At 45.6% G+C, this 230686-nt stretch carries 201 protein-coding genes and 4 tRNA genes (2 of these 205 only partly in view); 129 read left to right on the top strand and 76 right to left on the bottom strand.

The window, feature by feature from the left end; translation table 11 throughout:
• On the top strand, positions 1 to 881 hold the 3' portion of the coding sequence (locus B5Z18_RS29690) for a hypothetical protein (protein WP_079473209.1). It extends 106 nt beyond the left edge of the window; only the last 881 of its 987 coding nucleotides appear in the window; its start codon lies beyond the left edge, outside the window; the stop codon is at positions 879 to 881.
• A gap of 412 nt (positions 882 to 1293) precedes the next feature.
• Here B5Z18_RS29690 and B5Z18_RS29695 read toward each other — a convergent pair whose 3' ends face one another.
• The 6 genes from B5Z18_RS29695 to B5Z18_RS29720 form a co-directional block, all read right to left on the bottom strand.
• Complete coding sequence (locus B5Z18_RS29695; RefSeq protein WP_235016082.1) at positions 1294 to 2172, bottom strand: NAD-dependent epimerase/dehydratase family protein; 879 nt, start codon at positions 2170 to 2172, stop codon at positions 1294 to 1296.
• A 15-nt stretch (positions 2173 to 2187) separates the two neighbouring features.
• Positions 2188 to 3048: a helix-turn-helix domain-containing protein gene (locus B5Z18_RS29700; protein WP_079473211.1), complete on the bottom strand. Its 861-nt coding sequence runs from the start codon at positions 3046 to 3048 to the stop codon at positions 2188 to 2190.
• 109 nt (positions 3049 to 3157) lie between these two features.
• Positions 3158 to 4066, bottom strand: coding sequence for a helix-turn-helix domain-containing protein (locus tag B5Z18_RS29705; protein WP_079473212.1), 909 nt, complete (start codon positions 4064 to 4066; stop codon positions 3158 to 3160).
• 13 nt (positions 4067 to 4079) lie between these two features.
• The gene (locus B5Z18_RS29710; RefSeq protein ID WP_079473213.1) at positions 4080 to 4433 is read right to left on the bottom strand and encodes a hypothetical protein; all 354 of its coding nucleotides are present in this window, start codon (positions 4431 to 4433) and stop codon (positions 4080 to 4082) included.
• Positions 4434 to 4538: 105 nt separating this feature from the next.
• Positions 4539 to 4973, bottom strand: a complete 435-nt coding sequence (locus B5Z18_RS29715) for a DUF2147 domain-containing protein (RefSeq protein ID WP_079473214.1) — start codon at positions 4971 to 4973, stop codon at positions 4539 to 4541.
• 11 nt (positions 4974 to 4984) lie between these two features.
• Positions 4985 to 5767: an SDR family oxidoreductase gene (locus B5Z18_RS29720; RefSeq protein ID WP_079473215.1), complete on the bottom strand. Its 783-nt coding sequence runs from the start codon at positions 5765 to 5767 to the stop codon at positions 4985 to 4987.
• 567 nt (positions 5768 to 6334) lie between these two features.
• Between B5Z18_RS29720 and B5Z18_RS29725 the strand changes: the two genes are divergently transcribed.
• Positions 6335 to 7156 carry a sugar phosphate isomerase/epimerase family protein gene (locus B5Z18_RS29725; protein ID WP_079473216.1) on the top strand — a complete coding sequence of 274 codons (822 nt, stop codon included), beginning with the start codon at positions 6335 to 6337 and terminating at the stop codon, positions 7154 to 7156.
• Between the two features lie 151 nt (positions 7157 to 7307).
• Positions 7308 to 8192, top strand: a complete 885-nt coding sequence (locus B5Z18_RS29730; RefSeq protein WP_079473217.1) for an AraC family transcriptional regulator — start codon at positions 7308 to 7310, stop codon at positions 8190 to 8192.
• 32 nt (positions 8193 to 8224) lie between these two features.
• On the opposite strand, the gene B5Z18_RS29735 is transcribed toward B5Z18_RS29730, so the two are convergent.
• Complete coding sequence (locus B5Z18_RS29735) at positions 8225 to 9118, bottom strand: AraC family transcriptional regulator (RefSeq protein WP_079473218.1); 894 nt, start codon at positions 9116 to 9118, stop codon at positions 8225 to 8227.
• 378 nt (positions 9119 to 9496) lie between these two features.
• Between B5Z18_RS29735 and B5Z18_RS29740 the strand changes: the two genes are divergently transcribed.
• From B5Z18_RS29740 to B5Z18_RS29755, 4 genes are all read left to right on the top strand, one after another.
• Positions 9497 to 12634 carry a SusC/RagA family TonB-linked outer membrane protein gene (locus B5Z18_RS29740; protein WP_143313744.1) on the top strand — a complete coding sequence of 1046 codons (3138 nt, stop codon included), beginning with the start codon at positions 9497 to 9499 and terminating at the stop codon, positions 12632 to 12634.
• Between the two features lie 12 nt (positions 12635 to 12646).
• Positions 12647 to 14425, top strand: a complete 1779-nt coding sequence (locus B5Z18_RS29745; RefSeq protein WP_079473219.1) for a RagB/SusD family nutrient uptake outer membrane protein — start codon at positions 12647 to 12649, stop codon at positions 14423 to 14425.
• A gap of 69 nt (positions 14426 to 14494) precedes the next feature.
• Positions 14495 to 17590 carry a glycosyl hydrolase gene (locus B5Z18_RS29750; RefSeq protein WP_079473220.1) on the top strand — a complete coding sequence of 1032 codons (3096 nt, stop codon included), beginning with the start codon at positions 14495 to 14497 and terminating at the stop codon, positions 17588 to 17590.
• Between the two features lie 66 nt (positions 17591 to 17656).
• A complete protein-coding gene (locus B5Z18_RS29755) occupies positions 17657 to 18481 on the top strand; it encodes a phytanoyl-CoA dioxygenase family protein (RefSeq protein WP_079473221.1) in 825 nt (274 codons plus the stop codon).
• Positions 18482 to 18596: 115 nt separating this feature from the next.
• Here B5Z18_RS29755 and B5Z18_RS29760 read toward each other — a convergent pair whose 3' ends face one another.
• From B5Z18_RS29760 to B5Z18_RS29770, 3 genes are all read right to left on the bottom strand, one after another.
• On the bottom strand, positions 18597 to 21086 hold the full coding sequence (locus tag B5Z18_RS29760; protein ID WP_159454481.1) for an alpha-L-rhamnosidase-related protein: 2490 nt from the start codon (positions 21084 to 21086) through the stop codon (positions 18597 to 18599).
• Between the two features lie 229 nt (positions 21087 to 21315).
• The gene (locus tag B5Z18_RS29765) at positions 21316 to 22677 is read right to left on the bottom strand and encodes a DUF3863 domain-containing protein (RefSeq protein WP_079473223.1); all 1362 of its coding nucleotides are present in this window, start codon (positions 22675 to 22677) and stop codon (positions 21316 to 21318) included.
• 195 nt (positions 22678 to 22872) lie between these two features.
• Positions 22873 to 23235 (bottom strand): hypothetical protein, encoded by a 363-nt coding sequence (locus tag B5Z18_RS29770; RefSeq protein WP_079473224.1) that lies wholly within the window; start codon positions 23233 to 23235, stop codon positions 22873 to 22875.
• A 221-nt stretch (positions 23236 to 23456) separates the two neighbouring features.
• On the opposite strand from B5Z18_RS29770, the gene B5Z18_RS29775 reads away from it, so the two are divergent.
• From B5Z18_RS29775 to B5Z18_RS32645, 3 genes are all read left to right on the top strand, one after another.
• Positions 23457 to 24140 carry a hypothetical protein gene (locus tag B5Z18_RS29775; RefSeq protein WP_079473225.1) on the top strand — a complete coding sequence of 228 codons (684 nt, stop codon included), beginning with the start codon at positions 23457 to 23459 and terminating at the stop codon, positions 24138 to 24140.
• 307 nt (positions 24141 to 24447) lie between these two features.
• Positions 24448 to 25008: a sterol desaturase family protein gene (locus B5Z18_RS29780; RefSeq protein ID WP_200817391.1), complete on the top strand. Its 561-nt coding sequence runs from the start codon at positions 24448 to 24450 to the stop codon at positions 25006 to 25008.
• 157 nt (positions 25009 to 25165) lie between these two features.
• Positions 25166 to 25303 (top strand): hypothetical protein, encoded by a 138-nt coding sequence (locus tag B5Z18_RS32645; protein WP_159454482.1) that lies wholly within the window; start codon positions 25166 to 25168, stop codon positions 25301 to 25303.
• A 55-nt stretch (positions 25304 to 25358) separates the two neighbouring features.
• Here B5Z18_RS32645 and B5Z18_RS29785 read toward each other — a convergent pair whose 3' ends face one another.
• Positions 25359 to 27914, bottom strand: a complete 2556-nt coding sequence (locus B5Z18_RS29785; protein WP_159454483.1) for a Kelch repeat-containing protein — start codon at positions 27912 to 27914, stop codon at positions 25359 to 25361.
• A 737-nt stretch (positions 27915 to 28651) separates the two neighbouring features.
• Here B5Z18_RS29785 and B5Z18_RS29790 point away from each other — a divergent pair.
• The 4 genes from B5Z18_RS29790 (at position 28652) to B5Z18_RS29805 (ending at position 35809) form a co-directional block, all read left to right on the top strand.
• A complete protein-coding gene (locus tag B5Z18_RS29790) occupies positions 28652 to 31792 on the top strand; it encodes a SusC/RagA family TonB-linked outer membrane protein (protein ID WP_079473228.1) in 3141 nt (1046 codons plus the stop codon).
• A gap of 11 nt (positions 31793 to 31803) precedes the next feature.
• Positions 31804 to 33687: a RagB/SusD family nutrient uptake outer membrane protein gene (locus tag B5Z18_RS29795; RefSeq protein ID WP_079473229.1), complete on the top strand. Its 1884-nt coding sequence runs from the start codon at positions 31804 to 31806 to the stop codon at positions 33685 to 33687.
• 23 nt (positions 33688 to 33710) lie between these two features.
• Positions 33711 to 34400: a DUF3823 domain-containing protein gene (locus B5Z18_RS29800; RefSeq protein ID WP_079473505.1), complete on the top strand. Its 690-nt coding sequence runs from the start codon at positions 33711 to 33713 to the stop codon at positions 34398 to 34400.
• 71 nt (positions 34401 to 34471) lie between these two features.
• Positions 34472 to 35809 carry a glycoside hydrolase family 99 protein gene (locus B5Z18_RS29805; protein ID WP_079473230.1) on the top strand — a complete coding sequence of 446 codons (1338 nt, stop codon included), beginning with the start codon at positions 34472 to 34474 and terminating at the stop codon, positions 35807 to 35809.
• Between the two features lie 390 nt (positions 35810 to 36199).
• Here B5Z18_RS29805 and B5Z18_RS29810 read toward each other — a convergent pair whose 3' ends face one another.
• Positions 36200 to 36703 carry a hypothetical protein gene (locus tag B5Z18_RS29810; protein WP_079473231.1) on the bottom strand — a complete coding sequence of 168 codons (504 nt, stop codon included), beginning with the start codon at positions 36701 to 36703 and terminating at the stop codon, positions 36200 to 36202.
• A gap of 592 nt (positions 36704 to 37295) precedes the next feature.
• On the opposite strand from B5Z18_RS29810, the gene B5Z18_RS29825 reads away from it, so the two are divergent.
• The 20 genes from B5Z18_RS29825 (at position 37296) to B5Z18_RS29925 (ending at position 52700) form a co-directional block, all read left to right on the top strand.
• The gene (locus tag B5Z18_RS29825; protein WP_079473234.1) at positions 37296 to 37712 is read left to right on the top strand and encodes a hypothetical protein; all 417 of its coding nucleotides are present in this window, start codon (positions 37296 to 37298) and stop codon (positions 37710 to 37712) included.
• A 116-nt stretch (positions 37713 to 37828) separates the two neighbouring features.
• The gene (locus tag B5Z18_RS29830; RefSeq protein ID WP_079473235.1) at positions 37829 to 38074 is read left to right on the top strand and encodes a hypothetical protein; all 246 of its coding nucleotides are present in this window, start codon (positions 37829 to 37831) and stop codon (positions 38072 to 38074) included.
• Between the two features lie 165 nt (positions 38075 to 38239).
• Positions 38240 to 38539, top strand: a complete 300-nt coding sequence (locus tag B5Z18_RS29835; protein WP_079473236.1) for a hypothetical protein — start codon at positions 38240 to 38242, stop codon at positions 38537 to 38539.
• On the top strand, positions 38536 to 38724 hold the full coding sequence (locus tag B5Z18_RS32880; protein WP_079473237.1) for a hypothetical protein: 189 nt from the start codon (positions 38536 to 38538) through the stop codon (positions 38722 to 38724). The genes B5Z18_RS29835 and B5Z18_RS32880 overlap by 4 nt, the downstream gene beginning before the upstream one ends.
• Before the next feature lie 17 nt (positions 38725 to 38741).
• Positions 38742 to 39284 carry a DNA methyltransferase family protein gene (locus tag B5Z18_RS29845; protein WP_143313746.1) on the top strand — a complete coding sequence of 181 codons (543 nt, stop codon included), beginning with the start codon at positions 38742 to 38744 and terminating at the stop codon, positions 39282 to 39284.
• A 68-nt stretch (positions 39285 to 39352) separates the two neighbouring features.
• On the top strand, positions 39353 to 39679 hold the full coding sequence (locus B5Z18_RS29850) for a P-loop NTPase family protein (protein WP_079473239.1): 327 nt from the start codon (positions 39353 to 39355) through the stop codon (positions 39677 to 39679).
• Between the two features lie 4 nt (positions 39680 to 39683).
• Positions 39684 to 42065 carry a primase-helicase family protein gene (locus B5Z18_RS29855; protein ID WP_079473240.1) on the top strand — a complete coding sequence of 794 codons (2382 nt, stop codon included), beginning with the start codon at positions 39684 to 39686 and terminating at the stop codon, positions 42063 to 42065.
• Between the two features lie 504 nt (positions 42066 to 42569).
• Positions 42570 to 42887, top strand: a complete 318-nt coding sequence (locus B5Z18_RS29865; protein WP_143313747.1) for a hypothetical protein — start codon at positions 42570 to 42572, stop codon at positions 42885 to 42887.
• A 7-nt stretch (positions 42888 to 42894) separates the two neighbouring features.
• Positions 42895 to 43185: a hypothetical protein gene (locus B5Z18_RS29870; RefSeq protein WP_079473243.1), complete on the top strand. Its 291-nt coding sequence runs from the start codon at positions 42895 to 42897 to the stop codon at positions 43183 to 43185.
• Between the two features lie 20 nt (positions 43186 to 43205).
• Positions 43206 to 43814, top strand: a complete 609-nt coding sequence (locus B5Z18_RS29875) for a hypothetical protein (RefSeq protein WP_143313748.1) — start codon at positions 43206 to 43208, stop codon at positions 43812 to 43814.
• Between the two features lie 138 nt (positions 43815 to 43952).
• On the top strand, positions 43953 to 47024 hold the full coding sequence (locus tag B5Z18_RS29880) for a PKD domain-containing protein (RefSeq protein ID WP_143313749.1): 3072 nt from the start codon (positions 43953 to 43955) through the stop codon (positions 47022 to 47024).
• Positions 47024 to 47329, top strand: coding sequence for a lysis system spanin subunit (locus B5Z18_RS29885; RefSeq protein WP_079473246.1), 306 nt, complete (start codon positions 47024 to 47026; stop codon positions 47327 to 47329). Before B5Z18_RS29880 ends, B5Z18_RS29885 begins: the two co-directional genes overlap by 1 nt.
• Positions 47326 to 48003 (top strand): DUF6549 family protein, encoded by a 678-nt coding sequence (locus B5Z18_RS29890; protein ID WP_079473247.1) that lies wholly within the window; start codon positions 47326 to 47328, stop codon positions 48001 to 48003. The genes B5Z18_RS29885 and B5Z18_RS29890 overlap by 4 nt, the downstream gene beginning before the upstream one ends.
• 38 nt (positions 48004 to 48041) lie before the next feature.
• Positions 48042 to 48461 (top strand): N-acetylmuramoyl-L-alanine amidase, encoded by a 420-nt coding sequence (locus tag B5Z18_RS29895; protein ID WP_079473248.1) that lies wholly within the window; start codon positions 48042 to 48044, stop codon positions 48459 to 48461.
• A gap of 62 nt (positions 48462 to 48523) precedes the next feature.
• Positions 48524 to 48733: a hypothetical protein gene (locus B5Z18_RS29900; RefSeq protein WP_079473249.1), complete on the top strand. Its 210-nt coding sequence runs from the start codon at positions 48524 to 48526 to the stop codon at positions 48731 to 48733.
• A gap of 132 nt (positions 48734 to 48865) precedes the next feature.
• Positions 48866 to 49282, top strand: a complete 417-nt coding sequence (locus B5Z18_RS29905) for a LexA family protein (protein WP_235016083.1) — start codon at positions 48866 to 48868, stop codon at positions 49280 to 49282.
• The gene (locus tag B5Z18_RS29910; RefSeq protein WP_079473250.1) at positions 49279 to 50541 is read left to right on the top strand and encodes a Y-family DNA polymerase; all 1263 of its coding nucleotides are present in this window, start codon (positions 49279 to 49281) and stop codon (positions 50539 to 50541) included. The genes B5Z18_RS29905 and B5Z18_RS29910 overlap by 4 nt, the downstream gene beginning before the upstream one ends.
• A gap of 2 nt (positions 50542 to 50543) precedes the next feature.
• A complete protein-coding gene (locus B5Z18_RS29915; protein ID WP_079473251.1) occupies positions 50544 to 51035 on the top strand; it encodes a hypothetical protein in 492 nt (163 codons plus the stop codon).
• A 42-nt stretch (positions 51036 to 51077) separates the two neighbouring features.
• A complete protein-coding gene (locus B5Z18_RS29920) occupies positions 51078 to 51830 on the top strand; it encodes an SOS response-associated peptidase (protein WP_079473252.1) in 753 nt (250 codons plus the stop codon).
• A gap of 222 nt (positions 51831 to 52052) precedes the next feature.
• Complete coding sequence (locus B5Z18_RS29925) at positions 52053 to 52700, top strand: DNA-methyltransferase (protein WP_079473253.1); 648 nt, start codon at positions 52053 to 52055, stop codon at positions 52698 to 52700.
• A gap of 58 nt (positions 52701 to 52758) precedes the next feature.
• On the opposite strand, the gene B5Z18_RS33065 is transcribed toward B5Z18_RS29925, so the two are convergent.
• On the bottom strand, positions 52759 to 52992 hold the full coding sequence (locus tag B5Z18_RS33065; protein WP_079473254.1) for a helix-turn-helix domain-containing protein: 234 nt from the start codon (positions 52990 to 52992) through the stop codon (positions 52759 to 52761).
• Positions 52993 to 53290: 298 nt separating this feature from the next.
• Between B5Z18_RS33065 and B5Z18_RS29935 the strand changes: the two genes are divergently transcribed.
• The 20 genes from B5Z18_RS29935 (at position 53291) to B5Z18_RS30035 (ending at position 73433) form a co-directional block, all read left to right on the top strand.
• Positions 53291 to 54022 carry a sensor histidine kinase gene (locus B5Z18_RS29935; protein WP_079473255.1) on the top strand — a complete coding sequence of 244 codons (732 nt, stop codon included), beginning with the start codon at positions 53291 to 53293 and terminating at the stop codon, positions 54020 to 54022.
• 281 nt (positions 54023 to 54303) lie between these two features.
• Entirely contained in the window at positions 54304 to 55572 is a 1269-nt protein-coding gene (locus B5Z18_RS29945; protein WP_159454484.1) for a S49 family peptidase, read from the top strand.
• A 39-nt stretch (positions 55573 to 55611) separates the two neighbouring features.
• Positions 55612 to 56655, top strand: coding sequence for a hypothetical protein (locus B5Z18_RS29950; protein WP_079473258.1), 1044 nt, complete (start codon positions 55612 to 55614; stop codon positions 56653 to 56655).
• 67 nt (positions 56656 to 56722) lie between these two features.
• Positions 56723 to 57127, top strand: a complete 405-nt coding sequence (locus B5Z18_RS29955; RefSeq protein WP_079473259.1) for a hypothetical protein — start codon at positions 56723 to 56725, stop codon at positions 57125 to 57127.
• A gap of 54 nt (positions 57128 to 57181) precedes the next feature.
• Positions 57182 to 57736: a hypothetical protein gene (locus B5Z18_RS29960; RefSeq protein ID WP_143313750.1), complete on the top strand. Its 555-nt coding sequence runs from the start codon at positions 57182 to 57184 to the stop codon at positions 57734 to 57736.
• A gap of 29 nt (positions 57737 to 57765) precedes the next feature.
• Complete coding sequence (locus tag B5Z18_RS29965) at positions 57766 to 57978, top strand: hypothetical protein (protein WP_079473261.1); 213 nt, start codon at positions 57766 to 57768, stop codon at positions 57976 to 57978.
• A 73-nt stretch (positions 57979 to 58051) separates the two neighbouring features.
• On the top strand, positions 58052 to 58495 hold the full coding sequence (locus tag B5Z18_RS29970; RefSeq protein WP_079473262.1) for a hypothetical protein: 444 nt from the start codon (positions 58052 to 58054) through the stop codon (positions 58493 to 58495).
• Positions 58496 to 58497: 2 nt separating this feature from the next.
• Positions 58498 to 61758 carry a hypothetical protein gene (locus tag B5Z18_RS29975; protein WP_079473263.1) on the top strand — a complete coding sequence of 1087 codons (3261 nt, stop codon included), beginning with the start codon at positions 58498 to 58500 and terminating at the stop codon, positions 61756 to 61758.
• 42 nt (positions 61759 to 61800) lie between these two features.
• Positions 61801 to 62130, top strand: a complete 330-nt coding sequence (locus B5Z18_RS29980; RefSeq protein WP_079473264.1) for a hypothetical protein — start codon at positions 61801 to 61803, stop codon at positions 62128 to 62130.
• Positions 62127 to 63473, top strand: a complete 1347-nt coding sequence (locus tag B5Z18_RS29985) for a hypothetical protein (RefSeq protein ID WP_079473265.1) — start codon at positions 62127 to 62129, stop codon at positions 63471 to 63473. Before B5Z18_RS29980 ends, B5Z18_RS29985 begins: the two co-directional genes overlap by 4 nt.
• A 3-nt stretch (positions 63474 to 63476) precedes the next feature.
• The gene (locus B5Z18_RS29990) at positions 63477 to 64454 is read left to right on the top strand and encodes a DUF6712 family protein (protein WP_079473266.1); all 978 of its coding nucleotides are present in this window, start codon (positions 63477 to 63479) and stop codon (positions 64452 to 64454) included.
• Positions 64455 to 64458: 4 nt separating this feature from the next.
• Positions 64459 to 65256, top strand: a complete 798-nt coding sequence (locus B5Z18_RS29995; protein WP_079473267.1) for a hypothetical protein — start codon at positions 64459 to 64461, stop codon at positions 65254 to 65256.
• A 12-nt stretch (positions 65257 to 65268) separates the two neighbouring features.
• The gene (locus B5Z18_RS30000) at positions 65269 to 65781 is read left to right on the top strand and encodes a hypothetical protein (protein WP_079473268.1); all 513 of its coding nucleotides are present in this window, start codon (positions 65269 to 65271) and stop codon (positions 65779 to 65781) included.
• A 1-nt stretch (position 65782) separates the two neighbouring features.
• Positions 65783 to 66964 (top strand): hypothetical protein, encoded by a 1182-nt coding sequence (locus B5Z18_RS30005; protein WP_079473269.1) that lies wholly within the window; start codon positions 65783 to 65785, stop codon positions 66962 to 66964.
• Position 66965: 1 nt separating this feature from the next.
• Positions 66966 to 69401, top strand: coding sequence for a hypothetical protein (locus B5Z18_RS30010; protein ID WP_079473270.1), 2436 nt, complete (start codon positions 66966 to 66968; stop codon positions 69399 to 69401).
• Between the two features lie 96 nt (positions 69402 to 69497).
• A complete protein-coding gene (locus B5Z18_RS30015; protein ID WP_079473271.1) occupies positions 69498 to 70136 on the top strand; it encodes a hypothetical protein in 639 nt (212 codons plus the stop codon).
• Complete coding sequence (locus B5Z18_RS30020) at positions 70129 to 70698, top strand: hypothetical protein (RefSeq protein WP_079473272.1); 570 nt, start codon at positions 70129 to 70131, stop codon at positions 70696 to 70698. Before B5Z18_RS30015 ends, B5Z18_RS30020 begins: the two co-directional genes overlap by 8 nt.
• Positions 70679 to 72259 (top strand): hypothetical protein, encoded by a 1581-nt coding sequence (locus B5Z18_RS30025; protein ID WP_079473273.1) that lies wholly within the window; start codon positions 70679 to 70681, stop codon positions 72257 to 72259. Before B5Z18_RS30020 ends, B5Z18_RS30025 begins: the two co-directional genes overlap by 20 nt.
• 488 nt (positions 72260 to 72747) lie before the next feature.
• Positions 72748 to 73161 carry a hypothetical protein gene (locus tag B5Z18_RS30030; protein ID WP_079473274.1) on the top strand — a complete coding sequence of 138 codons (414 nt, stop codon included), beginning with the start codon at positions 72748 to 72750 and terminating at the stop codon, positions 73159 to 73161.
• Positions 73162 to 73208: 47 nt separating this feature from the next.
• Positions 73209 to 73433, top strand: coding sequence for a hypothetical protein (locus B5Z18_RS30035; RefSeq protein ID WP_079473275.1), 225 nt, complete (start codon positions 73209 to 73211; stop codon positions 73431 to 73433).
• Positions 73434 to 73558: 125 nt separating this feature from the next.
• On the opposite strand, the gene B5Z18_RS30040 is transcribed toward B5Z18_RS30035, so the two are convergent.
• Entirely contained in the window at positions 73559 to 73792 is a 234-nt protein-coding gene (locus B5Z18_RS30040) for a hypothetical protein (RefSeq protein ID WP_079473276.1), read from the bottom strand.
• A 52-nt stretch (positions 73793 to 73844) separates the two neighbouring features.
• Here B5Z18_RS30040 and B5Z18_RS30045 point away from each other — a divergent pair, with 52 nt between their 5' ends.
• Positions 73845 to 74405, top strand: coding sequence for a DUF4468 domain-containing protein (locus B5Z18_RS30045; RefSeq protein ID WP_079473277.1), 561 nt, complete (start codon positions 73845 to 73847; stop codon positions 74403 to 74405).
• Positions 74406 to 74956: 551 nt separating this feature from the next.
• On the opposite strand, the gene B5Z18_RS30055 is transcribed toward B5Z18_RS30045, so the two are convergent.
• From B5Z18_RS30055 to B5Z18_RS30075, 5 genes are all read right to left on the bottom strand, one after another.
• The gene (locus B5Z18_RS30055) at positions 74957 to 76321 is read right to left on the bottom strand and encodes a tyrosine-type recombinase/integrase (protein WP_079473279.1); all 1365 of its coding nucleotides are present in this window, start codon (positions 76319 to 76321) and stop codon (positions 74957 to 74959) included.
• Positions 76322 to 76323: 2 nt separating this feature from the next.
• A tRNA-Leu gene (locus B5Z18_RS30060) sits at positions 76324 to 76409 on the bottom strand.
• Between the two features lie 17 nt (positions 76410 to 76426).
• A tRNA-Gly gene (locus B5Z18_RS30065) sits at positions 76427 to 76499 on the bottom strand.
• A gap of 27 nt (positions 76500 to 76526) precedes the next feature.
• Positions 76527 to 76602, bottom strand: a tRNA-Gly gene (locus B5Z18_RS30070).
• 117 nt (positions 76603 to 76719) lie between these two features.
• The gene (locus tag B5Z18_RS30075) at positions 76720 to 77553 is read right to left on the bottom strand and encodes an RHS repeat domain-containing protein (RefSeq protein WP_079473280.1); all 834 of its coding nucleotides are present in this window, start codon (positions 77551 to 77553) and stop codon (positions 76720 to 76722) included.
• Between the two features lie 142 nt (positions 77554 to 77695).
• Between B5Z18_RS30075 and B5Z18_RS30080 the strand changes: the two genes are divergently transcribed.
• From B5Z18_RS30080 to B5Z18_RS30090, 3 genes are all read left to right on the top strand, one after another.
• Positions 77696 to 78667 carry a DUF3667 domain-containing protein gene (locus tag B5Z18_RS30080; protein ID WP_159454485.1) on the top strand — a complete coding sequence of 324 codons (972 nt, stop codon included), beginning with the start codon at positions 77696 to 77698 and terminating at the stop codon, positions 78665 to 78667.
• A 9-nt stretch (positions 78668 to 78676) separates the two neighbouring features.
• Positions 78677 to 79456 (top strand): enoyl-CoA hydratase-related protein, encoded by a 780-nt coding sequence (locus tag B5Z18_RS30085; RefSeq protein WP_079473282.1) that lies wholly within the window; start codon positions 78677 to 78679, stop codon positions 79454 to 79456.
• Positions 79457 to 79604: 148 nt separating this feature from the next.
• On the top strand, positions 79605 to 80129 hold the full coding sequence (locus B5Z18_RS30090) for a hypothetical protein (RefSeq protein WP_079473283.1): 525 nt from the start codon (positions 79605 to 79607) through the stop codon (positions 80127 to 80129).
• A 44-nt stretch (positions 80130 to 80173) separates the two neighbouring features.
• On the opposite strand, the gene B5Z18_RS30095 is transcribed toward B5Z18_RS30090, so the two are convergent.
• The gene (locus B5Z18_RS30095) at positions 80174 to 82459 is read right to left on the bottom strand and encodes a Tex family protein (RefSeq protein ID WP_079473285.1); all 2286 of its coding nucleotides are present in this window, start codon (positions 82457 to 82459) and stop codon (positions 80174 to 80176) included.
• 252 nt (positions 82460 to 82711) lie between these two features.
• Between B5Z18_RS30095 and mazG the strand changes: the two genes are divergently transcribed.
• Together mazG and B5Z18_RS30105 are read left to right on the top strand one after the other, a co-directional pair.
• Complete coding sequence (gene mazG, locus B5Z18_RS30100; RefSeq protein ID WP_079473286.1) at positions 82712 to 83482, top strand: nucleoside triphosphate pyrophosphohydrolase; 771 nt, start codon at positions 82712 to 82714, stop codon at positions 83480 to 83482.
• 22 nt (positions 83483 to 83504) lie between these two features.
• On the top strand, positions 83505 to 87326 hold the full coding sequence (locus tag B5Z18_RS30105) for a sensor histidine kinase (protein WP_079473287.1): 3822 nt from the start codon (positions 83505 to 83507) through the stop codon (positions 87324 to 87326).
• A 69-nt stretch (positions 87327 to 87395) separates the two neighbouring features.
• On the opposite strand, the gene plsX is transcribed toward B5Z18_RS30105, so the two are convergent.
• Genes plsX through B5Z18_RS30120 form a run of 3 tightly spaced genes read right to left on the bottom strand, consistent with a single transcriptional unit; the run spans position 87396 to position 89160 of the window.
• Positions 87396 to 88358 (bottom strand): phosphate acyltransferase PlsX, encoded by a 963-nt coding sequence (plsX, locus tag B5Z18_RS30110; RefSeq protein ID WP_079473288.1) that lies wholly within the window; start codon positions 88356 to 88358, stop codon positions 87396 to 87398.
• Positions 88359 to 88410: 52 nt separating this feature from the next.
• Positions 88411 to 88605, bottom strand: a complete 195-nt coding sequence (gene rpmF, locus B5Z18_RS30115; protein ID WP_079473289.1) for a 50S ribosomal protein L32 — start codon at positions 88603 to 88605, stop codon at positions 88411 to 88413.
• Positions 88606 to 88617: 12 nt separating this feature from the next.
• Positions 88618 to 89160, bottom strand: a complete 543-nt coding sequence (locus B5Z18_RS30120) for a YceD family protein (RefSeq protein ID WP_079473290.1) — start codon at positions 89158 to 89160, stop codon at positions 88618 to 88620.
• Positions 89161 to 89405: 245 nt separating this feature from the next.
• Here B5Z18_RS30120 and B5Z18_RS30125 point away from each other — a divergent pair, with 245 nt between their 5' ends.
• Positions 89406 to 91826, top strand: coding sequence for a PAS domain-containing hybrid sensor histidine kinase/response regulator (locus B5Z18_RS30125; RefSeq protein WP_079473291.1), 2421 nt, complete (start codon positions 89406 to 89408; stop codon positions 91824 to 91826).
• Here B5Z18_RS30125 and B5Z18_RS30130 read toward each other — a convergent pair whose 3' ends face one another.
• Positions 91827 to 92705, bottom strand: a complete 879-nt coding sequence (locus B5Z18_RS30130; RefSeq protein ID WP_159454486.1) for a fructosamine kinase family protein — start codon at positions 92703 to 92705, stop codon at positions 91827 to 91829.
• Positions 92706 to 92720: 15 nt separating this feature from the next.
• Between B5Z18_RS30130 and B5Z18_RS30135 the strand changes: the two genes are divergently transcribed.
• Positions 92721 to 93803 carry a DUF3810 domain-containing protein gene (locus B5Z18_RS30135; RefSeq protein WP_079473294.1) on the top strand — a complete coding sequence of 361 codons (1083 nt, stop codon included), beginning with the start codon at positions 92721 to 92723 and terminating at the stop codon, positions 93801 to 93803.
• A 6-nt stretch (positions 93804 to 93809) separates the two neighbouring features.
• Here B5Z18_RS30135 and B5Z18_RS30140 read toward each other — a convergent pair whose 3' ends face one another.
• The gene (locus tag B5Z18_RS30140; RefSeq protein WP_079473296.1) at positions 93810 to 94757 is read right to left on the bottom strand and encodes an arginase; all 948 of its coding nucleotides are present in this window, start codon (positions 94755 to 94757) and stop codon (positions 93810 to 93812) included.
• Between the two features lie 240 nt (positions 94758 to 94997).
• On the opposite strand from B5Z18_RS30140, the gene B5Z18_RS30145 reads away from it, so the two are divergent.
• The 4 genes from B5Z18_RS30145 (at position 94998) to B5Z18_RS30160 (ending at position 99235) form a co-directional block, all read left to right on the top strand.
• A complete protein-coding gene (locus B5Z18_RS30145) occupies positions 94998 to 96137 on the top strand; it encodes an acyl-CoA dehydrogenase (RefSeq protein WP_079473297.1) in 1140 nt (379 codons plus the stop codon).
• Between the two features lie 211 nt (positions 96138 to 96348).
• Positions 96349 to 97038, top strand: a complete 690-nt coding sequence (locus B5Z18_RS30150; RefSeq protein WP_079473298.1) for a YggS family pyridoxal phosphate-dependent enzyme — start codon at positions 96349 to 96351, stop codon at positions 97036 to 97038.
• Positions 97039 to 97042: 4 nt separating this feature from the next.
• A complete protein-coding gene (locus B5Z18_RS30155) occupies positions 97043 to 98296 on the top strand; it encodes a TlpA disulfide reductase family protein (protein WP_079473299.1) in 1254 nt (417 codons plus the stop codon).
• Positions 98297 to 98932: 636 nt separating this feature from the next.
• Positions 98933 to 99235, top strand: coding sequence for a YtxH domain-containing protein (locus tag B5Z18_RS30160; protein WP_111579005.1), 303 nt, complete (start codon positions 98933 to 98935; stop codon positions 99233 to 99235).
• A 74-nt stretch (positions 99236 to 99309) separates the two neighbouring features.
• Here B5Z18_RS30160 and B5Z18_RS30165 read toward each other — a convergent pair whose 3' ends face one another.
• The gene (locus tag B5Z18_RS30165; RefSeq protein WP_079473301.1) at positions 99310 to 100041 is read right to left on the bottom strand and encodes an SRPBCC family protein; all 732 of its coding nucleotides are present in this window, start codon (positions 100039 to 100041) and stop codon (positions 99310 to 99312) included.
• 271 nt (positions 100042 to 100312) lie between these two features.
• On the opposite strand from B5Z18_RS30165, the gene B5Z18_RS30170 reads away from it, so the two are divergent.
• On the top strand, positions 100313 to 101167 hold the full coding sequence (locus B5Z18_RS30170) for a 3-keto-disaccharide hydrolase (RefSeq protein WP_079473302.1): 855 nt from the start codon (positions 100313 to 100315) through the stop codon (positions 101165 to 101167).
• Positions 101168 to 101248: 81 nt separating this feature from the next.
• Positions 101249 to 102469, top strand: coding sequence for a DUF4272 domain-containing protein (locus tag B5Z18_RS30175; RefSeq protein WP_079473304.1), 1221 nt, complete (start codon positions 101249 to 101251; stop codon positions 102467 to 102469).
• Between the two features lie 57 nt (positions 102470 to 102526).
• On the opposite strand, the gene B5Z18_RS30180 is transcribed toward B5Z18_RS30175, so the two are convergent.
• On the bottom strand, positions 102527 to 104287 hold the full coding sequence (locus B5Z18_RS30180) for a DUF885 domain-containing protein (protein ID WP_079473305.1): 1761 nt from the start codon (positions 104285 to 104287) through the stop codon (positions 102527 to 102529).
• 308 nt (positions 104288 to 104595) lie between these two features.
• Here B5Z18_RS30180 and B5Z18_RS30185 point away from each other — a divergent pair, with 308 nt between their 5' ends.
• Positions 104596 to 105195 carry an RNA ligase family protein gene (locus tag B5Z18_RS30185; protein ID WP_200817392.1) on the top strand — a complete coding sequence of 200 codons (600 nt, stop codon included), beginning with the start codon at positions 104596 to 104598 and terminating at the stop codon, positions 105193 to 105195.
• Positions 105164 to 106288, top strand: a complete 1125-nt coding sequence (locus tag B5Z18_RS30190) for an AAA family ATPase (RefSeq protein ID WP_235016086.1) — start codon at positions 105164 to 105166, stop codon at positions 106286 to 106288. Before B5Z18_RS30185 ends, B5Z18_RS30190 begins: the two co-directional genes overlap by 32 nt.
• Before the next feature lie 28 nt (positions 106289 to 106316).
• On the opposite strand, the gene dcd is transcribed toward B5Z18_RS30190, so the two are convergent.
• Positions 106317 to 106853 (bottom strand): dCTP deaminase, encoded by a 537-nt coding sequence (dcd, locus tag B5Z18_RS30195; RefSeq protein WP_079473307.1) that lies wholly within the window; start codon positions 106851 to 106853, stop codon positions 106317 to 106319.
• Between the two features lie 124 nt (positions 106854 to 106977).
• Between dcd and B5Z18_RS30200 the strand changes: the two genes are divergently transcribed.
• From B5Z18_RS30200 to lpdA, 7 genes are all read left to right on the top strand, one after another.
• Positions 106978 to 107598, top strand: a complete 621-nt coding sequence (locus B5Z18_RS30200) for a 4'-phosphopantetheinyl transferase family protein (RefSeq protein ID WP_079473308.1) — start codon at positions 106978 to 106980, stop codon at positions 107596 to 107598.
• 33 nt (positions 107599 to 107631) lie between these two features.
• A complete protein-coding gene (locus B5Z18_RS30205) occupies positions 107632 to 108126 on the top strand; it encodes a shikimate kinase (RefSeq protein ID WP_079473309.1) in 495 nt (164 codons plus the stop codon).
• A 1-nt stretch (position 108127) separates the two neighbouring features.
• Positions 108128 to 108520, top strand: a complete 393-nt coding sequence (locus tag B5Z18_RS30210; RefSeq protein ID WP_079473310.1) for a DUF423 domain-containing protein — start codon at positions 108128 to 108130, stop codon at positions 108518 to 108520.
• A gap of 13 nt (positions 108521 to 108533) precedes the next feature.
• Positions 108534 to 109958 carry an alpha/beta hydrolase family protein gene (locus tag B5Z18_RS30215; protein WP_079473311.1) on the top strand — a complete coding sequence of 475 codons (1425 nt, stop codon included), beginning with the start codon at positions 108534 to 108536 and terminating at the stop codon, positions 109956 to 109958.
• A 21-nt stretch (positions 109959 to 109979) separates the two neighbouring features.
• Entirely contained in the window at positions 109980 to 112613 is a 2634-nt protein-coding gene (locus B5Z18_RS30220; protein ID WP_079473312.1) for a DNA translocase FtsK, read from the top strand.
• A gap of 132 nt (positions 112614 to 112745) precedes the next feature.
• Positions 112746 to 113405, top strand: coding sequence for an outer membrane lipoprotein periplasmic chaperone LolA1 (locus B5Z18_RS30225; protein ID WP_079473313.1), 660 nt, complete (start codon positions 112746 to 112748; stop codon positions 113403 to 113405).
• Between the two features lie 157 nt (positions 113406 to 113562).
• A complete protein-coding gene (gene lpdA / locus B5Z18_RS30230) occupies positions 113563 to 114969 on the top strand; it encodes a dihydrolipoyl dehydrogenase (protein ID WP_079473314.1) in 1407 nt (468 codons plus the stop codon).
• Positions 114970 to 115040: 71 nt separating this feature from the next.
• On the opposite strand, the gene B5Z18_RS30235 is transcribed toward lpdA, so the two are convergent.
• Positions 115041 to 117254: a DUF6055 domain-containing protein gene (locus tag B5Z18_RS30235; RefSeq protein WP_079473315.1), complete on the bottom strand. Its 2214-nt coding sequence runs from the start codon at positions 117252 to 117254 to the stop codon at positions 115041 to 115043.
• Between the two features lie 482 nt (positions 117255 to 117736).
• Positions 117737 to 120514: a S8 family serine peptidase gene (locus B5Z18_RS30240; RefSeq protein WP_159454487.1), complete on the bottom strand. Its 2778-nt coding sequence runs from the start codon at positions 120512 to 120514 to the stop codon at positions 117737 to 117739.
• A gap of 621 nt (positions 120515 to 121135) precedes the next feature.
• On the opposite strand from B5Z18_RS30240, the gene B5Z18_RS30245 reads away from it, so the two are divergent.
• From B5Z18_RS30245 to B5Z18_RS30255, 3 genes are all read left to right on the top strand, one after another.
• On the top strand, positions 121136 to 121960 hold the full coding sequence (locus B5Z18_RS30245) for a M57 family metalloprotease (protein ID WP_079473317.1): 825 nt from the start codon (positions 121136 to 121138) through the stop codon (positions 121958 to 121960).
• 214 nt (positions 121961 to 122174) lie between these two features.
• A complete protein-coding gene (locus tag B5Z18_RS30250; RefSeq protein WP_079473318.1) occupies positions 122175 to 122891 on the top strand; it encodes a dioxygenase family protein in 717 nt (238 codons plus the stop codon).
• A 1-nt stretch (position 122892) separates the two neighbouring features.
• Positions 122893 to 123384, top strand: a complete 492-nt coding sequence (locus B5Z18_RS30255) for a hypothetical protein (RefSeq protein WP_079473319.1) — start codon at positions 122893 to 122895, stop codon at positions 123382 to 123384.
• A gap of 30 nt (positions 123385 to 123414) precedes the next feature.
• Here the strand turns inward: B5Z18_RS30255 and B5Z18_RS30260 are convergent, their stop codons facing one another.
• Together B5Z18_RS30260 and B5Z18_RS30265 are read right to left on the bottom strand one after the other, a co-directional pair.
• Positions 123415 to 124110 (bottom strand): LytR/AlgR family response regulator transcription factor, encoded by a 696-nt coding sequence (locus tag B5Z18_RS30260; protein WP_079473320.1) that lies wholly within the window; start codon positions 124108 to 124110, stop codon positions 123415 to 123417.
• A 3-nt stretch (positions 124111 to 124113) separates the two neighbouring features.
• On the bottom strand, positions 124114 to 125205 hold the full coding sequence (locus B5Z18_RS30265; protein WP_159454488.1) for a sensor histidine kinase: 1092 nt from the start codon (positions 125203 to 125205) through the stop codon (positions 124114 to 124116).
• A gap of 168 nt (positions 125206 to 125373) precedes the next feature.
• Here B5Z18_RS30265 and B5Z18_RS30270 point away from each other — a divergent pair, with 168 nt between their 5' ends.
• On the top strand, positions 125374 to 127536 hold the full coding sequence (locus tag B5Z18_RS30270) for a S46 family peptidase (RefSeq protein ID WP_143313752.1): 2163 nt from the start codon (positions 125374 to 125376) through the stop codon (positions 127534 to 127536).
• 198 nt (positions 127537 to 127734) lie between these two features.
• Here the strand turns inward: B5Z18_RS30270 and B5Z18_RS30275 are convergent, their stop codons facing one another.
• Entirely contained in the window at positions 127735 to 128628 is an 894-nt protein-coding gene (locus B5Z18_RS30275) for a class I SAM-dependent methyltransferase (RefSeq protein WP_079473323.1), read from the bottom strand.
• Positions 128629 to 128653: 25 nt separating this feature from the next.
• Positions 128654 to 130201 carry an acyl-CoA mutase large subunit family protein gene (locus B5Z18_RS30280; protein ID WP_079473324.1) on the bottom strand — a complete coding sequence of 516 codons (1548 nt, stop codon included), beginning with the start codon at positions 130199 to 130201 and terminating at the stop codon, positions 128654 to 128656.
• A 22-nt stretch (positions 130202 to 130223) separates the two neighbouring features.
• On the opposite strand from B5Z18_RS30280, the gene B5Z18_RS30285 reads away from it, so the two are divergent.
• Positions 130224 to 131207, top strand: coding sequence for a M23 family metallopeptidase (locus B5Z18_RS30285; RefSeq protein WP_159454489.1), 984 nt, complete (start codon positions 130224 to 130226; stop codon positions 131205 to 131207).
• On the opposite strand, the gene B5Z18_RS30290 is transcribed toward B5Z18_RS30285, so the two are convergent.
• The 4 genes from B5Z18_RS30290 to B5Z18_RS30305 form a co-directional block, all read right to left on the bottom strand.
• Positions 131208 to 131726 (bottom strand): DUF7935 family protein, encoded by a 519-nt coding sequence (locus B5Z18_RS30290; protein WP_133256220.1) that lies wholly within the window; start codon positions 131724 to 131726, stop codon positions 131208 to 131210.
• A 155-nt stretch (positions 131727 to 131881) separates the two neighbouring features.
• A complete protein-coding gene (locus B5Z18_RS30295; RefSeq protein WP_079473327.1) occupies positions 131882 to 133075 on the bottom strand; it encodes a pyridoxal phosphate-dependent aminotransferase in 1194 nt (397 codons plus the stop codon).
• Positions 133076 to 133229: 154 nt separating this feature from the next.
• The gene (locus B5Z18_RS30300) at positions 133230 to 133955 is read right to left on the bottom strand and encodes a DUF4397 domain-containing protein (RefSeq protein ID WP_079473328.1); all 726 of its coding nucleotides are present in this window, start codon (positions 133953 to 133955) and stop codon (positions 133230 to 133232) included.
• A gap of 24 nt (positions 133956 to 133979) precedes the next feature.
• Positions 133980 to 135197 carry a serine hydrolase gene (locus B5Z18_RS30305; RefSeq protein WP_079473329.1) on the bottom strand — a complete coding sequence of 406 codons (1218 nt, stop codon included), beginning with the start codon at positions 135195 to 135197 and terminating at the stop codon, positions 133980 to 133982.
• Between the two features lie 213 nt (positions 135198 to 135410).
• On the opposite strand from B5Z18_RS30305, the gene secDF reads away from it, so the two are divergent.
• Positions 135411 to 138560, top strand: a complete 3150-nt coding sequence (secDF, locus tag B5Z18_RS30310; RefSeq protein ID WP_079473330.1) for a protein translocase subunit SecDF — start codon at positions 135411 to 135413, stop codon at positions 138558 to 138560.
• A gap of 90 nt (positions 138561 to 138650) precedes the next feature.
• Here the strand turns inward: secDF and B5Z18_RS30315 are convergent, their stop codons facing one another.
• The 5 genes from B5Z18_RS30315 to nusB form a co-directional block, all read right to left on the bottom strand.
• Complete coding sequence (locus B5Z18_RS30315) at positions 138651 to 138953, bottom strand: HesB/IscA family protein (protein ID WP_079473331.1); 303 nt, start codon at positions 138951 to 138953, stop codon at positions 138651 to 138653.
• Between the two features lie 163 nt (positions 138954 to 139116).
• Positions 139117 to 139713 carry a dephospho-CoA kinase gene (gene coaE / locus B5Z18_RS30320; RefSeq protein ID WP_079473332.1) on the bottom strand — a complete coding sequence of 199 codons (597 nt, stop codon included), beginning with the start codon at positions 139711 to 139713 and terminating at the stop codon, positions 139117 to 139119.
• Between the two features lie 130 nt (positions 139714 to 139843).
• Complete coding sequence (gene yajC, locus B5Z18_RS30325; RefSeq protein ID WP_079473333.1) at positions 139844 to 140188, bottom strand: preprotein translocase subunit YajC; 345 nt, start codon at positions 140186 to 140188, stop codon at positions 139844 to 139846.
• Between the two features lie 31 nt (positions 140189 to 140219).
• A complete protein-coding gene (locus B5Z18_RS30330) occupies positions 140220 to 140660 on the bottom strand; it encodes a DUF1573 domain-containing protein (RefSeq protein ID WP_079473334.1) in 441 nt (146 codons plus the stop codon).
• A 37-nt stretch (positions 140661 to 140697) separates the two neighbouring features.
• Positions 140698 to 141627 (bottom strand): transcription antitermination factor NusB, encoded by a 930-nt coding sequence (gene nusB, locus B5Z18_RS30335; protein WP_079473335.1) that lies wholly within the window; start codon positions 141625 to 141627, stop codon positions 140698 to 140700.
• Positions 141628 to 141682: 55 nt separating this feature from the next.
• Here nusB and B5Z18_RS30340 point away from each other — a divergent pair, with 55 nt between their 5' ends.
• The 7 genes from B5Z18_RS30340 to B5Z18_RS30370 all read left to right on the top strand — a co-directional run bounded on the left by B5Z18_RS30340 (position 141683) and on the right by B5Z18_RS30370 (position 149520).
• On the top strand, positions 141683 to 141940 hold the full coding sequence (locus B5Z18_RS30340) for a hypothetical protein (RefSeq protein WP_079473336.1): 258 nt from the start codon (positions 141683 to 141685) through the stop codon (positions 141938 to 141940).
• Entirely contained in the window at positions 141933 to 142214 is a 282-nt protein-coding gene (locus B5Z18_RS30345; RefSeq protein ID WP_079473337.1) for a co-chaperone GroES, read from the top strand. Before B5Z18_RS30340 ends, B5Z18_RS30345 begins: the two co-directional genes overlap by 8 nt.
• 51 nt (positions 142215 to 142265) lie before the next feature.
• Positions 142266 to 143903 (top strand): chaperonin GroEL, encoded by a 1638-nt coding sequence (groL, locus tag B5Z18_RS30350; protein WP_079473338.1) that lies wholly within the window; start codon positions 142266 to 142268, stop codon positions 143901 to 143903.
• A 126-nt stretch (positions 143904 to 144029) separates the two neighbouring features.
• Positions 144030 to 144509, top strand: a complete 480-nt coding sequence (locus tag B5Z18_RS30355; RefSeq protein WP_079473339.1) for an FKBP-type peptidyl-prolyl cis-trans isomerase — start codon at positions 144030 to 144032, stop codon at positions 144507 to 144509.
• 64 nt (positions 144510 to 144573) lie between these two features.
• Positions 144574 to 145050, top strand: a complete 477-nt coding sequence (locus B5Z18_RS30360; RefSeq protein WP_079473340.1) for an FKBP-type peptidyl-prolyl cis-trans isomerase — start codon at positions 144574 to 144576, stop codon at positions 145048 to 145050.
• 104 nt (positions 145051 to 145154) lie between these two features.
• Entirely contained in the window at positions 145155 to 146582 is a 1428-nt protein-coding gene (locus B5Z18_RS30365) for an L-serine ammonia-lyase (RefSeq protein WP_079473341.1), read from the top strand.
• A 130-nt stretch (positions 146583 to 146712) separates the two neighbouring features.
• Positions 146713 to 149520 (top strand): hypothetical protein, encoded by a 2808-nt coding sequence (locus B5Z18_RS30370; protein ID WP_079473342.1) that lies wholly within the window; start codon positions 146713 to 146715, stop codon positions 149518 to 149520.
• A gap of 9 nt (positions 149521 to 149529) precedes the next feature.
• Here the strand turns inward: B5Z18_RS30370 and B5Z18_RS30375 are convergent, their stop codons facing one another.
• From B5Z18_RS30375 to B5Z18_RS30385, 3 genes are all read right to left on the bottom strand, one after another.
• Complete coding sequence (locus tag B5Z18_RS30375) at positions 149530 to 149997, bottom strand: hypothetical protein (RefSeq protein ID WP_079473343.1); 468 nt, start codon at positions 149995 to 149997, stop codon at positions 149530 to 149532.
• 61 nt (positions 149998 to 150058) lie between these two features.
• Positions 150059 to 152710 (bottom strand): valine--tRNA ligase, encoded by a 2652-nt coding sequence (locus B5Z18_RS30380; RefSeq protein WP_079473507.1) that lies wholly within the window; start codon positions 152708 to 152710, stop codon positions 150059 to 150061.
• Positions 152711 to 152793: 83 nt separating this feature from the next.
• A complete protein-coding gene (locus B5Z18_RS30385) occupies positions 152794 to 153810 on the bottom strand; it encodes a threonine aldolase family protein (protein WP_079473344.1) in 1017 nt (338 codons plus the stop codon).
• A gap of 328 nt (positions 153811 to 154138) precedes the next feature.
• On the opposite strand from B5Z18_RS30385, the gene B5Z18_RS30390 reads away from it, so the two are divergent.
• From B5Z18_RS30390 to B5Z18_RS30410, 5 genes are all read left to right on the top strand, one after another.
• Positions 154139 to 154996: a sigma-70 family RNA polymerase sigma factor gene (locus B5Z18_RS30390; protein ID WP_012793808.1), complete on the top strand. Its 858-nt coding sequence runs from the start codon at positions 154139 to 154141 to the stop codon at positions 154994 to 154996.
• 138 nt (positions 154997 to 155134) lie between these two features.
• On the top strand, positions 155135 to 156004 hold the full coding sequence (locus tag B5Z18_RS30395; RefSeq protein ID WP_159454490.1) for a DUF4249 domain-containing protein: 870 nt from the start codon (positions 155135 to 155137) through the stop codon (positions 156002 to 156004).
• Positions 156005 to 156024: 20 nt separating this feature from the next.
• Positions 156025 to 156975, top strand: a complete 951-nt coding sequence (gene trxB / locus B5Z18_RS30400) for a thioredoxin-disulfide reductase (protein ID WP_079473346.1) — start codon at positions 156025 to 156027, stop codon at positions 156973 to 156975.
• Between the two features lie 78 nt (positions 156976 to 157053).
• Positions 157054 to 157404, top strand: a complete 351-nt coding sequence (gene folB, locus B5Z18_RS30405) for a dihydroneopterin aldolase (protein WP_079473347.1) — start codon at positions 157054 to 157056, stop codon at positions 157402 to 157404.
• Positions 157405 to 157493: 89 nt separating this feature from the next.
• Entirely contained in the window at positions 157494 to 158249 is a 756-nt protein-coding gene (locus tag B5Z18_RS30410; RefSeq protein WP_079473348.1) for a tetratricopeptide repeat protein, read from the top strand.
• Between the two features lie 8 nt (positions 158250 to 158257).
• On the opposite strand, the gene B5Z18_RS30415 is transcribed toward B5Z18_RS30410, so the two are convergent.
• Positions 158258 to 159589, bottom strand: a complete 1332-nt coding sequence (locus tag B5Z18_RS30415; protein ID WP_079473349.1) for an MATE family efflux transporter — start codon at positions 159587 to 159589, stop codon at positions 158258 to 158260.
• A gap of 140 nt (positions 159590 to 159729) precedes the next feature.
• Between B5Z18_RS30415 and B5Z18_RS30420 the strand changes: the two genes are divergently transcribed.
• Genes B5Z18_RS30420 through B5Z18_RS30435 form a run of 4 tightly spaced genes read left to right on the top strand, consistent with a single transcriptional unit; the run spans position 159730 to position 162089 of the window.
• Positions 159730 to 160599, top strand: coding sequence for a DUF3822 family protein (locus B5Z18_RS30420; protein WP_159454491.1), 870 nt, complete (start codon positions 159730 to 159732; stop codon positions 160597 to 160599).
• Complete coding sequence (locus B5Z18_RS30425; RefSeq protein WP_079473351.1) at positions 160590 to 161147, top strand: RsmD family RNA methyltransferase; 558 nt, start codon at positions 160590 to 160592, stop codon at positions 161145 to 161147. Before B5Z18_RS30420 ends, B5Z18_RS30425 begins: the two co-directional genes overlap by 10 nt.
• Positions 161148 to 161162: 15 nt before the next feature.
• On the top strand, positions 161163 to 161639 hold the full coding sequence (gene coaD / locus B5Z18_RS30430; protein ID WP_079473352.1) for a pantetheine-phosphate adenylyltransferase: 477 nt from the start codon (positions 161163 to 161165) through the stop codon (positions 161637 to 161639).
• Positions 161640 to 161657: 18 nt separating this feature from the next.
• Positions 161658 to 162089 (top strand): hotdog fold thioesterase, encoded by a 432-nt coding sequence (locus tag B5Z18_RS30435; protein ID WP_079473353.1) that lies wholly within the window; start codon positions 161658 to 161660, stop codon positions 162087 to 162089.
• A gap of 40 nt (positions 162090 to 162129) precedes the next feature.
• Here B5Z18_RS30435 and B5Z18_RS30440 read toward each other — a convergent pair whose 3' ends face one another.
• Positions 162130 to 162750, bottom strand: coding sequence for an NUDIX hydrolase (locus B5Z18_RS30440; protein WP_079473354.1), 621 nt, complete (start codon positions 162748 to 162750; stop codon positions 162130 to 162132).
• Between the two features lie 135 nt (positions 162751 to 162885).
• Between B5Z18_RS30440 and pyrE the strand changes: the two genes are divergently transcribed.
• From pyrE to B5Z18_RS30455, 3 genes are all read left to right on the top strand, one after another.
• Positions 162886 to 163521 carry an orotate phosphoribosyltransferase gene (gene pyrE / locus B5Z18_RS30445; RefSeq protein ID WP_079473355.1) on the top strand — a complete coding sequence of 212 codons (636 nt, stop codon included), beginning with the start codon at positions 162886 to 162888 and terminating at the stop codon, positions 163519 to 163521.
• Positions 163522 to 163573: 52 nt separating this feature from the next.
• Complete coding sequence (locus B5Z18_RS30450; protein ID WP_079473356.1) at positions 163574 to 163951, top strand: heavy-metal-associated domain-containing protein; 378 nt, start codon at positions 163574 to 163576, stop codon at positions 163949 to 163951.
• 248 nt (positions 163952 to 164199) lie between these two features.
• On the top strand, positions 164200 to 164616 hold the full coding sequence (locus B5Z18_RS30455) for a hypothetical protein (protein WP_079473357.1): 417 nt from the start codon (positions 164200 to 164202) through the stop codon (positions 164614 to 164616).
• 18 nt (positions 164617 to 164634) lie between these two features.
• On the opposite strand, the gene B5Z18_RS30460 is transcribed toward B5Z18_RS30455, so the two are convergent.
• The gene (locus B5Z18_RS30460; RefSeq protein ID WP_079473358.1) at positions 164635 to 165090 is read right to left on the bottom strand and encodes an LEA/WHy family protein; all 456 of its coding nucleotides are present in this window, start codon (positions 165088 to 165090) and stop codon (positions 164635 to 164637) included.
• A 416-nt stretch (positions 165091 to 165506) separates the two neighbouring features.
• Between B5Z18_RS30460 and B5Z18_RS30465 the strand changes: the two genes are divergently transcribed.
• Both B5Z18_RS30465 and B5Z18_RS30470 read left to right on the top strand, forming a co-directional pair.
• Positions 165507 to 166133, top strand: a complete 627-nt coding sequence (locus tag B5Z18_RS30465) for a WbqC family protein (protein WP_079473359.1) — start codon at positions 165507 to 165509, stop codon at positions 166131 to 166133.
• Between the two features lie 261 nt (positions 166134 to 166394).
• Complete coding sequence (locus B5Z18_RS30470) at positions 166395 to 167795, top strand: type III PLP-dependent enzyme domain-containing protein (protein WP_079473360.1); 1401 nt, start codon at positions 166395 to 166397, stop codon at positions 167793 to 167795.
• Positions 167796 to 168176: 381 nt separating this feature from the next.
• On the opposite strand, the gene B5Z18_RS30475 is transcribed toward B5Z18_RS30470, so the two are convergent.
• Together B5Z18_RS30475 and B5Z18_RS30480 are read right to left on the bottom strand one after the other, a co-directional pair.
• The gene (locus B5Z18_RS30475) at positions 168177 to 169010 is read right to left on the bottom strand and encodes a hypothetical protein (RefSeq protein ID WP_079473361.1); all 834 of its coding nucleotides are present in this window, start codon (positions 169008 to 169010) and stop codon (positions 168177 to 168179) included.
• A gap of 160 nt (positions 169011 to 169170) precedes the next feature.
• Positions 169171 to 169623 carry an Hsp20/alpha crystallin family protein gene (locus B5Z18_RS30480; protein ID WP_079473508.1) on the bottom strand — a complete coding sequence of 151 codons (453 nt, stop codon included), beginning with the start codon at positions 169621 to 169623 and terminating at the stop codon, positions 169171 to 169173.
• Between the two features lie 242 nt (positions 169624 to 169865).
• Here B5Z18_RS30480 and B5Z18_RS30485 point away from each other — a divergent pair, with 242 nt between their 5' ends.
• From B5Z18_RS30485 to B5Z18_RS30555, 15 genes are all read left to right on the top strand, one after another.
• A complete protein-coding gene (locus B5Z18_RS30485) occupies positions 169866 to 170279 on the top strand; it encodes a BrxA/BrxB family bacilliredoxin (protein ID WP_079473509.1) in 414 nt (137 codons plus the stop codon).
• Positions 170280 to 170408: 129 nt separating this feature from the next.
• Positions 170409 to 171710, top strand: a complete 1302-nt coding sequence (locus B5Z18_RS30490) for a prolipoprotein diacylglyceryl transferase family protein (protein WP_079473510.1) — start codon at positions 170409 to 170411, stop codon at positions 171708 to 171710.
• Positions 171711 to 171719: 9 nt separating this feature from the next.
• The gene (locus B5Z18_RS30495) at positions 171720 to 172151 is read left to right on the top strand and encodes a hemerythrin domain-containing protein (RefSeq protein WP_079473362.1); all 432 of its coding nucleotides are present in this window, start codon (positions 171720 to 171722) and stop codon (positions 172149 to 172151) included.
• A gap of 171 nt (positions 172152 to 172322) precedes the next feature.
• Entirely contained in the window at positions 172323 to 173258 is a 936-nt protein-coding gene (locus B5Z18_RS30500; RefSeq protein ID WP_079473363.1) for a DUF2167 domain-containing protein, read from the top strand.
• A 364-nt stretch (positions 173259 to 173622) separates the two neighbouring features.
• The gene (locus B5Z18_RS30505) at positions 173623 to 176100 is read left to right on the top strand and encodes an outer membrane beta-barrel family protein (RefSeq protein ID WP_079473364.1); all 2478 of its coding nucleotides are present in this window, start codon (positions 173623 to 173625) and stop codon (positions 176098 to 176100) included.
• A 327-nt stretch (positions 176101 to 176427) separates the two neighbouring features.
• Positions 176428 to 176994 (top strand): RNA polymerase sigma factor, encoded by a 567-nt coding sequence (locus B5Z18_RS30510; RefSeq protein ID WP_079473365.1) that lies wholly within the window; start codon positions 176428 to 176430, stop codon positions 176992 to 176994.
• Entirely contained in the window at positions 176994 to 177551 is a 558-nt protein-coding gene (locus B5Z18_RS30515; RefSeq protein WP_079473366.1) for a hypothetical protein, read from the top strand. Before B5Z18_RS30510 ends, B5Z18_RS30515 begins: the two co-directional genes overlap by 1 nt.
• Positions 177535 to 178617: a DUF4097 family beta strand repeat-containing protein gene (locus B5Z18_RS30520; RefSeq protein WP_079473367.1), complete on the top strand. Its 1083-nt coding sequence runs from the start codon at positions 177535 to 177537 to the stop codon at positions 178615 to 178617. The genes B5Z18_RS30515 and B5Z18_RS30520 overlap by 17 nt, the downstream gene beginning before the upstream one ends.
• A gap of 51 nt (positions 178618 to 178668) precedes the next feature.
• Entirely contained in the window at positions 178669 to 179403 is a 735-nt protein-coding gene (locus tag B5Z18_RS30525) for a head GIN domain-containing protein (RefSeq protein WP_079473368.1), read from the top strand.
• Between the two features lie 93 nt (positions 179404 to 179496).
• A complete protein-coding gene (locus tag B5Z18_RS30530) occupies positions 179497 to 179988 on the top strand; it encodes a YajQ family cyclic di-GMP-binding protein (RefSeq protein WP_079473369.1) in 492 nt (163 codons plus the stop codon).
• A 74-nt stretch (positions 179989 to 180062) separates the two neighbouring features.
• A complete protein-coding gene (locus tag B5Z18_RS30535) occupies positions 180063 to 180314 on the top strand; it encodes a type B 50S ribosomal protein L31 (protein ID WP_079473370.1) in 252 nt (83 codons plus the stop codon).
• A gap of 69 nt (positions 180315 to 180383) precedes the next feature.
• Positions 180384 to 181562 carry a putative sugar nucleotidyl transferase gene (locus tag B5Z18_RS30540; RefSeq protein WP_079473371.1) on the top strand — a complete coding sequence of 393 codons (1179 nt, stop codon included), beginning with the start codon at positions 180384 to 180386 and terminating at the stop codon, positions 181560 to 181562.
• A gap of 9 nt (positions 181563 to 181571) precedes the next feature.
• Positions 181572 to 182333, top strand: coding sequence for a triose-phosphate isomerase (gene tpiA, locus B5Z18_RS30545; RefSeq protein WP_079473372.1), 762 nt, complete (start codon positions 181572 to 181574; stop codon positions 182331 to 182333).
• A 131-nt stretch (positions 182334 to 182464) separates the two neighbouring features.
• On the top strand, positions 182465 to 183064 hold the full coding sequence (locus tag B5Z18_RS30550) for a 2'-5' RNA ligase family protein (RefSeq protein WP_079473373.1): 600 nt from the start codon (positions 182465 to 182467) through the stop codon (positions 183062 to 183064).
• A 448-nt stretch (positions 183065 to 183512) separates the two neighbouring features.
• Positions 183513 to 183800 carry an acylphosphatase gene (locus B5Z18_RS30555; protein WP_079473374.1) on the top strand — a complete coding sequence of 96 codons (288 nt, stop codon included), beginning with the start codon at positions 183513 to 183515 and terminating at the stop codon, positions 183798 to 183800.
• A gap of 161 nt (positions 183801 to 183961) precedes the next feature.
• On the opposite strand, the gene B5Z18_RS30560 is transcribed toward B5Z18_RS30555, so the two are convergent.
• From B5Z18_RS30560 to B5Z18_RS30590, 7 genes are all read right to left on the bottom strand, one after another.
• The gene (locus tag B5Z18_RS30560) at positions 183962 to 185092 is read right to left on the bottom strand and encodes a C1 family peptidase (protein ID WP_079473511.1); all 1131 of its coding nucleotides are present in this window, start codon (positions 185090 to 185092) and stop codon (positions 183962 to 183964) included.
• A gap of 114 nt (positions 185093 to 185206) precedes the next feature.
• Positions 185207 to 187492 carry a M56 family metallopeptidase gene (locus B5Z18_RS30565; RefSeq protein WP_079473375.1) on the bottom strand — a complete coding sequence of 762 codons (2286 nt, stop codon included), beginning with the start codon at positions 187490 to 187492 and terminating at the stop codon, positions 185207 to 185209.
• Between the two features lie 10 nt (positions 187493 to 187502).
• Positions 187503 to 187892 (bottom strand): BlaI/MecI/CopY family transcriptional regulator, encoded by a 390-nt coding sequence (locus B5Z18_RS30570; protein WP_079473376.1) that lies wholly within the window; start codon positions 187890 to 187892, stop codon positions 187503 to 187505.
• A gap of 154 nt (positions 187893 to 188046) precedes the next feature.
• On the bottom strand, positions 188047 to 188925 hold the full coding sequence (locus tag B5Z18_RS30575) for a sterol desaturase family protein (RefSeq protein ID WP_079473512.1): 879 nt from the start codon (positions 188923 to 188925) through the stop codon (positions 188047 to 188049).
• Between the two features lie 120 nt (positions 188926 to 189045).
• A complete protein-coding gene (locus B5Z18_RS30580; RefSeq protein WP_079473377.1) occupies positions 189046 to 189909 on the bottom strand; it encodes a DUF4249 domain-containing protein in 864 nt (287 codons plus the stop codon).
• Between the two features lie 21 nt (positions 189910 to 189930).
• Entirely contained in the window at positions 189931 to 192312 is a 2382-nt protein-coding gene (locus tag B5Z18_RS30585) for a TonB-dependent receptor (protein ID WP_079473378.1), read from the bottom strand.
• 183 nt (positions 192313 to 192495) lie between these two features.
• Entirely contained in the window at positions 192496 to 192708 is a 213-nt protein-coding gene (locus B5Z18_RS30590; protein WP_079473379.1) for a hypothetical protein, read from the bottom strand.
• 110 nt (positions 192709 to 192818) lie between these two features.
• On the opposite strand from B5Z18_RS30590, the gene B5Z18_RS30595 reads away from it, so the two are divergent.
• Entirely contained in the window at positions 192819 to 193817 is a 999-nt protein-coding gene (locus B5Z18_RS30595) for a helix-turn-helix transcriptional regulator (RefSeq protein WP_079473380.1), read from the top strand.
• A 47-nt stretch (positions 193818 to 193864) separates the two neighbouring features.
• Here B5Z18_RS30595 and B5Z18_RS30600 read toward each other — a convergent pair whose 3' ends face one another.
• The 8 genes from B5Z18_RS30600 to B5Z18_RS30635 all read right to left on the bottom strand — a co-directional run bounded on the left by B5Z18_RS30600 (position 193865) and on the right by B5Z18_RS30635 (position 205044).
• The gene (locus B5Z18_RS30600; protein WP_079473381.1) at positions 193865 to 194494 is read right to left on the bottom strand and encodes an NAD(P)-dependent oxidoreductase; all 630 of its coding nucleotides are present in this window, start codon (positions 194492 to 194494) and stop codon (positions 193865 to 193867) included.
• Positions 194495 to 194864: 370 nt separating this feature from the next.
• On the bottom strand, positions 194865 to 197078 hold the full coding sequence (locus B5Z18_RS30605) for a sodium-translocating pyrophosphatase (RefSeq protein ID WP_079473382.1): 2214 nt from the start codon (positions 197076 to 197078) through the stop codon (positions 194865 to 194867).
• Positions 197079 to 197257: 179 nt separating this feature from the next.
• Complete coding sequence (locus tag B5Z18_RS30610) at positions 197258 to 198775, bottom strand: NAD(P)H-hydrate dehydratase (protein WP_079473383.1); 1518 nt, start codon at positions 198773 to 198775, stop codon at positions 197258 to 197260.
• Between the two features lie 99 nt (positions 198776 to 198874).
• Entirely contained in the window at positions 198875 to 199402 is a 528-nt protein-coding gene (locus B5Z18_RS30615; protein WP_079473384.1) for a hypothetical protein, read from the bottom strand.
• Positions 199403 to 199487: 85 nt separating this feature from the next.
• Positions 199488 to 200699, bottom strand: a complete 1212-nt coding sequence (gene nhaA, locus B5Z18_RS30620; RefSeq protein ID WP_227024608.1) for a Na+/H+ antiporter NhaA — start codon at positions 200697 to 200699, stop codon at positions 199488 to 199490.
• 95 nt (positions 200700 to 200794) lie between these two features.
• Entirely contained in the window at positions 200795 to 202678 is a 1884-nt protein-coding gene (locus tag B5Z18_RS30625; protein ID WP_079473385.1) for an OstA-like protein, read from the bottom strand.
• A 9-nt stretch (positions 202679 to 202687) separates the two neighbouring features.
• Positions 202688 to 203686 (bottom strand): MlaD family protein, encoded by a 999-nt coding sequence (locus B5Z18_RS30630; RefSeq protein WP_079473386.1) that lies wholly within the window; start codon positions 203684 to 203686, stop codon positions 202688 to 202690.
• Positions 203687 to 203811: 125 nt separating this feature from the next.
• A complete protein-coding gene (locus B5Z18_RS30635; RefSeq protein ID WP_159454492.1) occupies positions 203812 to 205044 on the bottom strand; it encodes an N-acetylmuramoyl-L-alanine amidase family protein in 1233 nt (410 codons plus the stop codon).
• Positions 205045 to 205370: 326 nt separating this feature from the next.
• Between B5Z18_RS30635 and B5Z18_RS30640 the strand changes: the two genes are divergently transcribed.
• On the top strand, positions 205371 to 208001 hold the full coding sequence (locus B5Z18_RS30640; RefSeq protein ID WP_133256221.1) for a putative LPS assembly protein LptD: 2631 nt from the start codon (positions 205371 to 205373) through the stop codon (positions 207999 to 208001).
• Between the two features lie 46 nt (positions 208002 to 208047).
• Here the strand turns inward: B5Z18_RS30640 and B5Z18_RS30645 are convergent, their stop codons facing one another.
• Complete coding sequence (locus tag B5Z18_RS30645; RefSeq protein WP_079473389.1) at positions 208048 to 208791, bottom strand: lysophospholipid acyltransferase family protein; 744 nt, start codon at positions 208789 to 208791, stop codon at positions 208048 to 208050.
• 13 nt (positions 208792 to 208804) lie between these two features.
• The gene (gene ung / locus B5Z18_RS30650; protein WP_079473390.1) at positions 208805 to 209476 is read right to left on the bottom strand and encodes a uracil-DNA glycosylase; all 672 of its coding nucleotides are present in this window, start codon (positions 209474 to 209476) and stop codon (positions 208805 to 208807) included.
• 135 nt (positions 209477 to 209611) lie between these two features.
• On the opposite strand from ung, the gene B5Z18_RS30655 reads away from it, so the two are divergent.
• Positions 209612 to 209685: transfer RNA gene (locus tag B5Z18_RS30655), tRNA-Arg, on the top strand.
• 96 nt (positions 209686 to 209781) lie between these two features.
• Here the strand turns inward: B5Z18_RS30655 and B5Z18_RS30660 are convergent.
• Entirely contained in the window at positions 209782 to 210195 is a 414-nt protein-coding gene (locus B5Z18_RS30660; protein WP_079473391.1) for an SPFH domain-containing protein, read from the bottom strand.
• A gap of 175 nt (positions 210196 to 210370) precedes the next feature.
• Here B5Z18_RS30660 and B5Z18_RS30665 point away from each other — a divergent pair, with 175 nt between their 5' ends.
• Both B5Z18_RS30665 and B5Z18_RS30670 read left to right on the top strand, forming a co-directional pair.
• Positions 210371 to 215002, top strand: a complete 4632-nt coding sequence (locus tag B5Z18_RS30665; protein WP_079473514.1) for a DUF3320 domain-containing protein — start codon at positions 210371 to 210373, stop codon at positions 215000 to 215002.
• A 155-nt stretch (positions 215003 to 215157) separates the two neighbouring features.
• Positions 215158 to 217551, top strand: coding sequence for an ABC transporter permease (locus tag B5Z18_RS30670; RefSeq protein WP_079473392.1), 2394 nt, complete (start codon positions 215158 to 215160; stop codon positions 217549 to 217551).
• A gap of 45 nt (positions 217552 to 217596) precedes the next feature.
• Here B5Z18_RS30670 and B5Z18_RS30675 read toward each other — a convergent pair whose 3' ends face one another.
• The 3 genes from B5Z18_RS30675 to B5Z18_RS30685 all read right to left on the bottom strand — a co-directional run bounded on the left by B5Z18_RS30675 (position 217597) and on the right by B5Z18_RS30685 (position 220667).
• Positions 217597 to 218058, bottom strand: a complete 462-nt coding sequence (locus tag B5Z18_RS30675; protein WP_079473393.1) for a hypothetical protein — start codon at positions 218056 to 218058, stop codon at positions 217597 to 217599.
• Between the two features lie 70 nt (positions 218059 to 218128).
• Entirely contained in the window at positions 218129 to 218761 is a 633-nt protein-coding gene (locus tag B5Z18_RS30680; RefSeq protein WP_079473394.1) for a response regulator, read from the bottom strand.
• The gene (locus tag B5Z18_RS30685) at positions 218748 to 220667 is read right to left on the bottom strand and encodes an ATP-binding protein (RefSeq protein ID WP_079473395.1); all 1920 of its coding nucleotides are present in this window, start codon (positions 220665 to 220667) and stop codon (positions 218748 to 218750) included. Before B5Z18_RS30685 ends, B5Z18_RS30680 begins: the two co-directional genes overlap by 14 nt.
• Positions 220668 to 220879: 212 nt before the next feature.
• Here B5Z18_RS30685 and B5Z18_RS30690 point away from each other — a divergent pair, with 212 nt between their 5' ends.
• Positions 220880 to 221854 carry a TolB family protein gene (locus B5Z18_RS30690; protein ID WP_143313753.1) on the top strand — a complete coding sequence of 325 codons (975 nt, stop codon included), beginning with the start codon at positions 220880 to 220882 and terminating at the stop codon, positions 221852 to 221854.
• A 20-nt stretch (positions 221855 to 221874) separates the two neighbouring features.
• On the opposite strand, the gene ygiD is transcribed toward B5Z18_RS30690, so the two are convergent.
• The 4 genes from ygiD to msrA form a co-directional block, all read right to left on the bottom strand.
• Complete coding sequence (gene ygiD / locus B5Z18_RS30695) at positions 221875 to 222696, bottom strand: 4,5-DOPA-extradiol-dioxygenase (RefSeq protein ID WP_079473397.1); 822 nt, start codon at positions 222694 to 222696, stop codon at positions 221875 to 221877.
• Between the two features lie 41 nt (positions 222697 to 222737).
• The gene (locus tag B5Z18_RS30700) at positions 222738 to 223148 is read right to left on the bottom strand and encodes an Rrf2 family transcriptional regulator (RefSeq protein WP_079473398.1); all 411 of its coding nucleotides are present in this window, start codon (positions 223146 to 223148) and stop codon (positions 222738 to 222740) included.
• A gap of 57 nt (positions 223149 to 223205) precedes the next feature.
• Complete coding sequence (locus B5Z18_RS30705) at positions 223206 to 223625, bottom strand: hypothetical protein (RefSeq protein WP_079473399.1); 420 nt, start codon at positions 223623 to 223625, stop codon at positions 223206 to 223208.
• A gap of 235 nt (positions 223626 to 223860) precedes the next feature.
• Positions 223861 to 224508 carry a peptide-methionine (S)-S-oxide reductase MsrA gene (msrA, locus tag B5Z18_RS30710; protein WP_310009564.1) on the bottom strand — a complete coding sequence of 216 codons (648 nt, stop codon included), beginning with the start codon at positions 224506 to 224508 and terminating at the stop codon, positions 223861 to 223863.
• Between the two features lie 432 nt (positions 224509 to 224940).
• On the opposite strand from msrA, the gene B5Z18_RS30715 reads away from it, so the two are divergent.
• From B5Z18_RS30715 to B5Z18_RS30730, 4 genes are all read left to right on the top strand, one after another.
• Positions 224941 to 227061 carry an endonuclease MutS2 gene (locus B5Z18_RS30715; RefSeq protein ID WP_079473400.1) on the top strand — a complete coding sequence of 707 codons (2121 nt, stop codon included), beginning with the start codon at positions 224941 to 224943 and terminating at the stop codon, positions 227059 to 227061.
• Between the two features lie 104 nt (positions 227062 to 227165).
• Entirely contained in the window at positions 227166 to 228050 is an 885-nt protein-coding gene (locus B5Z18_RS30720) for a helix-turn-helix domain-containing protein (RefSeq protein ID WP_079473401.1), read from the top strand.
• Between the two features lie 343 nt (positions 228051 to 228393).
• Positions 228394 to 229587 carry an efflux RND transporter periplasmic adaptor subunit gene (locus tag B5Z18_RS30725; protein WP_079473402.1) on the top strand — a complete coding sequence of 398 codons (1194 nt, stop codon included), beginning with the start codon at positions 228394 to 228396 and terminating at the stop codon, positions 229585 to 229587.
• A gap of 134 nt (positions 229588 to 229721) precedes the next feature.
• Positions 229722 to 230686, top strand: the 5' end (the start) of a protein-coding gene (locus tag B5Z18_RS30730; RefSeq protein WP_079473403.1) for an efflux RND transporter permease subunit. 2200 nt of this gene lie beyond the right edge of the window; only the first 965 of its 3165 coding nucleotides appear in the window; it begins with the start codon at positions 229722 to 229724; its stop codon lies beyond the right edge, outside the window.

Genomic DNA, 230686 nt, shown 5'->3' on the forward strand with positions numbered 1-230686 from the left:
AGGACGAGACCTGCTTTTTAGAGTGGTTTAAAGGAAATGAAATCGTGGAAACAAAGGTAGATGAAATAGCCTGTGATGTTTTCGAAACCCCGGCTTTCTTCCATTTTCAAAACTACGTAGGACTTTATTCTTCCAAAAATGACTTCGTCATTCTATATAGTGAAAGCAATAAAAACACTCCCACCAGGATTTCTATCACGAATCATCTTCCTGAAACAAAGTATCCAAATTTCGATAGACCCCTGTCGAATTACCATTCGGCAGGTAACACTGATACCAACATAATGCCTATACTTTTCACCAATGGAGGCATGTTACCTGTATATGCAGCCAACCTTCAGGTTGATGTAGAAAAGGGAACTGCCAGTTGGCTGGATTTAAAATACTGGAACAACAAACAACCGATCGCCCTGGAAAACGAGAGTTTCGATAAGCCGCAAAAACCATTTACAATCTTGCATGCACTGAATAAAAAGAACGTTACTTTCCTGTACGGGATCGGCGACAGGGATGGCGGTTATTTAAAGCCGGGGATGGAGTTCTCGGAATTAAGTACGGTAGATGAAAAAGGAACGGTAAAAGAGACATTATTTTCTCTGGGAAGATTGTACAAAGAGAGTAAAAAGGGAGGTAAAGAATGCACATTCTCCTCATCGGGCAAGTATGCCATACTGACGCCGGCATTTAAATCAGACGATTGGAAAAACAAACAGAAGTTATTAGAGCTGGAGAGTAAACAGCTTATAGACCTGGAACTTCCGAAAGCGCTTTCGGATTACCGGGTAATTGATCATAATAATGAAGTGTTTTTGTTGGTGAATCGGCATCCCAACCTGGTATTTGCCGGCACTGATAGTATTATTATTTGTAAGGCACAATAGCCGTTAGCGTTATATCAACAGCTACAAAAGTTACTGCGATAATCAGGCATAGCCAGGCGTACTTGCTATCCTTTTCTTTTTCTCAGGCAGAGTATTCTCCGGAAAACGGAGTAGCATCAACAATACACCTAACATGCAAAGAAGGTTGATGCCACTACCAGGCTTTAGCTTTATCTACTACAAGTTAATAGTAACACTACCACCTGTGATGTTGGAACTCTGAGTAATTCTTATAACTAATTGATTAAAAACAAAAAGGCACCGCGAGAGCGATGCCTTTACTAATTTCAGAGCGTCCTGCTCCAGTTGTACCGATCTCGGGAATGATATTGAACCACTACTCCGGTTTATATCGTTTATAAAAGACATTGTCCATGATATTGATCAGGCACTTAGGCATTTTCTAATAGCATTAAAGCAGATGTTCTTGTGCGGCCTGATAAACTGTTCTGATCACTGGTTGAAAGCCCAGGCTTCTGGCAAGCGAACTATCGGAATGGAGATACCAGGGGTTAACCAAAGGTTCTGACGACGACTCCATCGTGTTGCCTGCAAGCTGCAATAACTCGTAGAGCGATGTCGGGGCCTCATCAGCAATGTTCACTATGTGGTTGTCCATAATGCCATCCAACGCCATGCTGATAGCGGTATAGATATCGTGGTGGTGAATGGTACTCATTCTCATGGCAGGGTGAAACTTTGCAGCGGCCACATGTTGAGGTAATGTGTCGAGATGCCCGTCACCATCTCCGTACACAAATGGGAACCGAAGGATTGACCAGTTAAGCCCGCTCCCCCGCAGTTCATTTTCTGCCGCAACTTTACTGGCCGGATAAGCATGTTGGGGGGTAACTTCATCATCCTCACGGCCGGGATGCGGGTTATTTATGTTATAGACATGGCTGGTACTGGCAAAAATGAAACGTGCATCAGGTGCATGTGCTTTCGCTGCAGCGATCAGGTTGCGGGTCCCCTCCAGGTTACTCTTCCAGATCAAATCTGTATCGGGTGATCGGAATACGGCTGCCAAATGAATGATAGCTGAAGCCTCTTTTACAGCTTTGGCCAGTGATGCAGGGTCTAACAGATCACCTTCCACAACCATTGTTCCGGGTGGAGCTTCTTTCTTACCGCGCATCAGTGCGCGGCAATCAAAGCCAGCATTAATAAGTCGCGGCAACAGGCGCGCACCAACCAGACCGCTCCCACCGGTTACTAATATTGTTCCTTTTTGTTCTTTCATTTTTTGAATTTTATCCTGAACAAAGGTCGGAGCTGCTCTTTTAAACATGCCGGACAAATAGTATTAGTTCCCTGACAAATCCTTAGAAAATTGGGCAATTGTTTGCCCCGTGACTTTTTTAAAAAGGCGGGAAAAGTATTCCGGATCGTTAAACCCCAGTCCATAAGCCAGCTCCTTGATCGTTGTTTTTTCGGCATAGCTGATACGTCGCCTTGCTTCCAGGATCAGCCGCTTGTTGATGAACTCTTTTGGTGAAAGCCCGGAACAGTGTTTAACGATCTGATATAAGCCATTGGTATTGACACCCAATTGCCGGGCGATCCTGCTGATACTGTAATGATTCGTCAGGTTATGTTCTATGAATACTTTAAAAGCTATAAACGTAGAAAGCTTGCTGTCCACAGGATTTCCCTGCAACCTGAAATAAGCGGTATTGATTTCTGTAAGCAAACTGTTTAGGTGTGCCAGGATCAGTTCCGCCTCAGTATGCCAACACTTTAACAGATCGAGCAGCATAGTGAAGATGGCTTTCATACGCATTGCCGCAGATCGTTTAAAACTCACCTTCTGATAATTCAGCGGATTGATCAGAAAAGGATATTGTTTCGGCAATAAGGACAGACAGCTTTCGTCAAAACCCAGTTTGATGAAATTCGCGCCTTGCTCCAGTACCGGCTGATCATGGATCTGGTATGGCATAACAAATATCAACTCGTTGTCGCCCGCTTCATACTGCTGCAAGTCTATGTTGTGCCAACTACACCCATCCAGCATAAACAAGAAAAGGTAGTATGGCGTGACCTGCGGAGCATTGTAGTCAGCTGCCTCCAATTGTGATAGGTGGCCGAAATCAGGAGAAACGATCCGGATCGGAAGCTTGTCGTTTTGCCTGAGTTTGTAAAGAAAGGAAGCACTGTTCTGCATATTCAGTAAATTTAAAAAATGTATTGTAAGGTATGTAGGAACTTTAATTAAATGACTTTACAGAAACATAATAGCAAGTGCTGATAGCATCAGAACGCTTTTTCTCCGATCAGTTAAAACTTTGCCGGAAATCTAAAGGGCTTTGCCTGGTTTTACTTTTAAATAATTTATTAAAGGATTGTGGATGTTCAAAGCCGAGCTCGTATGCGATTTCACTTACGGATAATTCGGTTGTGGACAGTTTTTCTTTGGCCTTATCGATCAGTTTATTGTGAATGATCTGCCGGGTGGTCTGCCCGGTCAGTTGTTTCAGCAGGCTACTCAAATATTTAGAGGAAATGTTAAGCGCGTCGGCGAAGTATTGTACAGAGGGTAAGCCTTTCGAAAGTAAGGCTTCGTTGCTTAAATATTCGTTTACCATCTCTTCAAACCGATCTAAGATCTTATGGTTGGTGATCTTCCGGGTGATGAACTGGCGCTGGTAAAAGCGTTCTGCATAGTTCAGCAGCGTTTCCAGGTTTGAGATGATAATGTCCTGGCTGAACTTATCAATGTTAGAATGATATTCAGTTCTGATATTCTTTACCAGGTCATTGATAACCATTTCTTCCTTATCAGAAAGGAAAAGCGCTTCATTTGTGGAATAGCCGAAGTATTCGTATTTCCTGATCTTTGTGGCAAGTGATGTGTTCCATAAAAAGTCCGGGTGTATGAACAGCATCCAGCCTTCGAGATTTGGTGGCACGCCGTTCTCTTCACCACGCAATACCTGGCCAGGAGACATAAAAGCCATGAGCCCTTCGTCAAAATCGTACTTCTGCTGTCCGTAGAAAAGATTGTCGCAACCCCTTTTCATGGATATTACATATAAGTCAAATATAACAGCGTGGATATCCGGATCACTTTTCAGGCCTTTAAGATCGAGAATACTGATCAGCGGGTGATGCGGTTTGGGAAGCCCCATCAAACGGTGTATCTCCGTTATAGACTTTATCCTGTATGGCTTTGCATTTGGCATATCTATGAGTAATTTAATCTTTGAACGGATACTTCAGCCATATCATAATTAAAGGCATGGCTAAGAACGGGATTTCTATCAATGCCATCTTCACATTCCCGGCCCGTATTGCAAACGCCATGATCACAACAATTGATATTGCATTCAGCAAATTACCCAAAAAGAACGTTCCAGGGATCAGTAAGAGCACACCGATTGCGATAGTCAAAAAAACAAAGATCGGGATCGCCGGTTCACTTATTCCTAAGTCCGCCATCATTTTAATTGTTTCGGGATTGTTTCTAAAGTGCGATGTGTCCCAGGCATGTTTGAAACTGAGTGATACGGACACAATCAATAACAACAACGAAATTAAGTTCTTTATCATAATTAATTAGGTATTTAAGATACAGGAAAAATCCTATTAGCGGAATGGCAATGGAAACCATGAACCCGAACCTTGACAGTAGAAATATTAATTGTCGGCGCACAGTTATTCTACACGTTTCCACTTGTAGGTTTTACCCAACATAGGAACACCTTTGTAGCCGCGTATTTCAAGGCTGTTTGCGTTTTTCAGCTGGCCTTTCAAACTATAAGTATTGCCATCCTGCACGCTATACAGTTTACCATCACGATATTCACCATCTTTGTAAACAAGCTCAGTGATATGGGTAAGGCCTTGCACGGACCTGCTTCTCAGTTTCCCGTTGGGATTTTTGACGTCCTTCTTCGGCGTTTTACCATCAGCTTCAAACATATCCTTTGCCCATAACAGTTTGGCCGCGTAGGTGTTACCTGCTTTAAAGACCTCTATTTTATAATCTTCGCATTGCCAAACACCTATGATTTGGTCTGGTGATAATTTCTGAGCGAAAGATGAAATAGACAGCAGGAGTATGATCACCGCTAAAATTGATTTTTTCATTTTTGAAATATTTATTTGCTGGTATTTAGTTGTTTAAATTTTTCGAACTCCCTGTGTCCGAATCTCATCAATTGACCTGGCATGATCCTGCTAAGTAGCTTAACTATCTTAACTAAAAATGGCTTGATCTCCGGTGTATTTTTTATAAGCCCATTAATGGCAACATTTACCATTTTATCCACGTCCATCATTTGGTTTGGATTGGGCTGCAGTACCCAATCATTTTGGAGATTGGTGTTAACGCCCGGGGGGATCACTTCGAAAACTTTTACATTGGTTTTGCTAAGCTGTAACCTCAGTGCCATCGTGTAAGCGTGGGCTCCCGCCTTTGATGCACTATAAACAGGTGCCGATGAATAGGCCATAAATGCAATTGCTGAAGAAACATTGACAATCGCAGCCGACCTTTTTTTAATCAGATGTGGCAGGAACTGATGTACCATGCGAATCGTGCCTGAAAGATTAATGTCGATCTCACGCGTGATGTTTTCCAGGTCTTTGCTGCTGTCCTGTACATCGATGAGCCGCATCTCGCCCGCATTATTGATGATCATATTCAATTCGGAGAATTGTTGTGTCACCTGAGCATAAAGACGCTCAATGTCCCGCGGGTTACTCACATCGCTTTGGAAAATGTGTATTTTCGGGAAAAGCTTTTTGGTATTATCTAAGGTTTCCTGGTTGCGACCTGTAACAATGACCTTAGCTCCCCGGTCGGTAAGCTGTTTCACAAATTCCAGACCTATTCCGCTGGTTCCTCCTGTAATCAGGATGGTACTGCTCTTTAAATCCATATTACTTTACATTTTGTTGATGCAAAGTTCAGTCACAACCAGTCATGGAATGTATCCAAAAGTCGCGAAGGTGTAGCAGAAAGACATATGATTGCTTAGGCCAGGACTATGTGTCCTCAAGTCATTTACCTGAGAGGCGGTTCAAACATAATCTGGTGTTTAAAGAGAGGGGTATTGAACCGCTTCTATCGAAGGGGGCTTCAGGCATAACTCATTGAGTTTAAAAGAAAAAGGTCTCATCGATATCGATGAGACCTTTCTTTCCGGAGCGTCACTCCTAAGTTGTACCGATCTCGGGATACCGATCTCGAAGAACCTGATGCCACAAAGGAATATTGATATTTTTAAAATGACAAACATTGGTTTATATATTAGGGTATAATATGCTTTATTTGATCAGTGTAAAATATGACCATAATTTATTAACTGATCCCCAAAAATGTCAGAAAACACAAAGAAAATCTCATTTATGTTTCTTCACCGGTGACTCCACCACCTATTTTTGTAAGCTAAAGTTCTACCTTATAGGAGCAATTTCTTATAAATCCAAAGCCTTTAGCTGATAACATGCAGATAAAAATCCTTTGTACACGATGGGGCCACGAAAACATCCCCATAGAAGCTTTTCTTGAAAAGGTAATATCCGCAGGATATGACGGCGTGGATTCCTGGCTACCCGAAAATAAAAATGACAGGAAGGTATTTATCAAACGTAGCAAAGAACTGGGATTACCAATAGTTGTGCAACAGCATCAGGCGAAAGGTGCGGATATACGAACCTTTTGCAGGAGCTTTGAATATCATCTGAATGCGGCAATGGAATGTGAACCGGTAATTATTAATTCGCATTCAGGAAGAGATTTCTTTACGATCAATGAACAACTTGCCATTATTGATGCGGCGGAAAATTTTTCAGCGGAGAATAATATTGTTATTGCGCATGAAACGCACCGGGGAAGAATTGGATTCAGCCCGGGCAATGCAAAAGAACTGTTTAAGCTAAGACCTTCCATGAAAGTAACCGCCGATTTCTCACACTGGGTTTGTGTTACAGAAAGCTATCTTGAAGGATTCAAAGAAACGGTTAACGAAGCAATCAGGCGCACCGTACATATACATGCCCGTGTGGGTTTTCCTGAAGGACCGCAGATACCTGATCCGCGACTGCCGGAATGGGCGGAGCCGCTGAACTACTTTACCGGCCTGTGGTCCGGGATCATCCGGGGAAAGAAAGCCGAAGGCATATCCCTGCTTACCATTACAACGGAGTTTGGGCCACCGCCTTATATGTGGACTACTTCACCGGGTAATACCCCGGTAGCTTCGCAATGGGAAGTGAATTTATTTATGATGCATCTGCTGAGAGATATCATTGCTCCACAACAATAACCCTCATGTATTCAGCTTCACATTATTTTACCTGCTAATTCATTTTTGCTAACTTTATCTCTTAACACGTTATGCTGTGTTGATGGGCGGAAATATTTCCCACCTTTAATAACGCCGGTTGCCAACAATATTTAAGAGAAAAGATAATTCAATGGGTAATAACTTTTTTAAATATCTGAATACAGGTCCAATCGAGGAGAAATGGGGAATTTATGTAACTACGGTGGGGTATTCAAAAGTAACACCGAATGAACGTTATCCCAAAGAAGAACATCCCCAAAGCCATCAGCTTACATGGAACAGGGGAAGGATGCTGACGGACTATTACATGATATTTATTTCAAAAGGAAAGGGAACATTCTGTTCGGCATTAACCGAGCCGGTGGAAATTGAGGAGGGAACCTGTTTTTTTCTTTTCCCGGGAGTATGGCATCGTTACAGGCCGGATATCCGCTCGGGATGGGAAGAATATTGGGTTGGCTTTCACGGGTACTATGTTGATCAACTGATGAAACAAGGCTTTTTTGATCCCAATCAGCCATGTATCAAAACAGGGCTGGATAGAGATATGCTGGTATTATTTAAAAAGATGATTGATGTTGTAAATGCCTCGCTTGTAGGTTACTCACAACAGATTGCGGGTTTAACGCTTGAGATACTCGGTTTGGTCAATACCATATCGCTCAGTAAACAATATGATCATAGCCCGCTGGAAAAGGCAATAACGAAAGCAAAGTTCCTGCTACAGGAATCACTGGAGCACCCTGTAGATATCCCGGAACTTGCCCGGCAATTGCCTATGGGATATTCTGCATTCAGGAAGAATTTTAAGGCAGTAACGGGGCTGTCGCCTAATCAATACCATTTAAATTTACGCATAGAGCGGGCAAAAGAACTGCTTGAATCAACATTGCTTAACGTGGAGGAAATCGCAGATCAAACAGGGTTCGACAGCATTTATTATTTCTCCAGGATCTTTAAGAAGAAAGTTGGCCTTTCTCCTAATACTTATCGTAAAACATTTGCCGTTGAATGAAACTCCGTTGCAGGTAATTATGTTTCATCGCTTTATTTGCCTTTTATCTTATCGCGGTATTCACCGGGCGATAATCCCGTTTTTGATTTAAAGAACGTTACAAAATAACTGGCAGACTCAAAGTTCAGGTGAAAGGCAATTTCCTTTACCGGTAATATCGTACTGGCCAGCAATTCTTTTGATTTCTGCAATTTTATTTCAAGTTGATATTGTGCGGGTGAAAACCCTGTATACTGTTTAAATACTCTTCTGAACCAGGAATAGCCAATGTTTAGCGTTTTAGCGATGGATTCGGGAGTAACATCATCACCGGTTTTTTCGCGCATCATCATTCTTGCTTTATCAATCTGAGCGATGATGGCTTTATCTCTGAAAGAGTTATTTTTCTCAGCGTAAAAGATGAAGCCCAGCAGCAGGCTGGTAATACCGGAAAGTACCTGTTGGTAGGCCATTTTCTGGTAATTGGCTGTTTCAATACCCTGGTTGAACAAAGCCACAATCTGTTCATTAAACCCCACATTATAGACCGGGCTTTTCCTGGAGAAGAAAAGATTATCAGTTAACTGTTTCATATAACTGCCATTAAAACCTACCCAGTATTCATTCCATCCTTTGCCTTTAAGCGGCCGGTAGGTATGCCATTCGCCGGGAAATAGCAACAGGATAGTACCGGCAACGACTTTAGTTAGCTTGCAGCTCGCCGATTCAAATGAACCTTCTCCTTCTGTAATGTACAGCAGGATGTATTCCTGCAATACCCTTCCGGTATTGGGGCTGAACCAATATGCCGATGGATGGCTTTTAGGAGGGTAGTCACTATTGGGCGATATAACCTGGAAACCAATAGTAGTGGTGTATAATCCCCACAGTTCGTCTGTTTCATTTACTGTCAGATAATTGACGTTTTGATTCCTTTTATTTTTCATTGGTGTGTCAAAAAGTTAAATGATTCCATCAGAATTTATCAATGCACCTTTTAGATTCAGGTTACTTTGCATTACCAACTTAATTGAAAAACAGGATAGATGACTACTGAAATATTAAAGTTCCGGCTGACTTTAAATTGTTTTATGGCGAAAAATTTTTGATAGAAAGTTTTCATATAAAAGTAGCGCTTTTTGTGATGATATCAACGTTTCATTCCGGCTGCAGATCAGCAACCGGAGGTTAAATTCACGTTTGAAAAATTAATCTTTATGAATGCATCAACCACCTGTCGGCCTGCCGCCGCACAGAAGTAACCGTCATTTCTAAATTGTAAATAATTCCACTACCAGCGATGTTTAAAACCAAAATCTCATGTTATGTTAAACAAGCAATTTGATTCTCTATTGCCTATCAAAGCATCATTTTTATTGCTATTCCTTTTGGGCATCTCACAAATTTCCTTTGCTCAGCAAAAAATAACGGTAAGCGGTAATGTTGTATCAGACAGCAGTCAACCCGTTTCCAATGTAACTATAAGAATAAAAGGCGGGACTGCCGGTGGAACCACTGATGAAAACGGCTCCTTTAAGATTAGCGTTGCTAAGGGTGCAGTCCTGCTTTTTTCTTCTATAGGATATGAAGAGAAACAGGTAACAGCCATGAAAGATGGAGCGGTACTAACGGTGATGCTTACCCCAAGCAATGCCAGGTTAAATGACATTGTGGTGGTTGGATACGGGACCCGCAAAAAAGAAACGCTGACAGGTTCCATTGCTTCTGTTAAAGGAAGCGACCTGGTTAAATCACCGGCGGGTAATTTCTCCAATTCGTTAGCAGGCCGATTACCTGGTTTGGTGGCTATTACCAGAACAGGCGAGCCTGGAAATGACGGATCCACCTTACGGATACGCGGGGCCAATACACTTGGCGATAATTCCCCGCTTGTGGTTGTTGACGGCATTGCCGGCAGAAGCCTGGAACGGCTGGACCCCGCCACCATTGAATCTGTTACGATCTTAAAAGATGCGTCTGCAGCGATATACGGATCACAGGCGGCCAATGGCGTTATCCTTGTCACCACCAAACGCGGCGCATCCGGTAAGCCCACCATTCAATTCTCCCTGAACCAGGGATGGAATACACCTACCGTTCTTCCCAAAATGGCGGATGCGCCTCTTTATGCACAGTTACAGAATGAAATTTCCGCTGCTTATCATCCCGGCGACCCATTACCTTATTCGGCAGAAGATATCCAGAAGTATAAAGATGGCTCTGATCCCTGGGGGCATCCCAATACGGATTGGTTTAAAGAAACAATCAGGAAAAATTCCCCGCAACGCTACGGCAACTTAACGTTGTCAGGCGGCGCTGAGGCCATAAAGTATTTCATTTCACTTGGATCGAATTTTACCGACGGGATTTTCAGGGACGGAGCTACTAACTATTCGCAGACTAATTTTCAAAGTAATATTGACGCAAAAGTTACCAACAACATCCGTTTGAGTTTTGATGTGGTTGGGCGGCAGGAAAACAGGAACTATTCAGGCGGAGGCGCCAATGGAGGAAGCGCCGATCAGGCACAAAATGTTTTCTGGGCATTAAACAGGTCTTTTCCTACCTGGCCGGCGAGATGGCCTAATGGCTTGCCCGGGCCGGATATTGAATATGGCGCTAACCCGGTAGTGCTGGTTACAGATGCCACGGGTTATACCAAATCAAGAAGTTATATTTTTCAGAGTAATGTAAGGCTCGTGGTTACTATTCCATGGGTAAAAGGACTGTCGTTAACGGGTAATGCAGCAATGGACAGAACTATTGTCAGTACCAAACAATTCAGAAAGCCATGGTTCCTCTATACCTGGGATAAAACAAGTTTAGATGCCAATGGAACTCCGCTGCTGGTAGCATCAAAGAAAGGAAATACTGATCCGCGGCTGCAACAGTGGATGGATAACAATTCTAATGTAACCCTCAATGCGCTGTTAAATTATGACAGGGTTTTTGATAAGCATGATATTAAAGTTCTTTTTGCGGCGGAACGTATTGCCGGTGATAACATGAATTTCTGGGCTTTCAGGAGAAACTATACCAGCGATATTCTTGACGAACTGGATTTAGGAAGTAATGAATTAAAAGATAATGGAGGATCATCCGGTGTGGCCCGCAGGTTAGATTATTTCGGAAGACTAAGCTATGCCTATGACGCAAAGTACCTCGCTGAATTTGTGTGGAGGTACGACGGCTCTTATATTTTTGATCCGGCCGGTAAGCAATTTGGATTTTTTCCAGGGATATCCCTGGGATACAGGATCTCTAATGAAAAATTCTGGAAAGATAATATCGCTTTTATCAATGAAATGAAAATAAGAGGCTCCTGGGGAAAAACTGGTAACGACCGGATAGGGCCCTATCAATACCTTACAACCTATGGCTACAATGGTGGTTATGTATTTAATGAAAATGTTCCGCAACAGGCGTTGAAAGCATTACGTATTCCAAACGCCGGGGTTACCTGGGAAATAGCCAATCAATCCAATATCGGCGCTGATGTGGAGCTGCTCAATAATAAATTAGCGGTAAGCGCTGATTATTTCTACAACCTGCGTACCAATATCCTGGCCTACAGAAACGCTTCTGTGCCGGGTTCTGCCGGATTAAGCCTGCCGCAGGAAAATATCGGGGAAGTGGTTAACAAGGGTTTTGAATTGCAGGCATCATATCGCGGTAGTGCCGGCGATTTCAAATACCAGGTGTCTGCCAACGGCGCCTGGGCAAAGAATCATATCAGGTTCTGGGATGAAACACCCGGCGTGCCCGACTATCAGAAGTCTACCGGCAACCAGATGAACGCAAGATTGTATTACCAGGCAACAGGTGTATTCGCAGACCAGGCAGCGATTGATAAATACCCTCATTGGACAGGCGCCCGCCCCGGAGATATTATATTCAAAGATGTAAATAACGATGGACAGATTGATGGCCAGGACCAGGTTAGAAGCAACAAAACTACCATACCAACATTTACCGGCGGGCTCAGTATCGATTTACAGTATAGGAACTTCTACGCAAATGTATTATTCCAGGGAGCAGCCGGTGCGGAAAGATCCTACCGGACTTTTTCCGGCGGGCCAGGTGTCGGGAATTTTATGTACAACCTTGTAAAAGACCGCTGGACACCGGAACATCCAAGTACTGTTAACCCGAGAGTATGGGAGCGTGGAGGCGCATATTGGATGACAGATGGAGAACCTAATAACACCTATTTCGTTAGAAGCAGTGATTATTTAAGATTGAAAAACTTTGAGGTTGGTTATAACCTGTCATCCGGCATCGCGCAAAAAATAGGCATACAATCGCTGAGGATCTATGTCAGCGCCCTGAACTTTTTAACGTTTACAAAGATGAAGGATTTCGATCCTGAATCTCCTGACGACGCTCCGGGCTCCATTTGGGTGAACAGTGAAGTATATCCATTGAACAAAACCACTAACGTTGGATTAACGGCAACATTCTAAAATCAAAAGTGTATGAATTACAGAAACTCAAACTTAATATATATCGCTACCGGGTTTATATCACTGCTGCTAACATCATGTGGCAAAAGTTTCCTTGATACAAAACCTTCCACACAATTTACAGAAGTGGATGTCTGGTCTGATCCCAACCTGATACAACTGAACATGAACAGCATTTATAACCAGAACCCCTGGTCGTTCTTCATGACTTCGCTGGCTGTAGATGAGGCCAGGTGCTATGATGGGGGAAATGATTATAATATGAGCAACATGCTGATGTCGCCTGATAATGCAGGCTGGGGCGACTGGAACGGCAGGTACAGCGCTATCCGGGACTGCAATATATTCCTGGAAAATATAGACAAATTGCCGGATGATCCGGCGCTGATTGATGGCGTTACACTGAAAGACAGGTTGAAGGGCGAAGCCACTTTTTTCAGGGCATGGTATTATCAGTTGCTCATCAGTTATTTTGGCGGTGTACCCCTGGTTACGAAATCCTATAAATTAACAGACGATTTCTCCGCCGCGCGGAACAGTTATGCAGAGTGCGTGCAGTTTATTTCCGGCGAATGTGATAAGGCGGCTGCATTATTACCCCTGGTGAATACAGGTGCCAACAAAGGAAGAGTAACAAAAGGCGCCGCTTTGGCGCTTAAATCAAGAGTATTGCTTTATGCAGCCAGCGATCTTCATAATACAACATTTTCCGGGTTTTCCAACCCTGAGCTCCTGGGATATGTAGATGGCGACAGGAAGCAACGCTGGCAGGCGGCCAAAGCCGCCGCTAAGGCTGTAATAGACCTGGGCATATACGGTTTGTATCAGCCCGGTCCTGCATCAACAGAGGAGGCCGTTCAGAATTATGAGAACCTGTTTATCTCAAAAAATAGTATAGAAGACATCTTTATCCGTTATTACAATGCCTCCGTAAACCAGGGAGCTGACTACTGGCAGGTTTTCCCAAATGGATATGGCGGTATTGAAACAAACGGCGCCCCCAGCGAATTGGTAGACGCTTATGAAATGAGTGATGGCACTAAATTCTCCAGAACCAACCCTGCACAGAATCTTGAACCATATAAAAACAGGGACCCGCGTTTTTATGCTTCCATTTTATACGAGGGTGCCACGTTCAGGTCAAGGCCATCCAACTTACTGACAGCCGACCCCGTAGGAGTTTTGCAGGTAGGTACCTGGGAAAAGTGGGATGCTACCGCTAATAAAATCGTGTATACGTATGGGTTAGATAGCAGGAACAGCGTGGTTTATGGAGGCGGTTATAATAATACCGGTACCTGTATGCTCAAATTTATAAACCGCAAAACCGATATGTATGTAAATCACCAGGATGACCTCACCTGGCGCTTCATCCGTTACAGCGAAATCATACTCAATTATGCAGAGGCCTGTATTGGATTAGGAGAGGAGGCGGAAGCACGCACCTACATTAATATGATCAGGAAAAAAGCGGCCATGCCTGATGTAATGGACGCCGGCGCGGCCCTGTCAGCAAGATACCGGAATGAAAGGCGTATTGAACTGGTGTACGAAAACCACCGCTTTTTTGATGTGCGCCGCTGGATGATCGGGCCGGAAGCCTATCACCCAATGCATGGGGTTAATGTTGTGTACAAACTGAATCCCGATCATACAACTGCCACCATTCCCACTGTTACCCCGGTGCAGATCACAAGTGGAAAGTGGGATAATAAGGCCTACTTTTTACCAATCGCAAGGAGTGAAATGAATAAGAACGATAAGTTAGTGCAGAACCCCGGCTATAATTAATATCGCGTGTAGCATTGATGGATTTTTATTGAAAATAATATTCATACCAGTTATTAACTCAAAACAGTAATGAAATATACATATCTGAACATCCTTTTTACCGGTTGCCTGCTGACAATTACTTTGAATATATCCGGGCAATCTGAATGGCAAAAAAAGTATAGCGACCCCAAAACGGTTCAACAAATGTTTGTTAGCCCTCCAATGTTCTATGCTCCCCATACTTTCTGGTTCTGGGATGATACCATCAGGGATGAGCATTTTACGGCTGCTATGGCAGAGGAAATGATGAAGCAGGGACTGAACCCCGGATATGCACATCCCCGGGGTTCAATGGATCGCTTAAATCCGGCATTTTCTTCATTACCATATAAGCAATACCTGGAAAAACCCTGGTTCAACAGTTTCGGGAATGCCATGCAGGCAGCAAAGAACAAAGGATTTACCCTGGGGTATTGTGATGAATATGACTGGCCAAGCGGGCAGGCAGCAGGACGGGTATTAGCGCAGCATCCTGAACTGGAGGCAAAATACCTGGATTGGAAACGGTATAAGGTAACGGAGAAATCGACCGTTTATTATGATTCAACAGATTTTGCCGTGGCAGGTAAAATAGCCGGCAATGCCATTGATGCTGCATCGCTGCGGATCATTGGAGAAGGAAGCCATTTCAAATGGACGGCGCCACCGGGCGAATGGGTGGTGTATACTTACACAAAAAGATTCCATCCCGGAATTGATGGTGGGAAAGTTAACTATCTCGATCCCGGATTAATGGAAGTTTTCATCCCGCTTGTTCACGCGCAGTACGCCAAAAAATTTGCAAATGATATGGGGAAAACAATTCCTGGCGTTTTTGTTGACAATGAAGGCGACTATGGCTGGCGGATGGCGTGGTCAGAATATCTTGCCAAACGGTATAAGGAAATGAAAAAACAGGATATCCGTTTATGGCTTCCACTTTTAACAGAAAAGGACAACAACGGTTTGTTTGCAAAAGCCCGTTGTGATTGGTTTGATGTTGTTTCAGACGTATATAACAAATGTTACTTTGAGCCTTTGGTGAACTGGCTCAAACAATACAATATGTATTACATCTCCAATCTGTGGGAAGAATCATTGTTGTTACAAACTGCCGCCATGGGCGATTTTATGCGCGTTACAAGAACAGCAACTATGCCCGGAACGGATTGTCTTTTAATGAAATCGCAGGATGTTCATGATTTTAAGGAAGTGCAAACAGTAGCCGAATTGGAAGATCGTCCTTTTATGAGTGAAATTATGGGCGTTGCAGGATGGGAGCAAACACCCGCTATGATGAAAATGACTATTAATTCTATTACATCATTTGGTATTAACCACGTGGTGCCACATGGAATTAACGTTAACCGGAAAATTGAACAGGATCCGTATCCGCCGGATTGGTTTACCGAAAATCCATATTGGCCTTATCTGCATAACTGGACGGACTTTTCGAGGCGGGCTGCTTTTGTAAACAGGCAAAGTAAGCTTGTGGCGGATGTTCTCCTGGTAAACCCGCTTGAAAGTATTTGGGCAAACGCTGAAGGCTTTTTTACGCATGAGGAAAATTTTGGCCTGCTGGAAGGCAAAGAAATCTGGGATACGCTTTCACTCGAGATCAACCAGGTGTACTCCGATGCTATGAGAGAATTAAATAAAAATAACATCGACTTTTTAATCGCTGATAAATATTACCTGGATAAAGGAAAAACAGGAGCCAATAATAGCGGTGCAAAGATCACTATTAATGACCACAACTTTTCGGCGATCGTTCTTCCACCGGCTTGTGTTATTTCTCATGCCGTATCAGGTAAGATACTTGAATTTGCTAAAAAGGGTGGCGTTGTGCTGCTCTTGGGTACAACACCCGAAGGATCGCCGGAGAAAGGCATGAAGGATGCATTGATCATTAGCCAGATGAATGCATTAAAGCGGTTGCCCAATGTTATTGATCTGTCGGGAGATAAAGACAGGCTGAGTAAAATGGTTACTGCTTTGAATGAAAGGGTCCGGCCACAGATCCGGTTGGAAAACTCAGGCCGGCTCTACACTGCTCACAGAACTATTTCCAATAACCACTTTTACTGGCTTGCCAATAACTCCGATACCGTGAGAAATTTTTCAGCCTGGTTCAGGGATGGCGATGGCATGGCGCAGATATGGAATTGCGAAACCGGTGAACGTACACCCGTTGCATACGTGAAGGAGAAGGGATATAACAAGGTAAAAATGACTTTACAACCTTACGAAGGTTATTGGCTTGTATTTGAGCCCGGAACAAGCGATATGAATCCATTGGTACAGCATGAATCTGATTTAAAAGAAATTAAGCTCGATGATAAATGGACCATCAGTTATCCGGGGAAAGACACTGTTTATAAAACTACGGCCACTTCATTCACGTTAGCCGGCAACGGGTTAAGCGAAGATCTTATGTTGTTGGCATATAATGATTCAAAATGGAAGTATACCAGTTTTATGACAGCGCAAAAACGGAACGGGGATGGGCAGAAAGATGAAATAAAGGATAATGATGCCACTGGTTACCGCTACTGGAGGGTCAATATACCAGTTGGTGCAAAAACAGTAGTGTTCCCTGATAATATGATTGGCACAACGGTTTGGATGGATGGCGTAAAAACAGACGTGGCGGCGGCGTCAATTGACTTGCCTGCTGATGCACGGTTGCTGTCGTTTGCAAGGTCCGTCAAAAGTGAGCAGACGCTGACTGCCCCGTTGAAATTTATTGTTGGCAGTAAAGCAAACTGCCCCCTGCAATCCTGGTATGCCTATGGACTTCAGCAGTATTCAGGATATATTGATTATGAAATACCTGTTGTGCTGAAAGATGTAAATACCAGGACTACAATAGATCTTGGTGATGTAAAGTATATGGCGGAAGTATTTGTAAATGATAAACCCGTTGGAGACCGGCTATGGGCGCCCTTTGTATTTGATATATCCAAATACCTGCAGGAGGGAGAAAATAAAATAAGAATACGGGTCGGGAACCTGATGGTTAATGAAATGTGGATGAAATCGGATCTGGGCAAGCTCCGCACCTGGGGCTGGGTAGGTGTGCCCGATTTTAGTAAATATGACGCTGGTTTGTTAGGCCCCGTTAAGTTAATACAGGCAAAATAATAATACTATGGGCTTACAGGCATTTGCCTGGCGTGCCTGATATTTTTTAAAAAAAGCTGCATATATATGAACACGTTACTCACGCAAAAGCAGATTCAATCTTATAGGGAAGATGGATTTTTATTAATTGAGAACTTTCTTAACCAGGAAGAACTTTCCCATTGGCGGCAGGTTATTACGGAGGCCGTTGAACAGAGAGATGGCAGGAAAATGCCCGGTAGTGATAAAAAAATGGGCGAAGACGACGGGATCAATACGGAAAGTGAATATTTTGGAAAGGTGTTTGACCAGATGATTAATATCTGGCAAACAAACGATGCGGCAAGGCAGATTATGCTTGATGAGAGATTGGGCAAAATGGCCGCAGAATTAGCAGGGTGGGAGGGTACCCGGATCTGGCATGACCAGGTGCTCATAAAACGTCCCTGGGCCAATCCTACTTCGTGGCACCTGGATACGCCTTTCTGGTCGTTCACCGATAAGCGGGCACTATCAATATGGGTAGCTTTAGACGACGCTACAAATGAAAACGGGTGTCTGTATTTTATTCCCGGATCTTATCATGAAACCGGTTTTGAAAACCAGGCTATCGGGAAAAATATGGATGCAATATTCCAGGTTTACCCACAGCTTGTAACTAAAAGCGCTGTTGCCGCGCCCATGAAGGCGGGTAGCTGTTCTTTTCATAATGGTTTAACAATACACGGCGCCGGGGCCAATATGACCAATGGCTTCCGCAGGGCGATGACCTGCGCTTATATGCCTGATGGCGCCAGATTTAACGGCATAAAGAATATATTAAGTGATGCGCAGGTAACCAGGTTGAAAGTCGGGGATCTGCTGGATGATGATGCACAGAACCCGCTGATTTATACAGCCGGGATTCAATAGGCCCACCAGGTAATGCTGATTCAAAGTAAATTCCATAAACTGTGTAAAACATATAAAACCGGGGTTCTTTCAGGGCCCCGGTTTTATATGTTTATGTTTGATTGAAAGGAGGAGCTTAATGAGATATTTCCCTGACGGAAAAGTTAACAGGCGTACTACAATGTTTATTCAGGGAAATGCTGCCATTGTTATTTGCCTGAAGCCGGGTAATATCTTTGTTTGTTACTACTTCATATTTTGAGCCTGGTTGCAATCCATTAATGGTGAATTGATAGTTGCCGTGTGATGAAATAGTCCATGCAAATACATCATTCTTCCACGAAGTAATTTTCATGTCAATACGATTGCCCGGATCTGCACGAACCAGGAGTTGCGCAGTATCTTTATTACCAGGGTAGAACTTAAGCGTGTTCCCGCTTTTATCTGCACCAAAAGATTCGTTACTTTTTACAGAAAAGCTACCGGTGCTCATTAAATAATCATTAACGCTCAATTCAAGGTGATAAACGGTATGCCTGTGGATATATGAAAACTTCGTTCCGTTCAGGGTTTCAGGCATATTGGGTTCCAGCCCCATCCTGTTCCATTTTGGACGAAGGCCGTAAATATCCTTGTATAACGCTGTAATGCTGGTACAGATGCCAGCCAGGATATCATCCCCCAGTCCAAGCTGGGTTGTTCTGCTGTAGCGCTGCGAAGAGAGTCCGTCTTTTTTATACTGATCAAGGAGATGATTAATGAATTTAAGCGCAATGTGCTTATCATATTTCACATAGGCGTTGATACCAAGATATCCCCATGTGGGAAATATATCTCCGTTTTCATATTTAGGGAAAGGCCAGTTGCCATCGCTTACCTCTTCTCTTTTAAAGGAATCGAAGCAAAGCGGCCAGTGAAACAGGTGTTCTGCCGTTGTTCTTTGTTCTATTTGATCAAGAATGAGTTTTATGCGTTCCTTGTCGTCACACAATCCAAAGGCAATGGCAGCAAAATTTACAGGAGTAACCAGGTTGTCGCCATGAATGGTGTTGTCTTTATCACGCCAGTACACATACTGCTGTTTGGCCGGCGACCAGAAGCCACCTTCATCAACCGGCCTGTTAAATGCACTTTTAAGACGGGCAGCTATCGCTGAATAATGGCCGGCCATTTTAGGATTGCCTAAAATCGTTTCACATTTGGCCCATAGCGTTAATGCTTCGTATAATTGCGCATTTACAAAAGCGTTTTCAAAGCTTGCCCAAACAATGTCTAACCAGTCGCTTGCCTTTTTTTCCGCTACGCTGTTATTCATCATTTCATAGATCCCGTTGTTGTTGGAATCCCGTTTTATCAGCCAGTCCAGCGCCTTTTCACAGCTTGCCTGATGTGCTCGCAGCCATTGCAGGTCACCATTCAACTCAAACAGTTCGCTTGTATTGATCACATAGCCCGTTTGTGAATCAATGGTATATCCCCACATGGCTTCATAATAGCCTGTTTGCGGGTTATATGTGCCGGGAATTTCATCGCCGGGTACATTATGCCAGCGGGATAACACACGACCATCGTTGAGCATCGCCTGATCTCTTTCCTGGTCCAATGTTGCCGCCAGGTTTTTTATATAGTGCGGATCATTCAATGCCATCCCGATCTGTGCAAAAAATGGCTCATGCAAACATTTCCAGTTGGTGAGCCAGCCATTTGCGCCTACTATATTGTTGTCTACCACACCATACCGCCCGGTTGTATTTAAAAGCTCGCGTACTGCTGTTGCATCAATACCGGGAAGCGTTCCTCTTGCATATTCCTTATTGTAATCAATGTATTGTAGTTCCAGGCTTAGCTTTACGCGTCCTTTTTTTACCTGGAAGGGAGCAAATACATCGTACTTTTGTGATACGAAGCGGCTCAGGTGATGGCGTTGCTGCAATTTGGAGTCAGTTAGCAATTGTGTAAAAGTGAACTCGCCATTTTCGCTGTGGGAATATTTTGAAGCCATTTTATTTGCGCTTCCTGGTTGAGGCGATATCCTTAACGCATCTCCCGAATCAGCATTCCAGAATGTTACGCCACCGGTATGAACGCCATAGGTATCGTTAATTTGCTTTAGGTATTTGCACCAAACCATCCCACCGTTATCAATAATTCCTCCTTTCCAAACGGATAGATCTGTAAAATTCCATTTTGGAAAGGCCATGTCTTCCAGGTCGGTTGTTGTGCTATAGTTGCGGGTAATATCCCAGGTTATTTTATCTCCTTTGATAGTAAAGTCCCATGTTTCTTTAATTTGAAGCGCCCTGGTTCCGTAGGTGATACCACTTAGCGATATGCCTTTCGGGGTATTTGTTATTTTAATATCGCCTGTTTGATCAGCAGATGAGGCGGTTCCACTTCCTGCAGTGACACCGGTGTATACACCCGAAGATGATATCGTATTTTTATTTTGCAGGTTTACCTGTTTAATAATGCATCCCTTTGAATAGTCAATTCTGATGGAAAGCTTTTGATCAGGAGTGGTAATTGTAATTATTTTGGCAGCCCGGTTGTGTAGAATACCATTTTGCGAAAAACATAGATCGGGGATCAAAATGAAACTGATAATAATTGCTAATATTCGCGTCATAAACGGGATGGAATTGAACACCGGGAGCCCACTGGCATAACAGTGCTGGTAAAGATTGTTTATAAAATCAATAATATCCTCAGGTTGGCCTGCCTGCACCAGCTAATTTACGTCCGAATATTAAGAGCGTTTTTATATGAAAGCGTTTTTTATTTGTACTTTTTGCCAGTTTCCTAACCCCAAAAAGCTGAAGGAGGTAACATTCCGGCAACGCCATAAAAAAAGGTATCTAGCGGAGATCTGGCACCCGGCGGCGGATCAGCGCCCTGTCATTTGCGCTCAATTGGTCTAACGGTATCGGCGTGTCCTGTGGCCGTGTTCCTTTCTGGTTTATCTCACCCAGAAGACTCCATTTACGGGTAAGGGTATCCGGCTCTTTTGCAGGAACATCATAACGGGTAAAGTCGACCACTTTTTCCGGTGCGGATTCCTGCCAGTTGCGTAACAGCGCCAGCCGGAAATCCTTGTTCATGAACCAGCGTATCTCTTTGTCTGCATCTGATCCACCAATGCCGGACCCTCTTTCTGTAAACCGGTAATTGAAATTATTGGATGTAAAATGTTTTCTCCAGATCAGCCCGAATTCACCCTGCGTGATTACCCGTGTAGCGGGCCAGCGGGTTTTGATGGCGCTCAGCCAGTCCCTCAAGCCTGAAACATCGATAGGCAGGCTTAGTTCCCAGCAATTGGTTACCCATGCAAAGCCATTCAGCTGGTAGCCGGTATCGAAGTGTATAGCAGTACTGTGCATCATTTCTTTGAGACCAGTGCTTGCTCCGAATGCCCCGATAGTCTCTATCGGCCCTACACCCATTCTGCTGTTAAAATGCTCTGCAAAGCCAGCTCTTCTCGCTGCCATGAAATCCACCGTCCAGCCGTCCAGGTTCACACAGTCGATGAAGTCAGATTTGCCCTGAGCCGGTTTGCAGAAATGTTCTTTGGAGGGATAGTAAGGATAACATACGGAGCCATCTCCGTCCTGATTGTCGATAGAGAATTGACTCCAGATATTGCCCTGGCACACATGAATGTTTTCCGTTTCTGCCAGGTACTGCATATTTTTTGCAGCCAGGAACCCGGCCACTATGCTTTTGGGGCGATAGCCGTTGCCCACTATTCCCGATGCAAGGGCTATACCATCATGCAGGTCTTTGTTCACCTGCTCTATTGAATTATAGGCGTTGGCAAAATATGCTCCGGGTATAAAAGTAACGTCATCGCCATAGCGATGGTGGCATTCCCTGACTTGTTCCCTTATCTTCACGTAATTGTCGGTCATGTCGTTCAATGCCAGCCAGCTGAACGCCCATGTCATTTTTGCGCCGGGGAAGCCTGCTTCCACTGCTTCACGGAAAGCCTTTAAACGTTCGGGAGTGTGCATTTCCCGTTCGTCCATCCCAACATTTTTGTCTCTTGCAACTTCTATCTGGTTAACACGGATAACACAGTTGAAGGTCAGGAAGCGATTGCCCATCAGGTTACCGGCTCCGGGTGCAAGTATAGAAGATAGTACGCGGCCGGGTGTTCCTGCCAGTGTACCTGCGGCAAATACGGAAGATATTCGTAGAAAATTTTTTCTGGATAGATGCATAGCTGTAAAACAGCCAATTTAAATTCTTTTTTTCGTTTAACTTTCCTGTACTGTCCTGATCTCTGCAAGCGTCGTGGCAATCGTCACAAAACAGGATCGAAAGTCATTGTTACTTATCTGAAATTTAGCAAAAAGCCCTTGAAATCACCGGTTTTAATTGAGACAGATTTCAAATCAATAAAGTCTGGGTCCGTTTTACTCATAAAGTTGATACGGCTGATCAGTTACTGCTGTGAGAAAGTTAAAGAAAGTTGAAAAGTCTTCTTTTGAGTTATAAAGCCCACCCCACTCATTCAATATCCAATTTAACATTTTTCCATCCTGAGTGGTGATCGAAAACTCCAGGTAAGGAAAATCAGCATCAGTTTTTTTGTAATAGTCGCACTGTGTTCCCCCCAATAGTCCTATTTCTCTTACAGGAACCCGAATGGAGCGTATTTCTGAAAATAAAGCAGAACCGAAATAGAAGCTGGTAAAGCCTTCTTTACTTAGCGAAACAACTTCTGTCGACTGCCTTTCAGAGACCACTTTAAGGAACCTGTAAATCGCCACTAACATTAAAGGTAAAGGAGATCAACAATAGCCAGGCCGGGAAAAGTGGGTGCGAGTGTGCCAGAAAAATGGTGACTGTTAATGCTACTTTGGATATATACATCTACAATTTCGGAAATTCCTGGAGTAACGAAAGAGAAATTAGTTGATAAAATCTTTAATTTAGCAATATACGGAGAACTGTCAATTGTTCTTATTGCAAAGATCATCACAAAAAGAACACATGAATGAACAAAGACTTTGAAACATTTAAGAACAATAAAAAGTGGTTTTTCGAGGCATCCGATAAAGTTGAATTCTTATATACTGAAAATGAACTTCAATTATCGGAAACTTTTAACAGTACCTTTCCTTTATTAACTGAGCTATTGCATCAGGCAAGAATTTTAAAGTTGAAAATAAACGACCAACCATACAAACTTTTTTCGTGGACAAATAAAGATGATTCAAGTTGTGGTTGGTTAAATAAAGTTGAAGAAAATGCCAGCACAACATTTAAGTTAATCGAAGAACATGAGCTTTTACTAAGTGAAATAGGGGGAATTCATGAGTCTTACAACCAGCCTGAACCGAGCCTTTCTAACAACCAAAACTTCATGTTTACCCAATCTGGATGTTTCACCGGAATTGGAGGTTGTGAGGAAACTTATGAAGAAATTTGTAACGGGGAAAACAAACAACCAATAGATTTTAAGGATTTGATTTGTTTTGTTGAGGAGGCGAACGGAAATATGACCTTATATAACCCGAAAAACAAGGAAGTATTGCTTTTTGCCGGTGACCATTGTTTTGACAATGTTGAAGCTTTAGAAAACCAACCGGAATATACATTTTATAAAATAAACAACATTACAAATTTTGTGGACTATGTAGAAACTTTGGCTGCAGAATGGAAGAATGAAATTAAATGAAAAAACGAGAACTTAAAAAACATTTGGAGTATCCCAAAATATTTGCCCTACACTCAAGCAATGTTAGCTGATGATGTTTTACGAAATGCAGAGAAAAATTTGGAGTGTAAATTACCAACAGCTTACATCGAGCTTTTAAAAATTCAAATTTTAAATCACCTGCGCTTTGAATTTTCTATTATTTTTTGAAAATCTATCTTGGTTGGAATGGATTATTTTCAGTTTGATATCCAATACATTTTTGTATTTGTTTTCTATTGGATTTTATCTTTTTGTTGATAAAACCTGTTCGAAAAATAAGATTCAAATGATTGATCATCCTTTTCTAAAATCTGATTTGTATGTAAGTTTTTTAACTTTATCTCTCAATATTGTTGTGATGTTGATTGGTGTTTATTTATGGAAATCGGAATGGATTACATTAAATGAATCTAAAACTATCTTGACAGTTCTTATTGAAATTGTAACCATTATCTTGGTGATGGACCTGATGATGTATATTTTTCATTACATGGTGCATCATCCGTTTATTTATAAAATTTTACACCGGAAACATCACGAACATACGAGTACTAATTTCTTGAGCCTTTTTGTGCTACATCCGTTTGAAACCTTAGGTTTTGGATTGATGATGATCTCTGTTTTTATGTTGCATGATTTTTCTATTTTTTCCATTACGATTTATCTGTTCATCAATTTGATTTGGGGAACTATCGGTCACCTAAACCGAGAATTCTTTCCAAAATGGACGGAAAAATTATTTTTAGGGACTACAAAATTTCATAACCAACACCATTTAAACGAACAAAGAAACTTTGGTTTTTATACCTCTATTTGGGACCGAATGTTTGGAACTTATAAAGCTTAATTAACGTGAGTTCGGGATAAGAGAGAGAAATTTGATTAATATTTTTATATATTTAACTATATAGGTTGAGAAACCGGAAAGCCTGTCTTTCCGACAGCGGGATCATTACCATTCTGAGCTGCCCCGCTATCACCAGTTTGCCGGTACTGCGCAAACCGTGTTTGTACAACCAGTATCTTCCTTCCCTTCCATAAAGCGGGTGGCTGTTGCCACGCCGGTGCCCATGTTGAGTGAGGTGTTGTTACAGCTGGAAAAACAGCAGGTGACGGTAGAACATGTATTTGATTCTAAGTAAGATGTCGGCAGCAGGTGGTTGTGTACAAGGTAACCCCAGCAACCATCTGCTTATCTTAATGTGCATGCCCCGTAATCTCCTGGAATGACCTTTCAAAATCCTGTCCATAGCTTTCCTTGTATTCCTTTGTAAACCGCTGATACACTTCTTTTGCCATGCCATGTCTTCCCAGCAGGATCAATGCTTTGCTCTTGTATACCAATGCCTCTTCATTCAGGGTGTCAAAAAAGAACAGACAGTTGCTGAGCCGTACCATCAATTCCGCATCGTGGCTCATATCGGTTGCGGTCATAAAAGAGAGGATGGCATCTGTAATATAGTTGGATATATCGGCTTTAATATGATCCAGCCATTCGTATTGACTGGTTTTCAGGAAAGCGCCCCTGCCGGCGATATGCAGTAGTTCCAGCATCCGGGTACGGTCTGCCGGCACACGGGCGGCTACCAGCCTGATATATTGCTGATAGTCTACGTAGATAGATTCGTTTAGTATGTCCAGCCGCCATTTACCCGCTTCTTTTATCAACTGGTAATTGCCTACTTTTTCCAGCAGGTTTTTCAGTTTTAAGATATTGACGGAGTAGTTATTCTTGGCATCTTTCTGCAATTTATCCGGCCATAGGGTCGTATACATTTTTTCGGGAGAAATGCCTTTGCCATCTTTCAATGAATAGATCAATAGCAGCAGGAATAACTCCTTCAGCAGCGGCGTGAAATGTTGTGTGATATCCTGGCCCTGTGCGTCAAATACTTCAAACGGACCAAAGAGAAACACCGCAGCAATTTCGCGGCTCTCTGTCACAGGGGGAATGGTGGTGGGTGGCGTGGGTATTCCGTTGTCAGCAAACGGATGGGTGATAGCCGGCGGTGGCACTGCCACCCGCGCTGTATTTTTGATGGGAGATTTTCCTCTGCGGTAGTAGTACCAGCCACCCAATCCTGCCACCGCTGCCATCGCCAGCAGGTACCACCAGTATTCTTTTTTTTCCATAGAGGTGGTCATCCGGGAGTCTGCCGGATCTGGGGGGAAAAATATCGTATGTACTTTAACGTTGGTAATATTTTCTTTGGAATTGTATAGGGTGACCGCCACCAGTTTTTTACTAAGTGGACAATAATACAGATCTGCAAAAGAGGCGATATCGTAAAATGAATAGGGAATGGCATCTCCCATCAACTTATATTCGGAAGAAGAGAAGTTACCTTTGATCAGTTGCAGGGTGGTGTTGAATTTATCAGTCGGATAAATGAGTGCATAGAAATCGCTGCTACCCGGTATGGTGACCATGCTGTTGGCAAAACAGAATTGTTTGGCCGGTTTCGGGTATTCCAGCACTGTGTGAAAACGGCGGTCTTTAACGCTGTACGCCATCAGGTCGTAGCTGTACTGCGGGTTAATGCCCTGGTCGCCCGATTTGCTGCCATAACCTCCAATAATATAAATGGTATCCCTGGTAGCATTCATACCCAGTGCGTTCAGATAGCGTGGCATGGGCCTATCCCCACTATAAGGGACTATTTCCCAGGTTTTGGTAGGGAAGTGATAGCGTTGCAAGAGGTTCTTATATTGTAGTTGCCCATAGCCACCCAGTATATACAGGGAAGAGTCGGACGGAGAATAGCATTTATTCACCTGCCAGAATACGGTAAGTGAATCCGTGGTAAAGTTAACGTCCCATTCTTTTGAAGCAGGATCGAAGGTACTGACCCGTTTTTCATCTACATAAAAATTATACAGTTTATTATTAACCGGATCAAAAACAGACTGATTACCGGAAGGCAACCGTTGCCGGCTGCGGGAGAGTTTTTCCCCTTTGAGCCACATGTTGCTGAAAGATAATTCGTAAATGGAATCCACTGATACCACATACAGTACTTCGCGCTTGCTGTCGAATGCTATACTGGCAGCCCCTTTGGTGTCGAAGTCGACGGCTTTTTCCCATCTCCGGTGTTTGGGCTGGATCCATAAAGGGTTCCTGACCTGGGCCACTTTCTTTCCTATTTCATCAATGGCTTCGTTTCCCTTGCTTTCGGATAAAGGAAAATAATGTTTCAGTTGTCCGTTTTCCCGGATCCGGATATCCTTGATATTCATAGGAGGAACATCCAGTGTCTGGAATCCTTCGAAGTCGTTGGCGCCAAAATAGATATTGCAACAGGTGCCACTTGTAAAGTTGCCCCTCCCCTTGCTGATCAAACGGTCATTCATATAAAATGACGCTTCCCGCAGCTGCGTATCGAATGTAATACGTACCTGGCTCCAGTTGCCAAAAAGCCTGGCCGAATCAATATCATATCCTCCGATATAATTCTCCCCGATAACAAAATTGAGCCGGGCCAGCCGCTGGTTATATACCAGGTCAATACTCTGGTGGGTACTGGTGATCAACCGCATAATATACCCGAAATAGGTTTCGTGATGCGGAAGAAAGGTAAGATCAAAAGATATTTCCGTGTTGGGCTGTAAACAAATAGGTGTGTTGGGGGTGAGATGGAGGGAAGTTCGTTTTTCCTGTACCACCTCATGGCTCAGGAACTGCAATCCATGTGATTGGCAATACCCCTCGTGGCCAGCAAGAAAAAAGCATACGCACAAGATATATCTAATCATTCGATCCATTCTAATAAGGAGTATAAAATAATTTCCCGGCTAATACGCTGGCGTAATTAATATCGGAATTTCTATCAACGTGAACAGTAACAATAGATAATTAACACATGAACTGTGTCTGCCCTGTTTTATGCCAGTAGGTTTTTAAAATTTGGTTGATCAGGGTAATCATCTATTTACTTCTCTTGTAGAGTACTTTTTAGCGCTACATGCTACATCTGATTATCCCCGGAGCAATATTATAAAATTATTCCAAAGAATAATTAATTATTCCACTTTTTTAAATATTGCTCATAACGGACATTTTACATGCATGTTTAATTGAATTTAATATATTGATAATCAGTTGTTTGTATTGATTTTTAAAAATTAATTTCCCAATTAGTCGATTCATTAGCCGGTTTATTAGAAGCTCGTTAATTTATTGCGGCAGCATATTTTAGTAAAAGATTCCACGATCATGAAGCAACTTTTATTCCTTCGGACAGGCATATCCCGGATGTCATGCATCCATCAGACAACCTCCTTATTAAAACGTTTTGCTGATATGCACCCCTGATGGCTGCGTAAAATATGTGTTGATATTACCCTTTATACTTAGTCACCAAAATCGAGCATGAATATGATGTACTGTGCCCATTTTTTTCCACCGTAATACCGGGTGATGATCACCCAGGTAAAGAACCATGGGTTGACTGTTGTGCAAAAACAAATTTCTCCAATGCAATCGTAACGTTATGAAAAAAATCTATTACCTATTCCTTTTAATATGTATCTGTCCACTGGGTGTACTTGCCCAGCAAAGGACTATTACCGGTAAAGTCACCGATACCAACGGCGGCGCTCCCATACCGGGAGTGAGCGTAACGGTGATTGATAATGCACCTGTCCGTTCCGGCGTTACTACCAACGCCGATGGCGTATACCGTATCACAGTAGATGCCCGCGCCACTGAACTCGCCTTCTCTTTCATGGGGATGAAAGGCGCCATCGAGAAAATTAATGGCCGTACCACCATCAACGTTAGTCTGACTGCCGGAGAAGACCAGCTCGGGGAAGTTGTGGTAGTAGGGTATGGTACCAAACGAAAAGAAACTCTCACCGGCGCTGTATCCAACATCACCGCCCGTGAAATACAAACCTCCACCAACGTGAGCCTCGCCCAGAAAATACAGGGTAAGGTGGCCGGCCTCATGGTACGGCAGTTGGGCGGTGAACCGGGCAACTTCGATAATATGATTAATATACGCGGCTTCGGAACACCCCTGTACGTGATAGATGGTATTGTGAGAGATGGGTCTGCCGAATTCCAGCGACTCAATCCCGACGACGTAGAAAGCATTTCCTTCCTGAAGGATGCTTCTGCCGCCATCTACGGATTTAATGCAGGTAATGGGGTGGTGATCGTCACCACAAAGAAAGGCGCGAAAGGAAAAACGGCTTTCAACTATTCAGGTACCGTTGGTATGATGAAACCAACAGATGTTCCCCGCATGGCCAACGCATCCGAATGGATGCAGATGCGCAACGATGCGGCCGTACTCGGCACCGGCGCCCCTTTCCTCTCTCAAGAAGAATTGCAGAAATACATCGATGGCGCTCCCGGCTACGGCAGCACCGACTGGTACGACGTAACCATGAAGAAAGCCGCTACCCAGCACCAGCATAATCTGTCGGCCACTGGCGGCACCGACAAAACCCAATACTTCGTGAGCCTCGGTTATTTTGGTGAAGGTGGGTTATTGCGTAGCAACGACCTGAACTATCAACGCTTCAACCTGCGCTCCAATATCACCACGGAGCTTACGAAAAACCTGAAAGCAGAAGTACTCATCGGTGGCCGCTATGACAAGAAAACAGCCCCCGGAGAGAATTTCTTCAACATCTTTAAAGGTACCCGTGTAACCCTGCCTACTGAGCAGCCTTATGCCAACGGCAACCCGGAATACCCTGCTGTGGTAACACCTTCTAATCAGAACCCGCTGCTGCTGTCGCAAAGAAATGCTACCGGCTATAGCGAAGCGGTAAACAGGAGCATACAATCTTCCCTGGCACTGACGTACACCGTTCCTTTTGTAAAGGGACTGTCCATAAAAGGACTGGCAGCCTACGATATGAACAGCTATCAGGGAAAAGATGTGTCCAGGCCTTATAATCTCTATACTTATGTGAATGAGGAATACATCGTGTCACCGCAGCGTGTCGGTACTGGCGCTATCAGCAATGGCTTTGGCAATGGTAACCGCCTGACCCTGCAAACACAGTTGAATTACAACACCAGTATTGCCCGTAAGCATAATATCGGAAGCTCCCTGGTATTTGAACAACAGCAATCCTGGAACCGCAATGGAGACCTGAGAAGATTATATACTTTCTACACCACCGATCAGATCGGCGGCGCCAGCGAAGCCGGTATGACCAATGGCGGTAACGAAGGACAGTCGGCCTACCAATCCCTGCTGGGCCGTTTTAATTACGACTATAATTCCAAATACCTGGTGGAATTTGCCTTCCGTTATATGGGTAACTATGCCTATCCTGCTAACAGCAGATGGGGCTTTTTCCCGGTGATCTCCGGCGGCTGGAGAATATCAGAAGAGCCCTTCCTGAAAAGCAAAATCCCCGCGTTGTCTAACCTGAAACTGCGTGCTTCCCACGGTAAAATGGGAGAAGATATCGGCGGTCCTTTCCAATGGATTCCAGGTTTTTCCACCACCGGCGGCGGACGGTATGAATTTGTAAATGGTAGTCTGACCAACGGCGCAGCGGCTCCCGGTATCACCAACCCCAACCTCACCTGGGCAGTGAATACCACTACAGATCTGGGGATAGACATCGGTCTTTGGAATAACAAACTGGGCCTCGAAGCGGATGTATACCGTAAAACCAGGACCGGATTACCTGCCAGAAGAAATGTTTCTTTACCAAATACCTTCGGCGCCGGCCTACCGGAAGAAAACCTGAACAGCGACCGGGTACAGGGCGTGGAATTTACCATTACGCACAACAACCGTATAGGGGAATTCTCCTATAATATCTCTGCCAACTTCAACTTCTACCGCGCACAAAACCTGTATGTGGAAAGAGGCGAATACCAGAACAGCTATGATAAATGGAGAAATGCCAGAGACTATCGCTACAACGATGTGATCTGGGGATATACCTACCAGGGACAATTCCAGAATACCGACGAAATTGCCAACTGGCCCCTGCAGAATGGTGGTCAGGCCAACATCCGCGAGCTGCCCGGCGATTTTAAATACGCCGATCTCAACAACGATGGGGTAGTGGATGATAAGGATATGACACCGATGTTTACCGGCGCCGTAGGTGACAACGATAACCAGAACCCAAGCGGCAAGAATCCGAAAATTAACTACGGTCTTTCTATTGGCGCTGCCTACAAAGGCTTCGACCTGAACCTGCTGTTTCAGGGTTCAGCGATGTACACCGTACGCTTTAGTGAAGTATATGCAGAAATCCTGGCCTTCCGGGGTAACACGCCCGCCTACTTCTTCGACAGATGGCATAAAGCAGACCCCTACGATCCCAAGAGCGAATGGATCCCTGGCAAATGGCCGGCTTCCCGCTTCAATGGCGACGTAGGTAAGATGTATGCAGAAAGCTCCGTATGGAGAAAAGACGCTTCCTATGTGAGATTAAAAAGCCTGGAACTGGGTTATACTTTTGGTCCGCAGTTGCTGCGTGGCAGCGGTATTCAAAAGATCCGCGTTTTTGCCAACGGCTTTAATCTCTTCACAATCGCAGATCCATTTGTAAAAGCGTTTGATCCGGAAAGACTGGAAGGCCTCTTCAACGCCGGTTTCAACTATCCCCTCACGAAGAATTACAATTTCGGGATCAACGTCAACTTCTAAAAGCTCGCAATATGACTACCAATAAATTTTCCTTTATTATACTGTTGACAGGCATCCTCTTTTCCGGCTGTAACAAAGTCCTGGATCTGAAGCCTACCGACAAAATCCAGGCGGAAGCCCTGTTTGGCGATCCGGAAGGCGTGAAATTATACATGGCAAATCTCTATTACCAACTACCGGTAGAGGATTTTACCTATTTCCGGAACGGGTTTAACTGGAACAGCGGAGATCCCAACAACGGTGGGTTTGCGCCTGCCATGGCAACAGATGAAGCGGTACATTCAGAGTTTGGTGATTTTGTGGGAGATGGCGATTTTAATTGCTGGGAAGGCTCCTATAAACTGATCCGCGACGTAAACCTGTTGATAGACGCCATTCCTACGTTGAAAATCCGGGAGGATGAAAAGGCTGCATTAACGGGCGAAAGCGCCTTTATTAAAGCCTATGCCTATTTTGCACTCGCCAAAAGATACGGGGGCGTATCCCTTATCAAAGCATCCCAGCAATACACCGGCGATGCCGCCAGCCTGAGAGTAGCCAGAAGCACCGAACAGCAAACCTGGGATTATGTATTGGAACTGTGTGATCAGGCTATCAATAACCTGGGAGATGGGGTTAGCAGAAGGGCTTCCAAATGGACAGCCTATGCGCTGAAGTCAAGAGCCGCTTTACACGCTGCATCACTGGCGAAATTCGGCAACCGTGCGCCGATGTCCGGACAAGCGGTAAACGACAAACTGATAGGACTCGATGCATCGCTGGCCAACGGCTACTATGAAGCTTGCAAAACCGCTTCCCTGGCGCTGATGAATGCCGGTAAATTTGAACTGTTTATGCCCAATCCTGCTAACGCGGAAGCTGCGGCAGAAAACTACCGCCTGCTGTTCCAGGACCCCGGTAATAAAGAAGTGATCTTTGCAAAAGGATATACCTTACCCGGCGCATTCCTGGGCCACAACTATGATATCTGGTATCAGCCAGCACAGGTGGCCAATGGCTGGCCCCACCCTGGTAGAATGAATCCGACCCTCGACCTGGTGGATACCTATGAGAGTTATGATAATCCCGGTCATTCTGCGCCGATAGTTACTTCCACCGATGGAAATATAACAGACTATAACGGTTTTAATGCCGGCCGCACTTATATTCAGTTTGATTCTCCCAACGACATCTTCAAAAAGAAAGATGCACGTTTGTGGGGAACCGCGATCTTACCGTCTACGCTCTGGAAAAGTATTCCTATCATCATCCAGGCAGGTTACGTAAAACCCGATGGCAACGCGGTGATCCGAACCAATGAACATATGGTGATCAACGGTACTACCTATTATACCTATGGTGCAGCCAGTACCAGCATGTACTCCGGCTTTGACACCTACGGTGGTAACAACACACGTACCGGTTTCTCTTTCAAGAAATTCATGAATCAAACGGCGCCGATCGTTCCGGGATGGAACCAAAGTACCACCGATTTTATAGATTTCCGGTTAGCGGAAATATTGCTCAACTACGCAGAAGCAGTAGTGGAAAGCGGCACCGGTGATGCCGCCCTCGCTGCCAAAGCATTGAATGATATCCGTAAAAGAGCGGCGCATACCACCGATATTCCATTAACATCAGATAACGTACAACGGGAACGCAGAGTGGAGCTGGCCTTTGAAAACAAGCGTTTCTGGGACCTGATCCGCAGAAGAGAATATCATACTGAATTCAATAACCGCCTGAAGCACTCCCTGCTGCCATTACAGGACCTCCGCGCTTTGCCCGCTACCAAGTACATCTTCGTAAGGGTGAATGTGCCTAATTCAAATACCCAAACGTTCCAGCCTAAGTCTTACTACCGGCCTATTCCGGGCATCGGCTCCAACGGCCTGGTACAAAACCCGCAGTATTAATGTGTGATTCTAAAAAAGATATTATGAAAAAGCTAAGATATATTTTCTTCATCGTTGCACTGGCAGCAGGATTGGCTTCCTGTGAAAAAGATAACTATGACGGACCTACGGCAGGACTCTCCGGCCGCTTCGTGGATGTGAAAACCCAGGAGCTGATTGAGCAGGACATCATACTTGGAACTACTATTGAAATTATAGAACATGGATATGCTTCCCGCACTCCGCAGGCGCTGATCGTTAAAACAGACGGTACTTACGCCAACAGTATGCTGTTTGCCAACACGTACACGGTAACGCCCGTACGTGGTAATTTTCTTCCGGTTGATTCTCAGGTGGTGAACATCAGCGGACAAACCACGCTCGACTTTTCTGTGACACCCTATATCCGCGTAAACGATGTGAGTATTCTGAAAACGGGTACGAAGGTGGTCGCCACGTTTAAGCTGGAACAGAATGTTACCAACAACGTGAAAAAGATCGGGCTGTATGCCCACTCAGACGCGAGAGTGGGAGAGCCGATGCGGCTGGTAGCATCCGAAATACAACTCAACGCTGTGAGTGACCCTTCGCAGGTGTATACCCTGGAGATTGATCTGGCAGCGAATAGTTCTATCCTGAAACCCGGTAACAAATACTACTTCCGTGTAGGCGCCCTCATCGATGCCGGTGAGGCCAAGCCTAACTACCGGCCGGCGGTAAGACTGGATATCTGATTCATCCCCAATAATAAAGCGTGTCCCGCTGCGAGGCGGGACTTCTTTCCATCTCCCTAAAAAATAATGTTATGAAAAAAATGAGTTGGCTTTTTTGCATATGGATGATTTGCGCGGTAACCGCCTGTTCAAAGAACTCCAAAACAAGCAACGATAATACGGCGCCACCGGAGAATCCTCCGGGAAGCGAAGAAGTGGTGTACGACGAAACAGGTTGTTTATACAAGAGCTATAAAAACCTCGTGATGGCAGGCTACCAGGGCTGGTTTGCTGCGCAAGGCGATGCTTCCGAAAGAGGCTGGTATCACTATCAGAACGGTAGTTGTGGTGGATTCTTACCCGGCTGCTCCGCGGTAGATTTCTGGCCGGACATGAGCGAATACGTCAAAAAGTATAAATCTCCTTTTCAGTTTCCCGGTGGTACAGATGCTTATTTGTATAGTCCTTATGATGAAGAAAGCGTAGACCTCCATTTCAAATGGATGAAAGATTACGGCATCGATGGCGTTTTTATGCAACGCTTTGTAGGGGAAATAAAATCGTCGAATGTAAAAGGGAAAAGACATTTCAACAAAGTGCTGGAGAATGCGCTGAAAGCAGCCGAAAAATACCAGCGCGCCATTTGTATCATGTATGACCTCAGCGGCTGTACCAGCGAAGATGTGGCTTACCTTGAAGAAGACTGGAATGAACTACAGACTTTATTCTCCCTGTTTGATAATAAAAAGCATCCTACCTATGTGCGGCATAACGGAAAACCGTTGTTGTCTATATGGGGTGTTGGATTTAATGATAACAGGAAATACACCATTGCCAATGTAGATCAGCTGGTAACAAAGCTAAAAGGTAAAGGCAACAAAGTATCTGTGATGCTGGGTGTGCCTTATTATTGGCGCTCACTGAAAAATGATACCGAAAATTCTGCGCAGCTGCATGCTCTCATTAAACGTTCCGATATCATTATGCCGTGGGCAGTGGGGCGTTATGATAACAACAACTACTCCAATGTAGCGGGTGTGGAACTGGCGGCAGACATCCAATGGTGCAATACTAACAAAGTAGATTATGTGCCCTTGGTGTTCCCTGGTTTCAGTTGGGGAAACTTAAAAAACGATCCAGCCTCTTATAATTCCATTCCGCGTCTCAAGGGCGATTTCCTATGGAAGCAGATCGCCGGTGCCCGTTTGTCGGGGGCATCATCTTTATATGTAGCAATGTTTGATGAGATCGATGAGGGCACGGCCATCTATAAATGCGCCAGGGAAAGTGAATTGCCTTTGCATGCAGACAAACGGTTTGTGGGCATAGAAGATGACCTTTCTTCTGACTATTATTTATGGCTCACCGGGCAGGCTGGCCGCTGGTTCCACGGAGAAGGCGGATACAGCGCCACCAAGCCGGTGAGATAATCTTTATCCTTAAATGGTTGATATTTCGGGAGAAGTAAATAAAGTAAATCTGCAAAAGGCCATAGACCGGCATCTATACACGGAGCCGGTTTATTTGTAGAACCATCAAACGTGCCGTATACCATCTTTAATCAAGAGGGCGTTCAAACATAATCTGGTGTTTAAAGAGGGGCTATATCGAACCGCTTCTATCGAAGGAGTCGTCAGGTATAATTCATTGATTTTAAAATAAAAAGGTCTCATCGATATCGATGAGACCTTTCTTTTCGGAGCGTCACTCCTAAGTTGTACCCCAGATGGGAGTTGAACCCGATTTAGTACCGCTCATAATTAATTTATTTTAAAAGAACAAATCGCCCTAGTAATAAGGGTTTCTATAAAATATTCAATTCATTTGGCAGAAAATTTGGCAGAATTTTCATACAAATCGATCAATTTTTGAAGGGTTGATATCTGTTCCTGTAAAGCCTTGATCTGCTGATCTTTGGATTTTATTTGATCGCGTAGTGTCTCGTTTATTATTCGTAGGCGCTGAAGTTCCAAATGATCACCAGCGGTCAGAATGTTTTTAACAGGAGACTCACTAATGTCTTCATATTCAATTTTGGGACTGCCATTATTATACATTTCTGCTTCTTGTTTCCCAAAAAACAAAGGATTTACACCAAAAATATTCTGCATAGCTTTCACCACATTATCCCTTTTATTCTTTGATATACCTGTTTCAGATTTTTTGACTTTCCAAATTGCCCCCTTCGTTACACCAATTAAAGTTTCAAGCCTGCGCTCGTTTCTAGCCAGTGAAATTCCACGTGTTTGAAGGTCAAAGAGAACTTTTACAAATTGTTGATCAAATAAATCTGGGGTATAACCATCTCCTTTGGGACGTGCCATAATAATTATTTGGATAAAATTTGGATAACTAAAGATTTACTTTTACTTTCGTGTTGTTATCGTAATTATTACGCCTTTTTTTCGCAATAATTACGTAAATGTACTCACTTTATCAATTCGTAACTCACATATTAAAAATGGTGAACGTTAGTAAAAGAAAATGGAAGTTGATTAAAAGCAAACTACCTAAAAACTACAGGGAATTAATTTTGCAAAAGGCCGACGGTATTACTTTGCGTCAAATTAGCCTCGTTAAATCCGGCGAATGCAAAAATCCCGCATATGTAGCCAAAGTTAAAGACGGCATAAACTCAATTTTGAGAGATTTGGGGTATAGTGACGAACGTATAAACCGTATGTGGTAACCTTTTTTTTCTAATTAAATGGATAACATTATCTATTTTATGTTCACCAAAGACCAAATAGAGAGATTGATCGCCGCGCTAGAAACAATTGGTGAGAACATGGGGAAAACCAATTTAATAGCTCCGCAATCGACATCTGCCTCGACTCTAAAAACTAAAAAGGGGCGTCCCCGGAAAGTTGATATACAAAGCCAATTTAAAACGCATTTCCAAAAAAAGTATACCAGATGATAAGTGTATTCAATTCCCTTAACACTGCCATTGACTTTACCCAAAAAGGCAAAGCAAGCAAAATAAAGCTCCTAACTGTTACCAGTTTCCGCGAGGCGGAATACAGAAGATATGTACAGGCGGCACAGTTTGTATATCCTATGTGGGTTTATATACTCAATGAACGTCCCGAAAGATATCTGCGTGTATTTGCGCGGATAACCGTTCATAAGGTTAGCTTGATGATCTACCGCTTACAGGAGATACGAACCACTAACTTTTCCATGCCATTGTTTAGAAAGAGCGAGGTAGACCTTATGCTGGATACGCTCACGGAAATGTATAACAACCTCATTGAATTAGCAGCACCGGATTCAGTTCAACAGGTATATGATGTATTGTTAAATAACCCTTCTGGGCATGGAACAGTATAGCTATTACCAATGGTTAGCGCTTATTACCTGCGCTCTCCCACTTGTAGCCTTTGTTGCAGCAGCCACCGCCATCATAATCATTCCATACATACAATCACTCCTAAAATACTTTCACAATGAGGAAAATTGATAACTACGTAGACAAACCATTTGTAGTAGGGCATGTACAATACTGCCTTAAAAAAGAAATCGACAACGTAAGCGGTGGTGATCGTTACTATGTTGCCGATAAGAAAGACGATATAATCGCAAAGGTAGAGAACATCACCACCGATGGCTTTACATGGTTCACTGTGTTGCTCGGTGTAAGATTCAGCAGCACACTGTTGTTTAAAAATATTTCCAAACAACTTTCACATTAGTAGACCGCGTTCGGCGGGTTACCCGGACAGCAACACCTATGCAGTAATCAACTCTCATCTACCGGGAGGATTTATACACTTCATTTTTTAACAAAGATGAAAAATGACACAGTATAAGCAGGAGTCTCCCGGTAGTTTTTTATCACATCTTAACTTTTATCCAAAATGGACTACATCGAAATCCCCGATTACATCAGCATTGGCGTACTGCTTATTGCAGTATTGGCTGTTTGCCTTGTAGGCTTCCTTTTAAGCATATCAGTACACAAGATTTATCTGTTATTCAAGAAACCTAAACCGGAATCCCGGATAGCAATACAGATTGATCACATCAGCCGTATTTACGAAGCCGCGAAGGATGGTATTTACAAAAAAGATATGAAAGCCGCGCTGGACGGATTGCAGGAACTAAGGAATATCGCCTGTGAACAGACGGTACTTAACGAAAAATATTCATCTATATGAGAATAATTGATTTAGGTACATGCAACTATTATCTGGGATATTGGATTGACTACGATCCAAAGACAAAAGATTATGGCATAACCCCAGGCCATGCCCGCCGTTATGAATCTCTGAATAAGGCGCAGGAAGTCGTCGGAGAAATGAAATTACCAAAGGAAAGAACCGGATCAGGAGGCCGAGGGTGATGATTAATGAAAAAGATATGCACTTAACCGATTACCAGACACCGGTGGAGGTAGCGAGATATATGGTATCTCTCTTGCCTGCAGGGATTAATGGTGAGGTATTGGAACCTACACCAGGAATTGGGAATATAGTTAGGGAGTTGCAAAGGGCTGGATACCAGGTTTGCGCTGCCGATGATTTTTTCCTGCTGGAACATCGGAGTTTTCCCGCCTGCGTTATGAATCCACCTTTTTCATCCAAGTATGCTTTCCTGAATAATGCAAAGGAAGATTACTCGAAGCATGGTATGCGTTTGGGATATGAGATTTTAAAACAGTGTATGATAATGAGTGATATCATAGTAGCGTTAATGCCGTGGTTTACAATTTCTGATTCTGATGTTCGGTTACGCATGTTGAAAAATTATGGATTGGTATCAGTGACAGCTTTACCACGGAAAACTTTTCAATTTGCTCGTATTCAAACGTGTGTTATTTATCTCCAAAAGGATTTTAAAGGAAAGACAGAATTTATAGTTTATGACTTGATAGGTAAGCTGGATATACCTCAACTTTTTTAAACTAAAAGGCGGAACAGGAAAACGTTATTACTGCAGATGTATTCACTAATATTTTAAATCATTTTTAAATGAAGAAGAACATCATCATATATGGAGAGCAAAGCACCGGAAAAACCAGACTGGCAAGAATGCTCGTTGAGAATTGCCACCAATCTGAAATTCTATTCTTTGAGAGGGAATGCAAAGGTGACTTGTGTGAGTCCGTCACAAAATTTACAAAGGCCATTGTTTTTGAGGATACCGACCCCGACTATTTAATAAGGTTGTATGAATTGCCTTTTCTTGGGAACGAGCTGTTGGATAAGTTTCTTTTCATTTTCACATTTCAGGAAAGGCCGGATCTGCCGGAAGAAATACTGGCTCAATGTCAGGTTATAGAAACGATAAATTGTTAGAAGCATGTCAGAGGAATTATCATACTACCAGGCGCGGATGGAACAGCTTGGCGTCACGGAGGAACTGAACACTATTGAATTATGGCAAAATGTCAATAATGAAAATGTGCTGGAGCCGTTCCCTATCTTCCGGGAAACCGAGCGAGGTATAGAAATACTGGTGTACGGTATAGATCGGATGAAGATCCCCTACGCCAAAGAAGGGAGCCGTTGGAAGAAAAACGACTTCTGTATTGTCCGGCTAAAGGAACCAGTAGTAAAAAGCAATGGCGATGTTATGAAGTACCAAATTCCCAAAGGGGTTGGTACTTATCCTTTTTTCCCGCCATCATTGGTAAAGAAGTTTGACGACAAATCACAGATAGATACACTATTCCTTACGGAAGGGTATTTTAAGGCGTTTAAGGGAGCGATGCACGGCCTTGATATAGTTGGCCTATCCAGTATAACACACCTAAAAGAAAAGGATAAAAACGCACTCCACAGCGATATTATCCATCTGATACGAACATGTAACGTGAAGAAGGTTGTTTGGCTTACTGATGGTGATTGCCTTGATATTACAAAAAAGGAATTGGACGATGGAGTAGACCTTTACCGTAGGCCGTCTGGTTTTTTCAAATCCGCGGTGGCTTTTAAATCCCTCATGGAGGATAAGCAACTGCATAATGATGATTTGGAAAAGTTTTTTGTGCATATAGATTCAGAGAATGTGCCTGGCCATCCAAAAGGGCTGGATGATTTGTTGATAGAGCATGTTGATAAAGCTCCGGAGATCGTCAAAGAGTTGCTAAATATTACGCGGGAAGGCGGGTCGTACTTCTGGAAATGTAATATTACGTTTGGTTTATCACGGTTGCAAAAGCATTTTATGCTTACCAACGTCAACGAGTTCTATGAATACCACGCCCAACGAAGGAAAGAGATGCAGAACATTTCCTTTGTTTTCAATGGAACGAAGTACCGCTATGATGATAGTAAGGGTGAATGTAAAATTGAGGTTCCGAGGGAAAGTAAGAATTACTTCCGTGTTGGGGATCACTACTTTGAGTTCGTAAAAATCCCAAACAAGTATGAGCAGCTGGAACAGACTTTCCACCGCCGTTTAAAAACTACAATCATCGATGACCACGGAAAAAATTTTATTAACCATATCCCGAAATATAAAGCGTTCTGCAACGTTCCCGACCACGTGAACTATCAGCAGGTTATCTACGGGAATTTTAACACCTACTCGCCATTTGAGCATGAACCGGAGCCGGTTGAATGTGCAGAGGAGGACTTCCCAACGATATTCAAGTTCCTGAAGCACATTTTTGGTGTTCGCCCCGTTACCATTAAAACAGCGGATGGCCAGAAGGTGGAAATGCCGTATTTACAGCTGGCTTATGATTACATCCAGCTGCTCTATCAACGGCCAACGCATATACTGCCTATCATGTGTCTGGTGAGTAAGGAGAATGAAACCGGTAAATCTACCTTTGCCAAATTTCTGAAGCAAATTTTTACGGCCAACGTGGCCATCGTAGGTAATCAGGATTTGGCTGCCGACTTTAACTCGCATTGGGCCAGCAAATTATTGGTTATCTGTGATGAAACGAAAATAGATAAACAAAGCGTGGTGGAGAAGGTTAAAAGCTTGTCTACAGCGGATAAGATCATGATGAACGCCAAGGGGCGGGATCAGGTTGAAATGGATTGTTTCTTGAAGTTTATTTTCATCACCAACAATGAGGATAATTTCATTTACGCCAGTGATGAGGATCTGCGGTACTGGATTATTAAGGTTCCAAAGCTGCTGGAGAAAGTACCAGGTATGGAAGATGCTTTTAAGGATGAGATTCCCGCATTTATCAGCTTTTTAAACCGCCGTCAACTGGTTACCACCAGAGAGAGCCGTATGTGGTTTAATCCGGAGATACTGAAAACCGAGGCATTGAAAAAGGTTGTTAGCTATAGTCGCCCTACAATTGAGAAAGAAATACACTTGAAACTGCATGACCTGTTCATCGAATTTGGAGTGCAGGAAATCCGTATGAGCCGTAAGAACATCCAAGAGGAATTTTTCAATGGTCGTTATGAGGCTACCTACCTGGAACGAGTGTTAAAGGATAATATAAAGCCTGAACAGGTTACAGTAGTACAGCGTTACCGGTTCCCGAGATGGGAAACGCGGCAAACATCAGCAGGAACAAAAGAACGGGTTAAGATAGAGGTGGCTGATGTTGGACGGCCTTATATTTTCAAGCGGGAGGATTACCTGCAGGAAGAAGAACTTGGCTCCGGTGATCCAAAGGTCGCCTACGAAAGCCAGTTTTTTGAGAACGAGCCAGCGCCTTCAGTTGCAGAGGTTACGACAGAACTTCCATCAGATTTACCATTTTAATCACAAAATTATCTCTTTTATGAACTGTTACAAACTGTTACAACGCGCTACTATAGCCAATGTAGTATGTTTTTGGGCCTATTTGAGCGGCTGTTTGACCGGATTTATGCCGCATAAAGCCAGAAAGGCAAGGGGAAAATCTCGCATCATAGGGGTGGGAGCTATCGTTTTTCGCTTTTTTAAATTGATTATTTCTACTGTTACAACTGTTACAATCAAAAAGATAAAGTACATAAAAGCTAATGCTGTAAAGGATTTTACTGATGTAACAGTAATTGATAAACTTATCTCTACTGTTACAAACTGTTACAAACTGTTACAATCCAATGCCATAAAGGGATTTAAAAAGAAGTCCACTACAGTAGCGTATTGTAACAGTTGTAACAACAGATAAATTAACTGTTACGTTTATATGAATTGATAATCAATTTATTGCGAAGTTTTTTAATGGTCAATGTAACTGTAACAGCAACTTTACTTACACCGCATTTTAAAGATTATGATATGAAAACAATAGTATTTGACACTAACTATAATAAAAAATTGCAATGTGAAAACTTTTGTCACATCTCTATGGCGCCGCCGTCCGGTACCTCTGTTAACCTCGGTGAATCACTGTATATGATTACCGTAAAGGATAATCCGGATTTAAGTGTCACGGCAATTCTAATAAACGCCCTGCATTGTAAACTGGTGGATATACGTGAATACTTTACGCAGTTGTCGCATAATATGTCACGGGAATTTTTTCAGGCTTGGTGGAATGAGAAGTACCCAGGCAAGAATGATATCACTATCTATTTTTATAAACGCATAAACTAATTTGGGTATGGCACTTTCAAAAAAATCAGTGGCACTGGCTTGCAATGTCTTTAAACAAATTGTTCCAAATCTCCCCCAACATATATATCCGATTGATATTTACAGCACTGATTATATCACCGGACTGATTTTGGGTCACGACAAAAAAAGAGATGGCGGCTATGAGGGAATCTGCATCCATATCCGAAATGTTACGTCTGGACATCTCCAGCTATTCGCTGCTTTAAAAGCACAAGTTCCGAATAGCAGTTTTGTTGAGCATCTTAACGACGGCATTACAAGGATTGGCTTTTATTAATTTAACTTTTAATGTGGGAAATGAAGAAAAATAAACCGTTGAGGAAAAAGAGGGCAGAGAAACGTTACTGGCGTGTCACGATTCCTACCAAAAAGCACCTAAAGAAATTTATTCAATACTATAATGGTGAGCAGCCTTTACTGGATAATAGTACCCAGTTTAAGGCTTACGCCCTTTCAATGCTATCTTTTAATACCATCAGAGATAAGGAGTATAAGCCGAAGAACCTTTCCGAGACAGGCCACAACGATACGTTAACGATGCTGATAAGTAATCGGACGTTTACCCATATTGGTCATACCATTACTTTTGAAAAGGCAATGCATATTAATCGGATGATGGCTTACGAGTTTTCTGTCACGCTTTCTTTGATGATATCCAATCTTCACAGCGTAAAGAAAATACCGTTGCAACAATCACTGGAGAGATTCTGTGAGGTGTACGGGCTTGAAATTGATGAGGACATAACTATGGATAACCTACTGAAGATATGGCGTCGGCGTCTGGATAAAATGGAGCCACATTGTGTGAATAAAAATGTCACGGAAAATTTGATTATTCCATTTCCAACCAACAATAGTTTATTCCCTGCATTGAATCCAGTAAATCAACTTTCTTTGGACTTCTAACCTGTCCTTTCCCACGGCTGCATATTGGCGCACTTTCGCCGTGATATGCACAACGTCTATAAACAAGTTTCCCACTTAGATAGGCCAGCAGTTCACACTGCTGGCCTATGTGAGTTTTATTTTGCCCGGCATGAAGATGTGGCTATTTGGCCGACTGTTGATCCTCAAACGGGTACTATTACCAATGGTTTACAGCTGAAAGCAGGTAAGGGATGGATGCGTTGTAAGGTCTTGGAAACTGATCGAAGCTACCAGGAAGTTACAAAGATTGATCCTGCCGGGCCGTACTCGGAAATCACCGTGCAGGGCTTCATGCCGGGCGACAGCACCACTAATTCTCTCACCCTCGCCGCTATGGTATTTGGTCGGTATGTACTTGTTGTGAAGGAGCGTACCGGTATCCAACGTTTAATAGGCAGCGCTGATGTTGGTGTGACATACACAGGGAACTATGACAGCGAAGATGCGGAAGGTACACGCGGTTGTAAAATGCTTTTCTCATGGCGTACACCGATCTCACCACGGATATACTTAACCCCTGTTGACGCAGGTAGCCCCGGTCCAGGTGGACCCGGTGGCCCGCTGGTTTTAGTTAATGCCGGACCGGATCAGCTGGATTTATCATCGGCTACAAACGTCATTAATCTTTCAGGTGTTGCGCTCTCCACCTCCGGAGATATAGTGAGCTATTTATGGGAGATCATTAGCGGCCCATCGGGTGCAGTAATAACTACTCCATCCGCCGCAGCGACCACTGTAACAGGTGTTAAACCGGGTGCATATTCTTTCCGGCTTACTGCTGTAGACACCATAGGAACCACTGCAAATGATAGTATTGATTGTAGTATTGCTATACCATCAGGCGGAGAAATTGAAGTATTCGCCGGACCAGACCAGTTTATACACGCGGGTGTTTCCAATACAAATTTCTATGCAAACCTCACCATACCGCCAGAAGTTACAGTCCAAAGCATCACCTGGTCTGTTGTAACAGCTGGCGTTACAGGCGTAGAATTTTCCAATGTGAATGGTTTGAGTACGGGTGTTACAGGTATTCCTGTTGCTACGGTAACCGCATTACGTACCACCTTCCGATGCACGGTAATTGATAATTCCGGGCGTAGCAGTTATGACGAAATTGTTGTTAGCTCCGCGGCCCCTGCCCGTATGTATTCGTCCGGTGGTTACCTGGATAATAAATACGATCCAGCAAATTTACTGTTGCGTGTTTGGGCTTACGAATGTGAGGGATACGATCCACTCCGGGAAGGTGGATACCCACTTATATTATTCTTCCACGGTGTAGGCGTCAATGGCGATCAGAACGGCGATGATATCAACCAGCTGCTGCTGAAAGCTGAAGGGCTGCCATACTACCTGTATAATAAGCTGTTCCCGATGAAATGTAACGTGGCATCAGCACAGTTACATACAGGATATTGGACACTTGAAACGGTACAGAAGGTATTAACATGGGCCGCGGCAGCATGGAATGTAAATACTAACATGGTATTTGCAACTGGTCTTTCTTCTGGTGGTGCAGGTACAAACGCGATTATCCTTGCCAACAATACCTTGTTAGCTGGTGGTATCGCATCTAATACCACGTTTAACGATGTAGCATTGCCAGGTAATGGGGATATCGTTAAAAATGTTCCACTGCTGTACATCCACAGCTGGAACGATACCCGTGTTCCACCGGCTTCTGAATACAGTACGCTTGACGATTTGAACAGCATCCTTGCCGCAGATCCGCTGGGCATATATCCACCGTTAATCCTGATGAATTGGGCAAGTGAGCATGATGGTGGTACATGGAATGATATGTTATACGATAAACGGTGGGCGCCATTTGATTTTGAGGAAGATTTTTTTCTTTTCCACACCAAAGATCTGGTAGAAACGGCTGGCAATTACACCAGTCGCGCCGAACGGTTGAAAACATTCTATGATTACAGCAGAGCTTTGCTAATCGTTAACAAACTTTCTGCGGGCGCTCCTAAAACTGCTTTATTGGCCCGTTTAACTGCTGTCAAAGATGCAATGACTACTTCGGTAGGGCATCGCATGTTTATGCTGAATTTGGGCAGCCCTTCCGTTTTTAATCAGTACAAAATTAATAACGTCGTTTCTACAGCGGCAGGAACAACGGTAAATAACCTGGCTGATATTGACAATACATCCAGCGGAATTGGTTTTACTGTGGTAAGTAATGCAGCTGGCCCAGGTGTTGCTGGTTTGAAGCATTTCTATATGGGCATGGGCGATGATATGTTTAACAGCTCATTTATGTACAACGAAGCTAACCCCGCACAATGGAAATTTACCGGACTGAATCCTGCACAGCATTATGATGTTAGTCTGTACCACAGCAATGTGTCAAAGCAGATGTTTCAGAGCAACAACAAATCCGGCTCGCGTAGTCTGGTAAATGGTAGTATGGCGCAAAGTAAGTATGAGTCTTACAATACCATGTTTACCACAGATCATTACAATGTGAAGCCAACTGCGGGCGGTGAAATAGTGCTGGATCTTTCCGCGTTGGATAACTACCAGTTCAACGCCAATCATATCTACCAGGGTAATACCGTAGCAATAATGTTGCGGGAAAAGACAGCTGTCGCGCCACCTCGCAGCAACTTTGACAAGTACAGTTTCGCAGCCAGCAACGCCGCCGCTGATCCCGACTTCGCTACCATGTTTGGTAACCCGTCGGCCGCTGTATTGCGGGTGGCTGATCCTATAACCGGGCGCACTATCAGCACGGTGTCGCCTTCATTGTGGGCCAATTTTGGGAGCGCATCAGGCAATGATCATGAAGCTCCAGTAGGCGCTTTTGCAGGCGTATTGCCAGCAACAGTGGCTGAATCTGCCATGCTTAACTACAATCAGAATTTCAACCGGGATGCTGAAAATTTCAATTTCATCTGTGAAGGCACCCCCGGTATGGGATATCAGGAAGGTCTATATATAATAACGATTTATTGTTCTACCAGTGCTGATTTTTCACCCACTCGCGTAGTGTGTAAAATGGGTAGTAGCAATGGTTTGGAGGATAATACAATCGTTACAAAAAATAATATGATTAATCGTCTCCAATACAAGGGATACCTAAAGGATGGAGAAACCATTCGCGGCGGTATCTATATGCCCAACAACGTTTGGGGAGTGGCATTTTTAAACGCAATCATCGTAGAAAAAGTAGGATAATGTTTACACCCTTTTTAGAAGCCAGTAACACTTTAGAATCATTCCTCCCGGACCTGGGAGAAAAATTAACGACGGTCGTCAGCCTTGCCTATTTCCTATATTATTTCATGAAGGAACTGAAACAAGTGAGAGAGTCACAGGAGAAACAGCGACAGGATTACGATGCCCGGTGGCAAGCGATGTTTGAGCGTGTCGCAGAAATGGATAGGAAAAGCCAGGAGGCGCTCAATAATGTGAGCAATAGTAATGAACGCCTCGCCGACGCGGTTGAGGGATTATCAAACCAATTAAAAATGAAGCCATGAAATTACAAACGGAACGGATTGTTATTTTCTTCTTACTTATAGTCGTCACCGGACTTTCTTTGCGCTCCTGCTTTCGTAAAGAGAAGGAAAATATTATACTGAAAGAAGCTGTACAGATAAAGGAAGATAGTACTTCCTTTTGGAAGGATTCCCTGGGAAGAATCCACGCACAAAAAAAGCTGATAGAGGCAGATATGAGCAGCCTACGGGCGGTTTATCGTGACCGGATTGATAGTATTACTTCTGCTCTGCAAATTAAGAGCAATGATCTACAGTCGGCGTTAACCGCTCGCACCACCAGCCAGGGAACAGTTAAACCAACTATTGATACTATCCGTAAGGATTCCATTGCGCTGTACAAGTTTCATTTTTCCGATCAGTGGCTTACACTGGATGGGCTTATAGCGCCTTCCCCTACTATAACCTACCGGTTTACTGATTCGCTGGTTTTAACCACCTATAGAAAACGGCGTAACCTTTTGCGCAGTGACATTTATGTAGATGGTTACTCCCTTAATCCCAACGTGCGTTTGCAGAATATTACCGGTATAAAGGTAGCCTCTGCACCTGTCGGGCGGTTGGGAATCGGGCCATATTTGGGTTATGGATTTACTGGTAATGGTATTGGGCCTTCCTTCGGAATCTCGATCCAGTATCGACTTTTGAATTTCTGACTTATTATAATTTGTAATTTTTACAACTGTTTTAAAGTATGAGAGAAATAAAAAATATTGTCCTGCATTGTACTGCTACACAACCAACGGCTACGGTGGAGTCAATTTTGCGATTTTGGAGAACCAGTCGAAAATGGCGAGATCCTGGATACCATTACATAATTGAGTTCAATGGAAATGTTCGTAACCTGCAACCTGAAGAAAAACCCTCAAATGGCGTAGCTGGCCATAATTTGGATAGTATTCACGTGTCGTATATTGGCGGTATTGACCGTGAAGGAAAACCAGAGGATACCCGCTCCAGTGAACAGCGTATTGCAATGAAAGGTTTGGTACAAAAACTACATCAGAGATATCCCACGGCTATCATTCTTGGACACCGGGACTTTCCTAATGTACCGAAAGCATGTCCTTCATTTGATGTTCGTTCCTGGCTGAAAGAGGAAAATGTACTTTAATGTTCTCTGTACAAGTGGTTGATTAATTGATTAAATTGGAGGTATTAGTTAAAATTCGGATTATGGAAGCATTTTCTGTCACAGTTTTAGGTAGCACGTACATGGTGTATCCGCGGGAATGTGGAGCCTATATTCAGTTTGTCATTCCAGTTAACGGGCAAGACATCATTTTCCAGGCAAATCAGTCTGGTGAAATAGTACCGTTAGAGGAAGCTGAACCAATAGAGACGTTGGCTCAGATCGGAAAGGCCATAGAATCATATTTTCTTTGAAATACTAAAAAAATTAGTATTTTTGTCAGAGACATATAATGAATACCCTTAGAAATTGTTCTGCTTAAAGCATTTCTAGGGGTTTTTTTGTGTCTTATATTACTAAAAAAATTAGTATTTAAACAGCGATATATGATAGCAATGAAGTTGAACCCGGAAGTTTTGTTGATGCCGTTTTTTAATACGACTATACCCGCAGGCTTCCCCAGCCCGGCTCAGGACTACAGCGAGGAAGAAATTGATCTAAGTAAGATCTTGCAACCCAATCCTACCACCACTTTCATAATACGAGTAAAGGGAAACAGCATGGAACAGGCCAATATGCCCGATGGCTGCCTGGTGGTTGTAGATCGTTCACTCAAAGCCCAAAGTGGAAGTATCGTTGTGGCGATATTGGATGGGGAGTTTACGATTAAGCGTTTGGTTAAAGCTGGCCGCAATTGGGTACTGCATCCGGAAAATCCTTTTTACAAACCCATAGTTATTACAGAAGATGCAGATTTCCAGGTGTGGGGCGTCGTTACTAACATCGTAATTTCAGCAAAATGATAGCACTTGTTGATTGCAATAATTTTTACGCCTCCTGCGAAAGACTGTTTCAGCCTGCTTTGCGAGGCAAGCCAATAGTCGTGCTGTCTAACAATGATGGGTGTGTTATTGCCCGCAACGACGAAGCAAAGGCGATTGGAATAAAGATGGGAGCACCAGCATTTCTAATGCAGGATCAAATTTCCCGTCACGGTGTTTTTGTGTTTTCTAGCAATTACACATTGTACGGCTCCCTTTCTAACCGCGTCATGGCAGTATTGCAGGCAAATTGTGAAAAAACTGAACAGTACAGCATAGACGAAGCCTTCCTTTATCTCGGCGACCTAAAACATATTGATCTTGAAAAATATGCAGGTGAATTGCGGTCAAAGGTTAACGATGTTGGGATTCCGGTAACAATCGGCATCGCCACAAGCAAAACCCTGGCAAAGATGGCGAATCGTTTTGCAAAGAAAACTAAGAAGGACATTGGTGTTCATATTTTGGACAGTAGCGATAAGGTTAATGAAGTTCTGCGCTTCACTGAAGTCGCAGATATTTGGGGAGTAGGGAAACAGTATGCCGCCGTGTTAAAAGCTCACGGATTTAATACTGCATATGAATTATCATTGGCTCCGCAGGAATGGATCAGAAAAGAAATGTCAGTAGTTGGCCAGCGCCTATGGAACGAGCTTCACGGCATGTCGTGTATTGAGATGGAAGAAGAGCCACCCGCGAAAAAGAATATTTGTGTCGCAAGATCATTTGGTCAATTACTTTCAGAAAAAGAGGATGTTCGAGAGGCATTAGCGAACTATGCAGCCATAGCCGCGTCTAAGCTCCGTCAACAGAATAGTTGTGTCACGGTTTTGCAGGTGTTCCTTCAAACAAATGTATTCCGGGAGCAAGATCGACAGTACTATAGATCCGCCACTGTACAATTGCCTGTTGCAAGCAATAGTACAAAAGAAATACTACACTATTCGGGTATTGGTTTAGACCGCATTTGGCAAAATGGGTATAATTTTAAAAAGGTCGGTATTCTGCTGTTGGATCTTATCCCTGCTGATCAAGTCCAATATGGCATGTTTGACAAAATAGATCGCCCCAAAGATAATAGGTTAAGTAAGGCTATGGATTCGATCAATAGGCATTGGGGAGGTAAAGAATTAGTTAAATTTGCTGTACAAGGTTATGATCGAAAGTGGAGATTAAGACAGGAACGGTTGTCCCCCTGTTATACAACAAAGATTTCAGATATTCTTACGATAAAAATTTAGTCATGCATAACCCTCTTGCGCTTTTTACCACTGAAGTTTTGAATGCGCTTCTGACACATGGCTTTACAATATTTGTAAGGCAGTCATATCCGAGAGGCAAGGATCATTTTGATTCAAACATTAAAGAAGCATTTTTGTTTACCCCATACAAAGACATCGGCGAGGCAAACCAACATTTTCAGTACATCCGTTACGATGTAAGAAAATATGTCTATCAGGTGCAACGTGTAGAGGAGTTTGAGCGATTGAAGATCGCAGCAGCGCAGCCCGAAGGGTATAAGAATTATGTTGACAAACTCGCCGCCAAGCAATGGCGTCCATCGGCTCAAATGGGAACTAAGATAGGCAACTATGTCCGCGCACATACAAAGTGGAAGGCGCGAGAAGGTTCCATATCTGTTAATTTATTTTTGCACTATGGTGAATTGATGCTGAGGTTATCTAATGGCGCTGAGGAAATAAAAGTGAAACTAAGTGACGTGGAGCGGCTCTAAATCATAAAAAAAATCAGTATATTATACTTCAATTTATGAGCTATGTGTTATGATATTTCATTTGCTTCAGATATTGAGAGTATCCACGATATTCTACCAGCAATTCAAATTCAGGGTGAGCTACGATTTGACCCTACGTTTCATAAGTTAGGAATGTCATTCCCAACATGGCCGATAGTGGTAAATACAAACAATCGTTTGGAACTTCATCCATTTGTTTGGGGACCGATTCCTAAAATGTTAAACACTCCTGATAAAGTAAAGAAGCAGCGACAAATGTTTTTAAATGCCCGCAGTGAAAAAATTTTGGAACCAAAAACTATGTGGACAGCTATCAGGCACCAGCGTTGCCTGGTACCAGTGACGGGGTTCTATGAATATAGAGAGATACCAGGACAAAAAAATAAGCAGGCATATTTTATACGGGTAAAAGGACAGAAGATTTTCTTTATCGCTGGTTTATGGACCTTATCCAATAGTTGGGACATAGAAAAACCAGAGAAGATAACAACCTTCACAATTGTAACCAGAGAGGCGAACTCAGTTATGAAGCAGATTCACAATGGTGGGAATAATGCTGGTCGAATGCCGATGATGCTTACAAATGAGCTGGCAGAAATGTGGGTAAAGCCGGAATTAAATGATGATCAGATTAAAGATATATTAAGCTTTTCTATGCCATCCATTGATCTTGAATATTGGCCAGTCAACTCGGTCCGGAAAGCACATCCCGATGATGAAAGTGTTATTGAGCACGTCGATGAAATTGATTTGCCACCGATTATTCTTCAATGAGATTGTTACAAATCCTTTCGTTATTCAATTACGCAAATACAATGCGCATAGGAGAAATAATTTCGATTCGTAATCAAATCCAGGTAATATGAAATAGTCTCCATCACTTTCATCTTAGATTTTTTGTTTTAAAATCCGCTACCAGAGCGGATTTTTTATTGAACTACTTAACATTTATAAAGGGGGAACAAGCAACAAACTCACAATCAAAACCCTTTTATAATGGAATTAAACAAAATTTACAACGAGGACTGTCTACATGGGATGAAACGCATTCCCGATGCCAGCATCGATTTAATTGTTACTGATCCTCCATATTTTTTAGGACTAACCCACAACGGACAAAAAGGATCATTTATAGATTTGGCTATCAGCCGGCCATTCTTTGATGCACTTTTTCAGGAATATAAGCGCGTGTTAAAACCCGATGCCTGTGTTTTCTTTTTCTGCGATTGGAGGGGATATGCGTTTTACTACCCAATCTTTGATGCTATCCTGGGAGCCAGTAACCTTTTGGTATGGGATAAGATCAGCGCACCAGGCAGTAAATATAGCTACTCCCATGAGCTGCTTATATTTCACGCGCCTGCAAGCGTAAATAAGGGAGGCTCGTCGATCTTTAGGGTACCAGGCTTTAGTTCCGGTGCCAAGAAAGTGGAAGGGGAGAAAGTGCATCCAACACAGAAGCCGTTGGCACTTATAAGGCAACTTGTAGAGGCGCATTCCGAAGTGGGTGATACGGTATTAGATACTTTTATGGGTAGTGGCACCACCGCAATAGCTTGCATGGAATTGCAACGGAACTTCGTGGGCTATGAGCTAGATATAAAAAATTTCAAAATTGCTCAAAAGCGGGTTTTCAATATGTAAAAAGGGCCGCCCGGAACAGATACGTTCCGGGCGGCCTTTTATATAAAAGGAAACAAGCCTATACTTTATACTCAGGTAAAAGCTCTGAAATGTCCACTCCGAGGGCATTAGAAATTTTGTACAGAGATAATATTGTTAGGTTTATTTTCCCGGTTTCAATTCTCGAAACATGTGCATTATCGGAATCAATTTCATCCGCGAGCGCTCGCAAAGTGATACCTTTCTTATGTCGTAAAGCTGCAATTCGCTTTCCGATATCAACTAATATTATATTATCCGCATTTTTATCCATTACCCGCAAAATGAGGATATTATATATAAATGTTGCTGTGCTTTAGCACAGCAAACGAAATTTTCATTATTTTAGGAAAGCCAAGCTCTTATATAAATAATTACTAATTTGCAGCTTCAAAGAAATTGAGGCATTTGCTTATCTATGGTCCTGGGTCTGGAAAACTATTAGGGATACCATCAGAGACGGCAGTGTCCACGCTACAGCGTGGGCGCTCGCTTCCGTCTTCCCGGTATTCCAGACCCAGGGGCGGTAAGTAGAGGCCCGCGCTTTTTTGTTGCGCCTCAAAAAGACCGCTATGTTTCGTTTATTTAACCTCGTTTTTACCACCAAAGCATCCCTACTTCGGCAACTTGAAGAAAAAGAAAAGCTTATCCGCAACAATACGCGGTTTATTCGCTCCTGGGCACATGATCAAGGCACGGCTACAAATGCAATCAATGCCGCAGTTCATTTTATCGAAGATAGAGGGACTATTACCCAAAGTGATTTGGAATTATTAAAGACTGGTATCCAGTTATTGAGGGATGGATCAAGTAACCTCATAGATCTTCTCAAGGAAAAGCCCACTACCAAAAACCAGTTTGTTGACCTTGTGAAAATATTGGGAAATGTTGTTCAGCTTTATACGGGTTTGGCGCAGTTTAATCATGTTAATATCGTCTTACAACTGGAGGGAAGCGCACCTGTAAATATTTATAGCGATGAATTAATGATTCAACGAATATTGGGCAACCTTCTATCGAATGCGATTAAGTTTTCGCCACCAGGGGAAAAAATTATTGTGAGGGTTTACGGGGAACACAAATACCTACTCTTTCAAGTTGAGGATAAAGGGCCAGGAATACCTGCAGAAAGACGCCGGGAAATTTTCCGTCCATACGTTAAACTCGATGAAAGTAAACTTGGTACCGGTTTGGGTCTCGCAATATGTAGACAATTTACGCAGTTGCTTGGCGGTGATATTGCCGTTCAAAGCACTGATAAGGGTAGTATTTTCTCATTTAAAATAAAAGCAGTAAATGTATAAGCTAATATTTTTTGCACCGAATGGGAAATTGGTATATGTTCCCTGTACATCGTTGGAAGAAGCACGGGAAGGAAAGCCACATTTACCGAGAGACAGTTACTTTGGTATTGCTATTCCATCCGGGGAAGTTATAGAACCAGCGCCTGAATACGACCACCCTGTTCTCATCATAAACCATTTAAAAAAATTGGTTGAACCCAACAAGTAATGCGCTAAGGATAGTCACTTAATGTGTTCGCCCTGTCCTTTTTCTCTTAATGCTCTCGCGGCACTTTTGTGCCATGACGAGCAATTTTCATATTCTATCTGCCATACTGAACGGTCCGTGGTTAATTACTCCGGACTACGCGCAGGCCATGTTACCGTGGGTTGCCAGTTTATATTCCGGCTCCGGATCTGTTGCCGCTGTTCCCCGTTCTGGGTATTCCAGTGAGCGTCCTTTTATCGTGGCACCGCGTACCGGTAAGCGGTACGAATGGAATGATACACCACCGGAAGGATCTGTTGCAGTTATTCCCATCACCGGGCCGATCACCAAATATAACGGTGGTTGTGGTGAACCCGGATCTATCCAGCGGCAATCACTTGTCGCAGAAGTTGATGCACGCTCCGAGATAGTGGGCGCGCTCTATCTGTACGATACGCCCGGTGGTCAGGTAAGCGGTACTTCATCCCTGGCAAATGCAATCCGCAATGCAAAAAAAAGGTCAGTAGCATACGTTGACGACGGCATCGCAGCCAGTGCTGGTATGTGGTTTTTGTCGGCATCAGCAGAGGCATACGTTAGCCAAAAAACTGATCAGGTAGGCAGTATTGGCGCCTACACTTCCCTTGTAAATTTTTCCGGATACTTTGAGAAATTGGGCATTAAGATCCAGGAGATCTATGCTCCACAGTCTACTGATAAAAACGGTAGTTATCGCGCTGCCATTGAAGGTAATGAGGATCTTATTAAACAGGATCTAAGCGTTGTTGTTGACGGTTTCATCAATTTCGTAGCCGACCGTTCTCCCCGTGCCCGTGCTTCCATCGACAAATGGAGTACTGGTAAAATGTTCCACGCTGCCGATGCCAAAAAGTACGGCCTGCATGAAGGCGTCCTACCTATGCGGGGCGCCATTCAACGTGTAGTTGCCCTCAATAAAAACTCCACTCCAACAATTTCATCAAACACAAAACATACAACTATGGCATTTGAACAAACACTTTCCGCCGCCCAGGCTGAGGAATTTGAAGTGGTGGAGGGGGGATTCCTTGCCACCGAAGATCAGCTTAACAATGTGGAAGCACACATCACCGGGCTACAATCCCAATTATCAGCAAGCCAGGAAACAGTGACAGCACAAGGCCAGCAGATAGAGCAGCTCCAGACAGCTGCAACAGCTTCTGAGTCTACGATCCAGCGTTTACAGACTGAACTTAAAAACAAGGGTAAAAGAGATGCTGTCACTTTTACTAACCCTGAAGTGGGAGTAGAGGATGATGCAGAAGTGAAGGAGGATCGCTATGCAGACCTCCGCAAAGCCGCTTTTCCTAACTGGCAAGGATAAACGCAACAACCGCAACAATTAACCCATAAAAAATAACAAATGTCCGCATTTAATACAACTGCACTGGCAGCATTACTCGGCGCTTATTGCCGTGACAACAAAGAAGAATTATATACCCGCATTGTGTTGGGTCTTTTCGATGATGTACCCTGGATGAAGAACAACGTTGCGGGGCATGGTATACTGGACCGTTTCACCTTCATGGAAGGTGTGACCGATGAAGTGCCGTTACCTCGCATGGATGTTTCCGAGATCGTAAAGCCGGGCCATCAACCAGGTGATGCCACCTTTACCGGATCACCGGATAAAATAAAATTTGCCGCCCGTGTGCTGAAAGTTCGTGACTGGTCGGTTGATCTGGTGCTGGATCCTAAGTATCTGGAAAAAACCTGGCTGGCTATGAATAAGCAGCTGGGCAGCTGGGCGGGTAAGTTTACCAAAGCGCCAGCATTTGGAAACATTCAGCCAGAAGAATTTATGATTAAGGCAGTGATAAAAGCTGCACACCGGGATATCCGTATGAAGGCACTTTTTGGCGGCGTATACAACGCTGCAGGAAATGCATCCGCTGATATCGTAAACGGGTGGTTTAAACTAACTGCCGATGCTATCACCGCAGGAGAGCTGGCTCCAACTGTTACTGGTGCCATCACCTCCGCAAATGTGGAAGATAAACTGCTTATGGTTTACGATTCTTTGAGCGAGGAGTTTAAAGCTGATGAAACGCAGATGCTGGTTAACGCTACCATTTTTGACTGGTACGCCCGTAAAAATAAACCCACCATCGTAAAAGATCCCGGTATTCCTGGTCAGCAGCCAGGTATGGGTAGAATGTATCTCTATGGTACGAACTGCGAATTAAAGCGGGAGCCAGGCGCAGGAGCTTCACAGCGTGTTATCTGCACACCTGTTGCAAACATGGTGTTTGGTATGGATAGCCGCGATGAATATACCAATGTAGACGTTGAAAAGTTTGAGCGTACCATCAAGCTGATGATGGACGGTAAGATCGGCTTGAACTTCCGCGATGTTGGTGATGGTACCGCAAATCACCGCCCGCTGGCAGTAAACGATGCCGCATAATACAGCCCCCTCACGCCTGTGAGGGAGCTGCTTTAAATTTCACAAACTTCTTAAACACTAAAATACTATGGAAGGAAAAGAATTAACTCTGGAAAACCTGGCAGCGCAGCTGCAGGAGCTTAAAGCAGATAAAACAGCCTCCGACGGGCTGCTTGCATTATATCAGGAACAGAATGAGCAGCTGAAAAAGCAGAATGAAAGCCTGGCATTCCAAAATGACGGTCTGAAAGAAGCTGTATCTAAACTTATCGAAAACAAGTCGGCCAGTTCTATCACGACTTCAGCACCGGTATTACCAAAACTGCCAGACGATCCGACTTTTAAACTGAACAAAACCAAGTATCAGATTTTGGTTCCGTCGTGCCATATCCCCGGCATCGGTTATCGTACAGCCGAGGATATTTTGATGGATGAAGAAGCGCAAAAGGCGCTCATTGATGTGGGATCTATGACCGTTAGGAAAATTTCCTAACAGACATAAACCACATTTTCCTTAACCACATTTTTAACATTCAATTTTTCAAATATGGCTGTATCACGATATATATCGATTACCAGGGCCGACGTTAAGAATACCATGCCTGGCTATACCAATCAGGCATGGTTGGCACCAAAGAGTGCTTTTACTCTCTTGCAGGAACCTGCACCAGCGGCGGGCGCTGCCCTGGGAGAAGAAGTTACTATTAAAGTTGCTCATACCTTTCCCGTAGGAGAGGGCTTTATCCAGGTGTATTGCGCACCAAAGAGCGTTGAGGCACCAGCTACATTAATAGGCGCAGATGGCTCCAAAAGGTTCAAATGGGAACCTAAGATCCTGTTGCTTGGTGACAGCGCTGCACTGTTAGCCCAAATACTTTTACTGGCTAACGATGATTTAATCTTATTGCTTAAAGACGCCACCTGCCCAGGTGGACAGATTTTGCAATTTGGTTGTTCTTGCACCCCTTCACAGGTGAGCGCGGGTACATTTACCAGTAGTAACACCGGCGATGAAACAGGCCAAAAAGGTTATGCCTTAACCCTCACATCGTACTGCAAATACTTCTATAACTCTACTATAGCAGAGAAACCCGCCGCCTAATTTTTCACCTCTAAATCTGCATCTATAATATGGAATTTAAAAATGAAGAAACCGGAAAGCTGTTTAAGCCAACGGGCGATAAGGACCAAAGGGTACTTCAACCAGCATCAGAGAAACATGGTGAATATGACGGGCCTTTGTCGCTTGTTCCACCGGAAGTAGCACAAAGCATGTATTCGCAAGGGTGCAACCTTTTAACCCGTGTCACCGGTAAACAGTCAACCGGCACCGACAAAGGCTAACCGTATCCATTTTTTATAACTCAAAGCCCGCCGCCGCTTGCCAGGTGACGGGCTTTTTTTAATACATACAACTATGGGATTTGAACGCATCAATAACCTTATAAAAGATTGGGGAAATCAAGCCCTGCATAAAGCAAAGAACGAAGGCCGCTCCAAAGGTATACGGCATCGGTCAGGATCTCCTTCAGAATCTGATAGCCTTGAGGCTATGACCATCAGCTATAAGAAAAGAGCCGCTGATATGATCACCGCTGTTGTGTTTAACCTGAAGCGCTCACTGTTCTATGTGCGAGCAGGCGCCGGGCGTGGGTATGGTGGTGCAAAGGGTAGCACCTGGACAAACGCTGCAGGAGAACGTAAGCGCACCGATCCATCCAGTTTGGGAAAAGCGGGCAGTACACCACGAGTAGAAAAGGATTTTCTGAAGGACGTGGAAGAGAGCAGCCAGGCAATGATTGATCAGGTGGCGCTGGCAACAATGGATGAAATTTTTAACCAGGCATTTAACAGCGATTAACTATGGCGAGTTCACAGAGCAGGCGGTACACGATTTACATTGATAATACGGAAGCACAGCGCGAGCTTACCAAAATGCGGGATCGCGCCAGGGATTTGACCGCCGAAATATCCAGAATACAGGCAGCTGGTGGAAATGCTACGAGGCAAATCCAGCAACTGGCCGCTACCAATCAGAATATTCACGCGCTGGAAACATCAATCAGCCAGGGTCTTACCCGATCATTCCGGGACTTGCAGAACGAGGTACGCCGATTTGAAAACCTTTTACACCGGGCTACCGACCCGGCACAGATTGAGCAGTTAAGTAACCAGTTGAATACAGCTCGACAGAATCTGCTACGTTACGAGGCGGAAGTTTTGAATGTAGAAAGAGCGCAGCGGCAACTTAACGCCCAAAATCGCACGATGGGTCAGTTTATGACCACTTTTCTTGCTTCATTTGCGGGAAATGTAGTCGCTACCTTTTTTACGAGAGCCGCCGACGCTGTTATGGAGTTTATCGGGCAGATTGGCCCGGCGATCAGTGAGTATCAAAAATTCTTGGCAGTCCTGAAGGTTGGCCTGGGTAATGACCTTGCTGCAAAGGCCGCCATCAGCCAATTAACAAATTTTTCTTCCAATACTCCTCTGGAACTGAATGAGTTGACGGAGAGCTTTATTAAACTTGTTAATCGTGGATTTAAGCCAACCAACGAAGAATTAACGAAACTCGGTGATCTTGCATACAGCCAGGGCAAAAGCCTTGACCAGCTGGTGGAAGCATTGCTTGATGCCCAAAGCGGTGAGTATGAACGATTGAAGGAATTTGGTATCCGCGCATCAAAGGCCAATGGGGAAGTTACATTGTCTTTTAAAGGACAAACCGTTACGGTTAAAGAGAATGAGAAAGCGGTGCGGGATGTTATATTGGCCTATGGTGCTATGGAAGGAGTAGCAGGAACCATGATCGGTGTTAGTAAAACGATGGATGGTGTTAATTCCAACATGAGCGATACCATTAAGCAGCTGGCCACCAATGTTGGCCGTCTCCTGGCGCCTGCATGGCTCTCTGCAAAATCCGCACTTACCAGTTTTATCGCTTCCCTGGTTGAACTTACAAAGCCACGCGGACTCGATGAAATAAGCATCGAAATGGTTGAGCTAAACCGCACCATTGAAAGCCTTGAAAGTGGTATGGTGCCGCTTCTTAATCGTTATGATGAACTTACAGCCAAAGCAACGAAGCTGGGTGGTGAAACAAAATTATCAAAGAAGGAACAGTCAGAATTAAAAACCATTATCGACAGCATCACCCAGCAGATGCCCAGCGCCACTACTGAATTTGATAACTACGGTAATGCTATTAAAATTTCTACTGATCGCGTCCGGGAACATATTGCAGCAGAGAAGGAGCGGCTAAAAATCATAAATAAGGATCGTATAGAGGCCACCAAGAAATCTATTGCAGAAAACGAAAAGGAACTGGCTTCTATGCAGGAGCGCATTGATCAGATAAATAAAACTGGCACTTTTAAGACTACATCTTTATCTGTTGGTATTGGTGGCACTGCATCCGTTAGTGAGTATAAAGCAACCGAGGAAGAAGTAAATAAAGTGATTGCAAGATTCAAGGAGCTAAGAGGCCAGCAGATGGGGCTGAAACGCCAACTGGAACTGGATACGGGCGAGTATCTGAAAGAACAAACTAAACTGATTGACGGCGATAAGAAAGTTGCAGAATCAGCTGTTACCACCGATAAGAAAACGGATGAGTCGAGGAAACGTGCGGCAAAACAGCTGGAAGAATACGTTAACAAAGTGACCGCACAAAAGCTCTCCGGATACGAGCGGGAAATCTTTGAATCAGAAACTCGGTACAAGGAATTGTATGCTCAGTTGGTCATGTACGGTCTTGACACAAAAAAGCTGGATGAAACGCAGCTGCAAGAACGATCCCTGATTTATCAAAAACACTTTGCGGATCTGGCATCACAGTATGGGAGGAGTCGTGATCTTTTGTCAGATACCCCACAAGCACGGATTAAAAGGGGGCAGTCCGACACCACAGCCCGGTTGATGGCAGATATCGACAAGTTTGCAAAAGACAACGCCCGCAGAAATCAGGATGATGTAGCTGCTGCGGAACTAGCTGCAATGAATGTACGTGGAAGAAAGCAGTATGAAGCCCGTAAAGCCTTACTGGCAGCCCAGCGTAAGCAGGAACTGGACAATATTAACCTTACAACAAATGAGCGGGCCAAAATAGAAGCTGATTACCAACAAAAGGATTGGGATGCCACGACGGACTATTATGCGCAGAAAGTTGAGCAATACACGCAATACCTAAGCAGTGTATTATCTGTTTATGAGCAATGGTCCAGCGTTCAAAAGATGAGGGAGGACGCAGAACTAGCCGCTGATAAGGAACTTAACGATAAGAAGAAGCAGGAATATAAACGTCAGCTGGATGCTAAGATCATTTCACAGGAGGATTATGCGCGAAAAGTAGAGGCGCTGGATAATGCCCAACAGGCAAAGGAACGCGCCCTTAAAAAGAAGCAATTTGAGCGAGACAAGGTAGCCAATATCACAAAGGCGATAATGGGTACAGCCCAGGCGGTTGTACAAATGCTAACCGCAGGGCCGATCATTGGTCAGATATTAGCTGCAGCAGCCGCTGCGATGGGTGCTGCACAGATTGGGATCATCGCCGCACAGAAAGCTCCGGAATATGGTAAGGGTGGTAAGTTGACCGGTCCTACTCATGACAGCCCTTCTAACGGCCTTCCTGTTTATAACCCTGAAACCGGTCATCCTGTTGCTTATGTAGAAGGTGGTGAGGGGATATTGAAACGGTCTGCCATGTCAGATGGCACACAGTACACCGCTACTGGTACAATCTCACAGATTGCGAGCATGTTTAATTCTATGCACGGTGGTGTTAATTGGGAACGTGGTGCCAGTGTGAAGCCTTCGTGGATGAGTTTTACACCAAAGCCGGTTAATTTTGGTGCGGTTACCTCCACTATATCCAACTTGCGGACATATGCCACTGGTGGGGTGTTCGCAAATGACACCAGGCAGAAACCCAGGCATAACGATGCCAACGGGGTAAGTACTGATCCACAGCTACAAATCTTGCTAACACAGAACATGCAGGTACTATTGCAACTTAAAGATCAGTTAGCAAATGGTATTACTGCTATTGCTTCCGTCAATCAGATAAATAACGAACAACAGCGGCTGGAAACAATCCGTAGCAATTCGACATTTCAGCCTTAGCCTGTCCTTTAATGCCCGGTATTTACCAGGCATTTTTGTGTCATGACAGCAGAAAGCATCACCATAAAACAAATGCTGGAGGATATGGGAAAAGGCCGCCCATTTTCGCTTACGTATGTTACAGCAGATACGAAGAAAGGCACTGGCGGAAAATTAGTGAAAATCGCCAGTGCCATTCTTTCCGGTTACAACCTTGCCGACGGTTCGCGGGTTACCGCCAGCGTTATGAACAATGCCAGTCTTACAGGCAAGTCCTCTAAAAGACCCAACCACAGCGCCCATTTTACCCGCAACATTTTATTAAAAGACAGCACCCTGCGTAAGGTGCATATTGATCTGGTAACAGAATACAACGGAAAAAAAGTTTTATGAAAGTATTCTCACACGAAAGCACAGCTGTATTAAGCCGGTCGGGGTCTGTAGTAGCTATAAAAACGGATTCGGCAAAGAAGTTTACAGAGCCAGCCCCGAAAGATAAAAACAATGGCGCGGGCAAAGTATGGGCAAGTTGGGGAGAGAGTAACCGCCGTCCTTCAGAGTATGCAGCATATTTCAAAAACACCGGTGTATTGAGCGGCGGCATAGATATTATTGCCCGAATTGCGATGGGTCAGGGTGTTTTACCTATGCAGGTAATTTCCAGAGATGGAGAAGGGAAAGAGGAACTAAAAACCGTGGATGATCCGGAGATAACTACCTGGTTAACGAACAACAACATTGGTGCTTTCTGTTATGCTACGATTATGGATGTAATCAAATCCGGACACTGTTTTAGCCAGCTGATAACCAACGGCGACAAGAGTAAGATTAACCGCCTGAAAAGAACAGATCCATCCAAATGCAGGTTTGGCAGATATGACACAAACGGAAAGATTGAATATCTGTACCTGAGCAACCGCTGGGGATCTGGCGCTACCTCCTGGGATAATGATATTGTAAAACGTATTCCGCTGATGGATCGTGACGCGCCATTGCTGGATTTATTAGAGGATGATGGTACGTTAAAAACGCTCCCCGTCGAATTTGCCATCAGCAGCAATTACCCGCTTTTCGATTCGGACTACTATGTAGATGCTCCGTGGTGGAGTGGTCGGCAGTGGGCCAATATTGCGATGAAGGTACCGGAGATGAAAGCCGTTATGTTCAATAACCAAATGACCATTAAGTATTTTATCACAATTGACAATCAGTACTGGTCTACCCGTTGGCCGGGTTGGGGCGGTTTTACGGATGCTCAAAAAGCAGCTTACCGAAAGCAGGCTATGCGAGAGCTGGACGACTTCTTATCTGGTAATCAGAACGCATATAAGAGTCTTATCAGTGGTAGCCGCTCCGTACCTGACAGCGATAAAACCATTCCGTTCATACAGGTAACCGCCCTAGACGATAAAATAAAAGACGGAAAGTTGCTGCCGGACTCCGCTGCTGCCAATTCTGAATTGCTGTTTACGCTTATACTTAACCCCTCCCTGTTGGGCGTGGACATGCCCGGTGGCATGTATTCCGGTGGGAAGGGCGGATCAAATATCAGGGAGGCATTTTTAGCACAGCTGCTTATCAGGGAACTGGAACGCAGTTTTGTAGTTAAACCGCTGATGGTTGTTGCAACGATCAACGGTTGGGCAAAAAAATGGCCTGGCTTAACCTTCCGTTTCCCCAATCATTATTTAACCACACTGGACAGCGGTAAAAATGCTGCACCAATAAACGCTTAACTGATGGCACTTTTACGCACTATTACCGAAGTGAAACAATGGCTACGGGTTGACTTTTCAGACAGGGAAGAAATGGCAATACCCAATGTAATGAAAGCGGAGAAGCGATATATAGCTCCGGTTTTAGGAAAAGAGCTATACCAGCAGCTGGCTGATGAGTACAACGGAGATAGTTTAACGGAAGCAAATAAAGCATTACTGGATTATGTACAGGCAGCACTTACCCCGCTTGCTTATCTGCTAGAACTTCCCCTGATAAACACCCGCATAACGGATACCGGTTTACGTAAACAGGGATCACCTGAAAGCCCTGTTTTTAAATGGGATTATCAGGAAGTTAAGCAGACGCTGGAAGATAACGGTATGGAGGCCATAGATAGCCTGCTGGAGTTTTTGGAAACGCGGGCGGATGATTACCCACTGTGGAAAAATAGTACGGCCTATGAATCCTATTCCCGGTATTTTATAAAAACGGGAAAAGAGTTCAGCGAGTATTACCGGTTACACCATCCTCGCGCGATTTTCCTGTACCTATTACCCGTTATTTCTACTGTGGAGGACCTTTATGTCCATAGTACCATCGGGGCGATTTTTGCGGCTTATTTAAAGGGATTAACGGCACCAACGGAACTGGAGAAAGAAGCGTTGCGGTTAGTTAAAACAGCTATCTGTCATTTTTCGGTATTTCAGGCATGTTCCAGGATGGGTGTAAGTTTCACTAACCTGGGCTTTACGGTATTGTTATCCGATCCGGAAAAATACCAGGGTAACCAGCAAACCGCAGAATTAAAGCGGCTGGAAATGATGCGGGATCATGTTGAGCTTATTGGGCAAAAATACCTTAGTGACTTGCAGGCGCTTCTCAATAAAAATGCCTCACCAGTATTGTTTCCATTGTATTACAATAGCAGCTACTATGCCGATCCAAATAAGATAGAAATACCGGACAACGAAACCTATAACAGCTTTTTTTCTTTTTAAACATATGGTAACAGTTATTTACAAAGGTCGCAGCTATGATGTTGCCGAAAGTTGGGATGAGCTAACCAGCAGGCAGTTTTTAGATATCATTGAGATTTTGCTTGTTAGCCAGCCGCAGGATCTTTCGGATTTAAAAATCCTGCAGGTATTGCTGCAGGTATCTGCCCGCTTTATCTGTAAAATTCCCGCTGATCAGCTCACCGGTATCATGCACCTGGTACGCGACTTTCAGGAAGATATGCAGCTTACCCGCCAACTTGTTCCGTTCATCAAGGTGGGAAAGAAGCTCTACGGCCCCGCGGCGGGTTTTGAGAATATGACAGCAGCCGAGTTCCATTTTGCAGATATGCACTACCAGGAGTGGAAAGATACAGGAGCAGACGAGGTGCTGTTTATGTTTTTGGCAGTACTCTACAGGCCCGTGAAGCAAAAGTATGATGTTGAAAAAGATCCTGATGGTGACCGCAGGGAAAAGTTCAATGCCAATACCACGGCGTTTTATTGTCGTTATATCAGCAGGCTATCCCGCGGGGCCATGCTGGCAATTATTTTTCAGTACGAATCATGGCGCAGGCGGCTGGAGAAAGATTACAAAAATGTATTTAATCACCAGTCGGATCATGTTTCCAATATTTCTGCGGGATGGTTCGGCGTTTTCCGCGGCGTTGCAGGTGATGGCAAGTACGGTGATATGGAGAAAGTGGAACAGATCCCAATCCATACCCTGCTGCTGGAATTAGAATTTTTGCTGGAGGAAGCGGCTGCGCTGAAAGCCCAACAGGAGAATATTTTCAAAAAGTAAATTTCAGTCATTATGGTGAAAGCGTGGAGAGAGTATAACCAGCAGCTGGCAGAGCGCCATTATCTGGTATTACATAATGGGTTAAGCCAGCAACAGTCAGGGCTGCGCCGAAAATCATTTTTCCGGGATAACAACCAGGAGGAAGCAGAAGGCGCACAGCAGTATAATTTACACAGCCCTTGTGTAGTACTTTCCGGGCTGCGCGGAAAACTGATCGGGCAAGATCTGGCATTTCGTAAAAGCATCAAGACGGCGGTGTATTTCCTGTCCAGCGTACGGGAAACTTATGATGATCTGGAAGATACGCTGGAATTAACGGGCGGCGTGATGATGGATTTTTTATCTAAATATCAGGAGGACTTTCTTTCCACCGGAACATGCGGGCCATTTAAAGATTTTGATATAGGCAAAGCTGTGTGGGATCAGGCAGGGCCGATGTTGAATAATTTTCACGGCTGGAAGGTGGAACTGGAATTTGTGGTAAGCGCCGCGGATTTAAATTATAACCCTGTAAAATGGAAATAAGATGCTTTTGGTAACAAGCCGGCCCGGCGAAATTTGTTTTTCGCGTGATCCGATCATATATACCTTTCATACCGACCAACCGCTAACCACGGAAGGTTTAATGATCGAAGTAGCCATTTATTTTTGTTCTGGCGCGGGGTCTGATTTTACAAAAATCTACACGCAGCCCCTTTATCCCGATGCCTCTGGGAACATGTCATTGTATGCAGGGGATATCATCAACAGCCTGCTTACGTACTCGCTTCCATCCCTTGCGGCGGAGGCCATTACCGATATGGACAGTCAGGTAGGGCGTTTTTATGTGGACTACCGGGAAATTACCACCGCGACGCCTGCTCCGGCATGGTTAAGCGATAATGGTAATATTCGCAATGTTATAAAGGGAGGAACTACATACGAACGCTGGAGCGGCAGTAATTTTTTTTCTGGCTATCTGACGACTACAAAAGCGTTTTTAACCTGGCAGGTGTCCGGACGGCTTTGTGGTTCAGGTGAGCGGATGTACCTGTATTACCTCCACATGGTAGCTGCTACCAGTGGCATCAGCCTAAAGGTACGTGTAGTTTATACTGATGCCACGGAAACAACTTCACAGCCTTTAGTTTTCCCTATTGGGAAAAAATATCATGTGTACCAGATACCAACAGGAGTGGAGCAACTGGCATTAACAGCACCTACAGGGAAAACAATCTATTATTACGAAGTATCTGTAATGGCTGGAAGTACCATACTTGCGGCGCCTTTTCGTTATGAAATAGATAATCGACCATCTTATAATCCCATTCAGTTAAACTATATCAATAGTCTGGGCGGAATGGATAGTATCCGGCTGTTGGGCGTAAGTGAACCAGGACTATCACGGGAGGCAGTCATAACGGAAAGAGTCACAAATGGTACTAATAACAGCCAGGTGATGCCCCGACTGCTTAACAGCAGTATCAACCTAACGGGTATCTGGACCGGAAATAGTGGTTTTGTAAGTAGAAGAGAGTATGATGGTTACCTCGACATTTTTGCTTCGCGTGGTATCTATAGGGTGTTATCAGGTAGATGGTTACCGCTGGTTTTGACTTCCGGGAAAATCCCGTTACCGAAATCCAGTGATGACCTATTCTCACTAACCATAGAATTTCAAACAGGATTTAATAATATCAGCTGGACGCCGGACGGCCAAAATTTTTAGTATGATAGGAATCTTCGTTAATGGACGTTTTTTGGATATTCCACCAGGTGCTACTACGAGCATGGAACGGAATACTCCACTGCTTTTAGGTGACACCGTATTAGGAGAACTCATGCTACCGCTAACAATTCCTCCTACAGAGAACAATATAATTGCCCTGGGGTTTATTACAGAGCCAGGAAAGGAAAAGACGGCGACCGATGTAAAGGTAGAAGCACAATATTATGAACATGGAATTTTCATGTATCGTGGCACCTTAGTTGTTGAGAACACGCAGACCAATCTTATCAGCACGGAACGCGGAAATATCAGCATTTATTTTCTATTATCGATATCTGATTTTTATACGAGAGCTGCGAAAGTAAGATTATCGGACCTGAACCTGGGCGGTCTTAGGCAGATAAGCAATTTTGTTGATCATGTTAAGGCCACGTGGAGTGGTACGCAGGCGGGTTTTGATTATGTGTTTGCACCAGTATCCAACGATAATTTTTTACCGCCTAATCCTGATCAGGAATTTCCTATATATGATCCGTTATACAACTGCATGAACCCTATACAGGTCATAGATGGTACGTTGACGCTGAGTTTTTTTTCATGGTCCGAGCTGCGGCTTGTACCCTTTATGTATTTTAAATTTCTGCTGGTAAAATGCTTTAGTCATTTTGGCTTTACAATTTCCGGTGAAATATTAGATGACCCGGATTTTAACAAGATCATATTGCTTAACTATCAGTCCATTTATTGGGGCGTCTGGAATACCGATAACACGCAGGCCGTGGTGTTTGATCCTGTGCAATTCGATCTGAAAAACCATGTACCTAAAGACTATTCGGTAACACGTTTTTTGATAGCCGCAGCCAATTTCTTTGGATGGTCATACCAGTTTGATGTTATCCGGAAGCACTGCACGCTTGTGCCTTTGGCGAGGTTGCTGGCTCAATCTTCAAGAAAGGATTTTACAAACAAGTGTGGTCCTGTATTGAAATCAGAATTTGCAAAGCAGCAAAAGGTGTATGGTCTTAAACTTAATTTTGATGGCGCCGATACTACCATAAGCAAGCCGGATTTGTCAAAGATCGAACGTAGGCCGGATGTACCAACTGTTGCTGATCTGGAACCTGCATCCCTTTTTAATAATGGCAAAGCTGCTCTGGTTAGCACTTTGAACTGGTGGTACATTTGCCGATATAATGAAGATGATAAGGTTTACCGGTGGGAATTTTTAGGAGATAACATTTACGATTATGAGCCGTCCGGTGTTACTGAAAGTATAGAAACCGCAATTACACCCGTGAGCCAACGATTAAAGGATTGGCGGCGAATGCCGGACGGCTCATACATACAGGCACTACTCCCCACCGTTAACCAAACCGGTAACTGGTATGGAAAAACTGGAGAGTACAGCACCTGGGAGATGCGAATACTTTTTTATCATGGAATGCAACCAGATGTTGCCGCATCAGATAAACTGTATCCTTTTGCCAGCAGCCACAACTACAACAGCAGAGGCCAAAAAGTAGGCAACTATAGCTTATCTCCAAACGCTTCCGATGGTGTTATCAGCAGATTTTGGGAGCGCTGGTTAAAAACGTTAGGATCGTTTGAAGTGGTTACATTCGTACTCAATTTGTCGATGGTGGAATACATGAGCCTAAGCTGGACTGATATAATTCTCATTCGCAGTGTTATTTATTTGCCAACGCAATTAAATACTGGTAGCCCTTTCCTCACATACAGTGGAGATGATGCTGGCGCCGTAACGGTAAAAGCGCTCCGGGTAACAACAGAAAAACCCGCAGTTTGGCAATGTGTGGCCGCAGTCGAAAATGTTACAGTAAACTATGCTAGTGGCGGAATTGCAAATGTGAACTTTGTGGAGTCAACACCAGGCGCAAATAGCTGGCAGTATTCTATTGATGGCGCGGCGCCAATAACTATTTATAGCCATCCATTCATCATCGCGGCGCCACCAGGTAACCATACCATTGTAATAACGCCATTATGTGGCATTTATCCTAATGCAAGTGGTGCTGCATCCGCAAGCTATTTAATACCGGTTAAAAAGGTAACGATAACTTTAAGCGCAACGTTAACGGATGGAAACGCGCCGCATAACAAAATGGTACTTACAGCCGTGGCTGATCAGGCGCCAGCAGATTTTATGGAAGCATGGAGCTTTGAATTTGGCCAGTGTACGGTTAATACCAGTATAGGGGAAGAAACCTGCAGAGGCTTTATACCATATCCTGGTGGATCAACAAACATGACCTTTCCTCCCGGTACCACCAGTGTTACACAGCAATCTTCAGATGATACGCCCGGTTCCAGTTTTGGCTATATTACAACCATACGAATATGGGGGGTATCTTCACCGGTGGCACAGCTGGAGTTTGTCAAAGCACCAGGTCAAACCTGGGCATTGTCGTACAATTAAAACATATTATTTTATTTATAATTTAAAGCCTCGCTTTGCGGGGCTTTTCCGTGTCCTGTCCTTTTCCACGGCTACGCTTTGCACCAAATTCGTAGCATGAATGAAGTGATACGCATTTGGCTAAACGGTGCAAAAAACTACCAAGCAGGGGTAGCGCTTTATAGTAGGTACGGCACCAGCGATGATTTAAAGTCGTTTTTTTCATCCGGGTGTACACCGTACCGGGAAACTCGACTGCTTAAAGAGCTGACCGACATGGTTACACCATCGGAAAAAGAAGATCCGGTTGATACGGAAATGACCACAGCTGAACCACCCGCCGCTGTAGAGATAACGGATCCCGTTCTATCAAAAATACATGAGGAAAAAGTGCTTTTACATAAGCAGAAAGACGCCCTGCGTTATAATCTTTCCCGGTATACAAGCGACCGGGAAAGAGGCATTGCTGCGCATCGGATTTTGCAATATCGGCGGGAAATATCAGCCGTGTGGGAGCGGGAGCAGTACTATAGGCAACATGGGCATTTGCCCGATGATGGCAGCAGCCAGATAAACAGCGAACATGATTTAAAGTATCACCGATCTAAAGCCAATGGTAATGCCCGGCGCTACAGGAGCCTGCTTAATAAATACCCCGGCAACGTTAAATATCAGCAGCTACTTGCAAAATGGGAGGCTGAATGGCAGCAGACGAAACAATCAATTAAGGACCAGAAAAACACAGAAAATGAGTAAGCGACATGGCGACCAAACGCTGGAAAAAATAAAATCATACCTAACCTCCCAGGAAGGTACTGTTTACCTAAATGATAAGGAAGAAGATCTGCTCAATAAGGTAATCATGGCCCATCACCTTTTCCAGTCACGTAAGTATGGTACGTTCCAAATGATACGTCTGCTGGCAAAGTGTTACAGCATTTCAGAAGCCAGCGCACAGGTAATAATGCACGATGCCCAAATTGTTTTTGGAGCCATAAAGGTGTATGATCGTACCTACATGGCTTCCTTGCACTTGGATGAGATAATAGCCGACATGGTAAAGGCAAGGGAATCGGGTAACGACAGCATGTTGATGGAACTTCACAAGCTGAAAAACAAGGCCATTGATTTACTGCCCACGGAGAGTTCTATTAAAGATATTGCACCCGCAGTTATTAACTATAACATAGTTGCCACTACTATAAATAGGCCAGCCATAGACCTTAAAGCAGCCCTGCTAAAGGGTAGACAATTCCTTCAGCAAATGGAAGCCCCTGACCTTCAAATTCCCGAATTAGATGATAGAGAAAAACTTTAGCCTCAACACCCCGCAGGCTATTGTTGCGGCGGTAAACGCGAATAAAACGCATCTTGTTTGGGCGCGAGGCACAGGTAAGACTACCGGTGTGATCGGCCCAAAATCGTTAGACCTGGTACATAAGATGCCACGGGCGAAAGGTGGTTTTATTGGAAAGGACTATGAGCAAATATTTGACAGAACCTTACCGGGTGTTGTGAGCGTTTGGGAGCAGCTTGGATATTATCAGGAAAAGCACTGGCGGCTTGGCAAACCTCTATCTGGATGGGATACGCCAATAATTCCACCGATGAAATGGGATAACATTATCAGCTGGTATAATGGTACGGCTATCCATTTGCTTTCATTGGCTGTAAAGGCAGCTGGTAACGGTTTATCACTCCAATGGCTGATGGGTGATGAATCCAAATTTTGGAAGAAGGAGCAGTTGAACGAAATACTGAAAACCCTACGCGGCCTGGCGCAGGAGTTCGGCCATCTGCCAGAATATTGCGGGTATCTGTTTGCCACCGATAAATGGATGGAAGATATCGCAGACGTACAATGGATACTGGACGAAAAACAGAAGATGAATCCAGAAGCGGTTAACCTGGTGTTAGATCTGCAGCTGGAAATAAACCGGATACGTACAACATACGCCGATCTTACGGAAGCAGAGCAGGAAAAAGCCAATAGGGATATCCGGGATATTGAAAAGGTAATCAATCCTATCAGGAAAAAATTGTTCTTCTACTCTGAAGCCAGCGCAGAAGATAACGTGGATATTCTCGGACCGGATTATATTTCATCACAAAAGGCGGAGCTGGAGCCAGAGGAGTTCGATGTAGCTATTCGCAACCATGATCCTAAGAAAACGAAAAACTGTTTTTATCCTACACTCACTGACGGGCATAAGTATGCGTCTACCAAAGATCTTGATATATTTAAACCGCTTATAATTGCCCCTGATTATCAGGCCAGTATTTCCCCTATCGTAACAGCACAGATAGCACAACTGCCTACTGAACAATACCTAACACTTAACATGGCACGCAGTACGTTTGTACTACAACCTTTAAGCCTGATTGATGCCTGTAAGTTATGGGCAGAAAGACACAAACATTTTAAGAATAAGGTTGTCTATTATGTGTATGATCATACAGCCATCGGTCGGAATGCGCTACAGAAGCCATTCTATACCGTTGTGAAAGAGGTACTGGAAAGCGAGGGCTGGATAGTATTCGATATTTATATGGGTAAGGCTCCGGAGCATGATATTAAGTACGAGAAGATTAAAGCAATGTACGAGGTGCAGCCGTCAGCTGATCGGCTGGCCATACGGCATAACAGCCTCGCAGGTAACGAATGTATCGTAAGTATGGAGCGGGCGAAAGCCATCACAGAGAGGGGGAAAACAAAGAAGGATAAGAAGCACGAAGATGTTAGCCGATACCCCAAGTATCCCCAACAATATGCTACACATTTCAGCGATTGCGCTGATATGATTCTGTGGGCCGTCATGGAGTTGAACTTAATCCCCCTGCATACTGGTACCGGTGAGTTTTCATCCGGATACCTATAGTACCTACCTTATCACCGTTGTATGCGCCCCGATGGCTCCTGTATGACTTTCGGGGCGCTTCTGTGTATAGCGCGCTGTGGATCGTAGTGTATAGCGCACCGAGGTGCGCCCTGTCATTAGAGCTTGAAAAATGGCAATAACGTAGCATATCACCGTTAGGGAAGCCGCGGTACCGTTGGCTCTTTGTCTCTATGTTTACTTGAAACTTACCCATATGTTTATGATAATCATATGGATACATATTGTATTCATACTATGCACTGAATATATGCTTTGTTCAGATTAAATCCATGGTAGGGCTATTTGGGGCCGCAAACTTATCTTATGATAAAGCAATGAAGTAATCATGACTGGACCTTAACAACAAGTTAATCACAGATACAAATTTTAAAATATACTTTTATTCAACAAATGTGAAATAGTGGTAATCTACGCCCGAGTTTCTTGTTTTACATTAAGATTTTTTTTAAACAATAAAATTAAGTCCAATGAAAAAATTAGCCCTTTTATTTTCAACTTTATTTTGCTTGTTGACATTTTCTATTTCTGCAAGTGCCCAGGCAACTGTGACGACTGTCAATGTTTTTAATGACGAGTTCGATGGTACATTTATGACTTCATTTGCATCTTTCCCTGGAGGTCCATCATCAGCACAATTACAAATTAGTCCCAATTTTGATTTTCCTGGCTGTTACCAAATATATGCTGGTAGCGGTGCTGGTTTAGTTACTACAACTCACACCACCGGTGTTTGGACGTTTTATGAAAATAGTCCAATTTGGAAACAGCTAACTTTTAGTGTTTCTGGCGGGGGATGGAATGGAGATGTTCAAGTTCAATGGGGACTCAATCATTCTGTCAGTGTCAGGGTTGATTGGCACTCAAATCCTATAGGAGGATAATAATTAGTAGATTGCCACTATTTTTTAAATTTTCAAATTAATGTTCTATGGAGAGATTTTATAATTTGATGGCACTTGAATTATCTGGTAGAATCTCAGAGCCGGAGAAAAAAGAGTTGGATGAAATTTTAACTAAATCCGAAGAGCTTGCCAGAATAGCATTGGTACTTAGACAAGATTGGCAAAGTCTCTCTAATGAATATGATAAGGATTCTGCTGAAAAATTGTTAGCAAAACATCAAATGCGAATGAAGGACAAAGGCATTATTTGAGATTACATCGTTTGTTTATTCTATTATGAAAGTGCAGGTGATTCACCTGCACTTTTTTTATGATAGTACCTTCCTTATCGGCTTTGTGTATTTTGGGAAGGTATAGGGATAAATGAATGCCGCTTTTATCCAGGAGTGGCCATTTCTTCGATCACCCGGATAAGGATTTGGATATCATCAGTGGTTAGCGCAGTCCGCTTTTGGGGAAGATATACCCACCCTGCGGCCCTTTTGTCAAATTGGCCTAGCCAGTGTCCGTTTATAGTTAAATGTACTAAACCCGCTGTACCGCTTACCTCGGATAGTTCAACATCATAGCGTTGCTCACCAACAACTGCTTCAAAACACACTTTTTTCATAGTGCTAAAATTAGGACCAACTTTATTATTTTAGCGTATAACCTATTTACATATGAAATATTTGATATTTGTATTGTTAGCCGCTGCGTCATTATCAGTGAAAGCCCAGGAGATTACGTTTCCTAAAAATGACGCAGGAAATATAGAATACACAAACGTGATTGCGGTAGATTCGGCATCTGAACAACAACTGTACAGCCGCGCCCGATTATTTGTTGCGAACGCATTCAAGTCGGCGACAGACGTGACTCAGCTGGAAGATCCTACAACCTTTACCGTGGTAACGAAGGGCAATCTCCCACGTTTTTACTCGAATCCCTTTAATAAAACACAGGGAGGCTTTGTCGCTTTCAAATTCACTGTTCAGTGTCGTGAAGGGAGATATAAGTATTCTGTAACGGATTTGATTCATAAGCAATCAGCAAACAGTACTATTCATGATTCCGGCGGCTTATTGACAAATGAAGTGCCGGACTGTGGGCGCCTTAATCTTCCACTGAAATCATGGAAGCGACTAAAGGTACAGACAGACCAAAATATAAACCTGTTTATTAATGAACTAAAACAAACAATGGCGGGGAAGAAAGCTTTCTCAGGAAATGATAATTGGTAGAATCCCCAAATGCTAGAATCCCTAAAAAAACTGAGAAATGCATTGCTTTCAGTAGTACCTAGCAATTATTGTTTGTGTACCATAAAGAGTAACAACCTAAAATTTCAATTAGGTATAGGTCTATTATATGCAGCCTCTTTTTAGAGGCTGCAATGTATCATAATAGGCTTCAACTATCAATCTAGAGATGTAGACTCGTATGGCTGTTACCTTTAATTTTGTAAAAACTACTTTTTCATATTACGAATTTCATGCTCCGCAAATAGACTGCGTTTTCAATCGATATTTTGATGGAGTTGTTAACCTTCTCTGGTCCATACACAGGGATTAAAAACCCTCAAAATATGAATAGTGTTGTTTTGTTAGAGTTCCGGAAAAATTACCCCGACGCACCAATCAATTTGGATGAACTAACGATGTACTTTGAAGCATCAAAAGCTGTGTTGATGAACCAGTATGAAAGCCCTACGAGTAATCAAATTATCGAGTTCGCTAAGGTTGTTGTAGCGTCGGTTCCCAGGCGGGATTAGCTTCAGGAAAGCCGGATATAACTATCCGGCTTTCTTATTTGATTCAAGTAGTGTAGGTAATTGTGTAAAATTATATTGTGTTTCGTCAATGGTATAAATATTCAATCGTTCGATATATTTGTCTGTCTGCGCCCTTGTTTTATGCCTATTCTGTCTTTGCATCCACTCCCTATCTACATTTCCTTTATTGTTAATTATGTATGCAATATTACCTGTATGCTTTAACGCATATGGTTTTTTGTCAATTCCTAAGCCTTCTTTAACAACCCTATTCCAGCTAAAACGTGCTTCTTCCGGATCTTTTTGCTTACTGCCAGGTAGCAGCCGCTTTCCCGTAAAAAGAAAATAGTCAGGTGGATATTTGTGAAGCTCCATTTCATGAAGAAGCGTTGCCATTGGTGCCAGTATCTGAATAAAGGCTGCTGATTTATTTTTTGCATCGGGCTTGCTTATCCGTACTAGTCCTCCTTTCAGATCAATGTCTTTTACTCGTAACCTTGTTATTTCTACCGGACGCATAAATTCCCAATATATCATACCAAAAAAACGGAGGTAATGCCTTTTGAAGCTAGCAAAGTGCGTCAGTACTTTTTCAAACTCTTCTGTAGTCAGTGGTATGAAGTCGTATTCCTCCGAATCTAAATCAATTTCGATTCCCTTGTAATCCTTATCAGTAACATACTTTACTAACCTAAAGGGATTTTCTTTTGTTAATTTTCGTTTCTTCAATTCATCCCAAAACAGGCCAATATGGGAAATGGAGGTGTTCACCGTTTTGGGGCCATTTTTTTTTATTTGCATAAGATAATCTCGGAAACTTTCAGCGACATCGACTGTTACTTCATCAATCTGGATATAAGTCTGATTGCTGTGATTGAGATATTTTCTGAATCGGCTTAACATGGTCCTATATGTTGTATTTGCACTCTTGGATTCAGTTTTAGCCCAATCATTTACAATTCCTTGAATGTGAGTAAGAGCGGATGTTGATTGTAGGTTAGCAATTTCAGTTTCCGGATTTACAGGCTTTTTTATTCCTTCAATAGGGTTGAATCCGGATTTTAAGGCGTTAGTAATAACATCGATAATTTCTTGAGCTATCTTTTCACGGATGGCAAGATTTTTCTTCTTGTTTAATCCCCATGACTCCTTGAAACGTTCAAATTTGAGAGTTTCCGGATTCAAGTAGCTGTAATGGACATACCATTCGTTTGGACCTCTATATAGCTCAGGTAAAGTGTAAGGAAGTTCTTGAGTTAACATATTCTCGCTTTTTCTGATGATTTTTTTCAGATCAGCAAGCGTTTGGGGTGTTGTATGCCTGGCCTTTTTTGTGGCAGAAAATTTAAATGAAAATGGAGAGCCTGCGCCAGCACTGCTCTCCATTGTACCCCAGATGGGAGTTGAACCCACACTCGCATTGCTGCGAACGGGATTTTAAGTCCCGCGTGTCTACCAATTCCACCACCAGGGTTTGTAGGGAATAATCAGAGCGAAAGACCGGGCTCGAACCGGCCACCCCGACCTTGGCAAGGTCGTGCTCTACCAAATGAGCTACTTTCGCAGATGTATTAAGAACTTTATAAAAAACTGGAGCGAAAGACCGGGCTCGAACCGGCCACCCCGACCTTGGCAAGGTCGTGCTCTACCAAATGAGCTACTTTCGCATTTATTATAAGAACTTTTTTTGTTGGGATTGCAAAGATAGGAATCTTTTTGAAGCTGCAAAATTTTTTTAACGCTGAATTAAAATATTTTACGAATTCCTTTTTTTTTAACTGCATCTAAGGATTCAGCTCATAGCCGTATTTCACCATCCCTAACAACTCCTTTCCTTTACCATAGCAGGTTTCACTCAAAGGTAATCCATTCGGCTGATATTCGTATTGCCAGATCGTATACGACGACGTTTGTGCGTTAACGGTAGTCATCTTCACCAGCTTTCCCTGTGCATTATACTCAAAGATATAGTCCGGCAACATACGCTTCTTCGCAGGCTGATAACGGTATACATCCGTTAGCCGGCCCGCCTTGTCGTAGTTGTAATAAATCCGTGTGCCACGACGCGTATCCTGCTCCTCAATCACATTCCCCGCACTGTCGGTTTTAAAAGCTACCACGGTGGAATCGCCGCCTTTACGCTGTATCAGCTGCTGCAACCGTCCCGCCGTATCATAACGGTACGTCCGGCTTTCATCAAAACGAAGCTTGCTGTCGCGCGCAATGGAGGTGCTGCTGATATATTGCAACCGCCCGCCTTCGTCGTAGCGGTATTGCGTAGTAGTTATACTTGCACCGGAACTGTCTACCGTTCTGATCAGCTGCCCCTTGGCGGAAAAAGTGGAGGTCATGGCAGAATAACCGGTGGAGCTGGACTGTGTTTGCGCCTTCATTTGCCGGTAGGTGGGGTTCAGGTTGCGCTCACAACGAAAGTCCCGGTCCGGTTGCATGTCGGCATCCAGCGTCAGCACCTGCTGCGTTTTTACCTTGTTTTCCTTTAGCAGCGCCATCGTCGCCACCGTTTGCTGGGTATTGTAAATGTCCTGGAAGTAATATTGACTAAAACCCCTGGCTGCAAATGCCAGTATACTCAGTGCCAGTAGGATCGTTTTCTTCATGCCCGTAAAATCGCTGATTTTGAATGTTCAAAGGTAAAACGCAAAAATCATATTAAAATTTTTTAACCGGACTTTATCCGGGTATAATTCGTCATTTCTTTTTTATCTTGCCGGCTGTTACAACCAAAAATATCTAAATCTCTTGAAATCACAACCCTTACGTAAGGAGAAAAACTGTCTTAACTGTGGTACAGAAGTGCCTGAAAGGTACTGTACACACTGCGGACAGGAAAATACCGTACCACATGAAACATTCACCCACCTGGTTAAACACTTCGTGGCAGATATCTTTCACTACGATTCCCAGTTCCTGACCACCCTGAAATACCTCCTTTTCAGACCAGGATTCCTTTCCCGGGAGTATATGGCCGGCAAAAGAGTACGTTACGTTAATCCAATAAAATTATACGTCTTTATATCCTTCGTTTTCTTTTTCGGCCTGTTTACCCTGCAACACGGCAGCGAAGATGACTCCGGTGAATTTGTGACGGAAAGGTCCCGGATCAGCGATTCCGTGAAAACAGGCGTTGAAGCGCTGGACCTGGTCCTTTCTCAGGATAGCTCTTCCACCGGCAAAAAGAGGAGTATTAACCACTATCAGACCGTGGAAGAATTTGATGCGGTACAACGGCAATTGCCAGACTCAGCACGCCTTCATGGCGCAGAGAAGATGGTGTACCGGCGGATCATCGGCGTCCGGCAGAAATACGGAGAAGACTCAAAAAAGGCCATTATAGAAATGTTCAATCATAATGTGCCCAAACTGATGTTTATCCTGCTGCCGCTTTTTGCCCTGTTCATGAAATGGATGTACCGCAAAAAGAAAAAGTGGTTGTACGCCGATCACGCCATCTTTGCCATCCACCTGCATTCTTTTGCCTTTATTACCGGGCTGGCCGGTCTTCTCCTGGAATTTATTTTCCATAACGATATCTTCATGACCATAGGCTGGTGGATCATCTTCATTTACCTGGTGCTGGCGCTCTGGAATAACTACCAGCAAAGCTTTCGGAAATCCCTGTTAAAAGGCATTGTGCTGAGCGTGGCTTATATCATGTCAACCGCTATTGTATTCCTGGTCTACATTTTACTGATGTTTATGATATTTCTTTAACTTTAAAAGATGCAACCGGAATTTATTATCATACACCAGCAAGTGGCGCCCTATGTTGCCCACATCCAATTGAACCGCCCAAAAGAACTGAATGCATTAAACCTGCAACTCATGGGCGAACTGAGAGACGCCCTGAAAATCCTTGATGCGGACGACGAGGTGCGGGTAATTGTCCTCAGCGGCAACGAAAAAGCTTTCGCCGCCGGCGCCGATATAAAACAAATGGCAGGGAAATCTGCCATAGATATGTATAATATCGATCAGTTCAGCACCTGGGACACCATCAAAAAAATAAAGAAACCTATTATAGCAGCGGTTAGCGGCTTCGCCCTCGGCGGCGGCTGCGAACTCATGATGCTCTGCGATATGATCGTGGCCAGCGAAACCGCCCGCTTCGGACAACCGGAAATAAAACTGGGCGTAATGCCCGGCGCCGGCGGCACCCAGCGCCTTACCCGCGCAGTGGGGAAAGCCCTCGCTATGGAAATGGTGCTTACCGGCCGCTTTATCACCGCAGAAGAAGCACTCCGGGCCGGATTAATTAACCGTATTGTGCCCGTGGAACTCTTCCTGCAGGAAGCTATAAAATTGGCCGCAGCAACGGCTGCCATGAGCCCTGTAGCGCTTAAAATGGCTAAAGAAGCCGTTTTGAAAGCTTTTGATACCAGCCTGGAAGAAGGATTACATTTTGAACGTAAAAATTTTTATCTTCTCTTTGCATCTGAAGATCAGAAGGAAGGCATGCAGGCGTTTATTGAAAAAAGACCTCCTGTATTCAAAGGAAAATAGCCCGGAACTTTATTGAAAACCATTAAACTATTTTATTATTTGACTTGTTAACCTTCCACTGATAAAAAAATTATGTTGTTAACTGCCGGGAAAGTGGTGCCCGATAGTTGTTGTAGCCCCCTTAGTATCAAATAAAAAAAATTTAACCATGAGTGCGAGAAGGATTCCTGTTGCATCACTTTTGTCGCTCACTATCTGCGCGTTTGCATGTAATAGCCCCGCCCAGAAAGTAAGGGCGGTTGTACTGGCCGACCAGACTAACCTGCCACCTACCGATACCATGATCGCTGGTGGCGATACTATTCAAACAGACATGGTAGCTTCCTGGAACAGTTTCCTGCAATTCAACGGTAAATACGCCGCGGAAAGCAGTCTTTTTGAAACCGAACCGCTGAAAAACAGGCTTAACGTACTGATAGGTAAGGCCCGTAAATCTTTTTTTGAAAGATTAAAAGTGACACCACCCATAGAAGTGGAAAACAAAATACTTTTTAATGAAGGATACATGCCCGGAAAATCAGGCTACGATGAAGCCGTTATTGCCATAGATATGGACCGGGATATCATTTACATCGGCTTCACAGTGAACAGAAGTCTTATGCTCTTCAGCGAAAAAGGAGATACCGACTACCCGGAAAAATTCCTGCAATGGATGCAGAAATTTGAACGCTGAAAGAAAAAGGAAGACCGGTATGGCCTTCCTTTTTCCTATTTCTTTTAATTATCAAACTTATTCTTCAACGCGGCCAGCTTTGCCTGGAAGTCGTTCAGCGGCGCCTCTTTAGCCGCCGGCTTATTCACCTTCTTCTGCTGATGCTGCTGATCGCCACGAGGCTCCCTTCTGGTTCCCTGTTGCTGGGAACCGCCGCCACCGCCTTTCTCATTGTCTTTCATCGATAATGAAATACGCTTACGCGCCACATCAATTTCCAACACAGTTACCTGCACCTTCTGATTCAGCTTTACGGCTTCATTAGGATTGCTGATAAATTTATTAGAGAGATGGGAAATGTGCACCAGTCCATCCTGCTTTACACCAATATCCACAAATGCACCAAATGCAGTGATGTTGGTTACCACGCCCGGCAATACCATCCCCGGCTTTACATCCTCCATTTTATGAATGCCTTCGGCATATTCAAAAATAGAGATCTCGTCACGCGGATCACGGCTAGGCTTGGCCAGCTCCTTCAATATATCTTCCAAAGTAAGCAAACCTACTTCGGCGCTCACATAATCCTTCGGATTAATTTGCTTACGCAGTTCTTCCTTACCCATCAGGTCCTGTACAGTGCTGTGTTGTTTGGCCGCCATTTCTTTGATCAGGTCATAACGCTCCGGATGCACCGCGGAATTATCCAGTGGATTATCACCGTTTTCAATACGCAAAAAGCCCGCGCACTGCTCAAATGCTTTATCGCCCAAACGATGCACTTTCTTCAGCTGCATACGGTTGCTGAATGCGCCATTTTCTTTACGGTACTTTACAATGTTCTCCGCAAGGGAAGGGCCCAAACCGGAAATGTACGCCAGCAGGTGCTTGGAAGCAGTGTTCAGGTTCACACCCACATTGTTCACACAGCTCACCACCACGCGATCCAGGCTTTGTTTCAACGACGACTGGCTCACATCATGCTGGTACTGTCCTACACCAATAGCTTTCGGATCTATCTTCACCAGCTCGGCCAGCGGATCTATCAGCCTGCGGCCAATAGAAATAGCGCCACGCACCGTTACATCATGGTCCGGAAACTCTTCACGGGCCACTTCTGAAGCAGAATATACAGACGCGCCGCTTTCATTCACCATAAACACATTGATCTTTTTGCCAAAATCAATCTTCTTTACAAACTCCTCTGTTTCCCGACCCGCGGTACCATTACCCACGGCAATGGCTTCGGTATCATATTTTGCCGCCCACTTCTTCAGCAGGGCTTCTGCATCATCTCTCTTGTAATTTTTTTCCAGCGGGAAAATAACATCGTTATCCAGCATATTGCCCTGGTTATCCAGCGCTACTACTTTGCAACCTGTTCTGTAACCCGGGTCAATGGCAATAACGCCCTTAGGCCCCAGCGGTGCTGCCAGCAGCAGCTGGCGCAGGTTTTCCGCAAATACTTCGATCGCTTCCTGATCCGCTTTTTCTTTTGCCGATGCCCGGAATTCATTCTCCAGGGAAGGACGCAGCAAACGCTTGTATGCATCTGCGGCAGCTTTGGTTACCTGTTCTGCCGCCTTGCCTTTACCGGTCACAAATTGTTTGTTGATCAGCGCATTGGCATCTTCCTCTACCGGTGCAATAGAGCTGAACAGGATACCCTCGTGCTCTGCCCGTAATATCGCCAGCACCCGGTGGGATGGCATCTCCCGCAGATCCTCTGAAAACTCGAAATAGTCTTTATATTTATCGCCTTCGGCTTCTTTTCCTTCTACCACTTTAGATGTGAGCTTGCCGGTATTGGCAAATAATTTACGCAGCTTATCACGGCACTCCGCATTTTCATTGATCCACTCCGCAATAATATCACGCGCACCTTTCAACGCCTCTTCAGACGTTGCCACCTGCTCATTGATAAATGTTTCTGCCGCTGAAATATCACCGTCCTGCTGCTCAAACAACAGGGTAGCCAATGGTTCCAGCCCTTTCTCAATGGCCACGGTAGCACGGGTTTTACGCTTAGGCTTATAAGGCAGGTAAATATCTTCCAGCTCCGCCAGTACCCAGGTGTTCTCTATTTTGGATAATAACTCAGGCGTCATTTTTTCCTGCTCAGTGATCGTTTTGATAATAAAATCACGACGGTCATCCACCTCCTTGTAACGCTTCTGCAGGTCTTCAATACGGCCTATCTGCACCTCATCCAGACTTCCCGTTACCTCTTTACGGTAACGACTGATGAATGGAACCGTAGAGCCTTCAGATAACAGGGTCATGGTGTTTTCTGCCTGTTTACCGGAAATACCCAACTCCGATGAAATAAGCGCAATGTGTTTCGGATTCATAAATCAATACATTTTGGGATTTTTTGATTGCCAGATGCCAGGTTTTGTAACCACAATAATTACAAAAATTACCATCTCCAAACCATGAAATCGCTACCATTTAATAGCTCGCAAATGTAACTAAAATGGCCTTTTTACCAAGAAAAAGTATTCCCCATTTTTACACGTCCGCATTTGGTTCTCCGTACCTGTTCTTACCCGGAATCATCTATGAATATCAAAATCCCCAAATGATCCCTATTTTTACAAAATATGGAAAAGACAGCTACATTTGATCGCCTCCTGCAGATCATGGACGATTTAAGGGAAAAGTGCCCCTGGGACCGCAAGCAAACCATTCAAACGCTTCGTCAGCTCACCATCGAGGAAACCTATGAGCTGGCGGATGCCATCACCGATGAAGACTGGAAGTCCATCAAAGAAGAATTGGGGGATATCCTCCTGCACATCGTGTTCTACGCCAAAATAGGCTCGGAACAGCAGAAATTTGATATAAACGACGTTATAAACGGCGTATGCGATAAACTCATCCACCGCCACCCGCATATTTACGGCGATGTAAAAGCCGATACAGAAGAGGAGGTAAAACAAAACTGGGAAAAACTTAAACTGAAAGAAGGAAAGAAATCCGTACTCAGTGGCGTGCCCCTGTCGCTGCCCGCCCTCGTAAAAGCGATGCGCCTCCAGGAAAAAGCCAAACAAACCGGCTTCGAATGGGATAATACAGAACAGGTATGGGAGAAAGTAAAGGAAGAAGTGAATGAACTGGAAGAAGCAGTGAACAGCGGGAATATAAATGATATGGAAGATGAATTCGGCGACGTGATGTTCTCTTTGGTGAACTATTCCAGGTTCCTTAACATCGATGCGGAAAATGCCCTCGAACGTACCAATAAAAAATTCCAGCGCCGGTTCCAGGCAATGGAAGTACTGGCACTGGAACAGGGCCGCACCCTCAACGATATGAGCTTAACGGAAATGGATACACTCTGGAATAAGGTGAAAGCCACAGAGCAATTGTAAATCGTTCTTTAATACACCCGCATTGATCGATTCTAAAGAAATACGGCTTTTTTTCCTGCGACATGGCTATCTCCTGATCATTGCAGCCTGGTTGTTCACCTTCGCTTTCCTGTTCAGTAACTACTGGTCGTACTACTCGTCCCCGCAGGGCGTGAAACGCAGCATGGAAAAGAGTATCCATCAACGGGAAAAAACATTCGAAAAACTCGCTAAAGATACGGCCCTCACTGCCTCCCTCTTCCAGCGCAGCTACGACCAGCAAACACTGGACAAACTCACCGGCATGGAGTATTACCTCTTTGCCTACGATTCCAATAACACCGGCATCTGGCTCACCTTCTGGAATACCAGCCAGGTACAGCCGGATGAACTGCAAACCACACTGGAAAACGGCCAGCGGTTCATGAAGCTGAAAAATGGCTATTATGAAGTCATCACCCGGAAAGTAAAATCAATCCGGGGGCACGCACAATACCTGGTGGCGGCTATTCCCATCCGCATGGAATATGCCATTAAAAACAACTACCTGGTCAATCACTTTTACGATAAGGAAGAACTGGGAGAGGAGTACAGCATCCTCCGGGAACAACCCGCCCTGGTAGTACCGGAACATACCATCCTGCCGGTAAATAACGGACAGGGACAAACGCTGTTCTTCCTCGATTACAACACCGGCATGCATGTACATCCCTCCAATAACCTCAGCATACTGCTGCGGGTGCTGGGTTGTATCTGCGTACTTATATTCCTCAACCTCTTTGCCACCCTGCTGGCCAAAACCACCAACCCGCTGTATGGCTTCCTGTTCCTGTTCCTCATCGTATTCGGTATGCGGGTACTCAGTTACGTATACCCGTTCCCGTTCAACCTCAAGGAACTCAATATCTTCGATCCCAGGATCTATGCAAAGGATGAAATCTTCTACTCGCTCGGCGATCTGCTGATCAACGTATTACTCACCTTCTGGATGATCCTCTTCTTCCGGGAACACGTAAAAACCATCAACCCGCCGGTACTCAAAAAAAGATGGGCGCAGAGCGTGGTGATCATCATCGCCAGCCTGATCCTCTATATCGTGGAACAATTCCTGGCAGACCTCATCCAGAGCCTGGTAATAGATTCCAAGATCTCTTTTGATGTAACCAACCCCTTCAGTCTTACGGAATACAGTATCATCTACAGCATCATCGGCTTTATGGTACTGGGCTTCATATCTTTCAGCTTTTTGTTCTTCTCCCAGATCATCAACTACCTGCTGAATGAACTCACTAATTTTCAATACCGTACCAAATATATCTGGCTGGCAGCGGTAGGCATCATCTGGCTGCTGTTCCGTATCCACAACCCGGAACTGCCATTCTCCGTTACAATGGTGATCTGGCTGCTGATCTACATCGTGCTGCTCGACTTCCTCGCCGATCGCTTTGAAAGCAGTATGGCCACCGTACCGTTTCTGTTCTGGCTCTTCCTGCTCACCATCACCACCTCCGGCGCACTGGTACATTATAACAACCATAAGGAGCTGTATGCCCGTCAGAAACTCGCGGAAGACCTGTCCAAACAAAAGGATCCTTACCTGGAGATGCTGTTGAATGATATCGGTAAAAAGATAGAACACGATGAAGCCCTCCAGTTTTTTTTCCAGGACCATAACGGCAGAACCCACCGTAAATCGGCGTTCGACAGCCTGCTCCTGCCAAAATATTTCCAGGGCTACCTGAGCAGGTTCCGGGTAAACCTGTATGCCTATGATGAAAACGGCGCCTCCCTGTTTGCCGCAGATACCGCCAGCTTATTAACTTTTAACCGGCAGATATTTACCGAGTCGGAAGCCTCTCCATCACTGGTGCCCGGCAACGACCTGTATTATTATGAGCGCAGCTTCAACGACTACAGCTATATCGCCAAAAAAGAATTTCACAACGCCGGCGGGGAAGTAACCGGCTGGCTGGTATACACCCTGGCGCCAAAACCTGTAAGCAGCGAACGGCTTTATCCTGAACTGCTGGTGGAAGGCGATATGAGTGATCCGGGCCGTGAATACGCCGGCGCCTATTCTTTTGCTGTATACGATAAAGGCATTCTCGTAAGCAATAACAACGATTTTCCTTTCCCCATCCGGTTATATGCACATGAACTGCCTGCGGCAGATGTTACCGTAAAATCCATCAAAGGTTATTCAGAACTGATCTACCGCGCTACCCCTGAAAAAGTAGTGATAGTGGTAAAGGAAAACAGGATGTTCGTGGAATTCATCACCCTGTTTGCTTACATGTTCTGTTTGTTCCTGCTCATCATTGCTGTATACAAGGCATTCGACCTGCTCATCAAAGCAAGGATGCGGATCAGCAACCTGCGCGCACTGATCAATATCAGCATCCGCAAAAAAGTACATGGTACCATCATCTTTGTTGTTATTTTCTCTTTCCTGATATTGGGTATCACCACTATTAAATTCTTTATCTACCGCTCTGAAATGCAGAACCGCGAACGGCTCAGCAAAACCATGAGAGAGGTAGCCAAAGACGTGGAAAAGGTATTGGAAAATCAGCGTGACCTGGACCAGGTAGGGGATATGTATGATTCAGAACTGATGAAAAAGCTGGCTGGCTCCCTGTCGGATATCGCTAATGAACGGGCCCTGGATATCAATATCTACGACCGCGATGGCAACCTGCAGCAAACCACCCAGCCAATGATGACGGACAAAGGGCTGATCTCTGCAAAAATAGACCCGCAGGCATTCTACAGTTTATACCGGCTGGAGCAGATCCAGTTTATCCATACGGAATATATCGGGGTAATGCCGTTCCTGTCGGGTTACATGCCGCTGCGTAATCATGATACACATGAAGTGATTGCATACCTGAACGTTCCTTATTTCGCCACGCAAACAGAACTGAACCAGCAGATCTCCAACTTCCTCGTGGCCCTCATCAATTTCAACGCCTTCATTTTCCTCATCGCGGGAATGGTGGCGCTGCTGATCACCAATTCCATCACCCGCTCGTTCTCGCTGGTAACGGAAAAGCTCCGGCACGTAAACCTGGGTCAGCGCAACGATGAAATAGAATGGGATAAAGATGATGAGATCGGCGCACTGGTAAAGGAATACAATAAAATGGTACGCAAGCTGGAAGTGAGTGCGGTGCGACTGGCTAAAAGTGAAAGGGAGGGGGCATGGCGTGAAATGGCGCGGCAGGTGGCCCATGAAATCAAGAACCCGCTTACGCCTATGAAGCTGAGCATCCAATACCTGCAACGCGCTATCGCCGGCGATTCACCCAATGTGAAGGAGCTGTCGCGCAAAGTGGCCGGCACCCTCGTGGAACAGATCGAACACCTCTCCAATATTGCGTCCGACTTCTCCGCCTTTGCCCGCATTGGCGAACCAAACAACGAAGAGTTCCTGCTCAATGAAGTATTGTATTCCCTCACCTCCTTGTACCAGGGACATGAGGATTGTGAAGTTACCTACGTGCAGCCCACACACGATTTTTATGTATTTGCAGATAAAACCCAGATGAACAGGCTGTTCACCAACCTGTTGCTGAACGCTATACAGGCCATCCCCGACGACCGTAAAGGACAGATCGTGGTACGGTTGCAAATGACTTCTGATAGTCACGTGATTGTGAGTGTATCCGATAACGGCGAAGGCATTTCCACGGAAATACAATCCCGCATTTTCGTTCCCAACTTCACTACCAAGTCTTCCGGTACCGGCCTCGGACTGGCCATGTGTAAAAACATTGCCGAGCAGGCGAGAGGGGAGATCTGGTTTGAAACAAAGCTGAACGAAGGCACTACGTTCTATGTGAAGTTGCCGCTGCAGGGACATTAATACGGCAATCCTCCACAAAAAAAACGACGCTCTGGATTCCAGAGCGTCGTTTAAATAATTTTTTTGCGTTTACTGCTGTTGTGTATCGTCTTTAGCTACAAAGCTTTCTTTAATTTTTTCCAGCAGTTTGCTTTCGATCATTTGCTGCGACAGCTGTATCATGTTTTTAAATGCAGTTTCCTGGGAAATACCGTGACCAATAATTACTGGTTTGGAAACGCCTAAAACAGGAGTACCGCCATATGATTCAGAATCAAATTTTTTCATGTAGTCATCCTGAATATTACGTCTTAACGCAATTTCATGGAATGATTCGGCCATCTTAAGTACGATGTTTCCGGTAAAGCCTTCGCATACAATTACATCTGCTTTTTCGGAGAGGATATCTCTTCCTTCAATGTTGCCGACGAAATTAATTTGTTTGCTTTCTTTTAACAGCGGGTAAGTTGCCTGCGCAAGCAGGTTGCCTTTGCCTTCTTCTTCGCCGATATTCAGTAAACCAACTTTAGGATTGGGTACCTGAAGAATATGTTTGGAATATAGGGATCCGAGAAGGGCAAATTGTGCCAGGTTTTCAGGTTTGCAGTCGGCGTTGATACCTACGTCGAGCAAGAGGCCGTACGTGCCGTTTTCACGGGGTACCAGAGTAGATATAGTAGGACGTTGCACTCCCTCTATGGCTTTAATGGAATAATAGGTGCCCACCATCATGGCGCCGGTATTACCTGCGCTGATGAAAGCATCTATTTTTTCATTTTTCAGTAAATGAAAACCGATAGAGATGGAGGATTGTGGCTTCTCTTTCAGCGCCTTGGTAGGGTGTTCATCCATCCCGATTACCTGGGATGAATGAACAACTGAATATTTTGATTGGTCCAGCTGTGCTGCTGCAATTAAAGGAGCTAACTGTTGTTCGTCTCCAATTAAAACCAGATGCACCTCAGATGCAACAGTGTCTAAATATAATTTTACTCCTTTTACTGCTTCGGTGGGCGCGAAATCGCCACCCATCATATCAAGCCCGATTCTCATGTAACTCAAGGTTTGTTCTTGTTAGCTCGGGTAAAAATAGTAAAATAATTTATTATTTAGCTGCGCTCTGTTTTTCCAACACTACTTTTCCTCTGTAGTACAGTTTGTTTTCCACCCAATGAGCACGGTGTCTCAGGTGCACTTCACCGGTTGCGCTGTCTGTGCTTAATGTATCCGCTACCGCCTTATAATGCGTTCTTCTCTTTGCTGATCTTTGCTGAGAATGTCTGCGTTTAGGATTTGGCATTTTATTTAATTTTTAATTGTCCTTAAATTTATCCAATCCTTTCCAGATTGGGTTATCGTTTTCTTTTGCCTGCTGGTTCATTTGCTCCAGCATTTCAATCACTTTCGGATTACACCCGCTTTTGCCGTCGGCATTGTCAGGATGTATACGTTGCATTGGAATGCTCAGATGGATGAACTCGTATATAAATTCTGCCACGTTCAAATGGCTCTCTGTCTTCAGTATATACGATACATCCGGATCTTCTTCTCCACTTGCCAGCTCTTCCGGATTCTCTACCAGCTTTACTATCTGGTTAAAATCATCCCATAGCTGCATTTCGAAGGGCTCTCCGCACCGGTCGCAGGTAACTGTTACCTTACCACCTATCGCAAATTTCAGTAAGAAGAAGTTACTCTTCTTGTCCAAAGTGAGATTTACACTCACCTCGCAATTACTGAAATCCCTCGGCTCCTCGAAATTATCAAAGAAACGCTCCCCGATAGCATAATGAAATGAATGTTCCCCTGGGTTTAATCCAACAAAGGCTATATCAAATTCGCGGAGTGGTTTCATATCAATATCCTCACTTTTAGAGGGATGCAAAGGTAATTAAATATTTGCAATTGCAAAAATTTCATAAATTTGTTCACCAACGATATCTTATTTATATATATATTTATATCATAAAATATCAGCCATATTGATGTTGTGGCATCCAGGCGTGAGGCGCAAAGGTACGTAATTAGCTTTTATCTTATACCTGATTTTCACAATTCAACGATTTTATTGAAAACCCGTATCCCCATTCCATCAAAACGATGAAGGCCACAGGAAAATACAGTAAGAAAATAAACACTACTGGTAGTGCCGGCATGCCTTTAAACGGTGCTCCGGACCTCTTTTCCCTGCCCATAACGGCCTGGCTCAACAGTACCAGCGCCGGCCTGCTGGTGACCAATGAAAAACACCGCTGCATATGGGTAAATGACATTTTCAGCCGGTATATGAATGGGAATACCCCCCTGAACTGCTCGTATCCGGAACTGATCCGCTATCTGAAACCAATGGTAGCCGATTATGTGCCGCTGGAAGCCAAAATGAAATCCCTCCGCAAGGAAAAAAAGCCCTGGTTCGGTTGGGAAGTGCCCTTCCGCAACGGTCATATCTGGGAAATTAATTACCTCCCCGTATTCAACGGCGAAATATTCAGCGGCAGCATCTGGCAGGCCGTCGATATCACCCGCAGGCACAACGTACAGGAGGAAATAAAACGCAATGAGGAAAAATTCAGGGTTATCCTCAATAACCTCAACGCTGCCATGTGCGAAACAGACGTAAAAGGCAATATCACCCGCGTATACGAAAGCTTCTGCCGCCTCTCCGGCTATAACGAACAGGAACTCATCGGCCGGAACATCACCGACGTTTTTGTACCGGAAGATAACCGGGCCTACGCCCGCGCCCTCCGCAAAAAACGGCTCGATGAAAACGTGCCCCTCGTATACGACATGGAAATAAAGCTGAAAGACGGCTCCAACCGGTGGATCCTCGCCAGCTCGGCCAATATATACGACCGCCACGGTAACATTACCGGCGGAGCAGGGATCCACATAGATATTACAGATCAGAAAAAACTGCAACAGGAACTGGAAACAGCCCGCCGCCAGGCAGAAGAAGCCCAGCGCGCCCAGAAAGACTTCCTCGCCAGCATGAGCCACGAAATCCGTACGCCGCTCAATGCCATCATCGGCATGGCCCACCTGCTCGAAGAAACCCACCTGGACCCGCAACAGCAGGAATACGTTAACATCCTGAAAAACTCCTCCGGCATACTGCTGGGCATAGTCAGTGATATTCTCGATATTTCACGCATTGAAGCCCGGGAAATACAGGTTAACCAACGCGAATTCAACCTCCGCGAACTGATCCAGTCACTACGCAATACCTTTGAACTCAAACTGGGGCGCCGCCCCGTAAAAATAACCGCAGAACTGGACGCTGCCCTCAACACCTGGCTGATTGGCGACGATGTACTACTGAACCAAATACTAATCAATTTGTTAGGTAATGCAGAGAAGTTCACCAACGAAGGCGAAATTGCCATCACTGCCACCCAGGAAAGCTGGCAGGAAAATAAGCTCTGGATACGCTTCCGGGTAAGCGATACGGGCATAGGCATCAAAAAGGATAAACTGGAACTCATTTTCCGGAACTACAAACAGGCAGAAGACGATATCCGTGAAAAATACGGTGGTACAGGTCTGGGACTCGCCATCGTTAAACAACTTGTGGAAATCCAGGGTGGCAACATCACCGTGGAAGAACTCTCCGGCTTTAATACCTGCTTTAGCTTTAATATCCCCTTCCTGGATAGCCGCCGGCCACTCACGGTCAATACAGATAAGCTAAGCAGGAAATTACTGCAACGGTCATTTGAAGACGCAAGGGTCCTTGTGGTGGAAGATAACCAGATGAACCTGCGCTATATCATGAGCCTGCTGGAAAAATACAAAATCAACTATCAGCTGGCTACCAATGGCCCGGATGCTACCTGGTTCCTCGAATCCCGGCAATACGACCTTATCCTCATGGATATCCGTATCCCTGGCATGAATGGCATGGAACTGGCTCAAAAAATAAGGGCAGATGAAGAACAGCCGAATGTGGCCACGCCGGTAATCGCCACCACCGCCGTAGCAATGGAAAGCACCGCCACCATGGCGAGGGCCGCCGGAATAACAGATATACTCACTAAACCCTATACACCAGACCAGCTATTACAGATTTTTAATAAATATCTCAACGAAGACGAAACAGAATTAATAATGGAAGAAGTGCAGAACTTAAGCGGATTTGAGTTTAATAACGATTTGGATGTCAAATATCTCACAGATCTCTATGAGAGCAATATTTCCTATGCCGCCGATCTCTTTGAAATTTTTATCAGAACTATCCGGGATGAAATCGCCAAACTGCAAACAATGGTAGATAACCACGAATGGGAAGCCATGAAATTCCAGGTACATAAACTGAAACCGAATTTCGCCATGGTGGGCCTCACCTGGATCAGCGCTAAAATGCAGGAACTGGAAAATTATCTCCGTATCAACCAGGAACTGCATAGTACAGAAATCTGCCGGCTTTTTGATGAAATTACGCAGGATGTAAACCGCTACTATCCACTCGTGGAAGAAGAATATGGCAAGATGCGCGATTTTATCGACTCCCCCGGCGAATAATCAGTACGATTGCAGCACCTCTTTCATGCTGTTGTAATAATTACCGCCAAATAAAATGAAATGTACCATCAACGGGTATAACTGGCAGATGCCTATCCGCTGTTGCCACCCCGGCTGTAATGGATAGGCAGCCTGGTACGCATAATAAAACCGCGTGTCAAAACCACCAAAAAGCCGCGCCATGGCCAGGTCTATTTCCCGGTGGCCATAATACACCGCCGGATCAAAAACACAGGCCCGCCCGTTACTTCCCACCATAAAATTACCGGACCACAAATCACCATGCAGCAATGCCGGCGCTTCCACCGGGAAAATCTGCGGCAACTGCCGGCACAACCGCTCTACCTGCTGCACCAGCTGCCTGTCTACCAGCTGCTGGTCATAAGCCATCCTGATCAGCGGCAATAAACGGTTAAACGCATAAAACACCGGCCAGCTGCTATAAGGCGTATTATACTGCTTCAAACTTCCCACATAATTGGTTCCCGCATACCCATAATGGGGCTGCGTTACGCGATGCTGCTTCGCCAGCGAAACAGCAAAGTCATCCCAGAAATCAGCCACTGCCTGCCCCTTCGTCAGGAATTCCTGCAACAGGTAAGCCCGTCCGTTCACACTCCCGTATGCCAATGGTTTGGGCGTCTGCAATGCTTTGGCAGCCTGCAACTCCAGCAATCCCGCGTACTCCTGTTTAAACATATCAGGGTACTTCCCGGCATCATTCATCTTAATAAAAAAATATCCTTCGTTGGTGCCTATACGAAAAGATTCGTTAATATCACCACCATGCACGCTTTTTGCATCATTAATATGTATTTTTACTTTCAAATGTTCGGAAAGTGCTGTGCTTAACTGTTTTTGTAGAATTTCATCTATCATGTTCCGCCACATTATATGGAGACAAAAGTCCGGATTAAAAAGAAAATCGTCCGTATTGTACTAACACTTACGGCTATACTGTTGTTAAAAGGATTATTCGCCTGGAGTAACCGCTTCGGCGATTTCTACTTCCATAGGTGGTACGATTGGAGTAGTTTGGCGTTCAGACAAGTAACAGGTATAGTTCCATTCAGTATTGGCGATGTAATATATACTGCCTGGATTATCGGAGGAATACTCTATTTGTTAAAACTATGTTATAAACTCATCCGCGCACGTTGGGAAGCCCTGGGTTTTCAACTGCTTCGCGGTGTTCAATTCCTGCTTGGGGCATATCTTGCCTTCCTCGTATTATGGGGCTTTAACTACGAACGCAACTCCCTCACCAGCGATACCCGTATCGTTACGGGCACTTATAACACGCAGCAACTTTACCATTTATCGGATACATTACTGCAGTTAGTCAACCTGGAAAAGGCCAACACGGGCGATACCACCGGTGTCATGAAAACGGATACCACCGGCAAACCCATTTTTGAAAGGGCCATCGCTGCTTATGATGCTGCTGCCAAAACCTGGCCGGCCCTGCGTTATAAAGCGCCCAGTATAAAACCGGCTATGTTCGGCCACTGGCTTAACTACCCCGGTGTTACCGGTTACCTCAACCCGTTTACCAACGAAGCGCAGGTAAATACCACCGTTCCCGATGTATTGCTGCCATTTGTTTCCTGTCATGAAATTGCACACCAGATAGGGTATGCGCCGGAAGAAGAAGCCAACTTTGTAGGTTACCTGGCGGCTACCAGCATTCCGGATAGCCATTTCCGTTATGCCGCCAATTTTGATATGTTCCTTTACAGCGTTCGCCAGCTTGCCCGCCGCGATACCACCCTCGCCCGCAACATCTGGAAAAGGGCGCTCCCCGGTGTAAAAGCCGACTATAAAGCCATCATGGATTTTTATGAACCTTATACGGGAAAAGTAGATGCCTATTCCTCCCTGCTGTACGACCGCTACCTCAAAGCCAATAAACAGGATAAAGGTATCCGCAGCTACAGCGAAGTAACCGGCTGGCTCATCGCCTATTTCAAACTATAACAGGCGTCAGTTCATCATCAGCACATTCACGCTGCGCTGCAAAATATTAAAGGCAATTTCTGCCATCAGGTTTTCACGGTCAAGCGTAGGGTTTACTTCGGTGATCTCAAAACAACAAATCTTACGGTGTTGCATGAACTTGGCAATCAGGTCCTCAGCTTCCCGCTCTCTCAATCCATTACTTACCGGTGTGCCGGTACCTTTGGAAATAGAAGCGTCCAGGCTGTCCACATCAAAAGAAACATAGATGTACTCACAATCACTCAGGTAACGGAACACAGAACGGGAAATGTTCTCCGGCCCTTTCCTGCGTACTTCACTGGTGGTGATCACCTTCATACCATATTGCTTGATCAGGTAATCTTCTTCCTTCTCATAATCCCGCAGGGAAATAAACACAATATCTTCCGGAAGCACCTTCGGCGCTATTTTACCGATATTTTTCAGGGCATTCCACATTTTAGCGGTATTCTCATCCAGGTCGTGCACCTTGCAGTCCATATTGTCTTCCGCAATGGCGGTAGCCAGCGGCATACCATGCATATTACCGGAAGGGGTGGTATAAGGTGTATGCAGATCGGCATGCGCATCTATCCAGATCACGCCCAGCTTGGCTTTGGGATGGGCCATCTTTAAACCTGCAATCGTTGCGCCGGCAGTACTGTGGTCACCGGAAAGCAACACCGGGAACCAGTTGGCCTTCACTGTTTCGCACACACTTTTGCTGATACGCTCGTACATATTAAAAGTACCTTTGATCCTTTTGGCATAGGGCGATTCGATAGGTTCAAACAACAGCTTATTTTCCGTTTCAATTGCTTCGGTGGGGAAGTGTACAAAAAAGTTGCTCATAAAGTCCAGCGCGGCAATCTTAATAGCATCTACACCCAAACTGGCGCCACGCGTACCTGCTCCTATTTCTGATTTTACTTCTATTATTTTAATATTCTTCATAAAAATAGCATTAAAGGCAAGCTACAGGATTTTATGTGAACGCCCAAAGCAACGGAACGTGTGATGGTGAAAAACTTGTATATAATACATGAATCAAATCCAATACAGTAGCGTTATTGTAGCGATTTGTTCAATATTTCCCCGGTTCTGGTTGACAACGTTGAATTTTAACCGGGCTATTTTTTTAGCTGCTGATTTATAAATAATTTGAGTCTATTACCATATTATAAAATTAAAATCATGGACTTTCAATTGACGGAAGAGCATCTGATGATACAAAAGGCAGCACGCGATTTTGCTGTTACTGAATTACTGCCAGGTGTAATAGAAAGGGATGAACACCAGAAGTTCCCCACAGAACAGATCAAAAAACTGGGAGAACTCGGCTTCCTGGGTATGATGGTGAGCCCGAAGTATGGGGGAGCAGGACTGGACGCGATCTCTTATGTGCTGGCAATGGAAGAAATCTCAAAAATTGATGCCTCCGCCTCTGTGGTCATGAGTGTTAATAACTCCCTCGTTTGCTGGGGGCTCGAAACATTTGGTACAGAAGAACAAAAACAGAAATACCTGGTACCCCTGGCTTCCGGGCAGATAATTGGCGCATTTATGTTAAGTGAGCCTGAAGCCGGTTCTGATGCTACTTCCCAGCGTACGATCGCAGAAGATAAAGGAGATCATTACCTGCTCAATGGTACCAAAAACTGGATCACCAACGGTAACTCCGCCAGCGTATACCTGGTAATGGCGCAAACCCACCCTGAAAAAGGAAGTAAAGGCATCAACGCCCTCATCGTGGAAAAAGAAATGCCCGGTATCACCATCGGCGCCAAAGAAAACAAACTCGGCATCCGCGGCAGCGATACCCACAGCGTGATGTTCCAGGATGTAAAAGTGCCAAAGGAAAACAGGATAGGAGAGGACGGCTTCGGGTTTAAATTTGCCATGAAAACCCTCGCTGGCGGCCGTATCGGCATCGCATCCCAGGCACTCGGCATCGCCAGTGGCGCGTATGAACTGGCCCTGAAGTATTCTAAAGAAAGAAAAGCATTCGGTAAAGAAATAGCCCAACACCAGGCCATCCAGTTTAAACTGGCAGATATGGCCACCCGCATAGAAGGCGCCCGCCTGTTATGCCTCAAAGCCGCATGGGATAAAGATCAGCACCAGGACTATACCCTCAGCAGCTCTATGGCCAAAGTATTTGCCTCCGAAACCGCTATGTGGGTAACCACCGAGGCAGTGCAGGTACACGGCGGCTACGGCTATGTAAAAGAATATCACGTAGAACGCCTCATGCGCGATGCCAAGATCACTCAGATCTATGAAGGTACCTCAGAGGTACAACGCATCGTTATCAGCAGGAGCATTCTCTCGTAACGCGGATTTTGTCTTTTTCAGGATTAGGCTGATTATGCTGATTCAGGGATTTGATCACTTTTGATTTTAAATGATTAAGGGAGATATAAGCGAAAATCGCTTATATCTCCCTTAATCATTTAAAATCCTTATAAAATCAAAAAGTAAAATCAATGAAATCAGTATAATCAGCCTAATCCTGAAAAAGACAAAATCCGCTTATCTTTGCCCGATGGCAATTAATTTAGAAGCATACCACGAAGTGCTCGACCGGCTCCATCCATATCACGCCCGGCTGGTAGCCGTTTCCAAAACGAAACCAGTGGAAGATATCGCTGCGTTCTATGCAGCAGGGCAAAGGATCTTCGGCGAAAACTACGTACAGGAACTAACAGAGAAACAGGCACTTTTACCGGCAGACATAGAATGGCATTTTATTGGGCACCTGCAATCCAATAAGGTAAAATTCATTGCGCCATTTGTTCATACTATTCATGCAGTGGATAGTCTTAAATTGCTGCAGGAAATCAATAAACAGGCTGCTAAACATCAGCGTGTTATTCATTGCCTGTTACAGGTACACATTGCAGCAGAAGAAACAAAGTTTGGTATGGATGCGCAGGAGTTACAGCAACTGCTGCAAACATACCACGCCGGTCCATCCGCTTTTTCACAGGTACGCATTGCCGGCATGATGGGCATGGCTACCAACACTTCCAACGAAACACAGATCCGTGAAGAGTTCCACCAGCTCCACAAATTGTTTGGATCCGTTAAAACCACTTACTTTAACAACGAAGCGTACTTTAAAGAACTGTCCATTGGCATGAGCGCCGACTATCACCTCGCCCTGCAGGAAGGGAGTACCCTGGTGCGTATAGGTAGCCTGCTCTTTGGCGAAAGGAACTATTCACAAATGTAGTCTTATGAAAAAACTAAGCATCCTCCTGGCAGGTATCGGCCTGGCTTTTACCGCCTGCAATACCGGTCAATCCGCTAAAACCCCTGCCAATGGTGTGTGGCAGGCAAAACTGCACCGCACCGATGGGGCAGACATCGTTTTCAACTTTGAAGTAAAAGATACCGCCGGTAAAAAAGTACTGTATGTACTGAACGCAGCAGATAAATTACTGGTAGATGAAGTCACCGTAACCGGCGATTCCCTGCTGATTAAAATGCCCTTCTTCGACTCGGAATTCAAGGCAAAGCTTACCTCCGACAGCGCCGCAGAGGGCCTCTGGATCAGGCACCTGGCGGATAAAGACGTAAGCATTCCTTTCTCTGCCGTAGCAGGCAAGGCAGAACGCTTCGCCGTAAACACACCCGCTGTCGCCAACGTGTCCGGCCGTTGGGTAACACAGTTCGTATCTTCAAAAGATAAGGACAAAGCCCCTTCTACCGCCATTGGAGAGTTTAAACAATCCGGTAACATCGTACACGGCACCTTCCTCACCACCACCGGCGATTATCGCTTCCTGGATGGCGTGGTTGATGGCGATACCCTGCGCCTCTCCACCTTCGATGGCTCCCATGCGTACCTGTTTACGGCCCGCGTTGGGAAAGACAGCATCACAGACGGCCGCTTCTTTGCCGGTATCGGCGACGGACTCGAATACTGGTCGGCCGTGAAAAATGATACCGCCAAACTCGCCGACGAAAGAACCATCGTCACCATGAAACCCGGTCAGCAACAACTTGATTTCACCTTCCCTGATCTCAACGGCAACAAGGTGAACATCAAAGACGACCGCTTCAAAAACAAAGTGACAATCATTACCCTCATGGGCTCCTGGTGCCCTAACTGTATGGACGAAACCGGCTTCCTCAGCAAATGGTATGAGAAGAATAAAGACCGTGGCGTGGAAGTAATCGGGCTGGCTTATGAACGCACCACCGACTTCGAAAAATCGAAACATGCCCTCGAAGGCTTCCTGAAACGCTTTAATGTAAGCTACCCGGTACTGATTACCGGCGTAACGCCCGCCGATCCTGCAAAAGGAGAGAAGACCCTCCCGCAGCTCACCGGCATCAAAGGTTTCCCCACCACTATCTTTATCGATAAAAAAGGGAACGTACAGGAAGTGCATACCGGCTTTTCCGGCCCCGGTACAGGAGAACACTACGAACAGTTCCAGGCTGACTTTAACCGACTGGTTTCCAGTATGTTGGAAGCTGAGTAGATACAGATCAAGTCCACCTCAGGTCCACATCAAGTCCACGTCAAAGGCATGGATGAAGCATGGATAAAGCATAGTTAAAGCATGTCCTAAGCATGCATGAGGCATCGGATCGGTTATCTTCCTGTTAACAATCCGTTTTCATAACTGGTGCTTTTCAGATATTCGGGCTAAAAAGGTATTATAACCAATATATAAGACTATTGTATAATATTGTGCCGAAACACATAAATCCTCTCTGGTATTTGCTTTCCGGGGAGGATTTACTTTTTAATAAAATTTATTATTTCATTTCTTTCAAAAAGGTTTGAAAAATACCAGAATCTGATTATTTTACTGCTCCGTTTGACTTTTATAAATTCCATTATCTAATACGCTTATCTTATCCACCTGCCGGGACAATGTCAATTCTGATGTTGTCCTGGATAGCGTTCCCTTCGAATTTTCACGATATTGATACTGGTACATTTACTCTCTCTTAGCAGGTGGTTTTTCTTCCCTTTTCCTATACAATAACATTTCTTTAAGATCGGATCTTCTCCACACACTTTTACTGGCCTGATATTTGAAAATTTCTGGTTACAGTGTGAATGAACCATGCACACAAATCATTTGTTAAACCATAAAAATCCAGAAATTATGTCTACAACGAAATTTCTCGCAGGTGCTATAGCCGGCCTTACTACCGGTTTAGTAATTGGATTATTAACAGCCCCTGATAGCGGTGATAAAACCCGTAAAAAAATTAAAACAACAGCAGATGATTGGCGTCATAAAATCAATGGCCTGGTAGGAAAAGGAGGAGAGGACCTGTCTGATCTGAAAGAAGTATTCGAACATGAAATAACCGGCCTGCAGGATGATGTTCGCCAAAGAGTGCTGAAGCTGATTAATAAAAGTCAGGGCGTTTACAACAGGTTCAGAAGAGAAGCATTGTCATAATGATAGTTTACATAAAAAAAAGCGGAGATAACAAACAGATGGTTCATTATCTCCGCTTTTTTATTGTGTAAATCTTACTTCAGAATTTCGCCGGTTTCCATATAATTTTTGAAACGTTTGATATCTTTTACCAGCATATTTTCAAATGCAGGATTTAACAGCCAGGCCAGCCCTGAGCCTACATATCCGGCCGGTGGCCGGTAAGTGATCATCACATCAATTTCCGTTCCGCCGTTAAAGGTTTCCCGGAAAGTAACCCTGCCCGCGGTAGCAATAGAGGACCCCGGTAATGATCTCCAGCCAATCAATTCTCCCGGCACCTCCTTTACAATTTCAGCATCCCATTCCAATGTACCAATGCCGCCAGGCCCCTTTACCACCCAATGCGAATGGAAAGGATCCGTTTCTTCCACCGACTGCAAATGCTTCATAAACACCGGCAGGTTATTCAACTGACGCCAGAAATAATATACCTCCTCCTTCGGATTGTCAATAGAGATAGTAGTCCTGATATTTACAGACGCAGTATGTTTGTCCGGTTTCCGTCTGCCCAGAAATCCATTCACCAGGTCGTTGCCACTGATACCTCTGTATAACAGGTAACCAGCTCCCAGGAGTTTAAAAAGGCTTGATACAGGCGATTTATCTACTTTGCTGATGGCACTGCCGAGCAGCCAGGCACCGGTAAAAATGGAAACAATTCTGCCTTCGGGTGTAACATTGATGATATTAGAGCTATCATATAAGGACCCTGCTTTTGGTTGTTGTGGATCTTGAAGATTAAGTTGTTGTGTTAAGGAACTCATATATACAGTTTGGGGAACCTACAGCTAAAACCCTGCACTTTTGTTGGGAATGAGTTAAGTTGTTGATATTTAATAAGATAGATATGATGACGCCCACCATGTTCCTGTGGCACATCAGATACGGTGCGTAATTTCTTACACACTACCGCTCACAAGGGGAAACATATATACTTTACCGGTAGGAAGCTATAGTCTTCACCAATTATATGCCAACCGTATCTTGCATTTCTCTCCGCGATGGGTTATCTTAACCCGGTAAATAAAAGACTACATGAAAAAAGTACTGACCGCGTTATTACTGCTGGCTGGCCTCCAAAGCTCGGCACAGAAGGAAATAGCCCCCAACAAATGGCTGAAACTCTTTAATGGCAAGGATCTGAAAGACTGGGACATTAAAATAACCGGGCATGACCTGAATGATAATTTTGGAAATACCTTCCGGGTAGACAGCGGCATGCTGAAAGTGAGCTACGAAAACTATGATGAATTCAGGGAACAATACGGACATATCTTCTATAAAAAGAATTTTTCCGCCTACCTGGTGGTAGTGGAATATAAATTTACCGGCGACCAGGTGAAAGGCGGCCCGGGTTGGGCCTTTCGTAACAGCGGCATCATGCTGCACGGACAAACTGCTGCCAGTATGACCAAAGACCAGGACTTCCCCATTTCACTGGAAGAACAGCTGCTGGGCGGCAATGGTAAAGACCCCCGCTCTACAGCAAACCTCTGCACACCCGGCACCAACGTGGTGATGAATGGAAAACTCATTAAAGACCATTGCATCAGCTCCACCTCCAAAACCTATCATGGTGATGTATGGGTACGCGCGGAAGCCCTTGTACTGCGGGACTCCGTTATCAAACACATTGTAGAAGGGGATACCGTTATTGTATACAATAAGCCGCAGATGGGCGGCGGCAACGTGTCGCACCCTAAACCGGGGCTGCTGCAGGAAGGTAAACTCCTATCCGAAGGCTCCATTTCCCTGCAAAGCGAAAGCCACCCGGTGGCCTTCCGGAAAGTAGAATTGTTCGACCTGTCTCCCTACATCAACGACCCGGTTAAGCTGAATAAAATCCTCCACCTGCTGCAGAACCGGCCGGGAGCGAAAAAAGCAAAATAACATGATGACGGGGGCGGGGTGGAAAATCCGGTACCATCTTTAACCGCTTTAGGCTACCTTTGCCCCCTCGAAAGAAATAGCATGGAAAATTGTACGCTCTATACACACGAAGTGGAAATGGAGAAAGTGCTGACCCGTATGAGGGCGCATTTTGGAGAACAGGCAGTAAAAGTAAACGGACCGGCAAACCGTTGGGAACAACTGACCATCACATCAGGAAAAAAACTGCTGCGAAAAGGCCATACTCTCACCATCAACTACCGCCAGCGCGCCACACCCGGCTACCAGCTGGTACGCAGCGATGACCCGGTAACCACCAACCTGATCGGCATGTACGGCTTTGTACAACAACTGCCGGCAGACAACTCCGCCCTGAAGGAACTATTACTCGCAAAAGTGGCCACACTTAATACCGAAATCGTTATCCTCGCCAGCCCTTCATTCAACGGCGACCTTCGTGCCGCCATCATGGACCTGGCCGATGAACTGGATGGTATCTTCTTCTGCGAAAATAATTTCATCTTCAACACCGAAGTACAAGGCTTCTGGGATAAAACCGGCGCACTGCTGCTCGATGTAAACGGCCATTCTACCGCTACCAATCTCACGGTAAATATCAACGCACGGTATTTCGATAGCCAGGACGCGCCTTCCTCCGCAGCAACAGAAAGAAAACAACGGAACATACAGCTCCTGCAGGAAATGCAGGTGAAAACAACCGCCAACCTTCCTGTTATCAGGGATGAAAACGAAGTAGTGCTGCGCACCGCTGCAGAGACAGCCGAGAGGGTAGCCGTACTCGCCGCCGTAAACACTGTGGCCTTCGGATACCTGGAAAGCCCCGCAGTAATCAGCTACCTGCAACAACATCAGCTCTGGGATAAAACCACACCCGCCGAAAGAGCTTTCCTGGAAGATCCGCAGGAAGACGCAAAAACACGGGAAACCTGGAAGTGTGAAGACATATGGGTATTGCTGTGGGCATTAAAAAAAGTACCCTCCCTCGGGGAAATGGACGCACTCTGCAACCTCGATATGGTGCCGGAAGAAGCTTTCCCTTTCCGGGGCCCCGCTTCTGATCCCGCCGCATTCCTCGCCGGCGCCACCGAATTGCGCAGCGTTACAGAAATACTCGATGCCAACGACCTCTACTACCGCGCCAACTGGGCCTGTGTAGACGCACGCATAAAAGGAGAAAAGGAACCGCTGCATCCCGGAATTGTATATGAAAGACATTATGCCCTCAACTGGCTCACCAACTACAGGAACCAATACTGGGATGATGTTACCTGCGATACCTGATAAAATAAAAGCGCCGCGGAGACATTATCTCCGCGGCGCTTTTATTTTATTACGATATTATTTACCTGAAGTGATCATCAGCTGGCGAATATACTTCACCGGCGCACTGCCGTAACTGAGAAACTTTTCATTAAATGCTTTCAGGCTGTAATCCTTACCCTGCTGCTGTTTGTAAGCCTCCCGGAGATCAATGATCTCTTTGTAACCAGTGAAATAGCTGGTCAGCTGCACGCTGGATACACTCACCCGCTTCCATTTTCCTTCCGCTTCTGCGGCTTGCTGGAACGCTTCTTTGGTCAGCAAATGAATGGCATCTTCCTTACTCATATCTTTCACATGTACACTGTAATCCAGGATGGTATTGCATACTGTACGCAGGTTCCACTTGTACCACATCAGCCACATTTCCGGCTCGTTGTTGCCATAACCGTTTTCCAGCATCATCTGCTCCGTATATACGGCCCATCCTTCAATCATGGCGCCATTGCTCATGAGCGATTTAATCAGGCTGGGTGATTGATTGGCATACACCAGCTGGGTGTAATGACCCGGAATCGCTTCATGAATATCCAGGATCTGGAGGATATACTGATTGTATTCACGCAAATAACTTTCTGCTTTATCTTTTGGCCATCCCTCCAGGCTGCCCACGTTGTAATAGGTGTTGCCGCCTTTATCATAGGGGCCGGGCGCGCTGATGGAAGCACCTGCCACACCTGCCATATAAGCCGGTTCTTTACGCACCACCAACGGTTTGGACGGATCAATATACAACAGGTCCTTTTTCTTGATAAACGCAATCAGCGAAGGCAGCTGCTTTTCTATGGCCGACTGGAATTCCTCCGGCTTCACATGCTTCACAGAAAGCGTATCGATCATGCGGCCTATCAGCTCCAGCGAATCAGATGGCATGGGTGTATTGCCAAAATATTTCGGCCACAATTGGCGGCTGATCTTTGTCATTTCACCATGTACAAATGCTTTACGCGCTATCGCGGAATCATAGATCTGTGCAGCGGTAAAAGATGACTGGATATCAAATTTAAACTTCTGATCGTACAACGCTTTGCCTAAACGGAAACTGCGTGGATGCTCGGGCTTCAATGCCTTTAGCCATGCGGCGTAATCGCGGATCGCTTTGGCGGCGGTTTTGGCGCTGGCCAGCATGGTGGCCTGCTCTGCTGCAGGGATACCGGTTTTCTTCAGTGAATCTGCAAAGTCTTTTTCAAATACCGATAAGCCGCCATTGTTCTGATCTATGGCCAGCGAAGTAAGTTCCGGTACCGGATCTTTGATCTGCTTTTTTGCGGCTTCGTAATAAGCCGGGATATTCTGCAACCTGCTGCCAAAGCTGCGCAGCCTGGTTTCCAGCGGTGCGTAGTTTTCATTTAAGATAAAGGCAAACGTGTTACTAACGTTATAGGAAGATGGATCCCATTCGTTGCTCTTCTGCTCCTTAATACCCCATTGCACTGATTCCAGGTAGTTCTGTATCAGCTGGTAATCAATTTTATTGGCGTCATTCAACGCAGTAAGATCATAGGATTTAAGTGAATCCAGTTGTTGCTGCGCAAATGCGAGTCGCGCTGCGGCCGCGGTGCTATCCGGTACTACCAGCACTGAGTCATATTTATGATAGCCTACACCGGTGGCCCAGTCGGGGTTTTCTTTCCAGAGGGCGTCAATAAAACGTGCCTGGTATGCGCTGAAAGCATGATTCAGCGTACTGTCGGTACCGTTAGTTTGGTTGCTGCTGTTGCCGTTGTTACAGGCTGCCAGGGCAGCTGCGGCGGTTGCGCAAAGAAGGAATTTTTTCATTGCAGAAGATGATTGTTGTTGTTTTCAAAAGCCTGTGTAATATACTATTTAATTATTTTCTTTACTTTTGCTGCGTACTTAATTAAAAACTGCAAACACTTGCGCCATGTAATGTCACAGGCATATTAATTTATTCCTTTCGCCGTTCCATCCCGGAACCGGCCTGTGAAACTATTGTTTAATTTAAACCCTGATGACATGGCAATTTCTCAGAAATATGGCCGTACCTGGCATTATCCGTTTTCACCCGGCACTACAAGCGACGACCGTATTCAATACGAATACTGGCATTCGCTGCAGCAGATCCCGTGTTGATTCATACGGAAAAGCTGGACGGAGAAAATAACTGCTTATCCCGGTATGGGGTATTTGCGCGCTCACATGCAGCGCCCACTACCTCGCCGTGGACAGAAAGCATCCGCCGTTACTGGCAAAGCATAAAGAATGACCTGGGCGACCTGGAGATCTTCCTCGAAAATCTCTACGCGGTACATTCTATTGAATACCGCAACCTGGATCATCACTTTTATATATTCGGTATCCGGGAAGGCCAGCGGTGGCTTAGTTGGGAGGAAACCCAATTCTATGCAGCGATGCTGGACCTGCCGGTAGTACCGGAAGTGAAGCGTATAACGCCGCCGGCTACACGCCAGGAGTTTGAGCGCGATATACTGGGGCTGGTCAACGGTCCCGGCGCCTTTGATCCGCATGATGTGCATACCGGTCAGCCGGCAACAATGGAAGGCATTGTATCCCGCAACGCCAACGGCTATGCGGTGAGCGATTTTGCAGAAAACGTGTTTAAGTATGTCCGCAAAGGACATGTGAAAACAGACCAGCACTGGACCCGCCATTGGCGCCGTGCAAGGTTAAATAATGAAGGAGGTAACTATGTGGCAGCTCAGTGAAAATAAAGACTGGTCCCACCTGGAACATACATTTGAATGGGTGCGTGTAATGCAGGAAGTTCCGCAGGACGCGCGGTACCATGCAGAAGGTAACGTGGCCGTACATACGCAGATGGTGCTGGCGGCCTTGCAGCAACTACCTGCTTACCGGGAGTTGCCGCCGGCCGATCAGGAACTGTTGTGGGCCGCCGCACTGCTGCACGACGTGGAAAAGTACAGCACTACGGTTATTGAACCGGATGGACGCATCACGTCCGCAGGCCATGCCCGCAAAGGCGAAGCGCGCGCCCGGCAAATCCTTTACAGGGAAGTACCCGCGCCCTTCCTCGTCCGCGAGCAGATCGCCAAACTGGTGAGGTACCACGGCCTGCCGTTGTGGATCTTTGAAAAGCCCGATCCGCAGAAAGCACTGATCACCGCCAGCCTGGAAGTAAACACCCGGCTGCTGGCGTTGCTGGCCCGTGCCGATGCGCTCGGCCGTATCTGTACCGATCAGGCAGACCTGCTCTACCGGCTGGATTGCTTTGAAGAATTGTGCAGGGAAAATAATTGCTGGGGACAACCACGCCCGTTTGCCACACCGCAGGCGCGCATGGAATACCTGTTCAAAACCGGCAGCTCGCCGGACTATGTGCCGTTTGAAACGCCGCAAACGCCGGTCATACTGATGAGCGGACTGCCGGGCGCCGGGAAAGACACGTACATACAGCGGCATTATAAACAACTGCCGGTCATCTCCCTGGATCATATCCGGCAAACCATGAAAATAAGCCCTACTGATAAAAGTGGCAATGGCGTAGTGATCCAGGCCGCGAAGGAACAAGCCAGGATCTATCTCCGGGAAAAAAAATCCTTTGTATGGAATGCCACCAACATCACCCGGCAAATGAGGGAACAGTTGATCAGTCTTTTTACAACGTATGAAGCAGCGGTAACTATTGTGTATGTGGAAGTGCCGGCAGCGAAGCTGTTACAGCAAAACCGGCAGCGGGAAGAAGTGGTGCCGGCGGCAGCAATGGAGCGGTTGATCGGGAAACTGGAAGTGCCTACCAGTGCAGAAGCGCATGAGTTGAAAATAGCAGTCAGCAGTTAGCCATTGGCTACTGCTGACTGCTTCTTATTTAGAATTCATTCCGCCACATCATGCTCTCCACCGGTTTAATGGTGCGACCATTATATTTGGCATTTCCTTTTTTATTATAGAGTGTTTCTACTTCGCCTTCTACCACAAAGTAGATCAGCTGACCAATGGGCATGCCTGCGTATATGCGTACAGGTTGTGCACAGGAAATTTCCAGGGTCCAGGTGTTGCAGAATCCTACATCGCCTTTACCGGCGGTAGCGTGGATGTCGATCCCGAGGCGGCCCGTGCTGGACTTGCCTTCCAGGAATGGCACATGTGCATGCGTTTCGGTATACTCTTCTGTTACGCCGAGGTAAAGGGTGCCGGGTTGTAACACAAACCCTTCCTCCGGAATTTCAAAATGATCAATTTCATTGTGTTTGCGCGCATCCAGTACACGGTCTTTGTAGGTGGCCAGGTATTTACCCAGGTGCACGTCATAAGAATTGGTACCCAGGTATTTCCGGTCATAGGGAGCAATAACGATAGTGCCTTTTTCAATTTCCTCCAATATCCGTTTGTCTGACAGAATCATGCTTAGGTTCGTTTAGTTTTAGTGAGCTGTATTGTTAGCTTTTAGTTTTCAGCTGTTGGCATTTAGTGAAAGACCTGCTGCCAAAAGCTGTTTTTTCTGCTTTTTTGCTTTAATTTGGCAAGATATGCCATTAATACGAACGATACAAATTGATCCGGAAACGAAGCTGGGTGTATGGAAGATAACAGAAACGGAGAATTTTTTCCAGGAGAAGGTAAGCATCAGCCGGGCTATTCACCATCCGCATAAACGCTTACAGCATTTTGCGGGCAGGTACCTGCTGGTAACGCTTTTTCCGGAATTCCCCATTCAGGAAATTACGGTTACCCATACCCGTAAACCGGTGCTGGCATGTGATAGCTATCATTTTTCCATTTCACATTGTGGCGATTATGCAGCCGCTATCGTAAGCACCAAGGCAGCGGTGGGCATAGACATTGAAGAAGTAAAACCTAAAGTAGAACTGGTGTCGCACAAGTTCCTGTCGCCTTCAGAACGGTCGTTTATCGATCCAAAACATGAACTGTCGCATAAAACAATCTGCTGGAGCGCCAAAGAAGCCATGTTTAAATGGTATGGCCGGGGAAGTGTTGATTTTAAGGAGAATATGAAATTGCATCCCTTTGTTTTTCAACAGGCCGGTTTCATTACTGCCGATTTTAACAAACAGGATACAAATACCCGGTTATATTTGCAATATATTATGGAAAATGACCTATGCCTGGCATGGACTCATCCTGCGTGAGGAAAGAATTTATTAAGCACTGTCGCGTTATTTATGAAGATTTATTTACTCGGTTTTATGGGTGCCGGAAAATCCTATTGGGGTAAACAACTGGCGGATCACTGGCAACTGCCTTACTACGATCTGGATGAAGTGATTGTGGAAGCAGAGGAGATGGCCATCGCTGATATCTTTTCCAGCAAGGGCGAAGATTATTTCCGTGAAAAGGAAAGTCAGCTGCTCCGGGAATTATCCCAACAGGAAAACTTCCTTATCTCCTGCGGCGGCGGAACGCCCTGTTTCCAGGAGAATATGGATTTTATGAACGATCATGGCACCACCATCTGGATTAATCCTTCCGTGGAAGCAATGGTGGAACGCCTGCAACGCAAGAAATCCAAACGGCCGCTGATTGCCGGTCTGGAAGATGAAGACCTGATCGGATTTGTGGAGAAGAAAATGGCAGAACGCCTCCCTTTTTACCAGCAATCAAAGCACATAATTACATCTGATAATATTTCATTGGATACCTTTACGCAAAATTTCTGATATGCATAAGAGTTTTTTAGTTTGGGCGGCGGTATTAGGCGCATTGGCAGTAATTTTAGGCGCATTCGGTGCGCATAAACTGAAAGAGCTGGTGCCCCCTGAAACCGTATCTACTTTTCAGACAGGCGTTACTTATCAGTTCTATCACGTATTCGCATTAATTGCTACCGGCATCTTATTTGCTCATGTGCCCGGCAACCAGTTAATCTGGGCAGGCAGGTGCTTCATTATCGGGATCATCCTGTTTTCCGGTTCGCTGTATTTGCTCACGATGCTCAAAACCACCGGCAGCGTAGGTTTGAAAGGCATTGGCATCATTACGCCTATTGGAGGGGTATTTTTTATTGCCGGCTGGATCTGCCTGCTGGCAGGGATTTTAAAATTAAAAGCATAAAGCATTCTCGTATATGTACAGAGGTTTTTGGGTGTTGATAGTGAGTTTACTGACCGGGTCAGTGGGAATGGCGCAGGATAATGTAAATATTGCCGGTAAATGGTACGGCACCTTTAAACTTTATTACGGAGATAAATACCGGATGATCGTAAACCTGGAGAAGGATGGCGCAGGCTATAAAGGAACACTTGAGCTACCCGAAATGTCGGACAACGACCAGTTTGAGATAGAAACAGTGGTGTATCGAAGGGATACCCTGCTGCTGCGTATCGACGGAATGCGGTTCGCCTTCACCGGCGTATGGGATCCGGCTGCAAAGCAGTTCAGGGGTATTACCGGCCTGGGCGATGATCAAAGTGATACAGACCTCGGGCGGAAAGAAATTACAGTCGGAGAGGTATACAAAAGACCACAGGAACCAAAACCGCCTTTCCCGTATTATACGGAACAGGTGAGGTTTAATAATGTAAAAGATAGTGTTACACTCGCCGGAACGTTCACCCGTCCGGCGGCCCAGGGCAAATACCCCGTGGTGTTACTGCTTTCCGGCTCAGGTCCGCAGGACAGGAACGAGGAAATTGCAGGGCATAAACTTTTCCTGGTGCTGGCCGATTATTTCGCCCGTAACGGCATCGCTACCCTGCGTTACGACGACCGGGGCTTTGGCGCCTCTACCGGCGATTTTGATACATCCGATATCTACGATTTTTCGCATGATGCGCTTACCGCGCTGAAATACCTGAAAGCAAGAAAGGATGTGGATATCTTCCGTACCGGCGTACTCGGACACAGCGAAGGCGCTATCGTAGCGCAGATAGTGGCCGCAAACAATCCAGGGGTGGCTTTTGTAATATCAATGGCAGGGGTGGGCGTAAGCGGCCGCGAACTGATCGATCAGCAATCGGCCGCCAAAGGGAAAATGGCCGGTAAACCGGATAGCCTGATCCTGGCCGACCAGGTGCGCATGAAGCCTTACTGGGATCTCCTGGCAAGCGACAGCAACATTGCCGCTATCACGCCACGGGCCCAGGAAATTCTCCGGAATATATACCGTAATTCAAGTGAAGACGTTAAGAAAGGACAAACAGAAGATGAATTGATACGGAGGGCCAATATGAGTCGGGAAACAATTTCGTTATTAAGATATAAGCCGCTGACATACCTGAAACAGATCAAATGCCCGGTTATGGCTATCAACGGCACCGCAGACATACAGGTGGACGCCACCACCAATCTGAAAGAAATTGAACGCGCATTGAACGAAAATGGTAATCTGCTCACAACAATCCGTAAGTTTGATGGATTAAACCATTTGTTTCAGCGCTGCAAAACATGTGATGTGAGCGAATACGGTGAGCTGGAGCAAACCATTGATCCCCTGGTTCCCGAGTTTATGGCACACTGGATCTTACAGTTGCCGCCGTCGGAGGGCAGGTAGTCCCAAATCTGAAATTATAATATGTCCAAGAATAAACTGAAAACCGAAAAACCGGAAAGCAAGAAACCACCGAAAAGCCCCGCACCGAACCCGGATGTATTGAAGAAAGACAAGGAGCCTGAGGTGAAGGTAAAAGAGCTGGTAAAAGATGAGCGCACCCACAAAGTACTGGGCGTGTTCTTTCTTTTGCTGTCTGTTTATTGCTTTATTGCTTTCACTTCCTATCTTTTTACCTGGGAAGATGACCAGGATAAAATTTTCCATTATTCTACCAGGGAATTATTTTTTGGAGATGTAAAAGTAGATAACCTGCTCGGCCGCCTGGGTGCTTACGTATCGCATAACTTCTTCTTTTATGGCGTAGGTATCGCAGCCTATTTGTTCTGCTACTTCTTTTTTATCATCGGTGTAAATTTCATCGTTGGCCGCCGGGTATTCCGTATCTGGCGCAGTATAAAATATATCCTGTTTGGTGTGCTCTTTATCAGCATGACAATGGCCTTCGCCATTGGCGGCGGCGATTTCCCCTGGGGCGGCGCCCTGGGCGATGCCCTGAATAAATGGACCACCGGCTTTGTAGGTAAAACAGGAACCGCCCTGCTGCTACTGGTAGTGGGCTTCTCCTGGCTCATCTGGAAATTTAACTTCGACTTCAAATGGCCGGAGAAAAAGATAAAACTGCCAAAACCGGTACCCGCTGCAGCTCCGGTAGCTCCAGTGATGCAAACAACAGCGGCAACACCCGCTGCCACTGCAAAAGAAGACGCACGTAAAAATGGTCTCCGCGAAGAAGGCGGCGTAATGGTAATTCCGCCACATGCAGAACCGGAAGAAGACGAGGAAGACCTGCCACCGATGCAGCTGGTAGAAAGAGAAGACATCACCGTGATCCCTTCTGCCCACGCAGCTTATTTACCTCCCGAACCGGCTTACGAAAACGAGCCGCCTGTTGAGGAAGAAGAAGAGGAGGAAGAAGAAGACCCGGGACCATTATTGTATATAGAAGAAATGCCCGAACAACCGCTTGCCCCTGTCAGCAAAAAGAAAGGGGAGCCGGTAGAAGTGGCCTTCGAAATAAAACCCACTTACCAGGACGAGGAAGACGAAGTGGAAGAAATAGCGCCCACCCGGCCGGTGGAACCCGTGGATCCTTACGATCCGTCGCTGGATCTGAGAGATTATAAGTTCCCGACCCTGGATCTGCTGGAAAATCACAACGCTGATAAAGTGATTGTGCAGGACACTGCCGAACTGGAAAAGAATAAGAACCAGATCATTGACACACTCAAGAACTATGATATTTCGATCCAGAAGATCAGTGCCACAGTAGGACCAACGGTCACCCTGTACGAAATTGTGCCGGCTGCCGGCGTTCGTATCTCCCGTATTAAAAACCTGGAAGATGACATTGCGCTGAGCCTGTCGGCTCTCGGTATCCGTATCATTGCGCCTATTCCGGGCAAGGGTACCATTGGTATTGAAGTGCCCAACGTAAAGAAAACCATCGTATCTCTCAAAAATATGCTGGCCTCGGAGAAATTCCAGACCAGCACAATGGATCTGCCCATTGCCATTGGTAAAAAGATCGACAACGAAAACTTTATTGCCGATCTGGCCAAGATGCCCCACCTGCTGATGGCAGGTGCTACCGGTCAGGGTAAATCCGTTGGTATCAACACTTTGCTGGTATCATTGCTGTACAAAAAACATCCTTCCCAGCTGAAGTTTGTATTGGTAGATCCCAAAAAAGTGGAGCTGTCGTTGTACAAGCTCATTGAGAAACACTTCCTGGCCAAATTACCCGGTGAAGATGATGCGATCATTACCGATACCAAAAAGGTGATCCACACGCTCAATGCCCTGTGTATTGAGATGGACCTGCGGTACGACCTGCTCAAAGAGGCCGGTACCCGTAACATCCGTGAGTACAATGGTAAATTCACCCAGCGTCGTCTCAATCCGCTGAAAGGCCACCGCTACCTGCCGTTCATCGTGCTGGTGGTAGATGAGTTTGCGGATCTGATCATGACAGCCGGTAAGGAAGTGGAAATGCCGATTGCCCGTTTGGCCCAGCTGGCCCGTGCAGTGGGTATCCACCTGATCATTGCCACGCAGCGCCCTTCTGTAAACATTATTACCGGTACCATCAAGGCAAACTTCCCGGCCCGCGTGGCCTTTAAGGTGTCTTCCAAAATAGATTCCCGTACCATCCTGGATATCGGCGGCGCCGAGCAGCTGATAGGACAGGGGGATATGCTGGTTTCCTTCAACGGGGAACTGGTACGCCTGCAGTGCGCCTTTGTGGATACGCCGGAAGTGGAAAATGTGGCCGAATTCATTGGTAACCAGAAGGGTTACCCCGATGCTTTCCTGCTACCGGAATATGTAGACGATAAGGATCCGGATGGCCGCGAACTCAGCATCGCCGACCGGGACCCGCTGTTTGAAGAGGCTGCACAGGTGATTGTTACCACCCAGCAGGGATCCACCTCCCTCCTGCAACGCAGGATGAAGCTGGGATACAACCGCGCCGGGCGCCTCATGGATCAGCTGGAGGCTGCCAATATCGTAGGCCCCAATATGGGAAGCAAAGCCAGGGATGTGCTGGTGAAAACAGAAAGCGAGCTGAATGAAATCCTTAATAATTTGTTATAATATGTTAAAGCGGTTGGAATTTATTACCCTTTCTCAGGAAATATAATGAATTTTGCACCCTGTAAAAACCTACACGGCTATACCGGCATGGCATTTGTCTTTGTTGGGTAGCACAAACTAAAAAAAACTACGATGAAGAAATTTGTATTAACCGGAATGTTGTTGAGTGGTATCATTTTCAGCGGCATGGCACAATCTAAGGGCGCGTCAGACCCAAAGGCAAAAACCGTTCTGGATGGTGTTAGTAATAAATTCAAATCATTAAAAACTGTAGTCGCTAATTTTATATTGAAAGTAGAAGGCGCTAATAACAGCGTATCCGATTCCAAAAAAGGTACTGTTTACCTGAAGGGAGCTAAATATAAAGTAACGCTGCCCGGACAGGAAATTATCAGTGATAACAAAACTTCCTGGACGTACGCCAAAGATGTGAATGAAGTAACTATCAATAACGTGGATCAGAGCAGCGGCGCCATGACACCGGCCAAACTGTTCACCAACTTCTACGATAAAGATTATTTGTACAAACTGGAAGCAGAAACCCAGGAAAAAGGTAAAGTATACCAGAACGTGGAACTGACACCTACAGATAAATCGAAGACTATTTTTAAGGTGATTGTTTCGGTAGATAAGAAGAACCAGAGTATTGCAAAGATGAAGGTGTTTGAGAAGAATGGTAACCATTATACTTACGAAATCACCAATTTTACACCTAATACCAACCTGAGCGATGCTACCTTTACCTTCGACGCCAAAAAATATCCTGGCGTGGAAGTAGTAGATCTCCGATAGTATAAGATTTTAGTATAAAAGCCACCGGAGCGCAGATTACAGCGGTAAATGTTGCAAAACATCCCGTAATCTCCGCTCCGGTGGCTTTTTGCAAGAGGCTTTGTGCTTTCTGCTTATTTATTTACCTTTGGCAAGTTCAATTTAAAAATTAAACAATATGGCATACGACGTAATCGTAATTGGTAGTGGGCCCGGCGGATATGTGGCTGCTATCCGTGCTTCTCAGCTGGGATTTAAAACTGCAGTAGTGGAAAGAGAGAGTCTGGGTGGTATCTGTTTAAACTGGGGCTGTATTCCAACGAAGGCTTTGTTAAAAACTGCACAGGTTTTTGAATATACACAGCACTCAAAAGACTATGGTATCACGATCGGTGATGCAAAAGTGGACTTTGATGCGGTGATCAAGCGTAGTCGCGGTGTTGCTGATAAAATGAGCAGGGGCGTTCAGTTCCTCATGAAGAAAAATAAGATCGACGTGTTAATGGGCAATGGAAAGGTAAAATCCAAAGGCCAGGTGGAAGTAACCGATAAAGACGGTAAAGCCACTGTACACGACGCAAAACATATCATTCTGGCTACCGGCGCACGTGCACGTGAACTGCCAAACCTGAAGATTGATGGTAAAAATGTAATCGGCTACCGTGAAGCAATGACACTCCCTCAGCAGCCTAAATCCATGATTGTTGTGGGTTCCGGTGCTATCGGCGTTGAATTTGCCTATTTCTACGCAACCCTGGGTACTAAAGTAACCATCGTTGAGTTCCTCCCGCGCATCGTACCAGTGGAAGATGAAGACATCTCCAAAGAACTGGAAAAAATCTACAAAAAGAAAGGCATCGAAATCATGACCAACGCTTCTGTAGAAGCTGTTGAAGCAAGTGGTAACGGTGTGAAAGCAAAAGTGAAAACCCAAACCGGCGAAATCACCCTGGAAGCAGATGTGGTACTGAGCGCGGTAGGTATCGCTGCTAATATCGAAAACATCGGTCTGGAAGGAATGGGTATCAAAACCGACAAGGGCCGTGTACTGGTAGATAAATATTATCAGACAAATATCCCCGGCGTTTACGCTATCGGTGATATGGTTCCAGGTCAGGCACTCGCACACGTTGCTTCTAAAGAAGGTATCATCTGCGTGGAAGCTATCGCATACAACGAAAAGAAATATGCGCACAAACCAGAACCAATCGACTACATGAACATCCCGGGTTGTACTTATTGCGCGCCTGAAATTGCTTCTGTAGGTTATACTGAAAAGGCCGCCAAAGAAGCCGGTTACGAAGTGAAAGTGGGTAAATTCCCATTCTCTGCTTCCGGTAAAGCTTCCGCAGCCGGTGCAACTGAAGGTTTCGTAAAAGTGATCTTCGATGCCAAATACGGCGAATGGTTAGGCACACATATGATCGGCGCCAATGTGACTGAAATCATCGCAGAAACAGTAGTAGCGCGTAAACTGGAAACTACTTACCAGGAAGTGCTGGATTCCATCCACCCGCATCCAACTATGAGCGAATCTGTGAAAGATGCCATAGAAGTAGCTTATGGCGAAGCAATTCACCTGTAGTCTTATCTTATTGTAAGTATAATAACAGCTGTTCCGGTTTACCGGAGCAGCTGTTTTGTTTTATAGATACATCATTCTGTGATCACCAGCTTCCGCGTAGCGGTTTGATTACTGCCACTCGCTCTCAGGTAGTAAACCCCGGGAGACGTGCTCCAGTCCTTCGCTCTCAGCGTGGCAGTCCTGGTTTTTTGCAGATCCCGGAGATGCACCGGGGCTCCCTGGTTATTATAGATCACCACCTGTACATTGGTATTGCTGCGGAATCCCTGTAAGGTAATGGTAAACTGGTTGTTCACCGGGTTTGGGTAAATGCGGATATCTGCATCGCCGGTTCCTGTTTTCAGTACCGTAGTGGCCAATGCAGCGGTATCCACAGCCGCAGGCGTAATAGTGCCGCTGCAGGTAGGCGTGCTGCTCCATGCCATCTGTGCATCGGTGAACTGCGACCAACTGCTGTTCACATCAATATTGGAAGTATGCCCCGCCGGCTGGCCGTCGCAATCAGCACGACCATTATTTGGATGTGGCACCTGCAGATAAGTACCGTTGGTAGCGCAACTGCCTATTTCTGCGTCTCCACCTACCACCACGCCGTTGCCAAAAGTAACGCCCCATTCCAATGCATCTCCCTTTACATTAGCACTGCCGGATACGGTACAATTGGTTAATACTGCGTTTTCTGTAATCACCGCACTGCCGGTATAGGAGCCGCCGTAAACGCTGGCGTTGCCGCTGATGGTGACGGTGTTCCCAACCGTTGCATTTTCCACCCAGGCGTTACCGGTGATCTGCGCGGTGCCGGTAATCACGGAATTGCCCAGTACAATGGCTTTGGGGCCTACATAGGCAGTGGATGCCACGGTAGCGCTGTTGGCTACCCAGCCGCCTCCATTCGTATGGGTGTGCCCGTTAGTTTTATAGGCGGCCCGGTAGGTGCTCTGGTAACCTTCAGGTACGGCGTTGGCTATACGAAGTTCATAAGGGTACCGTTTAATTTTTGGCCAGCCGGGTTCCCATACATAAGTGGTATGCGTGGTAGGTGCGCCCATTACTACCAGGTAAAGCTGCGTTTCATTGCTGTTCATCGTGAAACTGATTTCGCCTTCATTGGCTGTAGCGGTGGCGCCATAGCGGGAAATGTTGCCGTTGGCCAGCGTGGCTACGAAGCCGTATCTCCAGCCGGCGGTGGTGTTAACTTCTGTATGGCCTTTAAATTTAACCGTTACATTCCGGGCGCTGCACGTGGTATACAACGGGATGATGTTGTAGCCATAATCCTGCGGTGCGCTGGCATTATCTATTTTATACCGGCCGGTGGTGGCGCTGATCTGTTGGAGATTGGTATACAACCGCCAGATGTAATGCGGCTCCTGCACTTTCAACCTGTCGCGTTCCGCTTTATAGATAGCCCCGAAGTTGTTAACGGTATAATCGCAGGCTACTTCTCTTTTTACATAATCGTACATGAAGTTGTTGAGCTGCGATTGTGTCCAGCTTTTCAGTCGCCGGTAAGTCATGAGCGGATGCTCGCCGGCTGTGCTGCTGGTGCGGATAGATTCTTTCCAAAGCCTGTTCACCATTGTAATCCCATCTGTTTGCTGCATGTACCACAGCATTTTAAAAGCATCGTAGTGATGACGGGTGGAGCTGAAATGAAACATACTGGTGGCCATCCACCGGGGAAGGTCATCGCTGGCGAAACGGGGATACATTTGTGTGCGCATGAAGTTGGCATGTGTTTCCCAGAAGAACCCGGCGGGCTCATAATCATTGAATCCGCAATTGGCGTTTTCCTGGATGGCAATCATGCCCTGCAAACTGTGCGTGAGCTCATGACTGGTTACGCCGCCGTCTCTTGTAGCGTTGGGATGTACCCACATGGCGCCGATGGTGTTGCCATAGGTGCCTCCGAATGCCCATCCGCTGGGGCCTCCCGTGCCCCAGGTGTCGTTCATTACAATAATGAGTTTGTATTTGCCCAGGTTTTTTGTGGCAGCATCCGAGCAGAAACCAATGTCGGTGATAAACTTTATATAGATCTTTTCCAGGGTATCGCATACTGCCTGCGGATTAAAGGCCAGGTTGGGATCGCTGTAGGTAGCAGGATTGGTACCTACTACGGAACCCCAGAATACCACGAAGTTGGCCGACTGGTAACTGCGGCTGTACGACCAGGTAGAGAGATAGGGATCTGTGCTGAATTCAGGTGGTATATACACTGTTTTTTGTGCGGATACCAGCGTGGTGATAAACAGGGATACAAAAACGAATAGAGCTTTCTTCATAAATAATGGATTTGAATTAATGAAAGGGTATGATTCAGAAAATTTTTGGTTGAAGTACGCGCACAGAAATTTACTACAGCAAAGAGGGATACTGTTTCACAGGGGCCGGTGTTTGTTGACTACAGGGCTGTTGATTCGTTTTTTGCCGGTTGATGGGCTGATGTTTCTTATAAGGTTTTCTACAGTGGAATAACTACATCTGCATATTAATATTTTAATTGTCTTACTGACATTTAAAGTTAAAAAGATATATGGATTATTTCAGCTAAGATCTTAACCGGTTATTGATGAATTTTACCCTATCGGGAGGATATGTATTTATTGTGAGTTTATAAGGCAGCTATGTAGTAATCCGGGGCAGTGTAACAACTTACCTCATTGAAACCATAAATGAAACTACGGTGATAACCCTGTGCAGCGCAACAACTAATCTCATCAAATCGCAAATGGAGCTATAATTGTAGCCCCGCATTGCGCAACGACTAATACTGTTTCACAAACTGTGTAGAGTAAATCCGTTTATTATCTGCATAAATACTGCAGTTATAAATACCGTTTGCCAAACGCTGCACCTCCACTGTTTCCTGGATATCTTCGAGGTTCCGCTGCAATACGATCCGCCCGCTCATATCAGTGATTACGAGTTTGCGGCTGCGCGGCGTACCATCTAAAACAGTGAACTGGCTGCTTACCGGGTTGGGGAAAAGTAAGATGTGATTGCCGGCAATAATAGTAACTGTAACCGGATCGGCGTAAATATATTGCCCGTTGACGGTGAGTAGCTTTACCCGGTAACGCAGTAATCCTTCCGGCGCGCTGTTGTCGAGGTAATTAAAATTCATGGCGTCGCCTACGGGCTGCTGCTGCAGCGTTATCCAGCCTTCGCGTGTCAGCCGCTCCCAGTAAACCGTTTGCAGTTGCCAGGTGCTGCCGAGTGTGAGCGACAACGCCACTTTATTATCAGTGGTAGGATCAGCCAGCAGGTTTTGTACATAGCAACCTACGCCCTGTTGCGTATAGTCAATCGCATAGCTGCGGATGCCCGTCCACCCGCCGGCGGCAACAGGGCTTACCGCAAAGTACAACGATGCCGCCGTTGCTTTGGGGATAAAAATAAAAGTATCACGTACCTGGCTATACGGAATCAGCGCTGTATTACTCATGGTGTACAACTGGTACGCTGTGGCGCCCGCCTGCCTGTTCCAGTACAGCAATGTTGTATCAGTGCAGTTGAATCCTGCCCGCATGGTGAGCACCGGCGAAACATAAAAAGGATCACTGATAAACGAGGTATCCGTTAACGTTAGTTTGAGCATTACCGGCCGGAAAATGTTTGGTGTAACCCAGTTATACAACGCGTTTTCCACCGGGGTGTTCTGCGCAATAGGTTGCCAGGTATGGCCACTGTCGCTGCTATAGGAAAGCTCACTGTTACCACTATACGTAGTTTGCCATTGCAGCGGCAACGCCTGGCCTGCGGCTGCAGTAGCGCCGGCTGCGGGATTTTGCCACTGGAAACTTTTTGCGGGCACCAGTTCATAGGCCAGGTAAAAAGGTTGTGTACCGGCGGCTACCTGCGCACCGGTTACCCGGAGCCGCATAGTGCCCGCCACCGGGTGTTCAATACTGATCTGTTCTGTATTGTTGATACTATCCCTGCCGCGTTTTGCGGGTAGCAATAGTGAATCAATTAATGGATAAGTGCTTAATGTCCAGGGCAGCCATGTTTTACCATCAGCGGTGGTGGCTGTTACATCAAGGTCGTTTATAAGCGCTTTAACGGCATTAACCGTTGCCGGCGGATCATTCCAGCACAGGGTTACTTTCACCTCCTGTATGCCCTCCGGAATGGCGATATCGAAGGAGGTAACTGTGTGGTTGCCTGCATTTCCCTGCAAGAGGCGGTTGTCCTGTATGGTTTTAATGGCGCCATAAGCATGCAGGTTGCCATATCCGCCGCCAAAAGAAGGGCGTATGCCTGTGGACCGGAAGGCGCTGTTAATGACAACGGCTTTGATGAGGGCAGCGGAAGCGGACGTGTTATGCAGCATGCGCCAGGTGTCCTGGAGCAATGCCACTACGCCGCTGGTAAGCGCTGCGGCGCCGGAGGTGCCATCTTCGCCGTAGGCAGTTACATGTGGCAGGATACGGCCATCGTAAGCCGGCCCTTTGGAGCTGAGCGCCATGACTTGTGTGGCGCCATCTGTACCGCCGCTGACAATAATATTTTTAGCCTGTTTGAAATTGCCGGATAAATTGGCATATCCCACAATGCCCTGGTAACGCCCGCCGGCCGCCGGCGATGTACCAACGTTACCGGAAGAATATACATGCACCAGCGTATCTGTTGCATAGATCTGCTGATCATAGGCTACTGCTTCCGCACCATAATAATTTTCGATGCCGGTACCATAGGAATGGTTTTGCACCGTGATGCCGGATTGCTGATAATATGCGTCTTCGTCGGGGAATAAGCTGCTGTTATAATCGGCGGAACTCAGCTTCACTTCAGGCGCTACGCCTTTACCGCCTGCGCCGCTGTTGCCGGCGCCGCCAATCAGCGTAGCCATTATCAAAGCATGGGCAGTATTGAGCGTAGAATTATAGGAAGAAGAGATATACCGCCCTTGTAAGTCGATGTCTGTTGTATCAAATAAATCCTCTTTAACGGAAACGGCTACACGTTTTCCTGTAATAAGTGGAAACTGTTGTTGTGCAAAAGTGATCCGGTTCACCGCCAGGTTGCCGGTATTGATAATAATTTCCGGAGCCGGCCGCCGGATGAGATCCGCAAACTGTATGGCGGGCTGACTGATAAACAGGGGCCAGTCCTGCTTTTTAACCTTTGCGATGGCTACGTGGTATTGCGTGGAGTACGACTGCACCCTGGCATACATCAATGACTTCTTTTCCGTGTTGCACGACACCTGCATGGTGATACTATCCTGTGCGGGTATTTTTTCCAGTTGTTGCAGCAGCGGAATACTTGCTTTAAAATTATAGCCGGCGCTGTAACAATATATGAGCATACTATCTTCCGGTGCGTGTTGTAAAATGTAATGGTAGCGGGAGAGAGGCTGTACAAGTCCCCATTGCTGCAGCTTTGATTCATCCGGCAGCTTTGCAAACTTCACCAGGAATGGTCCGCTTTTCCGCTGTAATGAAAAAGTATCTGTGGCATACCGTTGCACCAGGCTATCCGGATAGTGTGGCTGCTGAGCAGCAGTATAGTAATATAAAAAGAGCTGCAAAAACAGCAAGGGCCATATTTTAGAGGATATTATCCGCATGGGGGCGTTGGCAACGGGTAAGTGATTTTGGTTTAGTGTTGCCACCTAAAGCTACTGTATTTAGGTTTTCGACACAATTTTTTATCTATCTTAAAACAAAATATTTTTTTTAAATTAAACGAATGTTGTAATATTGAAAGAGGAAATCCGTAATATAAAATTCAACAAAATCTGAGCAACGATCTGGGACTTGTTACACAATTATTAAATTTATAGAGCAAATCTTTGTCGCCGGAAATAGCCGGTACTACTGAATCATCACCAACCCATTAAAATCCGATGCTATGCCATAACAGGGCATATTAGCTATTGTATGTACCCGAAAACGAGAGCACAGTAATAACTGCAGTTTTCAGGAAGATAATCAAAGCTAGGCGATCGCGTTTGCGGCAATAAGAAGAAAAACACCGCTGTACTTTTAGTGCGGATCGTTGTTTTATTTCACGTCTTATTCAGCCACAGATCAGTGCGGGCATTTAGTGTTGTTAACAGTTGCCTGTTTGAAGAAACAGGCGGCAGGGATATCTTTTTTTAAATCTAAACCAAAAATCTGAACACTTTTTTTTCTAAACAAAACCAAAAATCTGAACTATGAGAACACAATCAATTCCTGTGCTCTGCTGCATGGCAGCGGCTTTCCTCTTTGCGTCCTGTCAGAAGAACGGCGCACAAAAAGAAGCGCAGCCCGACCCCGTGTCAGCAGAAGTGTTAGCCCAGATCAAAGCAAATGGCTTTAGCACAGAGAACGTGGTGAAAACCGAAGATGGCTACCTCGTGGAAGGTGACATCCTCCTTACAGCTGCACAGCTGAAAGAAACCGTTACGAGTCCTGTTTTAAGAGTGGCTAAAACAGAACAGTACCGCACTAATTACCTGGTAACGGCATTACCCCGCGTTATCAGAATTAAGGTAACCAGTTTAGGTACTGCCTTCATCGCAGGCACAGATACCGCTATTGCACGCTACAACAGACTTGGCCTGCGCATGACTTTTCAGCGTGTTACCAGCGGCGCGGCTGAAATTACCATCAGAGGATTTAACCAGGGACCAAGCGGTGGTTATATCACGCTCGGTTCTTCCGGATTCCCCACCAGCGGCGGCGATCCGTATGGTACTATCAAAATGAACACCAACCAATACGCTTACGGATCTAATCCGAACGTACTGTATGTGGGTTCTGTAATTCAGCATGAAATTGGTCACTGCATTGGTATGCGTCATACCGATTACATGGATCGTTCCTACAGCTGCGGCGGTACTGCCACCAACGAAGGCGCGAGCAACGTAGGTGCGGTGTATATTCCGGGCACGCCTTCTGCACCGGATGCCAACTCCTGGATGCTGGCCTGCTCCAACGGCGGCAACCGTACATTTAACGCCAATGACGTTATTGCGCTTAACTATCTGTATCACTAATCGCTGCATGAGCTGATCTGTCAAGCATTTCCGGGGCCGGGATTTTTTGATGCGGGAAAAGGATTTCCTCCTTATTCTTTGCTGAATTAAATTTCCTGTAGCAAATTATTCCACTCCGGAAATGCTATTCTCCGGTACATCCTGCCGGTTCATCTATCCTTTTTGTAAATCTGTTATTTAATCAAAACCTTTATAACAGATCAAAAATGATGAGATGGAACACTCCCGTAAACAATTCCTGAAGCAACTGTTTATCAGCGCAACCGCCGTGCCGGTGCTGATTGAAGCCTGTAAAAAAAGTGACGCTGCTGATCCTGAAACAGATAGCAGCAACGGCGCCTGCACCGTTTCTCCGGAAGAAACAGATGGCCCTTATCCATTGTACAACAGCAGGGGCTCTTCTATCCAGCGGGTAGATATCACCGACGGCAAAACAGGTACACCCTTACACATCACCATCAACATTCTCAACACCAACAACAGTTGTAAACCGCTTGCCAACGCCAGGGTGGATATCTGGCATTGTGATAAGGATGGCTACTATTCCGGCTACAGCAACCGGGGATACCTCGGTACGCAAGATAACACCGCCCTGGTTTTCTGCAGGGGACTGCAGTATTCAGATACAGCCGGACAGGTTAAATTCACGTCCATTTATCCCGGCTGGTATGAAGGCAGGGTAACGCATATTCATGCACAGGTATACGTGAACGATAAACTGAAAACAACCACGCAGATTGCTTTTCCCGACGATATTAATACGGCTGTATATAACACGGCGTTGTATAGCGCCCACGGACAAAATACCAGTGTGGCCAAAAACAGCGCAGATATGGTTTTCAGCGATTCATTATCAGCCGAACTGGCTACGGTAACCGCCAGCGCAACCAGTGGCTATGATCTTGTTCACAATATTTATATCGCGGGTTGATATGGGCGGAACGATGATAAAACTGGCAGTGCGGCAGGTGATAGACGCATCTTCCACCGGCACATTTGCCAAAAATGTATTCCGCGATTCTTATGCGGAATTCCTGCTGCAATCACAGGCATATAACCCGGACGAAGCATTTTCCACTTTTGCCGAAATGGTGGAACACCAGCCCAAAGCCAACTCCCTGCATTATAAAACAGGTTTTGCGGTGGGATTGTATATTCAATCCCTCGCTAACCTGATCCCCGGCACCTGGGATACGTTGGGTAATATCCAGCTGTCGTTTGAACGGCACCAGTTCAAAATAATGAGTTCAGGGATTCACGACCGGCAACTGCATAAAGTAGCCGTGCTGTATTATACTGCACCTTTGCTGCTGCATAAAGTAATAGGGGAGTATCTTTTGCTGGGGTTCAATGATACCACAGATACGTTCACTTTGAAACTGAACGATGATGTATCGATCTGTAATTTCAGTGAGGAATCCTGAATATTTACATCTCCCGAAAAAATAAAATGATCAGCTGTTACCTTTCCAGTCGCGGATAAAATCGCTGTAACTATCGCTCACCGGCAATTCCGCTGATGAGCTGAGCTTCACTTTCCGGTTAATCACCGACCTCACTTTATCTACAGACACAATATAACTGCGGTGGATCCTCCGGAAGCGGGCTGCCGGCAGTTTTTCCTGCATCTTTTTCAGTGTCATCAACGTAAGCACCGGCGCCTGTTTGGTGAGGTGTATCCGGATGTAATCCTCCAGGCTTTCTATATAAATAATTTCGTGTAAGGGTATTTTCACCATGTGATAGGAAGAATGTACCAGCAGGCTTTCGGTGGCAGTCGGCAGCAGTTGCTGCTGCTGATGCAGTTGTGCTTTCTGCACTGCTTTTTCAAAACGCTGAAACGGAATGGGTTTCAACAGGTAATCAATGGCTTCCAATTCAAACCCATCGAATGCATATTGTTTATACGCCGTGGTAAAAATGATCATCGGCCGGTTAGTGAGTCCCCTGGCCAGATCCAGCCCGTTGATGTCCGGCATATGGATATCGAGAAAAATAAGATCTGCCTGGCTATGCCGCAGGTATTCCGCCGCAGAAACAGCATCTGTAAAAGTATGCTGCAACTTCAGCCAGGGAAATTCCTGTGCATAGGTTTTGATCACCTGTAAGGCGGGCGGTTCGTCATCTATCACAATAAATTTAATCTCCATAACTTATACCTGTAATTGTAAAGAAATAGAATAGGCGCCGTTATCTTCACTGATCTGCAGTTCATATTTATCGGGGTACAGATGTTCCAGCCGTTGCCGCGTGTTGGCAATGCCAATACCGGTGCGGCTTGTATCCTGCGTTACCCTGAATAATTTGTTACTGCAATAGAAATGGATCCTGTTTTCGGACGTTTGCAGCAGGATGGTAATTTCCGACGGTTCATGATTACTGACGCCATACTTAAACGCATTTTCAAGGAACGGGAGCAGCACCAGCGGGGCGATGCACTTAATACCCGGACTGCCGGTAACCGCGAAATTGACTTTTGTTTTAGTGGTGAGCCGGAGTTTCTGCAGATCTATATAGTCCCGCAGGCAGTCGATTTCACTTTCCAGCAACACATAATCATCTCTCGTATCCTCGGTAACATAACGCAGCATATTCGACAGCTTCATGATGCTCATGGCGGTGTTATCGCTGCGCGTGATAGCGAGGGAGTAAATATTGTTAAGGGTATTAAACAGGAAGTGCGGATTGATCTGGGCTTTCAGGAAAGATAGTTCTGCCTGGGTTTTGCGGGTTTCTGCGTACAGTGCTCTTTTTTCGGTTTGCCGCCAGCGGTGCGTGGTTTCTATGGCGATACTCAGTGCAATGGTGAGCAGGAAAAGGAAGTCGCTCACAATATCGATTTGCCTGGGAGGTTTGCCGGGTGGCCGCATACCTTCCGGCCGCGGGCCCTGTTCCGTTCCCGGCGGCATTGGCTGATGCCACGGCATCTCCCCGGGTGGATGTGGCAGCCTGGAAAACAGGTGATCATAGGGCTGCATATAATTTACCATGATCAGCAACAGTAAAACAGACAGGAAGTAAAGAACATACTGCTTCCGGAAGTACAGCCGGGGAAACAGGAAAGTGGTGTGAAAATAGAACAGTGCTACGTACGTTACCAGGAATACCAGGTAATCTGTTGAGAACAGGATGGAGAGCGCTTTGCGGTCGCCCGTTTGCCCGCTGACAAACAGCAGGGGTAAACTCAGGCATATCAGCCACCCCGTAATGTGTGCTATTACTACCGAAGATTTTAACCGGAACATTTGCGACAGATAGATATAAGATTGAAATTCTGAATTTCCCGCCGGATAATAACTGCCTTCTCTGTAAATCGCTGGTTTATGTCGATGAATGATCGGAAACATGGGGTTATCTTTTCGCTGCTCCCCGAATTATAGTAAATTGCCTCTTTTATAAAAAGAATATCAGATATGTTGCAACGAATCGTGAAACCGGTGCTGTTATTGGTACTCCTGGTACTTACCAAGCACACTTATGCCACAGAGGGAATGTGGCTGCCACAGCTGCTTTCCGGTCTTAATGAGAAAGAGATGAAAGGAATGGGCATGAAAATCACTGCCGCGGATATTTACAATATTAACAAAGGTAGCCTGAAAGATGCCATCGTAAGCTTTGGCGGTTTCTGTACGGCGGAAGTGATTTCTGAGCAGGGATTGCTGCTCACCAATCACCACTGCGGTTATGATGCTATCCAGAAGCATTCTTCCCTGCAGAATAATTTCCTGGAAAATGGATTTTGGGCAAAGTCTGCGGTAGAAGAATTGCCTAACCCCGGTTTATTCGCCACCTTCATTGTACGCATTGATGATGTAACCAAAGCCGCCCTGCAGGATGTGACGCCCGGTATGAGCGAAAGGGAGCGGCAGTCGGCTATCGACAAACGTTTGAACGAAATACGCCAGAATGCCCGCAGGGAAAGCTGGCAGGAAACCATGATAAAGCCTTTTTATGAAGGCAACCAGTATTTCCTGTTTGTAACGGAAACCTACCGGGATGTACGCCTGGTAGGCGCGCCGCCTTCTTCCATCGGGAAGTTCGGTTCAGATACGGATAACTGGGTTTGGCCGCGTCATACAGGCGATTTCTCGATGTTTCGCATCTACGCGGGTAAGGATGGCCGCCCGGCGCCTTACTCGAAGGATAACGTGCCTTTAAAGCCTAAATACGCACTCACCATTTCACTGAAAGGGGTGAAACAAAACGATTTCACAATGGTGATGGGTTTTCCCGGCCGCACTACCGAATACCTGCCCTCCGAAGGGGTAAAGCAAACGGTAGACGTACTGGATGCCGCCAAAGTGGAAATGCGCGATGCCGCCCTCAAAATTATGGATGGCTACATGCGGAAAGACCCGCAGATAAAAATTCAGTATGCGGCTAAATTTGCCGGCACTGCCAACTACTGGAAGAAGTGGATGGGAGAGATGCAGGGCGTAAAACAAACCAACGGCGTAGGTAAAAAACTGCAGTATGAAGCTGCTTACCGTCAGCAGATGGAAGCCAACCCCGTATGGAAGCAAAAGTACAACGGCGTACTGGATTCGCTCAACGGCTACTACCAGCAGGTGCAGCCTTATGCACAGGCCCGCGATTATTACAGTGAACTCGTAAAAAATGTGGAGTTGTTTACCGTGGGCGACCGCCTCATTACCTTCCTCAACGACGTGCATGAAAGGGGAGAAGCGCAATATGAAACCATGCGGCAGCAGTTCCTTGCATCTATGCAGGGATTTTACCAGAACTATAACGCGAAGGTTGATCATGATGTGGCAGTAAGCCTGATTGCACTGTATGCCAAAGGCGTTCCGGCACAATTTGCAGGGGCAGAGTTTACACAGATCTGGCAGGAAAACAACAAAGACAGCCGCGTATTGACCGACAAATTATATGCAGTATCCGGATTAACATCTATGGATAAACTAACCGCTTTTGTACAGCAACCTTATAATACCGTGGTGGCGCAAATGTGGAAAGATCCGGCCACCCGGCTGGTAATGGCCATGCGCAAAGGTTACGTGGATAATGTGAGTCGTCCGCTGGCCGATCTGCAATCCAACATCAATAACCTGCAACGCACTTACATGCAGGCACAGATGGATGTAATGGGCAATAAAAAAAGTTTCTACCCGGATGCCAACAGCACGCTGCGTGTTACCTACGGAAAAGTAGATGGCTACAATCCACGGGATGCTATTCACTATGATTTCTACACCTACCTGGATGGCGTCATGGAAAAATATGTTCCGGGCGATTATGAATTTGATGTACCGGCACGACTGATAGAATTATATAAGAAGAAAGACTACGGCCGCTATGGCGTCAATGGTAAGATGCCCGTTTGTTTCATTGCCTCTAATCATACTACCGGCGGTAACTCCGGCAGCCCTGCGCTGGATGCTTACGGCCACCTGATCGGGTTGAACTTTGACCGTACCTGGGAAGGCACCATGAGCGATATTAATTTCGATCCTTCCATTTGCCGTAACATCATGGTGGATATCCGCTATGTGCTGTTTATTGTGGATAAATATGCAGGCTGTACGCGACTGATCGACGAGATGAAATTATTGTAGCGGATGTTGTCTTTTTCAGGATTAAACTGATTATACTGATTTAGGGATTTGATCACTTTTGATTTTAAAGGATTTGGGGAGATATAAGCGAATACCGCTTATATCTCCCCAAATCCTTTAAAATCATTTATAAAATCCAAAAAGTAAAATCCTGAAATCAGTATAATCAGTTTAATCCTGAAAAAGACAACCTCCGCGCTAAATCTTGCATTCGTATACAATAGAGCTGCACCGGTCCACGTTTTTCAATCCTTTGCGATAAGAGCGGAAGCCGTGGAAAAATCCCTGCAGCAGGCGGCTTTTACCGGTTTTATATTTTTCGCTGAGCAGGCTTACATAGAAGCCATCGAACACCATCGGGTGTTTTTTTGCCAGCGTGATATGATGCTGTGTTAATAGTTTTTCCATTGAGCCGGGCGAAAAATGATAAAGATGCCGGGGCACATCATAAGCGGCCCAGTATTCTTTATAGTAGTCGGCGTCGGAAGAGGTGTAGTTGGGAACGGCGATCAGTAAAGAACCGCCGGGTTTCAGCAAGGTGCGGATGTGATCCAGGTAGCGGTGCAGGTCGTGTACATGCTCCAGTACGTGCCACATGGTGATTGCATCAAATTGCTGCGCAGGTAAAGCGTACAGCTGTTCAATGGGCAGTGCATCAACATTATAAATTTCTTTGGCGTTGCGGCGTGCATTTTCATCGGGTTCCAGGCCGGTAACAGTCCAGCCGCCGGTTTGCATATAATGCAGGAATGCGCCGGTGCCGCTGCCGATATCCAGCAGGGCGCCTGTTTTTTTACCGCAGGCATTGCGTACCCAGTTTTGTTTGGAGCGCAGCGTAATTTTCCTGACACTGTGATACAAGCGGTTAATGAGTCCCTGCTTTGTTTCAGAGTGGGAAATATATTCCTGCGACTGGTAGTAGCGGCCTATGTGTGCACTATCGGGCACATTTTGTGTAAATCGGCCGCCACAGCCTCCGCAATGGAAGATGTTGAATGCTTCTTTGGATACGGTGTAGTCTTTGGCAGTAAGCGCTTCATGTATTTGCGACGAACCACAAAGCGGGCAGTTGTTGTAATAGATTAAACTCATTGGACTATTGAATACGCTTATGTAATTATTTATACTCTCCCCATACTTCCCTCAGTACATCTGCTATTTCGCCCAGGGTACATAAATGCTCCACTGCTGCTACTACAAGGGGCATCAGGTTTTCATCGGTGCCGGCTGCCTGCCGGATTTGTGCCAGCGCGTTTTGTACGGCTGCGTTGTCGCGGCGTTCCCGTAAGGATTTCAGGCGTTCCGACTGTAACGTACGGATGCTGTCGTCGATACGGAATACTTCCGGCGTTACCTGGTCTGACGCTGTAAATTTATTGACACCGATGATTATTTTCTCATTATTTTCAATTTCCTGCTGGTATCTGTATGCGCTCTTTGCTATTTCATCCTGGATGAAACCCTGTTCTATGGCGCTTACAGCGCCACCCATCGCATCAATTTTATGAATCAGTTCCCAGGCTTTTTCTTCCACTTCGTTGGTGAGCGCTTCCACGTAAAAAGAGCCGGCCAGCGGATCTACGGTATCTGCCACGCCGCTTTCGTAGCCAACAATCTGTTGGGTGCGGAGGGCGATGCGTGCCGCCGCTTCTGTGGGTAATGATAACGCTTCATCGTAGCCGTTGGTGTGCAGTGATTGCGTACCGCCCATTGTAGCCGCCAGTGTTTGAATGGCTACACGTACAATATTATTTTGTGGTTGCTGTGCGGTGAGAGTGCTGCCGCCTGTTTGCGTATGGAACCGCAGCATCTGTGCTTTGGGATCGGTAGCGCCCAGCGATTGGGTGATATGCGCCCACATGCGGCGTGCGGCGCGGAATTTGGCTACTTCTTCAAAGAGGTGATTGTGTGCATTGAAGAAGAAAGACAACCGCTTGGCAAATACATTGATATCCAGCCCGGTGTCCAGTGCTGCTTTCAGATAGGCTTTCCCGTTAGCCAGCGTGAAAGCCAGTTCCTGCACAGCATTAGCGCCGGCTTCCCGGATGTGATAACCGGAAATAGAGATGGTATTCCACTTGGGTACTTCTTTGCTGCAATAGGCAAAAATATCCGTGATGAGCCGCATGGAAGGCTTCGGCGGATAAATGAAGGTGCCCCTGGCAGCATATTCTTTCAGGATATCGTTCTGTATGGTGCCTGAAATCTTTTTCAGGTCGGCGCCCTGCCGTTTGGCGAGCGCTATATAAAAGGCCAGCAGGATGAAGCCTGTGGCGTTGATCGTCATAGAGGTGGAGATCTGTTCCAGTGAAATATCTTTGAACAGTATTTCCATATCTTCCAGGGAATCGATGGCTACGCCTACTTTTCCCACTTCTCCTTCCGACATCGGGTGGTCTGAATCATAACCAATTTGTGTAGGCAGGTCGAAGGCTACGCTCAGTCCCATAACGCCCTGGCCCAGCAGATAGTGATACCTTTTATTCGATTCTTCTGCCGTGCTGAAACCCGCGTATTGCCGCATGGTCCACAGTTTATCGCGGTACATGGTGGCGTGTATGCCACGGGTGTAAGGAAAGGCGCCGGGCTGTTCGTCCATAGGCACCGGTTGTGTGTATACCGGTGCTATTACAATGCCTGAATCGGTTTGAATGGTTTTTTCCATAGTATCTAAAACTAGCGTTGCAATGTTACATAATTATTATGGTACTTCGCCGCTGAGAAAAATATTGATATTTTGTGTGAAAGTTTGGCAGGATACTATGATCATCTACTGTTTATTATGCATAACGATCGCACTGGCGTTATATAGTTTATATCTTGTCTGGAAAGCAGGAAGCCGCCCGCTGGCCGCTACTTACAGCTATTTGCTGCTGGGGCTTTCGCTGGGTTGGTTCCTGTATTTGTATGGCACCTGGGTATACCTGTCTATTTATTCCAAGTACGTTTTTGGCGGACTCTTATTGCTGAACATGGCCGCTTATGCAGCGCGTAAGCACGATCATGCGGCTAAACCCACGCCGCGGTGGAAACGGGTCAGCAATGGCATTTTTACCTTTATTTTCATCGTCATGTCTGTGCTGTACTTTACGGGTACTACCGGGAAACCGCAGCGGGTAGCGCTGGCATTTCCCTTTAAGCCGGGCAAATACTTTGTACTGCAGGGTGGCAAGGGGTTGCCTACCAATGTTTTCCACTTTAGTTTGCGGGGGGCTATTTACGCGATGGATATCGTGAAACTGAACAGCTATGGCGGGCGGGCGGGGAAAATATTTTCCCGTAAGCTGGAAGATTATGTGATTTATGGCGATACGGTATATGCGCCATGCGACGGCCTTGTGACGAGGGCGTACAGCAACAACCCGGATAATATACCGCCTGCCATGAACCGCGGCCCCAAAAATACCAACCAGGTAGTACTGGAAACGCCCGGGTACTATGTGTTTATGGCGCATCTGAAAATGGGAAGCGTAGTGGTAAGGGAAGGGCAGTATGTAAAACAGGGAGATCCGCTCGGCTGTGTGGGTAATTCGGGCTTTAGCACTGAACCTCACCTGCATATCCAGGTACATACCAAAAAGGCCGGCGTTCCCTGGTATCAGGGAAAGCCGTTGTATATCTTATTTAATGGAAAAAGTTACCTGCTGAATGAAGTGATCAATGCGAAGTGATTACCGCATCAGTCTTTTGGCTTCCGCATTAATGATCTGGGAAGTGAGTTCGGCGGGAGATTCGCCGGCCTGTAAAAATACTTCCAGTATCTGTTTGTTCAGTTCCATTGCGGAGGCGTCCGGTGGGAGTTGCACGGCTACCTGGTTAATAACAGAGATCGTTTGTTCTTTTAGTGTTTTCACTGCTTCCCAGGTCATGGCCGATACATAGATCTGTTGGGTAACGTTATGTTCGTATTCTGCTTTGATTTGCTGTACCATCGCAATCTGCATGTCCACCGCAGTTAAGCCTGGCTGATAGATACGTCCAATCAGGCTTTGCGGCGTGATCCGGTCTACATAAAGCGCCATTCTTTCATATGCCTGCAGCTGTAAAGGAAGCACGGCTGCATTTACCGGCTGTTCTTTGCTGTCTGTTGCGGTATCCGCCGTTTTATTTTTCTTAAAAAGATCTTTTATCGTAGGATATACAATAGCAACTGCCCCAATGGCAAGTGCTATGTATAGTAGTGTATTCATGTCAAGGCTGCCCATCTTATTACTTTATGTGCACAAATATATATAAAGATATTTATATATTGTAGGATACCGGTTTAAAATAAAAAGGATTACCGGGAGATGTGAACTTTATAACATCCGCCGGTAATCGTATTAATCACAAAGATGATCGTTTGTTAAGCGAGTTTCCCCAGCCAGGTTTTCATTCTTTCTACCCCTTTCTCCAGTTTGTCCATGCTGGTAGCGTATGACAGGCGGATACAGTTGGGTTGCTGGAAAGCGCTGCCTGTAACGGTTGACACGTGTGCCTTGTGCAGGAGATACATGCAAAGGTCGTCTGCGTTTTTGATGTACGAATCTTCAAATGATTTGTTGAAGAATGCGCTGACATCGGGAAACATATAGAATGCGCCTTCCGGGTCATTTACCTTTAAACCGGGAATGGTTTTCAGGGCTTCATGAATATAGGCGCGGCGTTTTTTGAATTCAGCGACCATTTCCACTGCGGTGGTCAGTTCGCCGGTGAGGGCGGTGATGGCGGCGCGCTGGGTGATAGAGCAGGTAGCAGAAGTGAACTGGCTCTGGATTTTATCACAGGCTTTGGCAATGTCCAGTGGTGCGGCGAGGTAGCCCAAACGCCAGCCGGTCATGGCAAAACCTTTACTCAGGCCATTGATGATGATGGTGCGGTTGATCAGATCACCAAACTGCGCGATGCTTTCATGTTTGCCTTCGTAATTGATGTACTCATATATTTCATCGGAGATGATGAAGATCTCCGGGTGTTTGGCAAATACGGCGGCGAGTCCTTCCAGTTCTTTTTTGGAATATACGGAGCCGGTGGGATTGCAGGGAGAGGAGAACATGAACAGCTTTGTTTTTGGTGTGATGGCTGCTTCCAGTTGCTCCGGTGTAATTTTATAATTGTTTTCGATACTGCAGGGAACAAATACCACTTCCCCCTGGCAGAGGCTCACCTGTTCGGAATACGTAACCCAGTAAGGAGTGGGGATGATCACTTCATCGCCGGGGTTTACGATACTGAGCACTGCATTGGCCAGGCATTGCTTGGCGCCTGTGGACACTACTATCTGCTCCGGCGTATAGTCAAGACCGTTATCTCTCTTTAATTTGTGTACTACTGCCTGTCTTACGTCTGCATAGCCAGCCACGGGTGTATAGTGTGTAAATCCTTCATCGATCGCTTTTTTGGCGGCTTCGCGGATATGTGCCGGGGTGTCAAAGTCCGGTTCTCCGATGCTGAGGTCTACAATATCTATACCCTGGGCTTTCAACTCGCGGCCGAGTTTAGCCATTTTAATTGTTTGCGGCTCGGAAATCCGTGACAGCCTGTCTGCTAGTTGATTCATATCATTACATTGAATTGACCGGAACAAACGTACAGAAAAAAACCAGATAATACATGGAAAGATCGTTCCAGGCTGCTGTACAAACGCAGAACGGGCCGGATAACCGGCCCGTTCTGCGTTTTATGTTGCTTCTTTTTACAGAAGTGTATTATTGTCAGTATAAACTGAAGATAGCGTTGGTAACCAGTTTGTCGGTACCGGTACTTCCTTTAACACCCACGATGTAAATGGTATAGAAGTTACCTGCGTTGAAACTACCAACACGGAGGTCAGTACTGCTTGCAGTGGCAAGTACAGTGTTGGTGCCAGCTTCCTTGATGCTGATCGCATTGTTTACGCTGAAGCTGTTGAACAGTTTGAAAGCGCTGGCAGAAGATACATCGCCGTTAAAGTATACGCGGTTGCTGTCGATTTTTTCAGTACCGATGTATACATCTACCGGGCCTGCGTTTGCGCTCAGGTTGAAGAAACGGATACCGATTTTATCGCGGCTGTAGTTGGATTGATCTGTTTTGATAATGGCAGATCTTATTGGGGCTTTATCCCAGATCAGGTAAGTATAGTATTGTGTAGAGTCGAAATTGTAAGTAGTGGTGGTCATCAGGCTGTCGCCTCCTTTCTTCTTCAGATCAAATTTGTGCAGGCCACCGTAAACAGCGTACCGGGCGTAGAAATTGAAGTTGAATTCAGTTTCAGTTACTTTCTGATCGTTATCATAGAAAATACCTGGAATCATGCTGGTGGAACTGCCCAGTATTGAAATCTGTGCCTGTGGTCTTGGTGGTGTGTAATTATTATCGTTCTTCAGGCAGGAAGATAGTCCGATGATTCCTGTTAACAGGGCCACAACTGCCCATACGCGATTTTTCTTGGTTAGCATTTTGCTCTCAGTTTTTAAATTGTGTTATTGATCGGTTGTTTTTTTATCATTTGGTTCAAAACGGGCCAGGTCAGGTAAAATGCGCTTTTTACGTTGTACCTCCGATTCATAAATTACTTCGCCCAGTGCTTTGAGAAAAGGTTTGCCTGTTTTTTCAAAAGCCGGTTGATCATCTCCCAATACACCAGTAGTATTTACAAAAACACTGGCAGACAGCAGGAACTCTGTTTTACTGGCAAAATCTACAATATATGCTGTATCGGTCAGAAATCCGTATGCCCATCCTGGTTTGTTGAAAATCCTGATGTGTTCCGGTATCCGGCTATTCCGGTCACCTCCAAAAAGCAAAAACCTGGTATATGCCTGATAGTATTGTTCCGGGTCATAAACCGGATCTGTTGATTCTTCCGGGTGCTGGGACATACATCTGTACAAAAAAAGGTAATCGTTCCCTGTTAAACGGAAACGTTGACGATTTGTTACAGCCCCTGGAAAAATTATGCTGCGCATGATATCATGTAAGCTGGAAAGGGGCAGTTTATTGCGGTGGGAGAAGTTCATGGGCTGGTGCTCGAGGTGGTCGAGGTGATTATACCAGGCTTTCCCGGCAAAGTCTTCACGCGGGGAAAACTCCAGGCGGCTGTAGCCCGCGGGTTGCTGGTAGAGGATCCTGTTCCCTTCCCGGAAGCTGACGGCATTGGTGTGCCTGTTGGCTTCTTCATACAGGGGAAGCCCCACCCGGTGGCGGATCTGGGCCTGGGTATATCCCATTTCCCATAGCCGGCGGTTAAAAGGCTCCTGCCCTATAAACTCGTAGAGGCGGTTATAGGCATCGTTATCGCTGATAAGGAATATTTTTTTTATATAATGGGCTACAGACGGGAGGCCGGAAGCGGCGGAATGGTCGTGGCGCACGCCGGTATTGACATCCGGGAGCGGCGCCGTAAAGAAAGGCGTGTTGCAGTCGAGGCCGGGGATCTGCAGATCGTTCAGCTTTTCCAGTGCCAGGGCCACTGCCGGCAGTTTTACCGTGGAGGCAGGGTAGAAGTAGGTTTCCGGTGATACACCATAGTAATGGTCCGAGAAGTGCGGCTGCTGCTGTTCATCCCGGTCTATGCGGGTAAAAATCACCTGTAAACGGTAAGAGGAAGGATCGCTGAATACGGCGCCTAACCGGCTTTTTTGACTTTTCAGCAAAGCTTCCAGAAAATTATCTGTTGCCGGATAATGTTGGGTTTGCATATATTTGTCGTTGTTATGGATTGTAAAGCAAAGGAATATATTTAAAAAGACCAGAATCCGGGAGCTGCAGATTTAAAAAAAGTGTGCCAACCAACCTGTAAAGTCAGGCGCATATTGATTTTGCGTGTCTTTTAACAAGGACTTTAATATATCGATTTAAATTCTATCTTTGCAACTCTTAAAATTTTTTTTTATAAACCCGAAACAAACAGTATGCAACTTAAAGGACTGGTAAGATTTTTTGCCATCGCACTGATCCTTATCTCTTTGTACCAATTGTCCTTCACGTTTTTGGTGCGGAACTATGAGAAGAAGATAGAGCAGCAGGCCGAGAACGATGTGGCCAAGCAATACCCTACACCTGAAAAGAAATATCCAGGCAGTTCGGAACTGCAGGGCTTCTACTCAGATACCCTCAAAGGGTTTATTAAACAGAGGAGACAAGAGATTGTGGACAGTACCAGCAGCACAAAAATTGCAGGCTTTCCATGGAATGTCACCTATACCAAGGCCAAAGAGAAAGAACTGAATCTCGGTCTGGACCTGGTAGGTGGTATGAACGTAGTACTGGAAGTAAGCGTGGAAGATGTAATCCGCGCATTATCCGGTCAATCCAAGGATGCTGCTTTTAACAAAGCGCTGGAAAGGGCAAATGAGCTGAAGAAAACTAACCAGGCCGATTTTGTTACTTTGTTCGGACAAGCATACGCCGAGGTAGCACCACAGGGTAAACTGGCTTCTATTTTTGCGAATGCCTACCAGAAGGATATTACCTTCAATTCTTCCAATCAGCAGGTGCTGGACATGATCCGCAAGGAATCACGTGTTGCCATTAAGAATACCTATATCGTACTGCAAAAACGTATTGATAAATTTGGGGTGGCACAACCTAATATCAGCCTGGATGAAAATAAAGGACTGATCTCCGTGGAACTCGCCGGTGTTGATAACGCCGCCCGTGTACACAAATACCTGCAGGCAACTGCGAACCTCGAATTCAGGGAAGTATACAAAAACTCTCCGGAGTTTATCCAGAATGTATTATCCCCGATGAACGACGCCATCAGGAACGCTAAGGCCGCTGTTACTGCCGCTCCTGCCGCTACGCCGGATTCAGCTGCTGCTGCTACCGCCGCTACTGCGAAGGATACCAGTAAAGATGCCAGCCTGACAGACTACCTGTCTAAAAAAGATACCAGCAAAAATGCCAGCAAAGAACTGCAGCTGAAAGAACAACAGGCACAGAACCCGCTGTTCATGGTATTATTCCCTAACGTAGACCCGCAATCCGGTTCAGTTTATCCGGGTCCGTCTATCGGAAGAATCTTACCAAAAGATACGGCTACCTTTAACCGTTACGTGGAACTGCCTGCTGTAAAATCGATCCTGCCTAAGGACCTGGTGTTTGCGTTTGGTGCTGAAAATAAAGAAGATAAACACGGTCCTTTAGCAGTATACGCGCTGAAAGTAAATCCGGCCAGCCCTGAACCCCGTGTTGGTGGCGCAAGCATCGTTGATGCCCGTCAGGATATGGACCAGAACAACCAGCCCGAAATCAGCATGACAATGGATAACGAAGGCGCCCACCAGTGGAAGAAACTGACCGGTGAACTGGCTCCTGCCAATCCAAAAGATCCCGCTACATTTAACTACGTGGCAGTAGTGCTCGATAACATCGTTTACTCTGCTCCTTCCATACAGGGTGAAATTGCCGGTGGCCGTTCCTCTATCAGCGGTAGCTTTACCATTGAAGAAGCGAATGACCTCGCCAACATCCTGAAATCCGGTAAAATGCCGGCTCCTGCACAAATTGTACAGGAACAGATCGTAGGACCTACCCTCGGCGCTGAATCTATTGCTGCCGGTGCTAAATCCTTTATGATCTCCTTCGGAATCATCTTCGTACTTATGCTGGTGTATTACAACTCAGCCGGCTGGGTAGCTAATATTGCACTGGTACTGAACCTGCTGTTTACCTTCGGTATCCTGGCTTCTATGGGTGCTACGTTAACAATGGCCGGTATTGCCGGTATGGTACTCACCATCGGTATGGCGGTGGATACCAACGTAATCATCTTTGAAAGGATCAAGGACGAACTGACGCATGGTAAATCTTACCACGATGCGGTGGCAGACGGTTACAAACGTTCCTATGCACCGGTACTCGATGGTCACGTTACCTCCCTGCTCACCGCCTTCATCCTGTTCTACTTCGGTTTAGGTCCGGTACTGGGCTTCGCTACCACACAGATCATAGGTTTGTTCCTGTCCCTGTTCTGCGGTATCCTGGTTTCCCGTATGGTAACTGATTTCTGGATGAAGAGAAAAAGACATTTTGAATACTTCACACCTATTTCCCGTAAAGTATTTAAACATGCTGCTTTTGATTTTGTAGGTAAACGTAAATATGCTTATATCATCTCTGCTGTTGTAATGGTGGCAGGTGTTTCTTCCTTCTTCCATGGTTTCGACCACGGTATTGATTTCTCCGGTGGCCGTAGCTATACCGTTCGCTTTGAGCATCCAATGAACCGCGAAGAAGTGGCAGACGTACTGAAGAAAGAATTTAACTCAGAAGTATTCGTTAAAACAATTGGCAGCACCAACCAGCTGAGCATCACTACTGCTTACAAAATTGAGCAGCAGAGCCTGGCGGTTGATAAAGAAGTGGCTGATAAATTATACAACGGCCTGAAGAAATTCTATGATGCTTCTGTAACGCCTGATGTATTTACTTCCCGCTACATCGTGGGTTCCCAGACGGTATCGCCTACCATTTCCGATGACCTGCGTGCAGGTGCGGTAAAGGCAACGATCCTGTCTATTGTGGTGATCTTCCTGTACATCCTGTTACGTTTCAGCAAGTGGCAGTACTCTATCGGTACTATCTTCTCTTTGCTGCATGACGTACTGGTTACCCTGGCAGTATTCTCCTGGTGCAGATCTTTTGTACCATTCACACTGGAAATTGACCAGCACTTTATTGCTGCGATCCTGACGGTGATTGGTTTCTCCATGAACGATACCGTGATTGTATTTGACCGTATCCGTGAATACTTCAGGACCGGCGCTCATGGCCGCGACAGGGATACCGTGATCAATAAAGCGATCAACGATACCCTGAGCCGTACCATTATGACGTCGCTGACAGTGTTCCTGACGATCCTGATCCTGTTTGTATTTGGTGGTGAAGTAACCCGTGGCTTCGCCTTTGCGATGCTGATTGGTGTGATCACCGGTACTTACTCTTCTATCTTTGTTGCGGCGCCTGTACTGGTTGACTTCGACAAGAAGAATCAGCTGGCCAACGAAAGTGAGTCAGTAGAAGTAGTTGCCAAGAAAACGGCTTCTGCTACCAAATAAGTAAGATCTTACTGAAATAATGTTTGATAATAAAAACCTCCTGGCTTGCCAGGAGGTTTTTTTGTGAAGTATATTTCAGGGAGATGTTGATCAGCTGGCCGGCTGCCTGAATACAAACCCGGCGGCATCGCTTCCCTGCTGATAATCTATTTCCATACCCATGAGGTACATACCATGTGCTTTTTTCATAATCACGGGGATACCTGATATATCAAACAGGTCGTCGTCTTCCATGAGGGCATCAAAGCCTAGCATATAGGCAACACCCGAACAACCTCCGCCCTTTACGCCTACCCGGAGGTAGGGGGCTTCTGTATTGCCCTGTAACAATTGTTTCACTACTTCAGCAGCACTGGCCGTAAGTTGAATGGGAGATCTGTTCGCGCTATCCATTATCCGTATTTTTTTCAAAGTTAGGGAAAACCGGGGGCGGTTTTGCTACCCGGTATACCCGAGGTAAGTGAGGAGTGCAATTCACGCAAAGATGCGGTATACACGGGGTAAACCGAGGGTATTCATGCCGTATACACGCCTTTGACGTGGACTTGAAGCGCAATTACTTTGCTGTGGCCAGTTCCAGGAACTTTTTATGAAGGGCGAGCACCTGCGGGATCACCATATGTTGTTCGTCGTTATGGATCACGTAGTCGCTCAGGCGCATTTTAATGGTTTCGTCGATTTGCTTGTACATGCGTGCCAGCACTTCATTGCGGGTTACGTTGTCGCGTTTCATTACGCGGTGTATGCGCAGTGGCTGGGGGGCAAAAACGGCGATTACCTTATCGAGGTGGTGGAAGGATTCTGTTTCGAAGAGGAGAGCGGCCTCTTTCAGTACGTAGGGCGTGGTTTGTTGTTGCGCCCAGTTGTCTGAATCCCGGATGGTAGCCGGATGTACGAGGGAATTGAGGAGGGCGAGTTTGTCTTTGTCGTTGAAAACGATATTTCCCAGGAGTTTGCGGTTCAGTGTGCCGTCGGCATTATATATTTCTTCGCCGAAGTGGTGTTTTACCTGTGCGGCCAGTTCGGGGTCGCGGACCATAATATCTTTGGCCCGGTCGTCCGCGTAATATACGGGAACGCCCAATAATTCGAATATTCTACTAACGGTGCTTTTGCCGGAGCCAATGCCCCCGGTAATTCCAATCTTTAACATAGCCCCAATTTATAAAAAAATACGAACTACCCATATGAATTACGGAGTTACGGGCAGATGCCGGGGAATAGATCCGCGAATATCATCTGTCTGTAACTCCGTAAACAGTAATTACTTTGATTCGTAATTCTTATTTGGTTTCAGCCGCTTTTTGCTGAGCGGTGGTGTATTCCATGCTGATAGCAGAGCGTTCGATGGTAAAGCTGGTGCCTGGGCTCACTTCCATCAGAACGGTGTTATTGTCGTTCATTTTCTTCACTTTACCGTGAATACCGGCGATAGTGACGATTTTATCACCTTCTTTCAGGTTATCGATAAATTGTTTCTGCAGTTTTGCTTTTTTAGTTTGAGGCCTAATCATGAAAAGCCACATAACGACAATCATACCGCCAAAAAACAGGAAAGAAACCCAGGAGTTACCACCGCCTTGGGCACCGCCCTGAGGCGCCATTAATAAAATGTTCAGGATGTTCATCTCTATAATTGATTTAATAGTTTAGTCCGGACTACTTGGTAATGATATTGCATTGGATCTTAGGTCCTACCACATAACCGTCTTTATTGTTGATTTTAACAGAAATTTCTTTCTCGGTATAGCCTGATTTTCCGTGGCTGTCGAAAATAACCTTCATATAGCCGGACTGACCGGGTTTGATGGGTTCTTTTGGCCATTCCGGTACGGTACAACCGCAGCTGGAAATGGCATCTTCGATAAGCAGCGGACTGGTGCCTGTATTGGTGAATTTAAAGGAGTACTCTACTTTTTCACCTGCTACAATCTCTCCAAAGTTATGCACCTTTTCTTCAAAGGTGAGCGCGGAGGACTGGCCAGCTTCGTTTTTTTGTCCGTTACCGGCTGCCTCTGCAGCGGTATTATTTTTGGCACTATTGTTACAAGCCGCTACCAGCAGGCTTCCACAGGCGAGTAAACAGAACAGTTTTTTCATGGCATTGCTATTTTACCGTAAAAATAACTTTTCCCACTTACTTTTTCGGACGGTCCTGTTTCAGTACCAGTTGTTCTTTTTCCAGGTCTTTCAGAATGTTATCCAGGATACCGTTGATAAACTGGCCACTCTGAGGTGTGCTGTAGGCTTTCGCCAGGTCTATATATTCGTTGATGGTTACTTTGGTAGGAATGGTAGGGAAGTAGAGGAACTCGCATACACCCATTTCCATCAGTAACATATCTACTGCAGCGATACGTTCAGAATCCCAGTTTTGCAGTTTGGGCTTGATCAGTTCGAGGCAGTATTCTTTTTTGTCGATTACGGTGAGCAGGAGTTCCTTTGCATAATCAAGTTTTTCTTTACTGATCAGCTGCAGGAAATTGAAGAGATGCGGCTTATTGAAATAGTTATTGATCAGAATGCCCATCATTTCTTCGTCGTCGCCCCAATGGAGGAAGGTATCTTCCATGTGTTGGAGGAACGGCTCGCTTTTCGCCAGTATTTCTTTATAGATGAATTCCAGTATTTCCTTTTCACCTGCTTTGGTACGGCTACCTTCTGCTGCGTAGGCTTTGTAGGTATCTGTAAGCACCAATTGGTTATAAAGCTTTCTGAGCAGATCATCATCTGTTTGCAGCTTCATTTTCCATTGTTCCAGGTTTACCTGGAACCCTTTGTCGCTGGTTATCTGGTAAATAAACTCATTTCCTGCAATTTTGGTGTTCACCTGCAGGTCCTCGGCAGAGGGTAAGTGTTTGGAAGCACGGGCGTGCGCATCAATTTCGGCGTATTGTGCTACCTGTACCACTGAGTTAAGTAAGTAGGTAAAGATCTGACAGGTTTGGTCCAGCTTTTCGTTTAAAAGTCTGGTGGCCGTGCCTGGCTTAATACTGCTTTGCTCCATCGTTTCCAGGGCGTAAAGTGTTTGCATTACTTTTACCCGGATGTTTCTTCTACTGATCATCTTATAAAAAAGAACTGGTATAAGGGCGCAAAACTAGAGAAAAATTTTCATATTCATGGATTTTGATCGCAAAGGTGTTGGCACGGGTACCGTGCAGGGGGAAAACAAACCGGCCCCGGAAGGGGTGTTGGTGTTCCCGGGCCTACCTGTTCTGTCATTTTTTCGGGTTGCTTGTCATGATTTGTCAGTATCAAAGCAAGTCGATACCTTCGTGACCTGTAAATTTGACCCGAAAACCGCGTTGGCACAATTCTCGTGGACGGAAGAAACAAAATCACAAACATCTTTTTTAAATAAAAACTACTATGGCTAAACAATTAAGTATTAAACCTTTAGCTGACAGGGTAATCGTGAAACCTGCAGCAGCAGAAGAGAAGACAGCTGGTGGTATCATTATCCCCGATACTGCAAAAGAAAAACCTGTGAGAGGCACCGTGGTGGCTGCCGGACCTGGTAAAAAAGATGAACCGATCACTGTAAAGGTAGGTGATACTGTACTGTATGGTAAATATTCTGGTCAGGAACTCCCTATCGAAGGCGAAGATTACTTAATCATGCGTGAATCTGATATCCTGGCGATCGTTTAAGAGCTGTCTGCGGATATGAATTAATTCCTAAAAGAAAAATCTCAAAGTATTATGGCAAAACAAATTTTCTTCAATATAGACGCCCGCAACAAGATGAAGAAAGGCGTTGACACCCTGGCTGATGCCGTTAAAGTAACCCTGGGCCCTAAAGGCCGTAACGTAGTGATCGAGAAAAAATTCGGCGCTCCGGGTGTAACTAAAGATGGTGTTACCGTTGCAAAAGAAATTGAACTCGAAGACGCAATCGAAAATATGGGTGCGCAGATGGTGAAAGAAGTAGCTTCCAAAACTGCTGACCTGGCAGGTGATGGTACTACTACTGCTACCGTTCTGGCACAGGCTATCATCGGCGATGGTTTGAAAAACGTAGCTGCCGGTGCTAACCCAATGGATCTGAAACGTGGTATCGACAAAGCTGTGAAAGCAGTTGTTGAAAACCTGAAAAAACAATCCGAAAAAGTTGGTAACGATACACAGAAGATCGAGCAGGTTGCTTCTATCTCTGCCAACAACGACAGCGAAATTGGTAAACTGATTGCCCAGGCAATGCAGAAAGTAACCAAAGACGGTGTTATCACTGTAGAAGAAGCAAAAGGTACCGATACTACTGTTGAAGTAGTAGAAGGTATGCAGTTCGACCGCGGTTACCTGTCTCCTTACTTCATTACCAACAGCGAAAAAATGCAGGCTGAACTGGCTAACCCTTATATCCTGATCTACGATAAGAAGATCAGCACCATGAAGGATATCCTGCACATCCTGGAAAAAGTGGCTCAGCAGGGCGCTCCGCTGGTAATCATCTCCGAAGATCTGGAAGGTGAAGCACTGGCTACCCTGGTGGTAAACAAACTGCGTGGTACCCTGAAAGTTGCTGCTGTTAAAGCTCCTGGCTTTGGCGACAGAAGAAAGGATATGCTGCAGGATATTGCTACCCTCACCGGTGGTATCGTTATCAGCGAAGAACAAGGTTACAAACTGGAAAATGCTGACCTGACTTACCTCGGTAAAGCTGAATCCATCACTATCGATAAAGACAATACTACTGTTGTAGGTGGTAAAGGTGAAAAAGACGCGATCCAGTCCCGCATCGGACAGATCAAAGCGCAGATCGAAGTAACTACTTCCGACTACGACCGCGAAAAATTACAGGAACGCCTGGCTAAATTAAGCGGTGGTGTGGCTGTACTGTACGTTGGTGCTGCTACTGAAGTAGAAATGAAAGAAAAGAAAGATCGCGTAGACGATGCTTTACACGCTACCCGCGCTGCCGTTGAAGAAGGTATCGTTCCTGGTGGTGGTGTGGCTTACATCCGCGCTATCGAAGCCCTGGAATCACTGAAAGGTGCTAACAACGACGAACAGACTGGTATCTCCATCGTTAAACGCGCTATCGAAGAACCATTACGTCAGATCACTGCCAACGCAGGTATCGAAGGTTCTATCGTAGTACAGAAAGTGAAAGAAGGTAAAGCTGATTTCGGTTTCAACGCACGTACAGAAGTTTTCGAAAACTTACTGGCTGCCGGTGTTATCGATCCAACTAAAGTTACCCGTATTGCACTGGAAAATGCTGCGTCTATCGCTTCTATGCTGCTGACTACCGAATGTGTAATCGCAGACAAACCGGAACCTAAATCTGCTGCTCCGGCTATGGGCGGTGGTGGCCACGGTATGGGCATGGACTACTAATATTCATGATAATCATAAAAACTCCTGCGGACCTGGTTCTGCAGGAGTTTTTTTATGCGGATCACCTTTCCGCTGTAACTTTATCATAAGATTTCCGTTTAACAACGAGATAGTAAACAGCAGCGGATGAACACAGTTGTAAAAATAATTTGCGCAAGCCTGCTTTTAATCCTGGGCGCCTGTTCAAAGAAAAGCAGTTCGGACGAGCTCAGAATGGACGGGGTAACAGAAAACGCCATCCAGCGGTACCTGCATGAGCACAATGAAACCGCCATCAGGGACGTTTCGGGGCTTTATTACCGGGTAGATGTCCCGGGAGACAGTACCCATTTCGTGAAAGCGACTTCCATTCCCACCGTTATTTATACCAATTATTTAGTTACGGGTGAAGTAGTAGGCACCTCATTAGGCCCCACCGATTTTGATCACAGGATGCTTAAAAACCATATCCCGGGCTGGCAGATAGGGCTGCAGAAAATTTCCCAGGGGGGTAAGATCCGGTTATATATCCCGTCTGCCCTGGCCTACGGCTCCGTGGGGGTTAACGGTATTATTCCGCCTAACGCCATCCTCATTTCTGACCTGGAACTGGTAAGTATCCGGTAGATGTATTATCTTATGCCAATTGTATTTTCACCTTTTAATTATACTAAAACTGAAACCAAACTGTATGAAGAAAGTTTTTCTGTTGGGAGGATTATTCCTGTTAGTGCTTGCCGCCTGTTCAAAAAAAGATGATGCACCTGCCTACGACGCTATCGCACAGTATGATGCTGACTCCGCAAAAATTGTAGCCTATATCGCTGCCAATAATATCACCAATGTACAACACGATCCGCGTGGTCTTTTTTACCAGATTGTAACCAAAGGAAGCAGTGATTCTGTGAATGCTGCCGCCAATGTATGGGTATCCTACAAAGGCCAGTTGCTGGATAAAACGGTTTTTGACAGCAGCGACAGCGCCAGATTTGACCTCGATAAAGTGATCACCGGATGGACGATTGGTATTCCTAAAATCCGCAAGGGTGGAGAGATTAACCTGATTATTCCTTCCATTTATGCATACGGCCCTTCCGCTTATCCTAAGATTCCGGCGAATTCTGTGTTGGTATTCAACGTGAAACTGAAAGACTTTGTGAATAAATAATTGAAGAAGATATAACATGAAGCGGTACCGGTTCTGCCGGTACCGCTTTTGCATTTGTATTATTCCCCTGCTTTCCGTTAATTTTACAGATAAATAAAAAATTAGTGGCACACGAATGTATTTCCGTATTTGACATTTTCAAGATAGGCGTTGGTCCTTCCAGTTCACATACCTTAGGTCCGTGGCGCGCAGCACTGCGTTTCCTGGATCAGCTGGAGCAGGATGGCAAACTGGCGGCTGTTAGTAAAGTACAGGTATTATTATATGGCTCCCTTGCCAAAACAGGTCATGGGCATGGCACCGACATTGCTGTTCAACTGGGCCTTTGCGGCGATGATCCGGTAACTTTTGATGTGAACCAGATCAATCCTAAAATGGATGATATCCGCCGCAGCCGCAGGATGAAAATTGCGGGTAAATATGAAATAGATTTTGACCCCGTGGAAGACATTGATTTCCTTTTTGAAGAATCCCTTCCGTTTCATCCCAATGCGCTTACTTTCCTGGTTACTTTACTGGATGGTGAACAGCTGGCTTCCACCTGGTATTCTATCGGTGGCGGTTTTGTAGTGCAGGAAGGAGATGCCGGCGGCAGCGCCCAGCAGGTAGACCTGCCTTTCCCGATAGATACTGCCCGCCAGCTACTGCAGTGGTGCATTAAAACCGGGTATAGCATTTCTGAGCTGGTGATGGAAAATGAACACGCCTGGCGCCCGGAAGAAGAAACCCGGCAAGGGCTGTTAAATATCTGGCGCGTAATGCAGGAATGTACCTTCCGCGGATGCCATACCGGCGGGGAGTTGCCCGGCGGACTAAAAGTTGGCCGCCGTGCGGCAGTGCTCAATAAAAAATTACTGAAAGGCCGTACCTATACTGATTATGCGTCCTGGATTGACGCCATCAGGGCGGGAGGAGAGCATTTCAGCTATACGCTCGACTGGGTAAGCTGTTTTGCACTGGCTGTAAATGAAGAAAATGCGTCGTTCGGAAGAGTGGTAACGGCGCCTACTAATGGCGCTGCAGGCGTAATTCCGGCAGTTTTGCAATATTTCATCGCTTTCTGCGATGGTTTCCATGAAGAAAAGATCCAGCAGTTCCTGCTCACGGCTTCTGAAATAGGCAGCATCTTTAAAAAGCGCTCCACCATTTCCGCAGCAATGGGCGGTTGCCAGGCAGAGATAGGCGTATCTTCCGCGATGGCGGCGGCAGCCCTCACCGAGTGCATGGGAGGCTCCCAGCGCCAGGTGCTGATGGCGGCGGAAATAGCGATGGAACACCACCTGGGCCTCACCTGCGACCCTATCGGCGGACTGGTGCAAATTCCCTGCATTGAGCGGAATACAATGGGCGCCATCAAGGCGATCACCGCATCACAACTGGCGCTGCAAAGCAATCCTGAGCTGGCAAAGGTTTCCCTTGACGCCGTGGTAAAAACCATGTGGGAAACAGCACAGGATATGAATTCAAAATATAAGGAAACTTCCGATGGAGGACTGGCCGTGAATATTCCTATCAGCTTGCCGGAATGTTAAAAGATATCAGATAACGAATTACAGATTTAAAAGCAGATTACGGCGAATATCGGTTATAATATAAGGAAAGAACCATATTTTCGTTTATACGTTATCATCATCTGCTTAGATCCGTAATTCGTTATTTTTTATGCGTGTTATCCTGGCCATTACTCTTCTTTCTTTTTCCTTTTCTTTATCGGCGCAGCAATTCGGAGGTAATCCGCCTTCGCTGAAATGGCAACAGATCAACACGGATACGGTGCGGGTAATTTTCCCCCATGGTATGACTGCGCAGGGAGAACGGGTCGCCAACCTGGTTCACTATCTTAACCGTTATACCCGGTCTTCTATTGGTGGGCTTGAAAAAAAAGTAAATATTGTATTGCAGAATCAAACGCTGCAATCCAATGGCTATGTACAATTAGGCCCCTTCCGCTCTGAATTTTACCTGACACCACCCCCTAATTCGCTGGACCTGGGCTCCCTTAACTGGGTAGACCAGCTGGCTGTGCATGAGTACCGGCACGTATTGCAAAATATGAACTTCCGCCAGGGAGTATCCAAAGTGTTTTCTATCCTCGGCGGGCAACTCGGACAAGCGGCGGTTACCAATATAGCAGTGCCCAACTGGTTTTGGGAAGGCGATGCCGTGGTGATGGAAACGGCGCTAACGCCGCAGGGACGCGGCCGGCTCCCGGGCTTCTTTGATGGCTTCCGTGGCCTTTCCCTGGCAGGTAAACATTACGCCTATATGAAAATCCGCAATGGCTCGTATGTTGATTATGTACCCGACCATTATCCGTTGGGATATATGATGACTACTTACGGCCGGGAACACTACGGACAAACATTCTGGAAAGATGTTACCAGTGACGCGGTTCGTTTCCGTGGCGTGTTTTACCCGTTGTCGCATAGCCTGAAGAAGAGAACAGGGATGAATGTAACCGGCTTTTATAATGCGGTGCTGAAAGAGTACCAGCCGCTGTGGAATAACTATGCTGCCCGGCCCGACACTACACCGGCGCAGCCTTTACTGCCGGTAGCCAAACCGGTAACCAACTACAATTACGTATATAGTGCAGGTAATAATGAATGGGTGATATTAAAAAATGCCTGGAATAAAGTGCCCGGTATTTACCGGTTAAATGCTTCCGGTGAAGAGCGTTTGCTGGTACGTCCCGGCATCGTATACGATGATTTTTTCAGTTACCGCAATGGCCGCGTGGTATGGGCTGCCGCCCGTTTTGACGCGCGGTGGGGCTGGAAGAACTTTTCCGTGATCCGGGTGTGGGATAACGCTACCGGGCATACGAAAACTGTCTCCCCGAAGGGGAAATTCTTCTCCCCGGATATCAGCGAAAATGGTGAGCGGGTAATAGCAGTGGCTACCACTACAGAAATGAAATACAGCCTGCAGTTGATCAACACACGTACAGCGGCGGTAGAAAAGCAGTTGCCCAACCCGGAAAACTGGTACTATACTTATCCCCGTTTTGCTGCCGGAGAACAGGCCGTGATCAGTGCAGTAAGAAATAATAAGGGAGAGATGGCGCTGGTGCAGCAGTCGCTCGCTACAGGCGAAAGCACGATGCTCACGCCTTTCAGTTATACCGTGATGGGAATACCGGTAGTGAGCGGAGATACAGTCTATTTCACCAGTGGCCTGAAAGATGTGAACAACGTATATGCGATTACGTTAGCTGATAAAAAAACGTATGAAGTTACCGACAGGGGAAACAGTGCGCTGCATATGGCCGTGGATCCGGCGGGCGACAGTCTTGTTTTCAGTGAATTTACCGTAAAGGGATACAAGCTGTATCACGCTGCATTGAATAAGGCTGGGTGGGAACCTGCAGATGTGAGTAAAGACGGGCGCAGCGCCTGGCTGCAGCCTCATTTTAAAGAAGGCGGCAATATCCTGGATCTGACGCATGATTCCCTGCCGGTGAAAAAATATCCGCAGTTTACCCGTCCGTTTAACTTCCACAGCTGGGTGCCATCTTTTAATGATCCGGATTACAGTATTTCACTGATCGGGGAAAATATATTGAGTACTACATCTACCAGTATCGGCTATACGTACAACAGGAATGAAGGTAGTTCAGACATCGCGGCAGGCTTTACTTTCGCGGGATGGCTCCCGGTGTTATCTGTTGGGGCCGACTATACCATTAACCGTAACGGGCTGGATCAGAACCGGCAGCGGGTGTACTGGAATGAGGCCACTGCGCATGTGGGTGTCAGTATACCACTGAACCTGTCGGCAGGGCTTTACAGCCGTAGTTTATCTTTCGGTAGTAATTACAATATCCGTCACCGTTACCTGGATAGTAAGTATAAAGGAAATGACCTGCAGTTCCTGACTAACACCATCATCTTTAATAACCAGCGGACCAAAGCGGTACAAAATATTTACACGCATTTCGGGCAGTATGTGGCGGTGCAGTACAACAGTTCTGTGTCGGGTTTATATGCAGAGCAGCTGTATGCGCGGCTGGATCAGTATTTACCGGGGTTATGGCAAAATCACAACCTGGTGTTGCAGGGCGCTTATCAGCAGCGTGATAATGCGTTCAATTATACTTTCACAGATAATTTCGTATATGCGAGAGGGTATAATACGCCGTTGTATACGAGTATTTATAAGCTGGGAGCCAATTATCATTTGCCTTTGGTGTATCCCGACTGGGGCTTTGCGCAGATCCTGTATTTTAACCGTATCCGCGCTAATTTGTTCTACGATTACAGTATGGCTAATTTCTCCCGTAACAATGTGGATATGAATATGCGCTATACTTCTGCCGGTACCGAATTATTTTTTGATACGCGTATAGGTAATGCACTGCCCTTTACGTTTGGCGTGCGTTTCAGTCATTTGTTTGACCAGGACCCGGTAGACAATGCACAGAACCGGGTTGATTTTATTATACCGATCCAGCAGTTGTTTAATTATTAGGAAGATGGATTACTTAACGTTGATCTGAAGGGCAGGGGCTTTGTAGAATTTCTCTTCTGCATATTTGATGATGATTTCGTCGAAGTACAATACATCGCCGGTTTGCAGGGTTTCCTTCAGGTTTTTGCTCCAGGCGGCGGGGAGGGCAGCTGCTTTGAAATTATCTCCTGTAAAATCTTTGTATATAGCGGGTTGCCCGGTGGTATCGTTAAGATAGGGTTCATGTCTTTCATAAGTAAAAGCAAAAGAGAGCACCGGGTATTTAATATTCTTTTCGTCCCGCACGATCAATGCGGAGTCCAGTAATTTGATGACTTCACTTTTTGGTAGCGTATCGCTCAGGTAGATGCCCCAGCTGCTGCGGAGTTTCATGGGTCTTTTGCTGGTTACGGCAGTAGCCGGCTTTTTTGCGGATTGCGCAATCACCGGTGTAACAGCAGTGGCTAATAAGAAACTAAGTAACAGATGTTTTTGCATGATAGTACCGGGATGTAAAAAAAAATCGCCCGGTATAGTAACGACCGGGCGATCCTAAAAATTATAAGGACTTTAAACTTTCCTCGATGACAGCAATCTTTGCTTCGGCATCTGCTTTTTTCTGACGTTCTGCGTCTACGGCTTCTGCTTTTGCGTTTTGTACGAAGCGCTCATTACTGAGTTTCTTTTCTACAGACACCAGGAATCCTTTCAGGTATTCGAGGTCTTTTGTGAGTGCTGCTTTTTGTGCGGTGGTGTCCAGCGCGGTTTCTGTACCCAGGTAGAATTTATCTTTCTGGATCACGAGGGTAATGCAACCTGGCACGGGTTCCTGTACATAGTGAATTGCTTTTGCATTCACCTGTTTGGCGAGCATGCCTTCAATTTGTTTGAATGCGTTATCGTGTTTGGTTTCTATGTGCAGTACGATCGGATCTTTTGGTTTTATCTGGTGTTTGTTACGTGCATCGCGGATGCTGCTGATTACTTCTTTCGCCAGCAAACCTTCCAGCAGGGTGGCGTGTACCGGCGCCTGCGGTGTGGTAAACTGTTTCATCATCAGGGAATCGTCTTCTGCGCGTGTGGTGAGTTGCTGGTATATTTCTTCTGTAATAAAAGGCATATACGGGTGCAGCAGCTGCATCAGTTGTTCGAAGAAGTAAACGGTTTTGCGGTAGATGGAAGCAGGGATGGGTTGTTCAAAACCTGGTTTTGCCCATTCGAGGTACCAGCTGCAGAAATCGTCCCATACCAGGCTGTATATGGCTTTGAGCCCTTCGCTGAGGCGGAAGTCTTTATGCAGGGAAGCCACTTCGAGCTGTACTTCATTTAACCTGCTTTCAAACCATTTCACAGCGAAGTTATCTGCAGCGGCATTGGTAGCGCTGTCATCTTCCTGGCGTTGTTCCCACATTTTCACCAGTTTGAGGGCATTCCATATTTTATTACAGAAGTTACGGCCCTGTTCACAGCTGGAGTCATCGTACAGGAGATCGTTACCTGCCGGTGAAGAGATCATGATACCAAAGCGTACCGCATCGGCGCCATAGGCGTGGATAAGTTCCAGCAGATCGGGGGAGTTGCCGAGTTGCTTACTCATTTTACGGCCTTGCTTGTCGCGTACCATTCCGGTGAAATATACGTCGCTGAAGGGTTTCACTTCTTTGAATTCCAGTCCGGCCATGATCATACGGGCTACCCAGAAGAAGATGATATCCTGTCCGGTTACCAGCACCGAAGTAGGGTAATAGTAATTGATATCTTCATTATTGGGTTGGGAGATGCCGTTGAACACTTCCATTGGCCAGAGCCAGGAGCTGAACCAGGTATCCAGGCAATCCTGGTCCTGTGTGAGTTCGGCTGCGGTGATGGTAATGCTGCGGGCGGCAAACTGCTGTACTGCTTCAGCGGCGGTGGCGGCTACTTCAAAAGAGCCGTCCGGCGCGTACCAGGCAGGAATTTGTTGTCCCCACCAGAGTTGGCGGGAGATGCACCAGTCCTTTACATTTTCCATCCAGTATTTGTAGGTAGCCAGGAAGCGGTCGCCGGGATGGATTTTTACATCACCGTTCACTACTGCGTCCAGGGCGGGTTTGGCCATTTCTGCCATTTTTACAAACCATTGGGTGGAGATGCGTGGTTCCACTACCGTGTCGGGGTTACGCTGACTGTAACCGAGGCGGGTGGTATATTCCTGTTCTTTTACGAGCAGTCCTTCTTCCGCGAGGGCGGCTACTACTTTTTTGCGGGCCACGAAGCGGTCTTCCCCTACAAATACAACGGCGGCGGCGCTGAGTGTGCCATCATCGTTGAGGGTATCCACAATTTCCAGGTTATGTTTCAGGCCCAGGTTATAGTCGTTGATATCGTGTGCAGGCGTTACTTTCAGGGCGCCGGTACCGAATTCTTTATCTACGTAGGTATCAAATATTACCGGAACGCGGCGGTTTACCAGCGGTACGGTAGCAAAGTGACCTTTCAGGTGGGCGTATCTTTCATCTTCCGGGTTTACGCAGATGGCGGTGTCGCCCATGATGGTTTCCGGACGCTGTGTGGCGATGGTGATATATTCGCCGGTTGGCGTGCCGTTAGCATCCGTGATGGCGTATTTCACATGATAGAGCTTACCCTGGAGGTCTTTATATTCTACTTCCTCGTCGCTCAAAGCTGTTTTGGCTTTGGGGTCCCAGTTGATCATGCGGGCGCCGCGATAAATTACACCTTTCTTATAAAGGTCTATGAAAACGGTGATCACTGCTTTATAGTAGTGATCGTCCATTGTAAAAGTAACGCGGTCCCAATCGCAGCTGCAGCCGAGTTTTTTTATCTGGTGATAGATGATATCTCCATATTTATCTTTCCATTCAAAGGCATATTTGAGAAATTCTTCGCGGGTGAGCTGGGATTTTTCGATGCCTTTCTCCTGTTTGAGCATATTTACCACTTTTGCTTCTGTGGCAATGGAGGCGTGGTCGGAGCCTGGAACCCAGCAGGCGTTGAAGCCGCTCATACGAGCCCGGCGTACCAGGATATCCTGTACGGTTTCATTGAGGGTATGGCCAAGATGGAGGACCCCGGTGACGTTTGGAGGAGGGATGACGACAGTAAAGGGTTGGCGTCCGTCCGGTTTAGAGCGGAAGTAGCCTTTATCCATCCATTGTTGGTACCATTTTTCTTCAACCGTTGCAGGCAGGTAATTTTTCGAAAGTTCCATGCTATTCATAATATAAGGTTGCAAAAATAACGGAGATTAAGGAGAGATGGAAATTTAAAGGGCAGGAATAGTTGCCCTTTAGCTTATGCCATCTCTGCGATGATTTCGCAGGTTTGTGCAATCATTTCCGGTGTAACATCGAGGTGGGTGACTATTCTGACCTGTGTTGGAGAAATGGGCATTACGAGGATTCCCTGTTTTTTGAGGTAATCTGCGAAGAGCTGCGGCGTCCAGTCGCCCGTTACTTCAAAGATGAGGATATTGGTTTCTACGGGGAGCATGTGGCCGGTGAAGGATTTTTCCAGCAGGGCCTGCGCCAGTTGTTTGGCGTGGAGGTGATCTTCTGCCAGCCGGGCGATATTGTTTTCCATCGCATAGATACCGGTAGCGGCCATGAAGCCGGCTTGCCGGAGGCCGCCGCCGAGTTTTTTACGGATACGCCTGGCGGCTTTGATAAATGTTTCGCTGCCGAGCAGTACGGAGCCCATCGGGCATCCCATTCCTTTATTAAGGCAAACGGAGATGCTGTCGAACAGTTGTCCGTATGTTTTGGGATCCTGGCCGGTGGCTACGAGTGCATTGAAGAGGCGTGCGCCATCGAGGTGCAGTGCGAGGCCATGTTGTTTACAGACGTCGCCTATTTTCACCATTTCTTCCCAGTCGTAGCAGCATCCGCCGCCGCGGTTGGAGGTATTTTCGAGGCAAACGAGGCTGGTGCGGGCTTTATGCACATCGTCGGGGTTAATGGCCGCTTCCACCTGGGTGGCGCGGATCATGCCCCGGTCGCCGATGAGGGCGTGTACCTGGGCGCCGGAGTTGAAGGCGATGCCGCCTCCTTCATAAATATATACGTGAGCCAGATTACTGCAAACCACTTCATCCCCCGGCAACGTATGTACTTTAATGGCGATCTGGTTACTCATTGTGCCGGAAGGGCAGTACAAGGCTGCCGGTTTGCCAAAGTATTCTGCCATCATGGCTTCCAGTTTGTTGATGCTGGGATCTTCACCGAAAACGTCATCACCGGTTTCTGCCTGCAGCATAGCCTGTAACATGCCAGGGCCGGGACGTGTAAAAGTGTCGCTTCTAAAGTCAATCATTTTATTGAAAAATTTGCAACGGCTTAACAATTAAATTAGTTAAGATGTTAATTTAAATATGATTCTTTATCAATTGTTAAAATTTGTATAAACCAACGCTGTACAGGGACTAAAGCACTATAAAATTCCGTTATAAAACTGTACTTTGTTATATGGCTGGCAAATATAAGAAGGATTTGGTAGAGTGGTTGGTTAGCACGATCTTTGCAGACTTATTTTGAAACAAAACAATAAAGCGCGGGAAACTTTGTAAGTTAATAATTTTAAAAGTTCCGAACAAAAAATTTCTTTCGCTGTTATTTATTTATAAACCAATACAATTTTTCATATGAGGCAACTTAAAATTGCCACCCAGATCACCAATCGTGATTCGCAGGCGGTAGAAAAGTACCTGCAGGAAATCTCGAAGATCCCTTTGTTAACACCTGAGGAAGAGACCGTTTTGGCGCAACGCATTAAAATGGGCGATCAAAAGGCTCTTGAAAGATTGACTACAGGAAACTTACGTTTCGTTGTTTCTGTTGCGAAGCAGTATCAGCACCAGGGCCTTAGCCTGAGTGATTTGATTAATGAAGGTAATCTCGGCTTGATCAAGGCGGCACAACGTTTCGACGAAACCAAAGGTTTCAAATTTATCTCTTATGCAGTATGGTGGATTCGCCAATCCATTCTGCAGGCGCTGGCTGAACAGGGTCGTCTTGTTCGTCTTCCGCAAAACAAAATTGGCACCTATAATAAAGCTAACAAAGCTTACATGGCATTTGAACAGGAAAACGAGCGTGAACCTTCTACCGAGGAACTCGCAGAAATCCTGGAGATGTCTGAATCAGAAATTAACAATATCTTCCAGAGCAACACCCGCCACATGTCATTGGATGCACCTGTGCACGAGGCAGAAGACGTAGCAATGGGCGACCTGCTGGAAGGTGGAGATATTACTGATGATGACGTGATGAGAGATTCACTCCGCGAGGAAATACGCCGGGTATTAAAATCCCTGAGCCCACGCGAAGCTGAAATTGTGAATGCTTATTTTGGTCTGGATGGTGAAAATGGCGCAACAATCGAACAAATCGGTCAGAAATACGATCTGACTAAAGAAAGAATCAGGCAGATTAAAGAACGTGCTATCAAAAGGCTGCAGAAAGCCCGCTATAGTGGCGCCCTGAAATCATACCTGGGATAAAATACCTTTATTCATTGAGTTAACATTAACGAAAGGATAAATCTACTAATCCTCTTTATTCTATAAGAACACCGGCCTTGTAAATACATGGCCGGTGTTCTTATTTAGTAAACACCCCTTATTTTTGCACTCATGCGTATGCCGCTTTTCTTAATCCTGGTTACACTGCTCTTTGCCGCCTGCGAGAAAGATGTAAGTGTTAACCTGCCACAACAGGAACCACAACTGGTAGTGGAAGGCAGATTTGAAAATGGGTCCTATCCGCTGGTAATTCTCACACACAGCCTTAACTATTTTTCACAGATAGATCCGGCAGTATTAACGAATGCCTTCGTTCACAACGCCACCGTCACCGTTTCTGATGGCAGCAAAACCATGACACTAAAGGAACGGGTGATAGATACCGGCAACATGAAGTTCTTTGTATATCTGCCAGACCTCACCCAGCCGGCGAACAACTTCACCGGAAAAGTGCCGGGCACCTATACCTTACGCATCAACGCTGACAATAAGGCATATGAATCTGTGACAACTATACCGCCGCGCGGAATGCAACTGGACTCCATCTGGTGGACATTAGTAACAGTTGATGACTCCACGAAAGCCCGCTTATGGGTGAAGATCACGGATGCTCCCGCATTTGGCAACTATGGAAGGTATTTTACAAAGCGCAACAGTGAGCCATACTTACCCGGACTGAATTCTGTGGTAGATGACCAGCTGGTGAACGGCACAACATTTGAAATTCCTGTGGACGCCGGCGTGAATAAAAATCTGAACCCGGATGACAGGCCCGATGAGTTCTTTGAACCAGGGGATACCGTTACCCTGAAGTTTTGTAATATTGACAAAGCAACCTGGGATTTCTGGCGAACACTGGATTTTGCCTACAACAGTAATGGCAATCCATTTTCATCGCCCACAAAAATACTCGGGAATGTACCCGGCGCATTAGGCTACTGGGGCGGCTATACAGTAACCTATAAAACAATTATTATTAGCAGGTAATTATACATACAGCAAACAAAATGGAAAACAAGCAACAAGAGCATGTGCATTTATTGATCATCGGTTCCGGCCCCGCCGGTTATACCGCTGCTATTTATGCTGCAAGAGCCAATCTTAAACCAGTACTATACCAGGGCATTCAGCCCGGCGGACAATTAACCATCACCACTGAAGTTGAAAACTATCCCGGTTACCCGGAAGGCATTCAGGGTCCGGAAATGATGGTGGATTTTGAAAAACAGGCTGCCCGCATGGGGGCCGACATCCGTTATGGTATGGCTACTTCCGTGGATTTCAGTAAACAACCTTATAAAGTAACTATCGACGAAGAGAAGGAAATTACTGCCGATGCGATCATTATCGCTACCGGCGCCTCTGCCAAATGGCTGGGACTTCCTTCCGAGCAACGTTTAAATGGTAGCGGCGTAAGTGCCTGCGCTGTTTGCGACGGATTCTTCTTCCGTGGTAAAGAAGTGGCTATCGTAGGCGCCGGTGATACCGCTGCTGAAGAAGCGCTTTATCTCTCTAAAATGTGCAGCACCGTGCATATGCTGGTGCGCCGCCATGAAATGCGTGCTTCTAAAGTGATGCAGGACCGTGTGCTGAAAACTTCCAATATCATTGTATACTGGAATTCTGAAACAGATGAAGTACTGGGAGATAAAAAAGTAGAAGCACTGCGTATCCTCAATAACAAAACAGGCGAAAAGAAAGAAATACCTGTAAGCGCGTTCTTCGTAGCGATTGGTCACCAGCCTAACTCCGGTATCTTTAAAGACTACCTGACACTGGACGACCAGGAATATATTGTTACAGAACCAGGCACCAGCCGTACCAGCGTGGAAGGAGTGTTTGCCTGCGGCGACGTACAGGATAAAATTTACCGTCAGGCGGTAACTGCCGCCGGCAGCGGATGTATGGCCGCACTGGATGCAGAAAGATACTTATCAGCAAAAGAACACCACCAATAATAAACAAGGTAATGAGTAATGGATTTACAGGGAAATCATTCCTGTAAATCCATTATTTGTTATCCGTAATTTCCTTTTATGCTTACTATCGCCCTCGAACAGGCTACCTTCTACGCTTACCACGGCTTATACCCGGAAGAAACCATCATCGGTAATCACTTTGTACTGGATGTGGCAGTTCGTATACCCGGTACCGTGCCCGTAGATGATTTGTCTGAAACGGTTAACTACCAGGGCATCTATGAAATAGCAAAGGCCGTGATGGCCGTTCCGCGCCCTTTACTGGAAGAAGTGGTGTATGAATTAACCGATGCACTCAAGCAACGGTATCCCGGTATCCAGCACAGTACTGTGACCCTCCGCAAAATGAATCCGCCTATGGGCGCTACTGTCCGCAACTCACTTGTTTCTTTGGAGAAGGACTACTAAGGCACTATTTTTTGGGATATGTATGATGTTTCCGTAAATTTATAGCTATAAGTTAATCAACAAATTCTTACGCTGTAAAAACCTGTCCTATGTTGAAACGGATCATGGCAGTTTGCTTTTTATTATCAGCGGTACTGTATGTACAGGCCCAGAGTGCCAGTGAAATGGTAGCAGAAGCCAGGCAGCTGGAGAAACAGATGAAAGAAAGCGAAGCATTTGAAAAAGATAAGGAAATCCTCAAAATACAGCCTTCCGAACTGGACGCATTGAACCAGGCCAGCCAATTATGTTCCCGCATCGGCAACCGGCAGAAAAGCAAAGATGATAAGATCAGTTATTTCAATCTCGCTAAAAGCTATGCGGAGCAAGCGCTTAAAGTAAATCCGAACAGCCCGGAATCCAATTTGTCGATGGCTATTGCAATGGGCCGCATGGCGCTGATTTCCGGTGCAAAAGATAAAGTAGCCGCTTCCAAAGAAGTGAAGAAATATGCAGAACTGTCTATCAAGTTCAACCCCTCCCTGGCGCAGGGCTATCATGTTTTAGGTAAATGGAACTACGAAGTGGCCAACCTGAATGCCTTTGAAAGAGGCGCGGCAAAAATGCTCTTTGGCGGTTTACCGGATGGTTCGCTGGCCAATGCTATCAGCAACTATGAAAAGTGCCGGCAGCTGGATCCTGCTTTTATCCTCAACTACTACGAACTGGCCCGTGCCTACAAAGCAGACGATCAGCAGGAAAAGGCTATAGAAGTATTAAAGAAAGCGCTGACGCTTCGCAGCATCACCCAGGATGACGCCAGCATCAAAGCGGATTGTAAGAAAATGCTGGATGATCTGCAATAAAGAAGAAGCTATATTTCTTTCCCTTTCCACCTGCCGCTGCGCAGGTACCAGTAACTTATTCCGAAAATAATGATCCAGTAGATAAAATCTGCTCCCCACGCCCAGTGCAGCTCACTGCGCATTCTTTCAATCACAATATCGCAATACACCAGGTAGCCGATAACGGCGATAATTTCCGTTACCAGGTTAATTCGCGTATTGCCGGTACCCACCACGCCACTCATCACCACCGCTGCTATCGCCATCAGGATGGTGCTCAGCGTTATGACCCGGATAGAGGGGATGGCCATCGTAATCAGATCGGCACTGTTGGTGTAGATGTGCAATAACGTATAGGGGAAGAGGTTAACCACCACACACATGGCAATGGCGCATCCTGCGCTGAGCCCCACAATTTTCCGGATGATGGGAAAAACCTGTTCGGGCCGTCCCTGCCCGATGATATTGCTCACCATTGTATTACAGGCGGCAGCCAGCGCCCAGGTGAAAATACCAAAGAAGCCAAAAATGCTGCGGAGCATATTGGATACGGCGAGTGGCCGTTCGCCCAGGTGCTCAATGAAAATAAAGAATACAAACCACCCGCCGATGCTGAACAGGAACTGTACAATCAGTGGTGCGGATACATTGAGGATGTTGCGGACAATGCTCCAGTTGAGCCGCAGATAGCTGAACAGGCTGTATTGCAGGTGATAACGCTTCAGAAACAGGATGCTGAAAGCGACCCCGCAACCGGTAACCTCGGCAATCACGGAGGCCGTGGCGGCGCCGTTGAGTCCCATAGCCGGGAAACCCAGTTTACCAAAGATGAGTGTGTAGTCAAAGAAGATGTTCATCATTTCCTGGAAGAGGGAGGTAACTGCCAGTACTTTGGAATGTCCGCTGCCGATATAAAAGGCATTGGCCATATTCAGCATCATGAGAAAAGGAAGTCCCCATATACGGATACGGATAAACGAAACGGCTGCAGCAATGATGTGGTTATCGTGCAGGCTTTTGGAAAAGAACCAGGGCGCTGCCAGCAGGGTAAGCAAAATGGCGAGCCCGGAGAAAAAAAGCCCTACCTGTATGCCATTGGAAAACAGCTGCCCGATGCCGGAGAACTGCTGCTGGCCGGCCCTGCGGGCGATGAGTACCTGCATGCCGTTGTTCAGGCCGTAGGCTATCATGTACATCACCAGGTAATAGATCCCGGCGATCCCGTTGGCAGCCAGTTCAAATTCACCCAGTCGCCCTACGAAGGCAGTGTTGGTAATGTGATTGATCTGCGGAATGATGAGCGCCAGGCATATAGGTCCTGCTATTTTGATAATTTGCCGGGTGGTGACTTCCAGTTGCATGAATCTTTAGCTGATTGTGGGTATAGGGACAAAGATATAGCTATCTGCTGATCATCTCCCTTATATAAAACAACAAAACGCCCTCACCAATTAACTAAAAAGAGTATTATTGTAATTCATTTGAAAGGTTAAATATGCCCGTGGCTTATAACATCCATCCTGCATTTACAGTAGACGATGAAACCCTGCTGGAAACTGATCTCACTGCCTGTAATTTACTGGTACTGGTAGGAAGCGGAACATTCAGCTATGTAGTGTTTGATCCGGTTGCGAAGAAATTCCTGGCGTTGAAGTCCTATCATTTTACCCCCCGGAAGCTGGCCCTGGCCGATCTGGAGATGATAGAACAGGTATTTGACACCGACAAACTGTTGTTTACTGCCTTTAAATCTATATTGCTGGCTTTTAACACCGGCGGAGGTGTGCTGGTACCGCATACGTACTATACACCCGCTCTGAAGAAAGATTTTCTGCACCTGGGGGCGCCGGAGAAAATACAGGAAGCGATCCTGTCGGATTTACTGCCGTCCCTGCCGATGGTGAATGTTTACAGCGTGGATAAAGACCTGCTTGGTTTTTTACGCAAGGAATTTTCCACGGACCTGGTGATACATGCCAATTCGGCCCTGCTGCAATCCTACCCGATGGACCTGGATTTCCAGGCAAAGGATGGAGTGGCTTTTGTGGAAGTGGACCAGCACAGGTTTACAATGACCATTTATGCCGGTGGCAAGCTCCTGATTCAACAGGAAGGCGATTACCAGACCGGGCTGGATGTGGTGTATACCCTGGTAAACCTGCTTCGTCAGCTGGAGCTGAATGAGCAGCTGGTGAAGGTAAAGCTGGGAGGAGTAGTGGCTACAGACGCTGGTGTATATCAGGAGATGTACAAATTTATACCACATCTGGAATGGATACAACGAATCCCGGGTTTCAGCTACATTACAAAAATGCAGGAAATACCGGGCTATTATTTTCATAACTTATATGCGTTAGCGCTATGCGTATAATCGGAGGAACGAGTGGGGGACGAAAGATACAACCGCCTGCAAAAATGCCGCATACCCGGCCTACTACAGATATTGCAAAAGGAGGGTTGTTTAATATCATTGAAAACAACCTGGATATTCCATCTTTAAAAACACTTGATATTTTTGGCGGCACCGGCAGTATCAGCTTTGAGCTGGCTTCCAGGGGCGCAACCGACATGACTGTTGTGGAGAAAGACCCGGCAATGGCTGCTTTTATCAGTAAAACTGCTTTGTCGCTGGGCATTGAAAACCTGAAAACGGTAAAAATGGATGTTTTCAAATACCTCCAGCAATGCACGGAGAAATTTGACTTCATTTTTGCCGATCCGCCATATATGATGGAAACACTGGATCAGCTACCGGTACTGGTATTTGAAAAAGAGTTGCTGAACCCGGAAGGCTGGCTGGTGGTGGAACATACGCAGCATAAGAAGTTCCAGGATTATTCTTACTACCGTTCTGAAAGGAACTATGGCGCAACCGTGTTCTCCATATTTATTAACCGGGAGGAATTAAAACGTTTATAAATCAATCGCACCCTTATGAGGACTTGTTTATTCCCGGGTACATTTGACCCAATTACGCTGGGACATACGGATGTAATTAACCGTGGGCTTGATCTGTTTGACCGCCTTGTGATTGGCATCGGGGTTAACAGCAGTAAAACCCCTATGTTTGCACTGGAAGAGCGGATGAGCTGGATCAGGGAGATCTATAAAGATGATCCGCGGGTAGAAGTGGCTTCTTACTCAGGACTGACCATTGATTTCTGCAAGCAGTTAGACGCCCGTTTTATTTTGCGGGGGATCCGTTACGTGAGCGATTTTGAATATGAAAAGGCCATTGCAGATGTGAACCGTACGGTGGCGCCGGGCATTGAAACCATCTTTTTAACCACTGTTCCACAGTATTCCAGTATTGCATCAACCCTGGTGAGGGATATTTATAAATATGGAGGAGATGTGTCGCCTTTCCTGCCGGCGGCAGTGCTGGAAGGCATCAAACGCACGAAGAAATAATTTTATAAAGCAGATAATATGAAAACGATCTGGCACAATACTAAGATTTCACTGGACGATTTGAATGAAATGGGAGGCTCCACTATGGCTACCTGTTTGGGCATGGAGTTTACGGAAATTGGTCCGGACTATCTTAAAATGATGATGCCGGTAGATCACAGGACTATACAACCCTATGGGTTACTGCATGGCGGCGCATCTGCGGCGCTGGCGGAAACGGTGGGCAGTATGGCATCCGGACTGATCATAGATCCTGAGAAGCAGATCTGTGTAGGGATGGAAATCAATGCTAACCATATAAGGGGGGTGAAAGAAGGCTATGTGCATGCGTGTGCGCGGCCATTGCATATCGGAAGCACCAGTCATGTGTGGGACATCCGCATTACCGATGATCACCATAAGCTGGTATGTGTAAGCCGGCTTACCGTAGCCATACTGGCTAAACGATAAAGGAATGCTTAGTTCCGCTGTGAAGCGGAACTAAGTAATGTTACATGTCTGCAGCCCTGAAAACTTCCCTGATATTTTCGTAGGAATATTTCAGGTATTTATCCACGTTTTCCGGTTTGATCCATTGCAGGTCCTGGATATCTTCTTCTATTTGCGGCACTGTTAGTTCTGTTCCGGTGAACAACATCCGGTACCAGTAGGTATGTTTTAATACTTTTTTATTTTTCATGGGATAGTAGTGAAACGTTTCTGTGATTTTGTGTTCCAGCGAAACGTTGTGCAGGCCGGTTTCTTCCGCTACTTCCCGTAAGGCGCAGGTTTCGAGGTCTTCTCCCGGATCCCGTTTCCCTTTTGGCAGGTCCCATTTGCCGCGGCGGAACATCATGAGCACTTCACCGGCGGGATTGGTAATCAGTCCACCGGCAGCTACAAGGGTAGTAAAATGCAGCGATACTTTCTTAAAAAGTTGTTTTACATCCGGTGCAATAAACACTGCCGCGTTTTTTTTCCCATCTTCCAGTTTCTGCAATACATTTTCCATCTTTTTGGTATCCGGGTTATCGTATACTTTGGCGCCGTTAAAGTGGGCCGGGATGGTAGTGGTATCGGCACTCAGCAGGAGTGGGCGCTCGTTGAGATAGATCGTAATATTTGCTTGCATGCCGCAAATGTAATTATGAATTATGAATTACGAATTGAGAATTTAGGGAGATGGAAACGTATTGCCGGCGCTCTCTGTAAATTCGTTTATTGTAATTCGTAAATTGAATAAAATGATAGTACTTTTGGCGGTTGTATGAATAAAGTAAGCGAAAAACAAGTTGCAGAAAAGTTACTGCAGGTGCAGGCCGTGAAGTTAAGCCCTGCACAGCCTTTTACATGGGCTTCCGGCTGGAAATCACCGATCTATTGCGATAACAGGAAGATCTTATCTTTCCCTTATGTGCGCGACTATATTAAATCAGAGTTGTGCAACCTGGTGTTTGAAACCTTCCCTGATGCAGCCGTGATTGCAGGGGTGGCTACCGCAGGTATTCCACACGGAGCGCTGATAGCGGATCAGCTGAAGCTGCCGTTTATTTATGTAAGGTCCAAGCCGAAAGAGCATGGTATGGGTAACCAGATTGAAGGGGTATTGCAACCCGGTCAGCCTGTGGTGGTAATTGAAGACCTGATTTCTACAGGTAAAAGCAGCCTGGAAGCGGTGCAGGCCATTCGTGCAGCTGGCGGGGAAGTGATCGGCATGGTGTCAATATTCAACTATGGTTTTGATGTGGCGGTAAAAGCTTTTGAAGCAGCCGGTGTACCATTTTATTCGCTGAGCAACTATTCCGCGATGATTGCGCTTGCAGAGGAAAAAGGTATTGTATCTGCCGACGAAATAGCTACGCTGCAGGCATGGAGAACCGCGCCGGATCAGTGGGGCAGGTAGCTGAAAATTGTATATCACTTTTTTTGTATATTCGGGTATTAATATTACAACTATGCGTATCCTAAAATTAGTAGTGTTGTTCCTGTTTGCCGGCGTAGGCGTGGCAATAGCGCAGCAAAAGCAGAAGGCTGTGGAAACAGCGAAGATCAGCACACCTACTGTGCAGTGTGAGTCGTGCAAAAACCGTATTGAGCGGTATATGTCGCACGAAGAGGGCGTACAGTCCGTGAAAGTGGATTTCAAGAAGCATATTACCACGGTGAAGTACTATACCGACCGTACCAACATTGAGAATATCAAAACGGGTATTGCCAATGCAGGGTATGATGCGGATAATGTAACTGCCAACCCGGAATCTTACGCCAAATTACCTACCTGCTGCAAGAAGCCGGAAGATGGTGGCGGTATGGATCCGAAGAAAAAGCATTAATCAGCCTGTTTCAGCCTTTGGCGTCCGGTGGTTTGCCGGGTTACTAAAGGCTGAACTGTTTTCTGACGTAGCCGGAAGCAGGTGCCGGCTGTACCCGCCTTACCTGAAAAGCTCACTCCCTAAAGCATTCCGTTATTCCGATACTGTTTAATCCGCTGAAGCATCATCTTTCCGCACTTCAGCAAACACTTTCCCAATCAGATCCTGCCGAAATAAATACGCGCCTGCTTTCGCTGGGAGGCTCGCAGATGGATATGTATGCAGGTCCGCTGGCGATGGAGGCTATTTTTGATGAAATAAGGACGCAGTTAAAACGGGCCGGGGTAGATACGAGAGAAGCATATGAGGTATTACTGGCGAAAAGTGATGGTTATGCCACCGTGGTTTTATCCGATACTTCCGTGTGGATATTGCGGTTGGCAGGAGATAAGGCTAATTATATCCATGTGCATCCGGGGCGTTACAGTCCGCATACTTTCCGGGTAAAGGCTTCGGCGCTTAAAACGGCGCTGGCTTATTGGATAGCTTCGCAACATCATTTATTAACGGGAAACCTGTTGGAGGATCTGAACGGATTAAGAAAAGGCTTACGGCTGTCTCCGCTCAGGAGTACGGACGAAAGCGGGCATATTCTGGAAATTATTGCCTTATTGAAACGCGGCTAATAAACCGGGCCGGCCGGATTAGAAGAAATTCAGGGCTTGTTTGGTTTCGCATTTTATCGGGAAAGGAAGAAAAATACCAGCCTTACCTACTTTACAATTTCCAGTGGCTTTGATGGTTACTTCTTTATTGGCGAAAGCGCTTAATGCATTTTTGAATACGTTGGCCATGTTTACTTCCAGTTTTACGGGGAAGTAAAAAGTATCCCTTGCCGGGATGGAAATGGTGGTATCCTGGAGGGAGTGACCTACCTGGGTGTCATCAAAAAACAGGTCGAAATTGGCATCTTTTAACTGAAGTCGATAGTTGTTCGGATTATAATATGCCAGAGTCATCCGTACAATACTTTTGGACATGCCCAGCTCATCCATACTGATACCGGCTACTCTCACAAACTGAATATCCTTGTTTTTTTCGCAGGAGCTTGCTACTCCCCAGATAAGAAAAACAGCGGCTAATAATCGGAACACTTTCATCAGTTGACCAGGTATTTTAATTTTTGTAAACCTACTGCAAAGCTTTTAGTTATCAAAAAATCGGCGGGGAATTGGGAAACTTTTAACGGACCCAATTTTAAAAACGGGGGAGACCGCTTAAATAATTAATGCATAAAACACATATAAATAAAGCTTTGGTTTAAAGAAATATGCTATCTTCGTGATCCTTCCTGAGTTCGCTAAAATTGAACAAAAAAGCCACTAATTTCTTTAGTATTTTTGCATTTCGGTGATCATTTGCTGAAAGTGGTGTATGCTAATTTATTTAGCATATGATTAATAATTCTATGAATTGTTTATCATCTACTTAAAGTTAATTGTTAAGTATTTATGTATAAGTGATTGTCAGGTGAAACTAACGGAATTCCAACACCTGCGCCTAAAATTTTGACATTATGACAGAGAATGCAAAAGGGAAGGTATTATTGATTGAATCTCAATATTTTCCACCAATTGATTCATATAAGACTTTAGTAAAGCACGACATATTAAAGATTGAGAAATATGAGCACTATCAAAAGCTCAGTTACAGGAACCGTTGTTACGTTGCCGGACCAAATGGCCGGATGATTTTAAGTGTGCCTTTGGCAAGAGGAAAGAATCAGCGGACGGTGATGAAGGATGTAAGGATCAGTAATGAGGAGAAATGGCAGGGCTTGCATTGGAAAACGCTGGTGTCTGCTTACAGGCGGTCTCCGTGGTTTGAATATTACGAGGCAGATCTGCAGGGTTTGTTTGAAACCCCCTTTCAATTTTTAATGGATTGGAACCTGGCATGTTTCGAATGGATGAATAGCAAGCTCGGCATTGAGGTGCCAATTATCTATACCGAAAGTTATGAAAAGGAAGTGTCCGGTGTAACGGATGCCCGGGAAAGCATACTGCCGGGACCGGTTACGGCAGGCGAGCCCGGCTATACACAGGTGTTCCAGGAGCGTACCGGCTTCATACCCGGGCTCAGTATCCTGGACCTGCTTTTCTGCGAAGGAAAACAGTCCCTGGAAGTACTGAAAAAGGGCTAAATAAAATAGTGAATAATATTATTTAACTTGTTGGCCTGTAATTGTTTGTATATTTGCCCGGGTAATTGTGCTTTTTCCATGAATACCTCCCGAAAAAAATTAAGGTGGCAATCAACAAAATCTTTAGATTTGCAACCTATTTTGCTGGGGTTCGAACTGACGTAGGTGTGTAAACCAGGAGTTTCCCAGTGAGGGAAAAAAGGATTGTTATCCTGTTATTTTTTTCTATTACTAATTCCTAAAATTCATTTGCAGTACTAAATGAACAACACCTACACAGACCTGGTAAAACAGACCTTTGAATTTCCCCAGGAGGGCTTTGAAGTAAAAGATAACTACCTGGAATTTAATGGTTTGGATATAAAGGCATTGATAGACAAATATGGAACACCCTTTAAACTGACCTTCCTGCCTAAAATCGGGATGCAGATTAACAAGGCGAAGAAAATGTTCCATGACGCCATTAAGAAGAACAGGTACGACGGTGAGTATTTTTACTGCTACTGTACCAAAAGTTCGCATTTCTCCTTTATTATGGAGGAAACCTTGAAGCATGGGGTACATATTGAAACTTCTTTTGCTTATGATATTGATATCGTCAATAAATTATATGAGCGTAAGAAGATAAATAAGGAAACCTATGTTATTTGTAATGGTTTTAAAACCAAAGCTTATACCAGGGCAATAGCGCGACTGATCAACAGCGGATTTAAAAATGTGCTGCCGATCCTGGATAACAAGGAAGAGCTGGAAGATTATAAGCGGAACATCAGGAGTAAGGATAAGGTGAAGCTGGGATTGAGGGTAGCTGCAGAAGAGGAGCCAAGTTTCGACTTTTATACCTCCAGGCTGGGTATTCCTCCGCGCGACATCCTTGAATATTATGTAGATAAAATAAAGGGTAATGAGAAGTTTGAGCTGAAAATGCTGCACTTCTTCATGAATAAAGGGATTAAGGATGATATTTATTACTGGAGCCAGTTTAACCGCGTAATAAATCTCTATTGCCAGCTGAAGAAGATCTGCCCTGAACTGGACAGCATCAATATTGGAGGCGGATTCCCGATCAAGCACTCTTTGGGCTTCGATTATGATTACAACTATATCGTAAACGAAATTGTGGCCAACATTAAGAGCATGTGTAAAAAGAATAAGGTACCTGTACCGAATATTTACACAGAGTTTGGTTCCTTTACCGTAGGCGAAAGCGGCGCGGTGATCTATAGTGTGATAGGTGAGAAAATGCAGAATGACAGGGAGTCCTGGTACATGATCGATAGTTCTTTCATTACTACCTTACCTGATACGTGGGGTATTGGAGAGAAGTTCCTGATGTTGCCTATTAATAAATGGGACCAGGAATACCAGGAGGTACATCTCGGTGGACTTACCTGTGACGGCTACGATTTTTATACATCTGAAGAACATATTAACGCTGTATTCCTGCCAAAGCAACAGGCATCCGGAGAGCCGCTGTACATCGGATTTTTCCATACAGGGGCCTACCAGGACCAGCTGAGCGGATACGGAGGCATCAAACACTGTCTTATTCCTTCACCCAAACATGTGATTGTGGGATACGACAAGAACGGGCAGTTGAAAGATTGGTTATATGCCAAGGAGCAAACCGCCCAGAGCATGCTGAAGATTTTGGGTTATTAAAAAAATGGGTTAGTAATCCTACTGAAAGCCCCCCGATTATTCGGGGGGCTTATTTTTTTCATTTTTTTTTCTCTCAGTTTGATAAAAAAAGGCTTTCATTTTACTGAAAGCCCTATCATGGCATAGGTTAGATGATATTCATCCGGCATAAGGAAAATAGGAGATGAATATTTGATCTTACAAAGATAGCGTTATAGGCAGGTATCAGTAAGACCTAAAAGTTGTAATTTTTTCTAATCTGTTTTTAACCCGATTTGATGAAGAATGATGAATTTATTATCATAATGTCGGGAAACGCAGCAAATGGTAATATTTACATATTAGTATAGCTGGAATAGTATCAATATGCCGGCATTCTTTTATAACACAGATGTGTAGGTACTATTTCGCCTGAGAATCATTGAGGTAGTCAATAGCGGAGCCGCAGTGTTTTTCAATTTCGATGAAACAGCTTTCCAGCAACTCGGTTTCTCCTTTCAAAATAGCTGTCTTCCCGGAGGCCGAAAATCCTTTTACCAGTAAAAACTGCTTGGTCAGGTGTTGATTGATCAATGATAGATGTTGTTTTTGTTTTTCGGCAGTTCTCATTTGTTCCATAGAAATAAGGTTACGATAGTATTGACCCAGCGCCCTGATAAAGAACAGCAGGTACATGCCTACTGTAAACGGATTAGCCAGGTATTGGAAAGCAGATGAATAACCCGGAGTAACGAATATGACCACATTATTGATCTTGATCCAGGCAACGGCTATGAGATAGGCGCAGAGGATCAGGCTCCAGATGAGGGCGGTGGACAGGTTCACGGTAATATAGCAGACCAGGATGCTCATTACCCATATGAGTACGTATTTGGGGCCGAGGTCCTGGTTGTTCAGTAAGGAGGAAAGGATTGGAAGGATCAGGGTGGAAAAGGAAGCAAACAAGCCAACCGTTCTGGCACTTATGCCTTTCTTCAGCAGTAAAAGGCAAACGACCAGATCGAGGATGATCATGGGAATGATGATCATATTCACCGCGTTCTGGCTGAGCATATTTACAAAAAGGAAGCTCAGGAGCAGCATAATATAGAAGAAGGCATAATCAAAGATCAGTTTGATTTTCGCCTGTTCGTATGTATTTTCTGTATGAAGAAGCAGGTTGCCTATCACTGTTTTTTCAGTGTTCAGGTAAATGCTTTTTATGAGTAACCAGCTTTTCGGGAAGAGCTTTGCCATGAGTGCGTGCTTAGGGAGGCAAATTATCGTATAATAAACAACGGCAGATTCAACGTTCGTGTGAATTATACACAAAAAAAGGGACGCCTTTGCAGGCATCCCTTTTTTAAACCCTCCTGTTACACAGCGGGCCTCCTTTTTACAGGAAGCCCTGCTTCCCTTATTCCACTACTATTTCTTTAGGGGCATCCTGTTTGTTTTCCTTTTTACCCAGGGTTACTTTCAGGACTCCATTATCGTATTTCGCGTTGATCTTGCCTGCATCTACCAGTTCGCTGATAGTGAAGGAGCGTTTGAAAGATTTGAAGCTGAATTCACGGCGTACCTGTTTGTCACCTTCATTCTTTGTTTCTGCTTTCTTTTCTGCGCTGATGGTAATTGCTTTATCATCTGCACTGATCTTGAAATCTTCTTTAGAAAAGCCTGGAGCTACTACGTCGAGTAAGAAAGCTTCGGGTGTTTCCACGATGTTTACCGGAGGATGGGTGGTAAAGTAATCGTTGGTCAGAAAATCATCTTTTACATACTTATTCAATCCTCCATTGAGAATATCTTCTACTAATCCACCAAATGATTTGGGAAGCGGGCTGTGGTTAAATTTAATGTGTGTCATAGTTGCTATAAATTTTTTTAGTGTGAAATCAATTTTTATTGTTTGATAGCTGGTACAGATCAAATGGGATACCATGCCATAAAAACTGCTATTTTGTTAGTAAAAAGGTTACAGATTATGACATAGTGTCACTTTGATTGTATGTTTTGTGTCAAAAAGTCTATATCTATATCCATTTTTTTACTTTCTGGGTACATATAACTAACTTTGTAAAAAATATAAACAGAAAAAACTCTTATTATATGTATCCAGCGGAACTAGTAATGCCTATGAAGGCGGAATTAACAGATAACGGATTTGAAGAATTACTGACACCTGAAAGCGTTGATAACACATTGCAGAAAGAAGGAACTACCCTGGTAGTAATCAATTCTGTATGTGGTTGCTCTGCAGGTACTGCCCGTCCGGGTGTATTGCTGGCGGTAGCACACAGCGAAAAGAAACCAGACAGGCTGACTACCAGCTTTGCAGGTTTTGATGGCGAAGCAGTAAGACAGATCCGTTCGCATCTGATGCCTTATCCTCCTTCTTCTCCGGCGATAGCACTGTTTAAAAATGGTGAATTGGTGCATTTTATTGAGCGCCACATGATCGAAGGCCGTTCTGCGCAAATGATTGCTGCGAACCTGGCTGACGCTTTTGAGCAGCATTGCTAAATATTTCAAATTTTCTAAATTCCAATTTAGAAATTCGAAATTGCATCGTACTTTGGTGGTTTGATTTTCCTTTTGATTAAATTCGGCTTTGTTCATAGGAAGATTCAGATCACCAATTTTTTTTCGGCTATGTATCCTAATTTATATTACGCGTTCAGAGATCTGCTTGGCTTAGAGATTCCGTTTTTAAAGATTTTCCAGACGTTTGGCTTTTTTGTGGCAATAGCCTTTCTGGCCGGCGCCTATATTTTAACGCGTGAATTGAAACGCTATGAAGCACTTGGGTTGCTGAAAGGTGTGCCTGAAAAAGTAGTAACAGGGCTGCCGGCTTCCCAGGGAGAACTGATAGGAAACGCCGTGGTAGGGTTTATTATAGGATACAAAATCCTCGGGATCTTTTTTCAGTGGGACACCGCTTCGCAGGATTTACAGTCGTTTGTGTTTTCAGGACAGGGCAGTTTTTTTGCCGGTATCCTGGTAGCTGCAGCGATGGCCGGATATAAATATTACACCAAAAAGAAACAGGCGCTCCCTAAACCTAAAGAAGAAACGGTGCTGGTAATGCCACACCACCGCGTGCCGGATATCATTGTGATGGCAGCTATTGCCGGATTGCTCGGCGCTAAAATATTTCACAATCTTGAAAACTGGAACGACTTTGTACAGGACCCCATCGGGGCTTTATTGTCTTTCAGCGGACTTACCTTTTACGGCGGGCTGATTGTAGCAGCTATCGTGATCATCAGTTATGCGCGTAAAAAACAGTTCAATATCCGTGCGTTGATCGACAGCGCCGCGCCTGCGCTGATGCTGGCTTACGCTATCGGAAGAATGGGTTGTCATTTTTCCGGGGATGGCGACTGGGGCATTTACAACAGCGCTTATGCGGTGGATACCAATACCGGCCACACCGTGAAAATGGCGCCTGCTGTATTCCAGGACATGGTTCAGAAAAACGCAGGGTTCTTTCAGCAACAATACGCTACCGTAGAGAAGATCCCGCATGCAGCGTTTGAAAAACCGGCTGCACTGGGCTTTTTACCAGATTGGCTGTTTGCCTATGGCTACCCGCATAACGTTATTAAAGAAGGCGTACAGATTGCCGGTTGTGATGGTCCCTATTGTAAAGTATTACCTATTGCCGTATATCCTACACCGTTATATGAAATTATCGTTTGCCTGGCTTTGTTCGGCGTTCTCTGGGCTATCCGCAAAAGAATAAAGATTCCGGGCGTAATTTTTGGTATCTACCTGATATTAAATGGTGTGGAAAGATTCTTTATAGAGAAGATCAGGGTAGATACGAGGTATGATATTTTTGGCTTTCATCCCACCCAGGCAGAAATCATTTCCACGCTCCTGGTAATTGGTGGTATTATACTGATTGGCATCTATCGTAAAAATAATACTGCTGCAAATAAGCTTTCCTGATTATAGTATATGCAACGTCACTCTTCATTAGTGCCCTTGTCGCACGAGCACAAGCGCCTTTTATTTGTATGCCGCTACCTGAAAAAAGATGCTGCACCATACGAGGGCTTCCCACTGGAAACACAGGCAAGATTTGAGTATATCATAAAAGTATTCCAGGAGCTGATGGTTCCGCATATTCAAAAGGAAGAATATCTTTTTGAGAAGTGTGCCGGAAAAAACAAAGCGATTGATGCCATGATCCGGGAGCTGCAGGAAGAACACCTGATTATTTCCCGTATGTATAGTACCCTCACAGACAGCAACGATATGGATGCGGCGATGGATGTGCTGGCATGCAGCCTGGAAGCGCATATCCGCAAGGAAGAGCGGGAGTTTTTTGAACTGCTGCAACTGGAGCTTCCGGATATCCTCGATCACCTCAAACTGGAAAACCCATAAATGTATTTAACGTGTTATTGCCGGTTTTTAATTTAAGCACTAATTTTTCACCGGAGTTATAGCAGCATTATGTATCTGTAATATTGTCTCAATAATTATCTGTATATCTTATAGCGATTTATCCTTGTTTGTTAGGCTGGTAAATTTACCTGGGGCTATTCAATTTGAGTTATGCGTACGTTTTTTTACAGCTTAGTTGTGTTTAGTTGCTTCACTGTCAGCCTCAAAACCCTGGGCCTATCCAGGGAGGACAGTCTTAGCCGGTATGATAAGCTGGATTCGTCTGAAATAGTGGCTGCTTCTTTTTATTATAAAGCAGGTGAACAAGAGTTAGGTCAGGGTACTATATTAAATGTACCGGAAGGTTACCGCCTGCTCGATGCTGCGCAGAGCCGTGTGCTGGTGGAGCGTTTGTGGGGCAACCCGGAAAATCCGAATACGCTCGGTGTATTGTTGCCCGCCCGGGTAGGACCGATGGATAAAGATTTCCACGGTTTCGTGATTTCTTTTGAGCCTTCGGGTTATATGGAAGAATCAGAGATCCGCAAAATTGATTACACGAAGTTGCTGGCGGAGATGAAAGAAGAGCTGAAAAACGATAACCTGTTACGCAGCGGTAAAGGAACCGGCCAGATTTCCGGTATGGACTGGGCCTTTGCTCCTTATTATAATAAAGACAATCACTCCTTACACTGGGCCCGCATTTTACATTTTGGTAAGAACGAGCCATCCATGCTGAATTATGAATTAAGATTATTAGGAAGAAGGGGGGTACTCTGTTTTACGGCTATTGGTAAGGTAACGGAGCTGGAGCAGATGAAGCAACAATTAGCCATTGTAGCTACTGCGGCGCGTTTCGCGCCGGGAAACGGTTATGCCGACTATAATCCCCGTACTGATCAGTCTTCCCGTTGGATACCTGCCACCGAATCCGTGGCCAGCAGAATGCTATCGATTGATAACCTGTTACTTGGAGTAAGAAGCACCCTTTCCATGCTGCTGGTAATGTTGTGTATGGCATTGTTTGTTTATGGTATGAACTATTATCACCACCGCCGGAGGTCCGGTTACCGGAAAATCATCAAAGTGGATGAGCGCCTGAATTAATAAGGGCCGGCGCCGTTTTCCATCTCCCTGAAAAAATATCACTAACACTGAAAAGACCTGTTTGTAAATACCCGCCTCCGTCCTTATATAATACCGGTCATCCTCCATTAACACCGCTATTTTAAATAGCGTCTATCCCTGTGCAACATTCCTTTCCCCCAGTCGTCTTTTTAATCGTTCCATAGCTTTTTACCATTCATCACTGCTTATAAACCGTTTGTGTAATGCTATGTACTGTGTAATACATAATACCTACTTTTACATCGTAGTAGTTAATCTAATGTAGTGGTTTAACTACTGTAGTATACAAGCTAAGGAACTAAAAATCTAATCGACAACAATTTAAACTCTAAATCACCCTTATATGAAAGCAAGTTTTAAAGCTATAACATTAACAATGAGCATGTTAGTTACTGCTTTGACCTCATTTGCGCAGAATGCCCCAAAAGTAGCCGGACAAATAACACAGTCTGGCAACAAACCTGTAGAGTTTGCTACTGTAACCTTATTAAAAGCAAAAGACTCCTCTTTAGTAAAGGGAGCCATCGCAGATATAGACGGTAAATATGAATTTGAGCAGGTAAAGCAGGGTAAATACCTGGTTGCTGCGGTTTCAGTTGGTATGACCAAACGTTACAGCCCCGCTTTTGAAGTAGCCGCCAGCTCCATAAAAGTGCCGGCTGTAACACTGGAAGCCGCTTCCAAAACCTTAAAAGGAGTAGACGTAACCGCCCGCAAACCCTTTGTGGAACAGAAAGCTGATAAAATGGTGGTGAATGTGGAAAGCAGCATCACCGCATCCGGCGGTTCTGCTATGGAAGTACTGGAAAAATCGCCTACCGTAACAGTAGATAAAGACGGTAACATTTCCATGAAAGGCAAGAGCGGCGTACAGATCATGATAGATGGCAAACCAACCAATATGAGTTCCCAGGATGTTGCCGAGCTGCTGAAAAGCATGCCAGCCACCAATGTTGATCAGATTGAGCTGATAGCTAATCCTTCCGCCAAGTATGATGCAGCCGGCAACGCGGGAATCATTAACCTTAAACTGAAGAAGAACACCAGCTACGGTACCAATGGTAATGTAACTGTGGGCGCCGGCTATGGTTTCTGGCCCCGCTGGAACGGTGCGCTGAACCTGAACCACCGCAACGAAAAGTTCAATATATATGGTTCCGGTAATTACAGCCACCGCGAACAACAGCAGGACCTGGGCATTTACCGCTCTATCTCAGAAAAGAACCAGCTCAGCGTATACGACCAGGTAAACAATATGCATACAAAATCCAATTACAAAGCCGGTAAAATAGGAGCGGACTATTTTATCAGTAAAGGACATACGATTGGTGTAATGGCGGATTTATCCGGTGGCGACCGTAACGTTCCCAGCTTTGCCACCACCCGTATAGGCAATGGCAACAGGGTGGATTCTATCCTGAAAACCAACACCAACGATGCTAAAAACTGGAACAGGAATGCCTTCAATTTAAACTACCGCGGTATCCTGGATACCACTGGCAAGGAACTGAATATTGACCTGGATTACGCAAAAAATAAAGATGCGCAACATGCTACTATATACGCAATGTCCCGCGATGGCGCTGAAAAAGGTTTCCTGGGCAGCGATACTTCCCGTAACAATCAGCCTTCCAGCATCGACATTAAAACTGCAAAAATTGATTACATACACCCGCTGAAAAACCAGGCAAAATTTGAAGCCGGCGTTAAGGTGAGCTTTGTGAAAACAGATAACGATGCGCGCTTTGATTCCCTGAGAATGGGCAACTGGGTGCTGGATGAAAACCGTTCCAACCACTTTATTTATAAGGAAAATGTGAATGCGGCATATATCAACTTCAACAAGCAATTCAAAAAAGTAAATGTACAGCTGGGATTACGTGGAGAACAAACGCACATCACCGGTACATCGGTATCCACGAAGAATCAGCAGGAGATAGAAGTGAAGAACGATTCTACTTACTTCAACCTGTTCCCCAGCATGGCGCTGACGTATAAACTGAATAAAGACAACACGCTGGGACTGACTTACAGCCGCCGCATCCAGCGTCCGAGCTATGAAGATCTGAATCCGTTTGAATTTTACCTGGACAGGTATACAAAGGAATCTGGTAATCCAAACCTGAAGCCACAGTATTCCAACAACTTTGAGATCACACATACTTTTAAGGATTTCCTGATCACCTCCGTAGGATATTCCCATACAAAAGATATGATGACCCAGATACTGGAATCTGATGTGGATAAGTCTACCGGTGATACGTCCATTCTGCGGTACAAATACCTGAACGTGGCTAAGGCCGACAACTTTAACCTGAACGTAACCGTACCGATGCCAATTACCAAATGGTGGATGAGCCTTACCACGATGTCGGTGTCTTACGCAATGTTTGAAACCGTGGTAAACGATAACCAGGTGAAACTGTCATCCGCCGGGTTCTTTGGACGCACCCAGCAAACATTCACACTGAGCAAGGACTTGTCTGCAGAGGTAGTATTCTTCTATGTATCTCCGCAGGTAACAGAGAATGGCCTGTTCAAAATGAAATCTATGTCCTCCCTGGATCTGGGTGTTTCGCAGAAAGTATTGAAAGGAAAGGGATCTGTGAAACTCAATGTAACGGATGTGTTTAAAACCAATTATTTCCGTGGCGACTTTGATAATGCCGGCAGATATACTTCTGTTGCCAGCAAGTGGGATGCACGGCAGTTCCGGTTGACCTTTAATTATCGCTTCGGAAACACTAATGTAAAAGCAGCACGTAGCCGTCAAACCGGACTGGAAGCGGAACAAAATCGTGTAAAACAGGGCGGTAACTAAGCCGGGCCTGTTGGGGAAGATGGTTTTTTAGGTATATAAGGATGGAAAAACGTGGCCCTTTACCGGGCTGCGTTTTCCTTACCACTTTAACAAGTGGTTTCATCACAGGAAACGGCGGTTTGGTATAATTTGATATTGGAGAGAGGGGGTTTAGAAATAATTTTGAAGAAATTTTTTGCCGGGCATTACTTTCATCCATTCTATATAAATAATTAATAATTAATAAGATAACAAATTTTTGCTGTTAATTAAACGGATAAAGTCTCACTAAACCGGAAATTTCCCCGTCAGCATCATGCAACCTTTTCTACAATTACTGTCTTTATAATGAAAGCATCAGCCACTAACTTGAATCAGACGCCACTCGCAGCACATATAGTAGAACGCTGCAAAAAAGGAGATGTCCGTGCATTTCGTGAATTGTACGAAGCCTATTCGGCTGCGATGTATAACATCTGCCTGCGTATGACCAATAATGTGAATGATGCGGAAGACACTTTGCAGGAGGCTTTTATCCAGGTGCACAAAAGCATTCATAAGCTGGAACGTGAGGCCAGTATCAGCGCCTGGATCAAGCGGATTGTGGTAAACCACTGTTTGAATACACTGCGTAAGAAGAAGGTGTATTTTGAAGAAGTGGATGAAGTGGAAGTATTGGCAGAAGAGGGCATTGATGAGGCCCAGTTTACCTGGACCGTTGCCGCCGTGAAATCTGCCATACATGGTTTACCACAGGGATACCGGACGGTATTGAATCTCTATCTTTTTGAAGAGTATTCACACCGGGAAATAGCAGAAATGCTGGGTATTACCGAATCTACTGTAAAAACGCAGTACATGCGTGCAAAGGAGAAAGTAAGACAAATTGTAAAACAGCAAAATGTAACTCGTTAATGCCAGACAATTTTGAAGGTTTTATCCGCCAGCACCGGAACGAATTTGAGGAAGAGGGCCCTTCACCGAGGGTTTGGAGCGCACTGGAGCAGGAGCTGACGGGCAGGCGCAAAGGAAAGGTGATTTCCCTTTTACAGAAAAACTGGTTTAAAGCAGCCGTGATCGCAGTATTGCTGGCCAATGCAGGCGCTCTTTTTTACTTCACCAAACACCGTCAGCCGCAGCAGCAGGAACTTGCTGTGTTAGCGCCTGATATACAGGAAGCGGGCGTTTACTATACGTCGCGCATAAACGAAAAACTGCAGCTGATTGATGCTTATCCCGATTCAGCACTGGGGCTGGATAGCGCTGCCCGTAAGGAACTGGAACTTCGCAACGATACTTATAAAGCACTGGAGAAAGAATTAAAAAATAATCCGGGCAATGAAAGAATCCGCGCTGCTATGGTGCGCTACTACCAGCTGAAGCTGGATCTGTTGGATAAAATTTTGGAAGAGTTACACGATAAACATGTAGCTCCCGGTCAAACAAAAAAACATTATGAAGCTGAAATTTAAGTGCTTGTTATTCCTGCTGCTGCCTTTACTGGCGCAGGCCCACAACGGATCTACTACTTATAAAAGAACCATTGTAAAGGAGTTCACCGTAAATGATAACGCCACGTTAAACCTTTCCAATAAGTACGGCAAAATCATTTTTCATGCGTGGAACAAAAACGAAATCAAAGCAACCATCACTGTTACCGGTTTCGGTAAAAATGACGAGCAGGCGAAAGCCATTGCGGAGCTGGTGGAAGTGAACACCAACCAGGGTAACAACGGTGTGTCGCTGACTACTTATTACAACCCGTCGAAGAACAATTCCGGTTGGTTTTCATGGGGTGGTAAAATGGATTCGAAAGATTACGTGAACATTGACTACGATATTTATATTCCGCAAAGCCTGCAGAACTTAATGGTGAAGAACCAGTTTGGCGATGTGATAGCGGATAAGTTCAGTTTCCCTGTCACCCTGGAAATGAACTATTGCACATTTGATATCCGTGAGGCGCAGGATCTTGTCTTCAAAATAAATTATTGTGATAAGGGCAAGGTTGGCAAAGCGGCCAATGTAAGGGTGAGGGGGAATTATTCTGCTATCCGTGGCGGACAGCTGGAATCGCTGGATGCCAATTCCAACTATAGTGAGTATGCGTTTAACCGCGTGGGCAGCCTGAGAATTTCTTCCAATTACGATGATTATAAAATGGATGTAACAGGTGCCGTGTCTGGCCGGGGTACTTATTCTGATGTGCGGTTAAGAGAACTGCAGCAGTCTGTTGATTTGAATATGACCTATGGAGATGTGAAGATAGAGAAAGTGGGCAACGGATTTAAGCAGGCCGATTTTCAACTCACGTATTCAGATCTGAATATCAGTTTTGGTTCCAGGCAGCCATTATCGATAGAAGCGAACCTGGTAAACGGGGATCTGGATACCGGTGGGCTGGAGCTGAAGAATGTGATCTCCAACAAGATGAATTCGAACCTGCGTTTTAAGGCGCTGGCGGGGGGAGGAAGTGAATCATCTCCTTATATAAAAATACGTGGTACAAACACCGATGTAAAACTGGGCACCTATTAATTAAACAGATCAGAACGCCATTCTAAAATCTTTTTAAAATAAAGTTACACTATGAAACGAATCGCTGCTTACTTCCTGGTTGCTTTGCCATTGCTGCTTACGGCCAGTGTACTTGTTTCCTTTACGCGTCAGAGCGATGAAAGAATAAAGGGAAACGGAAATGTGAAACAGGAATCCCGGGATGCGTCTGCCTTTACAGATATCAGTACTTCCGGTGTTTATAAGGTGGTGATTGAACAGGGGAATACCCATTCTATCCGGGTAGAGGCAGAAGATAACCTGCTGCCATATATCCTGACAGATATTGCCGGTGGCGAATTAAGAATCCATTCAAAGAAAGGGTACAATATTCAGCCTACCAAAGAAATCAAAGTATACATCACCCTGCAGAAGGTAGATAAATTATCGGCCAGTGGCGCCGGTGGTTTTACCAGCAAGGGAAAGCTTACCAGCGACCGTATAGAGCTGCGGTTCAGTGGTGCGGCTGATGCCGACCTCGATATCCGTACCCATGAACTGAAAGTGGGCGTTGCAGGAGCCAGTAACCTTACCCTGAAGGGCAATACGGATAAGGCCGATTATAGTATTTCCGGTTCTGCTGATATTTCAGCGCTGGATCTGTCCACTGAAAATGCGAAGATTGGTATTTCCGGTACCGGTAAGGCAGATGTATTTGTGCAGAAGAAACTGGACGTAGGCATTTCCGGTATGGGAAAGGTAAAATATAAAGGAGAACCGAGTATTACCCAGTCTGTGTCCGGCATGGGTAAGATCAGCAAGATATAATAACAAGTTAGATTTAGAGTATATAACGTGCAGGTAGTTCTCTACCTGCTTTTTCTTTTTTATATTTGTTGTTCGAATATAAAAATTTTAATTATGCCGTCCTTTGATATTGTTAGCAAAGTAGATTTACAGACACTGGATAATGCTATTAACACGGTGAAGAAAGAGATCACCAACAGGTTTGATTTCAAGGGTTCACATGTGGAGATTGAGCTGAATAAGAAAGAACTGGTGCTGAATATAGAGGTAGAAAGTGATATGAAACTGGGCCAGGTGCTGGATGTGCTGGTAAGCCGGACGATGCGCCAGGGGCTGGACGCCAGTATTTACGATCTGAGTAAGGAGCCTTACCAGAGCGGGAAGGTATTTAAGAAAGAAATACCGGTGCGTAATGGTATTAAGCAGGAAGATGCCAAGAAGATAGTAAAGATGATCAAGGATGCCGGTTTAAAGGTACAGGCGGCCATTATGGACGATATTGTACGGGTAACCGGGAAGAAGATCGATGACTTACAGGAGGTTATACAAAAGGCGAAGGAATCCAATCTGGGTATACCTTTGCAGTATATTAACATGAAATCCTGATTTTTTTACGAATAATCTTTGGGTGTTAAAGAAAATTAGTTAACTTTGCACCCTGTATTTACAATAATTTTGATATGAAACAGGGAATCCATCCAGAAAGTTACAGATTTGTGATATTTAAAGATATGTCAAACGGCGAGAGCTTTTTAAGCCGCTCTACCGCTCCTTCCAAAGAAACTGCAAAGTGGGAAGATGGTAATGAGTATCCGTTGATTAAGTTGGAAATTTCCAATACTTCTCACCCTTTTTATACTGGTAAGAATGTGTTGGTGGATACTGCAGGACGTATTGACAAATTCAACAAGCGCTACGCTAAGAAAGCATAGTTTCTAAGTAAAATATTTTTTAGAAAAATCCCATCGGCTTATCGATGGGATTTTTTATTTTAGCCCCCTATGGAGCGTAACTATATTCTTTTTGACACGCCCGTACGTGAACTGTTATACCCCTTTACGCATACAAGACCCATTGCTGCCTGCAGAGTAGGAATACTCACCATACAGGAGAAGTGGGAGCACTGGCTGGGTACAGGTATTAGTCATTTCACCGTACCGCATCTGCAGGACAAATTTCCCCTGCTATACAAAGGCAACCAAACCGTTAACATCTTACTGAGTGGACATATACTGCCGGACGCCGGACTGGTAGCCGCTATCCGTGAGTTACAACCGGAAGAGGAGTTGTATAAAGACAACGAGTTGCTGGCGAAAGCGGTGCAGGGGGAGGGGGCGCCATTGCTGGCTCCGGGCGCCCGGAAAAATTATCCGGGGGAAGTACTGGGAATTTATAAGCCTTGGGATATCTTTGCGCTCAACGATAAAGCAATCAGGGAAGATTATCAGCTGCTTACAAAGGGCAGGGAATCTGCTATCTTATCACACACCAATCAACAGATCAATCATACGGACATTTTCGTGGAGCCAGGCGCGAAGGTAGAGTACAGTGTGCTGAACGCCGCTACAGGGCCGGTTTATATCGGGAAGGATGCGGAAGTGATGGAAGGCTGTATGATCAGGGGACCTTTTGCGATGGGCGAAGGGGCCGTATTGAAAATGGGGACTAAAATATATGGCGCTACTACATTGGGGCCGTATTGTACCGGTGGAGGCGAGATCAAGAACAGCGTAATGTTTGGGTATTCCAATAAGGGGCATGATGGTTACCTGGGAGATGCAGTGATAGGGGAATGGTGTAACCTCGGGGCCAATACATCGGGTTCCAACCTGAAGAATAATGTATCTGACGTGAAGGTATGGATGGAGGCGCAGGGAGAGGCCGTATCCGCGGGTAAAAAATGCGGTGTGCTGATGGGTGATTACAGCAGGTGCGGCATTAATACAATGCTGAATACGGGTACTGTGATCGGGGTATCGTGCAATGTGTTTGGCGGGCATTTTCCGCCGAAATTTGTGGGTTCATTCAGCTGGGGGGATCAGGCCACTTACCGTTTGGCAGAAGCCCTGAAGGATGCCGGTAGCTGGATGGCGTTGAAGGGGAAAGAGCTTACAGAAAAGGATAAGCAGGTATTGGAAGCATTATATGCACAAATAAATCAGAAAGACCTTAAAACTTAATATCACAGTATGAGAAAGAAAATTGTTGCAGGTAACTGGAAAATGAACCTTACGCTGGCACAGGGCGAGCAGTTGATCAACGATATCCTGCAGGCAGGACTGAAACTGAAAGAAGGACAGGAAGTAATAGTCGCTACTCCGTTTCCTTATCTGCAGAAAGCAAAATCGTTGCTGAAAAACTATCCTGGTTTTTATGTGGCAGCGCAGAACTGCTACAGTGAAAAATCCGGCGCCTATACCGGTGAGGTATCTGCTGAAATGCTGCAATCAATAGGTGTTGATTATGTTATTCTGGGTCATTCTGAAAGAAGGGAATATTTCCAGGAAAGCAATGCTATGCTGGCTAAGAAGATAGACCAGGCGCTGGCTAACGGTTTGAAACCTATTTTCTGCTGTGGTGAGCCGCTGGAAATAAGACAGGCGGAAACGCAGAATGCGTATGTGGCAAAACAACTGGAAGAAAGTTTGTTTCACCTTACAGAAGAGCAGTTGAAGAATGTGGTGATTGCTTACGAGCCGATCTGGGCTATTGGTACCGGTTTAACAGCCAGTTCCGCACAGGCGCAGGACATGCATGCGTTTATCCGTTCGCAGATTGCTAATAAATTTGGCCGTGAGGCAGCCTTGCATACTTCCATTTTATATGGTGGCAGCGCGAAACCCGGCAATGCGGCAGAACTCTTTGCCAGCCCGGATGTAGATGGTGGTTTGATTGGTGGCGCTTCCCTGGTAGCAGCCGACTTTGTGGCGATTATTGAGAAGTTATCTTAAGTAATTGAGAAATACGCAGTTATAATAACTGCGTATTTTTTTAGTAAATAATGCTAAAAATATTAGTATTTCTGAAAAAAGGTTGTATATTCGTATTGTCATTCTAACAGGAAGAATTAAAATATCAGGTTATGAATACGAATTATGAAATTTCGGAAGAGGTATTTGATTATTTGGTGGTAGTGAATCCGGATGCATTGGTTGCGAAAGATGTGACCCGTATCCGTCAGTTTGTAGCAACTGAGTTAAGCGATACGATGATGTCTGCTGCACCGGTTCATGTGGCCTTGTTCAGGTCTGCTTTCCCTGAGCGTTTCCAGGACGATTTTGTTGATATGCTGGAAGAGGTAGCGCGTAAACAGGCTGGCTTTGCCATCTATACGGCAAAGATTGATGCCCTGAGGCATGCGGACGGGCACAACAGTGTTTTCATCAATGTAGCCAATCCCAAGCCACTGATCGATTTACACCGCAGCATTATGCAAACTTTTGAGTTGAAACCACAAACATTCAAGCCGCATATTATGCTGGCGAGAGGTTTGCAGGATGCGGAGGTAAATATGATCATGCCATTGCTGGCGCAGCAGATTTTTGTGCGCAGCTTTAACTGCCATTGTTTTAGCCTGTTGAAAAGACCGGCGTCCGGTGGTAAGTATGAGCGGGTGAAAGACTTTGTTTTTGGAGATATTGAGCACATGGTAGGTTCATTATTTAATTATGCTGCTGCATAAGCAGTGAACTATAGTCTGATTCAGGAATTACCGGATGGTAGATTCGCAGGATTGGTGAAATGTTACGGATAAAATAATTTGTTATCCCCTATATCAATTTTCATCAATGTTTGTTTCCCTCAAGTTAACCATCCTTTCATACTGTTGCTATTGCAGTTTTTCGGCCGCTGTTGCAGGCTGGCTATAGAACTGTAGTGGTTATTAGATCCGTAGGCAAGCATTTTCATAGGTTGCTGCGTATCCATAAATCCGGTAAATCCTGGTTCAGATAGTTGTTTGTTTAACCAATTCTTCTTTTTCTGGTATGCCCTGAAGGTTCCTGTCTGTAATTAGTTTTCCGGTTGTTTGTATCTTTGACGAATATTTAGTATGTTTTGAGTGGGAGCTGTATTCATGTGATATAACCCCATCCGAAGAAGACCATTACAGGGAAAATCGTTATAAATTTATGGCAACCAGGACAGTTGTACACAAAGAAATTATTGTGAAGGGCCGTGTGCAGGGAGTAGGATTCAGAGCTAATGCAAAGCGTGTAGCCGATTCAATGCATATACAAGGACAAGTTAAAAATCTGCTGGACGGAAGTGTATGGATACTGGCAGAGGGAACAGCGGAAGAAATGGAAGATTTTATTGCATGGTGCAGGTCGGGGCCTGCTATGGCTGCAGTGAAGGAACTGGAAATCACCGACGGTGATGTACAACATATCAAAGGGTTTACTATCCTTTATTCATAAATCCCTGGTCCGGTAACAGCAGGTGCTTCGTTACCTATGCCAATCAATCGCAGATAAAGCTATCCGTGACCGGCAGACAACGGGCGCAAAGAAATTTTACGGAGCAACGCAACTGAATACAACCGTGAAAATTTCTTTGCGCTTTTGTCATGCATGTTTATTTAGTTAGTACTGGTGTATTTCTTTTGGAAAGATTTATCCAGTGCGGCTTTTGGAACAACAATCGTGATGGTGTTTACTGCGAAGTAAGCTTCGGATACATTTACGTAGCCCCCAAACGGACTGGAGTTTTTACCCCATGAATTTTTTACCAGGAAGAATGTTTTACCCTTTGGTGATTTTTCGATCCCGGTAATGTGCATCAGGTGATCATCCTGTGTAATCAACTCTTCGTATAGCTTTTGACGTGAATCCTGTGTATATAGGGGTTCAGTCATATCAGGATCGATACTATCTTTTTTCAGCGTGATTTCCGGTGAGGTGAGTAATGCAAATCCTTTGCTGCTGGCGAACCCGCGGTTGCTTACGTCTGCATCCCATAATACCGTATAGCCTTTTTGCAAGGCGGATTCCGTAATACCGGTCAGTTCTTTTACGGGCACATTGAAATAAGCGCCGTTGGAGAAATTATCCGGTACTTCAATGATAAAGGACTTGTAGAAAGGATGGTGTGTAAAGGAAGTCAGGAAAACATAATCGTCTTCATTGAACTTAACCACTTCCTTTGCAAAGCTTTGCGGAGTATATGTTTTGCCGTTATATTCAAAAGTGGCAGGAGGCGCTCCCATGTATTGATCGAGGATCCCTGTAAACTGGGATATCCAGTTATCCGGTACAGGCGATACTTTGATGATACTGTCGAGGTATTTTTTCATGGTCACCACCATTTCTGAGTGGTTGTGGACGGTGGCATTGCCTTTTAAACCGCTGTAAACGCTTTCCGGTTCTATGCCATAGGCAGCTATGGAATGGATTACATCGTGTGCCAGTCCGCCTTCATCGAAACGGGCGAAGCCCTGGCGGCGAACATAATTTTTGGCTTTTTCTATATAGATATTGCGGGCGGTAAACATTTCAGACAGATCCAGTTCCGGCAGTCCTTTTCGTAAACACTCCGATTCTACCATAGAAGTAGAGGAGAATGACCAGCAGGTGCCGGTCATGCCCTGGTTTTTAACCGGGGTGGCTGCATTGATTTTACCGTTTTCCAGATTGCTGATTACAACGCCCTTTTCCTGCGCACCTGCTGCTAAGGCGGTGAACATGGCAAGGGTTAAACAAAATGTTTTCATATGCGATTTCATTAAATTATTAACCTAAAGATAAGCGAACCCGTATAATAAAAAATACCATTACCGTATGAACGGTAATGGTACGGATGTAATCTGCAATAGAATGGCAGTAAATCAGTTTTGTATATCGGAATGATATGAGTTTGCAGAACCTTTTATGATAACCTGTTTTGTTTGCAGGTATTTCTGGTATTTGTTTACCACGTTGTCCGGTTGTTTAACATCATTGATGAACAGCCCGTTTTCATTTTTTTCTACTTTATAACCTTTTTTGGCGTCCAGGAGCTTATCTGCCTCCATTTGGGAGATCATTTCTTTATAAAAGGCGGCTCTTTTTTCACCTTCTTTCGCTCTTTCAGCCCCTTCTTTCGCTCTCCTTTCTCCTTCTTTCGCTCTTTCAGCTCCTTCTTTCGCTCTTCTTTCTCCTTCTTTTGCTCTTTCATCGCCTTCCCTCGCTCTCAGTTCTCCATCCCTGTTTTTCTGGGTAACTTCTCTTTCCCTGGCGATATTTTCCCGTACTCTTGCGGCATTGGCGAGTGCTTCCGCCCTGTTTTTGCGGGCTTCTTCCAGGGAGGAGGCAGCATGTTGAGTGGCCTGGCTGGCTGCTTTAAGACCCGCCTTAGTTTCCTTGCTTACCTTATCGTAGAATTCCTTTGTGTTGATGCCAGCGTATGCAGCCTGGAGATTTTTGTTGAGCGCTGCAAAATCAATGTTCTTCAGTGCTTCAGCGGCCTCTTTCTGTGCGGCGCTGATTTTGCTCCAGTCAATATTTTTCAGGGCTTTCACGCTTTCTTCCTGTGCCTTACGGGTTTCGGCAGATACTTCATCCCATTTAATATTTTTGGTGGCTTCGGCTATATCCGCCTGTACTTTTTTCATATCTACCTGGTTCAGCTGCTGCATGGCCTGCTGGATGCTTTTTTGTGCTTCCCGGATCTGCTGGCGTACTTCATCTTTGTTGACCTGGTAGTCGAATTTATAGTTGTAATTAAATGCCTGCGCTTTGTTGGTTGTTGCAGTGCGTTTATTATTCTTATTTACGTTTACCTGTGTATTTACATTGGTGGAAACGTTGCTCTGGTCTGTTACCTGGATATCTGAAAGGTCTACTGACAGGTCCTCTTTTAATGGCGCCAGTGGTGCCACTGGGGGTAATGGTGCAGGCGCAGGCTCTGGAACAGGAGCAGTTACCGGTTCAGGAGCAGGTGTTGGTGGTGGCGCCGGAAGAACGGTATCTGTGGTAGCAATTTCCAGTTGTTCCCGGAATTTGTGGGTAGTTTCATCCGGTTCAACGGCGGCCAGCTTTTTCTGCGGAGCGCTGTCTTTTACAATTTTTGCTTTTGCCGGTTGCTGCTGGTCGTTATGATCTTTTCCTTTAGCAGGGTTTAGCCATGCAATAGAGATAAGGCCAGTGGCGATGATGAGTACGGCTAAAAATTTCTGGCTATAATTAAGGTGTTTAGTTTTCATTTCCATGATGCGTTTAATGCGGTGAAACAGATGTTGTTTACTGTCTGCAGCAGCCATAGTAAGCCGGTTGGCGGTAAGGCGGTATTCCTCCAACGCTACCAGTGCATGCGCATATTGCAGTGGTTGTACGGTGCTGGCTATAACCAGGTCGTCGCAACAATGTTCCCTTTCCATACGGATGATTTTGGAAATCAGCCATACAAAAGGATTGAAGAAAAGAATTGTTTCAACAATTGATTGGAAGATATTCAACAGATAATCGTTGCGTTTAATATGCGCCAGTTCGTGTAGCAGTACTGCTTCCAGCTGGGCTTCCGTAAGGTTATTCACCATTGCTACCGGTAAGAGGATGAGGGGTTTTAAAAATCCCAGCATCACGGGGACCTGTACATGCCTGGAGATGAGGAGTTTCACCTTGCGGGGAATCTGTAATCTGGCGGCCAGTTTATCCAGGTGTTTATCCCATGCTTCTCCCATAGGCTCTATCCGGGTGGTACGGATTTTACGGAGTTGAAACAGATCGGATAATAGTTTGACGATCATGCCGGCCATACCGGTAATGTATAGTGCTACCAGGAAAGGAAAACAAAGTTCAAGGTTGGGAAACAGCCATATCAGCGGGTCCTGGCTGGGATACACGGCAGTGAGATGAACCGTTTCCTGCGGAGTAAGGGTGCCACTGAAGTGTAGTACTGCTTCTCTTGCTTCCTGCAGTCGTTGCACATGCATATACAACGTAGCGAGGAACCAGGTAAAAATGCCCGAGAGCGAGAGCAGCGACAGATTGTATTTTATCCGTGCGCCTGCCTGTGGCCAGAGTTTTAATACTATCCGTAAGCAGGCATAGATGAAGAACGCCTGCCACATGGAATGAAGGATGGTCCAACCCAGGGCGCGCACGAAGTCGCCCGTAATAGGTAATACATTCATAGTACTAGATTTACCTGTTTTCCTTTTGTTCTTTTTCTATTGCAGTAAGATATTGCCGGATCTTTTCCAGTTCTTCTCCCGACGACTGATGATGGCCGAGGGCCTGCATAACCAGTTGTGAAGCCGAACCGCCAAAAACGGTATCTATCATTTTATCCAGTAATTGTTGCTGTGTTTTCTGCTGTGAAATGGCGGCAGTGTATACATGAGTTTTGCTGCTGGTATCGCGCTGCAACAGCTCTTTTTCATGCATGATCTGCATCAGTTTGAGGGTAGTGGTGTAGCCGGCATCTTTCGTCTGAGATAAGATATCATGTATCTCACGAACGGTGCTGGGGCCCTTTTCCCAGAGAACGCCCAAAATTTCCAATTCACTTTCTGTAGGCCGGATCTGTTTCAAAGCAATGATTTATGGATGATGATTATTGTTGTACGAATATCTTCGTAAACAAATGTACGATAGTTTTCGTAATTGCAAAATATCGGGGAAGATTTTTTTAAAATTGCATTTTCTTTAACAAAAAGAGAGGGGAGGAAATGAGGCTTGCCAACGTTCAATCCCTGGCAGGCAGGGCCTGTTCCCTTCGCAGCTGCCGCGTGGTTTTCCGGCTGCCATCTGCACTCCAGCCGGGGGCGTCAAAAATATAGTGCGCGGCCTCACGTAAAGAACGGGCGTGCCGCACGTCCCGCCAGATATCCAGCCATTCATGGGTGGCAATACGGAAGGGATTATAGGTGTGTATATTTTTAGTGAGACCATATACCGGTCGTTGCTTCTCCGGGGTGAAGGTACCAAACATGCGATCCCAGATAATGAGGATCCCCGCATGGTTCCGGTCCAGGTAATCGATATCAGAGCCATGATGCACGCGGTGATGGGAGGGCGTGTTGAACACGTACTCTATGGGCGCCGGTAATTTATGGATCACTTCTGTATGAATCCAGAACTGGTAAATCAGGCTGATGGCCTGCATGCTCATTACCATCACCGGATGGAACCCAACGAGCGGCATCCAGAGCCAGAAAGTAAAGGTGCCGGTTAAATTGCCGGTCCAGGTTTGACGCAGGGCGGTGGCGAGGTTGTATTTTTCAGACGAATGATGGATGACATGTGAGGCCCAGAAGAAACGGATACTATGACTGCTGCGATGGAACCAGTAGTAACTGAAATCATCTGCAAAAAAACATAATACCCATGCCCACCAGGTAAAGCCCAACGTAAACAGCCGGAACTGGTAAAGAAAAAGATAGATACCAAAAATAACAGCTTTGGTGAAGATCCCGATAAACACATTGCCCAGGCCCATTGCAATGCTGCTGAGGGCATCTTTGGGCTCATACATATTTTTTTTATCGATGGCCGTAAAAACGATTTCCAGCAGTATCAACAGCACAAATCCGGGAATGGCATATGTTATCAGGTCGGGAGGCATATGTGGAAACTTTCTGTTACGGAAGTTAACGATTTTTTGCCGGGCTTCCCGCGGTGATGAAAGCAAAAATGCAGCGGAGAAAAAGTTTCCCCGCTGCATTGTAGTATTAAAAAACAGGCACTATTTAAATGTTCTCTCTGCGCGGCTCACGGCAGACGTACCAAACCAGCCCAGGATCCTCGTTTTACCGGAAGGAGTGGTATTATGTACATTGCTTTTTACGTTTTCCAACACTTTGGCAAATAATCCGCCGGAATTTACCTGGTTATTTACCTGGGTAAGGAAATCGTAGCTTGGGTGGGTGAGGGAAAGCATTCTTACAATGGCCTTTTCATTTGCCTGGAAAGGTTTATCATAGTCAGTGATGCCTTCTCTTATCGGTAAAATGAATGTGTTGCCATCGGAAACGCCTTCATCGTAGGAACCATCAATGGAGAAGTTATCCTCCAGGCGCCTGAGCGTATCATTACGGTAGGAGCGGATCCAGTAATAATCTGTTGCACCGGCCAGGTCCCTGGCGTGGAACTTGGCGTAGTAGCCTTCTTTGTTGCTGATAGATTCCTCTTTTGTTTTGAATTCATAAGAGATAGAATCTATGGTTGTTACTCTTTTGATACTGTCGAACGCTTCAAATATTTCACCTTTGAATTCCACATGCAGCTTGTATCCGTGGCCTATAACACCGATAGCTTTGTTGGAAGCGTTGTAGGTGTATTTGTTGTCTTTGAACAGGAACGGATAAGACTCGCCGGTGGTTAGGTCAAACAGGGTGATCTTCGCATCATCGATGATGGGAGCCGGGCTGTTATCCGTATAAGGAACCGACATGGTAAACTTGATGGTTTGTATACCGGCTTCATTGGTAATCCATGCATCCAGTACCGGGTAGGATATTCCTTTCGTAATGTCCAGGTCAATCTTGTCTTCGCAGGCGGTGAAACCTGCAGCAACAGCAAACAATATGAGGAATAATGACTTTTTCATCTGATCTTGAATTTTGGACAATTAGAACTTGAAGTTATATGTGATACCAGGGATAATAGAGCCTATGATAGACAGGCGTACTGCTTCCCGTTTGGTAGGATCATCGTCGTTTTGTTTAAAGTAGATGGTGTAGGCATTTCTGCGGCCATATACGTTATACAGTGAGAATACCCATTCTCCTTTCCAGCGTTTCAGCTGTTTGCCTTTCAGTGTCATAGACAGATCCAGTCTGTGATATGCCGGCAGTCGGTAGTTGTTGCGTTTCTCGGTACTGTTGTAAGGAATGTCCCAGTCCTGGAATTCCAGCCTGTTATCCGCGAAAGTTCCCGGTGTGCCGGAGGCGAATACCCAGTTGGCCGACAGGGAGGTACGTTTCGTGAAAGTATGTGTTAACACCAGGTTCAGGTTGTGGGTGCGGTCGTAACGGTTCAGGAACCATTCATCCATACTGATACCGATGGTTTTTCTTTCTGTGCGTGACAGCGTATAGCTTACCCAACCGGTAGTTTTGCCGATATCTTTTTTCGCATAGAGTTCCAGTCCATATGCACGTCCCTGGGAAGGCAGCAGATCTGCTTCGATAAGAGGGTTCAGCTGCAGGTTGGCGTTGTCGATGTAATCCAGCTGGTTGTCGGTGGTTTTATAAAACACTTCGGCCGACAGTTCGTAGGCATCATTAGGCGCATTGTAAAAGTAGCCTGCGGTATACTGGTCAGACACCATTGGTTTGATATTGTTGGTGCTGGGCGTCCAGATATCCAGGGGAGTAGGGGATGCGGTGTTGGACAGCTGGTGCATGAACTGTGTAGTTCTGCTATAGGCCAGCTTCACGGCGTGTTCGTCTGTAAACGCATATCGGGCACTGATCCTGGGTTCGAAGTAATAGTAGCCTTTGATCAGGTCATTGCCATTGTAGTCTTTGCTGCCTATTAACCGCTTACGGATGCCTGGTGTGGTATCATTAAAATAGTAGGCAGTTCCTTTACCGATGAACTGATAGGCAGATAAACGGCCTCCGTACTGAATCCCGAATTTCTTTGTTGGTTTAAATTCATGATCCAGGTATACGGCTGATTCCAGTGCGTGCTGATCATTAATTTGTTTAACGTGTTTAAGTGATCCTTCCGTGCTGGTACCTGTACCTGGTTTAAAGGTGTAATAGATGCCTTGTACCCCGAAATGCAGGCTGTTGGCGGCATTGATGTAATAGGTGAAGGAAGGTTTTACACCGTAGTTGATAATGTTAGATGTCCAGTCGTATCCCTGTGAATCTTCATTGGTTGCTTTCTTGGAATCGTTGCTGAACTTCAGGCTGTAATCATACTTACTATAATAAGTAGTAAAGTTCATGAACAGGCGGTTGGTGAATACGTGGTTCCATCTTACGGTGGCAGTAGTGTTGCCCCAGTTCATGTTTATATCTTTTCCAAAACCAAAAACGTCTCTGCCAAAATAACCGCTTACAAACAAGGAGTTATTTTTATTGAATTTGTAGTTGGCTTTGGCGGTGAGATCGTAGAAATTGAGCTTGGTATCTTTCATATCTCCCTTTACAAAAGGTTTCATCAGGATATCTATGTAAGATCTTCTGGCGGCCACTATAAAGGAGGATTTATCCTTTACCAGCGGGCCTTCCACCGACAGGCGGCTGAAGATGTTACCGATACCGCCGTTTACGTTGAAGTCCTGGTTGTTACCATCTTTCATACGGATATCCAATACGGAAGAAGTTCTGCCACCGTATTCAGCGGGGAAGCCACCTTTGATGAGGTTGAGGCTTTTAACGGCATCCGGGTTGAATACAGAGAAGAAGCCAAGCATGTGGGTGGAGTTGTATACAGGCGCTTCATCCAGGAGGATGAGGTTTTCATCGCTGTTGCCACCGCGTACGTTAAAGCCGGAAGCGCCTTCACCAACGGTGTTAACACCGGGGAGGGTCTGGATGGCCCGCAGTACATCTACCTCACCCATGAAGGTGGGCATCTTTTTCATTTGCTGTATATCCAGTTTGTTGATGCTGGTATTCAGGGTATTAACGGTCCGTTCCTGTTTCTGGCCGTTAACGGTTACTACGTTCAGCTGGCTGCTGGTGGCTTCCATGCTTACATCGAGTGTAACGTTCTTTCTCAGGTTAACGGTTGTTTTATAGGTACCGTAGCCCATATAAGAGAACTGCAGTTCGTGTTCTCCGGCCGGAAGCGTAAGGGAATAAAATCCGTATTGGTTACTCACGGTACCCAGACTGGTGCCGCTTTTGCCAATGGAAATGCCTACCAGGCTTTCCCCGTTTTTCTTGTCTTTTACATAGCCGCTTACGGTATATCGTTGCTGCTGTGCGGTTGCTGATTGTCCTGCGAGGATCAAAATGAGCAGAGACAGCAACATGGTTGCCTTAGTTTTCATAAAAGTCAGATGCAGTTTTATATTATGTCTGTTGCATTTTTGTTGCATGCATATAAGACGTTGCAAAAATATGTTACCCCTACGGCGATAAATTATTTTTTTAAATCATAATTGTGTTATAACATGATTTAACGAAAAAAGGAAGGCTCATGCCTTCCTTTTTCAATAAAATGCAAGCCCCTGTTAATCCAGGATGGCACAGTTAAACCCGAGCCGGGTTACAAAATCTATAATAGTTTGTTCTGCCAATGATTGAGGGCTTACAATGCGTAGTACTTTGTCACAGTCTTCCAGGTCTACGCTACAGGCATTTACGGTAAATTGTGCTGAAATGGCGTCAATCACATTGTTTCTATCCTGAACAGTTGTAATATTGGTACGGAATATTCCCAACATAGATGATAATTTTTTTGAGTATTCGGAATATTTTTATGCAAATTTGCTACTGTTATCCCATATAACTGTTACACGAGACGGATTATCAATTATACGAAACGGATTTTTTTATGGGCGTAGTTATTACAGATGATGCCAACCAGGTATTGCTAACGGAAGAAATTCCTTTCGATTACCATAAGATCCGTTCCAGGGGAATGATTGAAGAAACCCAGGAACTGCAAAAGGATTTTGGCTCTGCAACTGTGCACGAATATAACTTCGAAGGCACCAGTATTGCCTGTTGCGAGGCACAGGTTTACGAGAATATCCATATTTCTTCGGATTTTATGGAACCCCTGGTGATGCTCCTGTTCATGGAACAGGGAGATATTACTACCACACTGGGTGGCATTTCAGACAATTTCAGGTTTTCCACACAGGAGCATAATCTTATGTTTAGCCCGGCGCAAACGGAGACGATAGCGGTAAAGAAGCAGCGGGACATTCACTTTTTGGGCCTGAGCTTTACACCGGCGCGTTTCCTGGAGCTGGCGGAGAATAATGGGCGGGTGCTGGATGGATTGGCCAATAACGTGGCCGGGAATAAATCCGTTACGCTGGCGGATAAGTATAATCCCCGGATTACTCCCCGTATGAAGATGGTGATGGAGGAGGTGCGTCAGTGTAAATTCCAGGGAGGTTTGAAAAAGCTGTTCTTACAGTCGAAAGCTATGGAGTTACTGGCTTTGCAATGTGAGCAGATGGAAGCGACCCAATCGTCCGGCACGCCTTTACGCAGTAAAATCACTCCGCAGGATGTTGAGAAGCTGTATTACGCGAGGGACCTGGTGATACAGCATGTGCAACAGCCACTGAGCCTGGAGGAGTTATCGCGCAAAGCGGGATTGAATGAATTTAAGCTGAAATCAGGCTTTAAAGCCATTTTTGATAATACGGTATTTGGTTACTTGAACGACCACCGCCTGGAACTGGCCAGGGAACTGATACAGGGAGGAGATCTGCCCATGTCGCTCATTGCGGAACAGGCAGGGTATTCATCTCCGCAGCACTTCAGTACTGCTTTCCGTAAGAAATTCGGGATAAGTCCCGGGAAAGTCAGGGGTTAAAAATAAAAGGGACAGGAGAAACGATTCGTTTCTCCTGTCCCTTTTTATTAATACGCCAATGTAAAGCGTTGTTTGATATGTTGCGGCTGTTCCAGTTCATCCAGCAGGGCTACGGCGTAGTCGGCTGAAGAAATTTTACTCTCTCCTTTATCATTGAATACTACCTGGTTGGTGCCCAAACGGAATTTTCCGGTACGTTCACCTGGTTCTATCATCATAGCCGGGCTTATCACGGTCCAGTCGAGATCTGTAGATTGTTTAATCACATTGAATGCGTCGCGGGTGGCAGTGGCGCCGCCTTTCCATTCTGCAGGAAATTCCGGTGTATCCAGCAATTGTACGCCCGGGGCGATTTCCAGGCTGCCTGCACCACTAACAGCGATCAGCCTTTTGATACCGGATTTTTTGGTAGCATTAATAATGGCGTTGATAGCTTTTACGTAGGTGGCGGAGTCGTGGGCGCTGTAGGAGCTGATCACGGCTTCATTGCCAGCCAGCAGTGGTGTTAACTCTGCTTCGTTGGTGGCGTCTCCCTTTTTTACAGTAAGATGTGCGTTGGTAACGGTTATCTTTTCCGGGTGACGAACGATAGCGGTAACTTCATGTCCTCTGCTCAGCGCTTCATTTAAAATGGCTGATCCTATAAATCCGGATGCTCCGATGATGGCAACTTTCATGATTTTTATTTTTTTGTAGTGACTAAATAATACAGCCTGCCCGTGCTGATTGTTCTAATTGTTAGAAAAAATATTACAGTTTAGGGGATAAAAAAACAGATCCCTTGATCTGTAATAAAAATAATTACAGTACAAAGATAGGGAAGATATTTTAATTACCAATTGTTTTTTGCGGATGTTGTCTTTCTCAGGATTAACCCTGATTAAGCTGATTTAGGGATTTGATCACTTTTGATTTAAAAAGATTTGGGGAGATATAAGTGGTTATACCCGCTTACATCTCCCCAAATCATATACAAAATCCAAAAAGTTAAATCAAGTAAATCACCTTAATCAGGGTTAATCCTGAGAAAGACAACATCCGCGAATGTTATTTCTTTTCTACAAGATAAGCAGTCACCTTGCTGCTTACCGTTTTGGTGGCCGGTTTTACCGTTTCTGTTTTAACAGTAGGAGGAACCGGTGGTTGTTTGGTATGAAACATCTCCGCCAGGGTAGGCGCAATCACCAATGACACGATAGACATCAGTTTGATGAGGATGTTCATACTCGGGCCGGAAGTATCTTTAAACGGATCACCTACGGTATCGCCGGTTACAGATGCTTTATGCGGCTCAGATTTTTTGTAGTAAGTTTCGCCGTTGATTTCCACACCTTTCTCGAAAGATTTCTTTGCGTTATCCCAGGCGCCACCGGCGTTGTTCTGGAAAATTCCCATCAGCACACCACTAACGGTAGCACCGGCGAGGAACCCGCCCAATACTTCCGGACCGGCTATAAAGCCTACCAGCAAAGGAGAGATCAGGGCAATAGCGCCTGGCAGCATCATTTCACGGATAGATGCCTGCGTGGAAATAGCCACACATTTATCGTACTCCGGTTTGCCGGTACCTTCCATGATGCCGGGTATTTCGCGGAACTGGCGACGTACTTCTTCCACCATCGCCATTGCTGCACGGCCTACCGCCGCAATAGCAAGGGAGGAGAAGATGAACGGGATCATACCGCCCACAAACAAACCTGCCAGTACGTTGGCTTTATAAATGTCGATACCCTGGATACCAGCCACACCCACAAAGGCAGCAAACAGCGCCAGTGCGGTTAAAGCAGCGGACGCAATGGCAAAACCCTTACCGGTAGCGGCAGTGGTGTTACCTACTGCATCGAGGATATCTGTTTTTTCTCTTACTTCTTTAGGGAGTTCACTCATTTCCGCAATACCACCGGCGTTATCGGCAATAGGGCCAAAGGCGTCGATAGCCAGCTGCATGGCTGTAGTGGCCATCATACCGGCTGCGGCAATGGCAACACCATACAAGCCAGCCAGGTGGAAGGAACCGGCAATACCGGCGGCCAGCACCAGGATGGGCAGGGTAGTGGATTCCATACCAACAGACAAACCACCAATAATATTGGTAGCCGCCCCGGTAGCAGATTGACGGATAATTGATTTTACCGGGCGTTTACCCATTGCAGTATAGTATTCTGTGATGATACTGATCAGCGTACCCACTGCCAGTCCTACCATGATGGCGCCGAATACCTGTCCGCGGGTAAATTCATGACCGCGTAAGGTCATGGCGCTTTCCGGGAGGATCCAGTTTACCAGGAAATAGGAAACAACGGCTGTTAATATAATAGAACCCCAGTTTCCCATGTTCAGCGCTTTTTGCACTACGCCGGTATTCAGCCCGGAGCCTTCGCCGATGCGAACAAAGAGGGTTCCGATCATGGAAAAGATGATACCTGCGCCGGCGATGATCATTGGCAGCAGGATAGGGGCGATGCCGCCGAATGCGTCATGCGAAACGGTTTCAGAACCCAGCACCATAGTGGCCAATACGGTGGCTACGTATGAACCGAACAGATCGGCGCCCATACCGGCTACGTCACCTACGTTATCACCCACGTTATCCGCGATGGTAGCGGGATTCCGGGGATCATCTTCCGGGATGCCGGCTTCCACTTTACCTACCAGGTCGGCGCCCACATCCGCTGCTTTGGTGTAAATACCGCCACCCACACGGGCAAACAGCGCAATACTTTCTGCACCCAAAGAAAAGCCGGTAAGCACTTCAATGGTTTTAATCATTTCAGCGGTATTGGCTTCCGCCCCGAAATATGATTTCAGTATAATAAATAAGGAGCCTAATCCGAGAACTGCCAGACCGGCAACACCCATTCCCATTACAGAACCGCCGGTAAAAGATACCTGCAGCGCTTTAGCGAGACTGGTACGCGCTGCATGCGCGGTACGCACATTGGCTTTGGTGGCTATTTTCATGCCGATGAAACCCGCAGTGGCGGAAAATACCGCACCAATCACAAAAGCCAGTGCGATAGACCAGTGGGAGTTTTCATGTGTAGCTCCCATGTATCCCAACAGCAGGGCGGCAATAATCACAAAGTAAATAAGGACTTTATACTCAGCTTTCAGAAATGCCATAGCGCCTTCAGCAATATGCTGGGCTATCTCTTTCATCTTGTCGTTACCTGCATCCTGGCGTGTAACCCAGGAGCTTTTAACAGCCGTATACAACAAAGCCAATAATCCAAAACATGGAACGAGGTAAACTATATTCATGTAAGCGAAATTTATAAATACGTGGTTGACAAAAAAGTTTATTAATTAAAAAAAATAGGATTCCAAAAAAAATATTCAAATGAATATAAAACATAAATTATTAATTGTGTACGCGGTAAATAAAATTATTGTACACATGGGCCATGAGTAAGTATTTCAGGCGAAAAAAAATAAAGCGCTCAGATGCCTTCCCGGAAGGCGTTGCCCAGTGAAGAGATAATGTCAGATGCGGTCATGGCTTCCTGTGAGAGCTGCGCCGCTGCCAGGTCGCCGGCATAGCCGTGCAGCCACACGCCCAGCAGCATGGCGGCCTTTGGGGTATACTCCTGCGCCAGCAAACCGGTCAGGATCCCCGTGAGTACATCCCCGCTGCCACCGGTAGCCATACCGGGGTTGCCGGTGTGGTTGAAATATACGGCGCCATCCGGGCAGGCAATGGCGGTGTACCGTCCTTTCAGTAAAATATACAGTTGCAGTTCCACTGCTTTTTTTGATAATAATTCCAGTCGCGCTATATCGTTGGCAGTTTTGCCGAATAACCGCTCAAACTCTTTCGGATGCGGGGTGAGCAGGGATCCTTTCGGCACTTTGTATAACAGGTAGGGATATACGGAAAGCAGGTTGAGGGCGTCGGCATCTATCACCATCGGGCGTTGCCAGGCGTCCATCAGCATTTCGAGCGATTTGGCTGTTCCGGGTTGTTTGTCGATGCCAGGACCAATGCCGATGGCCTTGTAACCGGCAGAACTGATTCCTTTATGAAAATGGGTGCTGTAGTGGGCGTCTTCGTCGGTGATGCACATGGCGGCCGGTTCGCTGATCTGCATGATCTGGGTACCGCATTGGGGAACATGACAGGTAAGCAGGCCCACTCCGGCGCGGAGGCAGGCGCGCGCGCTTAAAACCGCTGCGCCCATTTTTCCATAGCTGCCGGCAATGAGCAGTGCGTGGCCGTAGGTGCCTTTATGGGCAAAGGGATCGCGGGGCCGGTAAATAGTGCGCATCATTTCGCGGTCGGACAGGTGATATCGTGCAGGCGTTTGCGTTATATAGTCCGGGTGTAGCCCTATCGGCAAAATGTGTACATCTCCTGCGTAAGGTGCATTTTCCGGGAGCAGGAAAGCCAGTTTATAAAATTCAAAGCTCAGGGTGGTGTGGGCCTGTACCACAGGGTTATGCACACTGCTTTCATCAGCCATCAGGCCGGAGGGCATGTCGATGGCTATAATGGGATGTTTGTGGCGCTGGTCGTTGATGAGGTGTATAATACCTGCTACCCAGCCGTCCACCGGGCGGCTCATACCGGTACCAAAAATAGCATCTATGATGATGGCGTTGGGAGGGAGTTCCGGAAAATCGGATACATCGCCGATGGTATAGATCCCTGTGGGATGCAGCTGTTGCAGGGTGCGGAGCTGGTGTTCATGGTCGGGGCTTGCTTTGCTGCTATGTTGCAATATACAGGTATGCACATCGTAACCATGACCGAGCATTAAGCGGGCTATGACCAGTCCATCTCCCCCGTTATTTCCTTTTCCGCAAAAAATATAAACCGGGTGTGAGGGGGAATAATGATCTTCCAGCCAGGCGGCACATTGTCCGGCGGCTCTTTCCATCAGGTGCGTACTGCTGATAGGTTCATGAGCGATGGTGAAGGCATCTGCCTCCCGGATCTGTGCAGCGGAGAAGATTTTCATGTCGGGATGTTAAACATTAAAATTACTCCAAAATAAGGAACATAAAAAAACGGACCATGCTTGCCTCATGATCCGTTTGTAATGAAGTGGTCGCCTGGATTAAAAAGTATATCTGGCAGACACACCGCCGATCTCCTCACCAAGATAGTTGGTGGGTCCAACAAACTGTACGTAAGGTTTCAGATCAGCACTGATGTTTAAAGGAATTTTCTTGAAAGTATATTCGACACCGATGATGCCATCCAGACCCGGAGACACATAAGTACCTTTGCCTTTATCTATATAACGGTCCCAGTCGTAATCACGACGGTCGTAGAAGCCTACGTGCGCACCACCACCGGCATACATGTTCAATCCAGGTACACCTATATTCCAGTTGTATTCATACAACCCGGTAAAAGTAACATTTGTTTTGTGCGAGTGGTTGGTGGTTACCAGTCCTTCTATTGCGTGAGGACCCTTAATGAAATGCTTGATGGTAAACCCTACTACCCACGGATTCAGACGGATACCCAGTGCGGTTTCGTAGTTGGATGGATCGCTGCTCTGATAACTTTTTTTCTTCTGCGCGTTTGCCTGGATTGCAAGTACAGCAATAAGGCTGAAAAGTAACACGACTTTTTTCATAGATGTGTTGTTTGAATGAAACTTAAAAATATACGTTCAGAAACGTTGGCATGTTCTCTAAAGTATATACACGACGAAATTAATTTCAGGGTTGCTTTGCAAGAACAGTGCCAACCGGTTTGATCAGTCGCAGAAAAATAAATCCGGCGATGCCTGCTGCAAGGGAGGCAACAATTACTGACATGATAGCTATAATCTGCATTTCCCTTTCCTGGTAGGCCAGTGAAGAAATAAAAATAGACATGGTAAAACCAATACCGGCAATAAGTCCAACGCCGGCAAGCTGTAACCAGCCTGATTTTGAAGGCAGGGTAGCCAGCTTGAGTTTTACGGCCGCAAAGGAAAGGGTAAAAATACCCAGTGGTTTTCCCAATACCAATCCGGCAATGATGCCGTAACTGATTTTATTGTGCAGCGCGCCGCTGATATCTGTGGGTAAAAGGATGGCAGTATTGGCGAGGGCAAACACAGGCATGATAACAAAATTCACGGGGTCATGTAAACTATGCACCAGTCCGGCTATACGGTCCTGCGGAATACAGAACGCCAGTAATACCCCTGCAATAGTGGCATGCACGCCGGAATTGAAGACGCAATACCAGAGTACAATACCGGGGATGTAATAAAAGATCAGGCGTTGTACTTTCAGGAAGTTCAATAACAGCGGGATGAGCAACACACCGCCGCCGATCAGTAAATATTTTACATCCAGGTGTGGGGTATAAAAGATGGCAATGGTTAATATGGCGCCCAGGTCGTCGATAATGGCCAGCGCCATCAGGAAAATTTTGAGCGTTACCGGCACTCTTCTGCCCAGCAGTGACAAAATGCCCAGTGAGAAAGCAATATCGGTAGCCATAGGAATACCCCAGCCATGTGCATACGGCGTATTTTTATTGAAGAGGGCGAAGATCAGCGCGGGGAACAGCATTCCGCCGATGGCAGCCAATACCGGCAAAATGGATTTGCGCACAGAAGATAATTCTCCCACGGTAAGTTCTCTTTTTATTTCCATTCCTACGAGGAAAAAGAACAGTACCATCATACCGTCGTTTATCCATAACAGGTAGGAATTGGGCAGGTGTAAAGACCTGTATTGATAATGGTGACCGCCTGCGGGATCAAATAAAGTATTCCAGAACCCTATATAATCTTCCTGCACACCGGAGTTAGCCAGTATCATTGATATGATGGTGCATACAATGAGTACTATTCCTACCGCGCGACTATCTTTCAGAAAGGTGTGGATAGGGGATATCAGTGTTTTCCGGATGATGTTAATAGAGGTCTTGATCACAGCATTTCTTTTGGGTAAAAAAATATTTCCGGGAGAGATGATATTGCAAATGGCTGCGGTGAAGCAGCCATTTCCAGGTATCGTTCCAACGAAAATTATTGCATTAGCTCGTATTTCGTTTTCGGCTGCCGTTTAATGTCCCACTTAAAGTTTTCCAGCAGGAGCTGTTCTTTAGGTCGTTGGGTAAACGGATACACGGTTCCTTCCGGATCTTTGATCAGTACTACCTTATCTACTTCTCCTTTCTTAAAAAAGATGTTGATAATGGCGCACTGGGCTTTGTTGACGCTCATATAAGCGCCGGCCTTATCCTTAATATAGTTAATCGTTTCCGCGTTCCCTTCCACATGCATCCAGTCGAGGGTTTCACCCAGCACATAGCCGGTAATCACGTTGCCTTTGATCTGGTTAAACATGCCTGGTCCGGCTTCATTAATAATAAAGCCGTTGTTTTTGAGCAGCATTTTATCTGCTGTCTGGTTTTTGGTGAACATGAGGATGGTATCGCCGCTTAGCTGGGTGGTGTTATTAGACCACAGCACGGGGGTACCATAGAAGCGGAAGATAGAATCCTTTGACGAATAGTATACGCTGTCTGCCACGCCCTGGAGGGAGTCGGAGAATATTTTTACATGATGGTAAGCGAGGATATACCGTTGCTCGCTGGTGTCTTTGGGCGCCGTGAGGGCCATACTGTCTGCGTGGTGTTTGATACCGGGCAGGGAATCGTGCATCACTACATCCGGTATGGGCGCCACTTTTATGTTTGTTACCGCGGAATCCAGTTTCTGCCTGGTTTTGGCAAGAGTGCTGTCGGCGATGAACATCATAACGTTGGCGGCTACACTATCCTGTTGTTTCCGGGCGATGGAATCGCCGCGTGTGATGGGGGATATGGTAGCGGTAAATTTCTCCGGCGGTCGTATGTTTTTGATTGTTTTCAGATTCTTTGTAGGAGAATCCGGAATGCGTTTCAGGCCGGCTACAGAGGGAATAGATAAGCTGTCGTCTGGCCTGATCACGCCTGAAAACAGGGTGTCGGCGGCCATATACAGGGTATCTTTATTTTTTTCCATGATGAGCAGCGGCTTCTGGGTGGCGAGCACCGTTTTTTCGCGTTGGTTTACGATGCCCCTGTTTGCCAGCAGCGACATTTTGCGGGCGGTATCTTTATACACCATGTTACCGGTGGCATAGGCCATGCCGGTGAGTTTATCCATTTCTATATTATCGGCGGTAATAGTGCCGGTGCTGTCTTCGATGGTAGGCCGGTTACCAAAGTTACCGTATCCTTTTTCCGTATCATAATAACCACTGGTGGCGTACATCACGCTTTTGTCGTTATTGTTGATGGTGGTAGGCGCTACGATGGTGGCTATTTTGGTATCGGTATTATAGAGCAGTTCATCGGTGCTGAGGGTGTATTCCGGATCTACCAGCAATACATTCCGCATGAAATGCATTTCTTTGGTATCGGTATAATAGTATCCTTCATCGCTGGTGAGTACACTTTTACCATTTACGAGTTTACCGGTTTTAACATAGGAGCCTATCTTGGCGTTCATGTCGTACTGCAGCTCTGGTCCGGTGATGGTAACTTTCCCGTCTGTGAGTTTTGCATTTTCCCTGAGGAGTGCAATGCGGGTATTGGCATCGTAATTCAGGTAATTACCGTAGATATGCACGCTGTCGGCCTGGTTAATATGTATATGGCCGTATGCGTCGATGATATTGGTTTTATTATTTTTCACGGCGCTGTCGCAGTTAAACAGGGTAGTACCTTGTTTAAATACGGCGTTGCCGATGAAGCGGGTTACGCTGATAGAATCTTTTTCATTCATGATCAGTGTATCCGCGTGAATAATTTCAATTACCGACCCGGTTTTCGGCGCTGGTTGGGCCGGAAACTGGGCGCTGGCCGTAGCTGCCAGCAGGCAGATGACGGCCAGAAAAATCCCTGATTTTATGTATCGATGCATTGATTCTTTTTATTGTACCGCTATTGTGTCAGAAGGTAACGGTTTCGTTTTATCTTTTTTGCCAAACAGGGAGAAGTGTACATAACGTTTTGGATTAACCCGAAGGTCTTCCAGCAGTTTATTCAGGTTACCCAATGAGTACTGAAGGTTGTTGTACGCTTTTTTATCGTTCAGCAGCATGCCCGCAGTGCCATCGGTCGTATTCAGTTTGTTGAGGGTCTGGTTAAGGCCGGTGACAGTTTGCTGCAGTTGTAGCAGTGTTTTGTCGATGTTACCTTTAGCCAGCGCATCGGTGGCTTTCTGGGCATTATCCAGTATACCGGTAATTTTACCGTTATTATCTTTCAGGTTACCGGTAACGGCGGCCAGGTTGTCGAATGTTTTCTGGATGTTGCCGTTGTTGGGATCCAGCATACCGTTGAGGGATGCGGAAGTATGCGTAAAGTTACGCATGGTGGTATTCAGGTTGCGGATGGCGTCCTGGAGGTTGCCTTTAGCGGTGGTATCGAGAATGGCGTTTACCGACATCAGTACGGAGTCGATATTAGACAGGGTGCCTTCCAGTTTTTTTACCAGCGGGTTAAGCTGTTCTTTCAGGGCATCGGTCATAGAGCCATCCACGGCTGCGTAGATGGTATCGCCACTTTGCAGGTATTCGCCGGCGTTACCCAGGTCGAGCTGTACTGTTTTGGTACCCAGCAGGTCGCTGCTGATACGTGCCACAGAGTTACGGGGGATGTCAATTTTTTTGGTAATGGTGATGGCAACCAGGATGCGGGAAGCATCTTTGCCCATTACTTCCAGGTTAGCTACATTACCAACCACCAGGCCATTTACCTGTACTGCATTGGCTGGTTGTAAACCGTTTACCTGGTGGTATACCGCGTAAATGGTTTTATTATGAGAAAACAGGCTTTTTCCTTTCAGCAGATTAAAGCCCAGCACAAGTAAGGTTATACCCAGCACAGTTAATACACCTACTTTGGTTTCGTTAGATAATTTGAGCATGAGATTCGTATACGTTCACGCAAAAATAATCAAAAAGCATGCACGGAAGTGGTCGTACGAAAATGTTAGTAATAAAAAAGAGGAAAGCGGGGTAATAAGAAGAGGGGATCGGGGAGGTGGTATGATTAGCAGGAAGTTACGAAAGCGTCTTTAAAACCCAGCTTGCGGGCTTTGCGCATGGCGCCGGAGGCTTGTTCATCGGTCCTGAACCGGCCCAGGATATATTTGTTCAGTTTTTTTTTATTCATCACGATGGGTTGGCGGTTCACATCGCCGTGGAGCTTCCTGAAAATGGAAGCTCCCGGTTTATAAAATTTGTCAGTGATCATGAGTTGTACGCAATAGCTGTCGCCGGGTACAGGTGCGGACTTATTATTGCTGCTCCTGTTGCTGGTGTTTAAGTAAGCGGTGGTGTTATTGCTTTTGGAAGATGCTTTGGTGGTAGATGTTTGGGTATTGCGGTTATTGGTAAACCTGTCGAGTTCCTCACGGTAACGCTTAATGGCTTTATAAATGCAATTGGCCAGTTCCTGTTGTCCGTTGTTGGAGTTGAGGTAGTCTTCTTCTTCGGGGTTGCTGATAAAGCCCAGTTCCACTAACACGCTTGGCATGGCGGTGGCAGACAGTACCCAGATCCCTTTTTCATTTCTTTGCCTGGCGCCGCGGCTGATGCGTCCTACCCGGGTAAATTCATCTTCAATAAGGGTAGAGAGGCGGAGGCTCTGGTCGAAGTAGGCGTTTCTCAGGGTATTGAGCAGGATGAAGGTTTCGGGATCGTCGCTCATCAGCTGCTGGGTTTCTTCTGAGTTGGCATCAAGTACGATAACGGAGTTTTGTTTCAGTGACTCCATCTTTGCGTTGTTTTTGCTGGTAGCCCATATATACGTTTCCGTGCCTTTGGCGTTGCTGGGGTAGTAAGCGTATATGGGTTGTTTAACCGCTATTTTCTTTTTCCCTTTTTTACGGTAAACGGTTTTATAGTCTACTACTTTACGGATTTTCCCGGTAGAATTACAGTGGATAGACACAAAAAGTTCCCCTTTGTTGTCGTTGGCAATCTGTGCTTTTTTGCGGGGATCATCAAAACGGTCAGTTTTTCGTGTATACACTACCTTTACATCGGGCATATTTTCTTCCAGGATCTTTCCCAGTTTCAGTGCCACTTCCAGTGTTACCTGTTTTTCGGTAGAATAGCTGCCTTTTGCGCCGGGATCTTCACCGCCGTGGCCGGCATCAATAACAATAGTTCGTATAGGCTTGTCCTGTTTATCGGAAACGGGATTTGTTTTGGCCTGAATAAATAAGGTACAGGTGAGTAGTGTTCCCAGTCCTAAAATCCAAAATCGGTTCCAGCGCATGATTCTCATTTTAATGGGTGCTGTTTTTCACAAAAAATAAAAAAATAAGTTTATCTGTTAAATTAATAATCCGCTTGTTCCACGTGAGTTTCCGCTACCTTTCGTTATATTACCTTACAAACATTACAAGTTACCATTTGTAATAAATTGTATAAAATCTTGTAGGTTTGCCGCCATAACACATGAACGCTAGCTACAAAAATAATTATAAAAAGTTTTTTCGGCATACATACCTGGTTTTTGCCGGTATGTTCATCGCCATTCCCTTTATTATAGATGCAGTTGCGTGTGAAAGGCCACAAGTTGTTACGTTTTTTAACAAAAGTTTGGCAGATACGACCCCGCTGATACGGAAAGATACCGGTAAAATACCTAAACCGGCAGCTGTTCCCCCTGTCACAGCCGATTCCACCCAATTAACCAAAGGCGTGGACACCAGCGGTGAAACGACAGTTGATACCTTGTTCGTACCAAAGATATCGAAAGACACGCTGGATGCGCCGGTAAATTATAAGGCAAAGGATTCCATCATCCTGATGGTACCCGATAAACGCTTCTATTTATATGGCACGGCCAACACAAAATACAAAACGATTGACCTTTCTGCCGAAAAAATGAATTTCGACCAGGAAACCGGCATTTTGGAGGCTACCAACGCCAAAGACACCGCCGGCAAGCTGTTTGGCGGCCCGGTGATGAACGACGGCGGACAAAGCTTTGAATCGGATACTCTCAAGTATAACTTTACCTCCCAGAAAGCAAAGATCTATAATACCCGCTCCCAGTACGGAGAAGGCTACATTCACAGCCAGCAAACCAAAAAAGCGGCGGATAATACCATTTTCGGCTTTAAAAACGGGTATACCACCTGTAACCTGGATACCCCGCACTTTAGCTTCAGAGCCCGTAAAATAAAGGTAATCCCTGATAAACTGGTGATCTCCGGACCGGCTAACCTGGAAATTGAAGGCATTCCTACACCTTTGTATATACCTTTTGCCATTTTCCCCATCACCCAGGGACAACGCTCCGGGATCCTGCCGCCACAGTACGTGGTGAACCAGCAGAAAGGGATCGGCCTGGAAAACGGCGGGTACTATATCGGGCTGGGCGATCATTTTGACCTTACCATGCGGGGGGATGTGTATTCCTACGGCAGCTGGAGCCTCACGGCCAGTCCTACCTACCGGAAACGCTATAAGTACAACGGAGGGCTTAACCTGAGCTTTGCCAATACCCGCTTCGGGGATCCGGCCGTAAAATCAGAGTTCAGCACATCCAAAGACTTCCGCGTAACCTGGAACCACAGCATGGACAGCAAGGCACGCCCCGGCGTGAACTTTGGCGCCGCGGTGAACTTCGGAACCTCGTCTTATAACAGATACAACGTGTATGATTACAATACCCGTGTAAATAATAACATCGGATCGTCTATCACGTTCTCTAAAACCTGGCAGGGGAAACCCTATAACCTTACAATGGGGTTGAACCACTCCCAGAACTTAAGCACCCGCGATGTGTCCATCTCTTTCCCGGATGCAACCTTCACGGTGAACACGATCTACCCTTTCCAGCCAAAGGAAATGGTGGGTACGCCAAAGTGGTACGAAAAAATCGGGGTTTCCTACAATACCATCCTGCGTAACCAGGCTAATTTCAAGGATTCCCTGTTTGGAAAGCAAGCGATGTTTGACGCCATGCAAACAGGTATGCAGCACAATATCCCGATCTCATTCTCTATCCCGGTGTTTAAGACCTTTACCTTATCACCAGGGATCAACTATACAGAATACTGGTATACCAAGAAATTTGCCCGTAAATGGGATCCCAAAAAGTGGAATCCCGGACTCGATACTTTCGGTGCTATTGATACTACTTATATTCCCGGTTTCTACAGTGCGCGCGACATCAGCGCCAGCATGTCGTTGTCTACCGCCATATACGGTATGTACACATTTAACAAGAATTCAAAGGTGAAAGCCATCCGCCATGTGATGAGGCCCACGCTGAGCGCCAGTTACCGTCCGGACCTTTCCAGTAAGTACTATCATGAACTGCAGTACAACAAGGAAGGCGATAAACAAATTGTATCCGACTTCGACGGGGCTATCATCGGGGTGCCATCTCCCGGCGCATTCGGTGGTTTGAACTTCGGACTGGATAATAACCTGGAGATGAAGGTATTCTCGAAAAAAGATACCACGGGGAACCATGAAAAGAAAATAAAACTATTGGATGGTTTTGGGATCAACGGCAGCTACAACCTGGTGGCCGATTCATTTAAGTTGTCTACTTTCAGCCTGTACGCCCGCACCAACCTGTTCGATAAACTGAATATTTCCGCCAGCGGTAACATCGACCCATACCAGGTAGATGCCCGTGGCCGCCGCCTCGATAAATACGTATGGCAGCAGGGTAAAATCAGCCTGGGGCGTTTAACTAACGCGAGCGTTTCCCTGAGCACTTCGTTCCAGTCGAAGGATGCAAAGAGCAAGGAAAAGGAACAGAAGATCGACTCTTTGGAGAATGTACAGGGCGCAGACGCCGCTTTTGCTGCGCAACAGCGACAGCTGCAGATGGTGCGTAATAATCCGGGCGAATACGTGGATTTCGATATCCCCTGGCGTGTGGATCTTTCTTATAGCTTATCTTATACCAACACCATTATCCCCGATTCCGGCGGTGTGGTAAAGCGTATTACCCAATATGTAAGTTTTAACGGCGACTTTAGTCTCACGCCAAAATGGAAGATTGGTTTGAACAGTGGTTTCGACTTTACCAATATGCAGATCGCCTATACGAATATGTATATCTCACGCGACCTGCACTGCTGGCAGATGTCTATCAACCTTATTCCGTTTGGTACTTTCCGGCAGTTTAGTATCACCATTAATCCGAAAGCCGGTATTTTGCGTGATCTGCGGATAAACCGATCGAGACAGTTCCAGGATCTCTAACAAACGAAAGCGGGGATTGCCTTAGGCAATCCCCGCTTTCGTTATATTATTTTGTATTGTTGGCCAGGTAATAATCCCACATCAGGCGGAATACTTTTTCCTTAAAAGCCGGAAGGTCATCTCTTGTCATTCCCGTAGTAGGCAAAGGCGGCAGGAAATGATAATCGATGCGATGCGGCCATGCGAAAAATTTCTTTCCTACCGGTAATATTTTTTTAGTGTGAAAAAGCAACGACGGCATCAGTGGCACCTGTGTGTCTATCGCTAATGCAAAGGCGCCGTCATAGAAATCTTTTAAAGGCTGATCCGTGCGGTTGCGTGTGCCTTCCGGGTAAAGCAGGATGTGTATGCCTAAACTGAGGGCATGTTTCATTTCAACAATGCTTTGTTTGCGGCTGGCTTCACTGCTGCGGTCTACCAGGATACCACCTATGCGGTACAGCACACCAAACAGCGGTACTTTGCCGAGAGATGCTTTTGCGAGTGTTTTATTGATACCGGGAATTTCTGCAGATGTAACCGGCACATCGATCAATGAATTGTGATTACATACTACTACATAGGTTTGTCCGGGTGCAAAATATTCCAATCCTTTTTTGCGTACAGGGCAGCCGATCAGTGGCTGATATACCTTCATCCATATTCTTCCAAAGAAAAGAAATCCTTTTGTTCTACGTGGTTCCGGCATGTAAGAAATGATCCATATGGGAATGAATACTACCAGCATTGTTAGTGCGAACATCACCAACATCCATGCTGCGAATATTCTGCCGAAGATATTTTTAAACATAGGGGTTGTTTTTTTACAGTCTCCAGTCTACCGGTGCTATGCCTGCCTTTCCGAGTATTTCATTTGTTCTTGAAAAATGTCTGCATCCAAAAAATCCTTTATCGGCACTGAAAGGAGAGGGGTGTGCTGCCTGCAATATATGATGTTTTGTAGCGTCTATCAGGTATTGTTTATCCTGTGCAAAGCGGCCCCAGAGCAGGAATACCACATCGCTCCGCTGATCTGAAATTTTGCGGATCACAGCATCTGTAAAATCGCCCCAACCTATTTTGCTATGGGAGGCTGGTTCACCGGCCCTTACGGTAAGAAAGGCATTTAACAACAGTACGCCATGTTCTGCCCATTTGGTAAGATTGCCGCTGGTAGGTATTTCCAGCCCGAGATCTGTTTTCATTTCTTTGTAAATATTCACAAGCGAGGGAGGAGGTTTTACGCCATCCGGTACGGAAAAGCTGAGTCCATGCGCCTGTCCTGCACCGTGATAGGGATCCTGCCCGAGAATCACTACTTTTACTTTATCTATAGGCGTTTTGTCAAAGGCATTAAAGATCAGGTTTCCGGCAGGATAAATCACTTTACCCAATGCCTTTTCATGTTTAAGAAACATCACGATCTGATCGAAATAAGACTTATGAAATTCATCTTTCAGCGCTTCCTTCCAGCTTGATTCTATTTGTACATCCATAGTGTTCACATCAATATTTAGAGAAAAATAAATTAAATTTGATTTATTGGGAGAAATTTACATAAATTTGCACTCCCAAAATGCGAGTTAAATATAGTAATTTATTTCACATTTTAAGGGAAAACAAACACATAAGTCTTGGTAGCTCAGCTGGATAGAGCAACTGCCTTCTAAGCAGTAGGCCATTGGTTCGAATCCAATCCAGGACACAAAAAAAAGAATTGATGGTTGCATTTAACGATGCAACCATTTTCTTTTTTAGCCTGTTTGTAACCATACATTTTCGTATATCCGTTAGAGATATATTACCTGGCGGTATCCTTCAGCCAGGGCCGGCGACCAGCTTCCAGTATAGGCAGGTTAGCTTCTGTAGGTACATAAATCACCGCCTGCGGGTTTTTCTCAATGTTATCGATCCACAGCCAGTGGAGGTAGGCTTCATTGTTACGCAGCGACTCCCCGATGATCTGGTTGGAGCGGGCTACGCCATGCGCCCGGATGGTATCTGCAGCGGCCAGCATTGCGGCGCTTTCCATTTTGGCGCGGGCTTCCGCCACAGCTACTTCTTTGGATGCCTGCGCGTGCGCCAGCAGCGCTTCCCCTTCCATGCGCTGGGAGTATACTTTGTATTGCGGACAACCCCACAATCCAAGTATAATCAGGCCGGTAAATACTAAAAGAGCAAAAGTGGTGAGTGAAATAATGGATTTTGTATTCATAGAGGTAATGTCCTGCACCGCAGGACGGGGTTTGGTTTCAGGTTCAAATATAGTTATATATCGTATATGGCACGGTGACGCCTATCCGGTAACACAGGATTTTCTTCTTTTGTATACTTCTTCTCCTTCTTCACCGTTTATTAAAATTATATTTGTAGCGTTTTATTTTGCCATTATGATCGCATCCATATTAACCAGGCTTGAATCTTCCCGGAAGGAGTTGCTGGATTTAGGCCTCAGAAATCCATTGTTGAATTACAAGTTGCCGGCCGGCAAAGGTTTACATATTGTAGAAGAACAATCTGCTGCCATTTATGATATACTGGTGCGGGAAGGTAAAACCATGTCGTTCCTCGGCCGTCCCGAAAAAAAGCAGGAAGAAGAAGTAGTGCAGTATAATGAACCGGTATCGAAAGATGCGTTAACCGATACCCGTTTACAAACCAATGAAAACCAGGTAACCCTGCATTCCCGGTTGCTCAACACCTACTATGCCGCACGGATGAGCATGGAAGAGCAGGGGGTGAACATTCTCTATATTTCCCTGGGAATGTTGCAGTGGTACGAAGCCGCAGGCAGCGAAGAAGCACGGTTTGCCCCGCTGATCATGGTGCCGGTGCTGCTGGACCGCTCCAGTGCGAGAGAACGTTTCCGGTTGAAATATTCCCTCGAGGAAGTAGGCGCCAATATTTCGCTGCAGGCAAAAATGAAAGCCGACTTTAATATTAGTATCCCCGACCTGCCGGATGTGGAAGACTTTGATGTAAATGCTTACCTGGCAGAAGTGGCCGCAGCAGTGGAACCCATGCCGGGATGGAAAGTGGCCGCTGATACCGTGGAACTGGGCTTTTTCTCTTTTGGCAAATTCATGATCTATAACGACCTGGATGCTACCAAATGGCAGCAGGAAGATGATATCCTTACGCACCCGGTAATTCAAAGCCTTTTTGGCGGCGGGTTTTCAGACACTGCCCCACAGCTGCCGGACGATGTGTTTATCGACAACGATACCAATGCGCACGAACTGTTCCAGGTAGTGGATGCCGACAGCTCCCAGATCATGGCCATGCTGAGTGTGCAGGAAGGCCGTAACCTCGTGATACAGGGCCCGCCGGGAACGGGTAAATCGCAAACGATTACCAACATCATTGCAGACGCTATTGGCCGCGGAAAAAAAGTATTGTTTGTAGCGGAGAAAATGGCAGCACTGGAAGTGGTGAAACGCCGGCTGGATAATATCCAGCTGGGAGAAGCCTGTCTTGAATTACACAGCCACAAAGCCAATAAAAAAGAACTGCACCAGGAACTGAGAAAGGTGCTGGAACTGGGGCGCCCGTCTATCCAGAAGTTACAGGAAGAAGTATTACTCCTGGATGGTTATAAGAAAGAATTAAATGATTATTGTCTTTCGGTAAATGGCGCTATCGAAAAAAGCGGTTTAACCGCCCACCAGGTAATAGGCTACCTGTTGCGGCTAAACGAAGAAACTGCGGGTATCACCTTGCCGCATATACAATTGCCGGATATTACGCGGTGGGATGCTGCTGCGATGAACAAAGCCACTGCAATGGCATTGCGGATACAGGCATGTTTGCAGGAAACAGGCGTACCGGCCAATCTCGCTTTCCGCGGCAGCCGGCTCACGGTGTTGTTGCCGCATGAACAAACTGCTTTTGCCCAGCTGCTGAAAGAAGCATTGGCTGCACAGGCGGCATTGATGCAAACGACTTCCGCGATCGCAGGAAAAATGAGTATCCCATCTCCCAAAGATATTACCGCTATACACACGCTTATTGATATTTGTGCGTTGCTGGCCCGTCAACCGGACCTGCAGGAAATAGATGTGGCCAATAAAGCATGGTTGCTGCAAAAACAGGATATCGCGGAATGGCTGACTGCAGGCGTTGCGGCTACTGCTGTTCAGCAGCAATACCAGGAGATCTTTATTCCCGAAGCATGGGAACAGAATGTAATGGAGATCCGGGAAAACCTGCTGGCACATGGCCACAAATGGTATAAGTTCCTGATTGGCGCATACAAAAAAAGCAACCGTCAGCTGGCAGCGTTGTGCAAACATGCCTTGCCGGACGACAAAGAAGAAAAGCTGCAATACGTGGATGCGATCATGGAGTTCAGGCGGCAGGATACCCTGCTGAAAGAACACGCTGCTTTAGCCAGTACCCTGTTCGGCAGCCGCTGGCAGAAATCACATACCGACTGGGCTGCACTGGAAGAAGCAACGGCCTATCTAACGGAACTGCATACACGAATTTCAGCAGGTAGCTGCCCTGCGCAGGTGGCAACATGGTTGCACAGTCATCGCAGCGCCGCCGATGCCCTGGCCGATCAGCAGCGGATTGCGCAACTGCTGCAGGAGCAGCAGCAATGCAACACCGCGGTGCTGGAAAAGCTGGAAATGCCGCCGGCACAATTCCCTGTGCTGCTGGATGCACAGCAATGGCAGTTACAAACATGGACAGATAAACTACCGGAAATACATCATCTCATTGCGTGGAATAATATAACGGAAACGGCTATACAGGAACAACTGGGATGCCTGCTTACGCCGGTGCAGGATTGGGAAGGCGGCGCAAGACTACTGAGAACCGCACTGGAGAAAACATGGTACGAATACCTGGTGGAAACAGCCGTGAAGTCGCAGCCTGCGCTGCGTAAATTTGAACGTGCCGGTCATGAAGAAATGGTACAGCAGTTCCGTAAACTGGATGTACTGAACCTTCAGTATAACCGCGCCCGTGCAGCGTTACAGCACTGGGAGCAAATGCCCCGTGCAGATGCCGGCGGACAGGTAAACATCCTGCGCACGGAGTTTAACAAAAAGGCGCGTCATATGCCTATCCGTAAACTGATGCAGGAAGCGGGGCTGGCAATACAGGCGATCAAGCCGGTATTTATGATGAGCCCATTATCTATTGCCAATTTTTTACCGCCTGCCACACTGGAGTTTGACCTGGTTATTTTTGATGAAGCCAGCCAGGTGAAGCCGGTAGAGGCGCTGGGCGCTATTTTGCGCGGTAAGCAACTGGTAGTAGTGGGAGATAATAAACAATTGCCACCCACCAGTTTCTTCGATTCCCTTACCCGGGAAACAGATGATGAAGAAAATGTTACGGCAGATATGCAGAGCATTCTTGGTTTGTGTGATGCACAGGGTGCGCCACAACGTATGCTGCGCTGGCATTACAGGAGCCGGCACGAATCGCTGATCACCTTGTCGAATCATGAATTTTATGAAAATAAACTGGTAATATTCCCCAGTCCGGGTGATAAAGAAAGAAAAGGACTGGTATTCCACCACCTGAAAGATACAGCCTACGACCGTGGTAAAACCCGCACCAATCCAAAGGAAGCGGAGATTGTAGCTGATGCGGTGATGGAACATGCGCGTAAAAATCCGGGAATGAGTTTGGGCGTGGTGGCGTTTAGTACCTCGCAGCGGCAGGCGATCAGTGATGCGCTGGAATTGCGCCGGCGTAAGTCGCCCGAGCTGGAATCATACTTCATGGCGCACCAGGACGAACCTTTCTTTGTAAAGAACCTGGAAAACGTGCAGGGCGATGAAAGGGACGTGATCTTTATTTCTATTGGTTACGGACGTACGGAGGAAGGATATGTGGCCATGTCTTTTGGCCCGCTGAATAATGAAGGCGGGGAAAGAAGACTGAATGTACTGATCACACGCGCGAAAACGCGTTGCGAAGTATTTACCAACATCACCGCCGACGATATTGATGTGAACAGAACAAAGAGTTATGGCATACAATCGCTGAAAAACTTCCTGTATTTCGCGCAGCATGGTAAGCTGTATATGACCGCGGAAACAGGGCTTCCGGCGGATAGTCCGTTTGAGGAAAATGTAGCATCGAAACTGGAAGCGCTGGGATATATTGTGCGTAAGCAGGTGGGTTCAAAAGGATTTTATATTGACCTGGCTATTGTAGATGCGGAAAATCCGGGTCGTTATATATTGGGGATCGAGTGCGACGGGGCGGCTTATCATTCTGCCCGTTCCGCCCGCGACCGCGACCGCTTGCGGCAGCAGGTACTGGAAGCAGTTGGCTGGAAAATCCACCGCGTGTGGAGCACCGATTGGTTCCGTAATCCCGAGCGGGAACTGAACCGCCTGGTGGCGGCTATTGAAAAAGCAAAAGCCGCTGTGGCTATCGACGACCAGGTAGCCGAAGATGCGAAAAAAGAAACCCTGCAGGTATTGACCCGCGAAGCAGTAGAAGAAAAGGAAGAAGAAGTGCCGGTATATGAAACCGCAGTGCTGCCCGATGAGATCCGGGCGCAGGAATTTCATCTTTCTCCCATTGGTAAACTATGTAACTGGATAGAACAGGTAGTAGTAGTGGAAAGCCCGGTTCATTTCGACGAGCTGGCGCGGCGAATGGTAGAAGCAGCAGGCATTACCAGGGTGGGACCCCGTATCCGGGAAATACTGCGTCATGCTGTTCGTCATTCCGATGCCAGCAAACGGATCAAGATCAAAGGACAATTCCTCTGGGATACTTCACTCCCAACACCGGTAGTGCGCAACCGCAGCCAGTTGCCGGCTACTGCAAGGAAAATCAACTATATCGCCACTGAAGAAATAGGCGTGGCCCTGGAAAAAGTAGTGAAAGATGCCGTAGCTATTCAACGCGAGGACGCTGTGCCTTTCATCGCCAGGATGTTCGGCTACAGCCGCGTAACCGAAGAAATGAAAGAAGAGATCCTGAAAGCCATCGATATCAGTATTCAAAATAACCTGGTGCAACGGGAAGGAGAATTGCTGAAGGCATAATATCGTACAGGCATTGTGCTGAAACCGGACAAATTTAAATTAATAATATCTGTTTGATGCTGGTATTTAGGATACATCCGGGATGGCATGTTTTTGCTTTTCAGGTATGGAGAAGAGAATAGTGTGAGATAGTTATCAACTTTAAATTTCTCCCGATGTTTCGAAATCATCTCCTGATAGCATGGCGTAACCTGGTCCGGTTTAAATATTATTCCCTGATCAATATTGCCGGATTGTCTATTGGCCTTGCTGCCTGCTGGCTGTTGTTACTTTATGTGCACAGGGAAACCAGTTATGATAATTTTTATCCGCAGGCGGATCGTATATACCGGGCCGTTAATCATGCTACATGGACAGGTGGTAATTTGCACCTGGCCTCCACTTCCGCACCATTTGCCGCCGTGTTAAAAAAGGATTACCCGGAAATAGAACAGATTACAAGAGTAGAAGCTGATGGTGGCGCCGCATTGAAATATGGTGAAAAGAAACTGGAAGTAGGGGATATGTTTTTTGTGGACAGCACCTTTTTTGATGTGTTCAATTTCCCGATGGCCGCAGGCGATGCTATTTCCGCCCTGGCTCAGCCTAATTCGCTGGTGCTGACCCGGAGTCTTGCTCAGAAGCTGATTGGCAGCCCCGAAGAGGCAATCGGAAAAACAATCCTCACCGACGACAGCACCGCTTATACCGTGAGCGCTGTAATGGAAGATGTGCCCTCCAATTCTCATTTCTCTTTCAGCGCATTGCGCTTATTACCGCCGGACTACAACGCCAACGGCTGGCAGAATTTCGACGTATATACTTACCTGTTATTGCAGAAAGATGCAGACGCTAAAGCGCTGGAAAGCAAGCTGCCGGCATTTTTTGAGCGGTATTTAAAACCGCGGATGGGTGAGGTGACGTACAAAATGGAGCTACAGCCCGTGCGGGATATCCACCTGCATTCCCACCTCGATTATGAAATATCACCCAACGGCAACATCCTGTATATCTACATTTTTCTTTGTATTGGTTTGCTCACGCTGCTGATTGCCTGTATCAACTATATGAACCTGGCTACCGCCCGCGCCAGTGCGCGCATAAAAGAAGTGGGCGTAAGGAAAAGTATGGGATCGGGCAGGGAAGAAATTGCGCGCCTGTTCCTCACAGAATCCATGCTGCTCACCTTCCTGGCAGCCTTCGTTGCAATGGGACTGGTGGCTATATTGCTGCCCTGGTTCAATACGTTTACCGGTTCGCAGGTACAGTTGTGGCAGTTTGGACTGGTAAAAACCATCATCGTTATTGCGATGCTGGCTTTACTTACGGGGCTGTTTGCCGGGATTTACCCGGCAGTGTTTATGTCTGGTTTTAAAGTGATCAATTCGTTGAAAGGAAAGCTGGGAAACAGCGGCCACGCCGGTTTCCGGAAGGGGCTTGTTACCTTCCAGTTTATTGTTGCGATCATTTTAACAGGAAGCACGATGGTGGCGTATGATCAGCTGCAGTACATGATGCATAAGAACCTGGGTTTCGACAAAGACCAGGTATTGTCTTTCCATATACCGGACCAGCAGATGCGGAGTAAAATGCCGGTGCTGAAAGATCAGTTGTTGCGTAACCCGCTGGTGCAGCATGTGGCTGCGGCCAGCAACCCTATAGGCCGGAACAATATTGGCGGGCACGGCTTTTTCTTTGAGCAGAACGGCAGTATTTCCGACGCATCGGTAGTTGCGCAGAATTATATGGTGGACGCCGATTACCTGAAAACAATGGGCATCACGCTGCAAAGCGGCCGCAATTTTTCAGATACCGGCGAATCGGATATGCATCATTCGGTGCTGATCAATGAAACGCTTGTGAAAATGCTGAACTGGGATCAGCCGCTGGGAAAGCGGGTACAGTTTAAGATTGACCAGGAGGGGCATCGTGCGGAGCGTGTAGTGATTGGCGTTATGAAAGATTTTCACATTTATTCCCTGCAGCATAAAATAGCGCCGCTGGTGCTGGAAATGCCGCCATTCCCGGGTGTACAGGATAATGTATACGTAAAAGTGAGCAAATCAAACGTGCCGGCTGCAGTTGCCTATATTGAAAAGGTGTTTCATTCCTTTGATCCGGCCCATCAGTTTGATTATAGTTTTATTGATCAGAATTTTGCCAGGCAGTATGCCGGTGAGCAGAAGCAGGAAACGATTTTTATGTTGTTTGCGGTGCTGGCGTTGTTTATTGCCTGCCTGGGACTCTTTGGGCTGGCGGCTTTCACGGCCGTGCAGCGAACCAAGGAAATAGGTGTGCGTAAAACACTGGGCGCTTCTACCGGGAATATTGTAAAATTATTATCGAAAGATTTTCTGCAGTTACTGCTTATTGCTGCTGCAGTGGCATTCCCTGTTACCTGGTGGATTATGGACCGCTGGCTGAACAATTTCGCTTATCATGCAGGCATCAGTATCTGGGTGTTTGTGCTTACAGGTAGTGCAGTGGTGGTAATTGCTTTGGCTACCGTAAGTTTCCATGCAGTAAAAGCTGCACTGGCCAATCCTGTTAAGAGTTTGCGGGCTGATTAAAGAAGTGGGGCGGCTAAACGGGAAATATTTTATTACAAACAGTAGTTAAATATTTCCTTTTTTCTTCTCAAAAAATTGTAGCTCACTTTCAGACAAGCTGTTTTTACTAAGTGAGATCAAAAAGCGATTGGGGTTATAAACAACAAGAAAAACGTCCCTGTCAGTTATATCCAGTTTCTTGACCCAGTCCCATTCCTTTGTTTCTACCACTGCCTTGTTTCGATGCCTGATGATAATGTGCTGTTCGTTAAATTCTATGTCCGCATCGAAACTATTTTTATCTGCGATAGCTTTTGCGCTGAAATGATATATTGGAATCAGAATAATTATCAGGCAAAAAAAGTAAATTAATGATGAAAGAAAAATGCCCAATGAAGCGATAGGAATAGCATAACCAATAAGGAACATGCTTATTAAGTACATCCAGAGGCTTTTTTTCAGGAAGAAATGGATTTTAGCCCGGAGAATGCTGTTGTAATTTGATTGTATTCTTTTTATAACTGCCATTTCATTTGGGTTAATATGTTTACACTTTCAAAAAAAGGATGCAGCTGGCAAAATTAATAAGGAGTGAACTTTATAACAAGCCTTTTTCTGTTGCCTTGCGGATCAGCGCCGCAGAATTGTTTACTTCAAATTTTTGCATCAGGTTCCTCCGGTGCGTTTCCACTGTTTGGGTACTTATAAAAAGCTGCCTGGAAATGACAGCTGTGGTGGCGCCTTCGCTCACAAGCAACAGGATTTCCTTTTCCCTTGTGGTAAGCCGCGGTACGCTCTCCTTCATAGCTGCTGGTGCAAAAAGCACTTTTTGCAGCTCTGCCTGCATGATGAACGTATTGTTCATCACCTGGAAAATCGCATTGACAAGGTCCTGCTTTGAGGTATTCTTTAACAGGTAGCCATCGGCGCCATTTTCCAGCATTTCCTGTATTACGCTTTTTTCTGTGTGATTGGTAAGTGCGATCACCTTTGTTGACCGGTACTGGTTTTTTATGATGCGGCAAACTTCCGTACCCGGCATTTCCGGAAGCCCGATATCAAGCAGTACTACATCAGTTGTATTGGACGCCAGGAATTGTAAGGCATCTTCAGCATTTGAAAAGCTTCCTTTCAGGTTCATCCTTTCCTCGTTTCGCAGGATGCTGCTCAACCCCTCAACAACGATGGAGTGATCTTCTACGATAATAATGGAAAGCTTATGCTCTTTCATCTGTTGGCAATTCTATATTTACAATTGTGCCTTTCCCGGCTTTTGTATAAATGTCCAGTTTCCCTTTTAAAAATTCCACCCGGCTCCGGATATTTCCCAGTCCCAACCCTTTGGAGGATTTTCCGCTTGCCTGGTCAAAACCTTTACCATTGTCTTCTGTTGTTATGTAGAAAGTATTCCCGTCCTGACTGCATTGCACAAAAGCTTCTGTAGCTTCCGCGTGCCTCACTACATTGGCAAGCAGCTCCTGCACAATACGGTAAATAATAATCTCAATTTGCTTTGGCATTCCGGCTTTTATGTTGAGAAAACTGGAATAAACATGAAGCCGATCGGTATGGCAGGATTGGCATAACTCAGCCAGTGCTGATTCCAACCCGGAGCGCAACAATGCTTCCGGCATCATGTTCCGTGCAATGCGCCGCAGTTCAGTCACCGAGTTATCCAGTTGTGCGATTACCCTGTTCATTTCAGCAGAAGGAGTATCCTGAAGCGCGCTTGTCAGATTGATTTTTACGCCGGCCAGCATGCCTCCCAGGCCGTCGTGCAGGTCCCTTGCCAAACGGGTCCGTTCTTTTTCTTCTCCTTCAAGCAATGCCTGGGCCACCGCTATCTGTTGTTGCTGTTTCACGTACACCAGCTCCTGTTCAGCCTTATCTTTCCGGAGCCGGAATAAGTAATAGAACAAACCGCCGGTAAGCAACATACCACCAATACTTCCCCACATGATCATCCGTTGCTTTCTCTCTTTGTTGTTGGCTTTCAACAATTCTTTTTCTTTTTGCACGTAATTATACCTGCCTTCCAGATCTGCGATCTGAAGACTGGACTGTTTTTTATAAAAGCTGTCTGATAATTCACTGTACATCGTCTGCCATCGATAGGCTGCTCCCATATTTCCGAGTTCTGCTTCAACAAAGGCAAGCTCCTGTAAAATATTCCTTTTATCGCTATCTATCTCTGCATAGCCTTCGTTATAAATTTTCAACAATACATTCCTGGAGGCTAAAAGGTCGTGTTTACTATTGTATAGTTTTGCTTTTTGAAAAAGCAGTGAACGGATATCAAACCTGCTCTTGATTTTTTCAGCAATGACCAATCCTTTCTCCAGGCTGTTTTCTGCCTTTTTCCAGTCTTCCTTTGCCCTGTAATACATACCTTCTGTTGTATAGTAATAGGGAAAATAAAGAGAATGGGGGTCTTTTTCAAGAATAGCGAAAGCACTGTCAAGGCTTGTTTTAGCCTCTGGAAGCATCTGCCTGTGTATATAGATATTTGCGAGATTGGTGAAGTTATCTGCCTGCCGCGGATCTAAGGGGGCGTGTCTGCGGAATATTTCTATTGATTTATGAAAATAAAAAATGGCTTTATCATACTCTTCATAATTCATAAAAGGAAGGGCAATGTTGGTGTACCCTTCTGCAACACGTATACTATCTCTTGCTTTGGCCGCCAAAGGAATAGCATGGTTCAGAAAAATATCCAGGTATTGTTTGTTATCGTTGTTGCGTTGTGCAATAACAGCTTTGTTGGCCCATGTCCGGCTTTGTAACCGATAGGATTCCGTTGTCTGGTATTTATGAAGATAGTCAAGGGCTTTATCAAAGGCGATGATTGCTTTATTTCCATCTGTATCCATATAAGCCCTGCCCAGATAAAAGAAACCTACCCCCTGGTAAAAGGGAAATTTTCCGGACCGCCGGAGCCCTTCCCGGATGTAAGCAGCAGCTCTGCCAGTATCCGAAACAGACCATTGATCCCCCAGCTCATAAAGCAAAATGGCCTTTGCAGTATCAGTGCTTGCTACCTGGATTGAGCGTAGCAAACTGTCTTCAAGGCTTCCAAACTGCGCATATGTACCCAGGGTGCTAAACAGAAAGATGGTAAGTAAACAGGTTTTCTTCATCCGGTCGACAAGGCATTAACAAATAATGATAGTAAGCTACCTATTTTTTTAATAACCCAAAAATCGGGGTTATTGGTGTTGGGGGCAATACCGGTTTTGCCTGATTTCATCTAAGGGTTTTCATGGAGAAGAAAAATGAAGGATTTTACGGATTGTTTTGAGCTGCATTTCATCGCAATTTAGCAATGCCATTCCCCATTTAATTAGCGTATATGAAAGCAAGAATATTACTACTTCCGGTCCTCGTTGCAATGATGCTGTTCAATGCCTGTAAGAAAGATGACCAGCAGGGTCCTGGTGGAGACAACGGCTCTTACAATTATGGTCCCGGGGCTATCTTTATCAAACAGGGCACCGAAGGGATTACAAAAATTGATATGTCCACCGGGGAATTATCACTGGTGATGAAAAATTGGTTAGATGCAGGCTGGGATATTAGCTGGGATGGAAAAAAGGGAGTAAAGCAGGTTGATGTATCCTATGATGAGACCAAATATATCATTTTCAATACGGGTGATGGCTCCACGCTTAAAGAGGTCAGCTATGAACCCGCCGATAATCATGGCGGGCTGCCTTGTATTTCTCCCGATGGTACCAAACTGGCTTTGCGTCCAACACTCCGGGAGGGACTTGTCATCCTTGATATGGCAGGTAATGTGCTCAAAAGTATTGCCGGGTACGGAGCTGATCATACTTTTGAATATTTAGACCCCATTAACTGGGCTCCGGATGGTTCTATACTGTTTAAAAAGAACAGCAGCCTGTATCGCACATCCGTTGATTTCAGCCGTGCCTTTAAAATCAAAGACATTCCTTTTGCTGACTGGAAGGGGGATGCTGTTGCCAGTCCCGACGGGCAAAAAATAGCGATGAGCCTCAATGGTCATATCTGGTTGATGAATGCTGATGGCAGCGATCTGCACCAGGTCACGCAGAGCAGCCAGCAGGAGGTGGCGCCCTCTTTTTCCCCCGATAGCAGGTATATAGCCATGAAGGCCAATTCGCGGGCGGGTGTTCCCGGCAGTGGTACAACAGCCCCTCATCTTTGCCTGATTCCAGCTGATGGGCAGGTTTACAAAGTGTATCCAGGCGAAGATAACCGGGTTATACACCCCACGGTAAAGGGGGCCAGCCCTGATTCCAGGGGACTTGGCGTAGCCATAGTGGGTGATTTTGTTTGGCGGTAACAGACACGCTCCGTATAATATTAAGCGGTTTTAAAACACCGCATACTGATACTTCCGTTCTGTATTTCTTCGTAGGTAAACTTTATTTCCTCGTTTTTATTTACCAGTCCCAGTGTATAGATCATGGGGAGATAGTGATCATTGGTAGGGATGGACAATTGTGCGTCCCTGCCGAGGGTATGATAATTTACCAGGTCGGTGAAGGCGCCCTGTTCCAGTTTTTGTTTAACCGTTTCGTCGAAGGCAATGGCCCAGTCGAATGGTTTGGCGTTATCCGTAAACACCACCTGCCGGAGATTATGCACAATGTTACCGCTGCCCATAATGAGCACGCCTTTATCCCGTAAGGCTTTCAGTTCTGCTGCCAGTTTGAAATGGTATTCCGGTGGCTGGTGATAATCGATGCTCAGCTGGAATACGGGGATATCGGCCATCGGGTACATGTGTTTCAGTACCGTCCATGAGCCGTGATCCAGGCCCCAGTGGTCATCTTCTATAACATTGGTGGAAGTGATGAGTTGTTTGGTTTCCCGGGCCAGTTCCGGTGCGCCGGGTGCGGGATATTGTACTGCGTACAGTGCTTCCGGGAATCCGCCGAAGTCGTGGATGGTTTCCGGTTGCGGGGCTACCAGTACGTGGGTGCCTTTGGTGAGCCAGTGGGCAGATATTACCAGGATAGCGCAGGGCTTTTGAGGTAAATCCTGCCCCATACTGCTGAGGGCACGTGTAAAAGGATTGTCCATGATACCGTTCATGGGGTTGCCGTGCCCGATAAACATCACGGGCATGCGGGCGCTGTTGTTGAATTCGCCGGTAATATTCCTGAGATCGCTGAGTTGCATGCTATTCCTCCTGATGGCAGCATTGCCTTTAGTGATAAAATTTATGCGAACTGGCGTAAGAAGTCCGCCAGGCTTGTTTTGTCCAGTTTATGCAGCAGTGCGCCTTCAATTTCCTGGTAGAGGTTGTCCAGATGCTGGTTGATCTGTTTCCCTACGAGGCAGTCGGGGTTGGGCTTATTTTTGCTATTTCCCAGCAGGGAAGCCTGTTGTACGGCGTGGTATACTTCTGAGAGCCGGATCTTGTCGGCCGGTTTAGCCAGGGTGGCGCCTCCGTTTTTACCTTCTTTACTTTCTATGAGCCCATGGTTGCGGAGGTTGCTGATTTCCTTGCGTACCAGTACCGGGTTGATGTTGATGCTGCCGGCAATAAAGTCGGACGACAACAGTTCCCCTTCCGCGCTGGCCATCAGCGTGAGGATATGCAGTGATATGGGAAATCTTCCGTTGTTCATTCTGTAATCGACTTTATTACAGTACAAAAATACAATAATAGGGGAGAATGGAAAAATTTATCTGTGGGTGTAGAAGTAAACCACGCTGGCAATGATGAGCACCAATACGATAAGGGCAATAACACAACCATTCCGGCTGGGCTGTTTCACTGCACTGGCCACTCCGCGGGCGCCGATGAGGGCTTCCACGGCTTCTTTGGCTTCCAGCAGGCCAATATTGGTGCCGGGGAGCTTGTTCATTTCTGTGAGGTAGTATTTAACGGCGTGCAATTTCCCGGAATGCATGCTCAGTTGTATGGCTTTTTCCTCGATGGTACGTTTAGAAACGGCGTTTTTCCGGTTTTCCGGGGTTGTTTGATCGTTAACTACCTTTTGACAGTTTTGGCAGATAAACAGTACGTGAAATGGGTCTTTTTCCGGTATGGTACGGATAAGATCCGTGCTCCCACACCAGGGACATACTTGTACAGTGCTCATTAATGGTGGAACTTTTTATTAACTGCTGCATAAGTTAATAAAAGTTTTTTAGGTTTCAGCGATAAATGCAGGAGGGGGGAGGTTGCCGATGTAAGGTGAATACTTCCCGGATGCCTCTGGGATACATAGGACATGGATAGGCATTGCACTATCCATGCACTATGTATACTGTTAGCATGCACTCCTCATGCACTATTGATGCACTCCCCATGCACTCCCCATGCACTATCGTCCCTTAAAGTTGCTTTTTCAGGTGCCCTGCAAACGCTTTTTTGAACTTTTCCAGTTTGGGTTTGATCACAAAAGTGCAATACGGCTGTGATCCGTTCTGGTTATAATAGTTCTGGTGGTAATCTTCCGCCTCATAAAAGGTGGTGAGCGGTGCAATTTCTGTCACAATAGGTTTGTCGTACGCGCCGGATTCCTGCAGTTTCTTCTTATAAAACTCCGCTTTCTCTTTCTGGGCCTCGTTATTATAGAAGATTACGCTGCGGTACTGGGTACCTACGTCGTTGCCCTGCCTGTTCAGCTGGGTAGGGTCGTGGCTCAGCCAGAACGCCTGCAGTAGTTCTTCATAGCTGATCTTTGCCGTGTCGTAAGTAACGCGGATTACTTCCGCATGGCCGGTAGTGCCGGTACATACCTGTTCGTAGGTGGGATTGGGTACATCACCGCCGGCATAGCCGGATTCTACTTTTGTTACACCGTCCAGGTACTGAAATTGCGCTTCTGTACACCAGAAGCAGCCGCCTCCAAAGGTGGCGGTAGCCGTTTTTTCCTTATTGGTTACTTCCATATCTCCAGGCACTTTGTCTTTTTTTTGCTGGGCACAGGCGGAAAACGCCATTGCAATCAGGCAAATGAATATTGAATATTTTCTCATAAAATAAAAATTTCAAGGATGCAGCTTTTTTTTATATGTCGGGAACGTAATGCTGTTAAGGGATTGCAGCCATTCCCGGCATCTTTAAAGTGGCATTCCTTTCTATAATTTACGTAATATATGATGGAGGAGACCGACAAGTTAAGTAACTTTAACATTCTTTTGCAGTTTCCAGGAACCCAGGAGCGCCCTGAAAACCTCCCAAAAGCATACGTCAGCAGCAGCAGGAACCGATAGTATAAGCCGGAATTGCCGGATAACGTTTGATAGCATAATGACAACAAAGATGAACAAGAATTAATAATTTTCCCGGATCAGCTTTCTCCGCCACCATGTTGGCAGCGCTTTTACGCGCACTTGAACGTAAACCTTTTACGCAGACACGAACAATACCTGATTGTTGGTGCCTTCTTACTTTAAATAAATTAACACTTGAAATATTTTCCTGAATCTGCGTTAATGCAGTTGGAATTCGACAAAGTACAGGCATTGCTGCAAGAGCATTGCAAAACAGAGCTCGGCAAGGAAATGGCCGCAGCACTCCGCCTGCACACGCATATAGATTACGTAAAAACTGCCCTGCAACAGGCACATGAATATAAACAACTCACCCTGTTACAGGAAAATTTCCCGAATGATTTCATCCTGAACCTCAAAAGGGAACTGCGCCTGCTGTCTATTGAAGGCGCCGTACTCACCGGGGAACAGGCCATGCTGCTGCGTAAACTGGCAGAAAGCATGCACAGCATCGTCCGGTTCTTTGATCACGACCGCCGTGCCCAGTACTCCGCATTGTATGAAGTGATCAAAGAAACCCATTACGAAAAAAAGATCACCGCTACCATTGATGAAGTGCTGGATGAACTGGGACAGGTAAGGGACAATGCTTCCCCGGAACTGGCCCGGATCCGTATTTCGCTGTACCGCAAACGTACAGAGTTGCGCCGCGTGTTTGACCGCATCCTGCAGAAGCTGCAAAAGCTCAACTACCTGGCCGACCAGGAAGAGGCTTTCCTCAACGGCCGCAGGGTAGTAGCCATTTATGCGGAGAATAAACGCATGGTAAAGGGTATTATTCATGGTGAATCCGATACACGGAAGACTTCCTTCCTGGAACCGGAAGAAACCATAGAGCTGAATAATGATATCCAGTCCCTCGAAAGAGAGGAAGGACGCGAGGTATACCGCATTCTCAAAGCCATGACGGCCGCATTAAGCGGGTTTTCCTTTTTGCTGAACGGCTATCATGAAATACTGGGCACGTTCGATTTTATCCGGGCAAAAGCCAAACTGGCGCTGGATATGGATGCGAACTACCCCATGCTGCTGCCGCATGCGCAGCTGAACCTCATACAGGCGTATCACCCGCTATTGCTGCTTTATAACCGGAAAAACCAGAAGCCTACCATCCCGGTAAGCATTAACCTGGATAAAGACGCGCATATCCTTGTGATCAGCGGACCTAATGCCGGGGGTAAAACGGTGACCCTGAAAACCATCGGGCTTATTCAGCTGATGTTGCAATCCGGGCTGCTGGTGCCGGTACACCCTTCTTCCCAGATCGGGATCTTCAAACAGCTGATGATCCATATCGGGGATACGCAATCGCTGGAGTTTGAGCTGAGTACGTACAGTTCGCATCTCAAAAACATGAAATATTTCATGGAAAACGCCAATGGCAGAACGCTGTTCTTTATAGATGAACTGGGAAGTGGGTCGGACCCCAACCTGGGCGGCGCTTTTGCGGAAGTGATCATGGAGGAACTGGCCAAGAAACATGCCTACGGCGTAGTTACCACGCACTATCTGAACCTGAAGGTAATGGCCAACAAGGTAAAAGGGATCGTTAACGGGGCAATGGGCTTCGATGAACAAACCCTGATGCCCATGTATAAGCTGATGGTGGGGAAACCCGGCAGCTCGTATACTTTTTCCATTGCGGAGCGGATCGGGCTGAACCCGTCGCTCATTGCGCGCGCCAAGAAGCTGGTGGATGAGGGGCATTTCCAGCTGGATAAGCTGCTGAACAAAGCCGAACAGGATCTGCAGAAAGTAGAAAGCAAAGAAAAGGAGCTGCAGAAATTACTGAAGGAAAACGAGCGTTTGAAGAAGGAATATGAAGTACTGGCCGACAAAGAACGCAAGCAGCAACAGTATACTTTGCTGAAATTACAGAACCAGATCAAGGAAGATGACCTGCAGTACCTGAAAGATATGGAGCGGAAGCTGAAGCAGATCGTGATAGAGTGGAAGCGTGCCGATGATAAGGAGAAAGTAATGAAGCAGGCAGAGATCCTGTTGTTCCGTCGCCGGGAGAAACAGCATACCGAACAGCTCAATAAAAAAGTACAGGACAAATTTGAGGAGATCAAGGGCCAGATTGAGGTAGGCACCCAGGTGAAAATAGTTACCAACAGGCAGGTAGGTAAAGTGCTGGAGATCCGTGATAAGCGTGCCATTGTAAAAATTGGTAACATTCCTATCAATGTGAAACTGAGTGATCTTGTGCTGGTGCAGGAAAAACCTGCCGAAAAGGTAGAGGAGGGGAAATGATATATATAATATCTATACCTGTATAGATGGTGTAACAAAACTTAATCATCTACCTTTAATAATTAATTCAAAAAATCATTTACCCGATAAAGTATTAAACCAATATGGAAGTATTAGAACGTGTTGTAACACGGAATTCGGATGTACAGGTTTATAACTGTGATTATGCAGAAGGGGCCAATTTTTTCATGGGAGAGTGGAATGGTTATGAGTGCGCAGGTGATCTGAACATACCGCATCGTCATAATGGATATAGTATAGATATATTGATCAAGGGTCGCATAACGCAGATTATTGATTTTAAGAAATACGAGATGGAAGCGCCGGCGCTCATGCTGATGGAACCTAACCAGGTGCATCAGCATGAGATGGATCCTGACGCGGAACTCATTAATCTTTACTTCACCAACGACTTCCTGGTGCCCGAAATGCAGGGAGTGGTGAGTTGCTGGCGCTGTGTATTCAGTTCCGGTATGATTCCGCTGAATCAGGAGCAGCTGGAGGAAGTATTGTCTTATGCAGATTTGATCAGGAAAGAGTATAACGGCGACAAACTGCGCAAGGATGCTATCATCCGTAACCTGCTGAATGCTTTTGTTATTGCGTGCGGACGTATTTCTGAACCTTCCGGTAACTGGATGAATGCAGAGAGTTCGCAATATAATATGGCTAGGCAGTTTAAAATGCTGGTAGACCAGCATTTTCATGAGAAAGCACAGGTTTCGGATTACGCGGAAATGTTGTACGTTTCACCGGGACATTTAAATGACACGGTGAAGGCGTTGCTGGGAAGGAATGCCAAATTTATTATTGACGAGAAACGGATTATGGAAGCAAAACGCCTGCTGTACTGGGGTGAGCACTCCATTAAGCAGATTGCGGCGCAGTTGAATTTTGAAGATGATGCCTATTTTAACCGTTTCTTTAAGAAGCATTCCGGATTCACTCCTGCATCGTTTCAAAAGAGTATCCGTGAAAAGTACAATTAAACCCGTAATAATTTAAACGTGCGTTAACTTTAAATATCTATTTTTGCATTGTGTTTAAAATAATGATGTCGCCCGTGCATCATTCTAAATTTTGAAAACCGATGAGAATTTTTTAGCGGCCGACCGCAAACCTTCAATTTCTTTTTTACAGTAGTAACAAATTGCTGTGCTCAGACGTATAATGTGCTGTAACGTTATAGGTGTCTGAGTGTTGCGGGACTACCTACATGTATTTCACAACCCGATTGCTGTCACTATATTGATTGCTGCGAAGCAAGGCTGCTGTTTATTGGCCTTGATCGTACCGGGGATTTTTATTGTTAGTCGTTTAAAACAAAGTAGTATGAAACCATTGAAATCAACATTAACCACATTGCCAGCAGGCTTACTTTATAGTTTTTTTGTTCTTTCGGTACTGTCTGCCTGCAGCACATCGCAGGCAAAGAATGAAGCACCGCCACCAGCATCTTTACCTGTAATTAAAGCAGTTACATTACCTGCTACAACATTTCAGGATTTCTCTGCTTCGGTAGAAGGAACCCGTGATGTCGAAATAAGACCACAGGTAGACGGCTATCTAACGAATATTTCAGTAGATGAAGGTGCTTACGTTAGAAAAGGTCAAACACTTTTCACGATCGACAGAAGACCTTATGTAGAACAACTCAACAATGCCACTGCAAATTTACAAGCTGCAACCGCGGCATTAGAGAATGCACAAATCAACGTTGATAAATTGAAACCGTTACTTAGTAATAATGTGGTATCGGATGTTCAATTAAAATCGGCCGAAGCAAGTTACAATTCAGCGAAAGCTAATGTTGCCCAGGCACAGGCCCAGGTAGAAACCGCCCGTATCAATCTTGGGTTCACAAATATTAGCGCACCCAGCGATGGTTACGTAGGCAGTATTCCTTTTAAAACAGGAAGCCTTGTTAGCAGAGGAATGGCAGGCGCATTGACTACTATTTCTGAAGTAAAGGATATGCGTGTTTATTTCTCTTTGAGTGAAACCGATTTCCTCAAATTCAAGGAAAAATATCCAGGTAATAGTATTGCTGAAAAAGTAAAAGGAATGCCGGCAGTAGAATTAATCCTGGCAGATGGCAGTGTTTATCCTGAAAAAGGAAAAGTTGAAATAGTGGAAGGGCAGTTTGACAAAACTATTGGTGCAATTAGTTTACGTGCCAGCTTTCCTAATGCACAGGGAGTACTTAGAAGTGGTAGTACCGGTAAAGTAAGAGTACCTACTTTACATGCTTCTGCACTGGTAATTCCCCAGGAAGCCACATTTGAACTGCAAGACAAAGTGTTCGTTTATACCGTGGCCGATAGTAATAAAATCGTTACAAAACCACTCACCATTTCTGGCAAAACGTCTAACTATTATTTTGTTACTGGTGGCGTAAAAGAAGGAGAGAAAATTGTATTATCTTCTCAATCTACCATGATGATGGGCGGTTTAAAAGATGGCGTTGTTATTCAACCACAGATGGTATCTACAGATAGCTTATTGAAAGCAAAGCCACTACTTTAAAATTAAGCGTGAAAACACGCCAGTGTTAAGAACGTTTACACAAAACATTATTCAAATTGCGACGCAGGCAGTGTTGTTATACACATGCACTGTTTGTGCTCGTGCGGACATACCGCAACCCATAATTGTTATTTATGTTAAAACGATTTATTGAAAGGCCGGTGTTATCAACGGTTATTTCTATCATATTGGTTATACTGGGAGGGTTGTCTTTATTTTCCCTGCCCACGGCTTTATTCCCTGAGATTGCGCCGCCATCTGTACAGGTTATCGCCAATTACCCTGGCGCCAACGGGGAGGTGATAGCCCGTACAGTTGCTACCCCGATAGAAGAATCGGTAAATGGTGTGGAGAACATGACGTACATGACCTCCAATTCCAATAACGATGGTAGCTACGTCCTGACAGTTTTTTTTAGACAAGGAACGGATCCTGATATTGCGGCGGTAAACGTACAAAACCGCGTATCTAAGGCCAATAGCCAGCTGCCTCCCGAAGTATTGCAAGCCGGGCTTTCTACACAGAAAGTACAGAGCAGCTTCCTGATGTTTGTGGCGATATACAGCGAGGACAGCGTTAAGTATAACGAACTGTTCTTAAATAACTATGCAAGAATTAATATCATCCCTCAGTTACAACGTATACCGGGGGTAGCACAGGTACAGCCATTTGGTTCAAAGGATTATTCGATGCGTATCTGGTTGAAACCCGACAGGCTTGTTGCTAATAATCTTTCTACAACAGAGGTGATGAATGCGATCAAAGATCAGAACGTAGAAGCTGCACCAGGGCGTTTGGGACAAAGTAGTAAAGAATCTTTCGAGTATATTATTAAGTACAAGGGAAAGTCGAACAAGCCTGAAGAGTATGAAAACATGGTGATTAAGGCAAATAACGATGGTTCTGTTCTTCGCCTTAAAGATTTGGCCAGGGTTGAACTTGGAGGCTATACTTATACTGCCTCGAATTTGCTTGATGGCAAACCGGCTACTGGTTTTGGTATTGTGCAGACACCGGGTTCCAATGCCAATGAAATTCTTACCGAACTGGAACGCCAGATTGGAGAATTTGAAAAGGCGTTACCCGATGGTATGAAGTT

The sequence above is a fragment of the Chitinophaga ginsengisegetis genome (assembly GCF_900168065.1).
GTDB lineage: Bacteria > Bacteroidota > Bacteroidia > Chitinophagales > Chitinophagaceae > Chitinophaga > Chitinophaga ginsengisegetis.

Coding starts and splice junctions, on each gene's coding strand:
- B5Z18_RS30190 (WP_235016086.1), top strand. CDS start 105,164: ATGAAGGAGGTAACTATGTGGCAGCTCAGTGAAAATAAAGACTGGTCC.
- B5Z18_RS30150 (WP_079473298.1), top strand. CDS start 96,349: ATGGCAATTAATTTAGAAGCATACCACGAAGTGCTCGACCGGCTCCAT.
- B5Z18_RS29850 (WP_079473239.1), top strand. CDS start 39,353: ATGAAGAAGAACATCATCATATATGGAGAGCAAAGCACCGGAAAAACC.
- B5Z18_RS30130 (WP_159454486.1), bottom strand. CDS start 92,705: ATGATAGATGAAATTCTACAAAAACAGTTAAGCACAGCACTTTCCGAA.
- B5Z18_RS30425 (WP_079473351.1), top strand. CDS start 160,590: ATGCGTATAATCGGAGGAACGAGTGGGGGACGAAAGATACAACCGCCT.
- lpdA (WP_079473314.1), top strand. CDS start 113,563: ATGGCATACGACGTAATCGTAATTGGTAGTGGGCCCGGCGGATATGTG.
- B5Z18_RS30280 (WP_079473324.1), bottom strand. CDS start 130,201: ATGGAAAAAACCATTCAAACCGATTCAGGCATTGTAATAGCACCGGTA.
- B5Z18_RS30390 (WP_012793808.1), top strand. CDS start 154,139: ATGAGGCAACTTAAAATTGCCACCCAGATCACCAATCGTGATTCGCAG.
- B5Z18_RS30630 (WP_079473386.1), bottom strand. CDS start 203,686: ATGCTCAAATTATCTAACGAAACCAAAGTAGGTGTATTAACTGTGCTG.
- B5Z18_RS30180 (WP_079473305.1), bottom strand. CDS start 104,287: ATGAAAAAATTCCTTCTTTGCGCAACCGCCGCAGCTGCCCTGGCAGCC.
- B5Z18_RS30375 (WP_079473343.1), bottom strand. CDS start 149,997: ATGCAAAAACATCTGTTACTTAGTTTCTTATTAGCCACTGCTGTTACA.
- B5Z18_RS29945 (WP_159454484.1), top strand. CDS start 54,304: ATGACGAGCAATTTTCATATTCTATCTGCCATACTGAACGGTCCGTGG.
- B5Z18_RS30555 (WP_079473374.1), top strand. CDS start 183,513: ATGGCAACCAGGACAGTTGTACACAAAGAAATTATTGTGAAGGGCCGT.
- B5Z18_RS30665 (WP_079473514.1), top strand. CDS start 210,371: ATGATCGCATCCATATTAACCAGGCTTGAATCTTCCCGGAAGGAGTTG.
- B5Z18_RS30595 (WP_079473380.1), top strand. CDS start 192,819: ATGGGCGTAGTTATTACAGATGATGCCAACCAGGTATTGCTAACGGAA.
- B5Z18_RS29900 (WP_079473249.1), top strand. CDS start 48,524: ATGGAAGCATTTTCTGTCACAGTTTTAGGTAGCACGTACATGGTGTAT.
- B5Z18_RS30000 (WP_079473268.1), top strand. CDS start 65,269: ATGGTGAAAGCGTGGAGAGAGTATAACCAGCAGCTGGCAGAGCGCCAT.
- B5Z18_RS29730 (WP_079473217.1), top strand. CDS start 7,308: ATGGGTAATAACTTTTTTAAATATCTGAATACAGGTCCAATCGAGGAG.
- B5Z18_RS30085 (WP_079473282.1), top strand. CDS start 78,677: ATGCAACCGGAATTTATTATCATACACCAGCAAGTGGCGCCCTATGTT.
- B5Z18_RS30010 (WP_079473270.1), top strand. CDS start 66,966: ATGATAGGAATCTTCGTTAATGGACGTTTTTTGGATATTCCACCAGGT.
- B5Z18_RS30200 (WP_079473308.1), top strand. CDS start 106,978: ATGCCATTAATACGAACGATACAAATTGATCCGGAAACGAAGCTGGGT.
- B5Z18_RS30125 (WP_079473291.1), top strand. CDS start 89,406: ATGAAGGCCACAGGAAAATACAGTAAGAAAATAAACACTACTGGTAGT.
- B5Z18_RS29805 (WP_079473230.1), top strand. CDS start 34,472: ATGAAAAAAATGAGTTGGCTTTTTTGCATATGGATGATTTGCGCGGTA.
- nusB (WP_079473335.1), bottom strand. CDS start 141,627: ATGATCAGTAGAAGAAACATCCGGGTAAAAGTAATGCAAACACTTTAC.
- B5Z18_RS30645 (WP_079473389.1), bottom strand. CDS start 208,791: ATGTTTAAAAATATCTTCGGCAGAATATTCGCAGCATGGATGTTGGTG.
- B5Z18_RS30625 (WP_079473385.1), bottom strand. CDS start 202,678: ATGCATCGATACATAAAATCAGGGATTTTTCTGGCCGTCATCTGCCTG.
- trxB (WP_079473346.1), top strand. CDS start 156,025: ATGGAAAACAAGCAACAAGAGCATGTGCATTTATTGATCATCGGTTCC.
- tpiA (WP_079473372.1), top strand. CDS start 181,572: ATGAGAAAGAAAATTGTTGCAGGTAACTGGAAAATGAACCTTACGCTG.
- B5Z18_RS30485 (WP_079473509.1), top strand. CDS start 169,866: ATGTATCCAGCGGAACTAGTAATGCCTATGAAGGCGGAATTAACAGAT.
- B5Z18_RS30145 (WP_079473297.1), top strand. CDS start 94,998: ATGGACTTTCAATTGACGGAAGAGCATCTGATGATACAAAAGGCAGCA.
- B5Z18_RS30140 (WP_079473296.1), bottom strand. CDS start 94,757: ATGAAGAATATTAAAATAATAGAAGTAAAATCAGAAATAGGAGCAGGT.
- B5Z18_RS30055 (WP_079473279.1), bottom strand. CDS start 76,321: ATGGAGAGCAGTGCTGGCGCAGGCTCTCCATTTTCATTTAAATTTTCT.
- B5Z18_RS30455 (WP_079473357.1), top strand. CDS start 164,200: ATGGATATGTATGCAGGTCCGCTGGCGATGGAGGCTATTTTTGATGAA.
- B5Z18_RS29715 (WP_079473214.1), bottom strand. CDS start 4,973: ATGAAAAAATCAATTTTAGCGGTGATCATACTCCTGCTGTCTATTTCA.
- B5Z18_RS30385 (WP_079473344.1), bottom strand. CDS start 153,810: ATGATTGACTTTAGAAGCGACACTTTTACACGTCCCGGCCCTGGCATG.
- B5Z18_RS30460 (WP_079473358.1), bottom strand. CDS start 165,090: ATGAAAGTGTTCCGATTATTAGCCGCTGTTTTTCTTATCTGGGGAGTA.
- B5Z18_RS29955 (WP_079473259.1), top strand. CDS start 56,723: ATGGAAGGAAAAGAATTAACTCTGGAAAACCTGGCAGCGCAGCTGCAG.
- B5Z18_RS29695 (WP_235016082.1), bottom strand. CDS start 2,172: ATGTTTAAAAGAGCAGCTCCGACCTTTGTTCAGGATAAAATTCAAAAA.
- B5Z18_RS30660 (WP_079473391.1), bottom strand. CDS start 210,195: ATGAATACAAAATCCATTATTTCACTCACCACTTTTGCTCTTTTAGTA.
- B5Z18_RS30300 (WP_079473328.1), bottom strand. CDS start 133,955: ATGCTAACCAAGAAAAATCGCGTATGGGCAGTTGTGGCCCTGTTAACA.
- B5Z18_RS30265 (WP_159454488.1), bottom strand. CDS start 125,205: ATGTTCCGGTTAAAATCTTCGGTAGTAATAGCACACATTACGGGGTGG.
- B5Z18_RS30220 (WP_079473312.1), top strand. CDS start 109,980: ATGTCCAAGAATAAACTGAAAACCGAAAAACCGGAAAGCAAGAAACCA.
- B5Z18_RS29740 (WP_143313744.1), top strand. CDS start 9,497: ATGTTAAACAAGCAATTTGATTCTCTATTGCCTATCAAAGCATCATTT.
- B5Z18_RS30175 (WP_079473304.1), top strand. CDS start 101,249: ATGGAAAATTGTACGCTCTATACACACGAAGTGGAAATGGAGAAAGTG.
- B5Z18_RS30600 (WP_079473381.1), bottom strand. CDS start 194,494: ATGAAAGTTGCCATCATCGGAGCATCCGGATTTATAGGATCAGCCATT.
- B5Z18_RS30575 (WP_079473512.1), bottom strand. CDS start 188,925: ATGCCTCCCGACCTGATAACATATGCCATTCCCGGATTTGTGCTGTTG.
- B5Z18_RS29710 (WP_079473213.1), bottom strand. CDS start 4,433: ATGATAAAGAACTTAATTTCGTTGTTGTTATTGATTGTGTCCGTATCA.
- B5Z18_RS29705 (WP_079473212.1), bottom strand. CDS start 4,066: ATGCCAAATGCAAAGCCATACAGGATAAAGTCTATAACGGAGATACAC.
- B5Z18_RS30155 (WP_079473299.1), top strand. CDS start 97,043: ATGAAAAAACTAAGCATCCTCCTGGCAGGTATCGGCCTGGCTTTTACC.
- B5Z18_RS30565 (WP_079473375.1), bottom strand. CDS start 187,492: ATGAATGTATTACCTATTACGGGCGACTTCGTGCGCGCCCTGGGTTGG.
- B5Z18_RS30210 (WP_079473310.1), top strand. CDS start 108,128: ATGCATAAGAGTTTTTTAGTTTGGGCGGCGGTATTAGGCGCATTGGCA.
- B5Z18_RS30580 (WP_079473377.1), bottom strand. CDS start 189,909: ATGAAAAAGTCATTATTCCTCATATTGTTTGCTGTTGCTGCAGGTTTC.
- B5Z18_RS29735 (WP_079473218.1), bottom strand. CDS start 9,118: ATGAAAAATAAAAGGAATCAAAACGTCAATTATCTGACAGTAAATGAA.
- B5Z18_RS29965 (WP_079473261.1), top strand. CDS start 57,766: ATGGAATTTAAAAATGAAGAAACCGGAAAGCTGTTTAAGCCAACGGGC.
- B5Z18_RS29750 (WP_079473220.1), top strand. CDS start 14,495: ATGAAATATACATATCTGAACATCCTTTTTACCGGTTGCCTGCTGACA.
- B5Z18_RS30305 (WP_079473329.1), bottom strand. CDS start 135,197: ATGCAAACCCAACATTATCCGGCAACAGATAATTTTCTGGAAGCTTTG.
- B5Z18_RS30475 (WP_079473361.1), bottom strand. CDS start 169,010: ATGGCAAAGCTCTTCCCGAAAAGCTGGTTACTCATAAAAAGCATTTAC.
- B5Z18_RS29845 (WP_143313746.1), top strand. CDS start 38,742: ATGCACTTAACCGATTACCAGACACCGGTGGAGGTAGCGAGATATATG.
- folB (WP_079473347.1), top strand. CDS start 157,054: ATGCTTACTATCGCCCTCGAACAGGCTACCTTCTACGCTTACCACGGC.
- B5Z18_RS30535 (WP_079473370.1), top strand. CDS start 180,063: ATGAAACAGGGAATCCATCCAGAAAGTTACAGATTTGTGATATTTAAA.
- B5Z18_RS30040 (WP_079473276.1), bottom strand. CDS start 73,792: ATGAAAAAAGTGTGTTTTGAAGCAGTTGTTGGTGAGCAACGCTATGAT.
- B5Z18_RS29700 (WP_079473211.1), bottom strand. CDS start 3,048: ATGCAGAACAGTGCTTCCTTTCTTTACAAACTCAGGCAAAACGACAAG.
- B5Z18_RS30525 (WP_079473368.1), top strand. CDS start 178,669: ATGAAACGAATCGCTGCTTACTTCCTGGTTGCTTTGCCATTGCTGCTT.
- B5Z18_RS30415 (WP_079473349.1), bottom strand. CDS start 159,589: ATGCAACTGGAAGTCACCACCCGGCAAATTATCAAAATAGCAGGACCT.
- B5Z18_RS29745 (WP_079473219.1), top strand. CDS start 12,647: ATGAATTACAGAAACTCAAACTTAATATATATCGCTACCGGGTTTATA.
- B5Z18_RS29895 (WP_079473248.1), top strand. CDS start 48,042: ATGAGAGAAATAAAAAATATTGTCCTGCATTGTACTGCTACACAACCA.
- mazG (WP_079473286.1), top strand. CDS start 82,712: ATGGAAAAGACAGCTACATTTGATCGCCTCCTGCAGATCATGGACGAT.
- B5Z18_RS30585 (WP_079473378.1), bottom strand. CDS start 192,312: ATGAAAACTAAGGCAACCATGTTGCTGTCTCTGCTCATTTTGATCCTC.
- B5Z18_RS30560 (WP_079473511.1), bottom strand. CDS start 185,092: ATGAAAACATTTTGTTTAACCCTTGCCATGTTCACCGCCTTAGCAGCA.
- B5Z18_RS29755 (WP_079473221.1), top strand. CDS start 17,657: ATGAACACGTTACTCACGCAAAAGCAGATTCAATCTTATAGGGAAGAT.
- B5Z18_RS30705 (WP_079473399.1), bottom strand. CDS start 223,625: ATGAGCACTGTACAAGTATGTCCCTGGTGTGGGAGCACGGATCTTATC.
- B5Z18_RS29785 (WP_159454483.1), bottom strand. CDS start 27,914: ATGATTAGATATATCTTGTGCGTATGCTTTTTTCTTGCTGGCCACGAG.
- B5Z18_RS30530 (WP_079473369.1), top strand. CDS start 179,497: ATGCCGTCCTTTGATATTGTTAGCAAAGTAGATTTACAGACACTGGAT.
- B5Z18_RS29990 (WP_079473266.1), top strand. CDS start 63,477: ATGGCACTTTTACGCACTATTACCGAAGTGAAACAATGGCTACGGGTT.
- B5Z18_RS29875 (WP_143313748.1), top strand. CDS start 43,206: ATGAAGAAAAATAAACCGTTGAGGAAAAAGAGGGCAGAGAAACGTTAC.
- B5Z18_RS30205 (WP_079473309.1), top strand. CDS start 107,632: ATGAAGATTTATTTACTCGGTTTTATGGGTGCCGGAAAATCCTATTGG.
- B5Z18_RS30435 (WP_079473353.1), top strand. CDS start 161,658: ATGAAAACGATCTGGCACAATACTAAGATTTCACTGGACGATTTGAAT.
- B5Z18_RS30450 (WP_079473356.1), top strand. CDS start 163,574: ATGCGTATCCTAAAATTAGTAGTGTTGTTCCTGTTTGCCGGCGTAGGC.
- B5Z18_RS30540 (WP_079473371.1), top strand. CDS start 180,384: ATGGAGCGTAACTATATTCTTTTTGACACGCCCGTACGTGAACTGTTA.
- B5Z18_RS30690 (WP_143313753.1), top strand. CDS start 220,880: ATGAAAGCAAGAATATTACTACTTCCGGTCCTCGTTGCAATGATGCTG.
- groL (WP_079473338.1), top strand. CDS start 142,266: ATGGCAAAACAAATTTTCTTCAATATAGACGCCCGCAACAAGATGAAG.
- rpmF (WP_079473289.1), bottom strand. CDS start 88,605: ATGCCAAATCCTAAACGCAGACATTCTCAGCAAAGATCAGCAAAGAGA.
- B5Z18_RS33065 (WP_079473254.1), bottom strand. CDS start 52,992: ATGGATAAAAATGCGGATAATATAATATTAGTTGATATCGGAAAGCGA.
- B5Z18_RS30135 (WP_079473294.1), top strand. CDS start 92,721: ATGGAGACAAAAGTCCGGATTAAAAAGAAAATCGTCCGTATTGTACTA.
- B5Z18_RS30340 (WP_079473336.1), top strand. CDS start 141,683: ATGGATTTTGATCGCAAAGGTGTTGGCACGGGTACCGTGCAGGGGGAA.
- B5Z18_RS30670 (WP_079473392.1), top strand. CDS start 215,158: ATGTTTCGAAATCATCTCCTGATAGCATGGCGTAACCTGGTCCGGTTT.
- B5Z18_RS30025 (WP_079473273.1), top strand. CDS start 70,679: ATGATAGAGAAAAACTTTAGCCTCAACACCCCGCAGGCTATTGTTGCG.
- B5Z18_RS32880 (WP_079473237.1), top strand. CDS start 38,536: ATGAGAATAATTGATTTAGGTACATGCAACTATTATCTGGGATATTGG.
- B5Z18_RS29775 (WP_079473225.1), top strand. CDS start 23,457: ATGAACAAAGACTTTGAAACATTTAAGAACAATAAAAAGTGGTTTTTC.
- B5Z18_RS29810 (WP_079473231.1), bottom strand. CDS start 36,703: ATGGCACGTCCCAAAGGAGATGGTTATACCCCAGATTTATTTGATCAA.
- B5Z18_RS30075 (WP_079473280.1), bottom strand. CDS start 77,553: ATGAAGAAAACGATCCTACTGGCACTGAGTATACTGGCATTTGCAGCC.
- B5Z18_RS29995 (WP_079473267.1), top strand. CDS start 64,459: ATGGTAACAGTTATTTACAAAGGTCGCAGCTATGATGTTGCCGAAAGT.
- B5Z18_RS30465 (WP_079473359.1), top strand. CDS start 165,507: ATGACAGAGAATGCAAAAGGGAAGGTATTATTGATTGAATCTCAATAT.
- B5Z18_RS30330 (WP_079473334.1), bottom strand. CDS start 140,660: ATGAAAAAACTGTTCTGTTTACTCGCCTGTGGAAGCCTGCTGGTAGCG.
- B5Z18_RS29975 (WP_079473263.1), top strand. CDS start 58,498: ATGGCGAGTTCACAGAGCAGGCGGTACACGATTTACATTGATAATACG.
- B5Z18_RS30345 (WP_079473337.1), top strand. CDS start 141,933: ATGGCTAAACAATTAAGTATTAAACCTTTAGCTGACAGGGTAATCGTG.
- B5Z18_RS29920 (WP_079473252.1), top strand. CDS start 51,078: ATGTGTTATGATATTTCATTTGCTTCAGATATTGAGAGTATCCACGAT.
- ung (WP_079473390.1), bottom strand. CDS start 209,476: ATGGATGTACAAATAGAATCAAGCTGGAAGGAAGCGCTGAAAGATGAA.
- secDF (WP_079473330.1), top strand. CDS start 135,411: ATGCAACTTAAAGGACTGGTAAGATTTTTTGCCATCGCACTGATCCTT.
- B5Z18_RS30260 (WP_079473320.1), bottom strand. CDS start 124,110: ATGGAGATTAAATTTATTGTGATAGATGACGAACCGCCCGCCTTACAG.
- B5Z18_RS29910 (WP_079473250.1), top strand. CDS start 49,279: ATGATAGCACTTGTTGATTGCAATAATTTTTACGCCTCCTGCGAAAGA.
- B5Z18_RS29935 (WP_079473255.1), top strand. CDS start 53,291: ATGTTTCGTTTATTTAACCTCGTTTTTACCACCAAAGCATCCCTACTT.
- B5Z18_RS30120 (WP_079473290.1), bottom strand. CDS start 89,160: ATGAAACCACTCCGCGAATTTGATATAGCCTTTGTTGGATTAAACCCA.
- coaE (WP_079473332.1), bottom strand. CDS start 139,713: ATGTTAAAGATTGGAATTACCGGGGGCATTGGCTCCGGCAAAAGCACC.
- B5Z18_RS30680 (WP_079473394.1), bottom strand. CDS start 218,761: ATGAAAGAGCATAAGCTTTCCATTATTATCGTAGAAGATCACTCCATC.
- B5Z18_RS30215 (WP_079473311.1), top strand. CDS start 108,534: ATGTACAGAGGTTTTTGGGTGTTGATAGTGAGTTTACTGACCGGGTCA.
- B5Z18_RS29725 (WP_079473216.1), top strand. CDS start 6,335: ATGCAGATAAAAATCCTTTGTACACGATGGGGCCACGAAAACATCCCC.
- B5Z18_RS30410 (WP_079473348.1), top strand. CDS start 157,494: ATGTTGAAACGGATCATGGCAGTTTGCTTTTTATTATCAGCGGTACTG.
- B5Z18_RS29925 (WP_079473253.1), top strand. CDS start 52,053: ATGGAATTAAACAAAATTTACAACGAGGACTGTCTACATGGGATGAAA.
- B5Z18_RS29905 (WP_235016083.1), top strand. CDS start 48,866: ATGATAGCAATGAAGTTGAACCCGGAAGTTTTGTTGATGCCGTTTTTT.
- B5Z18_RS29980 (WP_079473264.1), top strand. CDS start 61,801: ATGACAGCAGAAAGCATCACCATAAAACAAATGCTGGAGGATATGGGA.
- B5Z18_RS30160 (WP_111579005.1), top strand. CDS start 98,933: ATGTCTACAACGAAATTTCTCGCAGGTGCTATAGCCGGCCTTACTACC.
- B5Z18_RS29970 (WP_079473262.1), top strand. CDS start 58,052: ATGGGATTTGAACGCATCAATAACCTTATAAAAGATTGGGGAAATCAA.
- B5Z18_RS30255 (WP_079473319.1), top strand. CDS start 122,893: ATGGGCGGAACGATGATAAAACTGGCAGTGCGGCAGGTGATAGACGCA.
- B5Z18_RS29885 (WP_079473246.1), top strand. CDS start 47,024: ATGTTTACACCCTTTTTAGAAGCCAGTAACACTTTAGAATCATTCCTC.
- B5Z18_RS30030 (WP_079473274.1), top strand. CDS start 72,748: ATGAAAAAATTAGCCCTTTTATTTTCAACTTTATTTTGCTTGTTGACA.
- B5Z18_RS30290 (WP_133256220.1), bottom strand. CDS start 131,726: ATGAATACACTACTATACATAGCACTTGCCATTGGGGCAGTTGCTATT.
- pyrE (WP_079473355.1), top strand. CDS start 162,886: ATGAATAAAGTAAGCGAAAAACAAGTTGCAGAAAAGTTACTGCAGGTG.
- B5Z18_RS30500 (WP_079473363.1), top strand. CDS start 172,323: ATGCGTACGTTTTTTTACAGCTTAGTTGTGTTTAGTTGCTTCACTGTC.
- B5Z18_RS30170 (WP_079473302.1), top strand. CDS start 100,313: ATGAAAAAAGTACTGACCGCGTTATTACTGCTGGCTGGCCTCCAAAGC.
- B5Z18_RS29830 (WP_079473235.1), top strand. CDS start 37,829: ATGAGGAAAATTGATAACTACGTAGACAAACCATTTGTAGTAGGGCAT.
- B5Z18_RS29870 (WP_079473243.1), top strand. CDS start 42,895: ATGGCACTTTCAAAAAAATCAGTGGCACTGGCTTGCAATGTCTTTAAA.
- B5Z18_RS30295 (WP_079473327.1), bottom strand. CDS start 133,075: ATGAATCAACTAGCAGACAGGCTGTCACGGATTTCCGAGCCGCAAACA.
- B5Z18_RS30470 (WP_079473360.1), top strand. CDS start 166,395: ATGAACAACACCTACACAGACCTGGTAAAACAGACCTTTGAATTTCCC.
- B5Z18_RS30395 (WP_159454490.1), top strand. CDS start 155,135: ATGCCGCTTTTCTTAATCCTGGTTACACTGCTCTTTGCCGCCTGCGAG.
- B5Z18_RS30020 (WP_079473272.1), top strand. CDS start 70,129: ATGAGTAAGCGACATGGCGACCAAACGCTGGAAAAAATAAAATCATAC.
- B5Z18_RS30675 (WP_079473393.1), bottom strand. CDS start 218,058: ATGGCAGTTATAAAAAGAATACAATCAAATTACAACAGCATTCTCCGG.
- B5Z18_RS30250 (WP_079473318.1), top strand. CDS start 122,175: ATGGAACACTCCCGTAAACAATTCCTGAAGCAACTGTTTATCAGCGCA.
- yajC (WP_079473333.1), bottom strand. CDS start 140,188: ATGAACATCCTGAACATTTTATTAATGGCGCCTCAGGGCGGTGCCCAA.
- B5Z18_RS29985 (WP_079473265.1), top strand. CDS start 62,127: ATGAAAGTATTCTCACACGAAAGCACAGCTGTATTAAGCCGGTCGGGG.
- B5Z18_RS30520 (WP_079473367.1), top strand. CDS start 177,535: ATGAAGCTGAAATTTAAGTGCTTGTTATTCCTGCTGCTGCCTTTACTG.
- B5Z18_RS29760 (WP_159454481.1), bottom strand. CDS start 21,086: ATGACGCGAATATTAGCAATTATTATCAGTTTCATTTTGATCCCCGAT.
- B5Z18_RS29765 (WP_079473223.1), bottom strand. CDS start 22,677: ATGCATCTATCCAGAAAAAATTTTCTACGAATATCTTCCGTATTTGCC.
- B5Z18_RS30590 (WP_079473379.1), bottom strand. CDS start 192,708: ATGTTGGGAATATTCCGTACCAATATTACAACTGTTCAGGATAGAAAC.
- B5Z18_RS30510 (WP_079473365.1), top strand. CDS start 176,428: ATGAAAGCATCAGCCACTAACTTGAATCAGACGCCACTCGCAGCACAT.
- B5Z18_RS29770 (WP_079473224.1), bottom strand. CDS start 23,235: ATGTTAGTGGCGATTTACAGGTTCCTTAAAGTGGTCTCTGAAAGGCAG.
- B5Z18_RS30090 (WP_079473283.1), top strand. CDS start 79,605: ATGAGTGCGAGAAGGATTCCTGTTGCATCACTTTTGTCGCTCACTATC.
- ygiD (WP_079473397.1), bottom strand. CDS start 222,696: ATGCAACTCAGCGATCTCAGGAATATTACCGGCGAATTCAACAACAGC.
- B5Z18_RS30605 (WP_079473382.1), bottom strand. CDS start 197,078: ATGAATATAGTTTACCTCGTTCCATGTTTTGGATTATTGGCTTTGTTG.
- B5Z18_RS30045 (WP_079473277.1), top strand. CDS start 73,845: ATGAAATATTTGATATTTGTATTGTTAGCCGCTGCGTCATTATCAGTG.
- B5Z18_RS29960 (WP_143313750.1), top strand. CDS start 57,182: ATGGCTGTATCACGATATATATCGATTACCAGGGCCGACGTTAAGAAT.
- msrA (WP_310009564.1), bottom strand. CDS start 224,508: ATGAGAAAATATTCAATATTCATTTGCCTGATTGCAATGGCGTTTTCC.
- B5Z18_RS30440 (WP_079473354.1), bottom strand. CDS start 162,750: ATGCAAGCAAATATTACGATCTATCTCAACGAGCGCCCACTCCTGCTG.
- B5Z18_RS30235 (WP_079473315.1), bottom strand. CDS start 117,254: ATGAAGAAAGCTCTATTCGTTTTTGTATCCCTGTTTATCACCACGCTG.
- B5Z18_RS29720 (WP_079473215.1), bottom strand. CDS start 5,767: ATGGATTTAAAGAGCAGTACCATCCTGATTACAGGAGGAACCAGCGGA.
- B5Z18_RS30700 (WP_079473398.1), bottom strand. CDS start 223,148: ATGAACAACGGAAGATTTCCCATATCACTGCATATCCTCACGCTGATG.
- B5Z18_RS30610 (WP_079473383.1), bottom strand. CDS start 198,775: ATGAAAATCTTCTCCGCTGCACAGATCCGGGAGGCAGATGCCTTCACC.
- B5Z18_RS30725 (WP_079473402.1), top strand. CDS start 228,394: ATGAAACCATTGAAATCAACATTAACCACATTGCCAGCAGGCTTACTT.
- B5Z18_RS30095 (WP_079473285.1), bottom strand. CDS start 82,459: ATGAATCCGAAACACATTGCGCTTATTTCATCGGAGTTGGGTATTTCC.
- B5Z18_RS30615 (WP_079473384.1), bottom strand. CDS start 199,402: ATGAAAAAAGTCGTGTTACTTTTCAGCCTTATTGCTGTACTTGCAATC.
- B5Z18_RS30505 (WP_079473364.1), top strand. CDS start 173,623: ATGAAAGCAAGTTTTAAAGCTATAACATTAACAATGAGCATGTTAGTT.
- B5Z18_RS30720 (WP_079473401.1), top strand. CDS start 227,166: ATGGAAGTATTAGAACGTGTTGTAACACGGAATTCGGATGTACAGGTT.
- B5Z18_RS30685 (WP_079473395.1), bottom strand. CDS start 220,667: ATGAAGAAAACCTGTTTACTTACCATCTTTCTGTTTAGCACCCTGGGT.
- B5Z18_RS29915 (WP_079473251.1), top strand. CDS start 50,544: ATGCATAACCCTCTTGCGCTTTTTACCACTGAAGTTTTGAATGCGCTT.
- plsX (WP_079473288.1), bottom strand. CDS start 88,358: ATGAGAATCGGGCTTGATATGATGGGTGGCGATTTCGCGCCCACCGAA.
- B5Z18_RS29790 (WP_079473228.1), top strand. CDS start 28,652: ATGAAAAAAATCTATTACCTATTCCTTTTAATATGTATCTGTCCACTG.
- dcd (WP_079473307.1), bottom strand. CDS start 106,853: ATGATTCTGTCAGACAAACGGATATTGGAGGAAATTGAAAAAGGCACT.
- B5Z18_RS29950 (WP_079473258.1), top strand. CDS start 55,612: ATGTCCGCATTTAATACAACTGCACTGGCAGCATTACTCGGCGCTTAT.
- B5Z18_RS30275 (WP_079473323.1), bottom strand. CDS start 128,628: ATGAGTTTAATCTATTACAACAACTGCCCGCTTTGTGGTTCGTCGCAA.
- B5Z18_RS29825 (WP_079473234.1), top strand. CDS start 37,296: ATGATAAGTGTATTCAATTCCCTTAACACTGCCATTGACTTTACCCAA.
- B5Z18_RS30480 (WP_079473508.1), bottom strand. CDS start 169,623: ATGACACACATTAAATTTAACCACAGCCCGCTTCCCAAATCATTTGGT.
- B5Z18_RS30550 (WP_079473373.1), top strand. CDS start 182,465: ATGAATACGAATTATGAAATTTCGGAAGAGGTATTTGATTATTTGGTG.
- coaD (WP_079473352.1), top strand. CDS start 161,163: ATGAGGACTTGTTTATTCCCGGGTACATTTGACCCAATTACGCTGGGA.
- B5Z18_RS29835 (WP_079473236.1), top strand. CDS start 38,240: ATGGACTACATCGAAATCCCCGATTACATCAGCATTGGCGTACTGCTT.
- B5Z18_RS30355 (WP_079473339.1), top strand. CDS start 144,030: ATGAACACAGTTGTAAAAATAATTTGCGCAAGCCTGCTTTTAATCCTG.
- B5Z18_RS30315 (WP_079473331.1), bottom strand. CDS start 138,953: ATGGATAGCGCGAACAGATCTCCCATTCAACTTACGGCCAGTGCTGCT.
- B5Z18_RS30245 (WP_079473317.1), top strand. CDS start 121,136: ATGAGAACACAATCAATTCCTGTGCTCTGCTGCATGGCAGCGGCTTTC.
- B5Z18_RS30285 (WP_159454489.1), top strand. CDS start 130,224: ATGTTACATAATTATTATGGTACTTCGCCGCTGAGAAAAATATTGATA.
- B5Z18_RS29890 (WP_079473247.1), top strand. CDS start 47,326: ATGAAATTACAAACGGAACGGATTGTTATTTTCTTCTTACTTATAGTC.
- B5Z18_RS30015 (WP_079473271.1), top strand. CDS start 69,498: ATGAATGAAGTGATACGCATTTGGCTAAACGGTGCAAAAAACTACCAA.
- B5Z18_RS30165 (WP_079473301.1), bottom strand. CDS start 100,041: ATGAGTTCCTTAACACAACAACTTAATCTTCAAGATCCACAACAACCA.
- B5Z18_RS30270 (WP_143313752.1), top strand. CDS start 125,374: ATGTTGCAACGAATCGTGAAACCGGTGCTGTTATTGGTACTCCTGGTA.
- B5Z18_RS30380 (WP_079473507.1), bottom strand. CDS start 152,710: ATGGAACTTTCGAAAAATTACCTGCCTGCAACGGTTGAAGAAAAATGG.
- B5Z18_RS29795 (WP_079473229.1), top strand. CDS start 31,804: ATGACTACCAATAAATTTTCCTTTATTATACTGTTGACAGGCATCCTC.
- B5Z18_RS30370 (WP_079473342.1), top strand. CDS start 146,713: ATGCGTGTTATCCTGGCCATTACTCTTCTTTCTTTTTCCTTTTCTTTA.
- B5Z18_RS29865 (WP_143313747.1), top strand. CDS start 42,570: ATGAAAACAATAGTATTTGACACTAACTATAATAAAAAATTGCAATGT.
- B5Z18_RS29780 (WP_200817391.1), top strand. CDS start 24,448: ATGATTGATCATCCTTTTCTAAAATCTGATTTGTATGTAAGTTTTTTA.
- B5Z18_RS30490 (WP_079473510.1), top strand. CDS start 170,409: ATGTATCCTAATTTATATTACGCGTTCAGAGATCTGCTTGGCTTAGAG.
- B5Z18_RS30495 (WP_079473362.1), top strand. CDS start 171,720: ATGCAACGTCACTCTTCATTAGTGCCCTTGTCGCACGAGCACAAGCGC.
- B5Z18_RS30225 (WP_079473313.1), top strand. CDS start 112,746: ATGAAGAAATTTGTATTAACCGGAATGTTGTTGAGTGGTATCATTTTC.
- B5Z18_RS30515 (WP_079473366.1), top strand. CDS start 176,994: ATGCCAGACAATTTTGAAGGTTTTATCCGCCAGCACCGGAACGAATTT.
- B5Z18_RS30635 (WP_159454492.1), bottom strand. CDS start 205,044: ATGCGCTGGAACCGATTTTGGATTTTAGGACTGGGAACACTACTCACC.
- B5Z18_RS29800 (WP_079473505.1), top strand. CDS start 33,711: ATGAAAAAGCTAAGATATATTTTCTTCATCGTTGCACTGGCAGCAGGA.
- B5Z18_RS29855 (WP_079473240.1), top strand. CDS start 39,684: ATGTCAGAGGAATTATCATACTACCAGGCGCGGATGGAACAGCTTGGC.
- B5Z18_RS30035 (WP_079473275.1), top strand. CDS start 73,209: ATGGAGAGATTTTATAATTTGATGGCACTTGAATTATCTGGTAGAATC.
- B5Z18_RS30005 (WP_079473269.1), top strand. CDS start 65,783: ATGCTTTTGGTAACAAGCCGGCCCGGCGAAATTTGTTTTTCGCGTGAT.
- B5Z18_RS30360 (WP_079473340.1), top strand. CDS start 144,574: ATGAAGAAAGTTTTTCTGTTGGGAGGATTATTCCTGTTAGTGCTTGCC.